The organism is Brachybacterium sp. GCM10030252 (genome assembly GCF_042666535.1).
In the GTDB taxonomy this organism is placed as follows: Bacteria; Actinomycetota; Actinomycetes; order Actinomycetales; family Dermabacteraceae; genus Brachybacterium.
The window spans coordinates 111,116-316,975 of record NZ_JBHTDM010000006.1; the positions used below are offsets into that span (position 1 = coordinate 111,116).

Annotated in this window: 186 protein-coding genes, 3 tRNA genes, 2 pseudogenes and 1 riboswitch (1 of these 192 running past the window's edge); of the genes and pseudogenes, 92 read left to right on the forward strand and 99 right to left on the reverse strand. The window is 70.6% G+C overall.

From position 1 onward, the window contains the following. From ACFQRJ_RS05350 to ACFQRJ_RS05365, 4 genes are all read right to left on the reverse strand, one after another. On the reverse strand, window positions 1-244 hold the 5' end (the start) of the coding sequence (locus ACFQRJ_RS05350; protein WP_377018129.1) for a mechanosensitive ion channel. It extends 1,151 nt beyond the left edge of the window; 244 of the gene's 1,395 nt are visible here — the first part of the coding sequence; the start codon lies at window positions 242-244; its stop codon lies off the left edge, out of view. 216 nt (window positions 245-460) lie between these two features. Further along, window positions 461-1,054 (reverse strand): hypothetical protein, encoded by a 594-nt coding sequence (locus tag ACFQRJ_RS05355; protein ID WP_377017840.1) that lies wholly within the window; start codon window positions 1,052-1,054, stop codon window positions 461-463. A 208-nt stretch (window positions 1,055-1,262) separates the two neighbouring features. Continuing rightward, window positions 1,263-1,817: a type 1 glutamine amidotransferase domain-containing protein gene (locus ACFQRJ_RS05360; RefSeq protein ID WP_377017842.1), complete on the reverse strand. Its 555-nt coding sequence runs from the start codon at window positions 1,815-1,817 to the stop codon at window positions 1,263-1,265. A gap of 265 nt (window positions 1,818-2,082) precedes the next feature. Beyond that, window positions 2,083-3,603, reverse strand: a complete 1,521-nt coding sequence (locus tag ACFQRJ_RS05365) for a YdiU family protein (RefSeq protein WP_377017844.1) — start codon at window positions 3,601-3,603, stop codon at window positions 2,083-2,085. A 197-nt stretch (window positions 3,604-3,800) separates the two neighbouring features. Here ACFQRJ_RS05365 and ACFQRJ_RS05370 point away from each other — a divergent pair, with 197 nt between their 5' ends. The 6 genes from ACFQRJ_RS05370 to ACFQRJ_RS05395 all read left to right on the forward strand — a co-directional run bounded on the left by ACFQRJ_RS05370 (window position 3,801) and on the right by ACFQRJ_RS05395 (window position 11,466). Continuing rightward, window positions 3,801-4,988 carry an ROK family protein gene (locus tag ACFQRJ_RS05370; protein WP_377017846.1) on the forward strand — a complete coding sequence of 396 codons (1,188 nt, stop codon included), beginning with the start codon at window positions 3,801-3,803 and terminating at the stop codon, window positions 4,986-4,988. Window positions 4,989-4,992: 4 nt separating this feature from the next. Then, complete coding sequence (locus ACFQRJ_RS05375) at window positions 4,993-5,892, forward strand: sugar phosphate isomerase/epimerase family protein (protein ID WP_377017849.1); 900 nt, start codon at window positions 4,993-4,995, stop codon at window positions 5,890-5,892. Window positions 5,893-5,945: 53 nt separating this feature from the next. Next, window positions 5,946-7,007, forward strand: coding sequence for a Gfo/Idh/MocA family protein (locus ACFQRJ_RS05380; RefSeq protein WP_377017851.1), 1,062 nt, complete (start codon window positions 5,946-5,948; stop codon window positions 7,005-7,007). 130 nt (window positions 7,008-7,137) lie between these two features. Continuing rightward, window positions 7,138-8,364: a formaldehyde dehydrogenase, glutathione-independent gene (gene fdhA, locus ACFQRJ_RS05385; RefSeq protein ID WP_377017853.1), complete on the forward strand. Its 1,227-nt coding sequence runs from the start codon at window positions 7,138-7,140 to the stop codon at window positions 8,362-8,364. Between the two features lie 111 nt (window positions 8,365-8,475). Continuing rightward, window positions 8,476-10,875 (forward strand): PQQ-binding-like beta-propeller repeat protein, encoded by a 2,400-nt coding sequence (locus ACFQRJ_RS05390; protein WP_377017855.1) that lies wholly within the window; start codon window positions 8,476-8,478, stop codon window positions 10,873-10,875. Window positions 10,876-10,917: 42 nt separating this feature from the next. Next, window positions 10,918-11,466: an NYN domain-containing protein gene (locus ACFQRJ_RS05395; RefSeq protein WP_377017857.1), complete on the forward strand. Its 549-nt coding sequence runs from the start codon at window positions 10,918-10,920 to the stop codon at window positions 11,464-11,466. Window positions 11,467-11,493: 27 nt separating this feature from the next. Here ACFQRJ_RS05395 and ACFQRJ_RS05400 read toward each other — a convergent pair whose 3' ends face one another. Continuing rightward, a complete protein-coding gene (locus tag ACFQRJ_RS05400; RefSeq protein WP_377017859.1) occupies window positions 11,494-12,474 on the reverse strand; it encodes an aldo/keto reductase in 981 nt (326 codons plus the stop codon). 54 nt (window positions 12,475-12,528) lie between these two features. Here ACFQRJ_RS05400 and ACFQRJ_RS05405 point away from each other — a divergent pair, with 54 nt between their 5' ends. After that, window positions 12,529-12,918 (forward strand): MerR family transcriptional regulator, encoded by a 390-nt coding sequence (locus ACFQRJ_RS05405; RefSeq protein WP_377017861.1) that lies wholly within the window; start codon window positions 12,529-12,531, stop codon window positions 12,916-12,918. A gap of 12 nt (window positions 12,919-12,930) precedes the next feature. Here the strand turns inward: ACFQRJ_RS05405 and ACFQRJ_RS05410 are convergent, their stop codons facing one another. Continuing rightward, window positions 12,931-13,860 (reverse strand): SDR family NAD(P)-dependent oxidoreductase, encoded by a 930-nt coding sequence (locus tag ACFQRJ_RS05410; RefSeq protein WP_377017863.1) that lies wholly within the window; start codon window positions 13,858-13,860, stop codon window positions 12,931-12,933. A gap of 83 nt (window positions 13,861-13,943) precedes the next feature. On the opposite strand from ACFQRJ_RS05410, the gene ACFQRJ_RS05415 reads away from it, so the two are divergent. Beyond that, window positions 13,944-14,501: a TetR/AcrR family transcriptional regulator gene (locus tag ACFQRJ_RS05415; protein WP_377017865.1), complete on the forward strand. Its 558-nt coding sequence runs from the start codon at window positions 13,944-13,946 to the stop codon at window positions 14,499-14,501. Between the two features lie 360 nt (window positions 14,502-14,861). On the opposite strand, the gene ACFQRJ_RS05420 is transcribed toward ACFQRJ_RS05415, so the two are convergent. The 8 genes from ACFQRJ_RS05420 to ACFQRJ_RS05455 all read right to left on the reverse strand — a co-directional run bounded on the left by ACFQRJ_RS05420 (window position 14,862) and on the right by ACFQRJ_RS05455 (window position 20,286). Beyond that, window positions 14,862-14,945, reverse strand: a tRNA-Leu gene (locus ACFQRJ_RS05420). Window positions 14,946-15,139: 194 nt separating this feature from the next. Next, window positions 15,140-16,498 carry an amino acid permease gene (locus ACFQRJ_RS05425; RefSeq protein WP_377018130.1) on the reverse strand — a complete coding sequence of 453 codons (1,359 nt, stop codon included), beginning with the start codon at window positions 16,496-16,498 and terminating at the stop codon, window positions 15,140-15,142. Between the two features lie 186 nt (window positions 16,499-16,684). Then, window positions 16,685-16,969, reverse strand: coding sequence for a hypothetical protein (locus tag ACFQRJ_RS05430; protein ID WP_377017867.1), 285 nt, complete (start codon window positions 16,967-16,969; stop codon window positions 16,685-16,687). Window positions 16,970-17,105: 136 nt separating this feature from the next. Continuing rightward, window positions 17,106-17,576 carry a 50S ribosomal protein L9 gene (gene rplI / locus ACFQRJ_RS05435; RefSeq protein WP_377017869.1) on the reverse strand — a complete coding sequence of 157 codons (471 nt, stop codon included), beginning with the start codon at window positions 17,574-17,576 and terminating at the stop codon, window positions 17,106-17,108. 17 nt (window positions 17,577-17,593) lie between these two features. Beyond that, complete coding sequence (gene rpsR / locus ACFQRJ_RS05440; protein ID WP_377017871.1) at window positions 17,594-17,830, reverse strand: 30S ribosomal protein S18; 237 nt, start codon at window positions 17,828-17,830, stop codon at window positions 17,594-17,596. A 117-nt stretch (window positions 17,831-17,947) separates the two neighbouring features. Beyond that, entirely contained in the window at window positions 17,948-18,496 is a 549-nt protein-coding gene (locus ACFQRJ_RS05445) for a single-stranded DNA-binding protein (RefSeq protein WP_377017873.1), read from the reverse strand. Between the two features lie 56 nt (window positions 18,497-18,552). Then, a complete protein-coding gene (rpsF, locus tag ACFQRJ_RS05450) occupies window positions 18,553-18,843 on the reverse strand; it encodes a 30S ribosomal protein S6 (protein WP_377017875.1) in 291 nt (96 codons plus the stop codon). A 411-nt stretch (window positions 18,844-19,254) separates the two neighbouring features. Further along, window positions 19,255-20,286 carry an aldo/keto reductase gene (locus ACFQRJ_RS05455; protein ID WP_377017877.1) on the reverse strand — a complete coding sequence of 344 codons (1,032 nt, stop codon included), beginning with the start codon at window positions 20,284-20,286 and terminating at the stop codon, window positions 19,255-19,257. Between the two features lie 131 nt (window positions 20,287-20,417). On the opposite strand from ACFQRJ_RS05455, the gene ACFQRJ_RS05460 reads away from it, so the two are divergent. Next, window positions 20,418-21,023, forward strand: coding sequence for a TetR/AcrR family transcriptional regulator (locus ACFQRJ_RS05460; protein ID WP_377017879.1), 606 nt, complete (start codon window positions 20,418-20,420; stop codon window positions 21,021-21,023). Between the two features lie 183 nt (window positions 21,024-21,206). Here the strand turns inward: ACFQRJ_RS05460 and ACFQRJ_RS05465 are convergent, their stop codons facing one another. The 4 genes from ACFQRJ_RS05465 to ACFQRJ_RS05480 form a co-directional block, all read right to left on the reverse strand. Next, window positions 21,207-22,034, reverse strand: a complete 828-nt coding sequence (locus ACFQRJ_RS05465) for an ABC transporter ATP-binding protein (RefSeq protein ID WP_377017881.1) — start codon at window positions 22,032-22,034, stop codon at window positions 21,207-21,209. After that, window positions 22,031-22,957: a FecCD family ABC transporter permease gene (locus ACFQRJ_RS05470; RefSeq protein WP_377017883.1), complete on the reverse strand. Its 927-nt coding sequence runs from the start codon at window positions 22,955-22,957 to the stop codon at window positions 22,031-22,033. Before ACFQRJ_RS05470 ends, ACFQRJ_RS05465 begins: the two co-directional genes overlap by 4 nt. A 248-nt stretch (window positions 22,958-23,205) precedes the next feature. Then, the gene (locus tag ACFQRJ_RS05475; protein ID WP_377017885.1) at window positions 23,206-24,276 is read right to left on the reverse strand and encodes a FecCD family ABC transporter permease; all 1,071 of its coding nucleotides are present in this window, start codon (window positions 24,274-24,276) and stop codon (window positions 23,206-23,208) included. A gap of 16 nt (window positions 24,277-24,292) precedes the next feature. Next, window positions 24,293-25,342, reverse strand: coding sequence for an iron-siderophore ABC transporter substrate-binding protein (locus tag ACFQRJ_RS05480; RefSeq protein WP_377017887.1), 1,050 nt, complete (start codon window positions 25,340-25,342; stop codon window positions 24,293-24,295). Window positions 25,343-25,541: 199 nt separating this feature from the next. Between ACFQRJ_RS05480 and ACFQRJ_RS05485 the strand changes: the two genes are divergently transcribed. Continuing rightward, window positions 25,542-26,876, forward strand: a complete 1,335-nt coding sequence (locus ACFQRJ_RS05485) for an APC family permease (protein WP_377017889.1) — start codon at window positions 25,542-25,544, stop codon at window positions 26,874-26,876. Between the two features lie 161 nt (window positions 26,877-27,037). Here the strand turns inward: ACFQRJ_RS05485 and ACFQRJ_RS05490 are convergent, their stop codons facing one another. Further along, window positions 27,038-29,257 (reverse strand): catalase, encoded by a 2,220-nt coding sequence (locus ACFQRJ_RS05490; RefSeq protein ID WP_377017891.1) that lies wholly within the window; start codon window positions 29,255-29,257, stop codon window positions 27,038-27,040. A gap of 233 nt (window positions 29,258-29,490) precedes the next feature. Here ACFQRJ_RS05490 and ACFQRJ_RS05495 point away from each other — a divergent pair, with 233 nt between their 5' ends. Then, a complete protein-coding gene (locus ACFQRJ_RS05495) occupies window positions 29,491-30,561 on the forward strand; it encodes a hypothetical protein (RefSeq protein ID WP_377017893.1) in 1,071 nt (356 codons plus the stop codon). Window positions 30,562-30,640: 79 nt separating this feature from the next. On the opposite strand, the gene ACFQRJ_RS05500 is transcribed toward ACFQRJ_RS05495, so the two are convergent. Next, on the reverse strand, window positions 30,641-32,293 hold the full coding sequence (locus ACFQRJ_RS05500; RefSeq protein ID WP_377017895.1) for an FAD-dependent oxidoreductase: 1,653 nt from the start codon (window positions 32,291-32,293) through the stop codon (window positions 30,641-30,643). A gap of 642 nt (window positions 32,294-32,935) precedes the next feature. On the opposite strand from ACFQRJ_RS05500, the gene ACFQRJ_RS05505 reads away from it, so the two are divergent. Both ACFQRJ_RS05505 and ACFQRJ_RS05510 read left to right on the forward strand, forming a co-directional pair. After that, window positions 32,936-33,898: a carbohydrate ABC transporter permease gene (locus ACFQRJ_RS05505; RefSeq protein ID WP_377017897.1), complete on the forward strand. Its 963-nt coding sequence runs from the start codon at window positions 32,936-32,938 to the stop codon at window positions 33,896-33,898. A 3-nt stretch (window positions 33,899-33,901) separates the two neighbouring features. Continuing rightward, complete coding sequence (locus tag ACFQRJ_RS05510; RefSeq protein WP_377017899.1) at window positions 33,902-34,894, forward strand: carbohydrate ABC transporter permease; 993 nt, start codon at window positions 33,902-33,904, stop codon at window positions 34,892-34,894. Window positions 34,895-35,004: 110 nt separating this feature from the next. Here ACFQRJ_RS05510 and ACFQRJ_RS05515 read toward each other — a convergent pair whose 3' ends face one another. The 4 genes from ACFQRJ_RS05515 to ACFQRJ_RS05530 form a co-directional block, all read right to left on the reverse strand. Continuing rightward, window positions 35,005-36,375 (reverse strand): ABC transporter substrate-binding protein, encoded by a 1,371-nt coding sequence (locus tag ACFQRJ_RS05515; RefSeq protein ID WP_377017901.1) that lies wholly within the window; start codon window positions 36,373-36,375, stop codon window positions 35,005-35,007. Window positions 36,376-36,567: 192 nt separating this feature from the next. Then, window positions 36,568-37,311 (reverse strand): MBL fold metallo-hydrolase, encoded by a 744-nt coding sequence (locus ACFQRJ_RS05520; protein ID WP_377017903.1) that lies wholly within the window; start codon window positions 37,309-37,311, stop codon window positions 36,568-36,570. A gap of 151 nt (window positions 37,312-37,462) precedes the next feature. After that, window positions 37,463-40,114, reverse strand: a complete 2,652-nt coding sequence (locus ACFQRJ_RS05525; RefSeq protein WP_377017905.1) for a transglycosylase domain-containing protein — start codon at window positions 40,112-40,114, stop codon at window positions 37,463-37,465. A gap of 227 nt (window positions 40,115-40,341) precedes the next feature. Next, complete coding sequence (locus tag ACFQRJ_RS05530) at window positions 40,342-41,874, reverse strand: CCA tRNA nucleotidyltransferase (protein ID WP_377017908.1); 1,533 nt, start codon at window positions 41,872-41,874, stop codon at window positions 40,342-40,344. 83 nt (window positions 41,875-41,957) lie between these two features. Here ACFQRJ_RS05530 and ACFQRJ_RS05535 point away from each other — a divergent pair, with 83 nt between their 5' ends. The 6 genes from ACFQRJ_RS05535 to ACFQRJ_RS05560 all read left to right on the forward strand — a co-directional run bounded on the left by ACFQRJ_RS05535 (window position 41,958) and on the right by ACFQRJ_RS05560 (window position 51,216). Then, the gene (locus tag ACFQRJ_RS05535) at window positions 41,958-44,459 is read left to right on the forward strand and encodes a DUF6049 family protein (RefSeq protein WP_377017910.1); all 2,502 of its coding nucleotides are present in this window, start codon (window positions 41,958-41,960) and stop codon (window positions 44,457-44,459) included. Next, entirely contained in the window at window positions 44,459-46,201 is a 1,743-nt protein-coding gene (murJ, locus tag ACFQRJ_RS05540) for a murein biosynthesis integral membrane protein MurJ (RefSeq protein WP_377017912.1), read from the forward strand. The genes ACFQRJ_RS05535 and murJ overlap by 1 nt, the downstream gene beginning before the upstream one ends. A 55-nt stretch (window positions 46,202-46,256) precedes the next feature. Further along, complete coding sequence (locus ACFQRJ_RS05545; protein ID WP_377017914.1) at window positions 46,257-48,992, forward strand: hypothetical protein; 2,736 nt, start codon at window positions 46,257-46,259, stop codon at window positions 48,990-48,992. Further along, on the forward strand, window positions 48,989-49,558 hold the full coding sequence (locus ACFQRJ_RS05550) for a hypothetical protein (protein WP_377017916.1): 570 nt from the start codon (window positions 48,989-48,991) through the stop codon (window positions 49,556-49,558). The genes ACFQRJ_RS05545 and ACFQRJ_RS05550 overlap by 4 nt, the downstream gene beginning before the upstream one ends. Before the next feature lie 118 nt (window positions 49,559-49,676). Then, window positions 49,677-50,780, forward strand: a complete 1,104-nt coding sequence (gene trxB / locus ACFQRJ_RS05555) for a thioredoxin-disulfide reductase (protein WP_377017918.1) — start codon at window positions 49,677-49,679, stop codon at window positions 50,778-50,780. 22 nt (window positions 50,781-50,802) lie between these two features. Continuing rightward, the gene (locus ACFQRJ_RS05560; RefSeq protein WP_377017920.1) at window positions 50,803-51,216 is read left to right on the forward strand and encodes a hypothetical protein; all 414 of its coding nucleotides are present in this window, start codon (window positions 50,803-50,805) and stop codon (window positions 51,214-51,216) included. 2,831 nt (window positions 51,217-54,047) lie between these two features. Here the strand turns inward: ACFQRJ_RS05560 and ACFQRJ_RS05565 are convergent. The 8 genes from ACFQRJ_RS05565 to rpmH form a co-directional block, all read right to left on the reverse strand. Further along, window positions 54,048-56,039, reverse strand: coding sequence for a ParB/RepB/Spo0J family partition protein (locus ACFQRJ_RS05565; RefSeq protein WP_377017922.1), 1,992 nt, complete (start codon window positions 56,037-56,039; stop codon window positions 54,048-54,050). An 88-nt stretch (window positions 56,040-56,127) separates the two neighbouring features. Next, window positions 56,128-57,009 (reverse strand): ParA family protein, encoded by an 882-nt coding sequence (locus ACFQRJ_RS05570; RefSeq protein ID WP_377018131.1) that lies wholly within the window; start codon window positions 57,007-57,009, stop codon window positions 56,128-56,130. Window positions 57,010-57,043: 34 nt separating this feature from the next. Continuing rightward, complete coding sequence (gene rsmG, locus ACFQRJ_RS05575) at window positions 57,044-57,709, reverse strand: 16S rRNA (guanine(527)-N(7))-methyltransferase RsmG (RefSeq protein WP_377017924.1); 666 nt, start codon at window positions 57,707-57,709, stop codon at window positions 57,044-57,046. 8 nt (window positions 57,710-57,717) lie between these two features. Beyond that, window positions 57,718-58,440, reverse strand: a complete 723-nt coding sequence (locus ACFQRJ_RS05580; protein ID WP_377017926.1) for a protein jag — start codon at window positions 58,438-58,440, stop codon at window positions 57,718-57,720. Between the two features lie 71 nt (window positions 58,441-58,511). Continuing rightward, the gene (gene yidC / locus ACFQRJ_RS05585) at window positions 58,512-59,618 is read right to left on the reverse strand and encodes a membrane protein insertase YidC (protein WP_377017929.1); all 1,107 of its coding nucleotides are present in this window, start codon (window positions 59,616-59,618) and stop codon (window positions 58,512-58,514) included. An 85-nt stretch (window positions 59,619-59,703) separates the two neighbouring features. Continuing rightward, a complete protein-coding gene (yidD, locus tag ACFQRJ_RS05590) occupies window positions 59,704-60,045 on the reverse strand; it encodes a membrane protein insertion efficiency factor YidD (RefSeq protein ID WP_377017931.1) in 342 nt (113 codons plus the stop codon). Then, the gene (gene rnpA, locus ACFQRJ_RS05595; RefSeq protein ID WP_377017933.1) at window positions 60,042-60,410 is read right to left on the reverse strand and encodes a ribonuclease P protein component; all 369 of its coding nucleotides are present in this window, start codon (window positions 60,408-60,410) and stop codon (window positions 60,042-60,044) included. The genes yidD and rnpA overlap by 4 nt, the downstream gene beginning before the upstream one ends. Before the next feature lie 42 nt (window positions 60,411-60,452). Beyond that, window positions 60,453-60,590 (reverse strand): 50S ribosomal protein L34, encoded by a 138-nt coding sequence (gene rpmH, locus ACFQRJ_RS05600; RefSeq protein WP_377017935.1) that lies wholly within the window; start codon window positions 60,588-60,590, stop codon window positions 60,453-60,455. 411 nt (window positions 60,591-61,001) lie between these two features. Here rpmH and dnaA point away from each other — a divergent pair, with 411 nt between their 5' ends. From dnaA to ACFQRJ_RS05655, 11 genes are all read left to right on the forward strand, one after another. Then, window positions 61,002-62,759: a chromosomal replication initiator protein DnaA gene (gene dnaA, locus ACFQRJ_RS05605; RefSeq protein WP_377017937.1), complete on the forward strand. Its 1,758-nt coding sequence runs from the start codon at window positions 61,002-61,004 to the stop codon at window positions 62,757-62,759. A gap of 553 nt (window positions 62,760-63,312) precedes the next feature. Further along, window positions 63,313-64,437 (forward strand): DNA polymerase III subunit beta, encoded by a 1,125-nt coding sequence (gene dnaN, locus ACFQRJ_RS05610; protein ID WP_377017939.1) that lies wholly within the window; start codon window positions 63,313-63,315, stop codon window positions 64,435-64,437. 19 nt (window positions 64,438-64,456) lie between these two features. Beyond that, window positions 64,457-65,716, forward strand: coding sequence for a DNA replication/repair protein RecF (recF, locus tag ACFQRJ_RS05615; protein WP_377017941.1), 1,260 nt, complete (start codon window positions 64,457-64,459; stop codon window positions 65,714-65,716). Further along, window positions 65,713-66,561 carry a DUF721 domain-containing protein gene (locus ACFQRJ_RS05620; protein WP_377017943.1) on the forward strand — a complete coding sequence of 283 codons (849 nt, stop codon included), beginning with the start codon at window positions 65,713-65,715 and terminating at the stop codon, window positions 66,559-66,561. The genes recF and ACFQRJ_RS05620 overlap by 4 nt, the downstream gene beginning before the upstream one ends. Before the next feature lie 66 nt (window positions 66,562-66,627). Continuing rightward, a riboswitch (FMN riboswitch) is annotated at window positions 66,628-66,757 on the forward strand. A gap of 126 nt (window positions 66,758-66,883) precedes the next feature. Beyond that, window positions 66,884-67,942, forward strand: a complete 1,059-nt coding sequence (ribD, locus tag ACFQRJ_RS05625) for a bifunctional diaminohydroxyphosphoribosylaminopyrimidine deaminase/5-amino-6-(5-phosphoribosylamino)uracil reductase RibD (protein ID WP_377017945.1) — start codon at window positions 66,884-66,886, stop codon at window positions 67,940-67,942. A gap of 17 nt (window positions 67,943-67,959) precedes the next feature. Further along, window positions 67,960-68,619 carry a riboflavin synthase gene (locus ACFQRJ_RS05630; protein WP_377017947.1) on the forward strand — a complete coding sequence of 220 codons (660 nt, stop codon included), beginning with the start codon at window positions 67,960-67,962 and terminating at the stop codon, window positions 68,617-68,619. Further along, on the forward strand, window positions 68,616-69,947 hold the full coding sequence (gene ribB / locus ACFQRJ_RS05635) for a 3,4-dihydroxy-2-butanone-4-phosphate synthase (RefSeq protein WP_377017949.1): 1,332 nt from the start codon (window positions 68,616-68,618) through the stop codon (window positions 69,945-69,947). The genes ACFQRJ_RS05630 and ribB overlap by 4 nt, the downstream gene beginning before the upstream one ends. Further along, a complete protein-coding gene (gene ribH / locus ACFQRJ_RS05640; protein WP_377017951.1) occupies window positions 69,944-70,435 on the forward strand; it encodes a 6,7-dimethyl-8-ribityllumazine synthase in 492 nt (163 codons plus the stop codon). The genes ribB and ribH overlap by 4 nt, the downstream gene beginning before the upstream one ends. Before the next feature lie 442 nt (window positions 70,436-70,877). Further along, window positions 70,878-72,992 carry a DNA topoisomerase (ATP-hydrolyzing) subunit B gene (gyrB, locus tag ACFQRJ_RS05645; RefSeq protein ID WP_377018132.1) on the forward strand — a complete coding sequence of 705 codons (2,115 nt, stop codon included), beginning with the start codon at window positions 70,878-70,880 and terminating at the stop codon, window positions 72,990-72,992. Between the two features lie 339 nt (window positions 72,993-73,331). After that, complete coding sequence (gene gyrA / locus ACFQRJ_RS05650; RefSeq protein ID WP_377018133.1) at window positions 73,332-75,938, forward strand: DNA gyrase subunit A; 2,607 nt, start codon at window positions 73,332-73,334, stop codon at window positions 75,936-75,938. A 3-nt stretch (window positions 75,939-75,941) separates the two neighbouring features. Continuing rightward, window positions 75,942-76,532, forward strand: a complete 591-nt coding sequence (locus ACFQRJ_RS05655) for a DUF3566 domain-containing protein (protein WP_377017953.1) — start codon at window positions 75,942-75,944, stop codon at window positions 76,530-76,532. Window positions 76,533-76,593: 61 nt separating this feature from the next. Here the strand turns inward: ACFQRJ_RS05655 and ACFQRJ_RS05660 are convergent, their stop codons facing one another. Continuing rightward, window positions 76,594-77,193: a GNAT family N-acetyltransferase gene (locus ACFQRJ_RS05660; RefSeq protein ID WP_377017955.1), complete on the reverse strand. Its 600-nt coding sequence runs from the start codon at window positions 77,191-77,193 to the stop codon at window positions 76,594-76,596. Window positions 77,194-77,609: 416 nt separating this feature from the next. Between ACFQRJ_RS05660 and ACFQRJ_RS05665 the strand changes: the two genes are divergently transcribed. Further along, a complete protein-coding gene (locus ACFQRJ_RS05665) occupies window positions 77,610-78,188 on the forward strand; it encodes a TetR/AcrR family transcriptional regulator C-terminal domain-containing protein (RefSeq protein WP_377017957.1) in 579 nt (192 codons plus the stop codon). Between the two features lie 5 nt (window positions 78,189-78,193). Here ACFQRJ_RS05665 and ACFQRJ_RS05670 read toward each other — a convergent pair whose 3' ends face one another. Further along, window positions 78,194-78,667, reverse strand: a complete 474-nt coding sequence (locus tag ACFQRJ_RS05670; RefSeq protein WP_377017959.1) for an aminoacyl-tRNA deacylase — start codon at window positions 78,665-78,667, stop codon at window positions 78,194-78,196. A gap of 92 nt (window positions 78,668-78,759) precedes the next feature. Here ACFQRJ_RS05670 and ACFQRJ_RS05675 point away from each other — a divergent pair, with 92 nt between their 5' ends. Beyond that, the gene (locus ACFQRJ_RS05675) at window positions 78,760-79,581 is read left to right on the forward strand and encodes a hypothetical protein (protein WP_377017961.1); all 822 of its coding nucleotides are present in this window, start codon (window positions 78,760-78,762) and stop codon (window positions 79,579-79,581) included. A gap of 12 nt (window positions 79,582-79,593) precedes the next feature. On the opposite strand, the gene ACFQRJ_RS05680 is transcribed toward ACFQRJ_RS05675, so the two are convergent. The 5 genes from ACFQRJ_RS05680 to ACFQRJ_RS05700 form a co-directional block, all read right to left on the reverse strand. Continuing rightward, the gene (locus tag ACFQRJ_RS05680) at window positions 79,594-80,400 is read right to left on the reverse strand and encodes an aminoglycoside 3'-phosphotransferase (protein WP_377017963.1); all 807 of its coding nucleotides are present in this window, start codon (window positions 80,398-80,400) and stop codon (window positions 79,594-79,596) included. Window positions 80,401-80,419: 19 nt separating this feature from the next. Next, entirely contained in the window at window positions 80,420-81,991 is a 1,572-nt protein-coding gene (locus tag ACFQRJ_RS05685; RefSeq protein WP_377017965.1) for a molybdopterin-dependent oxidoreductase, read from the reverse strand. Next, entirely contained in the window at window positions 81,988-82,782 is a 795-nt protein-coding gene (locus ACFQRJ_RS05690; RefSeq protein WP_377017967.1) for an anti-sigma factor domain-containing protein, read from the reverse strand. The genes ACFQRJ_RS05685 and ACFQRJ_RS05690 overlap by 4 nt, the downstream gene beginning before the upstream one ends. Then, window positions 82,779-83,417, reverse strand: a complete 639-nt coding sequence (gene sigK, locus ACFQRJ_RS05695; protein WP_377017970.1) for an ECF RNA polymerase sigma factor SigK — start codon at window positions 83,415-83,417, stop codon at window positions 82,779-82,781. The genes ACFQRJ_RS05690 and sigK overlap by 4 nt, the downstream gene beginning before the upstream one ends. Before the next feature lie 114 nt (window positions 83,418-83,531). After that, window positions 83,532-83,765 (reverse strand): hypothetical protein, encoded by a 234-nt coding sequence (locus tag ACFQRJ_RS05700; protein WP_377017972.1) that lies wholly within the window; start codon window positions 83,763-83,765, stop codon window positions 83,532-83,534. A gap of 217 nt (window positions 83,766-83,982) precedes the next feature. Here ACFQRJ_RS05700 and ACFQRJ_RS05705 point away from each other — a divergent pair. The 4 genes from ACFQRJ_RS05705 (at window position 83,983) to ACFQRJ_RS05720 (ending at window position 85,176) form a co-directional block, all read left to right on the forward strand. Next, window positions 83,983-84,056 (forward strand) — tRNA-Ile (locus ACFQRJ_RS05705). A gap of 20 nt (window positions 84,057-84,076) precedes the next feature. Beyond that, complete coding sequence (locus tag ACFQRJ_RS05710; protein ID WP_377017974.1) at window positions 84,077-84,259, forward strand: DLW-39 family protein; 183 nt, start codon at window positions 84,077-84,079, stop codon at window positions 84,257-84,259. A gap of 33 nt (window positions 84,260-84,292) precedes the next feature. Next, a tRNA-Ala gene (locus tag ACFQRJ_RS05715) sits at window positions 84,293-84,365 on the forward strand. Between the two features lie 247 nt (window positions 84,366-84,612). Then, on the forward strand, window positions 84,613-85,176 hold the full coding sequence (locus tag ACFQRJ_RS05720; RefSeq protein WP_377017976.1) for a hypothetical protein: 564 nt from the start codon (window positions 84,613-84,615) through the stop codon (window positions 85,174-85,176). Window positions 85,177-85,262: 86 nt separating this feature from the next. Here ACFQRJ_RS05720 and ACFQRJ_RS05725 read toward each other — a convergent pair whose 3' ends face one another. The 3 genes from ACFQRJ_RS05725 to ACFQRJ_RS05735 are packed head-to-tail and all read right to left on the reverse strand — an operon-like array spanning window position 85,263 to window position 87,084. Then, on the reverse strand, window positions 85,263-85,922 hold the full coding sequence (locus tag ACFQRJ_RS05725) for a response regulator (RefSeq protein ID WP_377017978.1): 660 nt from the start codon (window positions 85,920-85,922) through the stop codon (window positions 85,263-85,265). After that, window positions 85,895-86,137 (reverse strand): sensor histidine kinase, encoded by a 243-nt coding sequence (locus tag ACFQRJ_RS05730; RefSeq protein ID WP_377017980.1) that lies wholly within the window; start codon window positions 86,135-86,137, stop codon window positions 85,895-85,897. Before ACFQRJ_RS05730 ends, ACFQRJ_RS05725 begins: the two co-directional genes overlap by 28 nt. A gap of 5 nt (window positions 86,138-86,142) precedes the next feature. Further along, on the reverse strand, window positions 86,143-87,084 hold the full coding sequence (locus ACFQRJ_RS05735) for a histidine kinase (protein WP_377017982.1): 942 nt from the start codon (window positions 87,082-87,084) through the stop codon (window positions 86,143-86,145). Window positions 87,085-87,227: 143 nt separating this feature from the next. On the opposite strand from ACFQRJ_RS05735, the gene ACFQRJ_RS05740 reads away from it, so the two are divergent. The 3 genes from ACFQRJ_RS05740 (at window position 87,228) to ACFQRJ_RS05750 (ending at window position 90,624) form a co-directional block, all read left to right on the forward strand. Further along, on the forward strand, window positions 87,228-88,022 hold the full coding sequence (locus ACFQRJ_RS05740; protein WP_377017984.1) for an ABC transporter ATP-binding protein: 795 nt from the start codon (window positions 87,228-87,230) through the stop codon (window positions 88,020-88,022). Next, window positions 88,019-90,136 carry an FtsX-like permease family protein gene (locus ACFQRJ_RS05745; protein ID WP_377017986.1) on the forward strand — a complete coding sequence of 706 codons (2,118 nt, stop codon included), beginning with the start codon at window positions 88,019-88,021 and terminating at the stop codon, window positions 90,134-90,136. The genes ACFQRJ_RS05740 and ACFQRJ_RS05745 overlap by 4 nt, the downstream gene beginning before the upstream one ends. Before the next feature lie 80 nt (window positions 90,137-90,216). Further along, entirely contained in the window at window positions 90,217-90,624 is a 408-nt protein-coding gene (locus ACFQRJ_RS05750; RefSeq protein WP_377017988.1) for a hypothetical protein, read from the forward strand. A 599-nt stretch (window positions 90,625-91,223) separates the two neighbouring features. Here the strand turns inward: ACFQRJ_RS05750 and ACFQRJ_RS05755 are convergent. Genes ACFQRJ_RS05755 through idi form a run of 9 tightly spaced genes read right to left on the reverse strand, consistent with a single transcriptional unit; the run spans window position 91,224 to window position 99,921 of the window. Next, the gene (locus tag ACFQRJ_RS05755) at window positions 91,224-92,444 is read right to left on the reverse strand and encodes a ferrochelatase (protein WP_377017990.1); all 1,221 of its coding nucleotides are present in this window, start codon (window positions 92,442-92,444) and stop codon (window positions 91,224-91,226) included. Further along, window positions 92,441-92,929 (reverse strand): pyrimidine dimer DNA glycosylase/endonuclease V, encoded by a 489-nt coding sequence (locus tag ACFQRJ_RS05760; RefSeq protein ID WP_377017992.1) that lies wholly within the window; start codon window positions 92,927-92,929, stop codon window positions 92,441-92,443. Before ACFQRJ_RS05760 ends, ACFQRJ_RS05755 begins: the two co-directional genes overlap by 4 nt. Continuing rightward, complete coding sequence (locus ACFQRJ_RS05765) at window positions 92,926-94,398, reverse strand: SDR family oxidoreductase (RefSeq protein ID WP_377017994.1); 1,473 nt, start codon at window positions 94,396-94,398, stop codon at window positions 92,926-92,928. The genes ACFQRJ_RS05760 and ACFQRJ_RS05765 overlap by 4 nt, the downstream gene beginning before the upstream one ends. Then, complete coding sequence (locus tag ACFQRJ_RS05770) at window positions 94,395-95,285, reverse strand: prenyltransferase (protein ID WP_377017996.1); 891 nt, start codon at window positions 95,283-95,285, stop codon at window positions 94,395-94,397. Before ACFQRJ_RS05770 ends, ACFQRJ_RS05765 begins: the two co-directional genes overlap by 4 nt. After that, window positions 95,282-95,608, reverse strand: a complete 327-nt coding sequence (locus ACFQRJ_RS05775; protein ID WP_377017998.1) for a lycopene cyclase domain-containing protein — start codon at window positions 95,606-95,608, stop codon at window positions 95,282-95,284. Before ACFQRJ_RS05775 ends, ACFQRJ_RS05770 begins: the two co-directional genes overlap by 4 nt. After that, window positions 95,605-95,928 carry a lycopene cyclase domain-containing protein gene (locus ACFQRJ_RS05780; protein ID WP_377018000.1) on the reverse strand — a complete coding sequence of 108 codons (324 nt, stop codon included), beginning with the start codon at window positions 95,926-95,928 and terminating at the stop codon, window positions 95,605-95,607. Before ACFQRJ_RS05780 ends, ACFQRJ_RS05775 begins: the two co-directional genes overlap by 4 nt. After that, window positions 95,925-97,484 (reverse strand): phytoene desaturase family protein, encoded by a 1,560-nt coding sequence (crtI, locus tag ACFQRJ_RS05785; RefSeq protein ID WP_377018002.1) that lies wholly within the window; start codon window positions 97,482-97,484, stop codon window positions 95,925-95,927. The genes ACFQRJ_RS05780 and crtI overlap by 4 nt, the downstream gene beginning before the upstream one ends. Beyond that, window positions 97,481-98,365: a phytoene/squalene synthase family protein gene (locus ACFQRJ_RS05790; RefSeq protein WP_377018004.1), complete on the reverse strand. Its 885-nt coding sequence runs from the start codon at window positions 98,363-98,365 to the stop codon at window positions 97,481-97,483. Before ACFQRJ_RS05790 ends, crtI begins: the two co-directional genes overlap by 4 nt. After that, the gene (gene idi, locus ACFQRJ_RS05795) at window positions 98,344-99,921 is read right to left on the reverse strand and encodes an isopentenyl-diphosphate Delta-isomerase (protein ID WP_377018006.1); all 1,578 of its coding nucleotides are present in this window, start codon (window positions 99,919-99,921) and stop codon (window positions 98,344-98,346) included. The genes ACFQRJ_RS05790 and idi overlap by 22 nt, the downstream gene beginning before the upstream one ends. A gap of 65 nt (window positions 99,922-99,986) precedes the next feature. Between idi and ACFQRJ_RS05800 the strand changes: the two genes are divergently transcribed. Continuing rightward, the gene (locus ACFQRJ_RS05800) at window positions 99,987-100,550 is read left to right on the forward strand and encodes a MarR family winged helix-turn-helix transcriptional regulator (RefSeq protein ID WP_377018008.1); all 564 of its coding nucleotides are present in this window, start codon (window positions 99,987-99,989) and stop codon (window positions 100,548-100,550) included. 532 nt (window positions 100,551-101,082) lie between these two features. Here the strand turns inward: ACFQRJ_RS05800 and ACFQRJ_RS05805 are convergent. Then, window positions 101,083-102,560, reverse strand: a pseudogene (locus ACFQRJ_RS05805) (dihydrolipoyl dehydrogenase family protein). Continuing rightward, window positions 102,560-103,162, reverse strand: coding sequence for a hypothetical protein (locus ACFQRJ_RS05810; protein ID WP_377018010.1), 603 nt, complete (start codon window positions 103,160-103,162; stop codon window positions 102,560-102,562). Before ACFQRJ_RS05810 ends, ACFQRJ_RS05805 begins: the two are co-directional and overlap by 1 nt. A 166-nt stretch (window positions 103,163-103,328) precedes the next feature. On the opposite strand from ACFQRJ_RS05810, the gene ACFQRJ_RS05815 reads away from it, so the two are divergent. From ACFQRJ_RS05815 to ACFQRJ_RS05825, 3 genes are all read left to right on the forward strand, one after another. Further along, window positions 103,329-103,925, forward strand: coding sequence for a TetR/AcrR family transcriptional regulator (locus ACFQRJ_RS05815; RefSeq protein WP_377018012.1), 597 nt, complete (start codon window positions 103,329-103,331; stop codon window positions 103,923-103,925). A gap of 278 nt (window positions 103,926-104,203) precedes the next feature. Further along, window positions 104,204-104,365, forward strand: coding sequence for a MerR family DNA-binding transcriptional regulator (locus ACFQRJ_RS05820; protein WP_377018014.1), 162 nt, complete (start codon window positions 104,204-104,206; stop codon window positions 104,363-104,365). Then, window positions 104,347-104,538: a hypothetical protein gene (locus ACFQRJ_RS05825; RefSeq protein ID WP_377018016.1), complete on the forward strand. Its 192-nt coding sequence runs from the start codon at window positions 104,347-104,349 to the stop codon at window positions 104,536-104,538. The genes ACFQRJ_RS05820 and ACFQRJ_RS05825 overlap by 19 nt, the downstream gene beginning before the upstream one ends. Window positions 104,539-104,644: 106 nt before the next feature. Here the strand turns inward: ACFQRJ_RS05825 and ACFQRJ_RS05830 are convergent, their stop codons facing one another. Further along, complete coding sequence (locus ACFQRJ_RS05830) at window positions 104,645-105,622, reverse strand: NAD(P)-dependent alcohol dehydrogenase (protein ID WP_377018018.1); 978 nt, start codon at window positions 105,620-105,622, stop codon at window positions 104,645-104,647. Between the two features lie 111 nt (window positions 105,623-105,733). Between ACFQRJ_RS05830 and ACFQRJ_RS05835 the strand changes: the two genes are divergently transcribed. The 9 genes from ACFQRJ_RS05835 to ACFQRJ_RS05875 all read left to right on the forward strand — a co-directional run bounded on the left by ACFQRJ_RS05835 (window position 105,734) and on the right by ACFQRJ_RS05875 (window position 110,732). Next, on the forward strand, window positions 105,734-106,408 hold the full coding sequence (locus tag ACFQRJ_RS05835; RefSeq protein WP_377018020.1) for a TetR/AcrR family transcriptional regulator C-terminal domain-containing protein: 675 nt from the start codon (window positions 105,734-105,736) through the stop codon (window positions 106,406-106,408). A 75-nt stretch (window positions 106,409-106,483) separates the two neighbouring features. Beyond that, the gene (gvpJ, locus tag ACFQRJ_RS05840) at window positions 106,484-106,897 is read left to right on the forward strand and encodes a gas vesicle protein GvpJ (RefSeq protein WP_377018022.1); all 414 of its coding nucleotides are present in this window, start codon (window positions 106,484-106,486) and stop codon (window positions 106,895-106,897) included. Beyond that, window positions 106,894-107,655: a GvpL/GvpF family gas vesicle protein gene (locus tag ACFQRJ_RS05845; RefSeq protein WP_377018025.1), complete on the forward strand. Its 762-nt coding sequence runs from the start codon at window positions 106,894-106,896 to the stop codon at window positions 107,653-107,655. The genes gvpJ and ACFQRJ_RS05845 overlap by 4 nt, the downstream gene beginning before the upstream one ends. Window positions 107,656-107,660: 5 nt before the next feature. Continuing rightward, complete coding sequence (locus ACFQRJ_RS05850) at window positions 107,661-107,915, forward strand: gas vesicle protein GvpG (protein ID WP_377018027.1); 255 nt, start codon at window positions 107,661-107,663, stop codon at window positions 107,913-107,915. Then, entirely contained in the window at window positions 107,912-108,253 is a 342-nt protein-coding gene (locus ACFQRJ_RS05855; protein ID WP_377018029.1) for a gas vesicle protein, read from the forward strand. Before ACFQRJ_RS05850 ends, ACFQRJ_RS05855 begins: the two co-directional genes overlap by 4 nt. A 30-nt stretch (window positions 108,254-108,283) precedes the next feature. After that, window positions 108,284-108,712 carry a gas vesicle protein gene (locus tag ACFQRJ_RS05860; protein ID WP_377018031.1) on the forward strand — a complete coding sequence of 143 codons (429 nt, stop codon included), beginning with the start codon at window positions 108,284-108,286 and terminating at the stop codon, window positions 108,710-108,712. Window positions 108,713-108,722: 10 nt separating this feature from the next. Then, entirely contained in the window at window positions 108,723-109,652 is a 930-nt protein-coding gene (locus tag ACFQRJ_RS05865) for a gas vesicle protein (RefSeq protein WP_377018032.1), read from the forward strand. Further along, complete coding sequence (locus ACFQRJ_RS05870; protein ID WP_377018033.1) at window positions 109,633-109,959, forward strand: gas vesicle protein K; 327 nt, start codon at window positions 109,633-109,635, stop codon at window positions 109,957-109,959. Before ACFQRJ_RS05865 ends, ACFQRJ_RS05870 begins: the two co-directional genes overlap by 20 nt. After that, on the forward strand, window positions 109,956-110,732 hold the full coding sequence (locus tag ACFQRJ_RS05875) for a GvpL/GvpF family gas vesicle protein (RefSeq protein WP_377018034.1): 777 nt from the start codon (window positions 109,956-109,958) through the stop codon (window positions 110,730-110,732). The genes ACFQRJ_RS05870 and ACFQRJ_RS05875 overlap by 4 nt, the downstream gene beginning before the upstream one ends. A gap of 2 nt (window positions 110,733-110,734) precedes the next feature. Here ACFQRJ_RS05875 and ACFQRJ_RS05880 read toward each other — a convergent pair whose 3' ends face one another. Next, window positions 110,735-112,354, reverse strand: coding sequence for an inorganic phosphate transporter (locus ACFQRJ_RS05880; RefSeq protein ID WP_377018035.1), 1,620 nt, complete (start codon window positions 112,352-112,354; stop codon window positions 110,735-110,737). Between the two features lie 220 nt (window positions 112,355-112,574). Between ACFQRJ_RS05880 and ACFQRJ_RS05885 the strand changes: the two genes are divergently transcribed. Next, window positions 112,575-114,683, forward strand: a complete 2,109-nt coding sequence (locus ACFQRJ_RS05885) for a molybdopterin oxidoreductase family protein (protein WP_377018037.1) — start codon at window positions 112,575-112,577, stop codon at window positions 114,681-114,683. Beyond that, complete coding sequence (locus tag ACFQRJ_RS05890) at window positions 114,680-116,182, forward strand: FAD-dependent oxidoreductase (RefSeq protein WP_377018038.1); 1,503 nt, start codon at window positions 114,680-114,682, stop codon at window positions 116,180-116,182. Before ACFQRJ_RS05885 ends, ACFQRJ_RS05890 begins: the two co-directional genes overlap by 4 nt. Here the strand turns inward: ACFQRJ_RS05890 and ACFQRJ_RS05895 are convergent. Continuing rightward, a complete protein-coding gene (locus tag ACFQRJ_RS05895; RefSeq protein WP_377018039.1) occupies window positions 116,170-117,000 on the reverse strand; it encodes an SDR family NAD(P)-dependent oxidoreductase in 831 nt (276 codons plus the stop codon). The two genes, ACFQRJ_RS05890 and ACFQRJ_RS05895, sit on opposite strands and share 13 nt — an antisense overlap. A 75-nt stretch (window positions 117,001-117,075) precedes the next feature. On the opposite strand from ACFQRJ_RS05895, the gene ACFQRJ_RS05900 reads away from it, so the two are divergent. Then, window positions 117,076-117,678, forward strand: a complete 603-nt coding sequence (locus ACFQRJ_RS05900) for a TetR/AcrR family transcriptional regulator (RefSeq protein WP_377018040.1) — start codon at window positions 117,076-117,078, stop codon at window positions 117,676-117,678. A gap of 185 nt (window positions 117,679-117,863) precedes the next feature. Here the strand turns inward: ACFQRJ_RS05900 and ACFQRJ_RS05905 are convergent, their stop codons facing one another. Next, window positions 117,864-118,478, reverse strand: a complete 615-nt coding sequence (locus ACFQRJ_RS05905) for a TetR/AcrR family transcriptional regulator (RefSeq protein WP_377018042.1) — start codon at window positions 118,476-118,478, stop codon at window positions 117,864-117,866. Between the two features lie 146 nt (window positions 118,479-118,624). Between ACFQRJ_RS05905 and ACFQRJ_RS05910 the strand changes: the two genes are divergently transcribed. Next, the gene (locus ACFQRJ_RS05910) at window positions 118,625-119,416 is read left to right on the forward strand and encodes an SDR family NAD(P)-dependent oxidoreductase (RefSeq protein ID WP_377018043.1); all 792 of its coding nucleotides are present in this window, start codon (window positions 118,625-118,627) and stop codon (window positions 119,414-119,416) included. A 10-nt stretch (window positions 119,417-119,426) separates the two neighbouring features. Here the strand turns inward: ACFQRJ_RS05910 and ACFQRJ_RS05915 are convergent, their stop codons facing one another. Next, window positions 119,427-120,584 carry an FAD-dependent oxidoreductase gene (locus ACFQRJ_RS05915; protein ID WP_377018044.1) on the reverse strand — a complete coding sequence of 386 codons (1,158 nt, stop codon included), beginning with the start codon at window positions 120,582-120,584 and terminating at the stop codon, window positions 119,427-119,429. A gap of 89 nt (window positions 120,585-120,673) precedes the next feature. Here ACFQRJ_RS05915 and ACFQRJ_RS05920 point away from each other — a divergent pair, with 89 nt between their 5' ends. Together ACFQRJ_RS05920 and ACFQRJ_RS05925 are read left to right on the forward strand one after the other, a co-directional pair. Beyond that, a complete protein-coding gene (locus ACFQRJ_RS05920; RefSeq protein WP_377018045.1) occupies window positions 120,674-121,222 on the forward strand; it encodes a TetR family transcriptional regulator in 549 nt (182 codons plus the stop codon). A 9-nt stretch (window positions 121,223-121,231) separates the two neighbouring features. Then, window positions 121,232-122,269 (forward strand): LacI family DNA-binding transcriptional regulator, encoded by a 1,038-nt coding sequence (locus ACFQRJ_RS05925; protein ID WP_377018046.1) that lies wholly within the window; start codon window positions 121,232-121,234, stop codon window positions 122,267-122,269. Window position 122,270: 1 nt separating this feature from the next. Here ACFQRJ_RS05925 and ACFQRJ_RS05930 read toward each other — a convergent pair whose 3' ends face one another. The 6 genes from ACFQRJ_RS05930 to ACFQRJ_RS05955 all read right to left on the reverse strand — a co-directional run bounded on the left by ACFQRJ_RS05930 (window position 122,271) and on the right by ACFQRJ_RS05955 (window position 130,765). Continuing rightward, on the reverse strand, window positions 122,271-123,452 hold the full coding sequence (locus ACFQRJ_RS05930) for a glycoside hydrolase family 76 protein (RefSeq protein WP_377018047.1): 1,182 nt from the start codon (window positions 123,450-123,452) through the stop codon (window positions 122,271-122,273). Next, window positions 123,449-126,562 carry a glycoside hydrolase family 38 C-terminal domain-containing protein gene (locus ACFQRJ_RS05935; RefSeq protein WP_377018048.1) on the reverse strand — a complete coding sequence of 1,038 codons (3,114 nt, stop codon included), beginning with the start codon at window positions 126,560-126,562 and terminating at the stop codon, window positions 123,449-123,451. Before ACFQRJ_RS05935 ends, ACFQRJ_RS05930 begins: the two co-directional genes overlap by 4 nt. A gap of 49 nt (window positions 126,563-126,611) precedes the next feature. Then, window positions 126,612-127,418, reverse strand: a complete 807-nt coding sequence (locus ACFQRJ_RS05940; RefSeq protein WP_377018049.1) for a carbohydrate ABC transporter permease — start codon at window positions 127,416-127,418, stop codon at window positions 126,612-126,614. Between the two features lie 16 nt (window positions 127,419-127,434). Further along, on the reverse strand, window positions 127,435-128,334 hold the full coding sequence (locus tag ACFQRJ_RS05945) for a carbohydrate ABC transporter permease (RefSeq protein ID WP_377018050.1): 900 nt from the start codon (window positions 128,332-128,334) through the stop codon (window positions 127,435-127,437). Then, window positions 128,334-129,632, reverse strand: coding sequence for an ABC transporter substrate-binding protein (locus ACFQRJ_RS05950; protein ID WP_377018051.1), 1,299 nt, complete (start codon window positions 129,630-129,632; stop codon window positions 128,334-128,336). The genes ACFQRJ_RS05945 and ACFQRJ_RS05950 overlap by 1 nt, the downstream gene beginning before the upstream one ends. Before the next feature lie 230 nt (window positions 129,633-129,862). Beyond that, entirely contained in the window at window positions 129,863-130,765 is a 903-nt protein-coding gene (locus tag ACFQRJ_RS05955) for an ROK family protein (protein ID WP_377018052.1), read from the reverse strand. A gap of 74 nt (window positions 130,766-130,839) precedes the next feature. Between ACFQRJ_RS05955 and ACFQRJ_RS05960 the strand changes: the two genes are divergently transcribed. The 5 genes from ACFQRJ_RS05960 (at window position 130,840) to ACFQRJ_RS05980 (ending at window position 135,782) form a co-directional block, all read left to right on the forward strand. After that, window positions 130,840-132,603, forward strand: a complete 1,764-nt coding sequence (locus ACFQRJ_RS05960; RefSeq protein WP_377018053.1) for a class I mannose-6-phosphate isomerase — start codon at window positions 130,840-130,842, stop codon at window positions 132,601-132,603. Next, complete coding sequence (manA, locus tag ACFQRJ_RS05965; RefSeq protein ID WP_377018054.1) at window positions 132,603-133,820, forward strand: mannose-6-phosphate isomerase, class I; 1,218 nt, start codon at window positions 132,603-132,605, stop codon at window positions 133,818-133,820. Before ACFQRJ_RS05960 ends, manA begins: the two co-directional genes overlap by 1 nt. Before the next feature lie 123 nt (window positions 133,821-133,943). Beyond that, entirely contained in the window at window positions 133,944-134,675 is a 732-nt protein-coding gene (locus ACFQRJ_RS05970; protein ID WP_377018056.1) for a GAF and ANTAR domain-containing protein, read from the forward strand. 109 nt (window positions 134,676-134,784) lie between these two features. After that, window positions 134,785-135,081 (forward strand): hypothetical protein, encoded by a 297-nt coding sequence (locus ACFQRJ_RS05975; RefSeq protein WP_377018057.1) that lies wholly within the window; start codon window positions 134,785-134,787, stop codon window positions 135,079-135,081. Continuing rightward, window positions 135,081-135,782 (forward strand): TetR/AcrR family transcriptional regulator, encoded by a 702-nt coding sequence (locus ACFQRJ_RS05980; protein ID WP_377018058.1) that lies wholly within the window; start codon window positions 135,081-135,083, stop codon window positions 135,780-135,782. The genes ACFQRJ_RS05975 and ACFQRJ_RS05980 overlap by 1 nt, the downstream gene beginning before the upstream one ends. A 7-nt stretch (window positions 135,783-135,789) precedes the next feature. Here ACFQRJ_RS05980 and ACFQRJ_RS05985 read toward each other — a convergent pair whose 3' ends face one another. The 3 genes from ACFQRJ_RS05985 to fdxA all read right to left on the reverse strand — a co-directional run bounded on the left by ACFQRJ_RS05985 (window position 135,790) and on the right by fdxA (window position 137,760). Then, window positions 135,790-136,932, reverse strand: coding sequence for an RNA polymerase sigma factor (locus ACFQRJ_RS05985; protein ID WP_377018134.1), 1,143 nt, complete (start codon window positions 136,930-136,932; stop codon window positions 135,790-135,792). 11 nt (window positions 136,933-136,943) lie between these two features. Then, complete coding sequence (locus tag ACFQRJ_RS05990; RefSeq protein WP_377018059.1) at window positions 136,944-137,351, reverse strand: YciI family protein; 408 nt, start codon at window positions 137,349-137,351, stop codon at window positions 136,944-136,946. A gap of 79 nt (window positions 137,352-137,430) precedes the next feature. Next, window positions 137,431-137,760: a ferredoxin gene (gene fdxA / locus ACFQRJ_RS05995; RefSeq protein ID WP_377018060.1), complete on the reverse strand. Its 330-nt coding sequence runs from the start codon at window positions 137,758-137,760 to the stop codon at window positions 137,431-137,433. A 147-nt stretch (window positions 137,761-137,907) separates the two neighbouring features. On the opposite strand from fdxA, the gene soxR reads away from it, so the two are divergent. From soxR to ACFQRJ_RS06015, 4 genes and pseudogenes are all read left to right on the forward strand, one after another. Further along, complete coding sequence (gene soxR, locus ACFQRJ_RS06000; RefSeq protein WP_377018061.1) at window positions 137,908-138,369, forward strand: redox-sensitive transcriptional activator SoxR; 462 nt, start codon at window positions 137,908-137,910, stop codon at window positions 138,367-138,369. An 83-nt stretch (window positions 138,370-138,452) separates the two neighbouring features. Further along, window positions 138,453-138,944 (forward strand): annotated as a pseudogene (locus ACFQRJ_RS06005) (superoxide dismutase); the annotation flags it as partial. 266 nt (window positions 138,945-139,210) lie between these two features. Then, entirely contained in the window at window positions 139,211-140,599 is a 1,389-nt protein-coding gene (locus tag ACFQRJ_RS06010) for an APC family permease (protein WP_377018062.1), read from the forward strand. Then, complete coding sequence (locus ACFQRJ_RS06015; protein WP_377018063.1) at window positions 140,596-141,096, forward strand: flavodoxin domain-containing protein; 501 nt, start codon at window positions 140,596-140,598, stop codon at window positions 141,094-141,096. Before ACFQRJ_RS06010 ends, ACFQRJ_RS06015 begins: the two co-directional genes overlap by 4 nt. Here the strand turns inward: ACFQRJ_RS06015 and pdxT are convergent. Then, entirely contained in the window at window positions 141,080-141,688 is a 609-nt protein-coding gene (gene pdxT / locus ACFQRJ_RS06020; protein ID WP_377018064.1) for a pyridoxal 5'-phosphate synthase glutaminase subunit PdxT, read from the reverse strand. The two genes, ACFQRJ_RS06015 and pdxT, sit on opposite strands and share 17 nt — an antisense overlap. Then, entirely contained in the window at window positions 141,685-142,569 is an 885-nt protein-coding gene (gene pdxS, locus ACFQRJ_RS06025) for a pyridoxal 5'-phosphate synthase lyase subunit PdxS (RefSeq protein ID WP_377018065.1), read from the reverse strand. Before pdxS ends, pdxT begins: the two co-directional genes overlap by 4 nt. Window positions 142,570-142,653: 84 nt before the next feature. Between pdxS and ACFQRJ_RS06030 the strand changes: the two genes are divergently transcribed. Both ACFQRJ_RS06030 and ACFQRJ_RS06035 read left to right on the forward strand, forming a co-directional pair. After that, complete coding sequence (locus tag ACFQRJ_RS06030; protein ID WP_377018066.1) at window positions 142,654-143,988, forward strand: aminotransferase class I/II-fold pyridoxal phosphate-dependent enzyme; 1,335 nt, start codon at window positions 142,654-142,656, stop codon at window positions 143,986-143,988. Window positions 143,989-144,029: 41 nt separating this feature from the next. After that, the gene (locus ACFQRJ_RS06035) at window positions 144,030-145,274 is read left to right on the forward strand and encodes a nucleoside permease (protein WP_377018067.1); all 1,245 of its coding nucleotides are present in this window, start codon (window positions 144,030-144,032) and stop codon (window positions 145,272-145,274) included. Between the two features lie 26 nt (window positions 145,275-145,300). Here ACFQRJ_RS06035 and ACFQRJ_RS06040 read toward each other — a convergent pair whose 3' ends face one another. Further along, window positions 145,301-146,848, reverse strand: coding sequence for an alpha-N-arabinofuranosidase (locus ACFQRJ_RS06040; protein ID WP_377018068.1), 1,548 nt, complete (start codon window positions 146,846-146,848; stop codon window positions 145,301-145,303). A gap of 161 nt (window positions 146,849-147,009) precedes the next feature. Between ACFQRJ_RS06040 and ACFQRJ_RS06045 the strand changes: the two genes are divergently transcribed. Together ACFQRJ_RS06045 and ACFQRJ_RS06050 are read left to right on the forward strand one after the other, a co-directional pair. Continuing rightward, on the forward strand, window positions 147,010-148,005 hold the full coding sequence (locus ACFQRJ_RS06045) for a Gfo/Idh/MocA family protein (RefSeq protein ID WP_377018069.1): 996 nt from the start codon (window positions 147,010-147,012) through the stop codon (window positions 148,003-148,005). Then, the gene (locus tag ACFQRJ_RS06050) at window positions 147,999-148,988 is read left to right on the forward strand and encodes a Gfo/Idh/MocA family protein (RefSeq protein WP_377018070.1); all 990 of its coding nucleotides are present in this window, start codon (window positions 147,999-148,001) and stop codon (window positions 148,986-148,988) included. The genes ACFQRJ_RS06045 and ACFQRJ_RS06050 overlap by 7 nt, the downstream gene beginning before the upstream one ends. A gap of 27 nt (window positions 148,989-149,015) precedes the next feature. Here the strand turns inward: ACFQRJ_RS06050 and ACFQRJ_RS06055 are convergent, their stop codons facing one another. Further along, the gene (locus tag ACFQRJ_RS06055) at window positions 149,016-149,549 is read right to left on the reverse strand and encodes a hypothetical protein (protein ID WP_377018071.1); all 534 of its coding nucleotides are present in this window, start codon (window positions 149,547-149,549) and stop codon (window positions 149,016-149,018) included. A 124-nt stretch (window positions 149,550-149,673) separates the two neighbouring features. Here ACFQRJ_RS06055 and ACFQRJ_RS06060 point away from each other — a divergent pair, with 124 nt between their 5' ends. Next, complete coding sequence (locus tag ACFQRJ_RS06060; protein WP_377018072.1) at window positions 149,674-150,378, forward strand: GntR family transcriptional regulator; 705 nt, start codon at window positions 149,674-149,676, stop codon at window positions 150,376-150,378. Here ACFQRJ_RS06060 and ACFQRJ_RS06065 read toward each other — a convergent pair. The 6 genes from ACFQRJ_RS06065 to ACFQRJ_RS06090 form a co-directional block, all read right to left on the reverse strand. Next, the gene (locus ACFQRJ_RS06065; RefSeq protein ID WP_377018073.1) at window positions 150,365-151,117 is read right to left on the reverse strand and encodes a hypothetical protein; all 753 of its coding nucleotides are present in this window, start codon (window positions 151,115-151,117) and stop codon (window positions 150,365-150,367) included. The genes ACFQRJ_RS06060 and ACFQRJ_RS06065 overlap by 14 nt on opposite strands. A gap of 154 nt (window positions 151,118-151,271) precedes the next feature. Then, on the reverse strand, window positions 151,272-152,030 hold the full coding sequence (locus tag ACFQRJ_RS06070; protein ID WP_377018075.1) for a triose-phosphate isomerase: 759 nt from the start codon (window positions 152,028-152,030) through the stop codon (window positions 151,272-151,274). A gap of 40 nt (window positions 152,031-152,070) precedes the next feature. After that, the gene (locus tag ACFQRJ_RS06075; RefSeq protein WP_377018076.1) at window positions 152,071-153,786 is read right to left on the reverse strand and encodes a dihydroxyacetone kinase family protein; all 1,716 of its coding nucleotides are present in this window, start codon (window positions 153,784-153,786) and stop codon (window positions 152,071-152,073) included. Window positions 153,787-153,821: 35 nt separating this feature from the next. Next, window positions 153,822-155,222 (reverse strand): gluconate:H+ symporter, encoded by a 1,401-nt coding sequence (locus tag ACFQRJ_RS06080; protein WP_377018077.1) that lies wholly within the window; start codon window positions 155,220-155,222, stop codon window positions 153,822-153,824. A gap of 70 nt (window positions 155,223-155,292) precedes the next feature. Further along, on the reverse strand, window positions 155,293-156,195 hold the full coding sequence (locus ACFQRJ_RS06085; RefSeq protein WP_377018078.1) for a phosphogluconate dehydrogenase C-terminal domain-containing protein: 903 nt from the start codon (window positions 156,193-156,195) through the stop codon (window positions 155,293-155,295). Between the two features lie 81 nt (window positions 156,196-156,276). Further along, complete coding sequence (locus tag ACFQRJ_RS06090; protein WP_377018079.1) at window positions 156,277-157,086, reverse strand: sugar phosphate isomerase/epimerase family protein; 810 nt, start codon at window positions 157,084-157,086, stop codon at window positions 156,277-156,279. Between the two features lie 174 nt (window positions 157,087-157,260). Between ACFQRJ_RS06090 and ACFQRJ_RS06095 the strand changes: the two genes are divergently transcribed. Then, a complete protein-coding gene (locus tag ACFQRJ_RS06095; RefSeq protein ID WP_377018080.1) occupies window positions 157,261-158,040 on the forward strand; it encodes a FadR/GntR family transcriptional regulator in 780 nt (259 codons plus the stop codon). Between the two features lie 30 nt (window positions 158,041-158,070). Here the strand turns inward: ACFQRJ_RS06095 and ACFQRJ_RS06100 are convergent, their stop codons facing one another. Further along, window positions 158,071-159,291 carry a toxic anion resistance protein gene (locus ACFQRJ_RS06100; RefSeq protein ID WP_377018081.1) on the reverse strand — a complete coding sequence of 407 codons (1,221 nt, stop codon included), beginning with the start codon at window positions 159,289-159,291 and terminating at the stop codon, window positions 158,071-158,073. Window positions 159,292-159,306: 15 nt separating this feature from the next. Continuing rightward, complete coding sequence (locus ACFQRJ_RS06105; protein ID WP_377018083.1) at window positions 159,307-160,197, reverse strand: hypothetical protein; 891 nt, start codon at window positions 160,195-160,197, stop codon at window positions 159,307-159,309. Window positions 160,198-160,436: 239 nt separating this feature from the next. Here ACFQRJ_RS06105 and ACFQRJ_RS06110 point away from each other — a divergent pair, with 239 nt between their 5' ends. From ACFQRJ_RS06110 to ACFQRJ_RS06135, 6 genes are all read left to right on the forward strand, one after another. Next, window positions 160,437-161,357: a sugar phosphate isomerase/epimerase family protein gene (locus ACFQRJ_RS06110; RefSeq protein ID WP_377018084.1), complete on the forward strand. Its 921-nt coding sequence runs from the start codon at window positions 160,437-160,439 to the stop codon at window positions 161,355-161,357. Window positions 161,358-161,404: 47 nt separating this feature from the next. Further along, a complete protein-coding gene (locus tag ACFQRJ_RS06115; protein ID WP_377018086.1) occupies window positions 161,405-162,937 on the forward strand; it encodes a GntP family permease in 1,533 nt (510 codons plus the stop codon). Between the two features lie 146 nt (window positions 162,938-163,083). Beyond that, complete coding sequence (locus ACFQRJ_RS06120; protein WP_377018087.1) at window positions 163,084-163,887, forward strand: SDR family NAD(P)-dependent oxidoreductase; 804 nt, start codon at window positions 163,084-163,086, stop codon at window positions 163,885-163,887. A 139-nt stretch (window positions 163,888-164,026) separates the two neighbouring features. Continuing rightward, window positions 164,027-165,310: an alpha-hydroxy acid oxidase gene (locus ACFQRJ_RS06125; protein ID WP_377018089.1), complete on the forward strand. Its 1,284-nt coding sequence runs from the start codon at window positions 164,027-164,029 to the stop codon at window positions 165,308-165,310. Further along, on the forward strand, window positions 165,307-166,335 hold the full coding sequence (locus ACFQRJ_RS06130) for an NAD(P)-dependent oxidoreductase (RefSeq protein WP_377018090.1): 1,029 nt from the start codon (window positions 165,307-165,309) through the stop codon (window positions 166,333-166,335). The genes ACFQRJ_RS06125 and ACFQRJ_RS06130 overlap by 4 nt, the downstream gene beginning before the upstream one ends. Further along, a complete protein-coding gene (locus tag ACFQRJ_RS06135; RefSeq protein WP_377018092.1) occupies window positions 166,335-167,126 on the forward strand; it encodes an SDR family NAD(P)-dependent oxidoreductase in 792 nt (263 codons plus the stop codon). The genes ACFQRJ_RS06130 and ACFQRJ_RS06135 overlap by 1 nt, the downstream gene beginning before the upstream one ends. Before the next feature lie 12 nt (window positions 167,127-167,138). Here the strand turns inward: ACFQRJ_RS06135 and ACFQRJ_RS06140 are convergent, their stop codons facing one another. The 7 genes from ACFQRJ_RS06140 to ACFQRJ_RS06170 all read right to left on the reverse strand — a co-directional run bounded on the left by ACFQRJ_RS06140 (window position 167,139) and on the right by ACFQRJ_RS06170 (window position 174,218). Then, on the reverse strand, window positions 167,139-167,858 hold the full coding sequence (locus tag ACFQRJ_RS06140) for a GntR family transcriptional regulator (RefSeq protein ID WP_377018093.1): 720 nt from the start codon (window positions 167,856-167,858) through the stop codon (window positions 167,139-167,141). A 101-nt stretch (window positions 167,859-167,959) separates the two neighbouring features. Next, window positions 167,960-169,237, reverse strand: a complete 1,278-nt coding sequence (locus tag ACFQRJ_RS06145; protein ID WP_377018094.1) for a TRAP transporter large permease — start codon at window positions 169,235-169,237, stop codon at window positions 167,960-167,962. 4 nt (window positions 169,238-169,241) lie between these two features. Beyond that, window positions 169,242-169,847 (reverse strand): TRAP transporter small permease, encoded by a 606-nt coding sequence (locus tag ACFQRJ_RS06150; protein WP_377018095.1) that lies wholly within the window; start codon window positions 169,845-169,847, stop codon window positions 169,242-169,244. Between the two features lie 5 nt (window positions 169,848-169,852). Next, a complete protein-coding gene (locus ACFQRJ_RS06155) occupies window positions 169,853-170,866 on the reverse strand; it encodes a DctP family TRAP transporter solute-binding subunit (protein WP_377018096.1) in 1,014 nt (337 codons plus the stop codon). Next, complete coding sequence (locus tag ACFQRJ_RS06160; protein ID WP_377018097.1) at window positions 170,863-171,921, reverse strand: Ldh family oxidoreductase; 1,059 nt, start codon at window positions 171,919-171,921, stop codon at window positions 170,863-170,865. The genes ACFQRJ_RS06155 and ACFQRJ_RS06160 overlap by 4 nt, the downstream gene beginning before the upstream one ends. Before the next feature lie 93 nt (window positions 171,922-172,014). Further along, complete coding sequence (locus tag ACFQRJ_RS06165; RefSeq protein WP_377018098.1) at window positions 172,015-173,277, reverse strand: nitrate/nitrite transporter; 1,263 nt, start codon at window positions 173,275-173,277, stop codon at window positions 172,015-172,017. Continuing rightward, the gene (locus tag ACFQRJ_RS06170; protein ID WP_377018099.1) at window positions 173,274-174,218 is read right to left on the reverse strand and encodes a LysR family transcriptional regulator; all 945 of its coding nucleotides are present in this window, start codon (window positions 174,216-174,218) and stop codon (window positions 173,274-173,276) included. The genes ACFQRJ_RS06165 and ACFQRJ_RS06170 overlap by 4 nt, the downstream gene beginning before the upstream one ends. 296 nt (window positions 174,219-174,514) lie before the next feature. On the opposite strand from ACFQRJ_RS06170, the gene ACFQRJ_RS06175 reads away from it, so the two are divergent. Genes ACFQRJ_RS06175 through ACFQRJ_RS06185 form a run of 3 tightly spaced genes read left to right on the forward strand, consistent with a single transcriptional unit; the run spans window position 174,515 to window position 177,865 of the window. Next, entirely contained in the window at window positions 174,515-175,609 is a 1,095-nt protein-coding gene (locus ACFQRJ_RS06175; protein ID WP_377018100.1) for a tripartite tricarboxylate transporter substrate binding protein, read from the forward strand. Further along, window positions 175,606-176,319: a tripartite tricarboxylate transporter TctB family protein gene (locus ACFQRJ_RS06180; RefSeq protein WP_377018101.1), complete on the forward strand. Its 714-nt coding sequence runs from the start codon at window positions 175,606-175,608 to the stop codon at window positions 176,317-176,319. Before ACFQRJ_RS06175 ends, ACFQRJ_RS06180 begins: the two co-directional genes overlap by 4 nt. 1 nt (window position 176,320) lies before the next feature. Then, on the forward strand, window positions 176,321-177,865 hold the full coding sequence (locus tag ACFQRJ_RS06185) for a tripartite tricarboxylate transporter permease (RefSeq protein ID WP_377018102.1): 1,545 nt from the start codon (window positions 176,321-176,323) through the stop codon (window positions 177,863-177,865). An 8-nt stretch (window positions 177,866-177,873) separates the two neighbouring features. Here ACFQRJ_RS06185 and ACFQRJ_RS06190 read toward each other — a convergent pair whose 3' ends face one another. Further along, window positions 177,874-178,635 carry an SDR family NAD(P)-dependent oxidoreductase gene (locus ACFQRJ_RS06190; RefSeq protein ID WP_377018103.1) on the reverse strand — a complete coding sequence of 254 codons (762 nt, stop codon included), beginning with the start codon at window positions 178,633-178,635 and terminating at the stop codon, window positions 177,874-177,876. Between the two features lie 98 nt (window positions 178,636-178,733). Between ACFQRJ_RS06190 and ACFQRJ_RS06195 the strand changes: the two genes are divergently transcribed. The 7 genes from ACFQRJ_RS06195 to ACFQRJ_RS06225 all read left to right on the forward strand — a co-directional run bounded on the left by ACFQRJ_RS06195 (window position 178,734) and on the right by ACFQRJ_RS06225 (window position 186,780). Then, window positions 178,734-179,807, forward strand: a complete 1,074-nt coding sequence (locus ACFQRJ_RS06195; RefSeq protein ID WP_377018105.1) for a zinc-binding dehydrogenase — start codon at window positions 178,734-178,736, stop codon at window positions 179,805-179,807. After that, window positions 179,804-180,988, forward strand: coding sequence for an L-rhamnonate dehydratase (gene rhmD, locus ACFQRJ_RS06200; protein ID WP_377018106.1), 1,185 nt, complete (start codon window positions 179,804-179,806; stop codon window positions 180,986-180,988). Before ACFQRJ_RS06195 ends, rhmD begins: the two co-directional genes overlap by 4 nt. Window positions 180,989-180,998: 10 nt before the next feature. Next, window positions 180,999-181,850, forward strand: a complete 852-nt coding sequence (locus ACFQRJ_RS06205; RefSeq protein ID WP_377018107.1) for a fumarylacetoacetate hydrolase family protein — start codon at window positions 180,999-181,001, stop codon at window positions 181,848-181,850. A gap of 467 nt (window positions 181,851-182,317) precedes the next feature. Continuing rightward, on the forward strand, window positions 182,318-183,289 hold the full coding sequence (locus ACFQRJ_RS06210; RefSeq protein ID WP_377018108.1) for a 3-hydroxyacyl-CoA dehydrogenase family protein: 972 nt from the start codon (window positions 182,318-182,320) through the stop codon (window positions 183,287-183,289). A 174-nt stretch (window positions 183,290-183,463) separates the two neighbouring features. Then, window positions 183,464-184,864: a GntP family permease gene (locus tag ACFQRJ_RS06215; RefSeq protein ID WP_377018109.1), complete on the forward strand. Its 1,401-nt coding sequence runs from the start codon at window positions 183,464-183,466 to the stop codon at window positions 184,862-184,864. Window positions 184,865-184,888: 24 nt separating this feature from the next. Continuing rightward, on the forward strand, window positions 184,889-186,244 hold the full coding sequence (locus ACFQRJ_RS06220; protein ID WP_377018110.1) for a four-carbon acid sugar kinase family protein: 1,356 nt from the start codon (window positions 184,889-184,891) through the stop codon (window positions 186,242-186,244). Window positions 186,245-186,324: 80 nt separating this feature from the next. Continuing rightward, window positions 186,325-186,780: a PRD domain-containing protein gene (locus tag ACFQRJ_RS06225; RefSeq protein ID WP_377018111.1), complete on the forward strand. Its 456-nt coding sequence runs from the start codon at window positions 186,325-186,327 to the stop codon at window positions 186,778-186,780. Between the two features lie 24 nt (window positions 186,781-186,804). Here the strand turns inward: ACFQRJ_RS06225 and ACFQRJ_RS06230 are convergent, their stop codons facing one another. The 5 genes from ACFQRJ_RS06230 to ACFQRJ_RS06250 all read right to left on the reverse strand — a co-directional run bounded on the left by ACFQRJ_RS06230 (window position 186,805) and on the right by ACFQRJ_RS06250 (window position 191,937). Then, entirely contained in the window at window positions 186,805-187,695 is an 891-nt protein-coding gene (locus tag ACFQRJ_RS06230; RefSeq protein WP_377018112.1) for a carbohydrate ABC transporter permease, read from the reverse strand. After that, entirely contained in the window at window positions 187,695-188,540 is an 846-nt protein-coding gene (locus ACFQRJ_RS06235) for a carbohydrate ABC transporter permease (RefSeq protein WP_377018113.1), read from the reverse strand. The genes ACFQRJ_RS06230 and ACFQRJ_RS06235 overlap by 1 nt, the downstream gene beginning before the upstream one ends. A 101-nt stretch (window positions 188,541-188,641) precedes the next feature. After that, window positions 188,642-189,937, reverse strand: coding sequence for an ABC transporter substrate-binding protein (locus ACFQRJ_RS06240; RefSeq protein ID WP_377018114.1), 1,296 nt, complete (start codon window positions 189,935-189,937; stop codon window positions 188,642-188,644). Continuing rightward, entirely contained in the window at window positions 189,934-190,842 is a 909-nt protein-coding gene (locus ACFQRJ_RS06245) for a nucleoside hydrolase (protein ID WP_377018115.1), read from the reverse strand. Before ACFQRJ_RS06245 ends, ACFQRJ_RS06240 begins: the two co-directional genes overlap by 4 nt. Window positions 190,843-190,902: 60 nt before the next feature. Beyond that, on the reverse strand, window positions 190,903-191,937 hold the full coding sequence (locus ACFQRJ_RS06250; protein ID WP_377018117.1) for a nucleoside hydrolase: 1,035 nt from the start codon (window positions 191,935-191,937) through the stop codon (window positions 190,903-190,905). Between the two features lie 214 nt (window positions 191,938-192,151). On the opposite strand from ACFQRJ_RS06250, the gene ACFQRJ_RS06255 reads away from it, so the two are divergent. Continuing rightward, window positions 192,152-193,153 (forward strand): LacI family DNA-binding transcriptional regulator, encoded by a 1,002-nt coding sequence (locus tag ACFQRJ_RS06255; RefSeq protein WP_377018118.1) that lies wholly within the window; start codon window positions 192,152-192,154, stop codon window positions 193,151-193,153. 19 nt (window positions 193,154-193,172) lie between these two features. On the opposite strand, the gene ACFQRJ_RS06260 is transcribed toward ACFQRJ_RS06255, so the two are convergent. From ACFQRJ_RS06260 to iolD, 7 genes are all read right to left on the reverse strand, one after another. Next, window positions 193,173-194,750, reverse strand: coding sequence for a hypothetical protein (locus ACFQRJ_RS06260; protein WP_377018119.1), 1,578 nt, complete (start codon window positions 194,748-194,750; stop codon window positions 193,173-193,175). Between the two features lie 209 nt (window positions 194,751-194,959). Next, entirely contained in the window at window positions 194,960-195,730 is a 771-nt protein-coding gene (locus ACFQRJ_RS06265) for an SDR family NAD(P)-dependent oxidoreductase (RefSeq protein ID WP_377018120.1), read from the reverse strand. 135 nt (window positions 195,731-195,865) lie between these two features. After that, entirely contained in the window at window positions 195,866-197,038 is a 1,173-nt protein-coding gene (locus ACFQRJ_RS06270; protein WP_377018121.1) for a Gfo/Idh/MocA family protein, read from the reverse strand. 21 nt (window positions 197,039-197,059) lie between these two features. Then, window positions 197,060-197,929 carry a sugar phosphate isomerase/epimerase family protein gene (locus ACFQRJ_RS06275; RefSeq protein ID WP_377018122.1) on the reverse strand — a complete coding sequence of 290 codons (870 nt, stop codon included), beginning with the start codon at window positions 197,927-197,929 and terminating at the stop codon, window positions 197,060-197,062. A 3-nt stretch (window positions 197,930-197,932) separates the two neighbouring features. Further along, window positions 197,933-198,883, reverse strand: a complete 951-nt coding sequence (locus ACFQRJ_RS06280; protein ID WP_377018123.1) for a TIM barrel protein — start codon at window positions 198,881-198,883, stop codon at window positions 197,933-197,935. 52 nt (window positions 198,884-198,935) lie between these two features. Beyond that, window positions 198,936-200,432, reverse strand: a complete 1,497-nt coding sequence (locus ACFQRJ_RS06285) for a CoA-acylating methylmalonate-semialdehyde dehydrogenase (RefSeq protein ID WP_377018124.1) — start codon at window positions 200,430-200,432, stop codon at window positions 198,936-198,938. A gap of 48 nt (window positions 200,433-200,480) precedes the next feature. Then, on the reverse strand, window positions 200,481-202,406 hold the full coding sequence (iolD, locus tag ACFQRJ_RS06290; protein ID WP_377018125.1) for a 3D-(3,5/4)-trihydroxycyclohexane-1,2-dione acylhydrolase (decyclizing): 1,926 nt from the start codon (window positions 202,404-202,406) through the stop codon (window positions 200,481-200,483). A gap of 523 nt (window positions 202,407-202,929) precedes the next feature. On the opposite strand from iolD, the gene ACFQRJ_RS06295 reads away from it, so the two are divergent. Both ACFQRJ_RS06295 and iolC read left to right on the forward strand, forming a co-directional pair. Then, entirely contained in the window at window positions 202,930-204,540 is a 1,611-nt protein-coding gene (locus ACFQRJ_RS06295; protein ID WP_377018126.1) for an MFS transporter, read from the forward strand. 193 nt (window positions 204,541-204,733) lie between these two features. Continuing rightward, the gene (gene iolC, locus ACFQRJ_RS06300) at window positions 204,734-205,762 is read left to right on the forward strand and encodes a 5-dehydro-2-deoxygluconokinase (RefSeq protein WP_377018127.1); all 1,029 of its coding nucleotides are present in this window, start codon (window positions 204,734-204,736) and stop codon (window positions 205,760-205,762) included. Window positions 205,763-205,860: the final 98 nt, after the last annotated feature.

The following is a 205,860-nucleotide window of genomic DNA, read 5'->3' on the forward strand; positions in this document are numbered from 1 at the left end:
TCGCCGTCACCGGCGAGAGGACCTGGGAGAGCTGGAAGATGCCGAGGATGATGATCAGGCCCAGCAGCCACACGATCATCGAGGCGATCGTGCCCAGGGAATTGCCCAGGCCCTCGCCGTTGACACCGGGCCTCCGCAGGGCGGGGATCCTCTGGGTCAGTTTCGCGACGCCGGCCTTGGCCAGCATGGCCAAGATCGCGGTGACGACCAGGATGACGACGGCGGCAAGGATCTTCAGTCCCAGCCCCGCTCAATCGACGGACGATAAGAAATCCACGGTGTCCTCCGGGAATCGGGAAGCAGTTGTGCACATCGACCGCGACCGGCGAGCGGGTCACCGGTCCCGAATCGATCGAAGAATCCTCACGGGCTCTTCACAGGTAGCATGGGGCATCCTGAGAGGTTCGTCCATCATCGCAGGTCACGACGGTCCCTGCGTGTCGTCCGTCACACCGGGCGTTCAGGCTCCCGGGTCGGTGAACTCCTGATTGAACTCTGTGGTGTCGGGGTCGGCTGCCACCGTGTCGGCGTCGGAGCCGGCCAGCTGACTGGTCTCGTCGGGCCCGTCACCGTCGGTGACCATCTCGTCGCCCTCGCGGTTGCCCTGCTCGGCCGCCGCGTACTCCTCGAGCCCGCGGTCCTGTGTGGCGTCGTAGCGGAAGCCGTCCGTGTTGCGTGAATCTCCGCCCTCGGCGGCGACCCGGTCGGTCTCCAGGGCGTCGTCGATGCTGGGCTCGCCGGGCGCCTCGTCGCCCGCCCGGGCGTATTCGTCCTGGCTCGTCTCGACGGTCTCCTCGAGCTCGAGGTCCTCGTCCGGGTCCACAGCGATGTTCTCGGCCGTCTCCTGCGCCGGGTCCAGGGCAGCGTCCTCCGCCGCGTCCTGGGCGGGGTCGACGGGGGCATCGTCCTCGGCCGGGTCCGCCTCGGGTTCCAGAGCGGGATCCTGGGTCGGCCCCAGCGCCGGGTCCTGCTCGGGGTCGACGGCGGGGTCGGGGTCCGGGGCGGTGGCCGGATCCTGCGTCGGGTCGGGGGTGAAGTCACCGGTCTGGGTCATGGGATGCCTCCTGGGCTGTCAGGGCTGACGGGGCCACGATGCTGGGCGGAGCGAGCCGGCCGACCTCGACGGAGCGAGCCGGCCGGACTCGATGGGGCGACAGGCTACGTCGAGGCCGCCCGGGAGTGCACCCGAGCGGCCTCGGTCAGGCGGGGCGGACGAGCGGACCGCGCGGTCATGCAGACTCGCGGCCTTCGCGGCCCGCGGCTCAGCTGAGCGCGTCGACGATGGCCTTGTTGAACGCGTCCAGGTCATCCGGCGTGCGGGAGGTGATCAGCCGGAAGCCCTTGGACTCATCGACCACGACCTCCTGGTCGCTCCAGTTGCCGCCGGCGTTGACCAGGTCGGTGCGGATGGTCGGGACCGAGGTGACGTCACGGCCCTCGACCAGGCCGGTGTCCACCAGCAGCCAGGGGGCGTGGCAGATCGCGGCGACGGGCTTGCCGTCGGAGGCGAACGAGCGCACCAGGGACTGCGCGGTCTCGTCGGTGCGCACGGTGTCGCCGTTGATCGTGCCGCCGGGCAGCACGATCGCGTCGAAGTCGGAGGCGTTGACGGAGTCCGTGGTGGCGTCGACGGGGACCTCCGGGCCGAATTCCTTGTCGGCCTTCATGGTGGTCACGGCGCCCTGCTTCGGCGCGGCCACGGTCACCTCGGCGCCGGCCTCCCGCAGAGCATCCAGCGGGCGCTGGAGCTCGTCGGCCTCGGTACCGAAGTTGCTGGTCAGGATAAGGACCTTACGGCCGTTCAGGGCAGTGCTCATGGTGCTGTCCTTCCCTCGTGCTTCCCGAAATGTCGCGGCGGCGAGGGCCCGGCAACCGGCTCCCTGCGGAGTGCTGCGGCGCCGGGTCCGCCTCGGGATCGACCGTAGCAAAATGCCCCTCCAGCGCCCCGACCGATCGGACGAGCGTGAGGCGCCGCCACGACGGGATGCCGCAGCGCTCAGCCTCTCCGTGCTCTGAGGTCCCCCGGCCCTGAGGTGGTCTCAGGTACGCCAGCCCTGAACTGCGGCCCCGGAGCCCGCGACCTCAGGTTCCGCAGAAGGTCATGAAATCCGCGCCGCCGTCGCCGGGGCCTTCCAGCTCCTCGAGGCCCGCGCGACGATCAAAGGGCCGACGGACGGCCTCCAGCAGGGTCCGCACCGGGTCGAGGTCACCCAGGTGCGCGGCACGCAGCGCCGAGTCCAGATGCACGTTGCGGGGGATGTAGACGGGGTTGTGCTGTTCCATCGCCGCGCGGGCGGCATCGGCCGCCTCCCCGTTGCCACGCAGCTCCAGCAGGCGCCGGTGCCAGTCCTCGAAGGGCGCCCGGTCCTGGAACAGCTCCGCCGCGCGGCCGTCGGTGAGTGCGCGGAAGAAGCCGGTGTGGTCCACGTGCTGCTGCTCGAGCAGCGTGAACAGGTCCGCACCGAGGGCACGGACCACATCGGGCGGGGCCGCAGCCGGGATGCCGAGCTTGGCAGCGAGGCCGCGGGCGTAGGCGTCGAGGTAGTGGGGCTCGAACCGCTCGAGCACGGCGGTGGCGGCCTCGACCGCGGCGTTCGGGTTCTCCGGATCGATGAGCGGGACCAGGGTCTCGGCGAAGCGAGAGAGGTTCCACAGGGCGATGCCGGGCTGATTGGCGTAGGCGTACCGGCCGCCCCGGTCGATCGAGCTGAACACGGCGCCGCGGCGATGCTCGTCGAGGAAGGCGCAGGGGCCGTAGTCGATGCCCTCGCCGGACAGCGCCATGTTGTCGGTGTTCATCACGCCGTGGACGAAGCCGGTCAGCATCCATTGCGCGACCAGCTCGGCCTGGGCCCCTGCCACGTGCTCGAGGAGGGCGAGCACCGGGTTCTCGGCGTCGCGGGCGGCAGGGTGGTGGCGATCGATGCTGTGCTCGGCGAGCGCCCGGCGCACGTCGAGGTCGTGGTGCCAGGTGGCGAACTCGAACGTGCCCACGCGCAGATGGCTCGCGGCCACGCGCACCAGCATCGCCCCCGGCTCGGGGGTGACGCCCTGGCGGGGCGCGATGGACTCTCCGGTGGTGAGCACGGCGAGCGCGCGCGTCGTGGGAAGGCCCAGGGCGTGGAGGGATTCGCCGACGACGGCCTCGCGGAGCATCGGGCCGAGCGGGGCCTTGCCGTCCCCGGCGCGCGCGAAGGGCGTGGGTCCGGAGCCCTTGAGATGGAGGTCCCGGCGCCTGCCCGAAGCATCGAGGACGTCGCCGAGCAGCACGGCGCGGCCGTCTCCCAGCTGCGGGTTCGGGGAGCCGAACTGATGACCGGCGTAGGCCTGGGCGGTGGTGAAGGGATGCTCGGGAGCCGGCGCACCGGCGGGCAGGGGCCTTCCGGCCTCATCGAGCTGCCCGGTCAGCAGCCCGATCCCCGCCTCGCCGCGCAGCCAGGCCGGGTCATAGCCGAGGTCTGCGGCGAGGTCCTCGTTCACCCAGGCGATCTCCGGTGACGGCGGCGTCTGCGCCTGCCACGGGACCGACAGGGCGGGCACCGCGGCGGCATAGGCCTGGTGCAGCTGCGGGCCGCGGGGCTGCACGGGCTCCGTGCTCTCCATACCATCGCCTCCTCCCGGTCGACGTCCCCGGCCACGCTACCGCTCCCACCCCCGGCCTTGACAGGAGGGTGATCGAGCGGCGAGGCTTGCCGAACCATTCTGAAACCCGGTTTCACAAGCCTCGCCGGGCCCTCGTCGCAGCCCCGCCCTCGCCGGCGTCGGACCGCGGACGGGTCGGATCACCGAAGGGACGCCGCATGGCACATGCCGACCGCGCCGCGCTCGCGGTGCGCCAGGCCAATTCGCGCGAGTGCCTGCTCGCCCTGCGCGAGGCCGCCGCCCCGCTCGCGCTGGCCGAGATCGCCTCCCGCACGGGCCTGTCCCGCCCCACGGTCGCCAGCGTCCTGCAGGAGCTCGAGGGCGCCGGGTCCGTGCAGCCGGCTGCCCCGGCCGAGCCCGGTCAGCCCGGCCGGCCCGCGCGCCGCTATGCCTTCCGGCCGGCCGCCGCGACCGCCGCCGCGGTCGACATCGGCTCGCACTCGGTCCGCTGCCTGCTGGCAGACGCCTCCGGTCAGATCCTCATGGAGCGCACGGTGGCCGCCGAGGACGGCTCGCGCCTGCCGGCCGCGGTCGAGGCGATCCGTTCCACCGGCCACCGCCCCAGCTCGGTCGCGGTCGCCGTCCCCGGCATCCTCGCCGCCGACGGCCGCCTCGCGCAGAGCCTCGCCCTGCCCGACCTCGTCGGCATCGACGTCGCCGACGAGCTCGAACAGCAGCTGGAGTGCCCGGTGGTGGTCGAGAACGACATCAAGCTCGCCGCGTATGCGGAACGGCATCTCGGCCCGCCGGCGGACAGCATCGCCTTCGTCCAGATCGGGCATCGCATCTCGGTGGCGCTGATCGTCGAGGGAGTGATCCTCCAGGGCAGCCATCGGCTGGCCGGTGAACTCGGCATCCAGCGCGGCATGCGCTGGACCGAGAGCTCCCGCCGCGGCCGGCTGACCTGGTCGACCGGTGAGGACGCCCGGCCCCTGTTCGAGCGCGCCGCGGCGGGAGATGCCGCCGCGGAGCAGGAGATCGACGCCTTCTGCGCCGAGATCGCCCCTCGACTGGTGACCGTTCTGCTCTCGATCGACCCCGAGCTGGTCGTCGTCGGCGGCGGCGTCTCCCGTGCCGGAGACACGCTGCTCGACCCCCTCCGCCGCCACATCCACCACCTGCTCATGGCGCCGGAGCGGCCCGACGTGGTCGCCGCGCGCCTGACCACCGACGGCTCCCTGGTCGGAGCGCTCGGGCGGGCCTTCGAGCACGGCTCGACGCGCCTGGTGGGGGTGCCCGACGTGCCGCCCCCGTGGACCCGCTTCCTCGCCCCAGCTCCTGACACAGCTCCCGCCCCTGCCCCTGCCCCTGCCTCTGCCCCTGCCACTGCCCCGACAGAAGGATGACTCCGTGACCTCCGATCTCACCCTCGGCTTCAGCTCCTACAGCTTCCACGCGAAGCTCAGCACCGGGGAGATGACCCTGCCCCAGGTGATCGACTGGGTCGCCGCGAGCGAGGGCGAGCACCTGGAGCTGGCCGCGCTCAGCGACGCCGCAGACTCCCCCATCCCGAGCATCGGGTACGACGGCGCCGCCGTGGATCGGATCCGCACCACCGCGGACGGCGCGGGCGTGACGCTGTCCACCCTGGCGATCGGCGCCGACTTCGTCACCGAGGATCCGGCCGAGCTCGCCACCCGCGTCGCCCGGGTGAAGGCCTACGTCGACCTCGCCGACCGTCTCGGCATCCGCCAGCTGCGCCACGACGTCGCCCCGCACGCCCCGGTTCCGGGCGACGACACGCCCGTCTTCGAGCGGGCTCTCCACTCGATCGTGGCCGCGAGCAAGGAGATCGCGCAGTACGCCGCGGCCAAGGGCATCACCACCAGCCTCGAGAACCACGGCTTCTTCGTGCAGGCCGCCGACCGGGTGCGCCGGATCATCCACGCCGTCGACGAGCCCAACTTCCGCACCACGCTGGATGTGGGCAACTTCGTGTGCGTCGACGAGGCTCCCGAGGTCTCCGTCGCCCAGAACCTGCCCTACGCGATGGTCGTCCACTTCAAGGACTTCTACATCCGCCCGACCGATGCCGATCCCGGCGAGGGCTGGTTCCGCAGCCGCGGCGGCAAGCACCTGCGCGGAGCCGTCGTCGGCAACGGCGACCTCGACCTGCCCGCCATCGCGCGCGCCATCAAGGACTCCGACTACAGCGGCTACGCCTCGATCGAGTTCGAGGGCTGGGAGGACTGCCTGCTCGGCGCCTCGCGCGGGCTCGCCAATGCCCGTCGGCTGCTCGAGAACGCCTGACCTCCTCCCACCCCGCACCACTCATCGGCCCCGGCCAGAAGGACCACCCCACCATGACGAAGTTCCGCATCGGCGTGATCGGCGCCGGCAGCATCGCCCGCTTCCATCTCGACGCGTACGCCGCGAACCCGGACGTCGAACTGATCGCGATCAGCGACGTGAACCTCGAACGCGCTCGCTCCGTCGCCGACCGCTACGGCGCCCCGCGCGCCTACGCCGACCCTCACGAGCTGCTGGCCGACGCCGAGATCGACGGCGTGAGCATCTGCACCTGGAACAACTCCCACGCCACCTGGGCCATCGCCGCGATCGAAGCCGGCAAGCACGTGCTGGTGGAGAAGCCCATCGCCCGCACCCTCGCCGAGGCACTGGAGATCCAGAAGGCCGTCGAGGCCTCCGACCGCGTGGTGCAGGTGGGCTTCGTGCGTCGCCACTCCCCCAACTGCCAGGTGCTGAAGTCCTTCATCGACGCCGGCGAACTGGGCGAGATCTACTACGCCAAGGCCAGCTGCATCCGCCGCATGGGCAACCCGGGCGGCTGGTTCGCGGACAAGGAGATCGCCGGCGGCGGCCCGCTGCTGGACATCGGCATCCACGTGCTGGACCTGTGCTGGTACCTCATGGGCAGCCCCAAGGCGGTCTCCGTCAGCGGCAACACCTACGACCACCTGGGCAACCGGGCCAACATCACCACGATGCCGCGCTACCAGGTCTCCGACTACGACCCGACGAAGAACAGCGTCGAGGACATGGCCAACGCCGTGATCCGCTTCGAGAACGGCTCCTCGCTGCTGCTGGACTGCTCCTACTCGCTGCACGCCACCAAAGACTCCCTGGACGTGTCCGTCTACGGCGACAAGGGCGGCGCCGATCTGGAGCCGGATCTGCACATCGCCACCGAGATGCACGACTCGGTGGTCAACATCGCCCCGCAGATCTCCTCGGGCACGTTCGAGATGGGCCCGGGCTTCGCCCACGAGATCGCGAACTTCGTCGATGCCGGCCTGGGCCGCGCCGAGAGCGTCGCCCCCGCGTGGCACGGCGTGGAGATCGTGCGGATCCTGGAGGCGATCTACGAGTCCGCGCAGTCCGGCCGGGAGGTCTCGCTGGTCTGAGCCGGATCCTGTGAGCGGACCTGCTCCCGGCCGTTGACAATGTGACCTGCGACACGGAACCTGAGGTGGTGCGGCTCGTCCCCGACGTGACGGAGCGTCGGGAGGCCGCCCACCGGCAAGGAGGCCGTTCATGTCCACCAATCGCGCTGTCGCCTACCAGGGTCCCGGCAAGGTCGAGGTCATCGACACCGAGTACCCCACCTTCGAGCTGAAGGACGGGCCCGGGGTCAACCCCGACAACGTCGGCCGCCAGCTCCCCCACGCGGCGATCCTCAAGGTCGTCACCACCAATATCTGCGGCTCCGATCAGCACATGGTCCGCGGCCGGACCACCGCCCCCGAAGGCCTGGTGCTGGGCCACGAGATCACCGGTGAGGTCGTCGAGACCGGGCCCGGCGTGGAGTTCATCCAGAAGGGCGACCTGGTCTCGGTCCCCTTCAACATCTCCTGCGGGCGCTGCGTGATGTGCAAGACCCAGCGCACCGAGATCTGCCTGAACGTCAATCCCGACCGGCCCGGCAGCGCCTACGGGTATGTCGACATGGGCGGCTGGGTCGGCGGCCAGGCGGAGTACGCACTGGTTCCCTATGCCGACTGGAACCTGCTGAGGTTCCCCGACAAGGACCAGGCGATGGAGAAGATCCTCGACCTGACGATGCTCTCGGACATCTTCCCCACCGGATACCACGGTGCCGTCACCGCCGGCGTCGGCCCGGGTTCGAGCGTGTACATCGCCGGCGCGGGCCCCGTCGGCACCGCAGCGGCCGTCGGTGCCCAGCTGCTCGGGGCGGCGGTCGTGATCGTCGCCGACATGAATGCGGAGCGACTGGCCAATGCCGCCTCGTTCGGCTGCGAGACCATCGACGTCTCCTCCGAGGATCCGCGCGAGGGGATCGCCCGCATCCTCGGCCGGGAGGAGGTCGATGCGGGCGTGGACGCCGTGGGATTCGAGGCCCGCGGCCACGGCAAGGACGCCGGCGAGGCCCCGGCGACCGTGCTGAACACACTGATGAACGTGACTCGTGCCGGTGGCAGGCTCGGCATCCCGGGTCTGTATGTCACGGGCGACCCCGGCGGCGTGGACGAGGCGGCCCAGGAGGGCTCGCTCTCGCTGCGGCTCGGGCTCGGCTGGGCCAAGGCGCTGTCCTTCACCACCGGCCAGTGCCCGGTGATGAAGTACCACCGTCAGCTCATGGAGGCGATCCTGCACGAGAAGGTGACGATCGCCGACGCCGTCAAGGCCACCGCGATCTCACTGGACGACGCCCCCAAGGGGTACGCCGACTTCGACGCGGGCGCGGCCCGGAAGTACGTCATCGATCCGCACGGGGTCACCGGGAAGGTCGAGTCGATCTGAGGAGTCGTGGGGAAGAACGTCGAGCTGACGTGGGCGGATCGGACTGAAGCGTCGAAAGAGGTTCACCCGCAGTCCACTCGGCGGGGCGACCACGCTCGCTAGCCTCTCGCCATGCCCTCCCCCGAGTCGTACGACGCCCCGCTGCCCTCGTCCCCCGCGTCCTCGTCGGCCCCGTCGTCGAGCGGCCGGTCCTCGCTGGCTCCGTCCTCGCTGCCTCGGTCCTCACGCGCCCGCTCCTCGGCCGTCACGGCGAGGCCGCTCGGCCGCCGCACGGTGCTCGGCGCCGCCGCGGTGTCCGCCGGCGCGGCCGGCCTGGCCTCCGCGGGCCTGACCACGGTCCGAGCCGACGCGGCGGGCCCCGCGCTGCCCGCGACCGGGGCGGGGGCGGAGGGACCGGCCGACGGGGAGTCGCAGGTGTTCGCCGCCTTCCTCACCGACGTGCACATCGACTCGATCCCCCAGCAGCAGGAGGAGCACCTGCGCCTCGTGCTCGAGGACATCCGTGCCTCCGGCGCCCCGCTGCTGCTGCACGGGGGCGACCTCACCGAGTTCGGATCGAGCGGCGAGTACGAGACCTACCAGGACCTCCTGGGCCCTGACGCCGCCGAGATCACGCAGCACGTCGCGGGCAACCACGAGCTGCGCTGGGACCCGTCGGCCGGTCAGGAGTACCGCCGGCGGTTCCACGAGGGCTCACGCTCCTTCGATCATCTCGGCGTGCACGTGATCATGCTCGAGGCGGGCGCGCCCCTGCAGGAGGAGGCCCACGTCGATCCCGCCGCCCTGGCGTGGCTGCGCGAGGACCTGCAGGCCGCCGGCACGATGCCCAGCATCCTGGTGATGCACTGGCCGCCGGGGGCCGACGACCACTACGTGCGGGCCGGCGATCAGCTGCTCTCGGTGCTCGCCGAGCACCCGGTGCGCCTGGTCCTGGCCGGGCACGTCCACCGCGAGGCCACGGTCACCGACAACGGGACGGTGCTGATCACCGGCCGTGCCATCAAGAACGAGCCCGTCCACTACCTGCTCACGCTGCGCGGCGGTCCCGAGCCGGAGGCGCGCGAGATGCTCGTCGAGGCGATCACCCAGCCGGCTCCCGGGGCGGAGGGGGATCGCACCGTGGAGGAGATCGCGTCCATCCCGCTCCACCTCGGCACCGCCCGTGAGTCCGACGCCTTCCTGCAGGACGTCTCGGTGCATGTCTCCGGCGACACCGCACAGGTCACCGCGCGCCTCGGAGCCCCGCACTCGCTCACCGCGGCGCGAGCACAGCTGCGCGACCAGTCCGTGTACGGCTCGGTCGCCGAAGGCACCTGGAGCGAGCTCGAGCTGCGCGGCCGGCGCGTGCGCGGCGAACTCGACCTCTCGCAGACCCTGCCGGGCCGCTGCACGATGCGGGTGCGCGGTGTGGACGAGGCCGGTGGGCTGTGGGAGGCCTCCGCACCCTTCTCCGTGGAGGGCGGGTCGGTCACCGAGGTGGACGCCCTGGAGCTGGACGGTGCCGTCAGCGGCGCGATCCTGCCGGTGGGCGAGGACTCTGCGCTGGTCGCGACCGGCTCCGGCACCGTCGCTCGTCTGTCTCTGGACCGCTCGCGCCTGAGCACTGACTGGTCTGTCGGCGTCGGCGGGGTCCACCGCGGCATGGCGCTGTCGGCCGACGGGTCCGTCCTGCACGTGCCCAGCGCGGACCATCACCTGTACGCGCTCTCGGTCACCGACGGCACGGAGCTCTGGCGCGCCGACCTGGGCCTCCCCGTGGTCTCCACCCCGCTGGCCACCGCGGTCGACGGCGCTGCGGCGGTGTTCGTCAGCGCCGGTGACCGGCTCGCCCGCCTGGCGGCGGACGGGAGCACGGTGTGGTCGACCGCGATCCCTCAGCAGTCCAGCGGCCGCCCCGCACTGGTCGGTGACCGCCTCGTGCTCGGCGCTGGCGACGGCACTGCCCGCTGCTACAGCGCCCGGACCGGCGCGGAGATCTGGAGCGCGGAGCTGACCACCCGCACCACCCCGTATCAGCGCCTCCTCTACGGCCCGTGGAACTGCACGGTGCTGGCCGTGGACGAGAGCACCGTCGTGCTCGGGACCGTGACCGACCTGTTCGCGCTCGACGCGGCCACGGGCGAGCAGCGGTGGCGCACGGCCGCCGGTGCCATGTACTCGGCCCCGCAGCTGCTGGAGGACGGACGCATCCTCGCCGTCCAGGAACGCAAGGAACCGTTGTTGATCGACGCGGCCGACGGAGCGGCGACGCCGCTGGATCGGGCGCTGCAGATCTCGCTGGACGCCGATCCGATCCCGGGCCCGTCGGCGGGCACGTGGCTGCAGGTCAGCTTCAGCGCCGTGCTCTCGCTCCTGGACACCGCGGCCGGTACGGTGACGCCGCTGCGCCAGGTGGGCCCCGACCGGGTCCTGGCCGCCCCCGCACTGCTGGAGGGCCATGGAGTCGTGCTGGTCGGGGACCAGGCAGGCGTCGTGCGGGCGCTCGATGTCCTCGACGTCTCGGCCGTGTGAGCGGCGCGCCCTGAGGCGCCGCCGAGCGCGTAGGGTCACCGTATGAGCGAACGCAGCACCTATCTCCTCGTGGACGGCGAGAACATCGATGCGACCCTCGGTGTCTCCGTCCTGGGGCGTCGCCCCCAGCCCGAGGAGCGGCCGCGGTGGAACAAGCTGCTCCACCACGCCGAGGTCACCTGGGACCAGCCCGCCAAGGGCCTGTTCTTCCTCGCCGTCGGCGACAGCCTGCCCTCGGGGTTCGTCCAGGCGCTGATCGCGCTGGGATACAAGGCGGTTCCGCTGCGCGGGGACGGCAAGGTCGTCGACATCGCGATCCAGCGCACCGCCGAGGCGCTCCAGGACCGTCCGGCCGACGTCATGCTGGTCAGCCACGACAACGACTTCACCCCGCAGATGGAGAACCTGGCCGCGACGCCGGATCGCCGCACGGCGATCATCGGTTTCGGCGAGTTCATGGCCACCGGCCTGCGGGAGATCCCCGGCATCGAGTTCCACGACCTCGAGTACGACGTCGGCGCGTTCACCAGCCGCCTGCCCCGCGTGCGGATCATCGACATCGACGAGTTCGATCCGCTCGAGTTCATCTGAGCCCGGGCCCGGTACCACCGGGTGCTCTCAGCCGGCTCCGTCCAGTCGAGCGAACTGGTCCGTGGACAGGGGCAGGCCGACGCCCTCCAGCGCCGCCTCGAGCTGTTCCAGCCGACTGCCGCCCAGGATCGGCCGGATGCCGCGGTGGACGAGCCAGGCCAGCACGACCTGCCCACGGCTGGCTCCTGCGTCGGCGGCCACCTCGTCCAGCGCGGCGAGGCGCCGTGCGCTGCCGAGATGCTCGTAGGCCTCCGGGATCGGTTTCGCCGGATTGTCGTATGCCCCGCCGAGCAGCGTGGTGTACCCCCAGACCTCCATCCGGTGCTCGGCGGCGATGTCCATCTGCTCCTCCCCGAGCACACCGAAGGGGTGGATGTTCCCCTCCGGCAGGAGACCCGGGCGGGGTCGGAGATAGCTCGCGTGCAGCTGCAGCGCGTCGACAGGTTTCATGCCCTGGGCGAGCGCTCGCGCCCGGGCACGCTCGACCCGCCAGGCGGGGTGGTTGGAGGCGCCGACGCGACGGACCGACCCGTCGGCCATCAGCTCGCCGAGCGCGTCGACGCTCTCCTCGAGGGGGACGGAGCGGTCCTCCTGGTGCAGCCACAGCAGGTCGACGTGGTCGACCCCGAGACGCTCGAGGCTGCCGGCGAACGCGTCATGGATCGCGCGTCGGCTCAGCCCGGCACGGTGCCGCGGCCAGGAGCCTGCCCACAGCGGTTCGGCGCCGACCTTGGTCGACAAGCGCACGCGTTCGCGCACGCCGGGCCGCGCGGCCAGCCAGCGGCCGAGAACGTGCTCGCTCGCGCCGCCGCGTCCGTCCGGCGAGTCCCAGAAGGCGTAGCAGTCCGCCGTGTCGATCCATTCGCCGCCCTGCTCGACGAACCGGTCCAGCAGGGCGAAGGATTCCTCGTCGCCCACTCGGGTGCCGAAGGCCATGGCTCCGAGCACCAGCGGGGAGACGGGGCGAGCGGAGGGGGTGGGGTGCGTGTGATCGGTTGCAGGGTTCATGGCAGGACCACACACCCTGGAGCGCGCTCCGGGTCAAGGGCTACTGTGTGCGGCATGAGGACGTACTCCACGGCGGAGGCCGCCGAGCGCAGCGGGTTCTCGATCGACACACTGCGCTATTACGAGCGCGAGGGCATCCTCCCTCCCGTCGCGCGCACCCCGGCAGGGCATCGCGCCTATGACGACGGGGATCTCGCCACGCTGGATTTCCTGCACTGCCTGCGCGACTCCGGGATGCCGATCGAGAGGCTGCGCCGTTACGGGGAGCTGTGCCGCGATCCCGCCACCTTTCCCGAGCGGATCGCGCTGCTGCGTGAGCACCAGGCATCGCTCGCGGAGCAGGCCCTGCAGCTTGAGCGGTGGCGCACCCGTCTCGAGGAGAAGCTGCAGTGGTACGAGGAGCAGCCGCAGAGCCACGTCAGCAGCGACGCCGGGAACGACTGACGAGTACGGACCTCAGACGGGCACGCTCACTCCTGCCAGCTGCTCGAGCTGCTCCCAGATCGCATCGGCGAGCTGCGGATCGGGGGCAGCGGTGTGAGCCGCCGGGGTCCCCAGCACCGGGAGGCCGCGAAAGCTCCCCGCAGGCCCGTAGTACTGCCCGCCCGCCGCCTCCGGGTCGGCCAGCGCGCGCACTCCCGACCAGGCCGCCGTGTCCTTCCCCTGTGCCCAGGGGGTGAGCGGGTTGCGCTGGTAGCTCACCGAGGAGTCCCGGATCCCCGCGCGCTCTGGTGTCTTGGCATCGACGCCCACCCCGGGCTTGGTGACGATCGAGGCCACGGGCAGCTCCGCGGCCCGAAGTCGCCGGTCCAGCTCGAAGGCGAACACCTCGGTGAGTGTCTTGGCCTTGGTGTAGGCCGCGATGCCCAGCCGCGGCGCGGTGCGCGGTGCCGAGACATCCATGGGGAACCTCGTGACGAAACCGGTCGAGGCGTGCACGATGCGCGGGAAGCGATCGGCCGAGGCCCCCTGCCGCACCAGCGCAGGCAGCAGACCCGCGACCAGGGCGAGGTTCGCGACCGTGTGCGCGCCGGTCATCAGCGGCAGCCCGTCCTGCGTCGTGGCGCCGGCGGAGAGCTGCATCGGCCCTCCGTTGAGGAAGATCCCGTCCAGGCGCGGCAGCGACGCGAGCTGCTCGGCCCCCTCGGCCACGGATGCCAGGGACGTGAGATCGACGGCGATGGGGTGCGTCACCGCGTGCGGAGCCCGGGCGCGGATCGCCGCCGCGGCCACGTCGAGCTTGGCGCGCGACCGGGAGGCTAATACGACCTCGGCGCCCGCCGCCGCGAGCTGCTCGGCGGCGAAGTAGCCGATGCCGCCGGTCGCCCCGGTGATGGCGTAGGTGCGACCGCTGAGGTCCGGAAGGTGTGTGGGGTACCAGGACATGGGAGCTCCTCGATTCGGATAGTTGATCCGCTTCAGCGTACCCCACAAACGGATGGGCTATCCGCATCGCGTAGGATGCCTGCATGCCTGCACTGCGATCGGATGCCGCGAGGTCACGCGCCAAGATTCTGGAAGCCGCCCGCGGCTGCCCCCTCGACGATCTGCGCCTGAACGAGGTCGCGCGAGCCGCGGGAGTCGGGGTGGGGACGGTCTACCGGCACTTCCCCACCGTCACGGCACTCATCGAGGCGCTCTCGTTCGATGCCCTGGAGCAGACCGTGGACCTGGCCCGTACAGCAGCCGAGGAGCCCGACGCGGGCCGGGGATTCGTACGGTTCCTCCGCGGCGCGGTGCGGACACAGCTCGAGCACGAGGGGCTCCAGCAGATGTGGTTCGCGGACGACGTCTCCACGGAGGCGCGAGCACTGCGCGCGGAGCTCTTCGACCGTGCCGGCGCGCTGCTCGACGCCGCCGTCGCCGCCGGTGCGGTGCGCCCCGACCTCTCGATCGGCCAGGTCCAGCGGCTGGTCTGCGGCGTGGAGCATGCCGTCCGACTCGGGAACGGCCAGGACCAGGATCTCCTGCTCGACATCATGCTCTCCGGGCTGGCACCCCCACGGGACGATCGCCCCGCGCCGTGAGCACCCTGAGACCCACGAGATTCGCCAGATCCGTGGGAGCCGTGAGGGCCGCGAGATCCGTGAGACCCGTGAGGCCCGCGCGCTCCATGAGGTCCGTGAGGCCCGCGAGATCCGCGAGATCCGCGAGATCCGTGAGCCTGTTGGAATCGCGCGCGCTAAGCAACAGGGTCGCGGATCCAGCGATCGGGTCGGGACCCTATGCGGGTGGGGACCGTCCGCCGGTGGGGGCGTCTGCGGATGGGGCCCGTCCACGTGTGGGGGCAGTACATGTGGGGCCGCCCGCGGATGGCCCGCGGGTGCGGCTGCCCCCGGACGCGAAAATCCCCGGCCCACCTGGGTGAACCGGGGAAATTCCTGCGGTGCGCGAGGGGGGACTTGAACCCCCACGCTCTTCCGAGCACACGGACCTGAACCGTGCGCGTCTACCAATTCCGCCACTCGCGCGTGCCTTCGGCACCGGGGATCACTCACCGAGACCGAAGATTGCTCTAGGTTACCCCTCGGGTGCCGCCCCGCTCAAAACGACACGGCGCACAGTAACGAACGCCACGCCGCCGGATCGGACGAGGCACGTGCGACGCGCAGGCCCAGGGAGGCCGACCGAGGCCATCCCGGCCCCGGTCATCCGAAGTGGGACCTCAGCGCATCCGCTCCGCCTCGTCGAAGGCGGCCTCCACGTCGTCCGGGTCGATCCGGCGCCGCGCGATGGCGAAGTAGAGGATGGTCGCCACCAGCACCGCCGGGACGCCGACCAGAGCCGCCACCTGCATGCTGGGCCGCACCGCGACCGTGGCGAACACGGCGCCGAGGCCGATCAGTCCCACCACCGCGGTCGCCGTCCCGCCCGGCATGCGGAACGTCGCCCCGGTGGCCCCCGTGCGGCGGAAGGAGATGTAGCTGGCCAGGATCAGTGACCACACCATCAGCACGGCGAAGACGACCAGGCTCATCATGTAGCCGAACACTCCGCCCACACCGCTGAAGGCGAGGGCCGCGGCGGCGATGATGCCGAGCGAGCTGCACGCGATGCCGACGACGGGCACCCGGCTGCGAGTGATCGCCGCGGCGAACCGGGGCGCGAGCCCGTCGGAGGCCAGGGAGTGCAGCATGCGGGAGCCGGCATAGAGGTTCGCGTTGGCCGCCGATAGTGCGGCGATCAGCACCAGCAGGTTGGTGATGTGGGCGGCGCCGGGGATGCCGATGCGGTCGAAGACCATCACGAACGGGGAGGTGGCGACGTCCTCACCGGTGCCGGCGGCCTGCTGCCAGGGCACGAGCGCGACGACGATGCCGATGCAGAGCACGTAGAAGAACGCCAGGCGCACGATGGTGGTGCGGGCGGCGGTGCGGATCGAGCGGGCAGGATCCTTGGCTTCGGCGGCAGTGATGGACAGCAGCTCGATGCCGCCGAAGGAGAACATCACGACCGAGAGGGCGACCCACACGGCGGCCCAGCCCATCGGGGCGAAGCCGCCGTCGGCCGTGAGCTCGCTGAGCCCCGGGGCCGGCGCGCTCGGCATGCCGACGAACACCAGGATCAGGCCGACCAGGATGAATACCACCACGGCGATGACCTTGATCGAAGACAGGAAGAACTCGACCGTCCCGAACGAGCCGACGCTGGCGAGGTTGATCGCGATGATCACCGCGGCGAACAGCAGGATGCCCGCCCAGACGGGGATCGCCGGGACCCAGTACGCGAGGTAGGCGGCACAGGCGACGAGCTCGGCGCCGGTGACCGAGACCGTGACGATCCAGTACAGCCAGCGCGAGAGGTATCCCCAGAACGGGGAGAGGTAGCGCGCCGCGAGCGTGCCGAAGCCGCCGCGCACGGGATGGAGAGAGGCCATCTCCCCCATGGCCAGCGCGATGGTCGCGGCGATCAGGGAACCGATCGCGAAAGAGATGATCACCGCCGGTCCGGCGATGCCGATCGCCTCGCCGGACCCGAGGAAGAGCCCGGTGCCCAGGGCCGAGCCCATGGCGATCATGGCCATCTGGCCATGGCCGAGGGAACGGGCGAGGTGGCCGTCGGTGGAGGAGGCCGGCGAGGCGCCGTCGGTCGCGGGGCCGGGAGAGGAAGCTGGAGAGGTCACCGCACGAGGGTAGCCAGAATCCGGGGTGACTGCGTGCTCACCGGGCGCGCGGCGTGCTCGAAGCCGCCGGGACGTCCCCGAGGACGATCAGGAAGTGCGGCCGCGATAGGCGTCGATGGCGTCCTTGGCCTCCGCCAGTCCGGCGCCGGTCTGCTCGCGGTACACCTTGATGGCCTGGATGATCTTCCCCTCCGCCACGAGTCGGCGGCACTGCTCGGGGATGCTCGGCCCGGCGGTCTCGCGCAGATGCAGCCGCTCCGTCTCGCTGAGCCCCGCACGTTCAGCCAGATGGCCGACGAGCCCGTCGAGCTCGCGGACCCGTCGCTCGAGCGACTCGATCCGTGCCTGCTGCTGCTTCGCGCGTCCGAACATGGGACGAATCTATCGCGGTCGCACGACGGGGGTCGCACGACGGGGCCTGCCCGCACAGCGCCCGGAGACGAAGATGCCCCGCACCAGAGCGGTGCGGGGCATCCTCAGCGGTCGACGCGGACGTCGAGCGGGTCGTTCAGGCCTTGGCAGACGCCTTGGCGGCGACGACCTGGATGACGAGGTTCGCGAAGATCTCGTCGTGCAGGCGCACCGTGGCCTTGTGCTCGCCGAGCGAGCGGATCGGGGTCGGGAACTCGACGGTGCGACGGTCGATGTCCTTGTCGAAGGTCTCCTTGACGGCCTCGGCGACCTCCTTGGAGGAGACGGCGCCGAACAGGCGGCCGTTCTCGCCGGCGCGCTCGGCGACGACCAGGGGCTTGGACTCGAGGCTGGCCTTGAGAGCCTGGGCCTCCTCCAGGGTCGCGATCGCGCGCTTGCCGCGGGCGGCACGGATCTGGTCGAGCTGACGCTGACCGCCCTTGGTCCACGGGGTCGCGAGACCGCGGGGCAGGAGGAAGTTACGGGCGTAGCCGTCCCGGACATCGACGATGTCCCCGGCGGCTCCGAGGCCCGTGACCTCGTTGGTGAGGATGAGCTTGGTGGTCATGTTCGTCCCTTCCTCGCTCAGCGGCCGGAGGTCGAGTACGGCAGGATCGCGATCTCGCGGGCGTTCTTCACGGCCTTCGCGATCTTGCGCTGTTCCTGGACGGAGACGCCGGTCACCCGACGGGCGCGGATCTTTCCGCGGTCGGAGATGAACTTGCGCAGCAGCGCGGCGTCCTTGTAATCGACGGTCTCGAGACCGGCGGTCTTCAGGGGGTTCTGCTTCTTCTTCGGCTTGCGAAGAACAGGCTTGGCCATCGTGGTGCTCCTTCTTTCCTGAGGGGAGCCCGGGCATCGACCCGGGATGGAATGGATTCGGTGTGAACGCTGGTCGGCACGAGCCGCAGCACCTGGGTGTAGCGCCCGTCGTCCCGATCAGAAGGGCGGGTCGTCGTACCCGCCCTGGTTGCCGCCGGCCCACGGGTCGGCGTCGGGGGCGCCCTGCGGCGCGTTGCTGTAACCGCCCTGGCCACCCTGGCCGCCGTAGCCGCCGCCCTGCGGGGCACCGCCCTGGGGGGCGCCACCGCCGAAGCCGCCGCGGCCACCACCGCCGCCTCCGCGCTGGACCTTGTTGGCCTTGGCGGTGGCGTAGCGCAGCGAGGGGCCGATCTCGTCGACGTCCAGCTCGATGCTCGTGCGGTTGTTGCCCTCACGGTCGGTGAAGGAGCGCTGCTTGAGGCGGCCCTGCGCGATGACGCGGGTGCCCTTCTCCAGCGACTCCGCGACGTTCTCCGCGGCGTCGCGCCAGATGGAGCAGCGCAGGAACAGAGCCTCGCCGTCCTTCCACTCATTCGCCTGACGGTCGAAGGTGCGGGGGGTGGACGCGATGGTGAACGACGCGACCGCGATGCCGGACTGCGTGAAACGCAGCTCGGGATCAGCGGTGAGGTTGCCGATCACCGTGATGACGGTGTCATTCGCCATGGGTGCTCCTCTGCTCCGGGGTCGGTAAGGGTGGTGCGGGGATCAGTGAGCGCAGATCACTTGCCGTCGAGGCGCATCAGCTTGGTGCGCACGACGGACTCGTTGAGGCCGAGGCGGCGATCGAGCTCCTGAGCGGTCTCGGAGCTGGCCGTGAACGACAGGACGATGTAGATGCCCTCGGACTTCTTGTCGATCTCGTAGGCGAACTTGCGCTTGCCCCAGACGTCGACGTTGTCGATGGTGCCGCCCTCGGTCGGGATGACCTGGACGAGCTTCTCGAAGGTTGCGCTGACGGTCCGCTCATCGATGGACGGGTCGAGGATCACGACCATTTCGTACTTACGCATGTTCTGGTACCCACCTCCTGTGGTCTCTGCGGCCACGGTCTCTCCGTGGCAGGAGGGTTCATGCCGCCCGGAGAGGACATCGGCGATGCACTTCACGGACCGGCACAGACTACCCGCACGCGGGGGTGCGGGCCAGGGATGCTGTGGACGTGCGCGGGGGATCACAGGGCGGGCACGCCGCTGTCCGGGAGCCGGCAGGGGGTTGGCGCGGCGTTGGCAGGGGGCTGCCAGGTCGGCGGTCCACCGTCGGCAGGCCGCTGGCTGGCCTCGACACGCCCACCATTTCACCGATACGTGGCGACAGTGACACGTATCGGTGGAACGGCCGGGGCCGCGCCGGGATGCCCCGGCTACCAGGGTCCAGCGCGGCGTCCCGGGCAGGCACCGAGAGCCGAGGCCGGAGGGCCGAGCTCAGGCGGCCGAGCGCTGTCCCACCGGGCGGCGGCGCCGCTCGACCTCGGCGAGGGCCGGGGGCACGTAGGCCTGGTCGAGCACGCCGATGTCGGTGCCGGGCGGGACGATCTCGTCGATCCGGTCCAGGACGTCGTCGCTCAGCACGGTGTCCAGGCCCTCCAGGAGATCGTCGAGATGGGCCATGGTCCGCGCTCCCACCAGTGCGCTGGTCACGCCCGGGTGCGAGATCGCGAAGGCCATCGCCAGGTGCGGCATCGAGAGCCCTGCCTCGGCCGCCAGCGGGGCGAGCTGCTCGACCACGTCCAGACGCGCCTCGTCGGTGAACGCCCTGGGCAGGAACTTCGCGCGGATCACGTCGGTGTCCTGGCCACGTCGCACCCTGCCGGTGAGCATCCCGTGCCCGAGCGGCCCCCAGGTCAGCACACCCATGCCGCACTCCTGCGCCACCGGCAGCACCTCGCGCTCGATGCCGCGGTTGAGGATTGAGTACGGCGGCTGCTCCGTGCGGGGCCGCTCGAGCCCGCGCCGCTCGGCCGTCCAGTGCGCCTGCACCAGGTCCGAGGCAGGCATGGTCGAGGTGCCGAAGGCGCGGATCTTGCCGGCCCGCACCAGGTCGGTCAGCGCCGAGAGGGTCTCCTCGATGTCGGTGGCGGGGTCGGGACGCTGGAGCTGGTAGACGTCGATGTAGTCGGTCTGCAGGCGTCGCAGGGAGTTCTCGACCGCCCGGGTGATCCAGCGCCGGGAGCCGCCCTGCCGGTTCGGCACGCCGGCCGCGGCCCGGTCGGGGAGGCCGAACTTGGTGGTCAGGACGACGTCGTCGCGTCGGCCCTGGAGCGCACGGCCGACGACCTCCTCCGAGTCCGCGTAGGCGTCGGCGGTGTCGATGAGGTTGATGCCGCCGTCCAGCGCCTTGTGGATGATGCGGGCGGACTCCTCGGCGTCGTTGCCCATCTGGGTGGCGAACATGAGGGCTCCCAGCCCATAGGGGCTGACCTGGATGCCTGTCCTGCCGAGAGTGCGGTACTGCATGGTGTCCTCCGAGTGGTGAGGGGTGCGGGTGGCAGGCTCCGGGACGTAGACTGCGCGAAGCGGAAGCCCATTCCGGAACAATACGGAACGCCTTTCCGCTTGGCAAGGGAAGGGCCACACGGGAGGACCAGATGTCGCGATCGACCACGCCCGCCGCGGGAGCGCCGGACGGTGCCGGGCCGCCTCGGCGTCAGCGCTCGGATGCGAAGCGCAGCGCCGCGGCGCTGCTCGATGCCGCCAAGACGGCGTTCGCCCAGAGCGGGGTCGATGTGCCGGCCAAGCAGATCACCGACCTCGCCGGGGTGGGAGTGGGAACCCTCTACCGCCACTATCCGCGCCGGTCGGACCTCATCGTCGCCGTGCTCCAGCATGAGATCGACGAGTGCGTCACCGCGGCCGACGAGTTCAGCAGCGGCGCCGGACCGCGCGCTGCGCTGGTGGCCTGGATCGGTCGTTTCACGGAGTTCGTCGGCACCAAACAGGGGCTGGCCTCAGCGCTGCACTCCGGCGATCCGGCCTACGAGGGACTGCCGGACCAGCTGCTGGAACAGCTGGTCCCGGCGCTCCAGGGCCTGCTGGACCGGGCGGCCGCGGCCGGCGAGGCGCGGGATGACGTCAGCGCCCGCGAGGTGCTGACGGCGATCGCGCTGCTGTCCCAGCCGGTGCCCGGTGGTGCCGACGGCTTCTCCGAGCGGATGGTCGCGATCTTCCTGGACGGGCTCTCGGTGACGGGCTGAGCCCGTTTCTCCCACGAGATCGGCTCCGACGCGCGCATCGATTCCACCGATACGTGGCCGCAGCGACACGGAACGGTGGAACGGCCGAAACCGCCCCGGCATGTCACAGCCGCCAGGGTCCAGACCGCAGCCGCCCCGGCATGTCACAGCCGTCGGCGTCCAGGCCGCGACCGCCCCGGCATGTCACGGCTGCGAGGGGTCCGGCTCGCGGCGGCGCGGGATCACCATCGGGCTCCCGCTCTGGGGGTCGAGCGTGACCTCCGCGCGGAGGGAGAACACGTCGCGGACCAGGTCGGCCCGCAGCACCTGCGCCGGCGGGCCGGTGGCCACGATGCGGCCGGCATCCATCACCACGAGATGGTCGGCGTAGCGCGCGGCCTGGTTCAGGTCGTGCAGGACGCCGACGACGGTGCGGCCCTGCTCCCGCATGTCCTGGCACAGGTGCAGCACGTCGATCTGATGGGAGATGTCCAAGAACGACGTGGGCTCGTCCAGCAGCACGTACTCGGTGTCCTGGGCGAGGATCATCGCGATCCATGCGCGCTGACGCTGGCCGCCCGAGAGCCCGGCGACCGGATGCTCGGCGATGTCCTCGACCCCGGTGGCGGCCATCGCTGCCGCCACCGCCTCCTCGTCCCCGGGCACGCGCTGCCGCAACGGCGAGTGATACGGGTGCCGTCCGCGTGCGACCAGCGCCCGGACCGTGATGCCGTCGGGGACGACGGGGTCCTGCGGGAGCAGGCCGATGCGCCGGGCGACTGCTCTCGAGCGCCACTGCCCGAGCGGCCGGTCATCGAGCCGGACCGTGCCGGCGCGCGGGCGCAGGGTGCGGGCGAGGGCCTTCAGCATCGTCGACTTCCCGCAGCCGTTGGGGCCGATCACCGCCGTGAACACGCCTCGCGGCACCTCGAAGTCGAGCTGCTCGAGGACGGGCTTCGCGCCGTAGGCGATGGTGGCGGCCTCCAGGCGCAGCGAGGATGCGCCATGGGGATCGGTGCGTCCGGCGCTCATGCGTCGGCCCTCCTCCAGGTGGTGATCAGCAGGTAGCCGAGGTAGATCCCGCCCACACCGGCGGTGATGACGCCGACGGGCAGGTTCTCGACGGGGCCGACGTGCTGGACGGTGAAGTCAGCCAGGACGATGATGAGCGCCCCGACCAGCGCGGAGAGGATGAGGTGCGGCCCGGGGGCGCCGGCCAGCCGGCGGGCGATGTGCGGGGCGGCGAGGGCGACGAAGGCGATCGGCCCCGCGACGGCGACGGCCGCGGCGGCCAGCAGCGCCGCCAGGACGATCGCCCAGGTCCGGGTGCGGTGGGCGGAGCCACCGAGGGCGTCGGCCAGCTGGTCGCCGAGGTCCATCATCTGCAGGTCGTGCGAGAGGACGGCCACCGGCGGGATCAGCACCAGCAGAGCCACGGCGATGAACAGGGCCTGGTCGAGGCTGCGGGAGTTCAGGGTTCCCACCAGGTACCCGGCGAGCTGGGAGGACGCATCGCGCAGCGCCACGGCGACCACGTACTGGGTCACGGCGAGCGCCATCGCGTTGACGCCGATGCCGGTGATGATCACCCGCGCCGGAGAGGTGAAGCCCAGCCCCGTGGAGACGTACACCAGGGTGATGGCGACCCCGGCGCCGAGGACCGCGCCGACGGGGGCGGGCACGAGACCGGGTGCCAGCAGCGTGCCCAGCGCCACGCCGGCCCCGGCGCCGCTGCCCAGGCCGATCACGTCGGGGCTGCCCAGCGGGTTGCGGGTGACGGTCTGGAACAGGGCTCCGGCGAGCCCGAACGCGAGGCCCGCGCCGATGCCGACCAGCAGGCGGGGCCCGCGCAGGCGCTCCAGGACGAACATGGCCTTGGTGCCGGCCTCGCCCCGGGCGGCCGCGAGCAGATCCGGCGCGGTCACGCCGAGCGGTCCCCAAGCCAGCGTCGCCAAGCCTCCGGCGAGGATCCCGCTGACCAGCAGCACCCCTACCGCCACGGCTCGGGGCAGCGGCGCGCGGCGCGCGGGTGGGCGAGGCGTCGGGGCACGGCCCGACGGTTCATGGCCCGCCGGTTCATGATCTGTCGGGGCCTGCCCTGTCGGAGCATGGCCCCTCGTGCCCTGGCCTGCAGGCGCACCGCCGATCAGCGCATGGCTCGTCGGGGCGCTGGGAGTCGTCGCGGACGTCGTCGGGCCTTCCATCAGGCGTTCACCGTCCCACGGCGCACGGCCAGCAGCAGGAACGGGGCACCGGCGAAGGCGGTGACCACGCCGACCATCAGCTCGGGGTGGGCGAGGCTGCGCGCGAGGACGTCGGACCCCAGCAGCAGCGCCCCGCCGAGGACGAGGCACAGGGGCAGCTGCCACCGGTGCTCGCTGCCCACCATGGCGCGCACGAGATGGGGCACGGCGAGGCCGACGAAGGCGATCGGTCCGACCGCGGCGGTCGCGGCCGCCGCCAGCAGGGTGGCGGCCAGCAGGGCACCGGCGCGCAGCAGGCTCACGGGGGTGCCCAGGGCGGTGGCGACGTCGTCCCCGAGGGCCAGGGTGTTCAGTCCGGGCACGACCACGATCGCGAGCGCCAGGCCGATCACCAGCGTCGGCGCGACTGCGGCGAGCGTGTCGTAGGAGGCCCCGGCCAGGGACCCGACCACCCAGTACCGGTAGGAGTCGAACACGGCGGGGCGCGTGAGGATCATGGCCTGGATGTAGGCGTACAGCACCGCGGAGATCACCGCGCCGGCGAGGATCAGCGGCACCACCGAGTGAGTGCCGGCCGGGCGGCCCAGCAGGTGGACCACGGCCACGGCGAGCAGGGCGCCGGGCAGCGCGACCCACACCATGGCGGTGCCGCCGGAGAAGCCGAGGAACGCGGTGGCGGTGACCACGGCGGCCGAGGCACCCGAGGTGACGCCGAGCAGTCCGGGCTCGCCGAGGGGATTGCGGGTGACGCCCTGGATGAGCATGCCCGAGGCGGCGAGAGCCGCACCCACCACGGCGCCGAGCACGGTTCGGGGTTCGCGGGCCGCGACCACCTCCCGCATGTAGTCGCTGCCCTCCCCGCGCAGCACCGCCCACACCGCCTCGAGATCGGTCTCCCGCGTCCCGAGGAACAGGCTCGCCACCGCGGCGAGCGCGAGCAGGACGGTGGCCAGCCCGAGGGCGAGCCACGGCGATATGCGCCTGCGCGCGGGCCGATCGGCCGACGGGAGGCTCGCCCCGTCGGCGGGGTCGTCGGCCCGGGGTCGGCGGGTCGCGGATATCCGGCTCACGTGGATGCGGCCCGGCTCAGGCCGAGGCGACCTTGGCGATCGCCTCGTCGATCATCGGGATGTACCGCTCGAGCGCCCAGGGCACCGTCAGCGGCGTGATGATCGAGGAGCCGGTGACGAAGGACTGGTCGGTGGGGGCCACGATCGCGCCGCTGGCGACTGCGGGGATGGAGGCGTAGAGCTCCTGCGCCTCCGTCTCCTTGCGGTTGGCCTCGTCGGAGTAGAAGGTGAAGATGAGGTCGGACCCGGCGAGCTTGTCCGCGTTCTCGAGCCCGATCATGGCCGAGTCCGTGCCGGGCACATCCCATTCGTCGAGCTCCTGGTTGACCGGGTCGACGGTGAGGCCGAGACCGCGGACCATGGCGACACGCTGCTCGTTCTCGTAGAACACCCCGAGGGTGCCGGGCCCGTCGTTGTAGATGAAGGAGAAGGTGTAGTCCGCGTAGCCGGGCTGGGCGGACTCCTCGAAGGTCGCCGTGATCTCGTCGATCAGGCCCGCGGCGGCCTCGTCCTCGCCGAGGGCCTTGCCGATGGTGGTGATCTGCTCCTCCCAGGTGATCACCCAGGGCTGCTCCGCGTAGGCGACGGTGGGGGCGATGTCGGTGAGCACGTCGAACTGCTCCTGGGTGAGCCCGGACCACGGCGCCAGGATCACGTCGGGGCTGAGCTCGAGGATCGCCTCGACGTCGAGTTCGGTGGCGCCGGTGAACTGGGTCGGCAGCTCGCCGCCGGCGTCGGTCACGGCTTCGTGGATCCACGGCAGGTATCCGGTCTCGTCCGCTCCCCACGGGTACTCCTCGACGCCGACGGGGATGATGCCCAGGGCGATCGCGGTCTCGGCGGAGCCCTGGCCCAGGGTCACGATGCGCTCGGGCTTGGCGGTGATCTCCGCGGTTCCCAGGGCGTGCTCGATCGTGACGGGGCTGAAGTCGCCGGCGCCGCCGCCGTCGGAGCCGTTCGAGCCGGATTCCTGCCCGTCGCCGCTGCATGCGGCCAGGGCCAGGGGCGCGGCGAGCGCTCCGGCGATCCAGGAACGACGGGTCGGGCGGGCGGGGACGGGGCTCATGGCTCTCCTGCGTACGAGGACGGGACGGGCCACCGGGGACCTCCCAGCGACTTAGGCAAGCCTAGCCTCACGTAATTGGCGGGGAAACCGGCGTCCACGAGCGATTCAGTGATCTGGACAACAGCGATCCCCGGCGCCCCGACACCGTGCACGACCGAGCGGTCCGGGCATCTGCGCCGGTCATAGCTATCTTTGCGGGATGACCAGCACCGGGAGCAGCTCCAGCACCACAGCCGCCGACCGCACCAGCCTGCGTCGCGCGGTGACCACCACGGGGCTGTTCCTGTTCATCCTCGGAGACGTGCTCGGCGCCGGTGTCTATGTGCTGGCCGGAGAGGTGGCCGCACTGGCCGGCGGAGCGGTCTGGGTGCCGCTGGTCGTCGCACTCCTGATGGCGCTGCTGACCGCCGGCTCGTATGCGGAGCTGGCCACGAAGTATCCGCAGGCCGGCGGTTCCTCCCACTACGCGACCCGGGCGTTCGGTCCGTTCGCCGGCTTCCTGGTGGGCTTCTGCATGCTGGCCGCCGGCGTCGTCTCCGTCGGGGCCCTCTCCCTGGGCTTCGCCGGGGACTATCTCGCGGAGTTCGTCTCCCTGCCGACCTTCCTCGTGGTGATCGTGTTCCTGGCCCTGCTCGCGCTGCTGAACGCCCGCGGCATCTCCGAGTCGCTCGGCGCGAACCGGGTGGCGACGATCATCGAGGTCAGTGGGCTGCTGGCGGTGATCGTGCTGGGCGCGATCGTCGTGGGCCGCGGGGACGGCGACCTGGGGCGGCTCACCGAGCTGGGCACCCCGGAGAACGGGCCGGTCGCCGCGGTGCTGGCCGGCAGCATCCTCGCCTTCTACTCCTACGTCGGCTTCGAGACCAGCGTGAACATCGCCGAGGAGACCAAGGACCCCGCCCGCTCCTACCCGCGCGCACTGTTCGGCGCGCTGATCGTCGCCGGCCTCATCTACGCCCTGGTGGGCGCCGCGGCCGCGGCCGTGGTCCCCACCGCCGAGCTCGCCGACTCCAGCGCTCCGCTGCTGCAGGTGGTCTCCGCCGCCGGCATCATCCCGCCCGTCGTGTTCAGCGTGGTCGCCCTGGTCGCCGTCGCCAACGGCGCGCTGCTGACCGGGATCATGTCCTCCCGCCTGGCCTACGGGATGGCGCGGGACGGGCTGCTGCCGCGGCCCCTAACCCGCGTCCTGCCCCGCCGGCGGACTCCCTGGGTCGCGATCATCGTCACCACCGCACTCTCGCTGCTCCTGGCGCTGACCGGCACCATCGACGTGCTCGCCAGCACCATGGTGCTGCTGCTGCTGGTGGTGTTCGTCGCCGTGAACGCCGCGGTGCTGGTGCTGCGCCGTGACCGGGTCGACCAGCGCCATTTCCGCGTGCCGGCGGTGCTGCCCATCGCCGGCCTGCTCTCGTGCGTGCTGCTGATGACGCAGGTAGAGGCCGCCGTGTGGAAGCTCGGGCTGCCGATCCTGGCGGTCGGGGCTCTGCTCGCACTGTTCGCGGCCTGGCGGCGCCGCCGCACGACGACGACCTGAGCGGCGAGACCCGGGAGTCAGCTGACCACCACCGGCGCTCGTGAGCTGACCACCGGTGGGCGGTCATTCGAGGGCGGCCTGCATGTGACGGGCCACCCTCGAATGACGTCCCGTCTTTGGTCAGAGCCCTGGCAGAGAGGGCCCGCCCCGGTGGTCGGGACTCAGACGCCGGCGGGGAACCGCTCCCACACGCGGTGGTTCTCCAGTAGCCGCTGGACCTCGCCGAATACGGTGGTGGCGTCCTCACCGGTGACCAGACCCGGCGCGCCCGGCGTGCAGCGGGCCTCGAGCGCCTCACGGCCGCGGCCCCAGGCGCCGATGGCCTTGGCGTGCCGCCAGCACTCGTCGATCAGCAGGCCCACGCGAGGCTCCACCTCGGTCGCCGGAGCCCCGGCCTTCGGGTCCATGGACGGCTGCGAATCCGGGGCGCTGAGCGGATTGCCGGCCAGCAGCAGGGCGTCGAACTCCACCGAGCGCGCGGTGGCGAAGGTCCTGCCGACGGGCACACCGGCGACCTCGCCGCCGCGCGGCGCGATCACCACGGGCGTCATGGAGGCACCGACGATCGTCTCGTGCAGGTCGAGCAGGCTGTCGTCGGCGTCGGCGGGGTCCACGACGATGCCGATCATGCGGCCCTCGGTGGGCCACTGCCCGCCCAGCTGCGACAGCGGTGAGCTGGCGGTGACCTCGCCGTCGGCCGGGGAGGCGGGAGCGGGCTCGGTCGGCTCCGGGGCCGGCAGGCCGAGCGCCGCCGCGACCCGTGCGCACAGTTCGCTGTCGATGTTCGCCAGGCACTGCAGCTGCCGCTCGCGGATCGTCGGTTCGTAGCACTTGCCGAGCTCGAAGGAGTAGGCGTCGACGATGTGGTCCTGCTCGACGGGGCTCATGCTGCGCCAGAACAGGCGGGCCTGGCTGAAGTGGTCCTCGAAGGATGCCGACAGCTCGCGCTCCTTGACCCCTTCCGGGATCCGCACGGGTACGTCCTCCAGCGCCCCCTCGGCGTGACCGGCCATGAACGGACAGCCGCCGTCCAGGGAGTTCGGCTGGTACGGGGCCACTCCGGCGTGATCGCCCTGCTGCCCGTAGCCGTCCCGCAGCATGTCGTTGACCGGGGCGTGGGCGCGGTTGATCGGGAGCTGCGTGAAGTTCGGCCCTCCCAGGCGCGTCAGCTGCGTGTCGACGTACGAGAACAGGCGCACCTGCAGCAGCGGATCGTCGGTGACGTCGATGCCGGGCACCAGGTGGCCGGGATGGAAGGCGACCTGCTCGGTCTCGGCGAAGTAGTTGCTGGGGTTGCGGTTCAGGGTGAGGCGTCCGATGGGCTGGACGGGGGCGAGCTCCTCGGGCACGATCTTCGTCGGATCGAGCAGGTCGATGCCCTCGAAGGTCTGCACCTCGGTGTCCGGGAACACCTGTATGCCCAGCTCCCACTGCGGGTGCGCTCCGGATTCGATGGCGTCGGCCAGGTCCCGACGGTGGAAGTCCGGATCGGCGCCGCCGAGCAGCTGGGCCTCCTCCCAGGTCAGCGAATGCACCCCCAGCTTCGGCTTCCAGTGGAACTTCACCAGCGACGTCGCGCCTTCGGCGTTGGTGAGGCGGAAGGTGTGGATGCCGAACCCCTCCATCATCCGGTACGAGCGCGGGATGCCGCGGTCACCCATGAACCAGATCGTGTGGTGCTGCGCCTCGGTGTGCAGGGAGACGAAGTCCCAGAAGGTGTCGTGAGCGCTCTGGGCCTGCGGGATCTCCCGATCCGGGTGCGGTTTGACCGCGTGGACGACGTCGGGGAACTTGATGCCGTCCTGGATGAAGAACACCGGGATGTTGTTGGCCACCAGGTCGAACGTGCCCTCGTCGGTGTAGAACTTGGTGGCGAAGCCGCGGGTGTCGCGGGCGGTGTCCATCGAGCCGCGGGATCCGACGACGGTGGAGAACCGTGTGAAGACCTCGGTGGTCTTCCCCTTGGCGAGGAATCCGGCACGGGTGACGGACTCGGCGGTGCCGTAGCCCTCGAACACGCCGTGGGCGGCCGCGCCTCGGGCGTGGACCACGCGCTCGGGGATGCGCTCGTGGTCGAAGTGGGTGATCTTCTCGCGCAGATGATGGTCCTGCAGCAGCACGGGTCCGCGCCGGCCCGCCTTGAGCGAGTGGTCGGTGTCGCGCAGCCTCGCGCCCTGCGACGTGGTCAGGAACTCGCCCTGCTGCGCCCTCGTGGCGGGGTCCGGGCCCGGCTCGGCCCCGGTGGCGGTGCGGGGCTCGACGCCTCGCTGGTCAGGCTTCGGGGGAAGCGGCTCGACCGGTTCCGTGGGCTCCTCGAACGACGGCGGGCGGCTGCTGGGGCGGCCGGGCGGCGGGGTCGGGCTGTTCTTCGTGGGTGCCATGACATGCTCCCTCCACACGGCGGATTTCCGCACGACGGACCGGGACGTGGTGACGCCGCTCACCGTACGGCCGGGACCGGCGGCCGGGAACCCGGGGCTCCCGTGACCACCCGCCCCGCGAATGGACCGACCGGTTCGTCCGGTGATGCCGCGCAGGGCCTCCCGTACCGTGGAGCCTTAACCTGGGGCGTGCCTGCCGGGACCCCACCACCCCAGCGACCAGGGAGCGCCGCATGAACGACCCACGGGATGGACAGGACGAGGGGATCAACGTCCTGATCCTTGCCGACCCCGGCCTGTGCGCCCGCCGGGCGGAGGCCGCCCGCGAGCTGTTCGAGGAGGAGCTGACCGAGGTCTACGGGAACGCAACGGTGACGGTGCAGACCCAGTTCCTGGGCATCAGCGACCACAACACGATCGACTTCGGCTCCGTCGATGCCGTGCGCGAGGACTTCGAACCGATCGACGTGGCCCTGATGCTCACCGAGATGCCGCGCCGCTCGGAGGGCCGCCCGCTGATCGCCGAGCTTCATCCGGAGAAGTCCGCGGCCACCCTGTCCTACCCCACGATCGGGCTGTTCGCCTCCCGGCAGCGACTGGTGAAAGTGCTGATGGCCTGCGTGATGCGGCTGATCGACGACGCGACGGAGGAGGACCGTGACCGCTACGCGGTCACCTGGAACCAGTGGTCCGAGCCCTCGGAAGGTCCTCCTCGGCTGCGCTCGCGAGCTGTCACCGGAGCCGTCCGCACGGTCACGGGCATGGTGGCGACGAACGCGCCCTGGCGCGCCTTCCCGAAGCTCTCCAGCGCGCTGGCCGCCGCCTCGGGCGCCGGCGCCTTCGGCATCTTCTACAACTCCATCTGGACGATGTCCGCGGCCCTGTCGACCGTGCGACTGCTCCTGATCGGTCTGCTCGCGATCATCCTGATGACGGGATGGCTGATCTTCCGCAACAGCCTGTGGGAGAGGCCCTCGACCAAGGACCGCACCATGGTCTTGCTGTACTACAACCTCTCCACCGTGCTGACGATCTTCCTCTGCGTACTCGGCCTGTACCTGTCGCTGGTCGTGCTGATCCTGTGCGCGAGCCTGGTGATCATCAGCCCGGACTTCATGGCGACGATCCTTCAGGAACCGGCGAAGTTCGCACGCTACGTCGACATCGCCTGGCTCAGCGCCGCGATGGGCGTCGTCGCCGGCGGCCTGGGCTCCGGATTCGACGACGAGGCCGACATGCGACAGCTCACGCACAGTCGCCGCGAGCAGCTGCGTCGCCTCTCCCGCGAGGACGAGGAGCACTGACCGGTCCCGACGGAACTGCTCAGGATTCGTGGTCCGGGACGAGACCGAGGACTGCCGACAGCTCAGCGGAGCCCGGGATTCAGGTGTCGGAGCCCGGAACCCGGTCCAGATCCTTCACCGCCGGCCCTTCCAGCAGCCCGCCGTCGGGGGCGAAACGCGAGCCGTGCAGGGGGCAGTCCCAGGACTGCTCCGCGTCGTTCCAGCGCAGCACGCCGCCCATATGGGTGCAGACGCCGGAGACGGCGCAGGTCCGTCCCTCCACGGTGGAGACCCCCACCGGCCTGCCGCGCCACCGGCCGACGACACCCCGCCCCTCGGGCGGCGTCGCGGCCGCCCCGTGCACGTCGGCCTCGGGCATGTCCGCCCCGGGCACGTCGGCCTCGGTCACGCCGGCCCCGGGGTCGTCCGCCCCAGGCACGTCCGTGGGCTCGACGGCTCGGGCCGGTGCTGCCGGCTGCAACGGGCCCGACGGGCCCGTCGGGAGCTGAGTCAGCTCCGCGCCGACCCAGCCCTGCACGAGCTCCTTGCCCACCTGCGCGCCCATCGACGCCTCGGCGGCCAGGGCGCCGAACCCGCCGCCCGCGGACCGCAGGACCTCGAACCACACGGGGGTGCGCCCCTCGATGACCCCGGTCATGGCCAGAGCCGCCGCGGCGGCATTGGTCATTCCCCACTTGGCGTACCCGGTGGCGGCCAGGATGGTGCCGTCGCTGCCGGGCAGGGCACCGATCAGCGGCAGACCGCTCGCGGATTCGTAGTCCTGCGCCGCCCAGGTGTGGGTGCGCTGCGCCCCGGGGACCAGGCGGAGCGCCCACTCGTCCAGCTCGGCGATCCGGGCCGCGTGGGAGTCGGTGCGGCCGGTGACGTGCCCGTTGCCGCCCACCAGCAGCAGTTCCTCGCCGCCGTGGGGCGCCGAGCGGATGCTGCGGGTGGGGCCGTCCACGGAGATGTACATGCCCGACGGCACCTGCCTGTGCTCGGGGACCCGGTAGGCCAGGGCGTACGAGCGCTGGGGGACCATCCGCAGCGAGTGGCCGCCGCGGTCCAGGACCGGACTGCCGGTGGCCAGCACGAGACGGTCGGCGCGGACCTCCCCGCCGGTGGTGCTCAGCCTCAGCGGTCCCCGGCGGGAGGCGCCGGTCAGCCGCACCCCCTCGACGATGACCCCGCCGAGACCGCGCAGCTCCCGCGCGAGAGCGGTGAGCACATCCATCGCGTCGAACTGCGCCTGGTCCGCGAGGGCGACCGCGCCGGCCATCGGCAGCGCCAGCTCGCTGGTCTCCTGCCATTGCAGATCCAGGCCCAGCTCCTGCGCGGTCTCCAGCTCCTCGCGCAGCTGCGCCGTGCCGGCATCGGTGCTCGCGTAGCTGTAGGCGGTGCGGCGCTGGAAGGGCACGTCGTGCTGCGCGCACAGCTCCAGGAGCCAGTTCTGCCCGTCCCGATTCGCCGCCAGGTACGCCGCGGCGGCCTCCAGCGAGGTCCGTCGGCGGATCCGGGACAGTCGGGTGCTCTGCAGCAGCGAGACCTTTCCGGTGGTGTTGCCGGTGGCGACCGCCCCGACCGTGCGGGCCTCCAGCACGATCACCCGCCGCCCGGTGCGGGCGAGGGCCACCGCCGTGGCGAGCCCGGTCAGCCCAGCGCCCGCGACGGCCACGTCGTACGAGATCCCGGCCGGCATGGCCGAGACGGGGACGCGCGAGGGGTCGTGGGTGTCCAGCCAGAGTGAGGTCATGGCGTCTGTTCTCCATCGGTCGCTGATGGGCCGGGATCGGGGCGGGTCCGGGCTGATCGGGGCGGATCGGAGGCTGATCGGAGCGCCCGACGGCGGAACCGACCCGCTGGGCCCACTGTAGGGAGTGAGTGCGTGGCGCGGCCCGACACAGCGGGGATGGACCGACTGGTCGCGCCCCGCCGCGGGCATCACTGTCCTGCCCCGTACGGCACCCCCGCAGGGGCAGCCCACGAGGCGGCCGGCCCGCGCGGTTCGTTGCTCCCGGGCGCCGGGAGAGTATGGAGAAGTCGTCGGCTGATCAGGGAGAACGGTGCTCTTCTCGGACGGACCGGCCGGAGTGGGCGTCGGGCAGCGACCGGCGGATCCCGACGTCTCGTCGGTCATCGAAGGCCCCCTACCACCGCGGATACCGGGCCTGCGCGAGCCGTCTCTCCGGGGCGGCAGACCGCTCGCCGACTTGTCGCACTGGAGAAGCACTTCTACTGTCAGCCGAGAAGCGCTGCCGGGCCGAGCCTCTCCGACTCCGTGCCTCGACCTCAGTGCCTCGGCGCGGGCGAAGCGGGAGGTCACAGCGCTGCCGGAGATCATCTCGCCGGCGCCGCCGCCGGGTCCGTGGGAACGACTTCTTCGAGAGGACGTGACATGACGACAGCCGACCGCACCGCAGTGCCGGTCCCGGCTCCTGCCGCCTCCGGCCCGCCGCGACGCAGACGCCGCCGCTTCACCCGGGAGGCCCTGGCCGGCTACGCGTTCATCTCCCCGTGGATCATCGGATTCCTCATCTTCACCGTGATCTCGATGAGCTACAGCGCGTTCCTCTCGATGACCGACTACGACCTGGCCACCAACGAGGCTCCGTGGGTGGGAGGCGCCAACTACGCCCAGCTCATCGACGACCCCAAGGTGCTGCAGTCACTGGGCAACACCTTCACCTTCGCGCTGATGTCGGTGCCGCTGGAGACGGCGTTCGCGCTCATGCTGGCGCTGCTGCTGATGTCGATCCCGCGCGGGCAGGGCTTCTTCCGGGTCCTGTACTACCTGCCGAAGATGACTCCTGCCGTCGCGACGGCGGCGGTGTTCCTGCTGCTGCTGAACGGCAACCGCGGAGCCGTCAACCAGTTCCTGGCGATCTTCAACATCCCCGGGCCTCAGTGGCTGATCGATCCCGACTGGATCATCCCCTCGATCGTGCTGATGTCCGCCTGGGCGGTGGCCGGGTCGATGATCATCTACATGGCGGCGCTGCAGGGGGTCCCGACGGATCTCTACGAGGCGGCGGCGCTGGATGGCGCAGGGCCTGTCCGCCGGTTCTGGAAGATCACGATCCCGCTGATCTCACCGACCACGTTCTTCCTCGTCGTCACGAACACCATCACCTCGCTGCAGGTGTTCGACCAGGCGTATCTGCTGTTCTATCGCGACACCAGCAGCTCGGCGCCGTCGGCCTCCCTCTTCTACGGCATCCACCTCTATCAGCAGGCGTTCCAGCAGTTCAACTTCGGGCTCGCCGCCGCCATGGCCTGGGTGCTCTTCGTGATCATCATGATCATCACCCTGATCCAGATCCGGGTCTCCAAGCGCCTCGTCCACTACCAGGGGGAGTAACCGATGACCACCGCGAAGTCCGTCACCGCCGCTCCGATCCCCGGGACCGACGCGGCGCCGGCGCCCGTTCGGGGCCGCGCACGTCCCCGCGCGCCCCGTCCCGAGGTCGCACTGGAGGGGGCCGTCACCGGTCATGCCGACGGTCCGCGCCGTGTGCTGCGCCGCGTGGTCGTCTTCCTGCGCTGGGCGCTGACCCTCGCCATCGGGGCCCTGTTCCTCTACCCGCTGCTGTGGCTGCTCTCGGCCAGCCTGAAGCCTCGCGGGGAGGTCTTCGACAACCGGCTGATCCCGCACACCTGGTCCCCGGAGAACTACACCGAGGTGTGGTCGCAGCTGCCTCTGGCCAGCTGGTTCTTGAACTCCGTGTTCATCGCCGTGGCCGGGGCGACGCTGATGACGGTCTCCAGCTCGATGGTCGCCTTCGGCTTCGCCTACTTCCGGTTCCCCGGTCGCAACGTGCTGTTCGGCCTGGTCCTGGCAACGATGATGCTTCCCGGTGCCGTGACCCTGGTGCCCAACTACCTGATCTGGAAGCACCTCGGGTTCCTGGGCACCTCGGTACCGCTGTGGGGCGGCGCGCTGTTCGGATCGGCGTTCTACATCTTCCTGATGCGCCAGTTCTACCGAGGGATCTCCCGCGAGCTGTTCGAGGCGGCCAGGGTCGATGGCTGCACCTTCTTCGGGCTCTTCCGGCGCATCGCCTTCCCGCTCGCCCTGCCCTCGGCGGTGATCGTGTGGCTGTTCGAGTTCCAGGCCTCGTGGAACAACTTCCAGGGGGCGCTGATCTATCTCAACTTCGGCTCCCCGGAGGACTACACCGTCCCGCTGGGCATCAACTACGCCATGACCCTGTTCTCGCCCACCGCCGGGGGCCACGGCGACTACCAGTACGTCATGGTCGCCTCCGTGGTGGTGACCCTGCCGATGCTGATCCTGTTCGCCGTCGGCCAGCGGTACTTCGTGGGCGGCCTGGCCGGGGTCGGCGTCAAGGGCTGACCCCGGGCTGAGCGGCGCTGACCCGGCCCGGCCTGGGCGGGCCCGGCCTCGAACGACACCGCCGAACGACAGCGCCGAGCGGCGCCGCCGAGCGGCGGCCGCTCACCGGCTCAGGAGTTGTTCTCGTACTCCTGCTGGGCGGTCGACTGGGCGTCGGCGAGCGCCTGCTCGACGTCCTTCTCCCCGGTCATCGCGGCGGAGACGGCGTCATTCAGGGCCTGCTGGATCTGCTGGCCGGCCGGGGAGGGACCGGTCGAGCGGGGCTCGGCCAGCACGTCGTAGTAGACGCCGATGGCCTGGTCGAAGTCGGCGTCACCGGACTCGGCCACGAACTGCTCGCGGATCTGCTGATCGGCCTCCGGGGACCCCGTGAACACGCCGGTGTTGATCCCGCCGGCCTCCTCGACCGCGGCCTCGCGGGCCTCACCGGCCTTGAGCCAGGCGTCCGTCGAGGTGACCGCGAGGGCCCAGGCCAGGGCCGCATCCGGGTTGGCGGCGCCGGTGGGCACCGCGAAGGCGGAACCGCCGGCGAAGGCGATGGTGGTGCCGTCGGTGCCGAGGATCGGCACGGCGTGCAGCTCGACCGCGTCGGCGAAATCGGTGAGGACGTTGAGGTACCACTGGGCCCAGGACTGGGAGACCACCTGGTCGCTCACGTACTGGTTCTGCTCGCCGAACACGTCCATGGAGTTCTTCAGCGAGGTGACCTCCTCGTATCCTCCCTGGAGGTCGAGGATCTCCTTGATCCAGGTGAGGGCCTCGATGTTCTCGGCGCTGTCGAGGGTCGGGGCGCCGTCCTCGCCGATGCTGCCGCCGCCGAACACCTGCAGCCACATCTCGGTGGAGCCGGGGATGTCGCCGTCGAACCCGAGGGTCACGGGGGCGGAGCCCTCGAGGGCGGTGGCCTTCTCCACGGTCTTGAGGAACGCGTCGGGGTCCGAGGTGTCGAAGTCCTCGGGAGAGACGCCGGCGGCCTCGGCCGCGCGCGCGTTGACCAGGATCGCGCTGGGCTGGAAGAACTGCGGGATCGCGTACCTGGCGTCCTGGTAGGTGACGTCGTGGACGGCGGGCTCGTAGTACTGCTGCACGGGATCCACGCTGTGCGCCTCGAAGCCCTGGTCGAGAGGCAGGATGAGTCCCTGGGCGGCGAAGGTCGCCACCACCGCCCGGTCGAGCTGGATGAGGTCGGGCACCTGCCCGGATGCTGCCTGCGCGGTGAACTTCTGGGGGTCGAAGTTCGTGGTGTCCATGTCGATCTGGAGATCGGGGAGCTGCTCGGCCGCGTAGTCGGCGCGGGACTGGCCGACCTCGTCCGAGGGGTTGAAGCCCATCGTGGACAGGGCACCGGTCGCCTCGGTCGAGAACTCGTGGTCCTGCTCGCCGCCGCCCCCGCCGGACGTCTCGCCGCCGCCGCTGCACGCGGCGAGCCCGAGAACGCCGGTGGCCGCGCCCGCCTGGAGTACTCCTCGTCTGGTCAGCATGGTGCTCTCCTCCCGGGCGCGCGGTGCGCGCCTCTCGTGACGACGGGGCATCGCCCCTGGTCGGAGAATAGAGCCGCGCTCATCCAGCGGCAATGAACCCGTCCGAACGGTCCGGAGGGGCCCACCGGCCTGCTCGGGCCGGCCGGTCGCATCGCCGCGTCGGCCCCGTGTCGGACCGGTTCCGTCCTCGCGTTACGCGGGCCCGACCCGCCGGGCGTGCTCGACGGCGGAGCGGACCCCGCGGTCCCAGACGTCCCCGTGGCCGGGCAGGACCGTGCGCGCGCCCGTGGCCTCCAGGGCGGCCAGCGACTCGAGTGCCTGGGCGCTGTCGGCCGTAGCGGCCCCGGCGACGATGCGCGGGCCCGTGCGCGCGGTGTACGGGTCCAGCGTGACCAGCGCATCGCCGGTGAGGACCACGTCGCGGTCGGGAAGGTGGAGGGCGACGTGCCCGTCCGTGTGCCCCGGGGTCGCGATCACCCGAGGGCGACCCGGCGCGTGGAGGGTGGTGTCCGGAGCCAGGGGCAGGGTGTCGCTGACCCCGCGCACCAGGGCGGCACCCGCCAGCATCATCGAGACCAGCATGGGCACGGCGCGGGGGTGTCGGAGCGGATACACGGCGCTGGGGTTCTCGTGCGCGTAGCGGTAGGGATGCGCGGCCAGCTCCGCATCCCGGGCGTGGGCGTAGATCGGCAGGCCGAGGCGCTGCACGAGCCGGCGAGCGGTGCCGACGTGGTCGAAGTGAGCGTGGGTGAGGACCAGCGCCCGGAGATCCTCGGGACGGTGCCCGAGGGTGCGGATGGCGGATCCCAGCTCGCGCCAGACACCGGGGAGCCCGGCGTCGACGAGAGTCAGGCCGTTCCCGCCCTCGATGAGATAGCAGTTGACGTGAGCGCGACGAATCAGGTGGACGCCGGTCGCCACATCAGGAACAAACATCACGACTCCCTTGCCGAGGGGACCGGGTGAGCGTTGCCGAGTGTACGAGCGGCTCGGCGGGGAGGTCACGGGCCGAGTGGTAGGGAGAGCCGGTGCCACGGCGACCGTGGGATCCGGCGGCGACCGTCGGCCACCGGACGTGTCGGCCCGCTCAGCCCCCGCCGCCGTCGCTGGGGCCGGCGCCCTGCTGCTGCTCCTGCTCGTTCTGCTCATTGCGGCCGGCGTCGTTCCCCTGGCCCTGATCAGCCTGGTCGCCCTCACCGGCCGGGTCCTCGCCCTGCTCCGGGGTCGGCTCCTCGGACGGCTCCTCACTCGGCTCGGCGGGCTCCTCCGACGGCTCCTCGGAGGGTTCCTCCGACGGCTCGTCGGCGGGCTCCTCGGGCTCCGCCGGCGGCTGCTCACTCGGCTGCGGCTCCGGCGTGCTGCGGGAGCGCTCCTCGTTGTCCAGCTGGACCTCCTCGGGGAAGTCGAGCTTCTCCTGCCCCTCCAGCGAGCTCGACATGATGTCGCCCCAGATCGCGGTGGGGAACGTGCCGCCGGTGATGTTCCGCTCGCCGCCGAACGCCGTCAGCTGCTCCTCGGAGGTCCCGTCCTCGGAGGGCTGGAACATGCCCACCGAGGTGACCAGCTGCGGGGTGAAGCCGACGAACCACGCCGAGCGGAAGCTCTCCGAGGTGCCCGTCTTCCCGGCCACAGGGCGACCATCCATGATCCCTTGCAGGTCACGGGCGGAGCCTTCCGTCGGCGGGCCCTGCAGGGCGACGGTCGCGTTCGTGGCGACCTCCTCGTCGATCACCCGCTTCTCCTCGCTCTGATGCTCATAGCGCGAGGACCCGTCGGGCCGGGTCACGGACTGGACGATGTAGGACTCCCGGAGGACGCCGCCGGAGGCGATCGTCCCGTAGACCTCGGCCATCTCCGTGACCGTCGGCGACGCCGAGCCGAGCACGTTGGAGGCCTCGGCACCCAGGCCCGGCGTCTCCTCCGGCAGCCCGAGGGCGACCGCGGTGTCCCGGGTGCGCTCGGGACCCACCTCGATGTTCGCCTCCGCGTAGGCGGTGTTGATCGAGTGCGTCGTGGCCTCGGCCAGCGAGACCCGCCCGTAGGAGTTGTCGCCGAAGTTCTTGACCGTCCAGCCGGGGAACTCCTTCGGGGAGTTGCCGTCCCAGCGGGAGTCCAGCGGGTAGCCGTCCTCGAGCGCCGAGATCAGGGTGAAGGTCTTGAAGATCGATCCGGCCTGCATGCGGGACTGGGTGGCGTCGTTGACGGACTGGGAGACGAAGTCCGGCCCGCCGTACATGCCGCGGATCGCTCCCGAGGAGGGATCCATCGTCACCGTGCCGACGCGGTTCTGCTCGGGGCGGTCCTCCGGCAGGTTCTCGATCGCCTGGACGGTGTTGTCCTGGATCGAGGGATCGATGGTGGAGACGATCTTGTACCCGCCGGTGTTGATCTCCTCCTCGGTGAAGCCCTGCTCGATCAGCTCGTTGCGGACCTGGGCCAGCAGATACCCGTTGGTGCCGCCCAGGGTGTTCTCGCTCTTGGGCTCGATGGTCTCGGGGAACTGCATCGCGTCGGCCTCGGAGGCCGTCATCTGGCCGGTGTTGACCTGCCGGGAGATGACCCGGTTCCACAGCCTCTGGGCGTCCTCGGGATTCTTGGCGGGATCGTAGGTGGAGGGGCCCGGGATCACCGCGACCAGCAGTGCGGCCTCCTCCTCGGTGAGCTCCGAGGCGTCCTTGCCGTAGTACGCCTGCGAGGCCTCCTGGATGCCGTAGGCGCCTCGCCCGAAGTAGATCGTGTTGAGGTATCTGGAGAGGATCTCGTCCTTGCTCAGCTCCTGGTCGATCTTCAGCGCCATCACCATCTCCTTCACCTTGCCGGCGTAGGAGGTGGTGGTGCCGGTGTAGTACCGCTCCACGTACTGCTGGGTGATGGTCGAACCGCCCTGCCGGGCGCCGCCGGAGAGATTGTTGACCATGGCGCGCACGATGCCGCGCGGGGAGACGCCGCGGTTCTCGTAGAAGCTGGAGTCCTCGCTGGCCACGACGGCGTCCTTGACGTTCTGCGGGATCTCCTCGGCATCGAGCTCGGTGCGGTTGACCTCGCTGAACTCGCCCATCTCGGTCTCGCCGTCGGCGAAGTAGACGCGGGTGGTCTGGGACAGCGCGAAGTCGGAGGGCTCCGGCACCTCGGTGTCGTTGTACAGCCATACGGCGAAGCCGAGGCCTGCGAGCACCATCAGCGCCATCGCGCCCACGATCATGCGCAGCGAGGGGATCCAGCGCCACGGGTTCCGCGCACCGGCCCGCGGGTAGTTCAGGAAGTTGGCCGGGACCGGCTTGCGGGGGCCTCTTCCGCCCCGGCCGCCACCGCCCGTGCCGCGCGCTCCGGCTCCGGCCGCGGCGGCACTCGTGGCCGCGCCGCGACGAGCGGTCCGGGGTGCGGTGCCCGCGCTCTTGGACGGACGGGCGTGCCGGGCGGCGACCGAGGTGCGACCGCCCTCGCCGGCACCCGAGGCACCGCCGGCCCGGGAGCCGCTGCCTGCGCCCCGGGCGCTGCCGCCTGCGGCGCCGGCGCTCGCGCCTGCCGCTGCGGCCCCTGCCCCGGCGGCGCGGCCACCCGTGGCGGACGAGCTGCGGCCGGTGCGGCTGGTGCCCTTGGGCGCGGGAGTCTTCGGCGCCGGCTTCGCCGGGGTCGCGCGACGGACTCCAGCGGCACGACGGGCACCACCGCTCGTCGGCTTCTTCGATCGGTTCGATCGGTCCGACGAGCCACGGGACGAGCGTCGGGATTCGCTCATGGCTGCTCCTGGTCCTTCGGGGACACGTCCTTCGGGGGCACGGACGCGTGCACGTGCCACCGGGGCACGCAGCTCCCCAGTATGCGCACGCCGCTGCGCCCGACGGAACGGCCCGGCGTCGAAGCACACAGACTATCCACGTCTCGTGCGGCGCCGCTCACACCCAGCCTGCGCGCCTGCACACGTCCCTCACGAGGAGGCCGCCCGGGACGCCGGTCCCGAGGGTGTCACTCCTGGCCGCGGGCGGCCCACCATGCCTTCAGCTCCTCGATGGCACGCTCCTCGCCGAGGGGGCCGTGCTCCATGCGCAGATCCAGCAGATGCTTGTAGGCCTCGCCGACCGCCGGGCCGGGGCTCATCCCGAGGATCTCCATGATCCGGTTGCCGTCCAGGTCGGGCCGGATCCTCCCGATCTCCTCCTGCTCGGCGAGGTGATCGATCCTCGCCTCGAGCTCGTCGTAGGCCAGCGCCAGCTGGCGCGCCTTGCGCCGGTTGCGGGTGGTGACATCGGCCCGGGTGAGGCGGTGGAGGTGCTGGAGCAGATCACCGGCGTCGGTGACGTAGCGCCGGACCGCCGAGTCGGTCCAGGGCGCGTCGGCGTACCCGTGGAAGCGCAGGTGCAGCTCCACCAGCCGGGCCACCTTCTTGGTGGTGTCCTTGTCGAACGTCAGCGCGCGCATCCGCTTCGCGGTCATCTTCGCTCCCACCGTCTCGTGGAACCGGAAGGTGACCGCACCGCCAGGTTCGAACCGGCGGGTGGCGGGCTTGCCCACGTCGTGCATCAGCGCGGCCATGCGCAGCACCAGGTCGGGTGCCTCGCAGGGCCCGCCGGAGCCTCGGGGGCTCTCGAGATCGATCGCCTGGTCCAGCACCGTCAGCGAGTGCTCGTAGACGTCCTTGTGATGGTGGTGCTCATCGATCTCCAGCCGCAGCCCGGGCAGCTCGGGGAGGACATGGTCGGCCAGGCCCAGCTCCACCATCAGCTCGAGGCCACCGCGGGGATGCGCACCGAGCATCAGCTTGACCAGCTCCTCGCGCACGCGTTCGGCCGAGACGATGGACAGACGCTCCGCGAGCGCCTCGATCGCGTCGGCCGTGGAGTCCTCGATGCGGAATCCGAGCTGGGAGACGAAGCGGACCGCGCGCAGCATGCGCAGCGGGTCGTCGGTGAAGGACTGCTCGGGGCCGACGGGGGTGCGCAGCACCGTGCGGGCGAGGTCGCCGAGCCCGTCGAAGGGATCGACCAGCTCCAGCGAGGGGATGCGCACCGCCATCGCGTTGACCGTGAAGTCGCGGCGGGAGAGGTCCCCGGCCAGGGTGTCCCCGAAGGCGACCTGCGGCTTGCGGCTGGCCGGGTCGTAGGACTCGGTGCGGTAGGTGGTGATCTCCACCTTCACGCCCCCGCGGGCACCGCCCAGGGTGCCGAACTCCCGGCCCATGTCCCACACCGCACCGTCATGGGTCCAGCCGCGCAGGATCGCCTCGGTCTCCTCGGGCCGCGCGGAGGTCGTGAAGTCCAGATCGGCACTGGAGCGGCCCAGCACCGCGTCCCGCACCGGCCCGCCGACGAGGGCGAGCTCGAAGCCGGCCGCCTCGAACCGGCGGCCGAGGTCGTGGATCTCCTCGGGCAGCGCGCGGAACATCGAGGCGGACCGGGTGCGCGCGACGTCGAGCCGCTCAGCGGTCTCAGCGGCATCGCCATCGGCGGGGTCGGTCGGCTCGACGGGGTCGACGGGGTTGGTCACTGCTCGTCCTGTCATGGGGTCGGGAAGCGGGTCGCCGCGATGTAGAGGTCTCGTGCACCCACAGCCCCTCTACGGTAGCGGCCGCTTACAGTGTCACCATGCCGTCGTCCCCGCCACTCGTGCGCCCGATTCTCGCGGCGCTGCTGGCGGTCCTGCTGCTCACGTCATCAGCGCTGGTGAGCGGACCGGCGACGCTGCTTCCGGCGGCCGACGCCGCTGGTCCCGCGGGCACCGGCCCCTCTCCCGAGGCGCCACCGGACCCTCCCGGCGACTCGCCGGTGAGCATGGATCTCGTCTCCCTGGATCCCACGTCGCTCGCTCCGGGCGGGATGGTCCAGGCGGAGGTCGAGGTGACGAACACCTCGTCGCAGCCGCTGAGCGACGTCGAGCTCGAGCTGCGCACCCGCACCTCCCGAGTCACCGACCGCGCGATGGTGGCCGACTGGCAGGCCGACTCCTCACCGGATACCACCGGCCCCGCGCTGACGACCTCGCCGGAGGTGCCCCAGCTGGAGCCGGGCGAGTCCGCGACCCTGTCCATCGAGGCCACCGCCGAGGAGCTCGCCTACTCCGAGGAGCCCTACTTCTGGGGCACGCGCCGCATCTCGCTGACCGTCGTCGCCGACGAGGAGCCGCTGGCGGCGATCCGCTCCTTCGTCGTGTGGCGGCCCGCCGGCACCGAGGACTCCATCACCCAGTCCGTGCTGCTGCCGGTGGCCGCCCTCGACGCCTCCGCCCCGGTCACCGCTCCTGAGGCGCATGCGCAGTCGGCGGAGTCCGGCCGCCTGGCCTCGCTGGAGCAGCTCGCGCTGCGCGAGGACGTCGACTGGTGGCTGGACCCGGCACTGCTGGATCCGCCGCAGCTGCCCGTCGAGCCCGAGGAGGGCACACCCGCCCCCGACGACGCGGAGGGCGAGGAGGAGGCCCCGCAGTCGCCCCGGGAGTACGAGGCCCCGGCGCCCGCTTCCGAGATGGCCGACGCGCTGGGCCAGGGCGTGGGCGACCGCACCGTGCTGGGCATGCCCTACGCGCGCGCCGACCTGGTCAGCCTGCGCGAGGCGGGAGCCGACGGCGTGCGCAGTGCCGCCGAGGAGAGCGCCCGCAGCACATGGGAGGAGGCGGACATCGCGTCCCGCGCCTCGGCGATGCGCCTGGAGGGGCCGAACACCGACGCCGCCGGCCTGCAGCGCCTGGCCGACGCGGGCGCCACCACCGCGATCGTGCCGTCGACCTCGCTGCGCGCGGATGCCGGCTCGAGCGTGACACCGAGCTCCGTCGGCGTCGTCGAATCCACCGCCGAAGGGGGCGCCGGTTCCGGATCGGAGCTGCCCGTGCTCGCGCCGGATCCCGTGCTGTCCTCCGAATTCTCCCAGCTCACCGGCGACTCCGATACGGAGCAGACGCGCCAGCGCCTGCTCGCCGAGACCGCCACCATCGCCTCCGAGTACACCGACGCCCCTCGCCACCTCCTGATCGCTCCGGATCCCGAGGCATCGCTGGATGCCGCGGCCGCCGGAAGCGCCCTGGACGCGCTGGCCGCGGCGCCCTGGGTGGAGCCCGGACGCACCGGCGACCTGCTCGATGCTGCCGACCATCGCTCCTGGACGACCGACCCCCAGAGCGAATCGGGGGAGCTGCTGGCCCTGGGCCGGCTCAGCATGCGCGACGTCCGGCCCTCGGGCCCCGGGCAGAACGGCCGCTGGGGCCACCTGGACGAGGCCGAGTCCCCCCAGCTCCTGGACCCCGACGCGCTGGCGGACCTGGAGGGCACCTGGAACCGGCTGGATGCCCTCGGTGCCGCCATGGAGGACGACACCCCGCTGGAGGCGCCCCGGCTCGAGGTGCTGGCGGGCACGTCGGTGCGATGGCGCGGCTCACCCGAGGTGCCTGCCGAGCGCGCCCAGGACGCCGCCGCAGTCTCCGATGAGCTGCAGGAGAAGATCCAGGTGGTTCCCGCCTCGGGATACAACCTGATCTCCGATTCCGTCGGTGTGCCCATCACCATCACCAATCAGCTCGACACCCCCATCAGGGTCCGCACGGCCGTCTCCTCGGACCGTCCGCTGGTGCGCATCGGTGAGGCGCCCGTCGTGGAGGTCCCCGCCCAGGGACAGGTCGACGCCACCGTCCCCGTCGAGGCGATCGCCAACGGCACCGTCACCCTGACCACGGTGCTGACCGCCGAGGACGGCCAGCGGTTGACCGAACCGGTCGATGTCCCGCTGACGGTGAACCCGGCGTGGGAGAACTGGACCACGTTGCTGCTGGTGATCGCCATGGGGGTGCTGATGGTCGTCGGCGTGGCCCGCGCCCGGCGCACCGGCTCCGCCACCCGGGCTCCCGCCGTGCACGGCCCCGAGGATCCCGTCGAGCTCTCCCGCACCGGCCGCTCCATGCTCGACACGACGGCGACCGAGGCGGTGGTTGCCGAGGACGAGGAGGCCGAGCAGCACAGCGAGGACGAGGAGCGGCACCCGCCCGGGGACTCCGGCCCCCCGGGCGCCGCCGGCGAGTCCCGCCGGGGGCGCCGGAGCGGGCCCGCCACCCATCGCCGTCCCATCAACGACCACGAGCACCACCACGGAGAGGAGGAGACCTGATGAGCACGTCCCTCCGCGTCCAGCATGTCCCGCGCCACCGCCGAGTCGGGGCCGTCCCCTCCAGCAGCACGAAGCTGCTGCAGGCCAGTGTGCTGATGGCCTCCGGCTCGGTGGTCTCGCGCATGCTCGGCTTCGTGCGGAACTTCCTGTTCGGCACCATCTTCACCGGCTCCATGTCTGCCGTCGCCAACGCCTTCAGCGCTGCGAACGTCCTGCCCAACACCATCTGGCTGCTCGTCGGGGGCGGCACCCTGAACGCGATCCTGGTGCCGGCGATCGTGCGCGCCGTCAAGCGTCCCGATCGCGGCAGCGACTACATCTCCCGGCTGATGACGCTGGTGGCCGCCGTCGCCCTGGGGATCACGGCCATCTGCACCCTGCTGGTGCCGCTGCTGCTGACCGTCACCAGCGGCGTGCTGCCCCCGGCGACGTTCGCGCTCGCGGTGCAGCTGGGCTACTGGATGATGCCGCAGATCTTCTTCTCGGCGCTGTACGTCATGTGCGGCCAGCTGCTGAATGCGCACGACTCCTTCGGTCCGTACCAGTGGGCACCCGTGCTCAACAACCTCGTCGCCATCCTCGGCGCCGCGATGTTCCTGGGCGTGTGGGGGAAGGTCGGCTCCCCGGACGAATGGACCATGCCGATGGTCATCGCGATGGCCGCGATCAACGTCGGCGGATCCGCGGCACAGGTGCTGTTCCTGTTCTGGTACGTCAAGAAGCTCGACCTGCGGCTGCGCCCGCGCTGGGGCTTCCGCGGGCTGGGGCTGGGCAAGCTGAGCCGGATCGGGCTGTGGACGCTGGCCATGCTGGGTCTGGGTCAGCTGGGCATCTGGTCCTCGCGATGGGCCACCGGCGACGCGGTGCGGATGACGGAGCAGCTGGCGGACCAGCCGGACCTCGCGGCCCGGTACCCGGCGCTGCTGACCATGGAGTGGGCCTACCTCGCGTTCATGCTGCCGCAGGGCATCATCGCCGTCACCCTGGTCACGGCCACGTTCCCGTCGCTCTCACGGCACGCGGCCGAGGGCGAGCACGCCGGGGCGCTGGACCGCTATGCCGAGACCAACCGGCTGCTGGCGGTGCCGATGGTGCTGTGCACGGCCGTGTTCATCGCCCTGTCGGGGCCGATCATGTGGGTGATCGGCGGCGGCACCGGGGAGATCGGGGCCCGCGCCAACGGCACGGTGCTGATCGGCTACATCCTGGGCCTGGTGCCGTTCGCGTCGCTCTACCTCATCAAGCGCGTCTTCTACGCCTACGAGGACGCACGCACGCCGTTCCTCACGCAGATCCCGATCACGGTGATCTCCTTGCTCTCGGTGCCGATCATCCTCACGACGGTGGACCCGAAGTGGGCGGCATTCTCCGCCGCCGCCTTCACGAGCTTCGGGAACCTGATCGCCTGGATCGTGGCCGCCTGGCAGCTGCGCCGCCACGCGCGCGCCGTGGGCACCACGCCGCCGCAGCTCGCCGTGGGCGCGAGGGTGCTGGGCAAGCTGCTCGGCGCCGCCGTGGTCAGCTGGGCGGTCGGCACGGGACTGGTCGCCCTGGCCGGGGACCTGTTCTGGGTCCACCGGGTCCTGGCAGCGGGGCTCGGCGCGATCGTCGCGGCCGTCATGACGGCCGTGTTCGTGGCCCTGGCGTGGCTGATGAACGTGGCCGAGGTGCGGATGCTCGTGGGCTACGCCCAGCGAGCGACCAATAAGCTGGCCCGCCGTGGTCCGAGAGTGAGCTCGTAGCATGGAAGGCGCTCGTGACGGGCGCACGCCCGCAGGACGAGGAGAAGGACGGTCCGTGAACACGACTGAGCAACAGGACGCGCTGCGTTCCCGGTGGACCCTGGAGGGGACGATCCCTCTGGCCGGTGTCGCCGACGGCGCCGCGTGGCATCGCGCCCGATCGGTGGCCACCGGTGAGAGCGTCACCCTGTTCATCGTGCGCGGCCCGGCCGCTCTCGAGGCCGCCGACGCCGTCCGCCGCGCCTATCTGGTCGAGGACCCGCACCTGGTTCCCGTGCGCGACATCGTGGTGCTTGAGGGCTCGGACGAGAACCCTGGCGATGCCGGCCCCGCCCGCGCCGCCGAGGGAACCGGTGGAGCCGACGGGGAGGCGCGGACCGGGGAGGGGCCGATGACGATCGTCGAGTACCCGCCGCCACCCGCGCCGCCGCTCGCTGCCCTGCTGGGCAAGGGGCCGCTGCACCCGGAGACGGCCCGCTCGATCATCGGCGAGGCCGCGACCGGCCTGGAGGTCGCCCGCCGCCGCGGGGTGCGCCACCAGTTCCTGGATTCCAACCGCGTGTTCGTCGACACGGCCTCGGGCGAGGTCTCGGTGCTCGGCGTGGGCGTGGAGGCGGCTGCGCACACCAACCTCGACCGTTCGCGCGAGGTCGCCTCCTTCCAGGACACCGCGGCCCTGGTCGCGCTGCTGTATCGCGCGCTCACCGGCCGCAGTCCGCAGCACGACGCCTCGGGAACCGTGCCGCGACCCTCGTCGATCGTGGACACCGAGATCCCGGCGGATCTCGACCTGCTGTGCGACCTGGTGCTGAACGAGACGGCCGACGACATCCCCGAGACCACCCGCGGGCTGATCGCCGCCCTCGAGCCGTGGCAGTCCATCCCGGTCACGCTCGAGGCGTACCCGCGCGGGAGCCGCCCGGCCGGCCCCTCGCAGCAGCACGGGGAGCCGGGCAGGACGGACGAGCGAGGCGAGCCGGACAAACCGTCCGTGACGGACGAGCGGGGCGAGCCGGTCAAGCCGTCAGAGCCGGACGAGGACACGGTCGTCCGCCCGGCCGGCCCCGGCACGGAGGCCCACTCCGCTGCCGGTCCCACCACCGCTGGAGCGCTGGCAGCGGCCGGCGCCGTCGGTGCGGCGACCTCTCAGACGACTCCGCCCGGCTCGACGCCCGGCCCCGTGCCACCGGTGGATACCGCGCGCGACCAGGCCCCGAGCGCCGCAGCATCCGCGCCGGCAGCTGAGCCTGCGGTGGCAGCGGCCCGCGGGGCCGCGCCGGGCCCTGCAGGTGCTGCGAAGCCGGAGGACACGGCCAAGCCGGTGGACACAGCGGAGCCTGCGGAGGCCGTAGAGTCCGTGGAGACCGCTCAGACATCGGCCGAGGCCCGAGGGCTGGTGGAGGATCTCCACCTGGACGAGAAGCGGTCCAGCAGTCCGTTCCCCGGTCAGCTCGACATCACGCCGCCGCCGCGTCCCACCACCCCTGCCGCTCCCGAGCCGCAGGAGGCGCCGGCGGCGTCGGACCGCACCCAGCCGTCGCACTCCGGCCACGCCCCGCAGTCCGGCTCCCCGGAGCAGTCATCGGCCCCTGCCGCAGCGGGAGCGGGCGCCGTCGCCGCCGGAGGTGTGGCCGCCGGCTCGCAATCGGTCGACCCGGACATCCCCGCGCGCACCGCAGGCACCCAGTGGCCGCTGACTCCGGTCCACGACGCCGAAGCCGCCGATCCGCTCTCGCCGTCACAGGCTCCGGAACACAGCACGGCACCTCCCGAGCAGCCGCGTCGGACCTCGCCCGAGCATCCCGACGCGAGCGGTGTGCCCGATACGCAGACCCCGCAGCAGGATGAGGACGCAGCGGCTGCCGAGGCGGCGACTCCCACCTCGGCCGGCCCGGTCCATCACACCCCCAGCGCCGGGTCACCGGCACCGATGGCGGTCTCGGGACGCACCGAGTCCCTGGCGCCGGTGGTCAGCGACGGCCCCATCGTGGTGCGCGGTCGCGATCGCTCCGCCCTGGAGGATCCGCCCGAGGAGGCCACGGTGCCGTCGGGCCGCGGCACGCTGTTCCGCGACGTGGTCGGCATCGCTGTCGACGCCGACGACCCCGAAACCTACGCGCTGGGCCCGACGCAGGCCGAGGAACGCTCCCGCCAGTCGCAGTGGATCCTCATCGGCGGCGTGCTGGTGGTCATCGTGGCCCTGGTGTTCGCGCTGACCACCGTCACGTCCGGGCTGCGCGAACGCATGGCCAACCCGCTGGACACCTCGCCCGTCGCCTCACCCACGGAAACCGAGACGGACGAGGCGCCGGTCGAGCCCACCCAGGACACCGAGGAACCCGAGCTGCCCGCCGCGCAGATCGGCGGCATCGAGCTGTTCGCACAGGGCACTGATCAGCCGCCGGACAACGCCGACCAGCAGGAGCGGATCACCGACGGGGACCCCGGCACCTTCTGGTCCACCAAGTACTACGCGAGCCCCGACTACGGCGGCCTGAAGGACGGCGTCGGCGTCCGGGTGAATCTGGTGGAGCAGTCGAAGCTCTCGGCGGTGACCGTCACCACCGCCCGCAACAGCGGCGGGACGCTGGAGCTGCGCGCCGTGAACGACGACGGCTCCCCGGGGGACGTCCTGGCCAGCGGCGAGTTCGCCGGAGACGGTGAGGTCCGTCTGGAGCCGGGCGAGCCCGTGGAGACGGACAAGGTCATCCTGTGGCCCAGCGACCTGCCGCCCGACAGCGAGGAGTCCGGCAAGTTCCGGGCCCGCATCGCGGAGATCCGCGTCGAATGAGACGGCTCGGGTTCCGTTCCTCGTCGCGGCGTCACCGCGGCGGGAGCGGTCCGCGCCGCACGTCGGTACTGGGCATCCCGGTCCAGCTGATCCTGGTCGCGATGGTGATCGCCGCTCTCCTGGGTGCACTGCTGGCGGCCGCTCTCGAACAGTCCACCGCCAGTCGCACCCATTCCGGGTCCTCCGCGGTCGATGCGCCCACGGGCGCCGGGAAGAATTCGTCCGGTCTCCCCGTTATCACGGAGACAACTCTCGGCACCGAGGTCCAGAGGCTCGTCGACGCCGGCATGATCCAGCCGCCGACCAGCTTCGACGCCACCGAGTGCCTGCGGGAACAAGGAATCCAGGACTCGATCCTGATCATGGAGGAGGTGGCGTGGGGCACCGACGAGACGCACGGCTGGCTGCTCGTCCACGGTCCGATGGACCGCGAGACGCTGCGCGCCAACGGCGGCACCGTCTCGGCGACCGTCGTCCTGCCCAACTGCGGATCGGCCGACAGAGGCGACGTGGACCCGCAGCAGTCACGACTGTGGTCCGGAAGCGTGATGATCGGCTCCCTCTGACGTCACCGACGCACCTCGGTCACGACCGGCCACCGGCGTCTCGCCCTCCTCTGTTCCATACTTGATCGCGGTGCTCCCGCTGACCGACCACGACGCATCCCACGGAAGGACATCACCCATGTCGCAGCCCATCCAGGCCCTCAACATCCTCGGGGGCGCCGCCGCCTCGGCGGACACCGCACCGGCGGCTGCACCCGAGCCCACGGGTGACGAGACCATCCACGAGGTGGTCATCGTCGGTTCGGGGCCTGCCGGCTACACCGCCGCGATCTACACCGCGCGCGCCGAGATGAAGCCCATCGTCATCGCGGGCGCGCTCGACGCCGGTGGCGCCCTGATGACCACGACGGACGTCGAGAACTACCCCGGCTTCGCCGACGGCATCCAGGGCCCCGAGCTCATGACCACGATGCAGGAACAGGCTGAGCGCTTCGGTGCCGAGATCCTCTACGAGGACGCCGTCGACCTCCAGCTCGAGGGAGACGTCAAGACGGTCACCCTCGACGACGGCACCGTGTACCGGTCCCGGTCCCTGATCATCTCCACGGGCTCTGCGTACCGCGAACTCGGCGTCGACGGGGAGAAGGAGCTCTCCGGCAAGGGCGTCAGCTGGTGCGCGACCTGCGATGGGTTCTTCTTCAAGGATCAGGACATCGTGGTGATCGGTGGCGGCGACAGCGCCGTGGAGGAGGCGACGTTCCTGACCCGCTTCGGCAAGTCCGTCACCCTGGTCCATCGCCGTGATCAGCTGCGCGCCTCGAAGATCATGGCCCGCCGCGCCGAAGCCGATCCCAAGCTCCAGTTCGCGTGGAACAGCGAAGTGGTCAGCATCAACGGGGGCGACAAGGTCGAGTCCGTGACGCTGCGGGACACCGTCACCGGCGAGGAGCGCACCATGGCGACCTCCGCGGTGTTCGAGGCGATCGGCCACCTTCCCCGCACGGAGCTTCTGCGCGGGAAACTGGAGCTCGACGAGCAGGGTTACATCGTGTGCGAGGGCCGTTCCACGTACACGTCCGTGCCGGGGGTGTTCGCGGCGGGCGACGTCGTGGACCACACCTACCGCCAGGCCATCACCGCGGCCGGGACCGGATGCCAGGCGGCGCTGGACGCGGAGCGGTGGTTGACCGATCGCGACGCTCTGGCCGATGCGGAGGCGAAGACGGCGGACCCGGAGGAGACCGTCGTGGTGACTGCCGAGGCGCAGCCCGCCGCTGGCTGAGGTGCCGTGATCGCCCGCACCCATGGTTCACGCACCGTCTCAGGCCGTCGTACTGCTCACGGCTGACTGGGCCGGCCCGGCGAGGCCGGCCCCGACGGTGCTGCGCGAGCTCTCACGGCGCTGGGGCAGCACCGTTGCCACGCTCATCATCGACGACCCGCACGAGGACGTGCTGGATCGTCTTGAGGTCGACGTGCTCCCGACGTGGCTGGGGTTCGAGCGGGGGGAGGTTCCCGACGACGGGGTGGCCGGCACGGACGTTCACGCGACGGGTTCCGCGCTCTTGGTCGTCGAGGAACTACGCGGCCTCGGCATGACGGGAGAGGATCTCGTTCTCGCCGGGCCGTGGCGGCTGGTCCACCGCCGCCGCGGTGCGCTTCCGAAGCACGTGGTCGCCTCCGAGTTCGGCCCGCGCTCGGGGCGGGCCGACGCGTAGCTCTGGAGGGGGAGGCGCCACCGGAAGCTCTCCGCGCAGTGGCTGTCAAGTTGTCCGAGAACCACCGCAGTGGCGTGCGCGAATAGGTTGTGCACAGGGTTATCCACACGGCTGTCCACAGGCGCCGGGCGCGTGGTCCACACCGTTGTCCACAACGTGGTGTGGACAAGTCCGGGGTCTCGGTCCGTCCTCAAGGAGAGCGATCGCGGGGCTGACCTGCACAGATGGTCGCTCTAGTGATGTACTTCACTCGTTCCCGGCAGTGTTATCTCCACGCGGACCAACTGTGCTGGAACCCGCTTGGCGCACTTTTCCACATCGTTACGCACACTGTGCACGGTACTCACGTGGATCGGTCCACTGCAGAGCGCGTCAACATCGCACTACTCGGCTACCGACGGAGCCCGCAGCCGTCTACGGGCGTAACTTCCCCGTAGTTTCACGTGGTCCGGGCTCTTGGTTGGCGTGCTCTGGCGTGAGCCCAGCGCCGGGAGTTGAGAGTGCCGAGCGCGCTCGGTCCGCTTCCTTGCCACCCGCCGTCCACCTCGCGTTAACCGCCGGCCCGATTGCAATGTCAGGCACGTACTGTCGGTTCGCCGTGAAACGTCTCGCCTGGGGATGGCGCCGGTCCCGCTGGGTCGTCCTTCCTCGACACCCGCCGCCGACGATATGAGCTCCCAGGTTTCGCGTGAAACCATGCGGAGTCATGCCGACCCGGACCATCGTGGCGGGCGGAGGCTGGTCTGAATGCGTGCCCATCTGAAAGCGTACCCACGCCCCGGTTGTACCCTCGGGCGCGCAGCCCGAGTTGCACGTGAAACGGAAATAAACGGCGGTAGGAGTCTTTGCGCGTCGGACGCCCACGCTGCACGCCAACGCGAGGACCATTCGCCGCAGCGTATTTCCCGTGAAACTAGGGCAGTTTGTTCCTGTGCGAGCCAGTTGCCGACCGAGCCCGAGGCCTGCTCTGACACATCGACGGCGCATTAGCCCGATACAACACGCACTAATCCGCGGCGATCGACCCACCGCGCACTCCGCTCCCGCCACACATGGGCCCCTGGCGGCTTCACGTGAAACGGAAAGCCCTGCGTCTTCATGGGAGGGGCCGTCCAGCCTGGGACGCCCTCGGTACCTCTCGCCAGTCACAGAGCGTTTCACGTGTAGCGAGGCCCAGAGACCACAGCAACGCCAGCTGCCTCCCTCCCTCCCTACTACGTGGCCACGCAGCGCGGTGACGGTGGGAGCTCACTGCGGGCCCCAGAACGACTTCCAGCCGACGACCCGGACAGGTGGAGCGACAGGCGCCGACCGAGGGGTCCAACCAGGACTGTTGCCATTACCTTGCCCGCTTCACGTGAAACGCAACGCTAGGCGGGGCAAGCTGCGCCGCAGGCTCACCCGCCAACATGCCGCACCCGCGCTCACTACGACGGTCGGCCTCCTCATGGGAGAGGCGAAGAGCCTTCACGTCCGCAGGATCGGTACCCACGCAGGCCAGCGAGGTCAGACCGTTCGTGTCGGACGTCGCGGGTTCCCAGAATACGATCGGTGGACAACTCACCCCGTCGAGGCCCATATCGCGGCCACGAGCCGCACCGAACTGCAGCCCGGACCCCCTGAGGCCGCCCGAGACGGGTTTCACGGGAAACTGACTTTGCGGGGAAGCTGCTGACTGAAGCGTCCGCCCCGTGGAATGCGAGGGCGTCGCTGTGCGCCACGAAGGAGCGCCACTGCGATGCCCTCGAGACGCCCTCCAATGGATCCCGGTTTCACGTGAACCCACCGGCGAATCCGACATCGCGAATCCGAGGCCGAGATCGACGGAGATTCACGTGAACCGGTACGTGCCGGCAAGCAAAGTGCAGCCCTGATCGCGTTCGCGCCCAATGGTTGGCGCGAAGGGCTCTCCCGAAGCTTGTCAGCCGACTCAACGTCCCCGCATCCCCGTCGGCTGTGGTTTCACAGGAAACGCTCCGAACCTGCTTGCACCTTTGCTGGGTCAGGCGGCCCGCAGCGGCTGCAACGAGGCAATGACGCGACGACGCAACGACGCAACGACGCAACGACGCAACGACCGAGTTTCACGGGAAACGCCGAGTGGCACCCTAGTCGCCGTCGGGCCGTCTACTCGTCCTGAGATACGGATGCGCTCCGTCCTCGCCACGCCACTGACAACAGTACGTTTCACGGGGAACCCAGCGTGACCCTTCGCGACAGCAAAGCGATAAGGCGTTGCTGACCCAAACCCGCCGGCCCGGAGGCGGGGCTTTCAGCGCACCCGCGCCTGACGTTCCACGGGAAACAAGGGAACCGACGATCGCCCGACGGCTCGCCGGCGCGGGGGACCATCCACATTCACCCAAGCAATGTCGCCACCTTGCCTCGGCACCCCTCACCGACGGGCACTATCCACAACATCATGCACATCGGTGGAAAAGGCAGAAGGGCGCCGCGGACTGCAAGAGGGAGACCGCGGCCCGCGGTACCGCACATGCTCACCGGCGCGCCTGTCCGGGCCGGGGGGGGGGTAAGGATCGAGGCGATGGCGCGTTATTCTGACATGCAGAGCCCCTCGCGTCAGCTCCCTGCGGACCATCCCCGGCAGACCGTCTACTTCCGGGCGCAGCAAGAGACTCGCCCGTGGTCGGGGCCCTCCCGACACCAGGCCGAGCCCAGCTGGCACGGGCGCCCTCTGGCTTCACTAGGGGCAGCTACTTGTCCGAGGCGCTCATCGCGGATACGACGCCCCGCCCCCGGCCACGGGCAGCGACCATGCACAAGGGGGCCGGCATCACTGCCGACCCCCTCCATGCATTAGTCCAGCGGATTCAGCTCTCGGGCTGGTCCTCCGAGTCCGCGTGCCCGCCTGCTCCGGCTCCGATGTTCTCGACCAGACGTTCCAGGTCATCGAGGTTGGTGAACTCGAGCGTGATCTTGCCCTTGCGCTTGCCGACGTCGATTCGCACCTGGGTCTCCAGGCGGTTCGACAGTCGGCTGGTCAGATCGACCACGTGCGGGTCGTACGTGCTGCGGCGGGGCGTGCGGGTGGTCGCCTGCTGCTGCCCGCCACGGGCCACCAAGCGTTCCACGGCACGAACGGAGAGCCCTTCACTGACGATTCGCTGCGCCAGCTCCTCCATCAGTGAGGGGTCGTCCAGCGACAGGAGCGCGCGGGCGTGACCGGCGCTCAGCGCCCCGCTGGCGAGCCGTCGCTGCACGAGGGCGGGCAGGCGCAACAGACGCATCGTGTTGGTGATCTGAGGCCGTGAGCGACCGATACGCTCGCCGAGCTCATCCTGGGTGCATCCGAAGTCCTCGAGGAGCTGCTGGTAGGCATTGGCCTCTTCCAGCGGATTCAGCTGCGTGCGGTGAAGGTTCTCCAGGAGCGCGTCCCGCAGGAGATCGTCATCGCTGGTCTCCCGGATGATCGCGGGGATAGAGGTGAGTCCCGCACGCTGAGCGGCGCGCCAGCGCCGCTCACCCATGACGAGTTCGAACGACTCCCCATCCTCCGTGACCGGAATCGGGCGCACTACCACGGGCTGGAGGACGCCGACCTCGCGCAACGAGTACGCCAGCTCATCCAGCTCGTCATCGTCGAACATCGTGCGGGGGTTGCGCGGGTTCTCCCGGATCTCGTGGATCGGGACCTCCGCGAACTCCGCACCGGGCACGCTGAGCAGACCCTGACGGTCCTCCTCCGCCGACGGCCCCTGCGCCGCTTCCGGTTCAGCGCCCTCGGCGGCCGGCTCCACGCTGCTCTCGCGCCGCGTCTCCGCGGAGTCGCCCTCCCCGCCATCCCGGCCTCCGGGCGCGCCGTCCTGGCTCTCGCGGACGTCCTCCGGTGATTCCGGCGCGGTCCCATCGACCGCCCCGGCCCCATCGGTGTCGGTGTCGGCGTGCGTGACCGGCGAAGTCCCCGCCGAGGAGCCGGCAGCCGACTCCTGGCCCGCGGCAGCCTCGGCAGCCTGCGCAGGAGTCAGCTCCACGGCCTCGACGTCGACCACGGGGCTGTCTTCAGCGGTCGTGGAACGACCCGGGGCGGGTCCCGGGGAAGCGCTTGCCGCTGCCGGGTCCGCTTCCTTCGCCGTCGCAGGAGCAGTGGCCGTACCGCTGGCGGCGGCGCTGGCGGAGGAGCCGCGGGAGCGCATCGAAGTGCTCCCGGTGGAGGCTTTCCGGCTCGATGTCGTGCGGGCGGACGAGCCCGTGCCGCCAGCAGTGCCACGAGATGACGCCGACGAGCTCTCCGTGCTGCTGTCCGCGCTCTGCGCGGCAGACTCCTTGTCGGCGACAGTCTCCTTGTCGGCGGCAGGCTTCTTGGCAGCGGCGGGCTTCTTGGCGGCGACCGGCTTCTTGCCGGCGGTGGTCTTCTTGCCGGCAGCGGGCTTCCTGCCGCCGCTCGATGTCGAGCCGGATGCCGTACCGGCCGTGCTCGCAGCACCGTCGGGAGCCTGGTCGGCCTGGTCGGACTGCCCGGCGGCCGGGGCTCGCGACGTCGACCGCTTCGCGGCGGAAGCTCCCCGGGAGCCGGCGGAGCGGGATGACGATGTCGACCCTCGGCCGCGGCGCTCGGCAGCGGCGCGCGCCATCGCGTCGGCCAGGTCCTGGCGATCGGCCCGCTCACGCGCGGGGCGGTTCTCGTCGTCCGACGCCTTCTCGCCGGAGAAGAACATGTCCACCGGGCGCTCACTGGCCCCCTGGTCCTCGGCCTCCGACGGCGGGCGCGTGCGAGTACGAAGCTCCTGCTCAGGTGCGGGTGTGGCGCCCGCTCCCGGGATCAGGGCGCCGAGTCCGCGACCCAGTCCTCGCTTCTGCGTCATGGCCGTTGTCCTTCCGGAAAATGTCGTCCACCGTGGGTGGGACCAGGAACGCTCGCGGTCTCACCGCGGCGTCGTTCCGAGGTCGGTGTCATGGAGCGGGGCGAATGGTCAGTTCGTGCGCCGCTGCTCGATACGCGAGAGCGCCGCTGGAACCCGGATCGTACGTCAGCACCGTCTGGCCGTAGCTCGGCGCCTCGGAGATCCGCACGGAACGCGGGATCGTCGTCTCCAGGGTCTGCTCCGGGAAGTGGTCCCGGACGTCCTGGGCGACCTGTGCGGCGAGCCGGGTTCGGGCGTCGTACATGGTCAGCATGATCGAGGAGACCACCAGCTCGGGGTTCAGGTGCTGGCGGATCAGATCGATGTTGTTCAGCAGCAGCGTCAGGCCCTCGAGCGCGTAGTACTCGGCCTGGATGGGGATCAGCACTTCGCGGGCCGCGACCAGCGCATTCACGGTCAGCAGGCCCAGCGAGGGCGGGCAGTCGATCAGCACGTAATCCAGCCGGGGCAGGCCCTGCTCCTCCCGGAAGGCCAGATAGTCCCGGATGGCGTTGCGCAGCCGGTTCTCACGGGCCACCAGAGCGACCAGTTCGATCTCGGCGCCGGAGAGGTTGATCGTCGCCGGGGCGCAGTGGAGGCCGGCCATGTCCGGGACGTCCTGGACCACGTCCTGCATCGCCGCCGACTCCACCAGCACCTCGTACATGCTGGGCACCTCGGCGTGGTGCTCGATGTTCAGAGCGGTCGAGGTATTGCCCTGCGGGTCGGAGTCGATGACCAGCACCTGCAGGCCGCCCATGGACAGAGCCGCCGCCAGATTCACGGCGGTCGACGTCTTGCCGACGCCGCCCTTCTGGTTGGCAATGGTGATCACGCGCGTGCTCGCCGGCGCCTCGAACTCGAGGCCCTCGAGCTCCTTGCGGCGAGCGTGATCCCGGGCGAGCTCGCGCATCAGCGGAGTGTCCTCCATCGGCCCACGGCCCGGAGAGGAATCTTCGCGCTGGTCAGCCACGTGGATCTCCCTTCCTGCTCGCCGGCACCCGGCGACGCACTTGGACCACTGTAGTGGGAACCTCGACCTCACCGACCCCGTACTGGGAGATCTGGGCATCGGTGCCGCCGAGCCGGCGCAGCACCTTCTGGGCGGCGTCCAGCTCGTCGGCGGCCGAACTGCCCTTCATCGCCAGCAGCTGGCCGCCCTCGCCGACCAGCGGCAGCGTCCAGCGTGCGAGCTTGTCCAGGGCGGCGACCGCCCGGGCGGTGACGACGTCGAAGCTGCGCGCACCGTGCAGATCCTCCGCGCGGGCGCGCACGACCTCCAGCCCCAGGCCGAGCTCCGCCTCGATCTCCTCGAGCCACGTCGCCCGGCGCTGCATGGTCTCGATGAGCGTGACCCTCACTCCCGGCCGCGCGATCGCAAGCACCACACCGGGCAGTCCCGCACCGGATCCGACGTCGGCCAGCGTCGAGGCGTCGGGGTCGATCGCGTCGGCCATCAGCGCACAGTTGAGGATGTGCCGCTCCCACAGCCGCTCCACCTCGCGCGGGCCGATGAGTCCGCGTTCGGGGCCCTGCTCGGCGAGCATGCCGGTGAAGCGCTCCGCCAGCTCGAGACGGTCCGCGAACAGACGCTCGGCCGACGGGCGCAGCGAGTCGGGCAGGGACAGCATCGGGCGCCTCAGGATCCGGGGTAGATCACGACATGGCGGCTCTTGCCGTCCCCGTCGGACTCCGACCGCAGGCCCTCGCGCTTGGCGACGTCGTGGACGACCTTGCGCTCGAACGGGTTCATCGGTCGCATCGGGACCGGGGCACCGGTCTCCTTCGCCTCGGCGGCCGCCTGGGCGGCGAGGGCCTCGAGGCTGTCCTTGTGCTCGGCGCGGAAGCCGCCGATGTCGAGCATGAGCCGGGAGCGGTTGCCGGTGCGGGTCTGCACGGCCAGCCGCGCGAGCTCCTGCAAAGCGTCGAGCACCTCGCCCTTGGGCCGGTTCACCTTCTCCAGCTGGTGGGCGCCGCGGATCTCGACCGAGGCGCGATCCCCGTCCACGTCGATGTCGATGTCGCCATCGAGATCGGCGATGTCCAGCAGCTCCTCGAGGTAGTCGGCGGCGATATCGCCCTCCTCCTCGAGCCGGCGCAGCCGCTCCTGGGAGGACTCCGTCGGATCGGCCTCGTCCTCCCCGCCGTCCTCCAGGTCGCCGGAGGCACCACGGTCCTCCTCGTCGGCCGACTCGGCAGGTCGGGCCACCTCGGGGCCGGACTGCCCGGCATGCCCGGACTCAGCGGCGGGCTCCGGGGCGGACCGGGCAGAGGCCTCGGACGCGGCGGACTGCTCGGGCGCGGTCACCGGCTGGTCGTCGGCCTCGCCGGCGGTCGGGACATCAGGCGTGGTGTCGTTCATTCGGTCCTCCGAGGAATGCTGGGATGAATCGGGTGCGCTCCCGGGAGCGTCCGTGCTCCCGGGGTGCGAGGTCACTTCTTGCGCTTGGACTTCTTCTTCGCCCTCTTGTTCAGCGGGGACGTCGACGGGGGCGGCGTCGGGGTCTCGCCGGCCGCCTCCTGGGCCTTGCGCCGCTCCTCGGCGGCCTTCGCACGGGCCGCGCGGGCGCGCTCGAGCTTCTCCTGGTCAGTGAGCTTCTTGCCGCCGCGGTTCTTGCTCACCGGCTGCACGCGGATCTGCGGATCGGGCTCGGGTTCGCTGACCTTCTTGGGCGGGGTGAAGTCGAGCGGCTCGAGGCCCTTGCGCTCGCGCTTGGCGTTGATGCGCGACTGGCGCTCCTTCTCCGCGTCCGATCCCGGGGTGGGGGTGGCGCGGATGACGATGTACTGCTGGCCGAAGGTCCACACGTTGGTGGTCAGCCAGTAGATGAGCACACCGATCGGCATGCCCGGCCCCGTGATCACGTAGATGAACGGGAGCATGTACAGCATCATCTTCTGCGTGTTCGCCATGGGGCCCTCGAGGGCCGCCTTCGGCATGTTCTTCATGGTCAGTTCCTTCTGGGTGAAGAAGGTGACTGCACACATGCACGCGATGATGATGGCGGCGACGATCCGGGTGGTCATGCCACCCTCGCCCGCGTTGAGGAACGAATCGGCGATGGTGACGTCGCCGAAGATGGTGGAGTTGCTGGCACTGCGAGCCAGGTCCGAGGTCAGCGGTCCGAAGCGTTCACCGTCGGCCGCATCGGGGAGCTTGACGTAGAGCACACGGAAGAGGCCGAAGAAGATCGGCATCTGCAGCAGCATCGGCAGGCACGAGGAGAACGGGCTGGCGCCGGCATCCTTGTACAGCGCCATCGTCTCCTCCGCCATCTTCTGGCGGGAGGCCTGGTCCGTCTTGCCCTTGTACTTCTTCTGGACCTCTTTGAGCTCGGGCGAGACCATCTGCATCGCGCGCGAGGCCCGGATCTGCCGGACGAACAGCGGGATGATCAGGGTGCGCACCACGGCCGTGAGGCCGACGATCGACAGCACCCACGTGATGCCGGAGTCCGGTTCCATGAACGTGGACAGCAGCGCATGGAACTGCACCATGAGCCATGCGACGGCCCACTCGATGGGAAACAGGGGGTTCATCGGCCTGGTCTTCCTGCCGCCCGGATGCGCATGACGTTCATACGAGGTGACGGCTGTGGTCGGGAGTCTTGGACAAGGGTAGGCCCTAGCGGGCCGGGTGCCGCAGTCGGCGTGGATTCCTCCACATGCCCGGTGCAGGCACCGGATCGGGACCGCCGCGGGTGAGCGGGTTGCAGCGCACGATCCGCCCGATGGTCAGCAGCGTCCCCTTGAGCGCGCCGTGCACGCGCAGGGCGTCCATGCCGTACTGCGAGCACACCGGGTCGTACCGGCAGGCGGGCGGCGTGTACGGGGAGATGCCGACCTGGTAGGCACGCACCAGCAGTGCGAGAACCCGGCGCGGGAGCCGCAGCACCGCCCGCAGCGCGCCGTGCGAGGCGTTGCCCCGGTTGCGCCCTCGAGCCCGGTTGGCCTGGTGCATCGTCATCGCGCCGCCTCCCGACGACGCTCGAGCTTGCGCGCGGCCGAGCCCAGCGCGGCGACGACGTCGGCCTCGAGCGCGGCGAAGGGCTGCTGCTCGATGCCCGGCAGCGCCCGCATCACCGCCGCCGATCCGGGAGGCAAGCGGTCGAGGTGGGCACGGGCGATCTCCCGCAGCCGGCGGGTGACCCGGTTCCGCACGACGGCGTTGCCGATCTTCTTGGACACGACGAATCCCACGCGGGGTGCGTCCCCCTCCTGCGAGAGCAGGCTGAGGTGCACGACCACGTGGGATCGGGCGCTGCGCACGCCACCCCGGGTGACGGCGCGGAATTCGTCGCCGGTGCGGAGCCGGTGACTAGACCAGTTCACAGAGCCATGGTGCTGCGGGTCCGGTCACGGCGGCCCTCCGCCTCACGCGGAGAGGTCGGCGCGGCCCTTGGCGCGGCGGGCGTTCAGGATGGCGCGGCCGGCGCGGGTGCGCATGCGGGCGCGGAAGCCGTGCTTCTTGGCACGACGGCGGATGTTCGGCTGGAACGTGCGCTTGCTCATCGGTTCTCCTCGATCGTGGGCACGAACATGCCCCTCGCGGTGGTCTGAGGTCTGCTGCGACCGGTCTGCCCGGGCGCACCCGCCGTGACGGGGCGGCTGCCGAGAGACCGAACGACACCGCCGGAACCGGAGGCCGCATGGGGGCGGCCCGGGACCGTGTCGGGGACGGCGCGCAGCGCTGACTGCACGATGTTAGGCGCGGCGGACCGGGGGGTCAACGGCTGAGACGCCGTGACCGCCGGTTGTGGCCGGATTCTCACTGCGAGCGCCGGCTCACGCCACCGCGGGCCGAGACCGACCCGGCAGCCGGGAGAGAGACCTCACGGGTGAGCTGTCCACAGCCGGGATCCACAATACAGGGGCTACTGTGGAAAACTACCCGGACCGCTGATCGCCCCTATGGAGAACCTGATGCCTGACGCGAACGTCGACGCGATCTGGGAACGCACCCTGCAGACACTGCGCCGTGACGACACCGTGTCCCAGCGCGTGATCGCCCTGCTGACCCTGTCCCGTCTGATGGCCGTGGTGGCGGACACCGCCCTGCTCGCGGCGCCGTCGACCTCGGCGAAAGAGCTGTTCGAGCACCGGATCGCCGGGTCCCTCAAGGCTGCTCTCAGCGAGGCCACCGGCCGCGACATCCGCTTCGCCGTGACCGTCGACGAGTCGCTGCTGCTCGAGGAGGACACCGACGAGCCCGCGCCCTCGGCCGACGCGACCTCGGCTTCTACCGCCTCCGGTGCACATCCTGTGGACGGAGATGTGGACACGTCCCTGCCGGATGTCCACCAGTTCCACAGCGGTGACGACACCAGCGGCCCCTTCCGGCGCGACGAGGGATCCGTGCTGCCCTCGGGGGACCAGACCGGTCGCCCCGCGCTTCCCAGCAGCGCCTCGGCGGGCTCCGCCGGCACCGATTCCGACGCCGACCCGTTCTCCCCCCGGTTCTCCTCGACCCGCTTCACGTCGACGGGGTCCTACACCGGCAGCGCGGCCGATGATCCCAGCGCCTACGCGGGACTCTCAGCGCTGACCGGGTCCTCGGCGCCGTCCCCGGGCCCGGCCCCGCGTCGCCCGTCGGCGCCGGCCGCCGGCGAGCCCACGCTCGGCGAGGATTCGCGCCTGAACGGCAAGTACACCTTCGAGACGTTCGTCATCGGGTCCTCGAACCGCTTCGCACAGGCCGCCGCCTCGGCGGTCTCGGAGACCCCGGCAAAGGCGTACAACCCGCTGTTCATCTACGGCGGCTCCGGCCTGGGCAAGACCCACCTGCTGCACGCCGTCGGCCACTACGCCCAGAGCCTGTACCCGGACATCGTGGTGCGCTACGTGAACTCCGAGGAGTTCACCAACGACTTCATCAACTCCGTGCAGTCCGGCCAGTTCGGCAAGGCCCAGGAGTTCCAGCGCCGCTACCGCGACATCGACATCCTGCTCATCGACGACATCCAGTTCCTCCAGCGTGCCCCGGAGACGATGGAAGCCTTCTTCCACACGTTCAACACGCTGTACAACACCGACAAGCAGATCGTGATCACCTCCGATCTGCCGCCGAAGGAGCTCGGAGGCTTCGAGAACCGCATGCGGTCACGGTTCGAGATGGGGCTGATGACCGACGTGCAGCCGCCCGACCTCGAGACCCGCATCGCGATCCTCCGCAAGAAGGTCGCCCAGGAGAACACCGGCGAGGTCCCGCACGAGGTGCTCGAGTACATCGCCTCGCACATCGCCACCAACATCCGCGAGCTGGAGGGGGCTCTGATCCGCGTCCAGGCGCTGCACTCGCTCTCGCGGCAGCCGATGGACGTCACGCTCGCCGAGAGCGTGCTGAAGGATCTGCTCTCCCACGACGACGGCGCCCAGATCACGGCGTCGACGATCATCGCCCAGACCGCGACCTACTTCGGCCTCTCGGTCGACGAGATCGTCGGCACCGGCCGCTCCCGCCGGCTGGTCTCGGCCCGGCAGATCGGCATGTACCTGTGCCGCGAGCTGACGGACATGCCGCTGATCCGCATCGGGGAGGAGTTCGGCGGGCGGGACCACACCACCGTCATGCACGCGAACAAGAAGATCAGCGAGCTGATGAAGGAACGCCGGGCGATCTTCAACCAGGTCACAGAGCTGACTGCGCGTATCAAGAGCTCCAGCTCCTCGACCCGGGCGTGAGGCTCGCGGGGCCTGTGGTCCCGAGAAACCGACGGCGCTGGGGACGATGCTGTGGACAGTGACCGGCCCCTGACGGGTGTCTGAAGAACATTCCTGGTCAGCGCCAGCTTCTCCCCAATTGTGGACAACTCTGTGGACGGTGTGGAGTGATCGGCATCTGCGCAGGAGCCGATGTGAACGGCTGAATGACAAAAATGCCGTGCACGCAAGGGTGCATGCACAACCGATGCACGTTGCGATGACGCCGATCCCCGGCTGGTCCACGTGACCGTCATACGGGCTCACCTGCGACGATGGTGGTTGTCCACGAAGTACACAGCCGTGAAGAAGAGGACTGTAGTTCTTTGCTCGACGGGGATGTGGATGCGCGGGTGTCGGAAGCGCCGACGACGGGGCCGATGACGCGGTGGCCCATGACAGGTGATCGACGCGCGATGGCGGGACGGCTGTCAAGGATCCTGGACGGTGTGTCGGCGAGAGGTCCGCGAAACCGATACGCTGTGCTCCGTTCGATCAAGTTCTGGCATTCGACCACTGCGAAGGAGTGGCAACGGTGAAGTTCCACCTCGACCGCGGCGTCCTCGGCGACGCCGTCTCCTGGGCCACCCGAACCCTCCCCGTCCGGCCGGCGATGCCGATCCTGCAGGGCGTGCGCATCGTCGCCGATGCCAGCGGCGAACTGCAGCTGTCCACGTTCGACTACGAGGTCAGCGCCCAGATCCGACTCGATGCCGAGGTCGAGCAGCCCGGCGAGGTCCTGGTCCAGGGCCGGATGCTCTCCGACATCGTCCGGGCACTGCCGAACAAGGACGTCTCCATCGCGCTCGAGGGCACCAAGCTCCAGGTCCGCTGCGGCAGCGCCCGCTTCGCCCTGGCCACGCTCCCGGTCGAGGAGTACCCGCAGCTGCCGTCGATGCCGCCCGTGGCCGGGTCCGTCGCGGCCGACGTGTTCTCCGAGGCCATCAGCCAGGTCACCGTCGCCGCCTCGAAGGACGACACCCTCCCGCTGCTGACCGGCGTGAAGGTCGAGATCACCGGCGAGACCATGACCCTGATGGCCACCGACCGCTACCGCCTGGCGATGCGCGAGCTCACCTGGACGCCCACCACGCCCGGCGCCGAGCAGACCGCCCTGGTGCGCGGCCGCACCCTCCACGAGGTCGCCCGCTCGATGTCCACCGGCGGCAGCGTCGACATCGCTCTGGCCGAGGACGCCTCGGCGAACCTCATCGGGTTCGAGGCCGGCGGCCGCCGCACGACCTCGACGCTGGTCGACGGCGAGTACCCCCCGGTGCGTCGGCTCTTCCCCGAGACCACCGCGATCACCGCGGTCGTCGCCACCGGCCCCCTGATGGAGGCCGTCAAGCGCGTCTCCCTGGTCGCCGAGCGCAACACCCCCGTGCGACTGTCCTTCACCGAGGGCCAGGTCGCCCTCGAGGCCGGCGCCGGTGACGACGCCCAGGCCAGCGAAGTCCTCGAGGCGCACCTCGAGGGCGAGGATCTCGTCGTCGGCTTCAATTCCGGGTTCCTGCTCGACGGGCTCGGCGCCCTCGGCGCGGAGTTCGCGCGGCTCGTGTTCACCGACTCCATCAAGCCCTCGGTCATGAGCGGTCAGGACTCCCTCGAAGGGACTCCCGACACCTCGTACAAGTACCTGATCATGCCGATGCGGATCTGAGGGCGGGAGTGGTCTCTCCGTGCAGCTGACCGCTCTCGACCTCACGGACTACCGCTCCTACCCGCGGCTCACCCTGCCGGTGCATCCGGGCATCACGGTGATGGTCGGCCAGAACGGCCAGGGCAAGACGAACATCGTCGAAGCCGTGTGGTACCTGGCGACCCTCTCCAGCCACCGCGTGCCGCACGACGCGGCACTGGTGCGCCGCGGGGAATCGACCGCGATCATCCGCGCCACCTTCCAGCGTGCCGGTCGCCCGCTGCAGGTCGACCTCGAGATCACCCCGGGCAGGGCGAACCGCGCCCGGCTGCAGGGCCAGAACGTCTCCCGCCTGCGCGACCTGCTCGGCGAGGTGCGGGCCGTGCTCTTCGCGCCCGAGGACCTGGGCCTGGTCAAGGCCGATCCCGAGGGCCGGCGACGCTTCCTGGACGAGCTGCTGTTCGTCATCGCCCCCCGCTACGCCTCGGTCAAGGCCGACTACGACCGTGTGCTCAAGCAGCGCAGCAACCTGCTCAAGCAGATGCGTTCCCTGCGCCGCGGCAGCAGCGCCAATCCCGTCGGCGGCCTGGACCCATCCGAGACGGCCGCCTCCACCCTCGAGGTGTGGGACCAGCAGCTCGCCCGCCTCGGCGCGGATCTGCTGCGCGCCCGGCTCCACCTGGTCAACCGCCTCCGCCCCCACCTGGGCTACTCCTACCTGCGGGTCGCCACGGACGAAGGCGCCGAAGAGGCCCTCGACCTCCCGCCCGACCAGCGTGGGGACGTCGATTCCCCGGCCGACGTCGCCTACCGCTCCACCGCACTGGACGAGCTCGGGGCCGCGCCGGGACAGCTGCCCAGCACCCGCGAGATCCACGACGTGCTGCTGGATCTGCTCGCCCGCCGCCATGACGAGGAGATCGACCGCGGCGTCACGCTCAGCGGGCCGCATCGCGACGACCTCGAGATCCGGCTGCACGACTTCCCCGCCAAGGGCTATGCCAGCCACGGCGAGTCCTGGTCCCTGGCCCTCGCCCTGCGACTGGCCTCCTACGATCTGCTGCGGCTCGAGGAGGGCGACCTCGGGGACGGTGAACCGATCCTCATCCTCGACGACGTCTTCAGCGAGCTCGACACCCGCCGCCGCGACCGCTTGGGGCGGATCGTCACCCACGCGTCGCAGGTGCTGATCACCACCGCGAACGACAGTGACATCCCCGCGTCCCTGGACGGCGAGATCCACGTCGTCGACGTCAGCCTGGGAGCGGCCGTGCCCCGCGAGGACGGGAGCCGGCCATGACCCCGCGTCCCGGCGGCGACCCAGGCAGCGACGGTCCCTCCCGGCCGCGCCTCGCCAATCCCTACGACCTCTCCACCTGGACCGGTCGCACCGACGGCGCGCGTCCCGGCCCCTCAGCCGGACAGGCACTGCCGGCTCCACCGGAGGAGTCGGGCCGCGGCTCACGGGCGACGGCCCCGAGCGGGTCGGCCCGGTCGCGCCGCGAGGGCAGCACCGGCCCGGACGCGGCCTTCGGGGCGGGCGCCCCTGGTGGTCCCGGCGACGGTGACGGCACGGTGGGCGCGGACGAGACCGAGGAGCTGTACGACCCGCCGGACCTCGCCGCCGTGGCCGACCCCTTCGAACTGGCCCGCCGCACGGTCAACCGCTCGCGGGCCGCGGCGCGGGACCGGGGCCTGTTCCCCATCTCGGCGAAGACCCAGGCACGAGATGTGCGCGACCGATCCGGCAGCGCGCCCGGCTACTCGGGCTCCCGGCCGGACCCCCGGGACCCCCAGAGCATCGAGACCGTGCTGCGCAAAGTGCTGGGGAACCTGGGCTGGAACGCGGGGATGAGCGCCGGGCGCGTGCTGGAGGAATGGGACGACATCGTGGGCGAACGGATCAGCACCCACTGCCGCCCCGTCAGCTTCGAGGACGGCGTGCTCGTGGTCAGCGCCTCCTCCTCCGCCTGGGCATCCCAGCTGCGGATGCTCTCACCCCAGCTGATCACGACCATCGAGGAGCACATCGGCGCCCACGTGATCTCCGAGCTGCGGGTCACGGGCCCGGCCGCGGCCGAGCGCAGCTGGAAGAAGGGCCGGCGCACTGTCACCTGGCGCGGACCCCGCGACACCTACGGGTGATACGCGCCTCGGCCCCGCCACGGCGGGCCACCGACTGCTAGCGTGGGCTCCGACGAGCTGGAAAGCTCGCGTGCACTGGGGTCGGTGAAATTCCGAGCCGGCGGTGACAGTCCGCGACCCGATGGCCTTCGGCCCTCGGTTGACCAGGTGGAACTCCTGGACCGACGGTCAGAGTCCGGATGGGAAGCGCACGCGACGTCGTCCTCCGGACGGCCCTGGCCGCGCACTCTCCGTGCGCTGGCAGCGGCACCCCGGAGTGACGCCGCCTCCGTGACCCCTCCCTCACTCCGGACCGCGAGCGACGCGGACCGGAGGAGAGAGCATGCTGAACACGCATGAGCGCGACGCCCTGCGCCGCGCCTTGGAGATCGCGGCGGATCCTGGCGTCCCCCTCGGCCCCAATCCCCGCGTCGGCTGCGTCCTGCTGACCCCGGACGGCACGGTCCTCGCCGAAGGCCACCACCGCGGGGCCGGCACGGCCCACGCCGAAGCCGACGCCCTCGCCGGCGCTCGCCGTGAGGGAAGGGGATCGCCGGCCGGGGCGACGGCCGTCGTCACGCTCGAGCCCTGCACCCACGTCGGCCGCACCGATCCGTGCGCGGACGCGCTGATCGCCGCCGGCATCGCCCGGGTCGTCATCGCCCGCCGGGATCCGAACCCCGTGGCCGCCGGCGGGATCGAGACGCTGCGCGCCGCAGGGATCGAGGTCGAGGACGAGGTCCCGGAGGATCTCGCGGCGCGGGCGGCCGCCCTGAACCGCGGCTGGGAGCACGGCCTGCGGCACGGCCGCCCCCTGGTCACCGCGAAGATCGCCCTCACCCTGGACGGCAAGGCTGCCGCGGCCGACGGCAGCAGCCGCTGGATCACCGGCGAGACCGCCCGGCAGGAGGTCCACCGCCTCCGCGCCACCTGCGACACCGTGCTGATCGGTACCGGCACCGCGCGCGCGGACCATCCGACCCTCACCGCCCGCCGGGGCGACGGCACGCTCCTGCCCCGGCAGCCGCACCGGGCCGTCATGGGCACCAGCGACCACCCGCCGCTGCCGGCCCTGGACGGAGCCGGCCCCGAGATCCCGCTGCGCACCCGGGATCCCTCCAGCGCCCTCACCGATCTTTTCGAGCGCGGGCAACGCCACGTGCTGCTCGAGGGCGGGCCCACTCTCACCGCCGCCTTCCTCGCCGCCGGCACGGTCGACGAACTCATCGTCCACCTCGCCCCGACCCTGCTCGGCGCCGGCCCCGCCGGGATCGGTGACCTCGGCATCACCACGATCGCCGACCGCCTCGACCTCGACCTCGTCACCACCGAGCCACTGACCTCACCCGACGGGCGCACCGACCTCCAGCTGACCCTGCGCCCCCGCACCACCCGACCCTGACCCGAAGGGAACCCACCATGTTCACAGGCCTCATCGAGGAGCTGGGGACGGTCGACGCCGTCATCCCGCCCGACCAGTCCCATCCCGACCAGCCCCGGCCCGACGGGACCGGGCCCGACCACGGCACCGTCCGGCTGCGGATCCGCTCGCCCCACGTCCTCGAGGACGTCGCCCTCGGCGACTCGATCGCCGTCAGCGGCTGCTGCCTGACCGTCGCGGACATCGACGGCGAGATCTGGACCGCCGACGTCATCCCCACCACCCTCGCCGCCACCACCCTCGCGGGTCTCAGCGCCGGCGACCGCGTGAACCTCGAGCGCTCGCTGCGCGCCGACGGGCGCCTGGGCGGGCACATCGTCCAGGGCCACGTCGACGGGGTCGGCGAGATCCTGGGCCGCGAGGAGGGCGAGGGCGGGACGCTGCTGCGCCTGAGCACCCCGGGCCTGGATCGCTACCTCGTGGAGAAGGGCTCGCTCACCGTGGACGGGGTGAGCCTCACCGTCGCCGCGCTCGAGGACGGCCTGGTCACCATCGGGCTGATCCCCGAGACCCTCGAGCGCACCACGCTTGGCCTGCGCCGCGTGGGCGACCGGGTCAACCTGGAGGTCGACGTGCTCGCGAAGTACGTCGAGAAGCTGACCGCCGGCGCACTGGCCGGAGCGGAGACCGGACGATGAGCACGCTGCGACTGGACCCGATACCCCGCGCGATCGACGACATCGCAGCCGGCCGGCCCGTGATCGTGATCGACGACGAGGACCGCGAGAACGAGGGCGACCTGATCCTCGCCGCGAGCGCCGTGACCCCGGAGCTGCTGGCCTTCGCCGTGCGGTACTCCAGCGGTCTGCTCTGCGCGCCCGTGAACGCCGCCCGGGCCGACGCCCTCGAGCTGCCGCTGATGGTCGCCTCCAACGCCGATCCGCTGCGCACCGCGTACACGGTCAGCGTCGACGCCCACGAGGGCGTCACCACCGGCATCAGCGCCGCCGACCGGGCCCGCACCCTGCAGGTGCTGGCCTCCCCGCGGTCCGGCCCCGGCGATCTGATCCGACCGGGACACGTCTTCCCCCTGCGAGCCCGCGACGGCGGCGTGCTCGAGCGGCGCGGCCACACCGAGGCCGCGGTGGACCTCACGCGCCTGGCGGGACTGCCGGACGTCGGGATGATCGTCGAACTCGTCCACGACGACGGCAGCATGATGCGCGGGCCCGCCCTGCGCGAGTTCGCCGATGAGCACGGTCTGGCCATGATCTCCATCGAGGCCCTCGTCGAGCACCGGCGGACCCACGACGCTCCGGCGTTCGCGGAGTCTCCGGAGCTGCCGGCCGCTCCCGTCCCGCAGGCGAGGCACGAGCCGCTGGAGGTCACGGCGCCGGTGGAGCTGCCGACGAGATACGGCCGGTTCCGTGCGCTCGCCGTCCGCGAGGGCTCGGCAGAGCACCTGGTCCTCGTGCGCGGCGAGGTCACCACGCCCGGGCCGGTGCTGACGCGGGTCCACTCCGAGTGCGTCACCGGGGACATCCTGGGCAGCCGGCGCTGCGACTGCGGTCCCCAGCTCGAGGAGTCGCTCGCCCGCATCGATGCCGCCGGTCGGGGGGTGCTGATCCTGCTCCGCGGCCATGAGGGCCGCGGCATCGGGCTGCTGGAGAAGCTGCGCGCCTATGCGCTCCAGGAGCACGGCCGCGACACCGTCGACGCCAACCTCGATCTCGGCCTCCCCGTCGACTCCCGATCCTTCACGATCGTCCCGCAGATCCTCGACCACCTCGGCGTCGGCGCGATCGAGCTGCTCACCCAGAACCCGGCGAAGGCCGACGCGCTGCGCGCCGGAGGCGTCGAGGTCACGGGCACGGTGGACCTCACCACCCACGCCACCCCCGAGAACCTCGCGTACCTGACCACCAAGCGCGACCGGCTGGGCCATCACCTCGTCGGCCTGCCACCGATCACCTCCGCCGGCCTCCCCCGCGAGGCCGGCACCGCACCGAACGGAGAGAGACCATGAGCGGATCCGGAAGCCCCACCGCGGAGATCCCCCACCTGCCCGGCGCCCGCGTCGCCCTCGTCGCGGCCTCCTGGCACGACCAGGTGATGGACGGTCTGATCGCCGGCGCCCTGCGCGCCTGCGCCGAGGCTCAGCTGCCCGATCCGGCCGTGCTCCGCGTCCCCGGCAGCATGGAGCTGGCCGTGGTCGCGGACCGCCTGGCCCGCACCCACGACGTCGTCGTCGCCCTCGGCGTCGTCATCCGCGGCGGGACCCCGCACTTCGACTACGTCTGCCGGGCGGCGACCGACGGACTCTCCCGGGTCAGCCTCGACCACGGGATCCCTGTGGGCTTCGGCCTCCTGACCTGCGATGATGAGCAGCAGGCGCTGGATCGTGCGGGTCTGCCCGGATCCGGTGAGGACAAGGGATACGAGGCCGCCTCGGCGGCTCTGGTCACGGCCGGAGTGCTCGGGAGGATCCCGTCGGCCGCTGGCGGGAGGAGCTGAGTAGCCGCGGGGACCGGCCGGCGCGGACGCATCGGATCCTCAGATTCGCCTGTGCCGCGCCCGGACCCCGGGCGACGTACCGGTCCCCGTCGGCCGGTCCGTCGGCGCCTTGCAGAGCCCTTCGCGCGACGCGTGGCACCGATTCTGCGTCACGTTGTCCACACGACGGAGTGGCGTAGTAGGTCCAGACGGCGTTTTCCGGTAGAATCGAGCAGGTTCGGCCGACGTCCTCCGACGTCCTCGTGGACTCATGCCGTCGGCTCGGCCGCTGTGGCCTACGGGTCCCCGTACGCGCGTGCGCGCGCGGGAGCTCCGTGGGCCGCCTGTGTGCTGAGCCGGACCCATGGGCCGCGGCGCACTGCCGAACTCCCCTCGGCGCACTCCGGGCCGAGGGACCCAGGACTGCGAGGAGCCACACCAGGTGAGCGACAGCGACCGACCCATGCCCGACCAGGACGCGCCCCAGAGCATCCCGGACCCGTCGTCCGGAACCAGCGAGGAGACCGCCGCCGCCCCGGTGCCCGGGTCCGCCGGCGAACGGGCCGCCCACGCTCCCGAGCACTACGAGGCCTCGGACATCACCGTCCTCGAGGGCCTCGAGGCGGTCCGCAAGCGCCCGGGCATGTACATCGGCTCCACCGGTGAGCGGGGCCTGCACCACATGGTCCAGGAGATCGTCGACAACTCCGTGGACGAGGCGATGGCCGGCCACGGCGACGCCATCGAGGTGACCCTGCTGGCCGACGGCGGCGTCCGCGTCGTCGACCACGCCCGCGGCATCCCCGTGGACATGCACCCCACCGAGGGGAAGCCCGCGGTGGAACTGGTGCTGACCGTGCTGCACGCCGGCGGCAAGTTCGGCGGCGGCGGCTACGCGGTCTCCGGCGGTCTGCACGGCGTGGGCTCCTCCGTGGTCAACGCCCTGTCCTCCCGGATGGAGGTGGAGATCCGCCGCCAGGGCCACGTGTGGCGCCAGGCCTACCGGCGCGGCGTCCCCGAGGGCCCGCTGGACAAGGGCGAGGAGACCGAGGAGACCGGCACCACCATCACCTTCTGGGCCGATGACGAGATCTTCGACGAGACCGTCTACGACTTCGAGACCCTGCGCAAGCGGTTCCAGCAGATGGCGTTCCTGAACAAGGGCCTGCGGATCACGTTGACCGACGAGCGCCCGTCCGAGGACGATCAGGACGGCGAGGACGACATAGTCGACGTCGAGCTGGCGGCCGAGGGCGCCGGCACGGGGACCGGGCCGCACTCGGTCACCTACCTCTACGAGCGCGGCCTGCAGGACTTCGTCGAGTTCATCAACACGGCGAAGAAGGCCGAGGTGATCCACCCCGACATCATCTCCTTCGAGTCCGAGGACACCGAGGCGCACATCTCCGTCGAGGTGGCCATGCAGTGGACGGGTGCCTACTCGGAGTCCGTGCACACCTACGCCAACACGATCAACACCCACGAGGGCGGCACCCACGAGGAGGGCTTCCGCAGCTCGCTGACCTCGATCGTGAACCGCTACGGGCGCGCACAGGGCCTGCTCAAGGAGAAGGACGCCAACCTCACCGGCGAGGACATCCGCGAGGGCCTGACCGCGGTGATCTCGGTGAAGCTGGGCGAGCCCCAGTTCGAGGGCCAGACCAAGACCAAGCTGGGCAACACCATCGCCCGCACCTTCATGGTCAAGGTGATGACCGACCAGCTCCAGGACTGGTTCGTCTCCCACCCGCAGGAGGCCAAGGCCATCGTCATGAAGGGCCAGGCGGCCGCCGCCGCCCGCGAGGCGGCCCGCAAGGCCCGCGACGCCACCCGCCGCAAGTCGCCGCTGGAGTCCGGCGGCATGCCCGGCAAGCTCAAGGACTGCGCCTCCCGCAATCCTGCGGAGTCGGAGATCTTCATCGTCGAGGGCGACTCGGCCGGCGGCTCCGCGGTCTCGGGCCGTGAGCCCTACAACCAGGCGATCCTGCCGATCCGCGGCAAGATCCTGAACGTGGAGAAGGCCCGGCTGGACCGCGCGCTCGACAACGCGGAGGTCCGCTCGCTGATCACCGCCTTCGGCACCGGCATCGGCGAGGACTTCGATGCCACCAAGCTGCGGTACCACAAGATCATCCTCATGGCCGACGCCGACGTGGACGGCCAGCACATCGTCACGCTGCTGCTGACTCTGCTGTTTAGGTACATGCGCCCGCTGATCGAGCTCGGCCACGTGTTCGTCGCCATGCCGCCGCTGTACCGCCTGAAGTGGTCCAACGCCCCGCACGAGTACGTCTTCAGCGACGACGAGCGCGACGAGCGCCTCGAGGCCGGCCGCGCCGCCGGCCGCCGGATCCCCAAGGACAACGGCATCCAGCGGTACAAGGGCCTCGGCGAGATGGACTGGAAGGAGCTCCAGACCACCACCATGGACACCAACTCGCGCACCCTGAAGCAGGTCACCGTCGACGAGGCCGCCGACGTCGACACCATCTTCTCCGTCCTGATGGGCGATGACGTCGAGTCCCGGCGCCGCTTCATCCAGGAGAACGCCAAGGACGTCCGCTTCCTCGACATCTGAGGGCTCCCCGGGGCCGCGCACGGCCCGGCCCGAGCGCCCCCGGGAACGCCCACGACCCTCGGCCCCACCCGAAAGGCCTTCCACGCCATGAGCGACACTCCGCAGGACCCCAACAGCCCTGACGAGACCACGCCCCAGGACCCCGGCACCGGGCCCGCCGACGAGGCGACCCCGGATCCCGAGGCGCCCTCGCTGCCCGGCGGCATCGTCGGCCCCTCCACCCCGGAGGGCTCCCACGAGGTCTCGCAGTCCGAGGCGGCCGATCGCACGGTCACCCTCGTCGATCCGCTGGATGAGAACGAGGTCGACCGCATCACCCAGGTCGACCTGAACCAGGAGATGCAGCACTCCTACCTCGACTACGCGATGAGCGTGATCGTCTCCCGCGCGCTGCCGGACGTGCGCGACGGCCTCAAGCCCGTCCACCGCCGCATCGTCTACGCGATGTACGACGGCGGCTACCGCCCCGACCGCTCCTTCTCGAAGTGCGCGAAGGTCGTCGGCGACGTGATGGGCAACTACCACCCCCACGGCGACAGCGCGATCTACGACGCCATGGTGCGCCTGGTCCAGCCGTGGGCGATGCGGTACCCGCTGATCCTTGGACAGGGCAACTTCGGCTCCGCGGGCGATGACGGTGCGGCCGCACCCCGGTACACCGAGTGCAAGATGGCGCCCCTGGCGATGGAGCTGGTGCGGGACATCGACCAGGACACGGTCGATACCCAGGGCAACTACGACAACACCATCGACGAGCCCGTCGTGCTCCCGGCCCGCTTCCCGAACCTGCTGGTCAACGGTTCTGCCGGGATCGCGGTGGGCATGGCCACCAACATCCCCCCGCACAACCTGCGCGAGGTCGCGGGGGCCGTCCAGTGGTACCTCAGGAACTACGAGGCCACCAAGCCCGAACTGCTCGAGGCCTGCCTCGAGCACATCAAGGGGCCCGATTTCCCCAACGGCGCCACGATCGTCGGCACCAAGGGCATCGAGGACGTCTACCGCACCGGTCGCGGCTCCATCACGCAGCGCGCCGTGGTCTCCACCGAGGAGATCAACGGCCGCATGTGCCTCGTGGTGACCGAGCTGCCGTACCAGGTCAACCCCGACAATCTCGCCCGCAAGATCGCCGAGATGGTCAAGCTGGGCAAGATCCAGGGCATCGCCGACATCACCGACGAGACCTCGGGCCGCACCGGCCAGCGCCTGGTCATCACCCTCAAGCGCGACGCGGTCGCCAAGGTGGTGCTGAACAACCTCTATAAGCACACCCAGCTGCAGGAGAACTTCTCCGCGAACATGCTGGCCCTGGCCGGCAATGTGCCCCGCACCCTGTCGATCGACTCGTTCGTCCGTGAGTGGACCAAGCACCAGATCGACGTCATCGTGCGCCGCACGCAGTACCGCCTGCGCAAGGCCGAGGAGCAGATCCACATCTACCGCGGCTACCTCCGCGCCCTGGACGCGCTGGACGAGGTCATCGCGCTGATCCGCCGGTCCCCGGACGCCGACGAGGCACGCACCGGGCTGATGGAGCTGCTGGAGATCGACGAGCTCCAGGCCAACGCGATCCTGGCGATGCAGCTGCGCCGGCTGGCCGCCCTGGAGCGCCAGAAGATCATCGAGGAGCACGACCGGCTGCAGGCCCTGATCGAGGAGTACAACGCGATCCTGGCCTCCCCGCAGCGCCAGCGCGACATCGTCTCCGAGGAACTGTCCGAGATCGTCGACAAGTACGGCGACGACCGCCGCACCCAGATCCTCCCGTTCGACACCGACATGTCGATGGAGGACCTGATCCCCGAGGAGGACGTGGTCGTCACCATCACCCGCGGCGGGTACGTCAAGCGCACCCGCGCCGACCAGTACCGCGCCCAGAAGCGCGGCGGCAAGGGGGTGCGCGGGGCCTCGCTGCGCGCGGACGACGTGGTCGAGCACTTCTTCACCACCACCACCCACCGCTGGCTGCTGTTCTTCACCAACCAGGGGCGGGTCTACCGCGCCAAGGGCTACGAGCTGCCCGAGGCCCCGCGGGACGCCAAGGGCCAGCACGTGGCGAACCTGCTCGCCTTCCAGCCCGACGAGAAGATCGCCTCGGTCCTGACGATCGATACCTACGAGGATGCCCAGTACCTGGTGCTGGCCACCCGTTCGGGGCTGGTCAAGAAGACTCCGATGCCGGCGTTCGACTCCAACCGCACCGGCGGCATCATCGCCATCAACCTCCGCGACATCGACGGCCCGGACGGGCCCGAGCCGGACCGGCTGATCGCCGCCCGCGCGGTCGACAGCGAGGACCATCTGCTGCTGGTCTCCCGCAACGGGCAGTCCGTGCGGTTCCCGGCCGGTGACGACGTGCTGCGCCCGATGGGCCGCGCCACCTCCGGCGTGACCGGCATGAAGTTCCGCCATGACGACCAGCTGCTGGCCATGGACGTCGTCCGACCCGGCCAGTACGTCGTCACCGTGACCGAGGGCGGCTACGCCAAGCGCACCAGCATCGATGAGTACCGCGTCCAGGGCCGCGGCGGCCTGGGCATCCGGGTCGCCAAGCTGCCCGACGACCGGGGCCACCTCGTCGGCGCCGCCGCCGTGGAGGAGTCCGACGAGCTGCTCGTGGTCATGGAGCGCGGCCGCGTGGTCCGCTCCCGCGTCGCCGAGGTGCCGGCCAAGGGCCGCACCACCATGGGCGTCGTCTTCGCCAAGCCCGACAAGGGCGATCAGATCCTGCTGGTCACCGCCAGCCCCGAGTCCGAGGTGGACGAGGAGCTGGCCGAGGTCGCGGAGACCCCGGACCTCGACGAGGGCGCGGCGGCAGAAGGCGGGGATGCTGTGGAGATCTCGAGCGAGGACGAGTCGCAGTCAGCTCCGGCCCCCTCCGATGATCTAGGCTCTGACGAGTCCGACCGGTCGCCCTCCGGCGGCGACGACACGATCGAGGAGTGATCCGTGAGCACGAGTGACTCGAGGACTGCCTCCACGTCCCGCACGTCCTCCCCCCAGAGCGCGTCGCCGGATGCGACCTCGAAGCTCCCGGTCGTCGAGGACGGCAAGGAGACCGACGGCTCCTCCGACGAGAGGATCGGGACCGGGAAGGGCTCCGCCGCCCGGGGCGCCAGCCGCAGCCCGAAGAAGGAGACCGCGAGCTCTGCTGCGGCCTCCGCCGAGAAGCAGCGGCGCGGGCCGCGCCGCGTGCGGCTGACGCTGGCCCGGCTCGACCCGTTCTCGGTGATGAAGCTGTCCTTCCTGGTGGCGATCGCCATCGGTATCGCGACCGTGGTCGCTGTGATCCTGATGTGGAACCTGGTCGACGCCATCGGCCTGTGGACCCAGATCGATCAGCTGGGCCGTGACCTCAACGGCGGTGATCCGCTGCCGTTCATGGAGTTCTTCGAGTTCTCCAAGATGGTCAGCTACGGCACCATCGTCGCCGTGGTCAACGTCGTGATCATCACCGCGCTGGGTACGCTGCTGGCCTTCCTCTACAACCTGGTCGCCGCGCTCCTGGGCGGGCTGAAGGTCACCTTCACCGACGACTGATCCTGCACCACGCACTGGACGGGCGGGCACCTGCGGGTGCCCGCCCGTTGTGCGTCTGCGGTCAGTTCCTCCACATCGGCTGCAGGGTGGGGCCGTTCTCGATCAGCCGGATCGGCTCGCCGTGGGCCGAGAATCCGTGGCGGAGGTAGAGGGCCCGATTGGCGGGGGTGGAGGCCTCGAGGTACAGGGGCAGCCCGAGCTCCCGGGCACGGGCGATCCCGGCCTCGATCAGGGCGTGGCCCGCTCCTCGGCCCCGCTGCTCGGGAAGCACGGCCATCGAGACCAGATGCAGGTGCGGCAGGCGCGGCGTGCGGGCCGCGGTGGCCCGTTCCACGGCCCGCAGTCGCCGGGTCGCGGTCTCCTGGGCCGGGGGCTCGCCGTCCTCCGGATCCCCGTCGCTCGGGCCGGTGTCGGGGACCGGCACCCAGATGGAGACCCCGATCGGGGACTCCGCCGCGTCCAGCGCGAGGATCACCGCATCGGCCTCGAGTGCGGCGCGCAGGGAGTCGCGGAAGCTCTCGCGCAGCAGCGCATCGCGGCGGGCGGGATCGGAGAGCGCCCAGGCGGTGACGGCCTCGTCGGCGAAGGCAGTGGCGCACAGGTCGACGACGGCGTCGTACTCGTCGGCGGTGGCGGCTCGGGCGGTGATGGCTGACGTCATCGTGGGTGCTCCTCGGTCCGGTCCTGCTGGGACTGCTGGTTCTCGCGCGTTCCCCACCAGGCTCGTGGCAGCGGGTCCGGAGGGGGAGTAGTTTCGTCACAGCACCCTGTGTGACGAAAAGGGAGGCCGACGTGACGTGCTGCGAGTGCGGGAAGAGCTGGGCCGATCAGCGCAGGGCCGGGCGCCCTCGTCGGTACTGCTCCAGGTCGTGCCAGGCCCGGGCGTACCGTCGGCGTCGCGACGAGGGGCGGCTCCGCTCCGCCGCGCGACCCGCCGCAAGGCGCACCGGGCCCGACTCCGACGCAGCCGGGCAGGTCGACATCGAACGCGCGCTCGATGTCGCTGTCGCCCTGGCTGACCGGCAGGGCATCGGCGCCGTGACCTTCGCGGCCCTCGCGGGGCGGACCGGCGCGTCGATGAGCACGCTCCGGCAGCTGGTGGGCACTCGGGACCGGCTGGTGGCCCTGATGGTCCAGCGGATCGTCGCGCGCAGCAGCCGGGAGGGCCGCAGCGGGCAGGAGACTCGCCGGAAGGATCCACCGGTCGAGAGGCTGCGGGCTCTCGCGCAGGAGGAGTGGCAGCGGTACCTGGCCCATCCGTGGCTGGTGGAGGTCCTGGCCAGCACCCGCCCTCCGCTGGTGCCCGCCGTCCTGGAGGCATCCCGCGCCATGGTGGAGGCCTTCGTCGAGATGGGGTTCGACGCGGACTCGGCGCTGCGCCGGTACCTGGCGCTGAGCGGCTACATCCAGGGGATGGGCCTGCTGGTCGCGGCAGAGCGGCAGGAGGCCGGCAGCACCGGTATCGCCTACGGTGCCTGGTGGGCCGACGAGGTGCGGCGCCTGGACCGTACCGGCGTGCGGCGGGGCCATCCCTGGCTCGCTGAGCTCACGGAGGAGCCGCACGATGCCGGCGACTCGTTCGACGCCGATCGCGCGTTCCAGGAGGGCCTCGGCCCGATCCTCGACGGGCTGGCAGCCGGGGCGCCGACGGCCTGAGGGCGCTACTGCAGCTCGGTGACGTCAGCGACCTGTGCCTGCAGGTGCGTGAGAGCGGGCTCGGCCGCAACGGTGACGGCGACGCCGTGGGCGCCCGCGCCGAGGGAGATGCGGCGCGTGGGATCCCCGGCCAGGGATGCGTCGGCGATCACCGGCCAGGCGGTGGTGGCGCCGAACGGGGTGATGGTCCCGCGTTCATAGCCGGTGACATCCCTGGCGACGTCCTTGTCGGGCATGGAAAGGCGGTTGACGCCGAGCACGGCGCGCAGCTTCGGCCAGGAGATCTCGCGATCGCCGGGCACCAGCACGAACAGGAAGTCCCCCTCGGCGCGGCGCACCACGAGCGTCTTGACGATCGATCCGGGCTCGACCCCGCGCGCGGCGGCCGCCTCGGCGAGGGAACCCACCCGCCCGTGCCGGGTGATCTCGTACTCCAGGCCGGAGGCCTCCAGGGCCTCGATCGCGCGGTGTTCGCTCATGTCCTCACGATAGTGACCCCGGCGCGCGATGGCGGGGTGGGGCGGGACACCGGATCCTGGGGCCGGCGGGTACCGGTGGTTAGAGTCGAGTGATGCCTCCTTCCCCCGCCGTGACCGCCCAGGCCGATCCCGTCGAGACCGAGGTCGACGCCGGCGTCGATGCCCCGGAGGACTATCCGTGGACAGGACCGGCGGTGCGCTCGGCACTGCTGCTCAGTGCCGGCATCGCGAACCTCGATCCGACGGGTGGAGTCGACGGCCCCACGGAGAACCAGGACGAGCCCCTGGTGGACGTCGGGGCGATCGAGTCGGCCCTGGTGACGGACGGCGCGGCCCCGCTGGCCGAGCGCACCCTGGTGGTGGCCGTCGGCTCCAACCAGACCCCGGAGACCATCGCCCGCAAGTACGCCCGCTCCGGGCGGGATCTGCACCCGGCGACCCCGTTCGTGCGGTGCACGGTGCGCGGTCTCGCCGTCGGCCACTGCGCCCACACCTCCCGGCGCGGGTACATCCCGGCGGCGCCCTATCGGGCCGAGGACGTGCGCACCGAGCTGGTGGCCACCTGGTTCGACGACGAGCAGCTCGCCGTGGTCGACGAGACCGAGCCGAACTACGAGCGGGTGCGCCTGGACGCGGCGCGATTCCCGCTCACCTTGGCCACGGGTCATCGGCCCGCCCACTACGACGTCTACGCCTCCAGCTGGGGAGTGGTCAGCCGCGACGTGCCCGTGCCCCTGCGCCACCGCCAGCAGGAGATGTTCGACGAGCTCGTGGCCCACACCGGCAGCGATCAGGCGCGCGGGACGGCCGCCGAGGTCTGCGCCCGCTTCGCCGCGGCGCCCGATGCCCTGAACCAGCTTCTGCGCCAGCACGGACTGGTGGCCCAGGACGGCCTGCCGCGCACCGCGAGCTGACCGTCCGAGGAGTTAACCCCAGGTCAGCGGGTCCAGCTGCAGGTGGAACCGGAGCCGATCCGCGTCGACGGGGTGCCCATAGAGGGGCTCCAGCGAGTCGGCGAACGTCTCGGCGAGCTCGGGCCAGGTGTCCCCGGAGTTAGCGAGCAGCAGACTGAGATCGGCGTGCCGGTCCGCGAGGCCGAGCCGACCGAGATCGATGAACCCTGTGACCTCGAGGGAGTCCGGGTCCACGAGGACGTTGGGCAAGCACAGGTCTCCGTGGCAGACCACGAGATCGCCCGCTTCGCGCTCGAGCTGTGCCGGGAGCTCGCTCTCCAGCGCTGTCAGCAGGTCACGCGGGTCGACGTGCTCCTGCTCAGGCCGCAGGAACTCCGGACTCACCGCCCCGCGGGAGACGACGTCGGCGGCCGTGGCGGCCATGTGCTGCAGCCCCCGATCGAAGGGGCAGTCGGAAATCGCCGTGGCATGGAGTCCGCGGGCGGCCCGCACGACGGACGCCCAGACCTGCCGGGCGTGACTTCGGTCGACCTGGTCCGCGGGGACGCCGGGGACCGCGGTGGTCACGAGACAGGCTCCGTCGGCGTTCGCCGCCCAGTGGGCCACGCGGGGACCAGGGATGCCGTGGCCTCCTGCCCATCGGGTACGGTCCCGCTCGGCGGCCAGGTCGGCAATCCCCTCCATCGGGACCAGCTTGGCGTACAGGCGTTCGCCCTCACTGGCGTGGACCCGCGCTGCGGACTCGCCGCTGTCCACCTCTCGCCACTGCTCATCGGCGAGGTCGCCCAGCAGCACTCGTTCCTCAGAGGTCCAGCTCATGCGTTCAGAGTACGCAGGCTCATCCCACCCGGAAGTCGACGCGGTGCCAGCCGCTGGCCCCGTTCGGAGCCGGGTTCGCACGCTGCTCGGTCTGGACCTCGCCCTCGCCGTCCGTCGCCCGCACCTCGGCGGTGTGCTCGCCGGGGGTAGCCTCCTCCCAGCGCAGGGACCATTGCGCCCACGTGTCAGCGCTGACCTCGGAGCCGAGGGTGGCCTCCCTCCACTCACCGTCGTCGATCCGCACCTCGACCGCGGCGATACCGCGCTGCTGCGCCCAGGCGGTGCCGCCGAGCATGACCGCTCCCTCGGCATCGGGCGCGAGGGTCGCCGAGGAACGGGGCACGTCGATGCGGGAGGCGGTCTTGATGGGGCCGCGCTCGGACCAGCCGCGGGTGGACCAGTAGGCGGTGTCGTCGGCGAAGCGCGTCACCGTCAGCTCCGTCAGCCACTTGGTGGCCGAGACGTACCCGTACAGCCCCGGCACCACCATCCGCACGGGATAGCCGTGCTCCAGTGGCAGCGGCTGACCGTTCATGCCGACGGCGAGCAGAGAGTCGCGCCCGTCGGTGAGGGCCTCCAGCGGGGTGGAGGCGGTGAACCCGTCGACCGAGCGGGAGAGGACCATGTCCGCGCCCTCGCGCACCCCGGCGCGCTCGAGCAGGGCGGCCACGGGTACGCCGAGCCAGGTGGCATTGCCCGCCAGATCGCCGCCGACGGGGTTGGAGACGCAGGCCAGCGTCACGTGCGCCTCGGTCATGGGCTCGGCGAGGAGGTCCTCGAAGCTCAGGGTGAGCTCGCGCTCCACGAGTCCGTGGATGCGCAGCTGCCAGGTCGTGGGATCCACGCGCGGCACGGCGAGGGCGGTGTCGATCCGGTAGAAGTCGCCGGTGGGCGTCAGGAACGGGGGCATGCCCGCGACGTCGATCTGGGCGCCCTCCGGGATCTCCTCGGCGCGGGAGCGGGGCGCCGGGAGGGCGAACTCCGCCGCCCGGCGCGCGAGGTCGCGGGAGGCGTTCACCCCGCGGGCCCCCGCGGCGACGATGACGGCGAGCACTCCGACCGCCCCGACGCCGACCAGGGAACGCCGGCGCGTCCAGGCCGCCTCGGCCGCGCCGTCCTCATCGGCCGGGACCGATGGGCCACGGACGAGGCGCAGCAGCATCAGCAGCGCCGGCACCGCGATCACGGTGCCGAGCACGGTCGGGATCGCGTCGGCCGCGGTGTTCTGCGCTCTGGTCAGCACGATCACGGCGGCGAACAGCCCGAGCCCGGCCAGCACCACGGCGGCGATGGCAGGACGGCGCGAACCGAGCCACCCGTTCAGTCCCGTCAGCACCACGTAGACGGTGAGCATCGAGGCGAACAGCACCATCTTGTCGTGGGTGCCGAACAGGGCGATGGCGAGGTCCTTCACCGCCGGCGGGATGATGTCGATGAAGCCGCCGCCGACGGCGATGAACGGCGCGGAGGAGGAGCTGAAGGCCAGGGATGCGAGCTCGGCGACGGCCAGCAGCACGATGCCGCCGATCACGCCCGCGACCACCGACCACCAGCGGTTGCCGGTCCGGAGCGGAACGGTGGGGGCGCTCATGAAAGTTCTCCCAGCATCATGGGGTCGGACGTGGGCTGGTCGGAGCCGGTCATCGGCTCGAGGGTCAATCCCAGCTCTGCCGAGGAGGGGACCTCTCCGTGCATCATCACGGTGTCGTCCGGCTCGGTGATCATCCCGGCGCTGTGGTACCCGGCGGGGTCGACCAGCCACACCTGGTAGGCACTGCCCTCGGGAGGTCGCGGCAGGTCACTGGCCTCGATGAGCATCGCCCCCTGCTGGCGGGAGTACATCAGGCTCAGACTGCCGCCGGGGTCCGCCGGGAGCGTGACGTGGGAGGCGTCGTCGGCCGCCATGATCGTCGACATCATCTCGTGCTCCTCCTCCATGGCCTCGATCGTGGCCCGGGCCTCCTGCTCGGCGGCCCGCTCGCTGCCCCACAGGCCGAAGCCGGCCACGGAGGTGACCAGCAGCAGCGCCGCCGCGACGGCGAGCCAGCGCGTGCGCCGCACGCTCGAGCGGTACCGATCCGCGGGAACGACGGCGGGATCGTGGGAGTCCGGGTCGGTGGCGTCGCCCGCGGGTCGGGTACCGGCTGGCGGGGGCAGCTGGCGGGTGCGGGCGATCCGTCCCATCACGGCGTCCTTGAGCTCGGGACGAGGGGCGATCGGGTCGAGGCCGCGAGCCAGCTCACCGGCGGTCTCCTCGAAGGATCCGGCCTCGGCCGCGGCGTCAGGGTCCTCGGCGAGGTACTCCTCGAATCGGGCGCGCTCGCCGGCGTCCAGGGCGTTCAGCGCCCAAGCTCCGGTCGCGCTGTGCTGGGGCTCGCTCACGAGGTCACCCCCAGCCTGTCGCGGAGGGCGACCATGCCGTCTCGGATGCGGGTCTTCGCGGTGCCGACGGGGATGTCGAGCAGGGCGGCCACCTCACGATGGCTGTAGCCGCCGAAATAGGCCAGGCGGATCGCATCGGCCTGCAGCGGGGTCAGGGACCCCAGGGCGTTGCGCACCCGCTGGGACTCGGCTCTCATGATCCCCTCCTCCTGCACGTCGATGACGTTCTCCTCGATCCTCCGCATCCCCTCGTCGGCGTCCCGGCGCCGTGCGGCCTCGCTGGCCCGGACGGTGTCCACCGCGCGGCGATGAGCGATGGAGCACAGCCACCCGTGCGCCGAGCCGCGGGCGGGATCGAACCGGGTGGCCTGCCGCCAGATCTCCACGAAGACCTCCTGCAGCACCTCCTCGCTCATCGGGACATCGCGCACTACTCGTCTCACCAGGGCGAACAGCAGCGGCGAGACCTCGTCGTACAGGTGGGAGAACGCGTCCTCGTCCCCGAGGGCCACCCGGCCCAGCAGCTCGGCGACCTCAGGTGACTGGCCTGTACCCGCGCCGATCAGGCGCATGTCGGCATCACCGGGCCGCGGCCGCGCGCTGGGTGGATCCGCCTCGAGGGGCTCACGAGGCATCGGCAGCTCCTTCCGGGATCGCAGGGACGGCAGGACGCCGGTGCGGCGCGCCCGCCGGTGCGACAACTGCGTGCAGTGTGCGCCGCCGTGCGCGGATCCGCCACCGTCGAGGGGTCACATGTCCTCGTCGGAGTCCATGTCCTCGTGCTCCTGGTCCTCCATGCCGCCGCCGTCGGACATCTCGCCACCGCCATCGGAGGACATCGAGCCGTCCTCGGTCTGCTCCATCGAGGGCTGGTCGCCCTCGTCCATCGTCGGCTCCTCGTCCGTGCCGCCGGAGCACGCGGCGAGCAGGGCGACGGAGGCGGCCAGGGTGCCGACGGCGGGGAGCAGAGTGCGGACCTTCATGACGGTCTCCTTCGAATCTCAGCGTGGTCGCACCCGATCGGGTGCCACGAGAGGAGTTCGGAGCCGACGGCGGACCGGATTGGTCCGAGATCGCATCGATCCCGGGGCCTGTGACCTCCCGTACAACTGCCCTGGCCGGTTGGACGCGGTGGGAGGTGGCGCGGTAGCGTAGTTCGTCGGTGGCTGAGGCCGGTACGCTTCGGAGATCAGCCCCCATGGGCCTATAGCTCAGTCGGTTAGAGCGCTGTCCTGATAAGACAGAGGTCACTGGTTCAAGTCCAGTTAGGCCCACTTCGAGGATCGGAGGACTCGTGAAGACGTTCATCAAGGTCGCCGCCGTCCTGATCGGCACGTCCGCCGCCGGTCTCCTCGCCTGGCGGAAGGTCGAATCCGACCGGATGCGCAATGATCTGTGGAGCGAGGCCGAGCGCGTCTCCGCAGAGCAGGACGCAGCCGCGGAGCAGGCCGAGTCCGCTCCCGCAGCCCGGATCTGATCCACCCGCTTCATCCCGGCGCCACGGCGCTCAGGGGCCTTGGCGCAATTGGTAGCGCATCTGCTTTGCAAGCAGAGGGTTAGGGGTTCGAGTCCCCTAGGCTCCACGTAAGTCGAGAGAATTGGGACGGAGCACTCCTGCATCCGTGGGGCCCGCAAGATGGTGCGCCGCGTCGCTCACATCGGCACCGGCGAGCACGAACAGCAGCATGTAGATGCCTGCCGCCGCGGCCCTGCGGCCTTGCGGAATTCCACCTTCGTGAGGAGCCTGCCCGGGCCGGGAACGCCTACAAGCAGTACCGTACGTCCCACCTCGTGCGTTTGCTGCAGATCGGACGCCTGCAAGAGCTGGGCATGCCGTTGTCGAGCATCGCGGAGCTCGAAGAAACCGGCGAGGCCTTCACACGGACGCTGCGCGCCCTCGATTCCCAGCTCGCCGCCTCCATCGCCCACCAGCAGCAGGTGCGGGTCGAGATCGCTGACCTCCTGCGCCATCGCGCCGACCCCGACGTCCCCGCCGGGTTCGCCGACCTCGCAGACCAACTCACACCTGCCGACCGCGCGATGGTCATGATCAGCGCCCAGTTTTACGAGGAGCAGGGCCGCCAGGACATGCGGGCCATCGCCGCGCACCACCGGAAGGCCGACGATGCCTTCGACGAGCTCGCTCCGGACGCCACCGCCGACGAGATCCGGGCTGTCGACGCACGTTTGGCTCCAGTGCTCCGCGCGATCCACGAGCAGTACCCGGGCACGCGGACCCCGCCGACGGGCATCGTCAGTCGCGCCGCATTGGAAGACTTCGCCCAGGCGGTCACCGACCTCTATAACCCCGCCCAGGTAGAGGTGCTGCGCCAGGCGCACCGGCTCGCGCTCGAAGGTCCCACAGACTCCGCCCGGGACGCCGCGGAACAGTAGATCTCCAGCTCGGTTGCGCGGACATCCACGAATCGGATCGTGCCGAAACCATCGTGACCCGACAGCGCACCGAGGGTATCGACGGCCTACCGGATGAGTTGTGCGCGCCAGGCCCACGCGGCAATCTCGACGCGGTTGCGGGCCCCGAGTTTCACGCTGATATTCCGTGCGTGGGTCTTCACCGTGGAGACGGTGATGAACATGTCGGCTGCGATCTCCTCGTTCGTGCGACCCCGGGCTATGGCGGTCGCGATCTCGAGTTCGCGCGAGGAGAGGTCGTGCGAGGGATCCGGCGCCGGCTGGTTGTCGGCGATCTCGCCGAGCAGTCTCATCGTGATCGAGGGGGAGACGAGGGCGTCACCGCTGGCTGCAGCATGGACAGCCTCGACCAGGAGGCGCGGGCCGGCGTCCTTCAGCAGGAACCCCGAGGCCCCCGACAGGATCGCGGTGCGCAGGTACTCATCGGTGTCGAAGGTGGTCACGACGACCACGCGCGGAGCCTCGGGCATCGTGGTGATGAGCCGTGTCGCGTCCAGCCCGTTCATCCCCGGCATACGGATGTCCATCAGCACCACGTCGGGGCGCAGCCGTCTCGCCGCGCTCACCGCGTCCTGCCCGGTCCCGACGAGGCCGACCACGGCGATGTCGTCCTCTGCTTCGAGCACCATGCGGAAGCCGGTGCGGACCATCTCGTGGTCGTCGGCTAGGACAACGCCGATCATCGCGCCGCGCCTGTCGGGAGGCACGCGCGGACGCACCAGGTTCCCGGCACGTCCGGCCCGACGTCCAGACGTCCGCCGAGCATCGCGACCCGTTCCGCGATGCCCGCCAGTCCGTAGCCGGCTGGTCCCTGGCCAGCGGCATGCTGCCGGACGCCGTCGTTGCGGATCTCGAGGACCAGCTCTGCGCCGACCCTCCGCACATCGACCCAGGTACGTCCGGCCGGGGCGTGCCGCCGCACATTGGTCAGCGCCTCGCGGACGATCCGGTAGGCAGATTCCCCGAGCCCCGAGAGAGAGAGGCGTCCGCAGCATCGAGGGTGAGTGTGGTCCGCTCCCGCCCCGGGTCGAAGCTGTCCACGAGGGCCGGGATATCTGCCAGACCGTAGGGGACGGAGAGCGGGGCGGGATGTGCCGATTCATCGCGGATCGCGCCGACCATGCGTCGCATACCGGAAAGCGCCTCGGAGCCGGCTTCCTCGATCGCGGAGAACGCCGCTGCTGCTCTCTCGGAATCGGTGCGGGCGACAGCGTTCGCCGCCTGGGCCTGCACGACGATGCCGCTGACCTGATGAGCGACGACATCATGGAGCTCCCGTGCGAGCTCCAGCCGCTCCGCGCGCCGAGCGTCATCCAGCGCCGCCTGTCGAGTCGACCGGACGTGTCGCGCCGCGATCCCGGCTGTCGCCGCACAGCCCCAGAGCACGATGCCGAGCAGAGCGGAGGTGGCATCAGGCTCGAGACGCAGCAGCACACCGGCGAGGACCGCCAGCAGCGTCGCGGCGCCGATGACGACCGCACCGCGGGGCGAGGACTCGCGCCGCATCCCGACCACGGTGGCCACGAGCAACGCAGCAGCCTCGGTCACGGACGGCGCGAGGTGGCCGGTGAAGGCCGCGAGCAGAGAGGCAAGCAGCGAGAGCGAAAGGATCGTCACCACCGTGGCGCGCGGGGGCAGCAACCAGCGCAGGAGGGCGATGGCGGCGGCGATGAACGCGACGAGCGCCGTAGCCAGCGCTCCGGCGATTGCCTCGATGCCGGGGTCCGGGGGCATAAACCGCACGCCGAGCTCGAAGTCCATCGCCAGGAGCAGCATCAACAGCAGAAGCTCGACCACCACCGACACAGGCCGCATCCATACCGGGCGAGAGGCCCGCCGCACCTGCCATCCCTCGATGATGTCCACCACGCGAATAGTTTAGAACGGGGCCGGGCTGCGGCTGCGGGGCAGTCGCGGCCGGACGGATTCTCGTCCGAACGAACGATCAGCGGCGGCGCAGATCGCTCCTGCGGCCGAGGCGTACGGAGGGGCCCGCTCAGCATCATGAAGACATGCCTCCCCTCATGAACGACTCTCCGGAGACCACCGACGATACAGAGAAGCAGTACGCCGTCCGTGTGCTCGACGTCGTGCGCGAGTACGGCTCCGGCACCGGGAAGGTCCGCGCTCTGGACGGCCTCAGCATCGCCGTGGCGGCGAATCGCTTCACCGCGATCATGGGTGCGTCCGGTTCGGGCAAGTCCACTCTTCTCCACTGCCTGGCGGGCCTCGACCCGCCGACCTCCGGACGGGTCCTGCTGGGCAGAACTGAGCTCGGCTCCCTGGATGACCGTGCACTGACCGCCGAGCGCCGCGACAGGATCGGCTTCGTGTTCCAGGACGGCAACCTGCTCCCGCATCTCACCGCAGGCGAGAACATCGACCTGGGTGCCTCTCTGTCGGGTCGTCGTCCCGACCGGTCATGGCGCACGCAGCTCGTCGAGCGCCTGGGCATCGTGGACCGACTCGGCCACCTGCCGTCGCAGTTGTCCGGTGGGCAGCGCCAGCGCGCCGCCGTCGCGCGTGCGCTGCTGGGACGCCCGGACCTGGTCGTGGCCGATGAGCCGACCGGCGCCCTGGACAGCACCTCGAGCCGCCAGCTCCTGGAGATGCTCCGCGGGTGCGTCGACGACTACGGGCAGACCGTGGTCATGGTGACGCACGACCCTGCCGCCGCGGCGTTCACCGACGAGGTGATCCTGCTCGAGGACGGGCGGGCCGTCGATGCTTTCCCCTCCGCGAGCAGCAAGGCAGTGCTCGAGCGCGTCGGCGAGAGCGCCACCCGTCAGGCGGTGAGCAGGCGATGATCCTGCGCACCGCCCTTCTGAGCGCGCTCCGGCGCCCGCGCCAGGCGATCCTGATCGGGATTGCCGTCGTTGCCGCCACCGCTTTTGCCGCCGCGGCGCTCCTCCTTGCCATCAACGGACGAGTCGCCCTGGAAGCGTTCGGGATCACCACCCCGAAGGCGGCGGACGGCGTGATCGTCCCGCCTGGGGACTTGGAGGCGGGGGAGGTCTACGGGATCGCGGAGGCCGTCCGGGCGCTGCCCGACACGGATCAGGTCGTCGTCGAATCCCTCGGAGACGTGGAGGTGGAGATCGGCGGGACCACCTCGACATGGAAGCTGAGCAGCGATCCGGGCTCTGGTCCGCTGACCGCGGTGCCCGACCTGGCCTCAGGCAGCGCGCCGGAGCTCGGCCAGGTGGTGCTGGGCGAACGGACAGCCGATCGATCCGGAGTTTCGGTGGGGGACCCGCTTGTCGTGGAGGGCCGTGAGCTGACGGTGGCCGGGATCGGACCGGTGCACGAGTTCGGGCGGGACGCGGCACTGATCCGCGAGGCGGACGCCGCCGATTTCGGCTCCGTCATGACTCCTGTCCAGATCTTTGTCACTGGCGACGTGGACCTCACCGAGCTCGAGGCTGTGGCGCCGAGCAGCGTGGTCTTCAGTGGCGAGGAAAAGCGAGCGGAGGAGGCGCGGACGGTGACGGACACCCTCGTCGGCGTCATCGGCGGTCTCGTCCTGTTCGTCGCCCTGGCCATGCTGGCGGCCGTGGTGATCGTGAGCTCTACCTTCCGCATCCTCCTCGCTCGCCGTGCCACCGAGCTCTCCCTTCTGCGCTGCATCGGGGCGACCCGGGCGCAGGTGCGTCGGCTCGTGCTCGTCGAAGCCGTATGCATCGGTATCGTCGGCGGTATCCTCGGGGTCGGCATCGGCACCGGCGTCGGTGCGGCGATGATCGCGATCGCTCGGGACGCGGGACTGTTGGCCGACCCATTCAGCGCGCCCGTGGCGGGACTGATCGGCTGCGTTGCCCTGGCCACGGTGTCCTCGCTGGTCGCGGCGCTGCCCGCGGCTCGCGCCGCCGGGCAGGCGTCACCCGTCGAAGCGCTCGGCAGCTCTCGTTCGACCGAGGCACGTCCGGTGCGACGACGGCTGCGCCTCGTCCTCGCCATCGCTCTCACGGCCGCGGCGGTGGCAGCCGCCGGCCTCGGTGTGCTCGTCTCTACCGAGCAGGAGTTCCTCGGGTTGGCGCTCGTGGCGCTCAGCGGCACCCTGGTGTTCCTCGCGCTCGTGCTCGTCGGACCGTTCTTGGTGAGCTTCGCCGCCACCGTGCTGAGGCCACTGGCGTCCCGGTTCCCGTCGATGAGTCTTGCGGTCGCGAACGCCCGTCGCGCGTCACGGCGCACCGCCGCGATAACCACCGTGCTCACTCTCGGAGTAGGGCTCACCGCGGCGCTCACCGTGGGAGTCGCAGGTGCCACGCAGGACGCCCGCGAAGGGGTCGCTCGGAACTTCCCCGCACCAGCGATCATCCCTACCGACATGGTCGAGGACCCGCACGCCCTTGTCGCTCAACTCGACGAGCACCCCTCCGTCGAGGCACGGATCGACGATCTCGACATTCTCATCGACGCGAGCCCGGGAACGAGCGACGACGAGCTGCGAACGGCGGTGCTCGAGACCACCGACCCTGGCACAGACGTCTTCTGGGCGGCAGATGTGCAGTCGGGTATCGACCAGATGATCCTCATCGGACAAGCCGTCGGTGGCGCGATGACCGGCGTGACCATCCTCGTCGCACTGATCGGCGTCACGGTCACCTTGGCCCTCTCGGTCACCGAGCGGCGCCAAGAGATCTCACTGCTGCGAGCGCTGGGCCTGACCCGGGCCGTGACACGTCGTTCGATCGGTGCCGAGGCCGCACTCGCAGCAGCGGTCGGCGCCAGCACGGGTGTCGGCCTCGGAAGCATCTTCGGCGCCCTCGCTCTGCACATCCTCGGTATGGATGTGGGGACGCCACCCCTCGGAGCCCTCGCTCTGCTGTTCCTCGCAGTGATCGCTGTTGCGATCGCGGCCGCGGCGATCCCGATGTGGAACGCCAGCCGCGTCCCACCCGCCATCGGGCTGGTGGGGTGATTCGACACCGAGCCGCCCCGCCCGCCGCTCCGAGACCGCTGTGAGCGGTCGATCTCTCCCACACCGCACGGAGGCACACCATGGCCACCCCACGTCGAACCGTTCAGCTTTCTGCCGTTGGAGCGGCTGCCACGATGCTCCTCAGCGGCTGCACGATCTTTCAGGACGCCTTCCAGATAGGAAAGAGGGAATTTACCTTCGACACCGCCGCCGAGGCGAAGGCGTCGAGCGAGTCTTTCCGCTTCCAAGGATTCCTTCCCGACGACGCCACCGACATCAGACTCGTCGCGCAGCTCGACAGTGATGAGAACGTGTTCCAGTGGACTAGCCCGACGCCGTTCACCTCGGAGCTCTGCACCGAAGGCGCGGTCTCCACCGAACCGCGAATCGACGCCCAATGGCTACCGGAGTCATTACCCGATGAGGGCCATATTTGCGGCACCTGGACAGTCGTGCACAGCGGAGACGTTCATTACGCCTGGAACTGACGCGCCGTCATCGCACCGACCCTCGACGCCTCATCGAGTTCGTCGGAGCCAGCCGCGGTCGCGGGCGACCCTCGCCGCGTCGCGGCGAGCCGTGGTACCGGTATCGTGCATATTGTGCCGGGAGTAGGAGAGGTACTTGTAAGCCACGTCCGGCACGAGGGACAATCGCCCCGGAGAGCTCCCGGGCCGAGTAGCTCTCGCGGTCAGCGATCGGCGAACTGCCCAGGACAGACGCTTCAAGCACGTAGTGGCCATAATTGAGCAACATCACCTGCACGAAGCGGATCACCGCGTAGACCGCTGACACTGTGAGCAGAGCACTGACCGAGGCGACATTGTCGTTCATTTCGGTTACGGCCCGCTCACTCGAATTATCAACGAGTCGACGCGGAACCAGGTCGGTGAGATCAAAGCGTCCGAGCAAAAATGTCACCGCGACACCGTGATATCGATGAGCAGTAAGCCCCGACGAACAGAACGAGGCCCCCCTCGTCACCGAGATAAAAGTAACGCCTCGTCCGCGGACGGAGCCGCTTCCTGGACGCGTACACGATGCTGAATCGGAGAGCAGCGGGACTCGCCGCCGGGGGTTCCGGCCGTCACGGCATAATACCCGCGATCGCCGGGCGGGCATTCGCTTCCGCCTTCGCACAACAGCCCGGGCGGCACACGTCGAACCACGGGCCGATCCGCGTGACGCTTGCCCGCTCGTCGACCGGGCGCCCCACAATGCGCTCGCGCACGAGATCGACAAGAGCGTCGACGAATGTCGGGTGCACGCCGGGAGTCGGGACGCGCGTCATCCACAGCCCGTGATCCTCCGCCGTCTCTCGTGCCTCGCGGTCGAGGTCCCAGAGCACCTCGAGGTGATCGCTCACGAACCCGATGGGCACGACGACGACCGCAGTGCGCCGATCGAGCGCCGCGATTGCGTCGTTGATATCGGGCTCGAGCCACGGAGTCGACGGTGCGCCGGAGCGCGACTGGTAGACCAGCTGCCACGAGACGTCGGGAGCGGCATCGGCGACGACTTGCTCGGCGACCGCGAGATGCTGCGCCACGTAACCCTCGCCGTCGGCATCATCGGATGCGCCCGCGCCCGAGAGCGCCGCATCGGCCGATGGGATGCTGTGCGTCGTGAACAGCACTTCGATCGCGTCTCGACGGTGGCCCGCGTACTCGGCCGAGACAACGGCCTCGCGCAGCCCCTCCGCAAACGGCTCGACGAATCCGGGATGCGAGAAGAACTGGCGCACCTTGTCGATCTGCAGGACCTCGCTGAGTCCGGCGGACTCGAGCGCGTCCGCCCAGTCTTCGCGATACTGGCGGCACGAAGAGTATGACGAGTACGCGCTCGTCGGAATCGCGATGACGCGCCGCGCGCCATTCCGCGCGGCCGCAGCGAGCGCCTCGTCGAGATAAGGCGCCCAGTTTCGATTGCCCCAGTACACCGGGAGGTCCAGTCCGGCGGTCAGGAGCGCCTCCTGCAACGCTGTGCGAAGCGTCCGGTTCTGCTCGTTGATCGGACTGACACCTCCGAAGACACGGTAGTGCCGCGCGACCTCTTCGAGACGCTCATCGGGGATCCCGCGCCCGCGGGTCACGTTGCGCAGAAACGGCAGCACGTCTTCCTGTCCCTCCGGACCGCCGAACCCGGACAGGAGCACGGCGTCGTAGGAGACCGGCTCTGTGATGTGCGCTGAACCGGACTGCGCGGCCGGCGTCGCCGAGGCGACGACAGCTCCTGGCTCGAGGTGCACGCCCGTGGCCTGCGGTGGTTTTGTCTCGCGTCGAGGGGTCGAAGCTGAGGTATCTGTCATGCGTGTCTCCTGTTATCGGGGGAACCAGAGTGTCGAGCGACGGTCACTTCGTTCGGTGGCACTTTCTCCCAGTCGGCGACCGGCCCGTCGACGACGACAAAGCTCGGGTGCGGGTGCGGCGCGTGAATCCCCTGCCAGTGCTTCCAGACGCCGGGACTGCGCTGCCGCAGCTTCTCGGACAGGTGCGACCACTCGTATGCGAGCTGCCCTGTCGTCACTGTGATCTCCGCGCGGGACCCCGTCGCGAGGATCTTCTCGCGCGCGAATCGATAGCCCCGCGCATCGGCATCATCGACGATCGCCGTGAGGAAGTCGCCGATCGCCGTGAGCGGGTCATCGGTCTGCTGGAAGCGCCGCAGCTGCGGGTGGTGCGAATACCCGCGGCCCGGGTTCAGGACCACGGCCTGGGCGAGGAGCGCCTCCCGCCACGCCGCGACGAGTCCTACTCGGTCGAGATACTGTGGATGGAGCGACCAGAGTCTCATGAGGCCGCTCCCGATGAGCGCTCGGCTGCACGCAGGATGCTCGTGACCATACCGCCGAAGATCACGCCGTGAATCGGCAACAATGTCACCCAATATACCCGCCCCGCAAGTCCCTTCGGAACGAACACAGCCCGCTGACGATAGACGGATCCTCGTCCGTCCGGCTCGACCCCGAGCTCGAGCCACCCGCGGCCCGGCATCCGCATCTCTGCGGATAGGCGCAGCGCGCGGCCGCGGTCGAGCCATTCCACGCGCCACACGTCGACGACATCGCCTGTGTGAAGGCGGGACGGGTGCCGTCGTCCGCGCCGCATTCCGACCCCCCCGGACAGCCGATCGATCCACCCCCGTACGGCCCAGGCGAACGGGGAGGAATACCAGCCATTGTCTCCGCCGATCGATTCGATGATCTTCCAGACCTCTTCAGGCGGCGCCTCGCTGCGACGCTCGCGCACGTCGGTGCGCACGGCACCCCCTGCCCAATCGGGGTCGCTCGGCAACGGGTCACTCGGCGCCCCCGGAACGGTGGCGCTCTGCCAGCTGGTCTCCACCTGGCCGTCGCGCTCGCGGCTCAGCGCCAGCCGCACGGCGCCTCGGTAGGACATCAGCCCGTCTCGGGGCGGCGGGATGATGCGGTCGATGTCGCGCTCGTCCGCCACGCAGTCGTTCTGAAGCGAGGCGATTATCGGTACCGCGATCCGGCGTGGAACCGGAGTGACCAGGTTCACCCACTGCGAGGCGAGCCAGGGAGTGAGGACGGGAAGAGCAACAATGGGCCGCTGAGGCAACCCGGCTTCGAGAGCGTAGTCGTTCATCATCTGGCCGTAAGTCAGCACGTCCGGTCCACCGATGTCGAAGGTCCGGTTGATGCGCTCATCCAGCGCGACCGATTCGACGAGGTAGCGGAGCACGTCGCGTACAGCAATCGGCTGCACGCGATTGCGCACCCAGCGAGGGGCAGGCATGCACGGCAGCACCTCGGTGAGATGCCGGATCATCTCGAACGACGCCGAGCCAGATCCGATCACGATCCCTGCCTTGAACACGATCGCCGGGACGTCGCAATCGAGGAAAGCCTGACCGACAGCGGCGCGCGATGCTAGATGGGGCGATAGTGCGGCTTCGGACGGATGCAGCCCGCCGAGGTAGACGATCCTCCCCACGCCCGCATCCTCCGCCGCCTGCGCGAACGATTCGGCATCGCGTCTCTCCGCTGCCCCGAAATCTTTGCCGGCTCGCATGGAGTGCACGAGGTAGAAGGCGACGTCGACACCGGTCATCGCGCGCCGCACGGCCGCAGAATTCGACAGGTCGCCCTCGGCGATACGGACACGACCGCGCCAAGGCACGTCGGTCAGCTTCCACGGCGAGCGCGCCAGGCAGGTGACCTCGTAGCCTGCCTGGAGCAGCTGCGGCACCAGCCGCCCGCCGACGTACCCGGTGGCTCCCGTCACGAGCACACGTGTCATAGGTGGAGTTCCTCTAGGAAGTTGATGATGAGAATTATGGTGATTGCGAATCCGGTCACATAGTTGATGGCGAGAAAGCGCCGCCACGCAGTGTTGACGTTTCCGGACTCGTCGTCGCCCACGCGAAGATACGGCGCTGCGCTCACGACGTAGGGCACCGCGGCGGCCGCGGCGAGCGATGCGGGCCACGGAGTGAACAGCATGAGCGCGCCCGCACCGAGCCATAGTCCGACGGCAAGTCTCACGGTGGCGGCCGCGCCCAGCGCGGTCGCCACGGACCCGATCGCCGCAGCGCGATCGGGAACGACGTCCTGCACGGCTCCGAATGCGTGACTCGCCATGCCCCACAGGAAGAAGGCCGTCATCGTGACGACGATCGGCCCCGTCACGGTGGTTCCGGTGAGAGCCAGTCCACAGAGCGCAGGGAGCACGAAGTGCAGACTCGATGTCACGGAGTCGAGGAAGGGGATCTCCTTGAAGCGCAGGCCGGGGGCCGAGTAGGCGATGACCGCGAACAGACTGATCGCAAGCAGCGCCCAGAAGCGTGGTTGGTCGGATGCGAGCACTACCAGCGCGACCACGAACGGGACGGCGAGGGCCACTGCCGCGATGAGCGTCACCCGGTGCAGGCGCGGAGGCAGCGTCGCGCCCTCCACCCCTCCCTTTCGCGGGTTGGCGAGATCCGAGCTGTAGTCGAAGACGTCATTGACGCCGTACATGAGGAAGTTGTAAGGCACGAGGAAGAAGAGCGTGCCGATGAGGAATGCCGCGCCCAGGCCATCCGTGGTGAGCAGATAGGCCGCAGCAAATGGATAGGCCGTGTTGATCCAGCTGAGAGGACGCGACGCGACAGTGAGCGTGGTGAGGGTGGAGAGGTAGCCGCTCATCGGCGCGCTCCGCGCTGACGCGAGGCGAGAAGCTCACGCACTCCGGCGAGCAGGAGCGAGCCGACGACCGGGTAGAGGAAGTCCTCCAGCGGCATGAGCCCAAGACGCCACCCCAGCGTGTGCCCATGCCCGAAATCGAACAAACCGGCTGCCATCATGATGTTGTCGAAGATAGCGGTGAGGATCGTCAGGCATGCTGTCGTCGCTGCCCACGTCGTGACGTACGTCCGAAGACGGCCGCGGCCGTGCGCGTTAGCGGCCCCGACCGCGAACACGATCAGGCCGACGATGATAAACGGAAGCGACATGAGCAGGTAAGTCATCGCGTTTCGCTCCTCTCCGTCAGCCGTTGCCAGCCGCCCAGCAGCACGAGCGTCAGATACGTCAGAAACGACACGAACAGAAGCTCTTCGAGCGGGAAGTGTGGTGCCAGCAGCACGCCGGTCGCCCATCGGGAGTCGAGATGACGGAAGACCCCAAAGCCTATGCCCACGGCATCCCACGCGAGGAAGAACACGGTGCCGACGCCGAGCGCGGCTCCCGTGCGGACCGGAGCGCCGCCGAACGCGAGCCGATAGCGAGCGTCCACGAGGCCGACACACGCGCCGCTCACGATCAGGGAGACGGCGTAGAAAGCGCTCATGGCACGTTCACCGGCCCGGGAGACCGGTCATTCCGGACGAGCTTCAGCACGAGCTCCGCGCCGATCAGACACATAGGCACCCCGACGCCCGGCACCGCGGTCGCTCCGGTGTAGAACAGTCCGCCGACACGCCGCGACCGCGTCACCCCGCGGAAGAAGGCGCTCTGCCGGAGCGTATGCGCGGGCCCCAGCGCGCTACCGCGGAACGCATGGAACTCGACGGCGAAATCCCCGGGTCCGATCGTGCGGCGCACGACGATGCGGTCCGCGAGATCGGGGATTGCCGCCCACTCGGCGATCTGTGTGATGGCGTGATCGGCGATCTCGGTCACGGCGACGTCGCCGAGACCGTTCGCCCCCCCGCGTCCGATGCTCACGTCGGGCGGCACCGGCACGAGGACGAAAAGATTCTCGTGGCCGTCGGGGGCGACGTGCTCGTCGCTTGCACTCGGCATGCACACGTACAGAGACGGCGGCGTGGGCACCCGCGGTTCGGATCCGAAGATCGCGTCGAAGTTCTCGTGCCAGTCGTTGGAGAAGAACAGCGTATGGTGCCGAAGCTGCGGCAGTTCGCCGCGCACACCGAGCATGACCAGCACGGCCCCCGGTCCGGAGACCTGCTCGGTCCAGCGGCGGTCAGGATATGAGCGGTCGCTCTCGGCGAGCAGCGCGGTCTCCGCATGGTGCTCGTCGATCGCCGACACGACGATATCGGCCTCGATCGTCCGTCGCACGCCGGCACGATCGACCGTGACGCCGCGTACAGCGCCATCACCCGAGAGGATCTCGGCGACCTCGCTCTCTGTCTCGATCCGGACGCCGTGGGCACGCGCGAGTTCGACGAGCGAGCCGACGAAGCCGCGGAAGCCGCCTCGCGGGTACCGCACACCGTCGACGAGATCCATGTGGCTCATCAGATGGTAAAGCGCCGGCGCGTCGAACGGGGACGTGCCGAGGAACACTGCCGGGTAGCCGAGGATCTGTCGCAGCCGACGGTCGGCGACCCTATGGCAGATCATCGACCAGAGCGAGCGCGTGAGAAGGGGGACGATCGCGGGCGCGTTCCGCAGCACGCAGGGCGCGGCGAAGGACCGCCAGGAGGAGAAGGTGTTGTAGAGGTACGCTTCGCGCGCTGCCTCGTAGGTCCGCGTCGCCGAAGAGAGGTATCGTCGTACACGCCGTCCGGCGCCCTGCTCGCGCGCTTCGAACAGCTTTGCGACGGCGTCCGTCCCCGACCGCACGTCGATCGGCGCGCGATCCGCGGACCCGTCGGGCTCGCCGTAGACCCGATAGCCGGGGTCTAGCGAGACGAGGTCGAAGTGCTCCGAGGCTGTCGTGCCCATCAGGCGGTAGAAGTGCTCGAAGACCTCGGGCATGAGGTACCACGACGGCCCCGTGTCGAATGAGAAGCCGTCGCACTCCCAGGCTCCGGCGCGACCGCCGAGATCGGTGCGGCGTTCAACGAGCGTGACGTCGTGTCCGTCGCGCGCCAGCAAACCGGCTGTCGCGAGCCCGCTGACGCCGCCCCCGATGACGACCACCTGTGAGCGGCTCATCGTGCGACCTTCCGCGCCCACGCACGCACCAGGATCTGCGCCTTCACCGGGTCGGGCACACGCACGCGCTCGCGGGCGACGAGGGCGGCCGGGGCGCGATCGATGCGCGCGACGAGTTCGCCGAAGAGCGAGCGCGCGGCCCAGACGGCAGAGCGACACGATGAATCCAACAGCGAGATGGCGACGTCAGCTTCCGCGAGGTCGTCGCGGATCTCGCGCACGAGACCGTCCTTCGCCGTGTCCGTGAGCCCATCGCCCGTGCCGGGGAGATAGCGCCGCCCCAGCGAGTCGCGATCGTCTGCCCAGTCCCGCAGGAAATTGACTTTCTGGAACGCAGCGCCGAGCCGGCGCGCACCCTCCCGCAACTCCTGACGCTCGCCGTCGGAGCGAGGTCGATCTCCCTCGAAGACAGCCAGGCACATCAGTCCGACGACTTCCGCGGACCCGTAGATATACGTCGCGAGCGCCTTCTCGTCGAACTCGACAGCACCGAGATCGGCACGCATTGACGCGAAGAAGGGCCGAACGAGATCTCGGCCGATTCCGTACTCGCGCGCGGTGAGTGCGAATGCGTGGACGATGAGATCGGTGCTGTACCCGCGCTCGCACGCGCGCGTCGTCTCGGTCTCGAGCCCGTCCAGGAGCGCGCGCCGCTCGTTCTCATCGACTCCCGCCGCCTCCGCGGGGCCGTCGACGAGCTCGTCGGCGATCCTGACGAGTGCGTAGATCCGAGCGATATTGGTGCGCACACGAGGGTGCATGAGCCGGTTCGCCCAGGCGAACGAAGTCGAGTAGCGGCGCAATACGGTAGTCGCGCTATCCGTTGCGGCTCGGTTGTAGAGGCTCAGATCGGTGACGCTCAGGCCCGGCGCGCGCTGCATTCGTTGCTCGCCTCCTCCAGCAGTTGCACCAGCTCCACGGGCAGATCAGCGGCGTGAATGCGCCGACGGACCTCATCGCGTCGCGCGTCGATCCGGGATTCGACGTACGCGCGCGCGCCCGATCGCTCGACGACGTCTCGGACCTGCGCGCCGTCCGCCGGCGTCAGGCTCTCGTCGCCGAAGTGATGCGCGATGTCGGACCACGCAGGATCATGGCGCGCGTACGAAATCAGCAGTGTCTCCTTGCCCTCCCGGAGGTCGCTCAGGACCGATTTCCCCGTCTCACACTCATCGCCGAATGTGCCGAGCACATCGTCACGGAGCTGGTAGATAACGCCGATCTGCCGCGCGATCACGTCGACCGCATCGGCGACGCGACGAGGTGCCCCTGAGAGCGCCGCAGCGAGAGCCAGCGGCGCGCGGAACGAATACGCCGCCGTCTTGTGCTCGATCATCGCAATGACGTCGTCCGAGGTCGGGTCGGACAAGTGCATGCTGAGAAGCACATCGGTATGCTCGCCAGCCGCGCTCTCCAGGACCGTCTCGCTGAAGATCTCGAGCGCGGACCGACGCCGATCTTCGGCGACGTCGAGCGTCGCGATGAGGCCGTGGGCGCGCGTGATAAGCAGGTCCCCCGCGATGATCGACGACGCATCTCCCCACGCACGCGCGTCGCGTTGCGTCGCACCGGCTGCTTGCGCCTCGGAGGCGAATCGTCCCGCGACGTTCTCACGACCGCGCCGCGTGAGGTCGCCGTCGATCACGTCATCATGGATGACCAGCGCGGCGTGCAGCAGTTCAATCGCACACGCGGCGTCGACGGCCGCGCGATCGTCCTCGCCGCCGAGCGCGCGATAGGCGTCGAGCAGAAGACGTGGGCGGACCTTTTTCCCCCCGTGCGCGATGACTTCGACCGTCTCCCACAGGCGTACGTACGACGGTGTAAAGCGTCGGGCTTCGTCACGGCCAGAGCGAAGTATCTCCGTCATCCGAGCTTCGAAGACAGGGAAAAGTGGCACAGGGTGCGCGCACTCGCGCGGAGTGAGTGCGGACATGACGCCCGGAAGGTGAGACACCAGCCACGGGCTGAACGCCCACGGCGCCGCGCTCACGGCCGCCGACAAGTCGTCGGGCGAGATCCACTGGATCTCTGCCACCTCATCGCGATTCGGCTCGAGAGAAGACGTTGCTCTGGCCACGAAGACCGGACAGTACTCGTTCTCCTCGATGCCCGAGGCGTCGCGGGCCGTATATCGGAACTCAGGCAGGGGACACGAAAGGATCTCGATCTCCAGGCCCAATTCGAACTTCGCTCGCCGTCGAACAGCGTCTTCGAGGCTCTCGCCAGGCTCGGGGTGGCCGCAGTACGAGTTTGTCCACACCCCCGGCCAGGTGCGCTTGCCGAGCGCGCGACGCGTCACCAGCACGTGACCGTCCGATCGCACCACGTGACACGAGAACGCAAGGTGACGCGGGGTCTTCCCCCCGTGAGCGGTCTCCTTGGGGTGGGTGCCGACAGCGACGCCATCATCATCAACGAGAACCACGTGCTCCACGGACGAGCTCCATTTCTTTCGCCTAGCGAGACATCAACCTACCATAAGATATGTACGATGTACGTGTGGTCGATCAGAAGCACTCCAGGATGAACGCGCGCCATGCGTCGATCGACCCTGGCCTCCTGGATATCGCAGAACTCGCCGAGAGTGACATCGCACAGACGTTCGAGGTGATGGACGCGCTGGCCGAATGGCAGGAGGCGTCTCGCCTACTCGCGAAGATCTCGGCGCGATACATGCGACTGAACGAGACCGACATGCGCGCGATACGCGTGATCATGCGGGCGCAGCAGCGTGGAGAGATCGTCACCCCGAAAGACGTGTCACACGACGTCGGCATCTCGAGCGCGTCGACGACCAAACTCGTCGACCGCCTCGTCGACGGCGGGCATCTCACGCGCACAGAGCACCCCTCCGACCGCAGGACGACCCAGATCCGCGTCACCGAGTCGACGCGTCGCTCCGCGCGGGCCACGGTCGGACGGCAGCACTCCCGCCGCTTTGCCGCAGCGGCCGCGATGACGCCCAGCGAGCGCGATATCCTGATCCGATTCTTTAGAGCGATGATCCGGGCAGATGCTCCGCATCGGGACCTCTTGAACGCCTCGGACGAGGCCGAGCAATGACGCCGCAGGTTTATCGCAACTGACTCGCGGCGCGGACAACCTTCATCTGCCGCGAGGTCCGCGTGACGCGCTCAGAGCGACCAAGCCGGCCCAACGCCGACGGCCTATAGCGCTCGCACGGGAGGATGTTCAGCGCCGGCACTCAGGGCCGTCGGGACTGATAGGCACTCAGGTGTCAGTGGGGTTAGGCCGCCAGGCTGGCGTTCGGGATCATGATGGTCTCGAGTTTGATGGGTACCATTTAGCTAACCCGGGCCCTTCGGTGGCGACGGTGGTAGGTCCGCTCGATCCAGGTGATGATCGCAAACCAGAGTATCTCGCAGGTGCGCCAACGACCTTGGTCCAGCACGTTCATCTGGGCGGCGCGAAGAAGGCTTCCATTGCCGTGTTGTCCCCCGCAGCGCCGGCCTTCCCCATCGACCTGGCGAGGTGATAACGGTTCAGAGTGTGCACCAACTTCCGTGACGGAATCGGACCCGCCGCCCGTGCTGGTCCCTGCAGCGGGCCAGGCGATTGCTGGGAATGATCCGGTTCAGTGATCGCGACCGTCGGACTCCAGCAGGCGGAGCCAGATCTCGCTGATCGTCGGGTAGGCCGGGACCGCATGCCAGAGCCGGTCCAGAGGGACCTCTCCGGCGATCGCGACGGTCGCGGAATGCAGCAGCTCGGCGACATCGGGGCCGACGGCGGTGAAGCCGATCAGCGTGTCCCGATCTGCATCGATGACCATGCGTGCCTGGCCCTGGTAGCCGTCGGCATGCAGGGCGGCACCGGCGACGGCACCCAGGTCGTGGTCGACCACGCGGATTCTCTTCCCGGCCGCCTCGGCGACCTCGGCGGTGATGCCTGCGGCCGCGACCTCGGGATCGGTGAAGATGACCTGCGTACGCGCCTGGGCGTCCGCGGTGACCGCGTGCCGTCCCCACGGACGCAGGTCCGGTGCGGTGCCGCTGGCCCGTGCGGCAAGGGCATCGCCGAGCGCTCGGGCCTGATACTTGCCGTGATGGGTCAGCGGAGCGCGGTTGTTGACATCTCCGGCGGCGAAGAGCCAGGCGGTGCCCGGCCCGTCGGGGGAGTCGTCCGCCACCGGCCTGCCGTGGGGATCCAGGACGGCCAGAGCGTCGTCCACGGTCAGCCAGCTGCCTGGTTCCAGTCCGATCCGGTCCAGGCCGATGTCGGCCGTGTTGGCTCTCCGCCCGGTGGCGACCAGCACTTCGTCGGCGGTGAGAGTCGTGCCGTCGGACAGTCGGATCTGCACCTCGCCGGATGCGGATCGGTGAGCTTCGGCGGCGCCGGCATCCAGATGCAGGGCGACGCCGGAGGACCGGAGCGCCGCGGCGACCTGCTCGCCGGCGAACGGCTCGGTGCCCGGGAGCAGCCGGGTGCGCGAGACCAGCGACACCTGCGATCCCAGCGCGCTGTATGCGGTGGCCATCTCCGAGCCGACGACGCCACCGCCGATGATCACCAACCGGTCGGGGATCCGCTGCGCCGCAGCCGCTTCTCGGCTCTCCACGGGACGACGTCCGACAGCCCCGCGACGGGTGGGATACGGGCACTGCTGCCGGTGGCGATGACGACGGCGTGGCGCGCGTGCAGCGTGGTGGTCGTGCCGTCGGCATCGGTGACGCTCACCGTACGAGGGCCGGTGATCCGTCCCTGTCCCCGGACGAGGGTGATCTGGGCGCTGCGGAGCCACTCGACCTGCCCGGCGTCGTTCCATTGCGAGGCGAATCGGTCCCGGCGGGCCACCACCGCAGCCGAGTCCAGGGAACCTTGGGCCGCCCGGCCGGCGGCCGGGAGCGCACGGGCGGCGCGGAGGGCGGCTGCGTCGCGGAGCAGTGCTTTGGTCGGCATGCATGCTCAGTAGGAGCATTCACCGCCGACGAGATCCTGCTCCACCACGGTCGCGGTGAGGCCGCCTCGGACGACCCGGTCGGCGACGTTCTCGCCGACCGGTCCGCTGCCGATGATGATCACGTCGGCAGCAGTGCTGGCGGGCCCGGTCATCACTCGACCGCCTTCGGGATGACGACGTGCAACCGGATGGCCGAGATCAGGAAGAAGATGCCGCCGAGGATCGCGTAGCCGCCGACACCCGTCAGGGCTGCGCCCGGGCCGCCGGCCATCGCGATGAAGGAGCCACCGGCCAGGACGGAGATCCCACCGCTGAGAATCATCGCCAGCTGGCCGCCGAGGCGCCAGCGCAGGATGGCGACGATCAGCTGCACGATGCCCGCGGTGATCGCCCACGCGCCCCACACCCGCAGAACGTTCGGCACGCCGGAGCCGACGGCGATGGCCAGACCGATGGCGGTCAGCAGGCTCAGGGCCATGTTGATGTAGAGCGGCGCCTTCGGTCGGCTGGATCCGGATGAGCGGTAGTCGATGATCGCGGCCGCGACGTCGAACAGGGGGTAGATGACGATCAGGGCGATGGCGGCGGGATTGATCCTGGTCGCGATCAGCATCAGCAGGATCGCCCAGATGATGGCGAACCCGAATCGCACGAAGTAGAGATTGCGCAGAGCCTTCGTGCTACCGGTGGTGTCGGGGACGGGGTCTGCTGCGCGGGCCTGCAGGGAAGGGGACGACAGCGAATCGGATGACATGGGGTTCTCCTCGGCTAGATAGAACGATCGGTACACCCATATAGTGACCGGGCCGTCGCACGGTGTCAAGACCGATCGTTCTATCTGTTAGCGTGGGTCGCCCGGAACATCGACGCTTCGCCCGTCGGACCGCCGGGACCTGCAAGGGAGCTGAGGAGAGATCGAGATGGAAGCACAGACGTCACAGGCTCGCGCGCGATTGCTCGACACTGCGACGGAGCTCTTCTACGGCCAGGGCATCCACGCGGTCGGCATCGATCGGATCATCGCGGAGGCGCAGGTGACCCGGGCGACGCTGTACAAGCATTTCCGCAGCAAGGACGATCTGATCGTCGCCTACCTGACTCGGGCCGATGAGGCCATCCGGGCCGGCATCGACGCAGCCCGCGCGGAGTCTGCGGATGCCGATGAGGGCGTCCGGGCCGTCAGCCGGACGATCACCGGCGACATCGAACGGCCCGGGTTCCGGGGCTGCGCCTTCTTGAACGCCGCTGCCGAGTATCCCGATCCCGACCACCCTGTGCACCAGGCGGTCCTGACGCAGCGAGAGTGGTTCCTGACCACGATGTGCGAGCTCTTCACCGCCACGGGGAAGATCGATCCCGAACCTGCCGCCCGGCACTTCGTGATGCTGCGGGACGGCGCGATGGCAGCCGGATGTCTCGCGGATGACAAGGCGCCGATCTGCGAGACGTTCCTCCGCGGCGTGGACGGCCTGCTCAGCTATCGCAGTCGCGAACAGCCGGTGCCGTCCGGAGATTGAGGCGGCCGACGAGTTCGCACGGCAAGACGTCTCCTCGGTCGGTGCCGCTGATCTGTTTCGCTTCCAGCGGGAGCTGAAGCCGTTGTCCCCACCGATCCGATTGCGAGAGCACCCAGGTCCAATGGGCCAGCGGGCGGGTGATCGCCAGGACATGGTCCGGCGGAGGCCAGTGACGAGTGCGACTGAATTGTTGATGTCCATGTGAGGCACGCTAGGAGCTGACACCAATGTCAGAGGCAACGCGATCGGGAGCACACCATGACCACCACAAAGGAATGATGCGGATCGGTGAGGTGGCGCAGCGCGCCGGCGTCTCTGTGCGCTACTACGAGCAGCAGGGACTGGTCAGCGCCGAGCGCAGCCCGTCGGGCCAGCGTCTGTACACCGCCGATGTCGTGGAGCGGGTGCGGTCATCCAGGAGATGTTCACCGCGGGCCTGACCAGCCGGAACGTCGCCCAGCTGATGCCGTGCGTGGAGGCCGGTCACATCGACGCGGAGCAGCGCAGCATGCTCCGCACCGTGCGTGAGCGGGTCCGGGCCAGGGCCGAGGAGCTGCAGGACACCCTGCGCCGGCTCGACGACGTCATCACGGTGACCGACGGCCATCCGTGAGCCCGCCCGTGACCTCACTCGGCCCTGCTGGGCGGGGCCGTCGCCGTCGTGATCAGCTTCGTCGCCTTCAGCGGGACCTACATCGGGGTCGCGATCGCTGAGGGGATCACGGCTCGCTCATCGTGACCACGACCTTCCCCGTGCCCCGGCCGCGGCCCAGGCTCGCGAGGGCCTCGGCGCCGCGCTCGAGCGGGTAGCGCGCGCTGACCGTCGGCCGCAGCCGGCCGCTTTCCACCAGGTCGAGCAGGGCGGCGAGGTCCTCCCGGGATTCGTGGGAGACCAGCATGACCAGGCGCTGCCGGGAGACAGGGTTCAGCAGCGCCGCCAGCGCGGAGCGGCCCAGCCCGCCGGCCACGGCCCGTTCGGGCTCGGAGCCGACGATGACCAGCGCGCCCGTCGGCGTCAGTGCCGAGCGCAGGCGCCGCAGCGGGCGGTGGCCGCCGGTGTCGATGATGGCGTCGAATGGGCCGCGCTCCAGCGGGTCCTCCCGGGTGTGGTCGATGACCTCCGCGATGTCCAGCTCGCGCACCAGCTCGACCTTCCCGGTGCTGCAGGCCCCGGTCACCGCCGCGCCGTCGGCCCGTGCGATCTGAGCGGCGAGATGCCCCACGCCGCCCGCGGCGCCGAGCACGAGCACCCGCTGACCGGGCCGCACCCGAGCCGCGTCGCGCACTGCATGCAGCGCCGCGCAGCCGGAGACGGGCAGGGCCGCGGCCTCCTCGGCGCCCAGCGTGTCCGGGCGCCGGTGGAGCCGGTCGGCCCGGGCCCGCGCGAACTCAGCCAGGGATCCGTCACCGCTGCAGGCCAGGCCGAACACTTCGTCACCGACCGCGAATCCCTCGACGTCCTGTCCGAGTGCGTGGACGCGCCCGGCGAGATCGCTGCCCAGCACACGGCCCTCCCGCCCGGGGCGCGAGAGCCGCACCATGGCCGGCCGGCCCTCGAGGAGATGGACCACGCCGGCATCGAGCCCCGCGGCCGCCACCTCCACCACGACCTCTCCCGGTCCCGGCTGCGGCATCGGCCGCTCCCGCAGCGGCAGCGTCTCCGGCCCTCCGAAGCGCTCCTGGACGAGTGCGCGCATAACATTCCCCTTACGCCGTAAGCCTTACGCTGTAAGTCAACGTAGGCTGGCTTCGCGCGGACGTCAAGGGCGGTCTGCGGCCGAGGGAACGGACGAGGGGGCGGACGACGGATGGACTCGCGGCGGTCGACGCAGCGCGCAGCGCTCACACCGGAGCGCATCGTCGCGGCGGCGCTCGAGCTGGCCGACGCCGACGGCATCGCGGGCGTCTCCATGCGCGCGGTCGCCGGCCGCCTGGGCGTGCAGGCGATGTCGCTGTACAACCACATCCCGGGCCGCGAGGCCCTGCTCGACCACATGGTCGATGCCGTCTTCTCCGAGATCTCCCCGCCCGATCCCGCGGCCGGCTGGCGGGCCGCGATGGAGCAGCGAGCCTGCTCCGCGCGCGCCGTGCTCGCGCGCCACCACTGGGCCGTCGGCCTGCTCGACTCCCGCAGCCGGCCGGGCCCGGCCACGCTCGAATACCACGAGGCGACCCTGCGCTCCCTGCGCACCCACGGCTTCTCCGTCCCGGCCACCGCGCACGCCGTCGCCGCACTGGACGCCTATATCTACGGGTTCGTGCTGCAGGAGGTGAGCCTGCCGTTCTCCAGCCCCGATGAGCTCGAAGCCGTCGCGGAAGCCCTCCTGGACGAGGAGACGGCCCGCCGCTACCCCTTCTTCACCGAGTTCGCCCGGACCCATGCGCTGCAGCAGGGCTACGACTTCGGCGCCGAGTTCGAGCACGGCCTGACGATGCTGCTGGATTCCCTCGCCCCCGACCGGCCGGACGTTCCCACCTCTTGACGTCGGTCCCCCGAGCGGGGAGATTGAGCGCACAGTCACACGACGCAGTCTCAGCCCCAGAAAGCAGGGAGCGCGATGAGCACGAGCACAGTCGAGAGATCACGAGGAAGCTACGTCGATCGTCCGTCGTCCAGTTCGCTGGCCGACGTCGTCGAGATCATCCTGGACAAGGGCCTGGTCATCGACGCCTACGTCCGCGTCTCGCTGGTCGGGATCGAGATCCTGACGGTCGACCTCCGCGTCGTCATCGCCAGCGTCGACACGTACCTCCGCTTCGCCGAGGCCACCAACCGGCTCGACCTCACCCAGCAGGGCGGGCGCGATCTGCCCGACATGATGGGCGGCATGGTCGAGGACGGCGCCCAGGGCAAGACCAAGGGCGCGGTCCAGGGCCTGAAGGACGCCGTCATGCCCGGCAAGGGCGATTCGGACGGCGATGAGCAGAACGCCGAGCAGAACACGCAGAAGCAGGCCTCGGAGTCCGAGTGACGTCGACCCCTGCCATGACCACCGAGACCTCTGACCTGTACCTGTACGGCGTCGTGCCGTCGGACTACGAGGTCCCGGGCGACCTCCAGGGCGTGCAGGGCAAGCCCGTGCGCACGGTCGGCTCCGGCCGCACCGCCGCGGTGGTGGGCGAGCTGGAGCCGACCGAGGCACTGGGCACCCCCGACGACCTGATGGCGCACACGCGCGTGCTCGATGCCATCGGCCGGACGCGTCCGGTGCTGCCGATGGCCTTCGCGACCGTGTTGGAGGGTGACGCCGACGTCGAGGCCGACGTGCTCGCACCCCGCGAGGACGTCTACGTCCAGGCGCTGGAGCACCTCGAGGGACACACCCAGTACACGCTCGCCGTGCGGTTCGACCGCGACCAGGCACTGCGCGAGATCGTCACCAGCAACGACGAGGCGGCCCGCCTGCGCGAGGCGATCGCCGGCACCAGTGAGGACGAGACCCGCCCGCAGCGGATCCGCCTGGGCGAGATCATCGTGCGCACCCTGGAGAGCTGGCAGCCGGCCGAATCCGACATGGTCCTGGCCCGGCTCCGCGAGGTCACCGCCGACGTCTCCGTGCGCAGCACGGGCGGGGCGGACGACGTGGTCGAGGCCGCGGTGCTCGTCCCCCGCGGGGAGCTCGAGCCCTTCGAGGCCGCGATCGAGGACCTCGCCCGCGAGCACCACGAACGCCTGCGCTTCCGACTGGTGGGGCCGCAGGCCCCGTACGACTTCGTGCCGGAGGTGTAGCGAGCATGGGACTGTTCTCCGCCCTCCTGGGCGCACCGCTGCTGCCGATGCGGGGCACCGTCTGGGTCGCCGAGCAGGTGCTCGAGGAAGCCGAGCGCCAGTACTACGATCCCGCCGCGATCCGCCGCGCCCTCGAGGAGGTCGCCGACGCCCGCCAGGCCGGCAGCATCGACGAGGACGAGGCCGACCGGCTCGAACGCGAACTGGTCGCCCGGCTGATGGAATCGACCCGCCGAGCCCGCGCGAAGGAGACACCATGAACGACGACGAGAACCAGCAGCAGGGCCACGGCGAGGACCAGGGCGAGCAGCAGAGCCAGGACCAGGCCGAGCAGCAGAGCCGCCGCGTCTCCGCCGTCGACGCCGTCAAGAAGGCCCTCGACCAGTTCAGCACTCTGACCGGCCGGGCCCCCGAGTCCGTCGTCGGCGTCCGCTGGCACGAGGACCGCTGGAAGGTGCGCCTCGAGGTGGTCGAATCCCGCCGCGTCCCGGACAGCGCCGATCTGCTGGCCGAGTACGAGGTCGATCTCGACGGCGGAGGCGACCTGCTCTCCTATGATCGGAAGGACCGATACGTCCGCGGCCGCCCCTCGGACTGAGTCCCGGGTCCCGACAGTCAGGAGTCAGTGATGAGCATGGTCAACCAGTCCGGCCGCGCGATGGAGCCCCAGCGCGACCGCGAGGGGACCCTCCTGCACGTCGTCGAGACCCTGCTGGACAAGGGGCTCGTCCTCAACGCCGACATCATGGTCTCCGTCGCCGGCGTCGAGCTGCTGGGCATCCGGATCCGCGCGGCCCTGGCCTCGTTCGAGACCGCAGCCCGCTACGGCCTGGACTTCCCCGCCGGCACGGACCGCGACACCGTCGCCTGGCGCGAGGCCATCGAGCAGAAGGACACCTGCCCGCAGTGCGGCAAGCGCGCCGAGCTCAAGCAGCTGATGAACGAGTTCTGCCCCTGGTGCGGCTGGCAGAGCGCGAAGTCGAAGAGCCTCGAGGCGGGGGAGACCCGGGAGCTGGACTCCGCGGCGCAGGCCGACGCGGGGACCCGGGACGACTGAGGCCGCCGTCGTGGCCGAGCCCTCCGAGGGATCCCAGCGCGCCCTGGAACCCACGCGCGACCCCCGCGCGACCCTGCCGGATCTCATCGAGGTCCTGCTGAACAAGGGCGTCCACCTGGACCTGGACCTCATCATCTCGGTGGCGGAGATCCCGCTGATCGGGGTGAACCTGCGCGCGACCATCGCCGGCATCGAGACCATGCTGGAGTACGGCATGATGCGCCAGTGGGACGAGCAGACCCGCGCCTGGGTGCGCGCCTCGATGGCCCGCCACCTGCCGCTGGCCGACGGGGAGGACCTGATCGCCAAGATGGCCGGCGGCCACTACCAGGAGGGCTTCCACCGCACCTGGCGCCCCGGCAGCGCCTACCTCACCGACCGGCGCCTGATCATCCACCGCCGCGATCCCGCCGAGACCCTCTGGCAGGCGCCGCTGGCAGCGATCACCGCGATACGCCCGATCCGCGAGGACTCCGTCGGCGGCGAGCAGCGCACCCGGATCCTGGTCACGCTCGAGGACGGGACCGAGTCCAAGCTCTCCGCCGTCGAGCCCGACCGCCTCATCTCGCTCGTCCGCGAGCAGACCGGGCTGACCGGCGACGACGAGCCCGTCGACGTCGGCCCTCTGCGCGAGGGGCCCATGTGGTACCTCGAACCGCGGGCCGACGGGGGGATCTGGCGCACCGGCCGGGCAGTGCTCAGCGCCGACGAGGGCCTGGTGTGGAGATCGCCGCTGGACATGCGGGCACCGCTGCGGATCCAGCCGGCCGAGATCACCGCGGCGGAGCTCACGGACGTGCCCGACCCCACGGCCGACGCGACGATCCTCGAGCTCACCACCGCCGACGGCACGATCCGCCTCTCGGCCCCGGACATCGCACAATGGCAGCAGCAGCTCCAGGAGCGGAAGGAGGTCTCCCATGGCACTGGAAGTCGATGAGGCGAGCCTCAAGCACGGCGTGCTCACCCTGGTGGTCACGCTGGTCGAGGTGATCCAGGAGGCGCTGGAGACCCAGGCCGTGCGCCGGATGGAGGGCGGCGATCTCACCGAGGAGGAGCAGGACCGGCTGGGCGAGGCGCTGCTCGAGCTCGATGAGGCCATGGAGCAGATCAAGGCCGAGCACGGCATCACCGACTCCGTCACCGACCTCCACCACGGACTCGACGACGTCGTCGACGAGGTGGTCGACAAACTGATCAATCCCGCCCGCTGGGCCGAGGAGCAGCGGAAGGACACCACTGGATGAGCGAGCTGTACGTCTATGCGGTCGTTCCGGCCGGCCCGTTCCGCCCCCGCGTCCGCGGCATCGACGGCAAGGAGCTGGACGTCGTCACCTCCGAGGCTGCCGGCGTCGCCGCCGTCGTCCACGCTCATGACGCGCCGCCGTACGAGGGGCCCGACGACGAGGTCAAGCGCTGGATCCTCGAGCACAGCGACGTGGTCGAGGACGCCTGGAACGGGGCCGGCGCGGTACTGCCCGTGTCCTTCAACGTGATCGTGCGGCCGGACGACGAGACGGGCGCCTCGGCCGCCGATCAGCTGCGGGCCTGGCTGGAGTCCACCGGGGACGGCCTGGCGCGCCGGCTCGGCGAGCTCGACGGGACCGCCGAGCTGCGCATCGAGATCTCCCTGGACCGTGAGGAGCACACGCAGGCAGACCCGGAGATCTCGCGTCAGCTGGAGGAGTTGGCCGATCGTCCCGCCGGGGTGCGCCGGCTGATGGAGAAGAAGCTCGAGAAGACCTCGAAGGAGCGCACGGATGCGGCGGCCGACGAGCTGTACCCCTCGTGGCGCTCGCGGATCGCCGCCCACTGCCTCGAGATCGAGGAGTACCGCGCGCCGGTCCGCGAGGCCTCTCTGGTGCCGGTGATCACTGCCGCCTGCCTGGTCCGGGCCGATGCGACCCGGGCCCTGGGCGAGGAGCTCGCCGAGATCGACGACTCCCTTCCCGCCGCCCGCATCCGCTTCCTGGGCCCCTGGCCCCCGTACTCCTTCGCGGACGTCGGCGCGCCGCAGTAGCCTCAGCCGAAGATCGCTCGCAGTGTCACGACACTGATGGCGCCGATGAGTCCGGCGCACGGCAGGGTGATCACCCACGCCAGCGCGATCGGCCGCATCAGCTTCCAGTTCGCGGCCCGGTTGACGATGCCGACGCCGAGCACGGCGCCGATGAGGATGTGCGTGCTGGAGACGGGCAGGCCCAGCACCGAGGCCGCCATGACCACGCCCGCGGCGGAGAGCTCGGCGGCGAAGCCCGAGGCCGGATGCATCGTGGTGAGGTTCGTGCCGACGGTGCGGATCACCCGTCGGCCGATGAACCACAGCCCCGCCATCAGCGCGACACCGCAGGTGACCATGGCCGGCAGCGGCACGGCGGCCTCCGCATCGATGGATTGGTTGCGCAGCACGTCGATCACCGCGGCGAACGGGCCGATGGCGTTGGCGATGTCGTTGGAGCCGTGGCTGAAGGCGAACGCGGCGGCGGTGAAGACCTGCATCCAGCTGAACATGAGGAACGTCGAGCGCGAGAGCGTCTGGTCCTTCAGGGTCTTGGCGAAGATGAACACAGCCATCCACACGGCGGCCCCGATCATGCCCATGATCAGGAAGTTCCCCACCGAGCTGATCTCCAGGTGGAGATTCTTCAGCCCCTTGAACAGCAGCATCGAGGAGATGACGATGGAGCCGAACGCCGCCAGCAGCGGCACCCAGGTCTCCAGCGCCCGATGGGTGTCCACCGCGTCCCGATCGGACTCGATCTCGTGGAGGCGGCGGAAGTAGTCCGATTCGAGCTCCTCGGGATCGACATCGTGCTGGGTGACCGTCACGGCGTCGCGGGTCATCGCGTTGGTGTAGGAGATCTGCTGGAGCTCGTCGAGCCGCTCGAAGTCCCTGCGGTGCTCGCGGCGCAGCTCGGCCCGCTTCTGCTTGAACTCGCGCAGCTTGGCGTCGGCCTCCTCGTTGTAGACCAGGATGTGCTGCTTGATCCGGCCGAACAGGAACCAGGCGACGGCTCCGCCGAGGACGGGGGAGAGCACCCAGGAGAAGGCGATCTGGCCGATCTGGCCCCACTGGATCATCTCCGCGCCGCCCGCACCGGTGACGACGCCGAGGGTCAGGGCGGCCCCGACGATGCCGCCGATGATGGAGTGGGTGGTCGAGACCGGCCAGCCCATGCGGGTGGCGATCAGCAGCCAGACGGCCGCGCCCAGCAGGGCGGACATCATGATGAACACGAAGTCCATGGGGGCGAGGTCCACGGCGCCGAGGTCCACGATGCCGCTGCGGACCGTGTCGGTCACCTCGCCGCCGGCGAGCACGGCGCCGCTGACCTCGAAGATCGCCGCGACCATGAGGGCCTGCTTCATGCTCAGGGTGCCGGCGCCGACGGAGGTGCCGAAGGAGTTGGCGACGTCGTTGCCGCCGATGTTGAAGGCCATGAACAGCCCGAAGATGATCGTGGTGATCAGGATCGTGCGGTTCGCCTCGTCCCCGATGTAGTCGAAGGACCACAGGGTGAAGCCGATCAGTGCGATGGCCATCAGCAGGCCGAAGCTGACATGCCACCAGCGGTCCGGGCCGAGGAACCCGGCCTTCTCGGTGGGGATGTCTGCGCGGGGCGGGGCGGTGTCCTGAGACATGTGAGGAGCTCCCGAGGGATGAGAGGACTGTCCGCCCACAGGGTGCGCCGCGCGGGGAGAATCCAGGTGACCTCTCAGTGGACACCTGAGGACGGACCGCCGAACTCCGGGAAGCTCGAGGCGTACAGCGGTGAGCGCGACAGTTACCGAACCGTGACAGCGCGTCCCGGGCGGTGGCCGAATACTGACCGGATCCTCGCCCCGGCCCAGTCTCGGGTATATGTCCAGCACTGCGACGCACTGCCCGTACTGTGCCCTGCAGTGCGCCCAGACGCTCACCGCCACCGATGGGGAGCCGCTGGAGGTGGACGGCCGCGACTTCCCCACCAACCGCGGGGGCCTGTGCCGCAAGGGCTGGACCTCGGCGGAGGTCCTCACCGCCCCGGACCGGATCACGACGCCCCGGCTGCGTACGGCCGACGGGCAATTCCGCGACGCGAGCTGGGACGAGGCCCTCGACGTCGTCGCCTCCGGCATCCGCGAGCAGCAGGCCCGCCGCGGCGCGGACGCGGTCGCGGTGTTCGGCGGTGGGGGCCTGACCAATGAGAAGGCCTACGCCCTGGGCAAGTTCACGCGGGTCGTGCTGGGCTCGCGCTTCATCGACTACAACGGTCGCTTCTGCATGTCCGCCGCCGCGACCGCCTCGAACCGCTCCCTGGGACTGGACCGCGGTCTCGGGTTCCCGCTCGCCGATCTCGGCGGCGCGGACGCGGTGCTGCTGCTGGGCTCGAACGTCGCCGCGACCATGCCCCCGTTCGTCCAGCATCTGGCCGGAGTGCGGGAACGGGGCGGGCTCGTCGTGCTCGACCCGCGCGCCTCGGCCACCGCGGCGCTGACGTCCGATGGGGCCGGCACCCACCTCGCCCCTGTGCCAGGCACCGACCTGGTGGTGATCCTGGCCCTGATCCACGTGGTCCTCGCCGAAGGACTGGTCGACGGGGAGTACATCGACCAGCGCACCACCGGGCTCGAGGATCTGCGCGCCGCCGCGGGCCTGTGGTGGCCCGAGCGCGCCGAAGCCGTGTGCGGGATCGGGGCCGATCAGATCCGCGGCGTCGCGCGCTCTCTCGCCGCGGCGTCCCCGTCCCGGGGAGGTGGTGGCGCCTATATCCTCACCGGCCGCGGCGTGGAGCAGTCCACGCAGGGCACCGCGACGGTCACCGCCGCCATCGACCTGGCCCTGCTGCTGGGATTGATCGGCCGGCCCGGTTCGGGGTACGGGCCCATCACCGGCCAGGGCAACGGCCAGGGCGGTCGCGAGCACGGACTGAAGTCCGACCAGCTGCCCGGCTACCGCCAGATCGCCGACCCCGCCGCCCGCGAGCACGTGGCCGGCGTCTGGGGCGTCGACCCCGATTCCCTGCCCGGCCCCGGCGTGCCCGCGGTCGAGCTGCTCAGCGTGCTCGGCACGCCGGACGGCCCCAGCGCCCTGATCGTCAGCGGCGCCAACGTCGTCGTCTCCGCCCCCAACTCGGCGGCGGTGCGGGAGCGGCTGGCCTCGCTCGATCTCCTCGTGGTGCTGGACACCGTGCCCTCGGAGACCGCCGAGTGCGCCGACGTGATCCTCCCCGTCGCCCAATGGGCCGAGGAGGAGGGCACCATGACCAACCTCGAGGGTCGCGTGATCCGTCGCCGCCGCGCCCGGCCGGCGCCCGGTGAGGCCCGCAGCGAGCTGTGGATCCTCCACGAGCTCGCCGCCCGTCTCGGCCACCCCGAGGGGTTCCCCACCGACGCCTCGGCCATGTTCGACGAGCTGGCCCTCGCCTCCGCTGGCGGACGCGCCGACTACGCCGGTCTCAGCCACGAGCGCCTCGACCGCGAGGGCAGCATCCAGTGGCCGTGCCCGGCTCCGGATCATCCCGGCACTCCGCGGGTCTTCCTCGACGGCTTCCCCACGCCCGACGGCCGTGCGCGCCTGATCCCCGTGCAGCACCACGTCTCGCACGACGACGTGCGCACCGACGCCCCGATCCACCTGACCACCGGGCGCCTGCTCGAGCAGTACCAGTCCGGGGCGCAGACCCGCCGGGTGCCCTCGCTGCTGGCGGCCCGGCCGGAGTCGTTCGTCGAGATGCACCCCCTGCTCGCGGACCGGCTCGGCATCGAGGAGGGCGACGGCGTCCACCTGCGCACGCGTCGCGGGGAGACCACCGCGCCCGCACGGATCACCGAGGCCATCCGCCCCGACACCGTGTTCATGCCCTTCCACTACTCCGGGCCGGGCAGCGCCAACCTGCTGACGAGCGACGCCACCGACCCGTTCTCCGGGATGCCCGGATTCAAGATGACCGCCGTCGAGATCACCCCCCAGGAGAGGAGTCCCGCATGAGGATCGTCGTGATCGGACACGGCATGGTCGGCTCCCGGTTCGCCGCCGACATCGTCCGCGCCGACCCGTCGGCCCAGGTCACCGTGCTGGGCCAGGAGAACCACCAGCCGTACAACCGCGTGATGCTCTCCTCCCTGGTCGCGGGGAAGACGGATGCCGGATCCCTCGCGCTGGAGACCGAGTCGAGTGACCGCCTGCGGGTGCTGCGCGGGGTGCGGGCCGTCGGGATCGACCGCGCCCGGCGCGAGGTGACCGACGCCCGTGGCGAGCTGCACACCTACGACCGGCTCGTGCTCGCCACCGGCTCCGCCCCGCGGATCCCCGACGTGGCCGGCCTGCGCGCCGCCGACGGGCTCGCCGGCGGCATCAGCGCCTTGAAGGACCTCGACGACGCCCGACGGATCCTCGAGACCGCGGGCCGCGCCGAACGGGCCCTCGTCCTGGGAGCCGGCGTGCTCGGCCTCGAGGTCGCCACCGGCCTCGCCGCCCGGGGACTGCGCGTCACGCTGGTCCACCACCGCGACCGGCTGATGGAGCGGCAGCTGGACCCGGATGCCTCCGAGATCGCCCGCACCTCCCTGGAGCGGCTCGGCATCGACGTCGTCACCGGCGTCACCGCTGCTCGCGCCACCCTCGAGAAAGGCCGGGTGGCGAGCGTGGAGCTCTCCGACGGCAGCTCGCACCCGGCGCAGCTGATGGTGCTGTGCGCCGGCACCGTCCCGCACGTGGCGCTGGCCTCCGAGGCGGGGCTCGAGTGCGATCGCGGCATCGTCGTCGGCCATGATCTCGCGACCACGCTGGATCCAGCCGTGTCCGCCATCGGGGACTGCGCCCAGCCGCCGGAAGGGGCGAGCGGCCTGGTCGCGCAGGGCTGGGAGCATGCCCGCCGGCTCGTCGAGTCCTGGACACCGCGCAGCGCGGACGCGCCGGTCGCACCGGCCGCCGCGACGGACTCGCTGCGCGGGCGCGAGCTGGTGCGCGTCAAGGCCGTCGGCTTCGCGCTGGTGGCGATGGGCCGCATCGACCGGCCCGAGCCGGAAGCACATGCGCCGCGGTCAGTACGCCTGAGCGACCCCTCCGGCGGCCGCTACACCGAGGTGGTGGTGCAGGAGGACCGGCTGATCGCCGCCACCGTGATCGGGGATGACGAGGCGGCGGCCTCGCTCAGCGCGGCCTTCACCCGCCGCACGCCGGTCCCGCGCGACCCGGTGCATCTGCTGGCCAGACCCCTGGCCTCGCAGAGCGCTGCCCCGGTGCGGAGGCCGCAGGAGATGGACGACGCCGACGTGATCTGCCAGTGCAACGGGGTCACCAAGGGCACGATCTGCGGGGCCATCCGCTCCGGATGCGCCACCCCGGCGGCCGTCTCCAAGGCCACCCGCGCCGGCACCGGCTGCGGGACATGCCGCTCCCAGCTCAAGGAGCTCATCGCGACGGACGACGGTCAGGTGCCGGCGATCCTCGACCCCTCGGCCGCCGCGGAGCATCAGCCGGCCTGAGCGACGGGCCAGCGAGCCTGCATGAGCCGATCGGCGCCCGCGACCCGCGCGACCAGGGCGAGCCGCGCCCGCCGCGGCAGCAGTCCCGCGACCCACGCGACCGGACTCGTGGACCGGTTCGCCTCGGCGGTCGGGCCGGGGACGGGTCTCTCGACGGCGCGCAGCATGGCCGTCGCCACCTGCTCCGGGGTCTTTCGGTTCCCGCTGTACTGCTCGCCGCCGATCCGGTCGAAGAATTCGGTGGCGGTCAGCCCGGGGGCGAAGGCCACGGTGCGGATACCGCTGCCGCGCAGCTCCCACCAGAGGGCCTCGGTCAGCGCGATCCCGAAGTTCTTCGTCGCGGCGTAGGTGGCCATGCCCGGGATGGGCTGGTACCCGGCTTCGCTGGTGACGTTGATCAGCATGCCGTGACCCGCCGCGCGCAGGTCGGGGAGGAAGGTGTGGCACAGGTCGACCACGGCGGCGATGTTCACGGCGATCTCGTCGGCCAGTCGTTCGGGGTCCTCGTCCTCGAAGGCTCCGTCGCTGCCGAAACCGGCGTTGTTGACGAGGCTGGTGACGCCCACTCCGCGCCGCGCCAGCTCGTCGCGGATCGCCGGGCCGGGACGACGCACGGAGAGGTCGGCCGGGACGGTCTCGACGCGGATGTCGTGAGCGTTCCGCAGCTCATGGGCGAGGGCGTCGAGCCGGTCGATCCGGCGCGCCACCAGGACGAGGTCGGAGCCACGGGCGGCAAGTTCCCGAGCCACGGCACGGCCGATACCCGAGCTGGCGCCGGTGATGAGGGTGGTCTGTGAAGAGAAGTCGAGGTTCGTCATGACGCCACCATACGTCATGTGTGGCACTGAGTGCCAGAAGTGGCGCAGAGGTCAGCTGGTCGATATCATCGCCGGATGACCGATTCCCCGGAGAGCCTTCGCGACCGCACCCGGCGGGAGGTTCGCCGGCAGATCGCCCAGGCAGCGACAGGGCTGTTCGTCCAGCAGGGTTTCGAGGCCACGACGGTCGACCAGATCGCGGCGCAGACAGGCATCTCCCGTCGGTCGTTCTTCCGGTACTTCGCCAGCAAGGAGGACGTCGTCGTCGGTGAGCTGGCCGATCGGGGAGCGATCGTGGCGGCCGCGCTTGCCGAGCGCCCGGCGGACGAGTCGCCGTGGGATGCGATGAAGGCGGCTCTGCTCGAGCTGCAGGCGTCGATGCGAGTCAGTGACGAGATGGAACTGGAGTTCGGTCGGATCCTGTACGACACCCCGTCCCTGCGGGCACGCCACCTGGAGAAGCAGCTCAGCTGGCAGGAGCTGCTGGTCCCGATCATGGCCGAGCGCGTCCGGGCGGCGGATCCGGATTCGGCCATCGAGCCCGAGCTCGCCGCGGCCGCCATCGTGGTCGCCTCGCTCACCTGTCTCGATGTCGCGGGGGAGCACTGGATCCAGCAGGACGGCGCGGTCTCCCTCGAGCGCCTCTACGACGACGCCGTAGCCGCCGTCCGGAGCTGACCGCCGTGTCGGGGCAGCGCGCGCGCTCAACACTGATCTCGCGTAGGTCGCGCTGCTGTCGCGTCGTCCCGGGCGCTGCGCCATGAGCAGGCCGGCCGTGAGCAGGGGCGGCGGGACTCGGGCGCGGCATGATGGGCGCGATCACGCAGGGCGGCGTGCAGCCATGCCCAGGCGCCGGCCCTGGACTATCTGCTGTCCCCGCCGAGCGCGCCGATGACGGACCTGACGACCAGGTCCACCCGTGCCCCCACATCGTCCGGCGCGGTGCTGCCCGGTGCCGAGAGGGCGGGGGAGCCGGCCGGGAGCTCGTGGGCTTCGTGCAGAAGTGCCAAGCACACCCGCCGGCCCCACGCGGTGTCATCGACGGTGATGTCTCCCGCGGTGTGCAGGCGCCTGAGCAGCAGATCCAGGCTCTGCGCGATCTCGGGATCCGATGCCGGTGAACCGGGCTCTTCCGGTCCCGGAGTGATGGAGAGGACGAACGGACGGGCCAGCTTGAGCTCGAAGATCCGCTCGACCACGCGATAGAACGCGACCAGGGGCGGCACGGTGGTGACGCGGGCCTGCTCGAGAGCCTCCCGGTAGCGCCGGTTCTGGTCCCGCACCAGCGCGTCGAGCAGCACCTGGCGCGAACTGAAGTGACGGTGCACGGTGGCGCGAGCGACCCCGGCGACCTGCGCGACACGGTCCAGGGACGCGTTGGGGTCGCCGGCGTAGACCTCCTGCGCGGCATCGAGGATGCGGGCGATGCTCTCCCGCGCATCTGCACGCAACGGTCGAGTCCGATCGGCGTCGTTCATCGGCTGCGCTCCATGAGGGCATCGTACTGCGCCGAAGCCTACCGTGTTCAGCCTGCAACTGAGACAGCTATGCCTCAGCTATTGACATAACTTCGATCCCGGGGTTTCACTACTCGTACCTCATTCAGTCGGACATCGGAGACACCATGGATCTCGACCTCGCAGGCAAGCGCGTACTGGTCACCGGAGCGAGCAAGGGAATCGGTCTGGCGACCGTGCGCGCCTTCCTCGCTGAAGGGGCCTCGGTCACCGCGGTCGCTCGTCGCAGCACGCCTGAGCTGGAGGCCTCGGGGGCTGCCTTTGTCGCGGCCGACCTGGCGACCTCGGAGGGCCCCGGACGGATGGTCGACGCGGTGCTCTCGGCCGATCCGCGACTCGACGTCCTGGTCAACGCCGCCGGAGGAGGTGACGTACCGGATGGGGTGCTGGGCGATCCCTTCGGCGGGGACGACGGCATCTGGGACGCGACCTTCTCGCTCACCCTCTACTCGGCGGTGCGCACGATCCGTGCGGCGCTGCCGGCACTTGCGGCGACCCGCGGGGCGATCGTGAACATCGGCTCGGACTCGGTGCTGCTTCCGGGGAGCGTCCCCGCGCCGTACCCGGCCGCCAAAGCCGCGCTCATCACGTTCTCCCGTGGACTGGCGGAACGAGTGGCGCCGTCCGGGGTCCGGATCAATGTCGTCACTCCGTCGGCGACCCGCACGCCGCTGCTGACCGGAGCGGACAGCCTGGTGGCCAAGCTGGCGGCCGAGATGGGGGTCACGCACGAAGAGCTCCTCGAGCAGTTCCCGGCGCAGAACGGGATGGTCACGGGCAAGCTGATCGAACCCGATGAGATCGCCCGGACCATCATCCTGCTCTCGTCGCCGACCATGCCCAGCGCGGTCGGCTCGAACTGGGCCGTGCACGGCGGATCACTGAAGATGCCGGCGTGAGGGTGCCTGTTCAGGGGGCACGGTCGGGCCGATCCAGCCCGGCGAGCTGCCGCGCCAGGGTTCGCTGGAGGGCCGGCATCCGGCCCGCCAGGGACAGCGCGATGTTGCGCACCGGACGCGCCGCGCCGGGCACGGTGGCCAGCGACGTGAGCCGCCCGGCGAGACGGATGACGTGGCGGGCCTTGGGCAGCTGGACGTCGGAGTAGGTCTCGAGCACCGCGTCCGAGGCACCGTCGAGCACCTGCGCGAGGGCCCGGCCGAGATGGACGGCGTCATCGAGACCGAGGTTCATGCCCTGGCCGCCGGCGGGGGAGTGGACGTGGGCGGCATCGCCGGCGAGCAGGATCCGCCCGACCCGGAAGGAATCGGCCAGCCGCTCGTGCACGCGGAAGCGGGAGCCCCAGATGACCTCCTCGACGACCGCGGGCCGCCGCTTCGGACCGCGGGCATCGAGCAGGCGCTGGACGAAGGGGACGTCGGGATGCTCGGGCGCCTCGGCCACGGTGGCCACCACGCGGTGCAGCCCGTCGGGCAGGGGGACGAACACGAGCGTCCCGGCAGGCGAGAAGTACAGGATGACGTCCCGGCCGGACACTCCGGAGCCGAGCCGTACGTCGGCGAGGCTGAAGGACTGCGAGACCGTATCCCCGGTGAAGCTGATGCCGGACTGCTCGCGCACCGTGCTGTGCATCCCGTCGGCGCCGACGACGTACTCGGCTCGCACCTGTCGTCCGTCCTCGAACGTCGCGATGACCCCGTCGGCCTCCCGGTCGAGCCGTTCGACGGTGGCGGGCCGGACCACCTCGCCCCCGAGCTCGCGGAGCCGGGCGAGCAGGTAGGCCTCGGTGTCCGCCTGGGAGAGCATCAGCGCGTACGGGTAGTCGGTCGGGAGGTTGCTGAACGGTGCCGGCACAAGGATCGCGTCCCGGTCGCGCACGGTGAAGCGGGGGGTGTGGACACCGCGCTCGACCATCTCCTCGACCACCCCGTAGGGGCTGAGCAGCTCCAGGGTGCGCGGATGGACCACCGCAGCGCGGGAGGTGTTCGCGGCCTCGGCCTGGGAATCGACGACGGTCACCTCATGGCCGAGGTGGCGCAGCACGACGGCGGCGGCCAGTCCCACCGGTCCGGCACCGACGACGAGGACTCGGGTGGTGGCGGGCAGCATGGCGGTTCCTTCCGTAGGTCAACGCGTGTTGACCTCAGTGGATCACCGCCCGGCGGCTATGTCAACACGCGTTGACCTAGGATGGGGCCATGAGACGCTCCGCCGCCGAGACCAAGCAACTGATCCGTGCCGCCGCCCGGGAGCGCTTCGCCCGCGACGGGTACGAGGGCACCACGATCCGGGCGCTCGCGCAGGACGTCGGGATCGACCCGGCCCTGGTCATGCGTCACGTCGGATCGAAGGAAGCCCTCTTCGCGGACGCCGTGGACCTCGATCTGCGCCTGCCCGACCTCTCTCAGATCCCCGCCGACGAGATCGGCGCCGTGCTCACCGCGCACTTCCTGGACCGCTGGGAGGGGGAGGACGAGCTGCTGATGATCCTGCTGCGCTCGGCCGCCACCACGCCCGCCGCCGCCGACCGCCTCCGCGCGATCTTCGCCGAGCAGGTGGTGCGGGCCGTCCAGCAGCTCGGGATCGAGCCGGCCGACGCCCGCCACCGCGCCGGGCTGGTCGCCACCCAGATGCTGGGGCTGGGGATGTGCCGCTACATCCTCCAGCTGCCCCCGGTGGTCGAGATGGACCGAGGGCAGGTCGTCGACGCCCTGGGGTCCACGCTCCAGCGCTACCTGGTGCCATAAGCTGGCCGCATGGCTTCTTCGCACCCGACGATCAGCGACGTGGCGCGTCATGCCGGCGTGAGCGCGATGACGGTCTCCCGCGCGCTGTCGGGCACCGGGAACGTCAGCCCCGGGATGCGGGAGAAGGTCGAAGCCTCCGCCCGTGCGCTGGGCTACCGGCGCAACGAGAATGCGCGCAGCCTGCGCCCCGGCCACCGCAGCGGCCTGGTGGGCGTGGTGATCACGAACCTCACCAACCCCTATTACGCCGAGCTGCTGGACGGCATCGGGGAGATCCTCGGGGAGGACGGCCGACGGGTGCTCGTCGGCATCTCGCACGAAGACGTGGCGCAGGAGGCCACGCTGGTCGCGGACTTCGTGGGCCGGCAGGCCGAGGGACTCATCGTGGTCCCCGCGGGCGGCTCCACCGAGCACCTCCAGCCCGAGCAGCGTCACGGCGTGCCGCTGGTCCTCGCCTCGCGCCGGGAGGACGGGGTCGACGTCGACTCCGTCCTGGTCGACGACATCCGCGGGGCGGAGGAGGCCACCGCGCAGCTGCTGGCCGAGGGCCACCGGCGCATCGCCTTCATGGGCAACGCGCTCTCCGTCTTCACCGGTCAGCGGCGGTACGAGGGCTTCGAGCGGGCCCACCGCGCCGCGGGCGTCCCGGTGCTGGGGCAGCTGGTGCGGCGGGCGCAGCAGGACGTGCGCGCCGCCGAGGTCGCCGCCGGGGAGCTGCTCGCGCTCGAGGAGGCGCCGACGGCCTTCTTCAGCGCCAACAACCGCAACATGGTCGGAGTCGTCAAGGCCGTCCACGCCGCCGGCCGCGAGCGGGGCGTGGACCTGTTCGATGAGGTCCGGCTGGCAGGGTTCGACGACTTCGACCTCGAGGAGCTGGTCCCCGGGGACATCTCGATCGTCACCCACGACGCCCGCGAGCTCGGCCGGACCGCCGCGGAGCTGCTGGTCATGCGCCTGCAGGGCAAGCGGACGGACCGGCCGACGCGCACGATCGAGCTTCCCACCCGGATCCGTACGCGCCGCCGCAGCTCCGCCGCCCCGGTCTGACTCAGGTCGCCAGCGGGTAGTCCTTCGGCCTCCAGCCGAGCAGAGCGAACACCTGGATCGCCCCGGCCTGGTGCAGGGTCTGCGCGGTGGCCGACGGATCCGGCGCGCCGCCGCCTCCGGCCTGGAAGGAGAACAGGCCGCTCTCGGCGTCCCGGTTCTCGTCCCAGAGCCGCTGGGCGTAGGGCTCCATGACGCCCTCGATCTCGCTCAGGGTCTCCGGCACGACGGTGGTCGACAGCAGCAGGTTGGCGAACAGGATCGCGTTGAAGATGACCGGCTGGGCGTACAGGGTCTCCTGCGCGCCCCAGTGGTCCAGCGCCCCGCGCAGGTCCTCCCGGGCGGCCTCGAGGTAGGAGGCTTCCCCGGTGGCGCGGTGCAGCAGCACCGCCGCCCCGATCATCGCGCCGGAGTTGTAGGTCCACAGCGTCTCGTTGACGCTACCGTCGGTGTCGATGCTGTTGGCGTCGAGGCCGGGCTCGCGGCGCATGGTCTCGTGCACCCAGCTCCACGTGCGGTGGGCCCACTCGAGGTAGTGCTCGTGCCCGGTCAGCTCGTACAGGTGCGCGGCCAGCTCCGAGGTCAGGGAGGTGACGTTGGTGGCTCCGCGATGGGGGTTCCAGTCGGCGTCGACCCAGTGCATGCCGCCGGCAGGGTCCCAGGCGCGGGGGAGGAACTCGAAGATGCGCTCGGCGGCGGCGAGGGCGTCGGGATCCTGCGTGATCCGGTAGCGGCGGATCTGTTCGAGGCCGATCACCGCGTTGTCGTCGAAGTAGGAGTCACCGCCCGCACCGAGCGGCGGCACCGGATAGGAGGCGTACGACCCGCTCTCGTCGTCCCAGTAGTGCTCGAGGGCGTCGAAGCGTGCCTCGAGATCGGTGCCGTAGCGTGTGCCGGCCGGCGGGAGCCGGTCGAGGTCGACGGTGGCTGCGGCGGTCTCCCTCGCGGTCCACACGAAGGCGTACGGGTCGCCGGCCTCGCCCTTCTCCTCGAGGTGGAGTCGCTGCTCGGGCAGATACGTGTGGCGCTGCATGGCGGCGTAGGTGTCCGCGGCGCGCCGGCGCCAGCGGCCGCGGGCGGGAGCGGCCGAGGCGGGCGCCGCCGCCCACGGCAGCATCGCGGCAAGGCCCGTGGCCCCGAGTCCGAGGGTCAGGGAACGGCGGGAGGGTCGGGGCACGCGGGTCATGAACCGCTCCTTGTCAGCAGCACCGCGGTCATCTCCCACGGTGCGAGGTCCACGGCGATCCCGTTCTCGCCGACGCTGAGGTCGGCGAGCGGATCACCCAGGTAGGTGGCACGGTGCGCGGCGGAGACCGTGCCGGTCGGGCGGAGGAGCACGGTGACGGGCTCCTCGGCGTAGGACTGCAGACGCACCAGGCGGGTGCCCGTCGTCTCGCCCGGTGTCACGCCGACCAGGCGCACCCGGTCGTCGTCCAGCTCCAGCAGCGACCACTCGGCCGGGGCAGCGGCTGCGCCGGCCTGCCCGCCGGTGGCGAGCACCCCGAGCAGGGGATGGGTCAGCTGGGAGGCCGTCCGGTGCGCCAGGGCGGGCGTGGAGACGTCTTCGCCCGCGCGGCGCACGCCGATCGCGTAGCGGAACGTGGTCTCGAAGGCCTGCTCGACGGGGAAGTTGGTGTCCCACACGTTGTTGTGGATCCACGAGTACACGGTTCCCGGCTGGCGGGGCGACATGCTCTCGGGGAACGGGGCGTAGGGCAGGGCGACCACCTCGGGGTGGATCAGCGGCGCGTCGGCCGTGGACCAGGCGACCGCCAGGGAATCGTCCTCGAAGGTCGCCCCGTCACGGATCGCCTTCATGTGCTGGGGCGCGCCGGGCACCTCGGGCAGGTCCGGGCCGGTCACCCCGCCGGTGATCTCGTAGCGCGTGCGCGGCGCCTCGAGGGCGAAGGGGAAGGCGAAGAAGGCGCTCTCCTTCGTCATCGTGGTGGGTTTGGCCAGCCGGTTCTCGATCTCCACGTGCGCTGAGTCGCGGGGCAGGCGCAGGGTCACCCGCGCCCAGTCCACCCCGTCGGCCGGGAACTCGTAGGTCAGGCGCTGCTCGACGGGGGTGCTGGTGTGCTCCAGCAGCACCGCGGGCTTGGCGAGGCTGCGGCTGCCCAGCAGCTCGAGCTCCTCGGAGGAGGAGGTCTTGTTTGCCTGGTGGTTGTAGCCGGGCGCCGAGGTGTACGTGTCGTAGAGGTAGGCGTTCATGCCCACCACGGCGTCCTGGGCGACGAGCTCGCGGCCGGTGGCCTTGTCGAGGATCGAGGCGATGCAGCTGCGTGCGAGGTCGACCTCGACGCGGAGGTGCTCGTTCTCCAGGACCGTGCCGGCCTCCGACGGGGCCGGCTCCTCGGGCTGCTCGGTCGGGCCGGGTTCGACGGTGAGGCGCACGGCGCCCGTGGCCGGCACGTCCGGCACCCGCACCCGCAGGAAGTGCCCGGCGGCGCGGTTGTCGGGGTTGGTCTGCGGCACGGCCTCGTGGGGGAGCGCCTCGCCGGTGCGGGAATCGCGCACCACCAGCGGCTGACCCAGCGGGGAGCGGGCCTCGCTGATGAACAGCGAGGCGGTGCCGCTCTGCGTCAGAGAGGTGGGGTTGATGGCGGCGAACGTGGCGATCGCCTCCGGGTCCTCCCGGAGGCCGACGCCGGCGTGCGCGGCCGCCGTGTCCAGCAGCAGCTCGGCATCGTCGCGGGCCTCCAGGGCCCGGGCGAACTTCCAGTGCCACTGCTCCTCGCCGGCATTCCGCCCGGTGTCGGCGGTGGTCCAGGGATCCGAGGCGCCCCAGGTGTGCTCGTTGAACAGCGAGATCTCCTCGTGCAGCCGGCGCGCACGCTCGGGCTCGGAGGGGATCGACTCGCCGCCGAGCTCGCTGCCGACGGCGCTGACCAGCTGGGCGTCGGTCAGCAGCGCCTGGGCGCGGCGGGCCATGGCCTGCGGGCGCGCGCCGCTGCCGATGCCCTCGACCCACCAGTCGCCCCAGTCGCCGGTGAGAGCGGGAATCTGCTCTCCCACGCGCTCCTCGGCGGCGCGGAAGAAGTCGGTGTGGGTGGACATCTGCAGCCGCGGGAAGTCCCAGGTCCGGTTCCACTGCTCCACGATGCGCGACTGCAGGAGCGTGGGCGGGGCGTTGTCGCTGTGCCGGCCCAGGACCCGCATGTGCAGGATGTCGTGCGGGTACGGCTCGCGGTCCTCCACCGCCGGGCCGTGCCAGCCGAAGGCGCCCGGGGCGTAGGGGTAGCCGTTGGTCGCCAGCGAGGTGAGGTAGGCCGGGAGGTACTCCTCGACGCTGTCGTAGTCGCTGGACAGGCCCACGTTCGCGCCGTCCATGTAGGCCAGGCCGTGCGGGGAGTCGGTCATCCACACCAGCACGCTCTCGCCGGAGGGGGAGGCCCACCGGAACAGGCGCGGCAGATGCTGGCCGCCGATCAGCTGGGGCACCGAGCGGCCGGCCCAGTTGTGCGCCACCGAGAGGTAGGAGATGTCCTGCTGGGCCAGCGCCGCGGGCAGGCCGACGGGCTGGCCGGGCACGTCGGTCTGCATGGCGGAGTGGATCTCCACGCCGTGCTCGCGGCGCAGGTCGCGCTGGATGCGCAGCAGCTCGTGCAGCTCATCGGTGGAGCAGGTGTCCATGTGCAGGTTGTAGGGCAGAGCCGTCAGCTCGATCTGCCCGGCCCGGACCAGATCCATGAACGCCTCGACGTGCGCGCGGGGCCGGGACTCGATCCAGGCCACGAACGGTTCGAGCGCCTCCACGGTCCACCGGAACTGCGCCTCGGCGGGCAGGTCGCGGGAGGCGCGGGCGAACTCCACGCAGGAGTCGAAGAAGTTCAGCTGCTCGCGCATCACGATGCCCTGCGTATCGGTGTACCCGATGTCGTAGTGCGAGTGCTGGACCAGGTGGATGGACCATTCGCGCACCGGGGCCTGCTCGAGGGTCACGGCATCGTCGGCGCCCAGGTCCGGCAGGTCCAGGGTGATCTGCCGGGTCTCCTCGGTGGCCGGGACCAGCGCGCGGACGCTGCCGGCCGGCCCGGGCAGGGTCTGCACGGGGGCCGACGACCCGTCGGCCCCGCGCAGGCGGACCTGGCGGATGTGTCCGGGGTCGACCTCGCCGTCGACCAGCAGGCGGATGGACTGGTGCATGCGCCCGTCGACGCGACGCAGCAGGGGCTCGGGGAGAGCGCGGAGGCGGCGGCCGCCGAGGACGGCCTCGGCGGCCACGGCGCGGTCGACGAGCCCGGCGCGGGCTCGGTCGAGGGACCAGGGTTCGTCTTTGACCAGTGCGGTTGTCATCGAGGGGACCAATCGTCGTCAGGTGCGGTGGGTCGGGGGCCAGCGGTGCTCAGGGCGCCAGGCGCAGGGCGCCGACGAAGAACCGCTGGAAGGACAGGAACAGGATCACCGTCGGCAGCGAGGCGATGATGCCCGCCGCCAGGATGACCGGCGGGCCGAGGCCGGCGTACTGACCGTTCAGCTCCGCCAGGGCCGCCATCAACGGTCGCACGTTGGGGCTGGTCGAGAGGGTGATCCCGAACAGCAGGTCGTTCCAGGTGGCCAGGAACTGGAACAGGAACGCGGCGATCAGGGCGCCGCGGGCCAGGGGTAGGTGGATGCGCAGGAACATCACGATCCAGCTCGCCCCGTCCAGCTGGGCGGCCTCCATCATCTCCTTCGGGGCGGTGGTCATGTAGTTGCGCACCACGAAGAAGGCGAAGGGGATCGCCAGGGTCGTGTAGATCAGCAGCATCCCGTACTGGGTGTCGTACAGGGACGTGGCCGCGTACCCGTTGAACAGCGGCGAGAGGAACACCTGCAGCGGCAGCAGGGTCCCGGCGTAGATCGCCCAGAACCAGATGGCGGGGTGCCGCACGGGCATCACCACCACGGCGAACGAGGCCAGCGCGGCGATGAGCACCGAGAGGACGCCGGCCCCCGCGGAGTACAGGAAGCTGTTGACCATCGCCTGCCCGATCGCGGCGGTCTCGAAGGCCACGCGCAGGTTGGCCAGGAAGTCGAAGGACACGAACCACCAGCTCGGCCCGGAGTAGGCGTCGGCGGCGGTGAAGGCGTTGACCACGACCAGGTAGGAGGGGATCAGCCAGATCACCGCCACCAGGATCAGCAGGGCGCCATGCAGACGTCGGATCATCTCGAGGGTCCTTTCCTCAGGCGGTCGTCCGCAGCTGGCGGCGCAGGTAGATCCAGGAGGCGGCGAGCACGATGATCGTCAGGACCACGGCGACCGCGGCCCCGTAGCCGTAGCGGCTCAGCGTGAACGTCTGGCGGTACATCGTCAGCGCCAGGGTCTCCGAGGCCGTGCCGGGGCCGCCCTTGGTCAGCAGCCAGACGATGTCGAACGTCTTGAGGCTGGCCACCAGCGACATCCCGACCACCACGATGGTGATGGGATTCAGCTGGGGGAGGATGATGCTGACCAGCATGCGGGGGCCCGTGGCCCCGTCCAGCCGGCCGGCCTCGATGGTCTCCGGCGGGATGGACTGCAGACCCACCAGGAACAGGATCATCGCCGCCCCGGTCGCCTGCCAGGTGGAGGCGAGGATCATGACGATGGTGTTCATCGGCCACTGCAGCAGCCATTCCTGCTGCAGGGCGGTCAGCCCGAGCATGCCGAGCATGTCGTTGATCGCGCCGTCGGTGGCGAGCATGAAGTTCCACAGGATCGCGGTGGTCGCCCCGGAGAGGGCGTAGGGCAGCACGACGGCGAAGCGGGCGATGCGCCCCCAGCCGAGGTTGTTGGTGCCCACCGCGATCAGCAGCCCCAGCAGCACCGGCAGCAGCAGGCTGCCGACGGTCCACATGCCCGTGTTGACCAGGGAGCGGCCGAAGTTCGGATCGCCCACCAGCGTCACGTAGTTCTCCAGCCCCACCCAGCTGCGCTGCAGGCCGTTGTCGCTGAAGAAGCTGCGGTAGACGGTGACCACGAAGGGCGTGAACAGCACGACGGCCACCAGGGCGACGGCCGGGGTGAGGAACAGGGCGAGCACACCGCGGGTGGTCCGGGTGCGGGTGGGGGCGGCAGGTCGGGCGGAGGTCGACGTCGTCATCACAGGTTCCACTTCTTCCATTCGTCCTCGGCGCGCTTCTGCATCTTCACCAGCGTCGCCGTGGCGTTCTGCGAACTGGGCGAGGCCATGAAGGCGCCCAGCTCCTGCACATTGCCCTCGACCATCACCGGCGGGGACGCCTCCCAGTAGCGGGTGGCGAACTGCGGTGCGGTCTCGGCGACCGTCGCGGCCAGCTCCTGGACCGCGGGCACGGGCGGCAGCGCCTCGAGGTTCGCCGAGAGATCGTTGAGGAAGTCGACCCAGACCTGCTGGACATCGGTGCGCAGCCAGGAGCCGAGCACCGCCAGCGCCTCCTCGCGCTTGTGCGCGTTCTCGGCGACGGCCAGCGCCCCGCTCTCGGTGACGATGGTCGGCGCGGCCGACGGGTCCACGGGCGGGACCATGAACAGTCCGAAGACGTCGCCGAGGCCGGCCTGGACGTAGGTGTTGGCGTTCCAGGTGCCGTAGAGGTTCATCCCCACCGTCGCCTCCTCGAAGCGGCCGGGGACCTCGGGAACCGAGAAGTCCGGCGGGGAGAAGATGCCGCGGTCGTACAGCTCGGCCCAGGTCTCCATCGCCTCGACGGCGACGTCGTCGAGGTAGGAGGCCCGGCCCTCGGTGAGGTCCGTGTAGAAGTCCGGGTCCAGGCCGTTGACCAGCTGCTGGAACCAGATGATCGCCTCCCAGGTGCTGGTGCCGCCGCTGGCGATGGGGGTGATGCCGTCGGCCTTGAGCTCGTCGGCCACGCCGAGGAGGTCGTCCCAGGTCTGCGGGGGCTGCAGGCCGAGCTTGTCGAACGCCGGCCGCGAGTAGAACATCGCGTAGTAGGACTGGTGCAGCGGGACCGCGTAGGGCGTGCCGTCGACGCTGAAGCTCTCCCTCATCGCGGGGTCGACCCACTGCTGGGCCTCCGCCTCGTCCCAGATCTGCGTGAGGTCCGCGAAGATGCCGCTGCGGGCCACGTCGCGCAGCCGGTAGCCGTTCCACCACTTCACCAGGCCGGTGGTCGAATCGGTGCGGGCCGAGGTCCGCACGATCTGCTGGTAGCTGCTCACGTCGGGAGTGGCGCGCACGGCGATGCCGTGGCCGGTCTGCTCGCGCAGCAGGTCCCCGGCGTCGGTGAGGCCGGGCGCCCAGGTGGGATTGTCGTTGCTGAGCGTCACGTCGGGCCCGGGGGCGGCCCGGGTGAGCGTGCCGCGGGCGCATCCCGGCAGCAGGGCGACGGCACCGGCCGCTCCTGCGGCGGACAGTGCGGTGCGTCTGCTGACCGGCGTGGTGATCCGAGTCGTCGCTGACACCGGGGCTCCTATCTCTCTCAGGGCACATCGGCAGCACGGAGAGGACTACCGCGCCGGAGTGACGGCACGAAGGTAACGTTAACAGCGACGGCGCGCAAGGGGCTTGTCTGGGGTTGGCGCCGATGCCGCAGGTAGACGCCGACAAACTCGGGACGATGGCCCCTTGGTGTCGAAGGCGCCCCGTCCAGCGGGGTTGCCGCGGTGGTAGCGATACCCGCATGCGTCGGGTATCAGGCCTCCGACGTGCCCAGGACCGCGCCGATCATGCTCGCCTGCTCGGTGGGCAGCACGCCGCGCGCCACGTGCGGGACCTGCTCCTCGCCCCCCAGGGAGGCGGCGAGCCTCCGGCGCAGCGTCGGGAGCAGCAGATCCTCGGAGGCGGCCATGGAACCGCCGATGACCAGGCGCTCCGCCCCGAAACGCTGCAGCCAGGGAGCCAGGGCGCGGCCAAGGGCGTCCATCCCGGTCTCGAGGGTCGCGATGGCATCACGGTCGCCGGTGCGGGCGCACGCGGCGATCTCCGCGACGTCGGCGAGTCGGCCGGTGCGCTCGCGATAGGCCTGGCGCAGGGCGCGGCGGGAGACGAGGTCCTCCACCGGGGAACCGTCGACCTCGGCGAGGTGCAGGTTCCCGTCGGGCGGGACCTCGGGACCCGAACTGAGGCAGCGTCCGCGGTCGACGAAGGCGCTGCCGATCCCCGTCCCCAGCGTGATGGCCACACATCGGTCCACGCGCGCGCCGGCGCCGGCCGCCCATTCACCCAGACCGAAGGCCTCGGCGTCGTTGACGAAGCGCACCGATGCGGGATCGCGGTCCCAGCGCGCCGCGAGCCCGCCGCGCATGTCCACCCCGCTGAGCTGGGCGAACTTCGCGACGCCCTTGAAGTCGCCGTGGCCCCGCGCGTAGTCGAAGGGGCCCGGGATGGCGAGCGCGACCCGCTCGCTGCGGCGGCTGTGCTCGCGGGCGCAGTCGGCGATGCGGTCCAGGATGACCTCGGCCGCAGCGTCGGCGTCCAGCGGGTCGCGCCGTTCCTGACGGACCTCCTGCCCCCGCGCGACGAGGGCGGAGGAGACGTGCGTCCCGCCGATGTCCACCGCGGTGACGGTGCTCGCTGTCTGTGGGTCGAGGGGCATCGGCCCATCCTTCCGTGTTCGCGGCGCGTGTGGCATGCTGTGGTAACGATACCAAGCAGATGAGCAGGAGCACGATGCGGATCCCAGCCAGCGCCGCGGCGCGCAACTATGACAAGCAGCCCGTGATCGAGGTCCCCGGTGACCACGAGGCGTGGCGGGGATCCGCGGCCTGGACCGCACTGGCGGAGCATGCCCACGGGGGCACCATCGTCATCGACGCCTATCCCGGCAGCGACCTTCCGGCCCTGATCGCCGCGGCCGATGAGGCGATGCCGGAGGCCGTCGTGATCGACGTGGAGGAGGAGGCGGCGCTGCCGCCCGAGACCATCGCCGCCCAGATCGAGGGCGACCTCACCGACGACCGGGTCTTCGGGATCATGTCCCATCACCGGCTCGAGGAGTTCTACGACGCCGCTCGCCTGCAGGCGCTGGCCGATCGCGTCGTCGGTGATCCCCGCCAGCACGTGCTGATCGGGTGGGGCGCGGCGCTGGTCCCGCTGGAGCCGGCAACTCTGGTGCTGGCCGATCTGGCGCGCTGGGAGATCCAGCAGCGCTTCCGCCGGGGCGGGGGCAACTGGCGCGCGGGCAACGGCGAGGACGACGCACTGCGGAAGTTCAAGCGCGGCTACTTCGTCGAATGGCGCACGGCCGACCGCCACAAGCTGAGCCTGTTCGATCACCTGGATTTCCTGCTGGATGCCAATGCCTCCGTCGATGAGGTCAAGCTCACCACCGGTGATGCCCTCCGTGTGGGCCTGGAGACTGCCGCGCGGCGCCCCTTCCGGGTGGTGCCGTTCTTCGATCCCGGCGTCTGGGGCGGTCAGTGGATGAAGGAGGTCTGCGGTCTGGATCCTGAGGCCGCCAACTACGCCTGGTGCTTCGACTGCGTCCCGGAGGAGAACAGCCTGCTGCTGTCCGTCGGCTCCGAGGTGCTCGAGATCCCCGCTCTTGACGTGGTGATCAGCCACCCGCGCGAGCTGCTCGGCCCACAGACCTTCGCCCGTTTCGGCGCGGAGTTCCCGATCCGCTTCGACTTCCTGGACACCATCGGCGGTGGGAACCTGTCGCTGCAGGTCCACCCGCTGACGGAATACATCAAGCAGACCTTCGGCATGACCTACACCCAGGACGAGAGCTACTACATGCTCGACGCCGACGAGGACGCGAAGGTCTACCTCGGGCTCAAGCCCGGCATCGACCCCCGGGAGATGGAGGCCGCGCTGCGCCGCGCGGAGACAGGGGAGGCGCCCTTCGAGGCGGAGGAGTACGTCAACACCTTCCCGACGCAGGCGCACGACCACTTCGCGATCCCGGCCGGGACCGTGCACGCCTCCGGCGCCGGATCGATGGTGCTGGAGATCTCCGCGACGCCGTACATCTTCACCTTCAAGATGTGGGACTGGGGCCGGGTGGGCCTGGACGGCATCCCGCGCCCGATCCACCTCGACCACGCCATGGCCAACGTCCAATGGGACCGCGACACGGAGTGGACCCGCGAGCAGCTGGTCAACCCCGTCGAGCCCGTGGCCGAGGGGGAGGGCTGGCGCGAGGAGCGCACCGGGCTGCACGAACTCGAGTTCATCGAGGTGCGCCGGCACTGGTTCACCGCGCCCGTCGAGCACGACACCGAGGGCACCGTGAACGTGCTGAACCTCGTCCAGGGCACCGAAGCGGTCATCGAGAGTCCCGACGGGGCCTTCGACCCCTTCACCGTGCACTACGCGGAGACCTTCATCGTCCCCGCCGAGGTGGGCCGGTACCGGATCCGTCCGCTCGGCGAGGGCGAGCACGCGACGGTCAAGGCGTCCGTGCGCGGCACCGAGATGCGTCGGCGCTGATGTTCGTCGAGATCACGAACGAGCCCAGGCCCTATGCCTGGGGATCACGCACGCTCATCCCGGAGTTCCTCGGACGCGCTCCCAGCGGGTACCCGGAGGCAGAGCTGTGGCTGGGTGCGCACCCGCTGTGCCCCAGCCGCATCCTCGACCCCTCCCGTACCGGCGGTCACGAGCACCTCGATGCCTGGATCGCGGCCGAGCCGGAGCGCACGCTGGGTGCTGACCGCGACGGTGACGAGCTGCCGTTCCTCATGAAGCTGCTGGCCGCCGGCGAGCCGCTGTCCATTCAGGTTCACCCCGATGCTGAGCAGGCCCGGGAGGGGTTCGAGGCGGAGAACGCCCGGGGCGTTCCCGTCGACAGCCCGGTGCGCACCTACAAGGATCCCCGGCACAAACCCGAGATCGCGCTCGCCCTCGAGGATCCTTTCGACGCGCTGGCGGGGTTCCGGCCTCTCGAGCGCACTCGGCGGCTGCTCACCGAGCTGAGCGAGCGAGCCGCCCACCGGCCGGATGCCCAGCGCATCCTGACCCAGCTGGCCGCGCAGCTCGAAGGGCCGACGGAGCCCGCCCTGCGGCAGGTCATGGCGCAGTTCCTCGACGACACCGCCGCTGCGCCGCTGCTGGACGCTGTCACGGCCGCGGTCGCCGAGCCGGCCGTGGACGGGGAGTTCGCCGCCGAGATCACCACCCTGGCCGAGATCGCCGCCGCCCGGCCCGGTGATCCCGGGCTGCTGGTCGCCCTGCTGCTGAACCGCGTCACCCTCGAGCGGGACCAGGCCGTCTACCTGCCGCCGGGCAACGTCCACGCCTATCTGCGGGGCCTCGCCGTCGAGGTCATGGCCGCCTCCGACAACGTCGTGCGCGCGGGCCTGACGGGAAAACATCTCGACGTCGACGAGCTCCAGCGCATCACGCGCTTCGCGGAGACCCCGGGACCCGTCCACACGGCGGACCAGCCAGCCGAGGGCGTGGCGATCTACCGTCCCGACGAACGCGACTTCCAGCTCAGCGTGCTGAGCGCACCGGCCGACGGCGAGGTCTCCGCCGAGCTGAACGGCCCAGGGATCGCCCTCGTCCTGGACGGCGCCCCGCAGCTGCGCGGCCGGCACGAGAGCGCCGCCCCGACCCGCGGCCAGGCCCTGTTCATCACTCCCGATGAGTGCTCTCTGCACGTGTCCGGGACCGGCCGGATCGCGCTGGCGACCACCGGGAGGTGACCGACCAGCTGGTCGACATGGGCCCCACCCATGCCCACATATCGGCGCGTAGAGTGGCGAGGTCGGCCACGGTCGTCACCGGTCGGCGGACTGTCGGCTGACCTACTACGGGACGGGCGGTTCATGCGGGACGACGGCGCGGATGCTCCGGCGAATTCTGTCCAGGATCTGCTGCTGGACAGCGAAGACATCACCAGCTTCCTGCGGGAGTTCACGTCCATCCTGGCCGAGCGACTCTCGGACGGCGAGGGGACCGCGTGGTGCGCGGTCAGTCTCCTGCGCGAGAAGAGGGCGGCCACAGCAGCCGCCTCCAGCCCCCAGGCGGAGGCGCTGGATGAGACGCAGACCAGCTTCGCCGACGGGCCCTGCCTGACGGCGATCCGCGAGCACACCATCATCCGCGTCGGCGATACGCGGGACGACAACCGGTGGCCCGAGTATCACGCCATCGCCTCGAAGGAGGGTGTCCGTTCGGTGCTGGGGATCCCGTTCGAGCTCGGCGAAGAAGGATTCGCGGGCGTGAACAGCTACTCCCCGACGCCGAACGACTTCGGTCCCGAGAAGGTCGAGCTGCTCGAGCACGAGGTCCGCCAGGCCTCGAACGCGCTGCGGCTGGCGGTGCGGATGGCGCGACTGCGGGAGACCGAGAAGGATCTTCACGCCGCCATGGAATCCCGAACCGTCATCGATCTGGCGGTGGGCATCGTCATGGCCCAGAACCGGTGCGCGCAGCAAGAGGCGGTCGCGATCCTCAAGGCGGCCTCGAGCCATCGCAACGTCAAGCTGCGCGAGCTGGCCGCGGAACTCGTGACCAAGCTCGACCCGGCGGAGCCGAACACGCACTTCGACGCCTGAGGATGGTCTGAGCCACAGCTGGGTTCGATCTGATATGGACCGCTGGTAAAGTCGGTCTCGCTGGTCAAGCATGGGGCCGCGCCGTTCGTGATGCGCAAGAAGGCCCGCCATGACCCACAGAATCTCGGTCACCGTTCGTGCTGATGTGGATGCCCGCGAGATCCGGCTCCTCGTCACCGGGTGCCTCACCGAAGACACCCAGCAGACCCTCCTCCCGCTGGCCCGACGGGCGTGCGCTCTCGGCCCCCTCCAGGTGACGATCGACCTCACCGAGGCCCGTCACATCGAGACGACGGGCGTGGCTCAACTGCGCTCCGTCCTGGAGCCCGTGCGCTTCCTGCTCCCTCCCGAGCCCTTGCCCGACTGCTCACCGAGCAGCGACGTCCCGGCGCTGAGCGTGGTCTGATGGCGGGCGTCGACTCAGCGGCCGTGGTCCCGCCCGAGGGTGTGGCACTCCCGGCTGATACGGCCGCAGCGCCGACGGCGACTGTGCAGGCCCCCGCGGCGCCACCGACCCGCGAGAAGCGCTCCTCGCGCCGCGAGAAGACCCTCGAGGGCGCGGCGGAGATGTTCGCCGAGTACGGGTACTACGGGGCCAGCCTGCGTGACATCGCGGCGCGGGTCGGCATCTCCCACCCGGGGATGCTGCACCATTTCGCGTCGAAGGAAGCGCTGCTGGACGCCGTCATCGATCTCCTCGAGGCCCACGCGCAGGAGGCCCTGGACGAGATCGACGAGCTCGGCGCCGATCCGGACACGCTGCTGCGGGGACTGGCCAGGTTCTGGCACCCCGGGTGCACGCCGATCCAGCTGCTGGCGACGCTGGACGCCAACGTGATCAGCTCCGACCATCCGGGTCGGTTCCGGGTGGCGCGCCTGCGCCGGGTGCACGAGCACGTGCTGGAGCAGTGCCTGGCGGCTCTGGACGAGCGCGGCTTCCTCCAGGAAGGGGTCGAGCCGGCCTTCGCGGCCCGGACGATGGTCGCCCTGGTGCTCAGCCATGCGATGCGCGAGCGCACCGTGCGCACCATGCAGAGCGCTCTGCGGGACGACGCCCCGATGTCCGATCTCGGCAAGCTGGTGCGGCTGATCCTGCAGGCGGGCTGAGGCCGCGTCAGGCCGGAGGGGAGTTCAGCCGGGCCGCCTGCTTGATGAGGTGGTCGCGCTCGGCGACATTGGTGGCCGCTGCCGCGGCCTCGACGTACCGCCGCGCGGCCGTGGCCACGTCCCCGCAGCGTTCGTGCAGGTGCGCGGAGACGGCGGCGTATCTGGGCAGGGCCGGGTCGAGCTCGGCGAGAGCCGCGAGCCCGGCGCGGGGCCCGTCGGCCTCCCCGAGGGCGACGGCCCGGTTCAGGCGGATGATCGGGGTGTCGGAGAACCGCAGCAGCTCGTCGTACCACTGAAGGATCTGCAGCCAATCGGTCTCCTCCGCCCTCGGAGCGTCGGCATGCAGGGCGGCGATCGCGGCCTCGGCCTGGAACGGTCCGAGCCGGTCACGGGCCAGGGCCCGTTGCAGGATCCCGACGCCCTCGGCGATCACGTCGGTGTCCCACAGGGTGCGATCCTGCGCGGCGAGGGGGACCAGCGCGCCGGTCGCGGTGAAACGGGCCGGGCGTCGTGCGTGATGGAGCAGCAGGAGCGCGAGCAGCCCGGCGACCTCCGGATGATCCACTGCGGTGTGCAGCTGCCGGGCCAGCCGGATCGCCTCGGCTGCGAGGTCCACGTCGCCCGAATAGCCCTCGGTGAAGATCAGGTACAGCACCCGCAGTACCGTGGCGACGTCACCGGGCCGATCCAGCCGCGAGCCCGCGATCGTGCGCTTGGCACGGGAGATGCGCTGCGCCATCGTCGCCTCGGGCACGAGGTACGCCGCGGCGATCTGCCTGGTGGTGAGACCTCCCACCGCGCGCAGCGTCAGCGCGATCGCCGAGGACGGGCTCAGCGAGGGGTGCGCGCACAGGAAGTACAGCTGCAGCGTCTCATCGGCCGACGCCACCGGGCCCGACGGTGCGGCCTCGGCGTCGGCCTGCTCCCGGCGCCGTCGGGACGTCTCGGAGCGGGCGGCGTCGAGGAACTTCCGCCACGCCACCGTGACCAGCCAGGCCTTCGGGTCCCGGGGCGGGCTCTGCGGCCAGGCGGTGAGCGCTTCGAGCAGGGCCTCCTGCACGGCGTCCTCCGCCGCCGGGAAATCGGCGCCGCGGCGGCGGAGGGCGATCAGGACGGCGGGCACGAGCTCTCGGAGCGCGACCTCGTCCAGCGCGGGTGGATTCACTCGGCGCCCGGTGCCTGCTCTCCGAGGAACGGGCGCAGCTCGAGCCATTCGTGGATCGGCTCGCCGCCCTTGCCGGGGGCGGCGGAGAGCTCACCGGCCAGCTCGAGCGCCCGCTCGTAGCTGTCGACGTCGATGACCATCCCCCCGGCGACGAGGTCCTTGGTCTCGGCGAAGGGCCCGTCGGTCACCGGCGGCTTCCCCTCCCCGCCATATCGGACGAAGGTTCCCTCCGGAGCCAGCGCCCCGGAGCCCACGTACTCGCCGGTCTCCCGCAGCCGGTCGGCGAAAGCGTCCATGTACTGCACGTGGGCGTCGACCTCGTCGGGGCTCCACTGGTCCATGGGCACGTCGTTCACGGCGGCCGGTGCCCCGCGGTAGTGCTTGAGCATCAGGTACTTGGCCATGGTGGATGTCCTCTCGGGTGTGCGGCCCATTGTGGCCGCGTTCACCCGGGGGACGGAACCGATGGCCGGTTCTCGACATCTACTCCAGCGGGTTCTCCTGCGGCGGCAGCGCCTCCACGAGGGGGTGGTCCTTGTGGATCACGCCCATCTTGGCCGCGCCGCCGGGGGAGCCGAGATCGTCGAAGAACTCGACGTTGGCCTTGTAGTAGTCGGCCCACTGGTCCGGCGTGTCATCCTCGTAGAAGATCGCCTCCACGGGGCAGACGGGTTCGCAGGCGCCGCAGTCGACGCACTCGTCAGGCTGGATGTAGAGCATCCGGTCGCCCTCATAGATGCAGTCCACGGGGCATTCGTCCACGCAGGCGCGGTCCTTCACGTCCACACAGGGCAGTGCAATCACATAGGTCACGCTGAGCGTCCTTCCCGATCGAAGCTTCCCGCACCGTAAGATCTCAAGTGCACTTGAGGTCAAGCGGGGGAGACGCGCGTGGACACACGGGGACACGATCCGACACACCACGAGACGACCCGGCTGACACGGAACGAGGAGGTGCCCGTGGACGCGCACGAACCCGACGAGCTGCTGACCATCGGCGAGATGAGCCGTCGCACCGGGGTCGCCGTCTCCGCCCTGCGCTACTACGAGGATCTCGGCCTCATCGCCTCGGTGCGCACAGCCGGGAACCAGCGTCGCTATGCGCGCCACATGCTGCGCCGGGTCTCGCTGATCACCGTCGCCAAACGTCTGGGGATGCCGCTGTCCGAGGTGCACGAGGCCTTCGGTGACGTCCCCATGGAGCGCACGCCCTCGCACGCCGACTGGCAGCGCGCCTCCCGCCGGTGGAAGAGCCAACTCGAGGAGCGCCGGCGCGGCCTCGAGCGCCTCGAGCACGAGCTGACCGGCTGCATCGGCTGCGGATGCCTCTCGCTGCGGGCCTGTGCGCTGCTGAATCCGGATGACGCCCTCGCCGCGACCGGCTCCGGCCCGCGACGGCTCGATGACATCCCGGAGAGCTGAGCGCCGGGCCGACGTGAGACGCCTTGACCTCAAGCCCGCTCGAGGTTCTAAGGTCGAGGCATCCCTCATCGAAAGGACTGATCATGGCGGAATACACGCTTCCGGATCTCGATTACGACTACGGGGCTCTCGCGCCGTCCATCTCGGGGCAGATCATGGAGCTGCACCACTCCAAGCACCACGCGACCTACGTCAAGGGCGCGAACACGGCGCTGGAGCGTCTGGCGGCGGCCCGGGAGTCGGGTGACTTCACCTCGGTCAACCAGTTCTCCAAGGACCTCGCGTTCAACCTCGGTGGCCACACGAACCACTCGATCTTCTGGAAGAACCTCTCCCCGGAAGGTGGCGACAAGCCCACCGGTGAGCTGGCCTCCGCGATCGATGAGTACTTCGGCTCCTTCGATGCGTTCCGCTCGCACTTCACCGCGGCGGCGCTGGGTATCCAGGGCTCGGGCTGGGCCGTGCTGGCCTACGAGCCGGCCGGTGGCAATCTGGTGATCGAGCAGTTCTACGATCAGCAGAACGGGGTGCCGGTGGCGACGATCCCGCTGTTCCAGCTGGATATGTGGGAGCACGNATGCCTCCGGTCTGGTCGTCCCCCAAGCCTGATCGCACGTGTCGATCCTGACGGATCGACACACCATCGCCGGCGGCCGGTCCCCACAACGGGGGCCGGCCGCTCTGTGTGTCCGGGTGCCTCTCGCTGCCTCGCCTCCCGCTCCTTCCGTGGTCGGGTGTCGGTGCCTGCATCCACGCCGACGCGGACCGCCTGACCGACGCCTGCCCGGACCGCGTACCGTGCCGTGGTTGAACACCCGGAGCAGGCGAGGAGAGGACGGACGTGACCACGGATCTGACGAGGAATCTCGGCGTAGCGGGCATCGTGCTGATGGTGGTCGCGGCGGCGGCCCCCGTGACGGTGGTGGTCGCGAACTTCCCGATCATCCTGCTCGAGTCCGGCTCGGTGGGGGCTCCGCTGCTGATCCTCGCGGCCACAGTCATCCTGCTGCTGTTCGCGGCGGGGTTCACGTGGATGACTCCGTACGTGCCGGACGCCGGGGCGTTCTACGCCTACGTCGACCGTGGGCTGGGTCACCGGGCCGGCCTCGGGACCGCCGCCCTCGCCCTGCTGTCCTATGCCCTCCTGACCGTCTCGATGACGTGCTACCTCGGCGTGCAGGCCGGGAATCTGGTCGAGGCCTGGAGCGGCGCCGAGCTGCCGTGGTGGCTGGTCTCGGCGGTGATGATCCTCGTCGTGGCGCTGCTGGGGTACCGGCAGATCGACCTGTCGGCCAAGGTCCTCGGCGTGGTCCTGGTGCTCGAGATCCTCACCGTGGTCGCGATCGACGTCGGTGTGCTGATCTCCGGCGGGGGAGTCAGTGCGGCACCGTTCGCGCCGGCGGAAGCGCTGAGCGGCGCACCGGGGCTGGGTCTGCTCTTCGCCTTCCTCGGGTTCTTCGGGTTCGAGGCCACTGCGGTGTTCCGGCAGGAGGCCAAGGATCCGCTGCGCACCGTGCCGCGGGCGACGTACATCGCCGTGATCCTCATCGGGGTGCTGTACACCGTGTCGGCCTGGCTGGTGATCTCCGGGCTCGGCGCCGGTCACGCGGTGGAGGCTGCCACCGCGAATCCCGACGGCGTGATCGTGGCACTGGCCGGCGACGTGGTGGCCCCGATCGTCGGCCATATCGTCCAGGCCCTGGTCGTCACCAGCATGTTCGCCTGCATGCTCGCATTCCACAACATCGTCGCCCGATACCTGTTCACGCTGGGCCGGCGCGGAGTGCTGCCCACGGCCCTCGGCCAGGCACATGCCCGCCACCGGGCACCGTCCAGGGCCTCGCTCTGGGTGAGCATCGTGACCGCAGCGATCGTGGTCGTCTCGGCGCTCGCGCAGCTCGATCCCGTCGTCGAGATCTACACGTGGTATTCGGGGGCCGGTGCGGTCGGAGTCATCCTGATGATGGCCCTGACCAGCATCGCCGTGGTCCGCTTCGCACTGGGACGCCGAGGGGAGGGGGTGCCGGCCGCGATGCTCGCGGCGACGATCCTGGGCGGGCTCGGACTGCTCGCGGTGCTGGCCATCTCCCTGGTGAACTTCCCCCTGCTGGTCGGCGGGATCAGCGCCGCGATCACCTGGGGCGCGATCCTCGCGCTCGTGTTCGTCGCCGGGTTCCTCGCGCCCACCCTCTGGCGGGGCCCGACGGACGCTGGCACACTGAAGCCATGAGCGTGCTGGTCGCCTACGCGACCCACTCCGGAGCCACCCTGACCCTGGCCGAGACCGTCGCGGCCACCCTCACCGAGCGCGAGATCCCCTCGGACCTGGTCGACGTCACGCGTGACCCGGACCCGGGAGCCTACGACGCGGTGGTGCTGGGCGCGCCCGTGCGGGCCGAGTCGATCGACAAGCCCGCGGTGAGCTGGGTCCAGAAGCATCGCGCCAGCGTGCTGGAGCGTCCGTTCGCGTTCTTCTCCTGCTCCGGCTCCGCCTCGGACCCCGCCAAGGGCGGTCGGCAGAAGGCCACCGATGCGTTCCTGGACCGGATCGACTTCTCCCCGGTCGCCGTGCGGAACTTCCCGGGCTGGGTGCTCATGGACAGGCTCCCGGTCCACGAGCGGCTGCTGCTGACGTCCATGCGCACGCCCACCGGGGATTTCCGCGACCTGCCGGCGGTCGCCGAGTGGACACGGGAGATCGCCCCGCTGCTCAGACGCGGGAGCTGACCCGGTCCAGGAACCTCCGGTGGAAGCGGGTCTCGCCCGTGGACTCCGGGTGGAAGGCCATCGCCAGCAGGTTCCCCTGCTCGGCGGCGACCACGCGGCCGTCGGGCAGGGCTGCCAGTGCCGTCGCCGATGAGCCGACCTCCTCGATGACGGGCGCGCGGATGAAGGCCGCCCGCACCGTCGGCGGCTCGAAGATCGCCACGTCGAGATCCGCCTCGAAGGACTCCACCTGGCCACCGAAGGCGTTGCGCCGCACGGTCGCGTCGATCCCGCCGAAGGTCTCCTGACCGGTTATCCCGTCGGCGAGACGATCAGCCAGCAGGATCAGACCGGCGCACGTGCCCAGCACCGGCAGCCCCGCCGCGATCGCCTCGCGCAGCGGCGCCTGTAGGCCGAAGGATCGCGAGAGCTTGTCGATCACGGTCGACTCGCCGCCGGGCAGCACCAGGCCGTCGACCGCGGCGAGCTCCGAGGCCCGGCGCACCAGGGTCACCTCGGCGCCGAGCTGCGTGAGGACCTGCGCATGCTCGCGGACGTCGCCCTGCAGGGACAGGACGCCGACGCGCGGTGCTGATCCAGCCGACCCGCTCACCAGCCGCGGTCGGCCAGACGGTGCGGGGCGGGCACATCGGCCACGTTCAGCCCCACCATTGCATCGCCCAGCCCGCGCGAGACGTCGGCGATCACGGAGGGGTCGTCGTGGAAGGTGGTGGCCTTGACGATGGCGGCGGCCCGCTCGGCGGGGTTGCCGGACTTGAAGATGCCCGAGCCGACGAAGACCCCGTCGGCCCCGAGCTGCATCATCATCGCGGCGTCGGCCGGGGTGGCGACGCCGCCGGCGGTGAACATCACCACCGGCAGGGTGCCGGTCTCGGCGACCTCGGCCACCAGGTCGTAGGGGGCCTGCAGCTCCTTGGCGGCGACGTACAGCTCGTCCTTCGACTTCGAGCGCAGTGCGCTGATCTCCGCGGTGATGGTGCGGATGTGCTTGGTGGCCTCGGAGACGTCCCCGGTGCCGGCCTCGCCCTTGGAGCGGATCATCGCGGCGCCCTCGGTGATGCGGCGCAGCGCCTCGCCCAGTTTGGTCGCCCCGCACACGAACGGCACGGTGAAGGCGTGCTTGTCGATGTGGTTGACGTAGTCGGCGGGGGAGAGAACCTCGGACTCGTCCACGTAGTCCACCCCCAGCTGCTGGAGGACCTGCGCCTCGACGAAGTGGCCGATGCGGGCCTTGGCCATGACCGGGATCGAGACGGTCCCGATGATCTGGTCGATGAGGTCGGGGTCGCTCATCCGGGCCACGCCGCCCTGGGCGCGGATGTCCGCGGGGACGCGTTCGAGGGCCATCACGGCGACCGCGCCGGCGTCGTCGGCGATCTTCGCCTGCTCGGCCGTGACGACGTCCATGATGACGCCGCCCTTGAACATCTCGGCCAGCCCGCGCTTGACGCGCCCTGTGCCCGTTGTGGTCATGGTGCACTCCTTCGTTTGATCTAGGCCAAAAGCTAGCACGGCGTATGCCGAAGTGGGAGAGGGTGCGGGTCGTACACTCGGATCGTGCCCACACCTGCATCGACGTCGATCACCGGCGCCACCGCCGCCGAGATCGCCGACAGCGTGCGCGCCCTGATCGACCGCGGCGAACTCACCCCCGGCGATGCCCTGCCCCCGGTGCGCTCCCTGGCCGAGCAGCTCGGGGTCAACCGCAACACGGCCGTGGCCGCCTATCGCCGCCTCGCCCGCTCCGGGGCGGTGGTCGCGCAGGGCCGGGCCGGCACCCGCGTGGCCGGCAGCAGCGCCGTCCCGCAGGAGGGCTACGCCGACGCCGGAGCCCTGCGCGACCTCGGCACCGGCAACCCGGCCCCGGAACTCATCCCGGAGCTCGTCCCCGCCCTGCAGGCTGCCGGCGGCCGGCCGGTGCTCTACGGCGAACCGGTGATCGACCCGGAGCTCGAGTCGTGGGCGCGGCGGTGGATGGCGCCCGATGTTCCCTCCGAGGGTGGGGACTTCCGCCTCACGCTGACCAGCGGCGCGGTCGACGCCGTCGAGCGGCTGCTGGCCCAGGCCCTGATGCGCGATGACGCGGTCGCGCTGGAGGATCCATGCTTCCTGGCCAGCATCCACACCGTGCGCGTGAACGGCTACCGCGCCGTGCCGGTCCCGGTCGATGCAGAGGGCATGACGGCCGACGGTCTCCGGGCGGCCCTCGAGCAGGGGGTGCGGGCCGTGGTGTGCACCCCGCGCGCCCAGAACCCGACGGGGGCCTCGCTCAGCGAGACGCGTGCCCGCCAGCTGCGCGAGGTGCTCGCAGACCACCCGTACGTGCTGGTCATCGAGGACGACTACTACTCGATGCTCTCGCGGTCCCCGTTCCGCTCGATCATCGGGCCGGAGCACCGGCGCTGGGCACTGGTGCGCTCGGTCTCGAAGTTCGTCGGCCCGGACATGTGCCTGGCGCTGACCGCGACGGATCCGCAGACGGCTGAGCGGCTGGCGATGCGGCTCAGCCCCGGCACGACGTGGGTCTCGCACCTGCTGCAGCGCATCACCCACGCCGTGCTGCGCGATGACGGCTCCCGTGCGCTGATCGAGCGGGCCGGCCAGCACTATGCCGAGCGCAATGCCGATTTCCGGGCGCGGCTGAAGGGCCACGGCCTATCTGTCGAGCCCGGCGACGGGATCAGCCTGTGGGTCCCCGTCGGGGCGCCGGCGCGGGCCGTGGCCGAGCGGCTCATGCGACGGGGATGGCTGGTGCGCACGGGCGACGAATTCCGCCTGGGTCAGGCGGCCGCCCCCTCGCGGCATCTGCGCGTCACCGTGCACGAGCTCGAGGAGCAGGAGGCGGACTCCCTGGCCGCCGACATCGCGGCCGCGGTGCGCGAGACGGGTTAACATGCCGTGACCCCGGCCACACAACAAAGGTGCTGTCGACCATGAGGCTCGAGCCTGCCATCCGTCTCCGCTTGTCGCTGATGATGTTCCTGGAGTTCTTCGTCTGGGGGAGCTGGTTCGTCACGCTCGGCACCTACCTCGGCACCGAGCTGGGCTCCTCCGGCGGCCAGATCTCCCTGGCGACCATGACCCAGAGCCTCGGCGCGATCATCGCCCCGTTCCTGGTGGGGCTCATCGCGGACCGGTTCTTCGCCGCCCAGCGCATCCTCGGCGTGCTGCACCTGTTCAGCGCGGTCATGCTCGTCCTCGCCGGGCGGCAGGACGACTTCAACGGCTTCTTCCTCTTCGCTCTGCTGGCGATGGTGTCGTTCATGCCGACCCTCGCCCTGGTCAACTCGATCTCGTTCCGACGCATGACCAAGCCCGATCAGCAGTTCCCCGCCGTGCGCGTGTTCGGCACGATCGGCTGGATCATCGCGGGCCTGGCCATCGGCTGGATGGGCTGGGAGGGCTCGGGGAGCCTCGAGAACACCTTCTACATGGCGGCGATCGGCTCGGCCGTGCTCGGCCTCTACGCGTTCACGCTGCCGCACACCCCGCCGGAGCCGAACCAGGGCAAGGCGACCGTCCGGGACGTGCTCGGGCTGGACGCCCTGGCTCTGCTGCGGACCCGCTCCTATCTGGTCTTCTTCGTCTCCTCGGTGCTGATCTGCATCCCGCTGGGCTTCTACTACACCTTCACCAACCTCTACCTCAACGAGATCGGGGTGCCCCGGGCCGCCGCGTACCAATCCCTGGGCCAGTTCTCCGAAGCCCTGTTCCTGCTGGCCATGCCGTTCATGCTGAAGCGTCTCGGCATCAAGTGGACCCTGCTGATCGGCATGCTCGCCTGGGCGCTGCGGTACGTGCTGTTCGGCTTCGGCGACGCCGGATCGCTGCTGTGGATGGTGATCATCGGCCTCGTCCTGCACGGCATCTGCTACGACTTCTTCTTCGTCGCCGGGCAGATCTACACCGACCGCTTCGCCCCCGCTCGCGTGCGCAGCGCCGCCCAGGGGCTGATCTCGCTGGCCACCTACGGGGTGGGCCTGCTGATCGGCACGCTCATCTCCGGCGTGATCGTGGACGCCTTCCTCGCGGCCGACGGCACGCACGACTGGCGGGCGATCTGGCTGGTCCCGGCAGGCCTCGCGGTGCTGGTCGCGATCTTCTTCGCCACGTTCTTCACGGACGAGGAAACGGCCGACGAGGCCGACGACGAGGCCGAGCCCGCTGCCGCCGGCTGAGCGCCGGGCAGGGCAGAGAAGCCGGCTCAGGCCCCGCGCCGCGCCCGGATCCGGATCATGACCCAGCTGATCGGGGGCAGGAGCGCGGAGAGGTCCTCGTCCGCGGGCACGGCCCCGTCCTCGTCCCCCACCCCGCCGAAGGGCCGCGGGATCACGCGATCGGGATCATCGGCCGTGTTCACCGCGTACGGGTCCTCCTCGTGCACGATCACGGCCTCGGCCACCTCGAACGATTCCCGGAACGCATCCAGCGGCACCGTCAGCTCGAGCGACTCCTCGAGCGAGCGGTTGACCGCGAACACGACCAGTTCGCCGCTCTCCTCGTCCCACGTGCACACGGCATCGAGCACGGAGCTCGCCCCGAAGCGTCGGTTCTCGTAGGCCGGGGAGTCGAGGGCGGTGCGCAGCACCTGCCCGCGCGCGTGCCGGGAGGTCAGGGCGAAGGGATGGAAGATGCTCTGGCGCCAGGCGCGTCCGCCCGGTTCGGTGCGGATCGGCCCCAGCACGTTGACCAGCTGGGCCTGCGAGGCGGAGGCGACGCGGTCGGTGTGCCGCAGCAGGCTGATCAGCAGGTTGCCCACCACCACGGCGTCCTGCGCCGTGTACGTCGATTCCGCGAACCGCGGCGCCACGGGCCAGTCGTCGCCACTGGGTTCGGCGCCCGGGTCGCCGTGGCCGTTGCTGGTCACGTTCCACTCGTCGAAGCTGATCATGATGCGCTTGCCGTGCCGGCCCAGCGCCCGCACGTGGTCGCAGGTGGCGACGACGGCGTCGATGTAGGCGTCCATGTCCTCGGCCGCCGCCAGGTAGGAGGCCTGGTCGCCGTCCTCCTCGCGGTAGTAGACGTGCGCCGAGAGCATGTCGATCGCGTCGTAGCCCGCCTCCAGCACCGCCTGCTCCCACGCACCGAACGTCGGCATCGAGGAGTGGGAGGAGCCGCAGGCCACGAGCTCGAGGTCCGGGTCCTCGCGGCGCATCGCCCGTGCCGTCTCGGCCGCGATCCGCCCGTAGACGTCGGCCGGCTTGTGCCCGAGCTGCCACGGGCCGTCCATCTCGTTGCCCAGGCACCACATCCGGATGCCGTACGGCTCCGGGTGCCCGTGGGCCGCGCGCTGATCGGACAGGGCGCTGCCGACGGGGGCGTTGGCGTACTCGAGCACGTCGAGGGCCTCCTGCGGCCCGCGGGTGCCGAGGTTGACCGCGTACATCGGCTCGACGCCCGCCTTCGCGGCCCAGGTCATGAACTCGTCCAGGCCGAAGGTGTTGGGCTCCATCGAATGCCAGGCCCGCTCGTGGCGCCACGGTCGCTGCTCGACGGGGCCCACCCCGTCCTCCCAGCGGTAGCCGGAGACGAAGTTCCCGCCGGGGTAGCGCACCGAGCTCACGCCGAGCTCGCGGGTGAGCTCGAGGACGTCGGTGCGCAGGCCGTCGGCGTCGGCCGAGGGATGGTCGGGCTCGACGATGCCCGTGTAGACGCACCGCGCCATGTGTTCGACGAAGCTGCCGAAGGTGCGGCGGCGCACGGGGCCGACGTCGTGGGCAGGATGGAGGTGGACGGTGGCGTGCAGGGTCATCGAGGAGTCCTCCGCCCGCGGCGGTCGGGAGGGGCGCGAGCCGGTGCCCCCGAGGCTAGCCCATGGGCACTTCTCCTCAGGGATGGCGCGAGCCGACGTTCTGAAATAGGCTTTCATATATCCGTCCTCGGGCCCGCCCGCTCCGGCAGGAAAGGTTGACCATGACCTCCACGTCCCCGCCCGCCGCGCCACTGCGCGTCGGCGTCATCGGTACGGGCGGGATCTCCCGCGCCCACGCCCCCGGCTGGATCGAGGCCGGCGCCGAGCTGCACTGCTACAGCCTGCAGGGGGCCCCGGCCTTCGCCGAGGAGTTCGGCGCGAGGGTCCACGAGAGCCTGGAGTCGATCCTCGCGGCCGTCGATGCCGTGGACATCTGCACGCCCACCCCGGACCACGGCGAGATCGTCCACCGCGCGCTGGACGCCGGCAAGGACGTGGTCTGCGAGAAGCCGCTGACCCTCACCCCGGAGGACGCCCGCTCGGTCCTCGAGCACGCCGAGCGTGTCGGCCGCCTGCTGCTGCCCGCCCACGTCGTGCGGTTCTTCCCGCAGTACGCCGCCGCCAAGGCCGCGATCGACACCGGCGCCGTCGGCCGTCTCGCCGTGCTGCGCTTCGAGCGCACCGGATCCTTCCCGACCCAGCCCTGGTTCGGCGACGAGTCCCGCTCCGGGGGGATCGTCATGGACCAGATGATCCACGACATCGACCAGGCCATCTGGATGGCCGGCCCCGTGGGCACCGTCTACGCGCGGCAGTCGACGGCGACGGAGACCGACACCGTGCGCACCGCCCACGTGATTCTGACCCACACCTCCGGGGCGATCAGTCACTGCCGCGGCCTGTGGGGCCCACCGGGGACGCAGTTCCGCTACACCTTCGACCTGGCCGGGGACGTGAGCAAGCTCCAGTACGACTCCGCGGGCGATTCCCCGGTCATCTTCGACGAGGTCGCCTCTGCGCGCCAGAGGAGCGGTGACGGATACCTCCCCGATGTGGCGGCAGGGCCGAGCCCCTACGTCGAGGAGATCCTCGAGTTCGCCGCCGCGATCCGCGACGGCGGCCCCTCCCGGGTCTCCGCGGCCGACGGCGCCTACGCCGTCGAGGTCTCCTCCGCCGCCCTCGAATCCCTGCGCACCGGAGGGAGCGTCACATGCTGACCGCCACCACCCCGCTGAAGATCGCGCTGATGAGCTGCGCGCACACCCACGCCGTCTCCTACGCGAGCCGGCTCGAGGCACTGCCCGAGGTGGATCTCGTGGTCGCCGATCCGGACGACTACGGCGACGTGCCCGCCCAGCACATCGTCCACTCGTACGCCGCGGCCTGGGAGGCCTGGCCCGAGGGGCCCGACGCCATCGTCGTCACCAGCGCCAACGCGCACCACAAGGACCTGGTGCTGGAAGCCGCGCGCCGAGGCGTGCACGTGCTGTGCGAGAAGCCGCTGGCCACGAACGTCGCCGACGCCGAGGCCATGGTCGCCGCCTGCCGCGAGGCCGGCGTGGTGCTGATGACCGCCTTCCCCGTCCACTTCGCCCCCGCCGTCCAGTCGCTGCGCACCGCGATCAGCGAGGGGGCGCTCGGGGAGGTCATCGGCATCACCGGCACCAACAACGGGATGCTGCCCGATTCGCGGGCATGGTTCACCGACGTCGAGCTCGCCGGCGGCGGCGCCATGGTCGACCACACCGTGCACATCGCCGAGATCCTCGACTCCGTCTTCGGCCCGCCCGCCACCGTGCACGCCGTCGCCAACCGGATCCTGTACGCCGATCGTGCGGGGGAGGGCGCCGAGACCGGCGGACTGGTCACGCTCACCTACGCCAGCGGACTGGTCGCGACCATCGACTGCTCCTGGTCGCAGCCGCCGGACGCCCCCACCTGGGGCGGGCTGCGCGTGCAGGCCGTCGGCACCGGCGGGCAGCTCCAGGTCGACGCCTTCGCCCAGCATGTCGGCGGGCACGGCCAGTGGCTGCCCTACGGCAGCGACCCCGACGCGCTGCTGCTGACGGCATTCCTCGACGCCGTCCGCGCAGGAGAGGCCGTCGAGCCCTCGGGCGACGTGGGGCTGCGGACCGTGAAGGTCGTCGCCGCTGCCCAGGAATCGGTGCGGACGGGGCAGCCGGTGGCGCTGGAGGGCTAGACAGGACTGGACCGGGCTGGATCCGACTCAGGCGGGCCCGTCGAAGGTCTCCTGCGGGTATTTCTCCTCGTAGGCGACCACCAGGTCCAGCCAGTCGCTGCGCGCCTGATCCTCGTCGTCGTGGTGGCCCATCCGCCACAGCAGGTCGTGGACGGTCCGCTCGGCGGCCGGATCCAGCCGCAGCACGACGGAGGCGGCGGCGAGGTCCGCCCCCTCGTGCAGTGGCCTGACCAGGTGCCGGTCGCGCTCGCAGGCGCGCGTGTACGGCGCCAGCCACTGCTCGACCCGATCGCGATGCTCGCGACGGCGCCGGGCGCTCAGCAGTCCCGTCAGCAGGCCGATCTCGGGCCGAGAATCCGGGTCGACCTCCGCGTTCGCCCGTGCGATCCGGCCCAGGGCGTCGCGGGCGACGCCGGGATCCAGGCCCGGCGCATGAACCCAGACCGGATGGGACGTCGCGGGCAGCAGGGACGCCCAGGACCACTCGGCCACGAGCCGTCGGATCTGCTCGTCCTCCCAGTCACCAGTGGCATCGGGGCTGTGCTCGGGCGACTGGGTCATGGCACCTTCCTGCGGCGCGGTCCGTCCGCCCTCGCGACCTGGGTATCCTATGGGAAAACGGATCGCCGTAGCGCAAGGGTGTGCTGGTCCTGCCTCCCCCTCGGCGCACGAAGGGACTGACGACATGGCCATCAGACGACAGGTGCTGCGCGACGAGGTCGAGGAGCTGATGCTGCAGCGTCTGCTCGAATCGCGCTGGGCCCCCGGTTCCCGGCTCAGCATCGACGGTCTCGCCCGTGACCTCGACGTCTCTCCGACCCCGGTGCGCGAGGCGATGGTCTCCCTCGAGCGATCGGGCCTGGTCGAGTACGTCGCGCTGCGCGGCTACGTGGTGGCACCGATGCTGGATACGGAGCAGATCACGGAGTTGCTCGAGGCCCGCAAGACCATCGAGCTGGCGGTCCTGGACCGCGCCTTCGAGGACTGGGACGCGCTGGTGGCCGATCTCGAGGCGGCGCAGGCCCGCCACGCCGAGGTGATGGCCCGCATCGATGCGGCCGACGAGGTCGACTACGAACTGGTGCGCGAGCACTTCCAGGCCGACTGGGGCTTCCACCAGACCCTCTACAAGCATGCGAACAACCGGTACCTGGCCCACATGTTCGAGAGCCTGCGCACGCACACCCACCGCATGCGTCAGACCTGGGAGGGCGGGCCCATGCAGCTCGATGCCCGGGAGGCGTACGAGGAGCACGGCGAGATCCTCGAGAAGGTCCGGCGCCATCACCACGATGCGGCGCTGAAGGCCCTGGCCGATCATCTCGACGCAGTGCTGACCCGGTCGGTCGAGATGGATACGGAAGCGGCGGCGCAGGTCAGCGGCCGGTGAGGGGGTCGGTCCGCTGATCGGGGAGGCGGTGCCGCAGGAACTCGGAGTGGACGTCGAGGTTCCGGGCGAGGCGATCGATGACGTCGCTCTCGAGGCGATCGACCTCCCGGTCGAGCGCCGCCAGCTGCTCGTCGATGCTGCGCACGTTCGCGGCCGCCTGCTGCCTGGCCTCGTCCGTGGGGCTCGCGAGGAAGCCGGCGGTGTCCTCCAGCGCCTGCACGAGGTCGGGGACGTAGCGAGAGGCCATCCCCTCCAGCATCATCACGTCCTCGTCCGAGGCGCGGCGCGACTGCAGCGAGGGTGAGCCCGCCAGGGCATCGATCCTCTGCAGGAGCGCCTCGGCGCGCTTGAGCACCGGTTTGACGAGGGGACCGGGCCGCCTCCGCCGCATCCGGGCGAGGCGGCGACGCTCCCGCTTCGTGGACCTCACCATGCGCTCGAGCACCGGGCGGGTGCCGACGGGCATCTCCGCGCGGCCGGCGCTGAGACGCACCGGTGCCGGGCCCCGGTTCCGAAGCAGGATGCCCAGGCCGCCGCCGACGACGACCCCGACCCCCGCGCCCGCCAGCAGCGGGGCGAGGAGCCCGGCACCGCCGATCAGGGAGCTGACGCCGAGCACCAGGAAGCTGCTGATCCCGAAGACGCCACCGAGGACACTGGGCACCCAGACGGTCAGCCAGCGGCCGCGCCGGCGCGGCACGGTGATCGATGTCGACGGCGGCGGGTGGACCTTTCCCACGAGCGGGCCCTGTGACATAGGGGGTCGGAAGGGGAGGCGGCCCCTTCTGGTCGGCTGAGCACGTGCCGATCGGCCCTGGTCGCTCATGGTCACCCGCAGAGTCTCGTGGGATGAAGCTGAGGGCCACCACGATATCGCGGGCGCCTGAGCGGAGTCAGACCGCGGCGTGCGCCTCCGCGATGCGCAGCAGCTCGAGGTAGCCCTCGAGCTCCCACGCGGTGCGGCCGACGAACAGGCCGGTGACGTGCTCGATGCCGAGCAGATCGGCGGCGTTGTCGAGGTTGACGGAGCCGCCGTAGAGCAGCCCGGTGACGTTCCCGCCGTAGGCCTCCCCGAGCGCGGCGAAGGGCTCGATGAGCTCCCGGACCGTGGCCGGGCGCCCCTTCTCGCCGATCGCCCAGATCGGCTCATAGGCGATGACCACGCGCGAGAGCTCGTCGGCATCCAGACCGTCCAGCGCCCCGGCGGCCTGCTCCAGGATGAACTCCGCGGAGCCCCCGGCATCCTTCACCTCGAGGCTCTCGCCGATGCACAGCAGGGGAGTGAGGCCGTGACGGAGCGCCGCGGCGACCTTCCAGCGGGTGGTCTCGACGCTCTCGCCGAAGTGCTCACGGCGTTCGGAGTGACCGATCTCGACGAGCTGGGCCCCGGCGTCCTTCGCCTGCGGGACCGAGACCTCACCGGTCCAGGCGCCGGCGTCCTCCCAGTGGGCGTTCTGCACGCCCAGCAGCACGGGGGAGTCCTCGCCGAGGATCTCGCGCACCGTGGTGGTCGCGGTGAACGAGGGGATGACGAAGGGCTGCACGCCGGCCGGGGCACCTCCGGCCAGGTGCTCGCGCAATCCTTCGGCCCAGGCGCGGGCCTCGGCGAGGGTCTTGGTCATCTTCCAGCTGGTGCCGATCCACAGGGTCACGAAGGGTCTCCTCGGGGTTCGATGGGCGGTTCGGGGCCGGTCAGGACAGGTGCCGGCCGAGCTCGGACATAAGCAGGGAGAACGAGACGGCACCCGGGTCGGGGGTGCCGAGGGACTTGTCCCCCAGCACGCGTGCGCGGCCCCGACGGGCGGTGATCTCGGCGGTCCCCTCCGCAGCGGCCTGGGCCGCCTGGGCTGCGGTGAGGATCGCCTCGGAGGCATTGTCCCCCGAGAACGCCTCCGCCAGGGCGGACCGGAACGGGATGGCCGCGTCGGCCATGGTCTTGTCGCCCACCTGGGCTCCGCCCAGGCGCAGCACGGCGTCGATCCCGGCATCGAGCGCCTCGACGACGAGTGCGGAGGAGGCGCCGGAGTCGTCGGCGAACACGCCCCCGGCGGCGGTCAGGGCTGCGCCCCATAGCGCGCCCGAGGTGCCGCCGGCCGATTCGGCCCAGGCCTCGCCCGCGCGGACCAGCAGGGTACGGGCCCCGGCGCCCTGCTCGCGTGCGGAGCGTGCGGCGGCCGCTGCCCCTCGGGAGCCGTACGCCATGCCCTGGCCGTGGTCGCCGTCGCCCGCGATCGCGTCGATCCGCCCCAGCTCGGTCTCCTCCCGGGCGCAGACGGCCTCGAACAGGTCCAGGACGCCGGTGATGCTCGCGGCGACGGTGCGGGAGTCCTCGGTGGAGGGCGGGGTCTCGTCGGCGCCGGGCTCCCAGAAGCTCGTCCGCGGCGGACGCTCGGCGGTGGGCATCGCGCCGCGGCGATAGGCGGGGGTGTCGACCGGTGCGAGCCAGTGCTGCTCGAGCTCCTCGTCCAGGAAGACGAGGGTCAGCGAGACGCCGGCCATGTCGAGGCTGGTGATGAACTCGCCCACCTCGGGGCGCACCGGGGTGATGCCGGCCGCCTCGAGGTGCCGGACGATGTGCGAGTAGAGGACGAACAGCTCCTCGTGCTTCACGGTGCCCAGGCCGTTGACGATCACCGCGGCGCGGCCCGTGTATCCGTCCTCGGCGCGCTCGGGCTCCTCCGCCAGGACGCCCTCGGCCAGGAGCTTCGCGACCTCCGCCGCGGAGCCGAGGGGCTCCTCGCGCACGCCGGGCTCGCCGTGGATCCCCAGGCCCACTCCCATCCGGCCATCGGCCACCTCGAACAGCGGCTCGGTGGCGCCGGGCAGGGTGCACCCCTCGAACGCGACCCCGAAGGTGCGGGTGGCGTCGTTGGCCTTCCAGGCGATCCGTTCGGCCTCGTCCAGGTCGGCCCCGGCTTCGATCGCTGCACCGGCGATCTTGAACACGGGCAGGTCACCGGCGATCCCGCGGCGGTCGCGATGGTTGCGGGGCGAGTTGGAGGCGATGTCATCGCTGACCCGGATGATCCGTACGTCGATGCCCTCGGCGCGCAGCTTCTCGGCGGCCGCGCCGAAGTGCAGCACATCGCCCGCGTAGTTGCCGTATCCCAGGAGCACGCCGCCGCCGTTCTCGGCGTTGCGGGCCACCGAGTGGACCTGCGAGGCCGACGGGGAGGCGAACACGTTGCCGCACGGTGCGCCGTGGGCCATGCCGGGGCCCACCCAGCCGGAAAAGGCCGGGTAGTGGCCGGAGCCGCCGCCGATCACCAGTGCGGGTCGGCCCTCAGGGGTCTCGGTGGGCCGCACGACCCCGCCGTGGACCCGGATCAGGTGATCGGGGTGGGAGAGGGCGAGACCGGCGACGGCCTCGTCGGCGAAGTCGGCGGGGTCGTTGTGGAGGTAGGTCATCGGGTCGTTCCTTCGCTGCGGGTGGAGGGCAGGGCTCAGACGATCAGCCAGACCAGGCCGAGGATCGCCATGGCGGTGAAGCCGAGGATCGAGGTGAGGACGGTCCAGGTGCGCAGTCCGTCGGCCACCGAGAGGCCCAGGAACTTCGTGGCGATCCAGAAGCCGGAGTCGTTGATGTGGGAGAGCGAGACCGAGCCCAGGCCGATGGCCAGGATGATCAGCGCCACCTGGACGGGGGAGTAGTCCCCGGCCAGCACGGTGCCCTGCACGATCCCCGCGGCCGACAGCGTCGCCACGGTCCCGGAGCCCTGGGCGACCTTGAAGGCGAGGGCGACCAGGAAGGCGAGCAGCAGGATGGGCACTCCCGCACCGATCAGCAGCCCGGAGACCGCATCCCCCACGCCCGTCTCGGTGAGGACCTTGGCGAAGACCCCGCCGGCACCGGTGACGAAGATGACGATCGCGGCCGGACCGAGGGCGCCGTCCATCAGCTCGCTGACCTGCTGGCGGCCCCAGCCGTGCATGATCCCCAGCAGGTACATCGCGGCGATGGTGGCGACCAGCAGGGCGAACCCGGGGGCGCCGACGAAGGAGATGACGTTCGCGGCCCGCGAGCCCTCCTCGAAGACCACGGAGCCGACGGTGCCCGCGGTGATGAGCAGGATCGGCAGCAGGATCAGCGCGATGACCAGGCCGGCAGAGGGGCGGCGGCCTGCCGCCGCGTCGGCGTCCCCGTCGGCCGCCGGCCCGGGGGAGCCGAAGCTCGCGGCACCGGCCTGGGCGTACTTCTCCTGGACCGGGGCGGCGAGGCGGAAGACAGGACGAGCCGTGACCTGTTTGCCCGCGAAGTAGACGAGGAAGCCCATCGGGATCGCCAGGGCGATGCCCATGACGGTCACCAGGCCCATCAGGCCCTCGCCCAGCAGGGTGGTGGAGCCGACGACGCCCGGGTGGGGCGGAACGGTGTTGTGGATGAAGACCATGAACACCGCGACGGGCATGCCGATGGCGACCGGCCCGCGGTGCCCGGCGGCCTTGGCGAAGGCGAAGATGATCGGCACCAGGATGATGAAGGCGACGTCGAAGAAGATCGGGATCGCAACCAGTCCCGAGGCGATCAGCAGAGCCTGCTCGAGGCGCTTCTCGCCGAGCACGCCGGCGGCGCGGTGGGCGATGACCTCGGCGCCGCCGGTCCGCTCGATGATGCCGCCGAGCATGGCGCCGAGACCCACGAGCAGCGCCACGCTGCCGAGGGTCCCGCCCATGCCCTCGATGACCAGCGGGATGATGTCCTGGACGGCGATGCCGCCGGCCAGCGCGGTGAGGATCGAGACGAACAGCAGCGAGACGTAGGCCGGCCACTTCAGCACGATCACGGTGAACAGCAGGATGGCGATCGCGCCGACGGCGATCAGGGTGAGGACGAGAGGATCCATCATTGGGCCTTTCGAAGGGGGCCCGGGGCGACCGTCGCTGGTCGCCCCGGGGTCGGAGGGTTCGGGAGCCTCAGCGCTCGATCGTGTCGAGGTCGAGCATCTGGGCGAGCACCTTGTCGAGCTCCTCGTCGTCCCAGACCTTGGTCCAGTCGGGCTGGATGATGCTCTCGCGGCCGTAGTCCATGGCCCGCAGGCAGGCGTCGGAGAAGGGGTTGGAGCCGCGCAGGGCGTTGGTCAGGGCGATGAAGATGTGGCCGTGGAAGAGGGCCTTCACGGCCGGCTCGGGGATGCCCTTCTCGTTGACCGCGTGGTCCATGGCGTCCTTGAGGAACTGGCCGATCATGCAGCCGATGGTCTCGACCAGGGTCGGCTCGAGCTGGGCGAGCTGCTTGACGCTGACCCAGTGCACGTCGATGACGGGCGCGTAGATCGCGCGGATCACGGCGGCGGTGCGCTCGCGGATCGTCTCGTCCTCACCCTCATAGGCGGCGACGACCTCCTGCGGGGCGGCGATCCCGCCGAAGGTGTCGGCCCACTCCTCGCTCGTGGTCCGCTCGAGGAACACGGAGGGGTGGGCCGGGTGCGCGCACGCCTGGTGGACGCCCTCGCGCTCGGCCAGCAGGCCGGCGTAGGCGGCCGCCGGGTCCAGGGTCAGCAGCACCGAGCCGTCCTTCATCAGCGGCACGACCTGCTCGGAGAGCTTGCCGAGCACGACGTCCGGCACGGCGAGGATGACCACGTCGGCGGCCTGCGCGGCCTCCTCCAGGGGGGTGACCTCGCGGCCCAGCTCGGCCAGGCGCTGCCGGCCGGCCTCGGAGGCCTCCACGTAGTACACCGGTGCGTCGGTGAGGTTGAGGTTGTTCGAGACCCGGGTGCCCATCTTGCCGGCGGCGCCGACGACGGCGACGCTGATCGACGGATCGAGCTCTACGGTTTTGCCGAACAGGGGGTTCAGTTCCTTGCTGCTGGTCATCTCATGACTCCTCTGGGTGGCGCGCTCCGGCTCGGGGCGCGGTACGGGGCGACCGCGGGACGTGCGGTCGCAGGTCGGTACTCAGCTGGTGCGCGCGTCGCGCCGGCTGCGCAGCGCCGCCAGGGCCCGCTCGGTCCAGTCGCGCTCGGCGGCCAGGGTGGCGTCGAGGTCGCCCTGCCAGGGCAGCCAGTGCTCGACGATCGCGCTGGGCGACCCCTCGGCGTAGACGGCGCCGAGCTCGTGGTCGAGGTCGAGCAGTCCGTCGCCGAGCGGGGCGCCGGTGTAGACGAAGCCCACCCATCCCTCCTGGCGGGTGAAGGCGAAGTCCTTGACGTGGAGGTTCACGGTGTGCGCGGCGCAGGCCTCGACGACCTGCTTCGGGTGCTCGAGCGCGGCGACGCAGTTGGCCGGGTCCAGGCAGATGCCCACTCGCGGCGAGCCGATCCGGTCGATCACCTCGAGCAGCGTCGCGGTGGACACCTGCTCGTAGGTCTCCAGGGCGAGGGTGATGCCGGCGCCCTCGAGGCGGGGGAGGGTGGCGCGGAGCTCCTCGGCGGCGGACTCGACTCCGTCGGCGATCTCGTGGGCCTGGATCATTGAGCGCAGGGTGCGGGCGCCGAGCGCCTCGGCGATGCCGGCGTAGCTCTCCAGGTGCTCCCGGTCGATGGTGCGGGTGCCGAGCTCGAGCTCGAGCCCGTGACCCTCGGCGTGCTCGCGCAGGGCGGCCAGGCCGGCCGGATTCTCGGCCTCGATCCGGGGATCGTCGCAGATCTGGAACACGTCGCAGCCCAGCTCGGCGGCGCGGTCGATCATGCCGGGGATGTCCAGCGGGTCGGGGTTGACGTCCTGGAACTCCCAGAACAGGGCGTAGGTGCCGATACCGATCTTCATGCGCGGGTCACTCCGTCGTGCGGTCGCGGTGTGCTGAGGGTCCGGGGCGCGAAGGGGCTCGCACCCGGACGACGAGCACACTAGACCCGCGCCCCATAATTGGTCAACCGGTTGGACAATCTCCGGGCCGTCGAGATGGGCCGGAGAGGGCCTCCCCCGGTACTGTGTGGCACTGTGAGCACCCCTTCGCCAGCTGCCCCCGGGCCCGAGGACGACGACGGAACCGCGCCCCCGCGCTTCGGCCCCGGCCGTGCCGTGCCCGCCGGGCTCAGTCGCTCACCCAGCAGCGCCGTGACCTACCGTCTCCTGGACCTTCTGCTGGGCGAGTCGATGCGCCCCGGGGACCGCCTGCCGGGGGAGCGCGCACTCGCCGAGAGCCTCGGGGTGGGACGCAGCGCGGTGCGCGAAGCGATCTCCGCGCTCGAGGTGCTCGGCGTGGTCGAGACCCGTGCCGGGTCAGGAACGTATTTGCGCTCGAACACCTCCGAGCTGCTGCCCAGCACCCTGTCGTGGTCTTTGTTGATGGATCAGGAGCGCACGGCGGAGCTGAGCGTGGTGCGCGGAGCGCTGGAACGCTCGGCCGCTCAGCTCGCCGCGCTCAGTGCGAGCGCGGAGCAGAAGGCCGAGCTGGTGCGTCTGGTCGAGGAGCAGCGTGCGGCCGCAGATGATGCCGAGGGGTATGTCGCGGCCGACGTCGCCTTCCATCGCGTGCTCGCCCAGATCGCCGGCAACGGCCTGATCGGCGAGCTGCTGGCCACCACCCGATCCCTGCTGCGGGTCTGGTTCGACCGCGCCGTCGACAATCGCGAGGACATCGACCGTGCGATCGAGGAGCACGACGTCATCGCGCGCGCCATCGCCGCCGGGGACGCGACGGCGGCCGCCGAGGCGATGGAGCGACACATGGCCACGGCGACCGAGCGCATCCTCCGGGGGGACACAGCGACCGACTGACCACCGGGGGCGGCCACGGCGGCCGCGCCGTCAGCGGGTCTCGTCCTCGATCGAGAGCAGGTCGCTGGCCGATTCGAGGTTCATCTCCTCGGCCGGCTCCTGCTGCATGCGCCGCAGGTACGGCTGGGCGCGCTCGACCTGGTGCTCGAGGGCGTTCACGGTGGTCAGCATGGACTCGTTGGCCTTGGTGCGGAACGCATCCAGGCCGTCCATGGTGGTGAAGAGGTTGTCGAAGGCACGCTCGAGGGTCTCGGGGGAGACGCCCGAGGTCGCCGCCTGCTCCTGGATGCGCACGGTGTTCTTCGCGAGCATCTCGGAGGTGCGGTCGATCAGGTCGTCGGTGGTGCGGTTGACCGCGTCGATCTGGTCCAGCACGATCTTCTGGTTCTCCAGCGCCTGGGCCGTGATCACGGCGGTGCGCAGCGCGGTGACGGTGGTGGTCCGGGCGCGATCGACCCCCTGGACGAGCTTGGTGTTGTTGTCCTCGATCAATCCCATCGCCATGTAGGCCTGGACGGTCACGGCGATCTGCGTGGCCATGTCCTGCCGGCGCTGGCGCACGGCGAACAGCACGTCGCGCTCCAGAGCGTCGGCCACCTCGGTCCTGCCCTCGGCGCGGGACCGCTCGGCGCGGCGCACCACCTGCTCGTCCAGGAGGCCCAGCAGGTGCGAGGCCTTCTGGAGGGCGCCGAGGTCCTCCCACAGGGACCGACGCTCGACGGTGAGCTCCGCGTTGTCGCGCTGGAGCATCTCCTGGCCGCGACCCAGTGCCTGGAGCACCTCGTCGAGCTGCTTCTGGTTGGACTCGAAGCGCCGGAAATAGCGCTTGGCGCTTCCCATCCCCGGCAGGAAGGACAGTGCCTTCGAGGCGAAGGTGTCCTCCTGCGGGGCGAGGTCCTCCATGGTGGTGCGCAGGTCCACGAGGGACTTGGAGACGGACTGCTGGGCGTCGCCGCTGTCGCGGGCGTCGCGCAGGGACTGCTCCATGAAGCGCGAGGAGGTGGTGCTGGTGCGCTCGAAGGTGCGGCGGGCCACCGAGCCGATGGCCGCGACCTCCGCGGTGAACTCCTGGGAGTGCGGGTTGAGCGAGGTGACGGTGTCGAGCCAGGAATTCGCCTTGGCCTCCAGCTCCTGCTGCTGCTCGGCAGGGAGGTCGGGCAGGAGGGAGACGGCCTTGTCCTCGCTGACCTCCTCCACGGGCTCGGAGGGGACGATCTCCTCGGCGGGTTCCGGCGGTTCGAGCTTGTCCATGGGGTCTCCTTCGGATCAGACGTCGATGATCGGGTTCAGGTGCTGGTCGGCGAAGCGTGAGCGCAGGAACTCGGCGTGGACGTCGAGGTCGCGGGAGACCCCGGCGACGATGTCCGCCTCGATGCGTTCGAGTCCTTCGTCCAGCACGCTCAGCTGCTGGTCGATGGTGCCGAGGTTCTCCAGCGCCTCCTGGCGGGCTGCGCCGGCGAAGGAGGCGAGGAAGCCGATGGTGTCCTCGGCGGCGTCGACCAGGTCCGGCAGGTACCGGGTGGCCATGCCCTCGAGCATGGCGACGTCGCCGTCGTAGGGACGCCGCGCCTGGATCGTCTCCGAGCCCACGAGGGTCTCGATGCGCTCCAGCAGGGAGTCGATGTGGTCCAGTGCGAGCCGTGCGGCGGGGTCGGAGGCGCGCTCACGCAGTGCGGTGGTGCGCTCCCGGGTGCGGGCCGCTGCTTCCAGGATCCCTTCGAGGGTCTCGCGCGTGGTCTCGGGGACGTCGGGGCCGACGGGGCTCAGCAGCGCCGGCTTCGGCCGCAGCGCACGCGCCAGCGCACCGCTGCCGCCGGCGACGAGCGCGCCCACGCCGAGGGCGACCCCGACCGTGTCGAGGGGGCCGGCGATGACGTTGCCGAGGCCGAGCACCAGGCTGGTGAGGCCGGCGGCGCCACCGGCGAGGAGAGGCGCCCCCACCCAGAGCAGGCCGCCCCGACGCCGCGGGCGGTCCACTGCGGTCTCGGAGGGCGGGTGGACGGTGCCCTGGAGCGGGCGCCGGGCGGGTCCCCACAGGTCCCGGCGCTCGGGCGTGGCCTTCCACGGCAGGTCGCGGTCGCCGGGCGCGACGGGATCGGGGGACGTGCCGTCCCCGGTGTCCGGCCGGTGGGCCGGTCGATCGTTCCCCTCGTGCACAGGTAACCCGATCTCTCGGAAGGCGGAGCCGGCGCGGGGCCCGGGAGCCGCCCGAGCGCCCCGTCGTCGGCTTGTCGGAAGGCTATCGCGATCGGCTGGGAGGGAACATGGCTGCGCCCTTCACGCCCGGCCCTTCACGCCCGCCACGATGCCGGGGCGCTGACGCCGTCGCCCTTCACACCGCCGCAATGATCCTATAGGATCCACGTCGAGACACCGTCGACGTTGAAGGGACAGCGATGTTCACCGCGGAGAACTGGCCGATCGGGGCCAACATGCTGTCGTTCGGGAACACCACCTCGGACGGCACCCCGACCCTGGAGGCCCCGTCCTCCGTCTGGGCCTCGCAGCTGCGCCAGGTCAAGGAGCTCGGTGTCGACCAGATCGACCCCACCGATGCCTGGCTGCCGCTGGCCAAGCTCAGCGATGAGCGCCTCGAGGAGTTCCGCAGCGTGCTCGACGGGGAGGGTCTGTCGCTGTCCTCGATCTCCATGACGCGCAACTCCGTCGTCGACGCCCGCCACGGGGAGCAGAACCTCGCCGACGCGCTGCGGTTCATCGAGCTCGCCCCGAGCTTCGGCGTGAGCGTCGTCAACACCGGCTTCATGCAGGCGCTCACCGAGGCCCAGAGCACGGCCATCTGGTTCTGGCTCGAGGACGGCCACCACGACGACCCGGCCCTGCGCGACCTGGCCATCGAACGCATCCGCACCCTGGGGGACGCCGCGAAGGCACAGGGCATCCAGGTCAGCCTCGAGATGTACGAGGACACCTACGTCGGCACGGCCGACGACGCCGTCGCCTTCCTGGCCGACGTCGACCACGAGGCCGTCGGCCTGAACCCCGATGTCGGCAACCTGGTGCGCCTGCACCGCGAGGTCGAGCCCTGGCAGGACATCTTCGAGAAGGTCCTGCCCCACTCGAACTTCTGGCACATCAAGAACTACACCCGCGACTACGACACCGCCACCGGCGCCTACTCCTCGGCGCCGATGCCGCTGAAGTACGGCTACATCAACTACCGCTCCGTGATCCGCCGCGCCCTCGAGCTCGGCTATACGGGTCCGTTCTGCTGCGAGCACTACGGCTCCGACTCCCTCGGCGTCATCGCCGAGAACGTGCACTACATCAGGCAGGTGCTGAGCTCGGCTCTAGCATGAGGCCCCGGGGCGCACGCCCCTGACGTCCGAGGAACGAAGGAGTTCTGATGGATCCCGTCCTGCTCATCGCGCTGCTCGTCGGCATCGCGCTCATCATCGTCATCGTCCTGCGCACCCGCCTGGACGCGTTCGCCGGCCTGCTGATCGCCTCCGTGGTGGTCGGTCTCATCGCGGGCCAGTCGCTGCCGGCCATCGTCGAATCCATCAAGACCGGGTTCGGGAACACGCTGGCCTCCATCGGCATCGTGATCGGCCTCGGCGTGGCCATCGGCAAGATCCTCGAGGTCTCCGGTGCCGCGCAGGCCATCGCGATGGCGTTCCTGCGCCTGTTCGGCAAGGGCCGTGAGCCCTGGGCCATGACCAGCATCGGTGCGCTGATCTCGGTGCCGGTGTTCTGCGACTCCGGCTACGTGATCATGAACCCGCTGGCCCGCGCCATCGCCAGGGTCAAGCAGTACGGCTACGCCACCGTGGGCATCGCGCTCGCCGGCGGCATGGTCATCACCCACCACTTCGTCCCGCCCACCCCGGGCCCGCTCGGCGTGGCCGGGCTGCTCGGCGTCAACGTCGGCTCCGTCATCCTCACCGGCCTCGTGTTCACCGTGCTGATGATCCCGGTGGTCACCCTCTACGCGAAGTGGATCGGTCCGCGGGTCGAGCCGGTGATCAATGCCGAGGTCCAGGAAGCCGTGTACGGCAACGTGCGCGAGGAACGCTCGGCCGTGGCCGTCGCGACCGGCGGGTCGGGACCCCGAACCCCGACGGTCGACGGGCCGGCGCCGGACGGGCCCGACGGGTCCGACGGCGCCGCAGCTCTGGACGGGCTCGGGACCGGCGCCGAGCTCGGCGAACCGCCCGAGGGGGAGCCGCCCCACCGCGTCGGCCCCGTGGTCGGGCTGCTGCCCCTGGTCGTGCCGATCGTGCTGATCGTGATGAACACGGTCGTCTCCGCCCTCGACATGGAAGCCCAGGGAGTGGCCCTGCCCGAGGACTACGAGCCCTCCGGATGGGCCGGGCCCTTCATCTTCCTCGGCGACCCGGTGATCGCGCTGCTGATCGGTCTGGTGATGGCCGTCTACCTGCTGCTGCCGCGCTGGACGCCGCGCAAGAAGAGCCACAAGTGGCTCGGCGACGCCGCGGCCGACGCAGGCCTGATCCTGCTGATCACCGGCGCCGGCGGCGGCCTGGGCCAGGTGCTGCGCGACACCGGTATCGGCGATGCGCTGGCCGAGGCGATCGGCGGGCTCCCGCTGCCCTCGTTCCTGCTGCCCTTCCTGATCGCCTCGATCGTGCGCATCGCGCAGGGCTCCGGCACGGTCTCCATGATCACGGCCGCCTCCGTCACCGCCCCGGTGATGGGCACGATCGGCCTGGACCCTCTGGTCGCGGTGATGGCCTGCGTCGCCGGCGCCATGGTGTGCAGCTACTTCAACGACTCCTACTTCTGGGTCGTCACCCGCTTCCTCGGCCTCGAGGGCACCGCGGCCCTGAAGGCCCACTCCGGCATGACCACCGTGATGTGGGCGGCCTCGATCCCGATGCTGTTCGTCCTCAGCCTCGTCCTAGGAGCGGGTGGCTGACGCCGTCCACCCGGCCGGTGGGGCCCGCCCTCCTCTGCCCCGCCGGCCCTGCCCCTGCCGATCCCCGACCTCTGCCAGCCCCTCTGACCCGCACGACCCGACCCACCGCAACCCACCAGATCCCGACCGGACGGAGAACCGACCCCATGACCCTCGAGAACACCAGGATCCAGCCCTTCCCCGACGAGCGCACCGCGATCGTCACCGGTGCCGGCGCCGAGCGCGGCATCGGCCGCCGCGTCGTCCGCAAGCTCGTCAGCGAAGGCTGGAGCGTGGTCGCCGCCGACCTCGACGGTGCTGCCGTGCGGCAGTTCGCCACCGAGCTGAGCGGTGAGCTCCCCGGTGAGAGCACTCAGAAGGTGATCGGCGTGGCCGTCGACGTCAGCGACCAGGCCGCCGTGGACGCCGCCTTCGAACGCATCGACGCCGAGATGCCGCCGATCGCCGCCCTGGTGAACCTCGCCGGGATCCCCAGCCCCCACACCATCTTCGAGCTGACCGGCGAGATCTGGGACAAGGTCATGGACGTCAACGGCAAGGGCACCCTGCTGATGACCCAGGCCGCGGCGAAGCGCATGATCGACGGCGGCTTCGGCGGGCGCGTCGTGAACACCTCCTCCATCACCGCGCTCGACGGCGGCGGCACCTTCTCCAAGACCGGCTACGCCGCGGCGAAGGCCGCCGTGCAGGGCCTCACCCGCGGCACCGCCCGCGAGCTGGGCCAGTACGGCATCACCGCCAACGTGATCCTGCCCGGACCCATCGACACCGACATCATGGGCGGCACCCTCACCGATGAGCGCAAGGAGGGCATGTCCTCCAACATCCCGCTGCACCGCGTGGGCCAGCCCGAGGAGGTCGCCGGACTGATCAACTTCCTGGTCAGCGAGGACTCGAGCTACGTCAGCGGCACCTCCATCAGCGTCGACGGCGGCAAGCACATGCACTGACGGACCGGGCCCCGGAGGTCTTCTCCGGGGCCCGCCCCGCCCCGCTCCGGCGTGCCCCGCGCCGGCCCGCCCCGCGCCGTCCGGCGCCGCCGCGCCCTCGGCGCCCCCACGTCACCGCCCCCACAGGAGAGCCCACCCGATGGCCGATTCGATACTGTCCGGCGCCCTGGAATTCGCGAAGATGCTCGCCGCCGGCGGCTTCCGCCTGGACCCGCTGGAATCCGCCCCCTCCATCGAGGACATCCGCCTGCTCGCCAAGCGGCGCCTGCCCACGATGGCCTTCGACATCATCGACGGGGCCTCGAACCATGAGCTGACCCGCGAGGCCAACGTCGACGATCTGCGCGAGGTGCTCTTCCGCCCGCGCTGGCTGACCGACATCTCCCACGTCGACGCCTCCACCAGTGTCGACGGCATGAACCTGGATCGTCCCTACGTGCTCGGCCCGCTGGGCCTGCAGCGCATGATCGGCGGCGAGGGCGAGCTCGGGGCGGTCCGCGCCGCCGGCAGGGCGAACATCCCCTTCACCATCTCCACCGCCTCGAACTGGGCGATGGAGGAGCTCGCCGACCAGGCGACGGGGCCGCTGTGGTACCAGCTGTACATGTACAAGTCCGAGGCCATCGTCTCCAGCCTCATCACCCGGGCCAAGGCCATCGGCGCCGAGGCGCTCGTGGTCACCGTCGATGTGCCCCTGAACGGGAAGCGGTACCGCGACCACCGCAACGGGATGTCGATCCCGCCGAAGATCACCCCCCGCAACGCCGTCCAGGCGATCCGGCACCTCGACTGGACCCGAGCGGTGATGCGGCCCCCGGCGATCGGGTTCCGCAACCTCAAGGACGAGATCCAGGGCGACAACGCCGTCTCGCATCAGGAGTTCGTCAACAAGCACCTCACGAACCTGACCCTGACCTGGGACAACATCGAGCAGGTGCGGCGGCAGTGGGACGGCCCGCTCTACATCAAGGGCATCCTCACCCCGGAGGACGCGCTGCGCGCGCTGAAGGTCGGGGCCGACGGGGTCTACGTCTCCAACCACGGGGGTCGCCAGCTCGACTCCTCGCCCAGCTCCATCCGCGCCCTGCCCTCGATCGTCGACGCCGTCGACGGCCGCATGACCGTCGTGTTCGATTCCGGCGTGCGCACCGGCGACGACATCGCCAAGGCCCTCGCCGTCGGCGCGGACCTCGTCTCCATCGGCCGGGCCTGGGGCTACGGCAACGCCGCCGCCGGGGAGAAGGGCGTGCTGCGCGTGCTGGACATCCTCGACGGCGAGCTGGCGCTGGCCATGGGCCAGCTCGGCGCGACCAGCATCGACGCGCTGGACCGCAGCTTCGTCGACTACCCCGAGGCCTGGCACGGCCACGGACGCCACCGCGCACCCGAGCCCGCCGACGTCACCGAGGAGTTCACCCCATGACCAGCACCTGGAAGCTCGCCGTCACCGCCGACTACGCCGAGGCCGACGGCACCACCGTCTACGGCGACATCGGCCTGGGCGCGCTCGCCGAGCACGGCATCCAGTGGTCCCTGGTCGGCGAGGGCGGCGGCCCGCTGCGTGCCGGGGAGCTCGAGGGCTACGACGCGGTGCTGCTGCTCAGCGGCACGCCGCTCGGCCGGGACCAGCTCGAGGGCGTGACCACGCTGAAGCATGTGGCCCGCTTCGGCGCCGGCTACGACTCCGTGGACCTCGCCGCGTGCGACGAGCGCGGGATCACCGTCACCAACGCCCCCACCGGACTGCGCGTGCCGATGGCGCACACCGCGCTGACCTTCGTGTTCGCCCTCGCCCACAACCTGCTGCCCAAGGATCGCCTGGTGCGCGAGGCCGACTGGGACCGCAAGGCCGACTACCGCGGGCCCGGCCTGGCCGCGGCCACGATCGGCGTGATCGGTCTCGGCGGCATCGGGCAGGAGACCGTGCGCCAGCTGCGGGCGCTGGATCTCGAGGTGGTGGCCTGGAACCGCTCGCCGCGTCCCGAGTTCTGCGCCGAGACGGGCATCAGCCAGCTCGAGCTGGACGAGGTCATCGCCCGCAGCGACTACCTCATCGTCACCGTCGCCGCGACGGGGGAGACCCGTCACCTCATCGGTGCGCGCGAGCTGGCGGCGATGAAGGAGACCGCGTTCCTGGTCAACATCGCCCGCGGCGCCGTCGTCGATGAGCCCGCCCTGATCACCGCGCTGCAGGAGGGGACCATCGCCGGCGCCGGCCTCGACGTGTTCGAGGTCGAGCCGCTCCCGGCCGACAGCCCGCTGATCGGCATGGACAACGTGGTGCTCTCCCCGCACTCGCTGTGCTGGACCCAGGACTTCACCGATGCCGTCGGCGCCGAGGCGCTCGGCGAGGTCATCGCGATGGCTGCCGGCCGCACCCCGCACCACGTCGTCAATGCCCCGCGCGGTGGGGCTGCGGGAGAGCCGACCCTGGCGGGAGAGGCCTGATGGGCGAGCGCTCCGCGGCCGATGAGTCCCGCATCTGCGAACTCACCGCGCTCGTGACCGGCGCCGCCTCCGAGCGCGGCATCGGCCGCGGTGTGGCGCTGCGGCTGGCGCGCGAGGGCCGCCCGCTGGCACTGCTGGATCTGGACGCCGACGGGCTCGCCGAGGCCGCCGAGCAGGCCCGCGCCGCCGGATCACCGAGCGTGGCCACGGCGCAGGCGGACATCTCCGACGAGGCCAGTGTCGGCGCGGCCGTCGCCGCGGTCGACAACGCTGCGGTCGCCCCGATCGGTACGCTCGTCAGCTGCGCCGGGATCGCGAACCCGACCCCGTTCCTCGAGCTGACCAGCGCAGACTTTCTGCGCACCCTGTCGATCAACACCCTGGGCACCTTCCACCTCGCCCAGCGCGTGCTCCCGAGGATGCTCGAGCAGGGCCTGGGGCGGATCGTCGCGATGAGCTCGACCGCCGCGCAGGACGGCGGCGGGAACTTCTCGACCTCGGCCTATGCGGCCTCCAAGGCCGGCGTCGAGGGTCTGATCCGCGGGCTCGCGAAAGAGGTCGCCGGCACCGGCGTCACCACCGCCGCGATCGCCCCGGCCAACATCGACACCGACATCATGGGCGGCCCGCTCGAGGGGGAGCGCCGCGAGCAGTTCGTCGCCCGCACCCCCGTCGGCCGGCTCGGCACCGTCGAGGAGCTGGCCGAGCTGGTCGCCTTCCTCGTCGGCCCCCACGGCGGCTTCACCACCGGGGCGACCTACAACCTCAACGGCGGGCTGCGGGTGGGCTGAGGAGAGCGCGCCTCAGCGCAGGCGGGCGCGAGCGTCGCGAGGGCGTCGTGAGGATCCGGGTTCGGTCGAGAACACGGCCGAGAGGCGTGAGAACGAGCCCAGCAGATGCGCGCGCATCGCCTGCTCGGCCGCGTCGGGGTCATGGTCCTCGATCGCGCGCGCGATCGCCTGATGCTCGCGGTGGGTCGTGCCGCCCTCGGAGTCGGTCTGGTACAGGCGGAAGATGTGCACGTGGGCGTGCAGCCGTTCGAACGTGCTCGGCAGCAGCTCATTGCCCGAGGCCTGCAGGATCCGCAGATGGAACTGACGGTCGCGCAGCGCGCGCCGCGCCTGTGTGCTGCGGTCGCCGCCGTGCAGCGCGGCCAGGGCCTCGAGCTCGGTGCGCAGCTGCGGGCCGGGATTCGTCAGCCGCTCCGTAGCCGCCTCCCGCGCGGCCCACGGTTCCAGCAGCAGCCGGACCTCGAACAGCGCGACCAGCCCGTCCAGATCGATCGGAGCGGTCACGTCGTACCCGCGGGATGCGGAGCGGACCACGAGGCTGTCGCCCTCGAGCCGGTGCAGCGCCTCGCGCACGGGGGTCTGGGAGACGCCGAGCCGGCGGGCCTCCTCCCCGATGGAGATGCGCTCTCCCGGCTCCAGGTCATGCTGGATGATGCGCATCCGCAACGCCTCGTACACGCTCTCCGGGCCGGTGTCCGTGGAATCCGGGTCCACGATGGGGCGCTCGCGCATGGCCTCCTCCTTCGACGTGGTGCCGGGCGTGCCTGGCCTGGTGGCGCCCGGGCGGCCGCGACGCGCAGAGGGACTGCGCGCGCACCGGCAGGGAGATCGTCTCAGCCGCCGGCGAGCCCGGGCAGCCAGGTCGTCAGGAACGGGACGAAGGTGATCAGCGCCAGCACGAGGAGCATCGGCACGAAGAAGGGCAACACGCCCTTGATCACCGTGGTCACCGGGACCTTCGTCACCGAGGACAGCACGAACAGCACCAGCCCGACCGGTGGGGTCAGCAGACCGATCATGAGGTTGAAGATCATCATGACCGCGAAGTGCGTGGCATCGATGCCGTAGACGGTGGCGATCGGGGCCAGCACGGGGACCAGGATGAGGATCGCGGCGGTCGGCTCCAGGACCGCGCCGACGACCAGCAGCAGGATGTTGATCAGCAGCAGGAAGATCAGCGGCCGGTCGGTGACCTGCAGGATCAGCTCCGTCACCACCTGCGGGGCCTGCTCGCGGGCCAGCACCCAGCCGAACAGGGAGGCGCTGGTGACGATGATCAGCACGCTGCCGGTGGTCTCGACCGTGGAGGCGGCGATGCGTCCGAGCGACCTCCCGTTCAGCGTCCGGTAGCACAGCGCGAGGATCGCGACGTAGGCGACGCCCAGCGCGGAGGCCTCCGTGGGGGTGACGATGCCCGAGAGGATCCCGCCGAGGATGATGACGGCGGCGCCGGCCACCGGCAGCGCCTTGGCGACGTCCTTGAGGCGTCGGGCCGGCGGCGGCTTCTCCAGGCGGAGGTCATCGCGCCGGCGGGTCTGGATCCACACCAGCAGGCACAGTGCCGCCACCAGCACCACGGCGGGCACGATCCCGGCCAGGAACAGGGTGCTCACCGAGAGACCTGCGGTGACCGCGTAGATGATCGCGGGGATGCTGGGCGGGATCATCGGCGCGATCAGGGAGGACGCGCCGGTGACACCCAGGGCGAACCCCTCGGGGTAGCCGCGCTGCTTCATCGCGGGCACCTGGATGCGGCCCATCGCGGCGGCGTCGGAGATGGCGGCCCCGCTCATCCAGGAGAAGCCGAAGCTGGTGGCAATGTTGACGTAGCCCAGCGAGCCGCGGACGTGCCCGATGGCGCTGGAGGCGGCATCGAACAGCCGGTCCGTGGCCCCGGAGACGTTGGCGAGGTTGCCCAGCAGGATGAACATCGGCACCGCGAGGATCGCGAAGTCGAAGACGCCGGAGGCTGTCTGCTGGGCGGCGAGGGCGGCCGTGGCCGTCTCGTCCAGGACGATGTAGGCGATCGAGGGGATCAGCAGGGCGATCCACACCGGGACGCGCAGGGCGAGCAGCACCAGCAGCGCGGCGAACATGATCAGCAGGACCACGGGATCACAGCCCTTCCATCGCGGCGGCCTTCTCGGCCACGTCGGGCACTTCGGAGGGGTGGCGCAGGTACCGCACGATGTTCAGGACCGTGTGGCCCAGGATCATCAAGTACCCCACGAGCACGGCTCCGTACAGCAGCGGCATGGGCAGGGAGGTCGCCGTCATCGTGAGCGACCCGGTCAGCACCATCAGCGAGATCGCCGCGATGACCATGTACGCCGCGGCGGCCGCGACCACCAGCATCGCGAAGATCTGGGAGGCGGTTGCCAGACGCCTGGGCAGGTAGACCGCCAGGATGTCGACCCCGATGTGCGCGTTGCGGGAGGAGACGAACCCGGCACCGACGAAGGTCAGCCACACCACCAGCAGACGAGCCACCTCCTCGCTCCAGGGCAGGGGCATGCTGAGCACGTAGCGGGTGAAGATCTGGAAGATGATCACCGCGAACACGACCAGCAGCAGGCCGCCGGCGACGAATCGTTCGGCGTCGACGAGCCAGCCGTAGGCGCGGAACTTCCGCTCGTAGTGGTCCCGTTCGATGTATGAATCGAGGTCCGGGACCTGACCGTCGCGGGTCCCCTCGACGGGCTTGGGCGATTGCATGCTCATCGGACCTACTCCTGGAGCTCGAGGTAGAGGTCGCCCCACGGGACGGTGTCGGGGAACTCCTCGGCGATGAGTTCCTGGAACGCGGCGACGTCGACGTCGTCGTTGACGGTGATCGCGTCCTCCTCCTGCCAAGTCTGCAGCGTCTCCTCCTCGGCCTCGACGATGCAGTCCCGGGTGGCGATCCGGGCCTTCTCCATGGCGTCCTCAAAGCCGGCTCTCTCGTCGGCGCTGAGGGAGTCCACGAAGCGCTGGGAGGAGACGATGTTGACGGCCTGGACCATGTGCCCGGTGAGGTTGAGGTAGTCCTGGACCTCGTAGAACTTCTGGACGTCGATGGTCGGAATGGGGTTCTCCTGGGCGTCGATCGCGCCCTGCTGCAGTCCGAGGTAGGCCTCCGACAGGGCCATGGGGGTGGCGCTGCCGTTCATGATCGAGAAGCTCGTGATGTACAGCGGGGCGTCCGGGGTGCGGATCTTGAGCCCGGAGAGGTCCTCCGGCTCGGTGATCGGCGTGTTCGAGGTGATGTGGCGGGTGCCGTAGTACCACGTGCTGTTGACCCGCAGGCCGGTCTCGGCGGCCATCTCGTCGTAGACCTCCTCCATGATCGGACCGTTGGTCGCCTCGTCGAACTGCGCGACGTCGGTGAACAGGTAGGGCGCATCCAGCACGGCCGCCTCCGGGTACCACTTGCCCAGGAACGACGGCCCGACGACGCCGAGCTCGAGGCCACCGGTGGCGATCTGTTCGGCGGTCTCGCCCTCCCCGCCGATCTGACCGGAGGGGTAGGTCTCGACCGCGAAGCCGTCGTCAGCCAGCTCGGTGCGCAGCGTCTCGGCCCCGCACGACTCCACCGGATGAGCCGGGTCGTACTGGTGGGCGAAGCGGATCACGCGGGCGTCCGGATCGGCGGTGGCCTCGTCGAGCTGGCTGGTGTCGACGGGCTCCCACAGTCCGCAGCCCGCCAAGGACAGCACGGACAGGGCCGCAGCCAGGACGGTGGCGGGGTGACGGCGGCTCATCGTGCGCCCTCCAGGGGCTCCGGGAACGAGAGGCCGTGCCGGGTGGCGACGATGCGCAGCTCCTGGATCGTGGACTCCGCCAGCTCGACGTCATCGGCAGCGGCTGCCAGCCGGGAGGCCTCGAGGTCGCCGGGAGACAGAACGGTCCCCTCCGGGCTCGAGGCCCGTACCTCCTCCTGGAGCTCGGCGACCTTGGCCCGGATACCGGCCGGGTCGCCGAAGGCCGCGAGGTCGAGGGCGATCAGGAGGTGTCCGGTGTTCATGCGGGAGGAGTGGTCCTGCCAGATGTCCACCGTCCGGAACGCGAAGGAGGCGCTGGTCAGCGCTGCTGACAAGCCTTCCAGCAGCACGGCGATGCCGGATCCCTTGTGGCCGCCGAAGGGCAGCAGGGCACCGCCGTCGAGCACGGCGGCGGGATCGGTGGTGGGGGCTGCGGTGGCGTCCACGCCCCAGCCCTCGGGAATAGTGGTGCCCTCGTTGCGGGCGGCGACGACCTTGCCGTACGCCCCGGCCGTGGTCGCGAGATCGGCCACCAGCGGATGAGACCCGGCCGAAGGCAGGCTGATGGTCAGCGGGTTGGTCCCGAGGATCGGGGTGGAGCCGCCGAAGGGGGTCGCCACGGGCCCCGTCGTCGAGGAGAGGATCCCGGCCAGATCGCGCTCGGCCAGCTGATCGCCCCAGAAGCGGCCGGCCCCGAAGTGGCTGGAGCCCTGGACGGCCACCGTGGCGATGCCGTGGGTGGCGGCGGCTTCGGCGGCGATCTCGACGGCGCGCTGCATGGTGACCTGGCCGAAGGCGCCGCGGCCGTCCAGCACGGTCACGGCGCCGTGCTGGCGGACGACGGTGGGGACGGAGCCGGGGTCGATACCGCCGGCGGCGACCGCCTCGAGATAGAGCGGCAGTCGCAGGAGCCCGTGGGAGTAGATACCGGCCTGGTCGGCCGCGAGCAGGGAGCGGGCGACCAGCCGGGCCGCGGAGGACTCCACACCGGCATCCTCGAGAGCGTGGGTGGCCAGCGCGCGCAGAGCGTCCACGCCGAAGCGGAGTGACGTCATCGTCACGGTCCTTTCTATACGAAGTCCGCACAAGCTATACAACTGTGGCGGGCGACACAAGGGGGTGTGCCTGGGTGTCGACGAACGGGGCACTCAGACGGCGCGGACTCCGGAGCCGGCCCGTGCGGGCCGCGTGCGGGTGGTCCAGAGCAGCCCGATCGCCGCACCGAGCATGAGCACGCCGACGGCGGCGAAGGCGGCACGGTAGTCCGTGAGCCCGGCGGAACGGTCGGGGGCCAGCACGTCCAGCACCACCCCGATCAGGAGGACGGCGAGCAACGACGTGGAGTACCCGCCGATGTTCACCATCCCCGTGGCGGTCCCGATCGCCCGTGAGGAGACTCCCGTGCGCGCGAGGTCGAAGCCGACCGGACAGGTCGCCGCACCGATCGCCAGGGCGACCATCAGCGGCACAAGCTGCCCGGCGGAGAGAGGCCCGGGCGCGAGCAGAGTCAGGGTCCAGACCAGGGTGAGGATTCCGCCGGCGATCCAGCCGAGCCGAGCACGATGCCGGGGCAAGCGGCCGGTGAGCACGCCGATCATCGGGCCCACCGCCACCATGACGACGACATTGAGGGTCAGCAGCGTCCCCACCTCGGCAGGCGCGAGCCCATGGCCCTCGGTCATGAAGGGCACGCCCCACAGGAACAGGAACGAGTTCACACTCAGCAGCGTCAGCGAGTGCAGGAAGAACCCCGACCAGGCGGCGCGGGAGGTGAACACCTCGCGCAGAACCTGACCCGGGCGAGACGGCACGGGAACGGTGTGGCCGTCGTCCTCGGGCGGCTCGTCCTGGACGACGGCGATCACCAGCAGCACGCTGACCAGCAGGAGTGCGGCCAGAGAGGCCCACGCGGTGGTCCATCCGGCCGCCACCAGCAAGGCGAGGAACGGTACCGCCGCCACGGCCTGGCCGAACTGGCCGATCATCGCCGCCAGCTGCGTGAACACAGGGACCTGACCGGAGCGGAACCAGGTCGCGGTCAGCCGCACCACGCTGATCAGCGTGGCGGCGTCGCCGACGCCGGTGAGCATGCGTGCGATCAGGGCAGTGGGCACGTCCGTGGCGACGGCGAGCAGTCCCTGCCCGACGGCCATGGTCACCGCCCCGAGGATCAGCATGCGGCGCGGGCCGATGCGGTCCAGCAGGAGCCCGGCGGGGATCTGGGCCGCCGCGTACGTTCCGAGCTGGACGACCCCGAACAGGCTCAGCACGGCGCCGCTGACATCGAAGCGCTCCGACGCCTCCACGCTGGCCACCCCGAACGAGGCGCGGCCGGAGACGGCGCACAGGTAGGCGAGGACACCGACGGCCCAGACGAGGTGGGCGCGGCCGAGGCGCGGTGCCGCGGTCACCGTGCTCCCGGCAGCACGCCGTCGGGTGGCGGCGTCTCGAGGATCGCCCGGTAGACGACGTCGACGCTGGGGGAGGAGGCCGTCCGCCGGTCACGGGTGGCGGCGACCTTCCGTCCCTCGCCGATCCTGCCCACCGGGATGACATCGAGCTCGCTGGTATCGGAGATGGTCGCCGCCAGTGCGTTCAGCACACCCACCCCGAGGCCGGCCTTGGCGAGATTCGCGACGGTCTGCGGCTGCTCGGTCTGCCAGGCCACGGGGATCTCCAGGCCCCAGGCGTGCAGTGCGCTGCCGGTGTCCGGATCGATCTCCGCCCCCGGCTGCGCCACCGCGATGAGGGGATGCTCGGTGATCAGGCACGGGTCCAGCCATCCATCGGTCCTCGGGCCGAGCTGCGCCAGCGGATGCTGGGGAGGCACGATCGCGACGTAGCGCTCGATCCACAGATGCACGCTCTCGAAGTCCTCGGGCGGCGGATCACCGGCCAGCGAGTGGATGGCGATGTGGAACCGGCCGGCGATGATGCCGGAGATGAGGTCCTGCGTGGTCAGCTCGGTCAGCTCGATCCGGATGTGCGGATGCTCGGCGTGGACCGCGGCGAGGACGGCGGGCAGGAACCCCGCGCTGACACTGGGATGGCAGCCGATCACGACCCGCCCGCGCGGGGTGCCGGTGTGCTGATCCACCACCTCCGCTCCGCGCTCGAGCGCCTCCAGAACCTTGCGGGCGTGGGGGAGGAAGGCCGTGCCGAGCTCCGTCGGCCCGATCGGGCGGTGGCTGCGGTCCACCAGCGTGCCGCCCAGGGCACGCTCGAGCGCTGCGACATGCGTGCTCACGCGGGACTGCGCGCGGTGCAGGGCGCGTGCGGCACCCGAGAAGCTTCCGTGATCGATGACCGCGACGAAGGTCTCCAGCCAGTCCGTCTGGTCGACGCGGGGCATCGCTTCCTCCTGGGGAGTGGTCGTCCTTGATCGCAGCGGGTCACGCTCGAGTGCACCCTGAGCTCGGGGCCGCAGCATGGTTCCTGGTCAGAGGCCCGATGTGACCCACATATCAATATTGTATATAGGATTTCCGGATCTCGGATCGCTCGGGGGACGACCCCGGGTACGGGCGTTGGTAGCGTCGAAGCACCTCGATGACGAGTGGCTCTCTCGACCCAGCACACAGCCGTGCGGGCGGTCGCTCCGCATCGATGGGCCTCACCCCCGACCCGCACGATGAAGTGGAGTCAGCCATGACGCGCACCGACCTTTCCTCACGTTCCGATCGTCCCGGCGTCGATCCCGCCGGCGCACCCCGCGTCCCGCGGCGCCTCGTCTCCGGGATCGCCGGCGCCGCCGCTATCGCCCTGGTCGCCGTCGGCTGCTCGGGCGGCTCGGGCGGAGGCTCCGTGGACGGCGATGCTCTCCAGGCCTGCAACGACGTCAACGCCGAGTACCCGGGCGGCCCCGTCGAACTGATCGTCCCCTGGGCCGCCGGCGGCGGGACCGACGGCGTGGCCCGCCTCATCGGCGAGCAGCTGTCCGGCCAGATGGAGACGAGCGTCAACGTCGTCAACCGCACCGGCGGCTCCGGCGTCGTCGGCCACCAGGCGATGGTCGACGCAGAGCCCGACGGGCAGACCCTCGGCCTGGTCACCGTGGAGATCGGCATGATGCACCACCAGGGTCTGACCGAGATCAGCGGCGAGGACCTCACCGCCATCTCCCAGATGAACGAGGACGGCGCGGGGATCACCGTCGCCGCCGACGCCGAGTGGGAGAACGCGGAAGAGCTGCTGACCTACATCGAGGAGAACCCGGGGGAGGTGACCGCCTCGGGCACCGGGCAGGGAGGCATCTGGCACCTGGCCCTGCTGGGCATGCTCATCGACAACGACATCCCCGTCGACGCCGTGAACTTCGTGCCTTCCGAGGGTGCGGCCCCCGCGCTCCAGGAGCTCGTGGCCGGCGGGATCGACATGACCACCAACGCCCTCGGCGAATCCAAGACCATGCTCGACTCGGACCGCGCCAAGGCCCTGGGCGTGATGGGCACGGAGCGCGACCCCGCTTTCCCGGACGTCGAGACCCTCCAGGAGCAGCTCGGCTCCGACTATTCCATGACCGTGTGGCGCGGCATCGCCGGACCCAAGGAGCTCGACCCCACGATCGTCGAGGAGCTCGAATGCCACCTCGGTCTGATCGCCGAGTCCGATGAGTTCAACGAGTTCATGACCGACACCGGCCTGGGCGTGAAGTACGCGGGCGCCGAGGAGTTCCAGACCCTCATGCGCGAGGACGATGACGCCAAGGGCGAGGTCATGGAGGAAGCGGGACTCGCCAAGTGAGCACCGCCCGACCCAGCGACACGGCGGGGGCGATGCGTGGGAACGTCATCATCGGCGCCGCCTCCGTCCTGGTCGGCGCCGCGGTGATTCCCTACGGCGCCGCGATGCCCTACGTCCGCGAGGGGATCCCCGGGCCCGGTCTGTTTCCGATGATGATCGGCGGCCTGCTGGTCCTCTTCGGCGCCCTGCTGATCCTGACCAGCGTGCTCACCGCACGCCGCGAGCGTCGTCATCGCGACGAGCTCGCCGAGATACGCTCCGCCGCGGCCGGTGGCCCATCGACCGCGACGACTGCGGTGACCGGCGGAACAGCACCCACCGGGGCCGGTGGGCCGGGTGCGGACAGTGCGGCCGACGCGCTCGAAGACGCCGCGCCGGAGACCGGGCCGCAGCCCTCACCGGACACCGAGCCGGAGGCCGAGCCCCCGGAGACCGTGGCCGTGATGGATACCGACATCGGCTCCGACGGGGCGCGGCGCTGGATCAACGGCGCGATCCTCATGGGCGGCATCGTCGGGTACGTGCTGCTCGTCGAGACGCTCGGCTTCCCGCTGACCATGGCGCTGCTGGTGACCGCGATCGTGTGGTCGCTGCGGGCGAAGTGGTGGGTGGCCGTGGCGACCGGCGTGGTCACCGCGCTCGCCCTGTGGGCCATGTTCGAGCAGGGCCTGATGGTCCAGCTCCCCGACGGCATCATCCGGGGGTTCTGAGATGGGATACGACCTCCAGAGCGCCTTCCAGCTGGTCGCCGACCCCACCACGGTCCTCGTGGTCGTCCTGGCCGGGCTCTTCGGCCTGGTCATCGGCTCCCTGCCCGGCATGACCGCCACCCTGGCAGCAGCGCTGCTGGTGCCCTTCACCTTCTTCCTGGACCCGGTGCCGGCCATCGCCGCCATCATCACCATGTCGGCGATGACGATCTTCGCCGGAGACGTCCCCAGTGCCCTGCTGAGAATCCCGGGCACGCCCTCCAGCGCCGCCTACACCGAGGACGCCTTCGCCCTGACCCGGCACGGGAAGGGCGCCCTCGGGCTCGGGGTCTCCCTGATCGGCTCGGTGATCGGCGGTCTGTTCGGGTCCCTGGTGCTGATCTTCGTCTCCCCGGTGCTCGGGGAGTTCGCCCTGCGCTTCACCAGCTACGAGTACTTCTGGGTGGCCGTGCTGGGCCTGACTGCGGCCGTGATCGTCTCCCGGGGCTCCCAGCTCAAGGGTGCGATCGCCCTGATGGCAGGGCTGCTGGTCTCCACCGTCGGGCTCGACGTGACCCTGGGCTACCCGAGGTTCACCTTCGGGGAGGAGCAGCTCTACCGCGGCGTCGACTTCATCGCCGCCATGATCGGCCTGTTCGGCCTCTCCGAGGTGCTGCGTGCCGTGACCGCCCGCCGGGGTGAGTCGATGCCCATCCCGAAGATCGCCGGTCAGGGCACGGTGCGTCCGGCCTTCAGTGCCCTGTGGCGGTACAAGGGGCGCGTCGCGGCGGGCTCGGGCATCGGCGGAGTCGTCGGGGCGCTGCCCGGGGCGGGGGCCGACATCGCGGCCTGGATCGCCTACGCCTTCACTCGTGCCACCAGCCGTCGCGGATCCGCGAAGAACGCGGCCGAGGTATCGGACGAACGGCGGGTGGAGTCCATCGCCGGTGCCTCCAGCGCGAACAACGCCGGCGTGGCCTCCGCCTACGTCCCCACGCTCGCGTTCGGCATCCCCGGCGACACCATCACCGCGATCCTGATCGGCGTGCTGCTGGTCAAGGGCATCACTCCGGGGCCGGACCTGTTCCTGTACCAGACGGACATGCTCTACGCGCTGTACATGATCTTCATCCTCGCCAACCTGCTGCTGCTGCCGCTCGGCTTCCTGCTGATCCGGGCCTCCGGCCTGGTGCTGCGGATCCCGCGCTCGGTGCTGATGGGGCTGATCGTGGCTATCTCGATCTGCGGCGCGTTCGCCATCAACAACGGCTACCTCGAGGTGGGGTTGATGGTGATCTTCGGAGTGCTCGGGTACCTCTTCGAGAAGGGCAGCATCCCGCTGGCCCCAGTGGTGCTGGGCATCGTGCTGGGCCCCATCGTCGAGCAGAACTTCATGCAGTCGGTGATCAAGACCAACTGGGATCTCACCCAGTTCTTCACCCGCCCCATCAGCGCGGTCCTCATCCTGCTCGTGGTCGCGGCGATCGCCTCGGTGCCGCTGATGGGTTGGCTGGGCCGACGCTCCGAGCGGGCCGCCGCGCTGCAGGCCGCCGAGGCCGAGCGGTGAGCGCGACGTCAGGTGCGCGGACGCAGCGTCGTCATCCCCCCGTCGATCGGCAGCAGCACCCCGGTGGTCGAGCGGTTGCGCGGAGAGGCGAGGTAGCAGTGCGCCTCGGCCACCTCCTCCGGCTCGACCATGCGGCCGTGGGGCTGGCGCGCATCCAGCGCCTGCCGCTCCGCGACCGGGTCCTCGGCCTTGGCCAGCAGCCGGCCGATCCACGGGGTGTTCGCCGTGCCGGGGACGACGGCATTGACCCGGATGCCCTCACGCACCCAGTCCGCCGCCATGGCCAGGGTCATCGCCTGCACCGCGCCCTTGGAGGCGGAGTACAGCACGCGCTCGGGCAGTCCCAGCATGGAGGCGATCGAGGCGGTGTTGACCACCACGGCGTGCTCGGAGCGCCGCAGATGGGGGAGCGCGGCCGTGGTCACGCGGGCCACCGAGGTGACGTTCACATCCAGCACCCGCGCCCATTCCTCGTCGTCGTGGGCGTCGACCTGGCCCTGCGCCCCGATCCCGGCATTGTTGATCACGATGTCCAGGCCGCCGAGATGATGGGCCGCCTGGTCGACGGCGGCCTGCACCGCCTCGGTGTCGGTGACGTCGACCTGGATGCGCAGCGCCCCCTCGGGAGCGCCGGAGGGATCGAGATCGAGCGCCGCCACCGAGGCTCCGCGCGCGCTCAGGGCTCGGATCGTCGCCGCGCCGATGCCCGCCCCGCCGCCGGTCACCAGCGCCTTCAAGCCCTGGAACTCCGCGTCCTGGTTCGCCGTCATGGGCTCTCCTCCTCATCGAGTGATCGTCGCTGCAGGATAGGCGACCTCCCACCCCTGGACCACCACGCTTCCATCACCCGACCCCTCGAAGGAGCATCGTGCGAGCACTCGTCCTGACCGACTACCACCACCTGGAGGTCCTCGAGAGGGATCGTCCCGACCCCGGCCCCGGGGAGGTGCTGCTGCGGATCGCGGCCACCGGCATCTGCGGCTCCGACTTCCACGGGTTCACCGGCGAGAACGGCCGCCGCGTCCCCGGCCAGGTCATGGGCCACGAATCCGCCGCCACCGTCGCAGCCCTCGGGGACGGGGTCGATCCCGCCGAGCTGCCCGTCGGCGCCCCCGCGACCTTCAACCCGCTGGTGGTGCCGCCTGAGCAGGCCGAGCAGTACCGCGGCCGCGAGCAGCACGCTCCCGGCAAGCAGGTCATCGGGGTCGCCCAGGAGATCCAGGCGTCCTTCGCGGACTACCTCGTCGTGCCCGCACGCAACGTGCACCTGCTGGATCCGGAGCTTCCCCTGCACCTCGGTGCGCTCGTCGAGCCCCTGGCCGTCGCCGTCCACGCGGTGCGCCTGGGCCAGCCCGATGCGGGAGAGAAAGTGCTGGTCATCGGCGGCGGACCGATCGGGCAGAGCGTCGTGATCGCCCTGCGGATGGCAGGGGTCGACCGCATCGTGCTCTCCGAGATGGACCCCGCCCGCCGGGAGCTGGTCGCGGCGCTCGGCGCAGAGCCCGTCGACCCCTCTGCGGGCAGCACCGCCGACCTCGTGGCCGACGCGCTCGGCGGCCCGGCCGACCTCGCCGTGGACGCCGTCGGCATCAGCGCCACCATGGCCGACGCCCTCTCTGCGACGTCGCTGGGCGGACGCGTCGTCCTGGTGGGCATGGGATCGCCCAGACTGGAGCTGCCGGCCTTCGCCATCAGCACCGAGGAGCGCACCATCCACGGGTCCTTCACCTACACCGCGCAGGATTTCGCCGACGCCACTGCTTGGATCGGTGCGCACGCCGACGATGTGGCCCCGCTGGTCAGCGACGTGGTGCCGCCGGAGCAGGCCCAGGAGGCCTTCGCGAGGCTGGCCGCCGGAAAGGGCCCGGCCGGCAAGATCCTGGTGAGCTTCGAGCAGGAGGGCCCGTCCCAGCAGGAGGAGCACGAGGGGAACGCTGCATGAGCACCCATCAGCGCAGCATCCGCCACGTCCGCGCGTACACCGTCACCGGCGGCGGCGCCGATTACCACGACCAGGGCGCCGACCACTGGATCGACGACCACATCGCGACCCCGATGTCCGTCTACCCCGGTTACGCCGACTCCCGACAGTCTTTCGGACTGAACGTGCTGGGCACGCTGATGGTCGAGATCGAGGCCGACGACGGCACCGTGGGCTTCGCCGTCTCCACCGGTGGCGACCTCGGCGCCTGGATCGTCGAGAAGCACCTGGTCCGATTCCTCGAGGGCGCCGCGGTCACCGACATCGAGCGGATCTGGGACCAGATGTACCGCTCCACCCTGTTCTACGGGCGCCGCGGCATCGTGCTGAACACCATCAGCGCCATCGACCTCGCCCTGTACGACCTGCTGGGACGCCTCCGCCAGGAACCCGTGTACGCCCTGCTCGGCGGGCCCGTGCGCGAGGAGCTGACGATGTATGCGACCGGGGCCCGTCCCGATATCGCGAAGCAGCTCGGCTTCCTCGGCGGCAAGATGCCGCTGCATCACGGCCCGGCCGACGGGGCCGACGGGATGGAGAAGAACATCGCCCTGCTCGCCGAGATGCGCGAGAAGGTCGGGGACGACTTCTGGCTCATGTACGACTGCTGGATGTCGCTCGACGTCGACTACGCCACCCGCCTCGCCCACCGCGCCCACGAGCACGGCCTGCGCTGGCTCGAGGAGGCACTGATCCCCGACGACTACTGGGGCTACCAGCAACTGCGCCGGAACGTGCCACCCGGCATGCTCATCACCACGGGCGAGCACGAAGCCACCCGCTGGGGCTTCCGCCAGCTGCTCGAGATGGGCGCGGCCGACATCATCCAGCCCGACGTCGGCTGGTGCGGCGGCATCACCGAACTGCTGAAGATCTCCGCGCTCGCCGATGCGCACGGGGCGATGGTGGTCCCGCACGGCTCCTCCGTGTACTCGTACCACTTCGTCATCACCCGCACGAACAGCCCGTTCAGCGAATTCCTCATGATGCACCCCACCGCCGAGGAGATCGTGCCGATGTTCTCGCCCATGCTCACCGGCGAGCCGGTACCGGTCGACGGGAAGATCCGCGTGCCGGACACCCCCGGATTCGGGGTCGAGTTCAACTCCGAGATCCCCACCACCAGGCCGTTCACCCACTGAAGGAGACCCCATGCAACTGCGACGACTCGGCCCCCTCGGCCAGGAGAAGCCCGCCCTGGTCCAGGACGGCACCACCTACCGCCTCGACGACCTGACCGGCGACATCACCGGCGCGTTCCTCGCCGGCGGCGGCATCGAGCAGGTGGCCGCCGCGGCCAGGGCCGGTGAGCTGCCGGTGTGGGAAGGGGCGGAGCGCGAACGCATCGGTGCTCCGATCGCCCGTCCGGAGGCGGTGATCTGCATCGGACAGAACTATGCCGCCCACGCCGCGGAGTCCGGCGCGGAGCCCCCGAAGACGCCGATCGTCTTCTTCAAGCACCCCAACACCGTCGTCGGTCCCCACGACGACGTGCCCATCCCGCCGCGTGCGACCAAGGTCGACTGGGAGGTCGAGCTGGGCGTCGTCATCGGCGCCCGCGCCTCGTACCTGCCGCACGAGCAGGCCGCATCGGATGTCATCGCCGGCTACGTGACCAGTCATGACGTCTCCGAGCGCGACTTCCAGATCGCCGAATCCGGCGGGCAGTGGTCCAAGGGCAAGTGCGCCGAGAACTTCAATCCCGTCGGCCCCGCGCTGGTGCCGGCCGGCGAGGTCGAGCCACAGAACCTGCGACTGTTCTCGCGTGTCAACGGCGAGCCGCGCCAGGACTCCACCACGGCCGACATGATCTTCACCGTCGCGCAGCTGGTCCACCACCTGTCCCAGTACATGGTGCTCTCGCCCGGAGACCTCATCAACACCGGCACCCCGCAGGGAGTGGCGATGTCGGGACGGTTCCCGTATCTCGCTGACGGCGACGTGGTCGAGCTGGGCATCGAGGGCCTGGGGGAGCAGCGTCAGAGGTTCGTCGCGCGGCGCTGAGCCGGATTCGACGGGCGGCGCCGCCTGTGAGGCCTGGCCGGTCTGCATCGCCCGGTCAGGCTGGGCCGGCCAGCACCGGTGCCGCCGCCCGTGTCCACGAAGGGGACGCCAGTCGAGTCTGCCCTGCCATATGCGGGGCAGACTCGACGGGCGTCCCTTTCGTGGTCAATAGAGCCCGTACGTGGGGTGGCTTCGGTGGGTGTGCGCTTCGTGGCCATGTGCAGTGCAGACTCGGCGGACGTCGCCCCTCGTGCGGGACGTCCGGGAGCCGGGCGCGAGCACGGGACGAGCGACCGAGTGACACTGGTACTGTGTGCCCGGCCACCATGGTGGCCAATATCCAATAGGATCGCTATTCTCAAGGCAACACCACGTACTCGGGCTCGGCGGGACCAGGGCCCTGGGGCGTGGCGGCATCGGCGCCCTCCTCCGTGACGGGCGCACAGCTCGGACGAAGGAGTTCCCTCATGACCATCTCCACCGTGACCATCGTCGGCGCGGGCTACATGGGCGGCGGTATCGCCCAGGTCCTCGCCATCGCCGGCTTCGACGTGACCATCGCCGACGTCAGCATCGACAACGCGAACGCCTCCCTCGAGCGCCTGCAGAAGGAAGCGCGCGACTTCGAGGACCAGGGCCTGTACTCAGCGGGAAGCGCCGACCTCGTCGCCCGGAACATCACCGCCGGCAAGACCATCGAGGAAGCCGTCGCCGACGTCGACTTCATCGAGGAGGCCGTCTTCGAGCGCATCGACGTCAAGCGCGACGTGCTCGCGAAGATCTCCGAGCACGCCCGCCCCGACGCGATCATCGGCACCAACACCTCGACCATCCCGGTCAAGGAGCTCGAGAGCGCCGTGACGAACCCCGAGCGGTTCCTCACCGTCCACTTCTCCAACCCCGCGCCGTTCATTCCCGGCGTGGAGCTGGTGGCCGGCAAGGCGACCACCCCCGAGACGGTCGCCGCGGTCAAGGAGCTGCTGGCGAAGTCCGGCAACGAGGGCGCCCAGGTCGCCGACACCCCCGGCATGGTGCTCAACCGCCTCCAGTACGCCCTGCTGAAGGAGGCCACGTCCGTCGTCGAGGAGGGCGTGGCCACCGCCGAGGACGTCGACACGATCGTGCGCACCACCTTCGGGTTCCGGCTCGGCTTCTTCGGGCCCTTCGCGATCGCCGACCAGGCCGGCCTGGACGTGTACGCCAACTGCTTCGTGACCTTCGAGGACGCCTTCGGTGAGCGCCTGTCCACGCCGCAGATCCTCACCGACTCCGTCGCCGAGGACCGCAAGGGCGTCAAGAACGGCAAGGGCCTGCTCGGCGACTACGACGAGAAGACCCGCGAGGAGCTCATCGCGTACCGCAACAAGGCCTACGCGAAGATGTCGCAGCTGCTGACCGAGCTGGGCCCGGCCCCGCAGCCGACGCCGAAGGCCGACTGACACCCGCTCGACCGCTTCATCCCACTTACCTGAATCTGGCGGACTCCTCCCGTCGGCCGGGCATCGCCGCCCGGGCCTGAGCACCGCGCTCGGGGCCCGAGCTCGCGCCCGGGTCCCGAGCGCTTCTGCGTGAGGGGGCCGATGGGGTGACCGCCCCGTTCTCTGGAGAATCCCGTGGAAGATCTCGTCCTCGCGGAGCGGCCTGTGTGGCTGCTCCTGGCGATCGCCGTCGTGGCCATCGCCGTCCTGCTCGTCCTCATCATCAAGGTGAGGCTGCATGCCTTCTTCTCGCTGCTGATCATCGCCGTGGCCACCGGCCTCGCCGCCGGCATCAGTGTCGGCGACGTCATAGAGGTGGTGATCGAAGGGTTCAGCTCCACGGTCGGCACAGTGGCCCTGTTGGTCGGTTTCGGTGCCGTGCTGGGCAGACTGATCGAGATCACGGGCGGCGCCCAGGTGCTGGCCGACAAGATGCTCGACACCTTCGGGGAGAAGCGGGCTCCGCTCGCGCTCGCCGTGGCCTCGCTGTTCTACGCGTTCCCGATCTTCCTCGACGCCGGCTTCATCGTGATGCTGCCGGTGATCTACACGGTGGCGCGTCGCCTGGGCGGCTCGTTCATGCTCTACGTGCTGCCCTCGATCGCGTCGTTCATGATGATGCACGCCCTGCTGCCTCCGCACCCGGGGCCGACGGCCGCGGCCACCGTAATGGGCGCCGACATCGGCCTGGTCGTCCTAGTGGGCCTGCTGATCGGTCTGCCCACCTGGTACTTCGGCGGTTACCTCGTGGCCCGCGCCATCGCCAAGCGGTTCCCGAACACCCCGGTCCCCGCTCTGCTCGGTGACCCCCGTGACGTGCCGAAGGAGGAGCGCCCGGCGTTCGGCTCGATCCTGCTGGTGCTCCTGCTGCCGCTGGTGCTGATCTTCTTCAACACCGCCTTCTCGACGCTGAACGAGCAGGGCACCGTCGGCGAGGGGAACTTCGGCTTCCAGCTCTCCCGCCTGATCGGGGCGACCCCGGTGGCGCTGGCGCTGTCCGCGCTGCTGGCGATGCTGCTGCTGTACGTGATCCCGCGGCGCCGCCGTGGCGAGCAGATCGGCGGCCTGCTGGAGGATCTGGTCGACGACGCCCTGGCACCCGTCTGCTCGATCATCCTGATCACCGGCGCCGGCGGTGCGTTCGGCGAGATCCTCACCCAGACCGGGATCGGCGGGGAGGTCGCCGAAGGGCTCGACACGCTGGGCCTGCCGCTGATCGTCGCCGCGTACATGGTCACCATGGCGATGCGCGTGGCGCAGGGATCGGCGACCGTCGCCGCCACCACCGGTGCCTCGATCATGGCCCCGGCGATCACGGCCGGTGACTTCGGCTCCGTCGGCGTGGCCGCCGTGATCATCGCGATCGGCGCCGCCTCCATCGGCTGGTCGCACGTGAACGACTCCGGCTTCTGGCTCATCGGCCGGTTCTGCGGCTTCGATACCGTGACCACGTTCAAGACCTGGTCCGTGGTCGGCACGACCATCTCCCTGGTGGCCTTCGCGCTCTCCAGCGTGGTGTTCGTGATCGCCGCCTGACGGACGCTGCCTGAGGAGGTCCTCGTGTCCGAGAGCACCGATCGTCGACTGCTGGTCCTCGACGACGACCCCACCGGGTCGCAGTGCGTCGCCGGCGTGGACGTCGCCTTCGATCTCGACCCCGAGATCCCCGTCGGCGTCCTCGCACAGCCCGGCTCGGCCTGTTTCGTGCTGACCAACACCCGGGCGCTCGACGAGGCGGAGGCGGTCGCGCTGAACCGGCGAGTTCTGGCCGGCGTGCTGGAGTCGCCGGTCGCGCGCAAGGGTCTGCACGTGGTCTCCCGCTCGGACTCGACGCTGCGCGGGCACGTGATCGCCGAGCCGGCCGCGATCGCCGATGAGCTCGCTGCCCACGGCGTGGATGTCGACGCGATCCTGTTCGTGCCGGCGATGCTCGAAGCCGGTCGGTACACCGAGGACGACGTGCACTACGCGGTCGTCGGCGGCGAGGCGAAGCCTGTGGAGGACACCGACTTCGCCCGCGACGCCACCTTCGGGTACACCCACTCCGGCCTGCGCGACTTCCTCGAGGAGCGCTCCGGGGGAGCGGTGCGGGCGGCCGACGTGCTCTCGATCGGGCTCGAGGACATCCGCTCCGGTGGCGCGGACCGTGTGCACGAGATCCTCGCAGCTGCCCGCGGCCGCCGCTGGGTCGTCGTCAACGCCACCGAGTACTCCGACATGGAGGTCGTGGCCGAGGCCGTGGGCCGGATGGAGGCAGAAGGCAGGACCGTGATCACGCGGTGCGGGCCCTCCTTCGTCCGACCGCTGGCCGGGCAGACGGGCGCGAGAGTGGTCGAGCCGAGCTCCATCACGATCCCCGAGGGGCGCCTCGACCATGGTCTGGTCGTCGTCGGCTCCCATGTGGGCCTGACGACGACCCAGCTGCGCGCTGCTCAGCAGCGCGGCACCCTCGTCGAGGTCGAGCTGGACGTGCCCTCCCTGCTGGACGAGCGCCGCGACCAGCACCTCGCCGACGTCACCGCCCGGGTGCGAGAGACCCTGCAGGCGCAGGACTGTGTGCTCTATACCAGCCGCGATCTGGTGCGCACCGATGATCCCGCCGAGTCCCTCGCCATCGCCCGCAGCGTCTCCGAGGCCGTGGTCGAGGTGGTCCGCCGCGTGCGCGAGGCTCGACCCGCCTGGGTGGTCGCGAAGGGCGGCATCACCTCCCACGAGGTCGCCGCCTCCGGGCTGGGCATCCGCCTCGCCGAGGTGGTGGGCCAGTTCTGGCCCGGCCAGGTCTCCCTGCTGGCCGCACAGGAAGCGCCCGAGGAAGTCATGGGCATGCCCTACGTCGTCTTCCCCGGCAACGTGGGCGGAGAGCAGGGCCTCGCCGAGGTGGTCGAGCGCCTCAGCGCGGCGGTCCCGGGGCGCTGACCCAGGCGCTCCGGGCCGCCTCGGCAGACGGAGTACCCCTGCGGGCGGAAGTCTCCCACCTCTATCCGGCGGAGCTGCGCGTGGCCGGCAGGATCGTGGAATTCGTCGACCGGCGCACCGGCGGCGGACTTCCCGACGGCGAGGCCGTGCCCGTGGCTCTGTATCTGGTCACCGCGGGCTTCTCGGGCGGGTACCTCTCCTCGACCTACCGGATGACCGGGATGATCTCCCAGCTGTTCGACGTCCTGGATCAGGTGCTCCACGCGCCCATCGATCGTGACTCCGTCAACGCCGCCCGCTTCATCGCGCATCTGCGCTACTTCTTCGTGCGTGCGCACGAGCAGCGACAGCTGGACGACGACTCCGACCGTCTCGGCGGCGCCGTGCGGGAGGCCTTCCCCGAGGCGTACGCGGCGGCGCGGCGCCTACGCATGGTGATGGAGCTGCGCCTCGGCCAGGCGCTCAGCGACGCCGAGCTCACCTACCTCACCGTCCACGTGGCGCGGATGGTCGATGAGGCTGGCGCGGAGCAATAAGCCCTTTTCCGCGGCGTTTCCGTCTCAGCCCTTCGTCGCTCCCGCGGTGAGGCCGCCGACGATGAAGCGCTGCAGGAGCATGTACAGCACCAGGATCGGCACCACGGCGATGAGGATGCCCGCGGCCAGCCCTGTGTAGTTGGTGGCGAATTGACCCTGGAAGTTCAACAGGCCCAGAGGGATCGTCCGGTTGCCCTCGGAACTCAGCAGTGACAGGGCCAGGAACAGCTCGTTCCAAGTCGCCACGCCGTCGAGGATTCCCACGGTGATGATCGCCGGGATGGACAGCGGGACCACGACGCGGAAGAAGATGCGGGCGTCGCCCGCGCCGTCCAGACGTGCCGCTTCGAGCAGATCATCCGGGACCCGCCGGAAGAAGGACTGCAGGATGAGCACCTGCAGCGGCATGCCGAACGCGATGTACGGTGCCATGATCCCGAGGATGCTGTCAGTCATGCCTGCTGAGCGCAGCATCGTGAACAGGGGCACGATCGCAATGTAGATCGGCACCGTCATCCCGAGCACCACTACGAACAGCACCGCGTTGCGGAAGGGGAACTCGAGCTTCGCGAGGGAGTACGCGATCAGCGAGGCGAACACGACGCCGAGCGGCACTTTGACCAGCAGCAGGATCAGACTGTTGCGATAGGCCGTGCCGAACTGCCCGGCATCCCACGCCTCGGGGAAGTTGACCAGGGTGAACTCAGAGGGCCAGGACAGCGGCCCGTGCGAGATGAAGTCGGCCAGCGGCCGCAGCGACGTGGTCACCAGGAGCAGCAGCGGCGCGATCCAGAACAGGGCGGCGACGGCTATGGCGGCGCTGACCGCGAGGCGTCCCGTCGGGCGGCCTCGCCCGCTGCGGGTGGCCTTCCCGGTCGGGACGGTGCGGCGGGTCGGGGACACAGTCGTACTCATCAGTTCCTCACCTGCGATCGGACATAGGGGACGCCCACCCCGACGGCGACGACCGTGATCACCACGGCGATCGCGGTGCCGTAGCCGGCGTTGAAGTACTGGAAGACATTCGCGTACATCCACGTGCCCATGACCTGCGTGGCGTACCCAGGGCCGCCGTAGGTCATGGCGTAGACGAGATCGAAGACCTTGAACGACTCGATCACCGACAGCGCCAGCACGATGTAGTGGGTGTCCTTCAGACTGGGGAAGGTGACTCCCCAGAAGCGCTGCCACCGGTTCGCGCCGTCGACCTGAGCCGCCTCGTAGAGCTCGCTCGGGATGCTCTGCAGTGCGGCCAGGTAGAGCAGCATGGGGAAGCCGGTGCGAACCCACACGGCGGGAACCATGACTGCCCAGATCGCGGTCGAGTCCTGGCCGAGCCAGCTCTGGGCCAGTGCGTCCAGGCCGACGGCCGAGAGGGCCGTGTTGATCGCTCCCTCGCTGGGGTCGTACAGCCAGGCCCAGATGCTGGCGATCGACACCAGGGGCAGCACGGCGGGGGTGTAGAAGATCGTGCGGAACACCGGTGACGTGCGGGAGCTGCGATTGAGCAGCACCGCCAGGAACAGACCCAGAGCCATGGGGAGCACGATGGTCACCAGGCACCACAGCAGATTGTTCACAGCGGCGATGCCGACGACCTTGTCATTGAGCATGGCGGTGTAGTTGTCCAGCCCGACGAAACTGCGCTGGGGGGAGAGCCCGTCCCAGTTGGTGAAGCTGGTCATCATCGCTGAGATGACTGGCCAGACCAGGAACACCAGGTAGAACACCAGGCCGGGCAGTGCGAAGGTCCACGGCACCCACGGGCTGCTCCGTCGAAGGGGGCGTTGTCGCTCGCTCCCGGGGCGCCGGGACGAACGGGGCTCGTGCGGCACGAGAGGAGCGGCGGAGGCGGCGGTGGTCATCGGGAATTCCTCCAATCGGTGAGGACCTGCTCCATCTCTCTCGCGGCATCCGGTGGCGAGGTCGAGCCCTGCAGGACTCCTGACTGGACTGCGTAGTAGCTGTCCGATTGCGCCTTGGGCAGCGCCTGGTCCTGGATGGTGTAGATCGGGCTCTCGGTGCGGATCCGGCTCCACTGCGCGCTGAGAGGGAACTCGTCCTCATCCGGTGGGGCGGCCAACGTCGCCGAGGACGTGTTCTGCAGCGCGCGCTGGACGTCGGCCTGCATGAGGAAGTCGAGCATCTCGGCCGCCTCGTCGGGGCGGCTGGAGGTCTCGGAGATCATGAAGCCCTCGACGAACCCGGAATGGCGCACCACGTCGTGGTCCGTGGGAAGAAGGAACGTCGTGAAGTTCTCCGGAGGCTGGCCCGAGGGAACGATGTTGCTGGCCTCGATCCAGGGCCCGCTCAGGGTGTATGCGGCCGTGCCCTGGACGAAGGTCATCTCCGCATCGGCCGGGTCGATGCCCAGCGCCCCGGGCGCGATCCATTCCCGGTCGGCCCAGGTGCGGAACAGATCGAACGCCTCGACCACCTCGGGCCGGTCCCAGCTCTCCTCCGCCAGCAGCAGCGCATCGTGCAGCTGAGGTCCGGCGGTCACCTCCAGCAGATACTCGAACAGGCGCATGATGTGCCAGCCGTACTTCCCGCCCATGCCGGCTGGAGTGACACCGATGTCCAGGACCGCGTCGTTGAGCTGTTCGAGCTCGTCGTACGTCGTCGGGATCGCGGCGCCTGCGTCCTCAAGGATCGTGGCGTTGCACCAGGCGCCGATGGAGGAGATCTTCAGCGGGACGCCGTGGCGGTGGCTGGCGAACGTCATCCCCTCGACGCCCGGTTCGCTGAAGATCTGCTCCCAGCCGTACTGCTCGTAGTACTCATCCAGATTCAGCACCAGCCCTGCGTCGACGAAGGGCCCCCCGATCATCCCGCCCCAGATGCGCCACACATCAGGTGCGTTGCCCCCGAGGATCCGGGTGCGGAGCTTGTCGGGGAACTGGGCCGCACCCGAACCGGGCACGGTGTCGAGCGAGAACCGTGTCCCGCCGGACTCCTCGAAGGCGTTCAGCTGCTCCTGCATGAGTCCGGCCTCGGAGACGTCGTCGTAGGTCAGCAGGGACATCGCTCCGGTCGCTCCGGTGGCGCCGACCCCGCTGCCGCAGGAACTGAGGCCGACGGCGGGAAGTGTCAGCGCGCCGCCCAGCACCGCCCGCCGGCCGACGGATGGGAGCGCATGCGCTGTGCGGGTACTCATGAGGCGCCCTTGTCGGACGCCGCGAATCGCCGCAGCTTCGCGAAGAAGTCCTCGAGCAGGTAGCGGGTGTCGAACTGCTCGCACACCCGCACCGTGTGCTCCAAACCCGGGACCATGCCGCCCTCCTCGCCGAATAGCGGGGCCGGCACAGTGCGTACGACGGCACCGGACGGATTGAGCATGAGGCCGATGGCGGGGGAGTCACCGAGGGATCGGTGCTCCATGGGTTCCTGGGGCCACGTGGCGTTCCATTCCTTCAACTGCCGCACGAGATACTCGCCGAGGGGGCCGCAGGGCGAGACCTTTTCGTCGAGTTCGGCATAGCCGACGGAGACCATCCGGTACGCGGTCCGAGGCACCTGCCAGAGGCGGATCCCTGATCGGAACACCACGTTTGCGGCGGCGATGTCGTTCTTCAGATTGAACTCGATGCCCTCGCCCGGCTCGGCGGTCCCATACCCCGGGCCGCCGATCCAGATCACCGTGGTGTCGGTCGAGGCGATGCTGGGATCGCGCAGCAGAGCGTCGGCCATGTTGGTCAGAGGGCCGAGAAAGGCTATCTGCAATGGTCCCTCGTCCTGCTTGTGAGCCTCGTCGATGATGAGCTGTGCGCCGTCGGATCCGATGGGCGTCTGCTCGTCGGAGAGGGCTGCGGGGGCTCCGTTGGCGACGGGGACGTCCGGCATGTGGAGAAGGTCGAGCAGCAGGTCGATCTCGGCTCGGCTGTCGAGCATGCTCGTGGACGAGCGTCCCTCCCCGAAATGTGCGGCGATCAGGCCGCGGACGTCGAGCGTCTCGGACAGCAGCGCGTGGACGATGGCGAACTGGTCGTCCGCCTCGTTCTTTGCATCGGTGTCGATGAGGACGCGGCGGGCGCGGGGTGCGGTCTGGCTGAGAGCGTTCATGAGATTCTCCTCTGGTGATCTGGGGATGCCGGCCCTGCGGCCGACGGTGGGTGAGGCAGGTCAGGCGAGCGCCTGCCAGCTGTCGAACTCGCGGAGCTTGAGGAAGTAGTCATCGACCATGAGGCGGGTATCGACGCGGGTGTACACGCGCATCGGCCGTGAGCCGGCGCGAGCGTGATAGGTGCCGTCCTCCGTGATCCCGGGCGTCGGGCGTCGCACATAACTGCTCGAGGACGGGTCCGGCTCGAAGAGCGATTGCAGAGCGGTCAGCAGCACCAGGGGCGAGTCACCGAGGACGTAGGTACCGGTACCACCGCGGCCGCGGCCCGCGACCTGCTCGACGACTTCGCGCGTCTCCTCATACAGGTACTGGCCCAGGGACCCCGTCGTTGCCACGTGCAGCCGCAGCTCGGCGTCGGAGACGAGGCACTGGCGGTAGGTGTCGCGGGCAACCTGCCAGATCGTGAGCTCCTGGGTCTCGAACACTGTCTGAGCTGCAGCGAGGTCGACCTGGAGGTTGTACTCGATCGGCATCGCATCCGGTGGCGGCACCGCGAGGTCCGGATGCTCGGCCCCGCCGATCCAGATCAAGGTCATCCGTGCGGCGATCTCCGGTCGCAGCAGCAGCGCCGAGGCGAGGTCGGTGAGCCCGCCGCCGGCGGCGTAGAACAGGGGTGCGTCGGTGTCCTCGCGGAGTGCTTCGGCGATGATCGCGTCGGCAGCCGGAGAGGGGGAAGGCGTTCGGAGATCGGGCAGGGGATGGTTCGACCCCTCGTGGACGATGTCATGGGCGTCGAGGCCCATGCGCGAGAGGACGTCGTGTGCCACGGCCGTGGCATTGCGTGCCGAGTGCGGCCCGGGGTCGAAGGGGTCTCCCTCGCGCAGATGCGAGCCGATGACGGCTCTGATGTCGACGGTCGGGGAGAGGAGGTGGTGGACGAGCTGGTGCAGGTCGTCGGGATCCCCCGAGAAGTCGTTGTCGATGAGCACCCGCGGACGGGTTCCCACCGGAGTGGACAGGGACTGCCACGGCGTCTCGCCCAGGCGCCACCGGCGCTCGGCGGGCTCGGCGGGCCGAGGGGGGATACGTGTCATCGTCGACCTCGTCTTTTCACGATGACGACGTCATAGTCGTCAACCGGTTGACCAATATCTGTGATCGATCACCGAGGCTAGCATGTGATCGATCGCATGCCCAGTGGGTGGCGCGGATTCCTCTCCGGCCATCCGCGCGACGACGAAGGGACTACACGTGAGCGCTCCGCGGATACCGACGGGACAGACACTCTCGCGGCCGAGGCGGCCCGGCATGGCCGATGTCGGACGGCGCGCAGGGGTCTCGGCGCAGACCGTCTCGCGGTACGTCTCGGGCTCGGGCTACGTCGGGGAGGCGACGCGGGCGAAGATCGCCTCCGCGATCGCGGAGCTCGGATATCGACCCCACCGTGCGGCCGGCAGCCTTCGGGGGCGACATTCGGGCACGGTGGGTGTGCTGACGGTCGGGGAACTCGTCCACGGCAGCACCCAGATCCTGACCGGGCAGAACCGTGGCGCCCGGGACCTGGCGCTGACCCTGCTGGTCGCCCAGGTCGAGACGGAGCCTGGGAACGAGGGCTGGCCTGCCGAGGTCCGCCGCGCCGTCGACCACTTCCTCTCCGCCCCGGTCGACGGCATCATCGTCGTGACCTCGAGGGCGGGAGTCGACGAGCTTCTCGAGGAGGCCCGGTCCGAGGTGCCGGTGATCAACCTGTCCGAGTATTCGCGTCGTGGAGCCTCCGGCGACCCGACGCACTCCTACCAGGCGGGGCTCAGCGCCACCCGGCACCTCATCGAGTGCGGCCACGCGTCGATCGTCCACGTCGGCGGGCCGCGGACCCGTACCGAGGGGCTGGAGCGGGAGCGGGGGTACCGCGATGCGATGTGCGAGGCCGGGCTCGCGCCGGTCAGCATCGGCGACGCCCGCGATTGGTCGCCCGCTCCCGGCTACGAGGCCGGGCTCGCCGTCGACACCTCCAGCTTCACCGGCGTCTTCGCCGCGAATGACGAGCTCGCTCTGGGGTTCCTCAGCGCTATGGAACGGCGTGGCCGGAGGGCGCCGGAGGACTATTCGATCGTCGGCGTCGACGACATGCCCGCCGCCCGCTACTTCTCTCCACCGCTGACCACGGTGCGTCTGGACTTCCAGCAGCTCGGCAGGGCCTCCGTGCACGTTCTCCACGAGCGTGTGCGGGAGGGCGAGTCGGTCTCGCGACCGCACATCGCCCCACAGCTGGTGGTGCGCGACTCGGCGGGCCCGCCGCCCGCGAGCTGATCGACCTCCGGGCGGTCGGTCAGGAGCGGCCCGCGGCCTGAACTCTCAGGCGGGTCCAGTCGAACGCGTCCAGATCCGCTTCGCGCGTCGGAGCGCCGTCGGCAGCGAGACGCACCGTGCGTGGGCGACCGGAGAGGTTCGCGACCAGGATCGTGTCGGTCCCCCGGCTGCGGGAGCCCATCGCCCAGAGCACACCGTCAGCACTCGTCCCGCTCAGCAGCACACCCTCGTCGAGCTCGGCGACGGCCGCGAGCGCTGCATGGACTGGCAGCGGCGTGCCCTCCGTGGTGCGGATGCCGCGCGGGCCCCACTCCTCGAAGTACGTCAGGGATCCGACGCCCGGGAGCGCGAGGGCGGCCGCGCTCGCCACGGTCCACGCGGCCAGCTCCGGAGCGGATTGCCGGGCGTCGTCCGCTCCGGTGAGCTGGGCGCCGTACCCCTCCGCCAGGTCGGTGCGGACCGGCGTTGGCGCGGCCGACGTGGCGACGTTGTTGAAGCGTGGGCGCAGGGTCACCGGGCCGATGTGCACCGGGAGGTCCGGTGCCCGTGAGGTGGCGTTCTCGGCGATGACCCTCTGCATCGCCACGGCTTCGACGAGCTGTTCTGTCTCCAGGGTGTGGAACAGCGGTGTGGTGGGGAAGACGAGCCCATCCAGATACGTCGTGTCGACCCGGTCCCACTGGCGATTCAGTTCCGTGTAGTGGGACCGGGACCCGCCGACGATCGGGGTCCGTGGAGGCAGGGCCTCCCGGAGCGCGGTGACAAGCTGCGAATCGGAGACGTGGGAGTCCGTATCGACGATGCCGACCCATCGCACATGCGCCCCGGTCAGGCCCTGGGCCACCCGTTCGATGTGTGATCGCTGCGGTGGGGACGGGCTGACCACCATCACGGAGAGATCCTCGGCCCCGAGCAGCGCGCGCTCGAGGGCGGCGGGCCACGACGGGTCCCTCAGGTCCAGCTCGACATGCCGATGGGCGGCGACCGGGTCGTGTGCCTTCGGGCCGGGGCCCGGTGCCGTCGCTGCCCCGATGGCGATGGTCGGGAGCGAACCGGAGGCAGTGAGCCGGAGGGTCTCCACCCGCGCAGGCCCGGCCGGCGCGGGTGCTGTCGGCGAATCGGAGGCGTCGGCCACGACGGTCACGCGCTGCCGGATCCGCTCTCCGGGCTCCAGGGTGTAGGGGAACGGCCGGTCCAGCGAGCGGTTGTACGTCTTGTAGGAGGCGTCGGACCAATTCCGCTGGTCCTCCATCTCGAATTCGTCGCCCTCGAGGTCCACGCGCAGCGCGATGCTGTGATCGCACCATGCCAGCGACGCGATTCCGCGGGCGGGCTGATGTGGGCTGATGGCGACCGGGAACCGCAAGCGCTCGACCTCGCCGTCCGCATGCCTGACCTGCAGGGGCTCCCCGGCCAGGGACGGCGGATGGAGCACCACGAGACCGGTACGGTTCGTGTGCGAGCGCGAGCGGCTCTCCGCCTCGAGGGTGACGATGAGTCGGTTCCCGCGAGCTTCGACATTCAGGCGTCCCGCGAGGTCGACGCCGCGGTCGTCGATGTCGAGGTCGATCGTCAGCGTTGATGCCTCGGAGGTCATGCGGGGCCGAGCTGGCCACGCCGTCTTCCAATCGGCGTCGCGAGCGACCGCACGGATCCCGCGCAGGATGAGCTTTCCGTCGCAGCGGACATCTGCCAGCTCATCGCCCCGCACGTCCAGGGACCAGCGCCCGGCGCTCCAGCGCCGACCCGAGGGTACCGGGCCCCATGCCGGAGAAGGGATACCTGGCGTCGGGTCTGGCGGCGCGGTCATAGCGCGGTCATGCCTCCGTCGACCGCGAACAGCGAACCCGTGGCGAAGGCGCCGTCCTCGCCGGCCAGGAAGACCATGATCCCTTCCACGTCCTGCGCGGTTCCCGGCCGGCCCAGTGGGATCCTGCTGGTGATCGCGGAGCGCTCCTCCGCGTTCGCGGAGATCGTGGAGACGAGAGGGGTCTCGGTGTAGGCGGGGACGACGGTGTTGACGCGAATCCCGTCGGCGGCGTACGCGGCCGCGACGGTGCGGGTCAGTCCGTGGATACCGGCTTTCGTGGTGCTGTACGCGGTGAAGTCGTTGCCCTCGCCGGTCAGGCCCGTCGGACTGCCGGTGACGATGATGGAGCCGCCGCCGCGTCGCAGCATCGAGCGGACCGCGTGCTTGACGGTGAGCATCGTGCCGGTGAGGTTTACCGTGACCGTGCGCTGCCAGACGTCCAGGTCGAGCTCGGCGATCTTCGCGTCCTGTCCGAATAGCTGGACCCCCGCATTCGCGACGACCACGTCAGGCGCCCACCCACTCGACTCCAGTTCCGCGAAGGCGCGCTCCAGCCCGGGCTCGTCGGAGATGTCGACGGCGAGGGTACGGACGCGATCGTCCCCGAGATCCTCAGTGAGGCTCGTCGTGGTCTCGGCAGCGGCCTCCGCGTCACGGTCGGCGACTACGACCCGAGCGCCTTCCCGGGCGAACCGGGCGGCGACGGCCCGTCCGATGCCGGAGGCGGCCCCGGTGACGAGAGCGGTGCGGGAAGCAAGGCGTGGCATCAATGGATCATCCATTCCAGGCGGTCAGCGGTGCGGTGCTGCGGTGCACGAGCCGGTCATCGGCCAGGCCGCTGCCGCCAGTGTGCCCAACCGGTTGACCAATTGGCAAGCACGTAGCGCATTCCGGGGAGCGAGCTACCCGTCAGCCACGTCCACCCACGCCCGCTCGGCCGCGGACCGCACGATCGCCTCGCACACCTCGGCGGCGTGCACCCCGTCGGCCGCGGACGGCGCGAGCGTGGTCCCGGACGTCACGTCGGAGAGGAAGCGGGCCGCCTCGATCGCCTTGAGGTCGTCGAAGCTCAGCGGGATGCCGGGGCCGGGCTGGAAGCGGGCGTACTCGCCGTGGCCGGCGCCGGTGAGCACCGTGGTGTAGCCGTGCTCGAGGCCGCCGTCGCCGATCATCACCTCGAATTCGTTCATCCGGGTGAACGACCAGCGGGCGGAGCCTTCGGTGCCGTACAGCTCCAGGGCGTAGTCGCTGCGGTGGCCACGGGCCACGCGGGAGGACTCGAGCGTGGCGTGGGCGCCGCCGGACAGTCTCGCCAGTGCGGCCACCCAGTCCTCGTTGCCGACCGGGCCGCGCTCCTCGCCGATCTCCATGCCGCCGTGGCCCACGCCTGCGGAGGTCGGGATCGGCCGTTCGGGGATGAACACGTCGGTCATGGCGCTGACCTCGGTGATCTGCTGGCCGGTGACGTAGCGGACCAGGTCGGCCCCGTGGGAGAGCAGGTCCCCGATCACGCCCGCCCCGGCCTTGGCCCGGTCGTAGCGCCAGGTCAGCGGCCCGTCGGGGGAGGAGGCGTAGTCGGCGTACAGCCAGCAGCGCACGTTCGTCACTCGCCCCAGCCGGCCGGGGCCGACCAGCTCGCGCAGGTGCGCGATCGCGGGCGCGTGGCGGTAGTTGAAGCCGACGGCGGTGGCGACCCCGGCGTCGTCGGCCGCCTCGCGGATCTCGCGGGACTGCGCCGCAGAGACGCCCATCGGCTTCTCGATCCAGAACGGCGTCCCCGCCCGGGCGGCGGCGAGGGCGAGGTCGCGGTGGAGGAAGTTCGGCGAGCAGATCGAGACGGCTTCGACGTCTGGGTCGGCGAGGACCTCGTCGATGTTCTCGGCCGCCCGCTCGAACCCGAGCTGCTCCGTGGCCGCCTGCTGGTTCGCCGGAAGCGGGTCGGCCGCCGCCACCAGCCGGGGCCGCACGCCGAGCTCGGGGAAGCGGGCGGCGATGCGCTGGTAGGACGTGGCGTGCAGGCGGCCCATCCAGCCCAGGCCCACGACGCCGACGCCGATCTCGCGCGGGGTGCTCATGCGTCGATCATTCCCCACCGATCACTCCCCGCCGAGCTCTGCGAGGATCCGCTCGCGCATGCGCACGTTGATCTCGTCGGCGTGCTCCTCCCAGCCGAAGACGCACACCGTCACCGGTCCGTCGTACTCGCGCTCGCGGAGGTAGGCGAAGGCGGCGTCCCAGTCGATCTCGCCGTGGCCGATCTCGTTGTGCTGGTGGATGCGGGCGTCGACCCCGGGCGGGTTCATGATGTACCGGTTGCCCACGTTCGCCGTGTGGTCGAAGACGTCGGCGATGTGAAGGTGTGCCAGGCGCTGACCGGCGTAGTCCATCATCTCGCGCGGGTCCCGGGCGCCGCGGCCCAGGTGGAAGGCGTGCGGGAAGCAGAACTCGTAGTTCAGCCAGTCGCGGTCCACGCCGCGGATGATCTGCACGGCCCGGTCGTTGTCCTCGACGAAGTCGTAGGGGTGCGCCTCGATCGTGCACTCGATCCCGTACTGCTCGAACACCGGGCCCAGCTGCTCCATGGACCGGTAGAACTGGTGCTCGCTGCGCCGCGGCTCGTTCGGGTCCCCCGAGAGCTCGGTCGCGATCAGCGGCACCTCGAGGGCGTCGGCGATCTCCAGCAGCCGCCGCCAGTTGCGCACCTGCGCCTGTCGCTCCTGCTCATCGGTCGCCGCCCAGTCGAAGACGGGGTTCAGCGCGTGGATCCGTACCCCGGTCTCCGCCATCGCCTGCCTGACCTCGGCGATCTGGTGACGATCGACCTTGGGGTAGTGGTGCCACTCGTGGAAGTCGGCTCGCGGGGACAGCTCGAGGTAGCGGTAGCCGAGCTCGGCCGCCTTGTGCAGCTCCTCGGCGACCGACAGCTGCGGGTGGTACATGCTCGGATCCAGCAGCACCTTCACCATGGCTCAGCGCACCCCCAGGCCGCAGTCGGCGAGGAACTCGCGGGTGGCGATCGCGTTGGGCAGCGGCAGGGACGGATCGCAGGGGTAGAGGTCCTGCTCGCAGATCACGTACAGCTCCCGGTCGAAGGTCGCCAGCTTGGCGACCAGGTCCTTCATGTCCGGCAGGCCGGCCGGCGGACGCACCGAGGCACCCTTGGCCACGGCCTCCCCGAACGGCCAGTCCTTCTCGTGCGCCTCACGCGTGAGGTCGGGGTCGAACGCCTTGATGTGCACGTAGCCGATCCGCTCGGGGTACTCGTCGATCATCGCCAGCGGATCCCCGCCGCCGTAGACGATGTGGCCCGTATCCAGGCAGAACGAGACCAGCTCCGGGTCGGTCGCCTCGAAGATCCGGGCGATCTCCTCGGGGGTCTCGATGTGGCTGTCCCCGTGGGGGTGCAGTACCATCGTCAGCCCGTAGTCCTCCTTCAGGAGCCTGCCGAGCCGGTTCGCGTTCTCGACGTACAGCCGCCAGGCCTCCCCGGTCAGCTCCCGCTGGTCGGTGAACTCCCAGGTCTTGTCGTCGCGGTACAGCGGCGGCAGGTGCACCATGTACTCGGCGCCGACGGCCGCGTGGGTCTCGGCGATCGCCCGGAAGGTGCGCTCGGTCTCGGGCCAGGCGTCCTCCTGGTGCAGAACGCCCCAGCCGGTGCCGGCCACGACCCGGAACCCGTGCTCGTCCATGACGGACTGCAGCTGCTTCGCATCCTGCGGGAAGTACCCCCAGGGCCCCGTCTCCATCACGGAGAACCCGGCTTCGGCCATCTCTCCCAGCGCGGTGCGCCACGGGATCTGCTTCTCGTCCTCGGGGAACCACACGCCCCACTGGTCGGGGCACACCCCGATGGTGAGATTGTCGTACGGCGGCTCGGGGTTGCGTGAGCGGTCGGTGGGGCCTGCGGGAGCAGCGGTCACGGCGATGATCTCCTTCGGTCGGGAAGCGGGGCGGCGGTGGGGGAGGCGCCGGTCAGTCGTGGGTCGGGAAGCTCATCGAGCTCTCCAGGTGCTCGTCCTGGTGGGGCCAGCGGGTGGTGATCGCCTTCTGCTTGGTGTAGAAGCCGACGGCCTCGGGGCCGTGGGCGTGGTGCTCGCCGAACAGCGAGTCCTTCCAGCCGCCGAAGGAGTAGTAGCCCACGGGCGTCGGGATCGGCACGTTCACGCCGATCATGCCCACCTGCACCTCCTCCTGGTAGCGCCGCGCGTAGTGGCCGGACCCGGTGAAGATCGCGGTGCCGTTGCCGAACGGCGAGGAGTTCACCAGGTCGAGGGCCTCGTCGAAGTTGGGCACGTGCATGACCACCAGCAGCGGGCCGAACACCTCGTCGGTGTAGGTGGGATGGGTGCGGTCCAGATCGGTGATGACCGTCGGGCCCACGAAGTTCCCGTTCTCGTACCCCTCAACCACCAGGGAGCGGCCGTCCACCAGCACGGTGGCACCGGCCTGCTCGGCCTCGTCGGTCATCCGGATCACCCGGTCGCGGGCCTCGGCCGTGATCACCGGCGGCATATCGGTCTCGGGGGAGTCGCCGGGACCGACGACCAGCTTCTCCGCCTCGGCCCGGATGGCCTCGAGGAAGGGCTCGTGCGCATCACCCACCGTGACCGCGACCGGGACGGCCATGCAGCGCTCGCCGGCGGAGCCGAAGGCCCCCGAGGCGATCTGGCCGGCGGCGAAGGCGATGTTCGCATCCGGCATCACCACGGCGTGGTTGTTGGCGCCGCCGAGTGCCTGGACGCGCTTGCCGGCCGCCGTGGCGGTGGCGTGGACGTGCTTCGCGATCGGGGTGGAGCCGACGAAGGAGACCGCGGCGATGCCGTCGTGGGTGCACAGCGCATCGACCGTCTCCTTCCCGCCGTGGACGACCTGGAAGACGCCGTCGGGCAGCCCGGCCTCCTGGTAGAGCCGGGCGACGATGTTGGAGGCCGACGGGTCGCGTTCGGAGGGCTTGAGGAGGAAGGCGTTGCCGGTCGCGATGGCGATCGGGTGCATCCAGAACGGCACCATGGCCGGGAAGTTGAAGGGGGTGATGCCGGCGACGACGCCGAGCGGCTGACGCATGGTGTGGGCGTCCACGCCGCTGGAGACGTTCTCGGAGAAGCCGCCCTTGAGGTCCTGGGTGATGGAGGTGGCGAACTCGAGGGTCTCCAGACCGCGGGCGATCTCGCCCTTGGCGTCACCGAGGGTCTTGCCGTGCTCGCGGGTGATCGCGGCGGCGATCTCGTCGGTGTGCTCGAGCATCAGCTGGCGCATCCGGTAGAGGATCTGGGTGCGCTTGGCCAGGGAGACCCGGGCCCAGTCCCGCTGCGCGGCCGCGCCCGCCCGTACCGCCTCGTCGACCGTGGCAGCATCGCCGAGGTGCAGGGTGCCCACCTCCTCGCCGGTGGCGGGGTTCAGGATCGGCTGGGTGGAGCCGGTTCCGGCGCTCTCGCGCCCACCGATCCAATGGGTGATCTCGTAGCTCATGCGAATCTCCTGGTGCAGTGAGGGTGGCCGACGGGGCGGTGTCGCCGGTCAGAGGTAGTGGCGCTGCGGGGCGAGGTCCGCCTCGTACTCGGCGCGGGCGGCGCGGGTGGAGTCCAGGCGCGCGGTGGCCGAGACCGGCACGTCCCACCAGCCGCTGCCGGGCGGGTGCGGGCCGTACAGGTCGGTGTTGACCACGATCGCGGTGGCCCGCGTGCGCGCCGTCGCCCGGCGATAGGCCTCCCGGAAGGCGTCGGTGCTGGAGACCTCGTCGACCTCCAGCCCGTACGAGCGGATGTTCGCCGGAATGTCGAAGGGCAGCTTCTCGCCGTCGAGCAGACCGGTCTCCTTGTCGCGCAGGCGGTACTTCGTGCCGAAGCGCTGGGAGCCGTGGGACTCCGACAGCGAGCCGATCGAGGACCAGCCGTGGTTCTGGAGGATCACGAGGATGACCTTGACGTCCTCGGCGACGAGGGTGGCGATCTCCTGCGGCGCCATCTGGAAGGTGCCGTCGCCGATGATCGCGACCACCTCGCTGTCCGGGGCGGCCATCTTCGCGCCGAGCGAGGCGGGCAGCTCGTAGCCCATGCACGAGTAGCCGTACTCCAGGTGGTACTGCAGCGGGGACCGTGCGGTCCACAGTGCCTGGAGGTCACCGGGCATGGAGCCGGCGGCATTGAGGAGGATGTCCTCATCGCCCATCAGCTGGTTCAGGGCGCCGAAGATCTCCGTCTGCGCGGGCAGCTCCTGGTCGTGCGGCGCGAAGCAGGGCGCGATCCGCTCCTCCCACTCGCGGCGCAGACGCGCGGCGTTCTCGGCGTGCTCGGAGGGCGCCTGCCAGCCCTGCACGGCCTCGGTGAGCGCCTCGAGGCCCGCGCGGGCGTCGGCCACGACCATGGTGGCGGCGTGCTTGGCCGCATCGAACGCCTTGACGTTGAGGTTCACGAAGCGCACGTCGGGGTTGCGGAACGCGGTGTGCGAAGCGGTGGTGAAGTCGGTGTACCGGGTGCCGACGCCGATGACGACGTCGGCCTCCGCGGCCAGCGCGTTCGCGGCATCGGTGCCGGTCGCCCCGACGCCGCCGACGCTGAGGGGGTGGTCCCCGCTGATCGCGCCCTTGCCGGCCTGGGTATCGGCCACGGGGATCGAGGTGGCCTCGGCGAACGCGGTCAGGGCCTCGCTCGCCTCGGAGTAGATGGCCCCGCCGCCGGCGACGAGCAGCGGCCGACGGGCCGAGCGGATCACGGAGACCGCGCGCTCGAGCGCCGCCGGTTCCGGGACGGGCCGGGCGATGTGCCAGGTGCGCTCGTCGAAGAATTCGACGGGCCAGTCGTGGGCCTCGGCCTGCACGTCCTGCGGTAGGCAGAGAGTCACCGCGCCCGTCTCGGCGGGATCGGTGAGCACCCGCATGGCGGCCAGGGCGCTGGGGATCAGCTGCTCGGGGCGCCAGATGCGGTCGAAGTAGCGCGAGACGGGCCGGAAGGCGTCGTTGACGCTGACGTCCATGGCGCGCTCGTCCTCGAGCTGCTGCAGCACCGGGTCCACGGCGCGACCCGCGAAGATGTCGCTGGGCAGCAGCAGCACGGGGATCCGGTCGATGGTGGCCAGGGCGGCGCCGGTGACCATGTTCGTCGAGCCCGGCCCGATGGAGGCGGCGCAGGCCAGCAGCTGACGGCGATTGCGGGTGCGCGCGTAGGACACGGCCGTGTGCACCATGTTCTGCTCATTGCGCGACTGGTAGTACGGCATCGCGGCCTCGTCCTTGGCCCCGTCGCCGCGGGCGGGGTCCGTGGCGTTCTGCAGCAGTGCCTGGCCGACGCCGGCCACGTTCCCGTGCCCGAAGATGCCGAAGGTGCCCGGGACCAGGCGCTCGCGGATCCCATCGCGCTCGCTGTACTGCGCGGCGAGGAAGCGGACCAGGGCCTGGGCGACGGTCAGGCGCACCGTGCCGGCGGCGGTCGAGGTGGGGACGCTCATGCTGCCTCCGAGGAGAGGGTCGGCACCGTCGGACGCGAGCGGTTCGAGCGCGAGCGACTCGACGGTGAGTTCGTATGGGCCCAGCATGCCGATCGCGACAGGCTGTGTCAATACTTTGTCATGACAAGGCGTGCGACGACTCGTGTGTCCTGGCTCTTCGCCCGCCCGACCTGCAGGGACGGTCGGACCGGCCCTCCGCGGCGGGATTCTCGCGACAGGGGCGCCGGTGCAGGATCGCAGGGCGGAGGGCGAATCCGGGGGTACCGTTCCGGCCGGGGGTCGTGCTAGCGTCCCGCATGTTCGTCCGGATGCACCGTAAGACCGGACAAAGCGACTGCGGTTCGATACACCGTGATGACATGGCGGTCATCGTCCGATCGGTCCGCAGTCGATGTGCACAGCCCGCAGCCACCCCGTCGTACCGCTCCGACGCCGTCGCGGCCCCGATCCGCATCGTCGTCACACGGTGCCGCTCCCGGCACCGGACCGGCCCCGCGCCGGACTCACGTTCCGAGGAGGGAGCATGAGCTCACAACCCACCGCGGCCTCGCCGCGCATCCCGGACCTGGTCGAGCAGACCCCGCCGTCAGGCAAGAGGCGCCCGATCGCCCTGCTCGCCGTGGTCGCGTGCCTCGGCGGCTTCCTGTTCGGCTACGACACGGGCGTCATCTCCGGCGCCCTGCCGTACATGTACATGCCCACCGAGGCCGGCGGGCTCGGCCTGAACTCGGTGGAGGAGGGCCTGGTCGGCGGGATCCTCCTGCTGGGCTGCGCCGTCGGCGCCGTGGTCGGTGGCAGGCTCTCGGACCGCTACGGGCGCCGGCGCAACATCATCTGGCTGGCCATCGTGTTCTTCGTCGGCGCCGTGGGATGCACGCTGGCACCGAACATCTGGCTGATGTACCTCGCCCGCTTCGTGCTCGGCCTCGCCGTCGGCGGCGCCTCCACCACCGTGCCGGTGTACCTCTCCGAGTCCGCGCCCAAGGAGCAGCGCGGCATGCTCGTCGCGGTCGATCAGCTCATGATCGTCACCGGCCAGTTCGCCGCCTTCGCCACCAATGCACTCATCGCGGGGGTCCAGGGCGGCCCGACCGCAGTGGTCGAGAACGACCCCAGCGGTGCCCACCAGGCCGGCGAGAGCGTCTCGTGGGACGTGCTGGCCGGTATCGGCGGTGTCACCGTGGCCGACGGCAACGGTCACGCCTGGCGGCTGATGCTGCTGATCTGCTCGATCCCCGCGATCGCCCTGTGGATCGGGATCCGCATGATGCCGGAGTCCGCCCGCTGGCACATCCGCCGCGGCGAGATCCGGGAGGCCATCGGCTCGCTCAAGCGGATCCGTGTGCCCGGCCGGCACGACGTGGCGGCCGAGACCGCGGAGATGGTCGAGAGCCACCGGCTCGAGCAGAAGCGGCAGAAGCTCAGCCTGGGCGCGGCGTTCCGGATCCCGTGGCTGCGCTCGATCATCATCTTCGGCGGCGCGATCGCCGTGCTCCAGCAGCTGACCGGCGTGAACACGATGATGTACTACGCCCCGCGCGTGCTGATGGCCGCCGGATTCGACTCGCAGGCCTCCATCATCCTCAACGTGTTCACCGGCCTGGCCTCGGTGGTCGGTGCCGCGGCGGGCCTGTTCGCCCTGCGCCGCTTCGGCCGCCGGCAGGTGCTGCTGGTCGGTCAGGTCGTCCTGACGCTGTCGCTGCTGGCGATGACCGCGATCTTCCTGCTGGGGATCAACCCGTACCTCACCGACACCGGGGCCGTCTCCGAGGACATCCCCACCTTCGTGCCCTACCTCGTGGTGGTCGTGATCGTCCTGTTCATGCTGGGCATGCAGTCCGGCCCCGGCCCGGTGGTGTGGGTGCTGCTCTCGGAGATCTTCCCGAACGCGATCCGGGGCGCCGCGACGGGCTTCGCGGTCATGCTCATGTGGCTGGCGAACATGACCGTCACCTTCCTGTTCCCGGTGCTGATGGACGGGATCGGGCCGGTGCTGACCTACGCCATCTTCGCCGCGGTGAACATCTTCGCGGTCATCTGGTTCCTCCGCCGCGTGCCGGAGACCAAGAAGTTCACCCTGGAACGCCTCGAGTGGGAGTTCCGGGAGGCCGGCGGAGTGATCCGTCTACGCTGACAGCACCGCAGCCGATGCACATCTTTGTCTGGACAAAGCGCGTTCCCGATGGTTCGATGGAGGCATCGAGAGGCGCGGCGGCCCGGACCGATCCGCCGCCGCCCGTCCGACACCGCCGTCGACGCAGTGCTGGACACAGGCAGCACCGCAGCACACGCAGCGCAGACAGGCGCAGGCAGACATGGAGCACCTCATGGCAGCACCCGACCTCGACATCATCACCTTCGGCCGCAGCGGCGTCGACCTCTACCCGCTGGAGATCGGCAAGGGCCTCGAGGACATCACGAGCTTCGGCAAGTTCCTCGGCGGCAGCCCCACCAACGTCGCCGTCGCCGCGGCCCGCCTGGGCCGCAGCCCTGCGGTGATCACGGGCGTGGGGAACGATCCCTTCGGCCGCTACGTGGTGGGCGAGATGGAACGGCTCGGCGTCTCGGGACGGTTCGTCGTCCGCAACGACGAGCTGAACACCCCCATCACCCTGTGCGAGATCTTCCCGCCGGACGACTTCCCCCTCTACTTCTACCGCCGGCCCAGCGCCCCGGATCTGCAGGTCGCCCCGGAGCATCTCGACCTCGACGCGATCCGGGCGGTCCCGCTGTTCTGGTTCTCGGGCACCGGACTGTCCGAGGAGCCCAGCCGTTCGTCCCACCTCGCCGCCCTCGAGGCTCGTGGCCGCACCACCCACACCGTCTTCGACCTGGACTATCGCCCGATGTTCTGGGCCTCGCCGGAGGACGCCCGAGAGCACTACCGCGAGGCGCTGAAGCACACCACGGTCGCCGTCGGCAACCGGGAGGAGTGCGAGGTCGCCGTCGGCGAGACCGATCCGGAACGCGCGGCCGACGCCCTGCTCGAGGCCGGCGTGCAGATCGCCATCGTCAAGCAGGGCCCCAAGGGCGTGCTCGGCAAGACCGCCGACGAACGCGTCGTGGTCGCCCCGAATCCCATCACCGTCATCAACGGCCTGGGTGCCGGCGACAGCTTCGGCGGCTCCCTGTGCCACGGCCTGCTGGCTGGCCAGGACCTCGAGACCATCCTCACCCGCTGCAACGCTGCCGGCGCCATCGTCACCAGCCGCCTGGAGTGCTCGACTGCGATGCCCACGGGCGAGGAGATCGACCTGCTGCTGGGCGGCGGCGACCCCAATCACGGTCAGACCGTCGAGCAGATGCTCACCGCGCTGCGCAGTCGCGGCGTCGCCACGGGGGAGCAGCCCGCATGAGTTCCCTGAGTCAACCTCTAGGCCGTGAGAGCGCTGCTGTGGTCGTTTCTGTCGGTTCTGCGCCGCTCGTGGATGGTGGGGTCGTAGCACGTTCCGTC

What these genes read in the sequence shown, in the direction of transcription:
- ACFQRJ_RS05355 (WP_377017840.1), bottom strand. Translation starts at nt 1,054, where the DNA reads ATGACCCAGACCGGTGACTTCACCCCCGACCCGACGCAGGATCCGGCC.
- ACFQRJ_RS05360 (WP_377017842.1), bottom strand. Translation starts at nt 1,817, where the DNA reads ATGAGCACTGCCCTGAACGGCCGTAAGGTCCTTATCCTGACCAGCAAC.
- ACFQRJ_RS05365 (WP_377017844.1), bottom strand. Translation starts at nt 3,603, where the DNA reads ATGGAGAGCACGGAGCCCGTGCAGCCCCGCGGCCCGCAGCTGCACCAG.
- ACFQRJ_RS05370 (WP_377017846.1), top strand. Translation starts at nt 3,801, where the DNA reads ATGGCACATGCCGACCGCGCCGCGCTCGCGGTGCGCCAGGCCAATTCG.
- ACFQRJ_RS05380 (WP_377017851.1), top strand. Translation starts at nt 5,946, where the DNA reads ATGACGAAGTTCCGCATCGGCGTGATCGGCGCCGGCAGCATCGCCCGC.
- fdhA (WP_377017853.1), top strand. Translation starts at nt 7,138, where the DNA reads ATGTCCACCAATCGCGCTGTCGCCTACCAGGGTCCCGGCAAGGTCGAG.
- ACFQRJ_RS05390 (WP_377017855.1), top strand. Translation starts at nt 8,476, where the DNA reads ATGCCCTCCCCCGAGTCGTACGACGCCCCGCTGCCCTCGTCCCCCGCG.
- ACFQRJ_RS05395 (WP_377017857.1), top strand. Translation starts at nt 10,918, where the DNA reads ATGAGCGAACGCAGCACCTATCTCCTCGTGGACGGCGAGAACATCGAT.
- ACFQRJ_RS05400 (WP_377017859.1), bottom strand. Translation starts at nt 12,474, where the DNA reads ATGAACCCTGCAACCGATCACACGCACCCCACCCCCTCCGCTCGCCCC.
- ACFQRJ_RS05405 (WP_377017861.1), top strand. Translation starts at nt 12,529, where the DNA reads ATGAGGACGTACTCCACGGCGGAGGCCGCCGAGCGCAGCGGGTTCTCG.
- ACFQRJ_RS05410 (WP_377017863.1), bottom strand. Translation starts at nt 13,860, where the DNA reads ATGTCCTGGTACCCCACACACCTTCCGGACCTCAGCGGTCGCACCTAC.
- ACFQRJ_RS05415 (WP_377017865.1), top strand. Translation starts at nt 13,944, where the DNA reads ATGCCTGCACTGCGATCGGATGCCGCGAGGTCACGCGCCAAGATTCTG.
- ACFQRJ_RS05425 (WP_377018130.1), bottom strand. Translation starts at nt 16,498, where the DNA reads ATGGCCATGATCGCCATGGGCTCGGCCCTGGGCACCGGGCTCTTCCTC.
- ACFQRJ_RS05430 (WP_377017867.1), bottom strand. Translation starts at nt 16,969, where the DNA reads ATGTTCGGACGCGCGAAGCAGCAGCAGGCACGGATCGAGTCGCTCGAG.
- rplI (WP_377017869.1), bottom strand. Translation starts at nt 17,576, where the DNA reads ATGACCACCAAGCTCATCCTCACCAACGAGGTCACGGGCCTCGGAGCC.
- rpsR (WP_377017871.1), bottom strand. Translation starts at nt 17,830, where the DNA reads ATGGCCAAGCCTGTTCTTCGCAAGCCGAAGAAGAAGCAGAACCCCCTG.
- ACFQRJ_RS05445 (WP_377017873.1), bottom strand. Translation starts at nt 18,496, where the DNA reads ATGGCGAATGACACCGTCATCACGGTGATCGGCAACCTCACCGCTGAT.
- rpsF (WP_377017875.1), bottom strand. Translation starts at nt 18,843, where the DNA reads ATGCGTAAGTACGAAATGGTCGTGATCCTCGACCCGTCCATCGATGAG.
- ACFQRJ_RS05455 (WP_377017877.1), bottom strand. Translation starts at nt 20,286, where the DNA reads ATGCAGTACCGCACTCTCGGCAGGACAGGCATCCAGGTCAGCCCCTAT.
- ACFQRJ_RS05460 (WP_377017879.1), top strand. Translation starts at nt 20,418, where the DNA reads ATGTCGCGATCGACCACGCCCGCCGCGGGAGCGCCGGACGGTGCCGGG.
- ACFQRJ_RS05465 (WP_377017881.1), bottom strand. Translation starts at nt 22,034, where the DNA reads ATGAGCGCCGGACGCACCGATCCCCATGGCGCATCCTCGCTGCGCCTG.
- ACFQRJ_RS05480 (WP_377017887.1), bottom strand. Translation starts at nt 25,342, where the DNA reads ATGAGCCCCGTCCCCGCCCGCCCGACCCGTCGTTCCTGGATCGCCGGA.
- ACFQRJ_RS05485 (WP_377017889.1), top strand. Translation starts at nt 25,542, where the DNA reads ATGACCAGCACCGGGAGCAGCTCCAGCACCACAGCCGCCGACCGCACC.
- ACFQRJ_RS05490 (WP_377017891.1), bottom strand. Translation starts at nt 29,257, where the DNA reads ATGGCACCCACGAAGAACAGCCCGACCCCGCCGCCCGGCCGCCCCAGC.
- ACFQRJ_RS05495 (WP_377017893.1), top strand. Translation starts at nt 29,491, where the DNA reads ATGAACGACCCACGGGATGGACAGGACGAGGGGATCAACGTCCTGATC.
- ACFQRJ_RS05500 (WP_377017895.1), bottom strand. Translation starts at nt 32,293, where the DNA reads ATGACCTCACTCTGGCTGGACACCCACGACCCCTCGCGCGTCCCCGTC.
- ACFQRJ_RS05505 (WP_377017897.1), top strand. Translation starts at nt 32,936, where the DNA reads ATGACGACAGCCGACCGCACCGCAGTGCCGGTCCCGGCTCCTGCCGCC.
- ACFQRJ_RS05510 (WP_377017899.1), top strand. Translation starts at nt 33,902, where the DNA reads ATGACCACCGCGAAGTCCGTCACCGCCGCTCCGATCCCCGGGACCGAC.
- ACFQRJ_RS05515 (WP_377017901.1), bottom strand. Translation starts at nt 36,375, where the DNA reads ATGCTGACCAGACGAGGAGTACTCCAGGCGGGCGCGGCCACCGGCGTT.
- ACFQRJ_RS05520 (WP_377017903.1), bottom strand. Translation starts at nt 37,311, where the DNA reads ATGTTTGTTCCTGATGTGGCGACCGGCGTCCACCTGATTCGTCGCGCT.
- ACFQRJ_RS05525 (WP_377017905.1), bottom strand. Translation starts at nt 40,114, where the DNA reads ATGAGCGAATCCCGACGCTCGTCCCGTGGCTCGTCGGACCGATCGAAC.
- ACFQRJ_RS05530 (WP_377017908.1), bottom strand. Translation starts at nt 41,874, where the DNA reads ATGACAGGACGAGCAGTGACCAACCCCGTCGACCCCGTCGAGCCGACC.
- ACFQRJ_RS05535 (WP_377017910.1), top strand. Translation starts at nt 41,958, where the DNA reads ATGCCGTCGTCCCCGCCACTCGTGCGCCCGATTCTCGCGGCGCTGCTG.
- murJ (WP_377017912.1), top strand. Translation starts at nt 44,459, where the DNA reads ATGAGCACGTCCCTCCGCGTCCAGCATGTCCCGCGCCACCGCCGAGTC.
- ACFQRJ_RS05550 (WP_377017916.1), top strand. Translation starts at nt 48,989, where the DNA reads ATGAGACGGCTCGGGTTCCGTTCCTCGTCGCGGCGTCACCGCGGCGGG.
- trxB (WP_377017918.1), top strand. Translation starts at nt 49,677, where the DNA reads ATGTCGCAGCCCATCCAGGCCCTCAACATCCTCGGGGGCGCCGCCGCC.
- ACFQRJ_RS05560 (WP_377017920.1), top strand. Translation starts at nt 50,803, where the DNA reads ATGGTTCACGCACCGTCTCAGGCCGTCGTACTGCTCACGGCTGACTGG.
- ACFQRJ_RS05565 (WP_377017922.1), bottom strand. Translation starts at nt 56,039, where the DNA reads ATGACGCAGAAGCGAGGACTGGGTCGCGGACTCGGCGCCCTGATCCCG.
- ACFQRJ_RS05570 (WP_377018131.1), bottom strand. Translation starts at nt 57,009, where the DNA reads ATGGAGGACACTCCGCTGATGCGCGAGCTCGCCCGGGATCACGCTCGC.
- rsmG (WP_377017924.1), bottom strand. Translation starts at nt 57,709, where the DNA reads ATGCTGTCCCTGCCCGACTCGCTGCGCCCGTCGGCCGAGCGTCTGTTC.
- ACFQRJ_RS05580 (WP_377017926.1), bottom strand. Translation starts at nt 58,440, where the DNA reads ATGAACGACACCACGCCTGATGTCCCGACCGCCGGCGAGGCCGACGAC.
- yidC (WP_377017929.1), bottom strand. Translation starts at nt 59,618, where the DNA reads ATGAACCCCCTGTTTCCCATCGAGTGGGCCGTCGCATGGCTCATGGTG.
- yidD (WP_377017931.1), bottom strand. Translation starts at nt 60,045, where the DNA reads ATGACGATGCACCAGGCCAACCGGGCTCGAGGGCGCAACCGGGGCAAC.
- rpmH (WP_377017935.1), bottom strand. Translation starts at nt 60,590, where the DNA reads ATGAGCAAGCGCACGTTCCAGCCGAACATCCGCCGTCGTGCCAAGAAG.
- dnaA (WP_377017937.1), top strand. Translation starts at nt 61,002, where the DNA reads ATGCCTGACGCGAACGTCGACGCGATCTGGGAACGCACCCTGCAGACA.
- ACFQRJ_RS05620 (WP_377017943.1), top strand. Translation starts at nt 65,713, where the DNA reads ATGACCCCGCGTCCCGGCGGCGACCCAGGCAGCGACGGTCCCTCCCGG.
- ribD (WP_377017945.1), top strand. Translation starts at nt 66,884, where the DNA reads ATGCTGAACACGCATGAGCGCGACGCCCTGCGCCGCGCCTTGGAGATC.
- ACFQRJ_RS05630 (WP_377017947.1), top strand. Translation starts at nt 67,960, where the DNA reads ATGTTCACAGGCCTCATCGAGGAGCTGGGGACGGTCGACGCCGTCATC.
- ribB (WP_377017949.1), top strand. Translation starts at nt 68,616, where the DNA reads ATGAGCACGCTGCGACTGGACCCGATACCCCGCGCGATCGACGACATC.
- ribH (WP_377017951.1), top strand. Translation starts at nt 69,944, where the DNA reads ATGAGCGGATCCGGAAGCCCCACCGCGGAGATCCCCCACCTGCCCGGC.
- gyrB (WP_377018132.1), top strand. Translation starts at nt 70,878, where the DNA reads ATGCCCGACCAGGACGCGCCCCAGAGCATCCCGGACCCGTCGTCCGGA.
- gyrA (WP_377018133.1), top strand. Translation starts at nt 73,332, where the DNA reads ATGCAGCACTCCTACCTCGACTACGCGATGAGCGTGATCGTCTCCCGC.
- ACFQRJ_RS05660 (WP_377017955.1), bottom strand. Translation starts at nt 77,193, where the DNA reads ATGACGTCAGCCATCACCGCCCGAGCCGCCACCGCCGACGAGTACGAC.
- ACFQRJ_RS05665 (WP_377017957.1), top strand. Translation starts at nt 77,610, where the DNA reads ATGAGCACGCTCCGGCAGCTGGTGGGCACTCGGGACCGGCTGGTGGCC.
- ACFQRJ_RS05670 (WP_377017959.1), bottom strand. Translation starts at nt 78,667, where the DNA reads ATGAGCGAACACCGCGCGATCGAGGCCCTGGAGGCCTCCGGCCTGGAG.
- ACFQRJ_RS05675 (WP_377017961.1), top strand. Translation starts at nt 78,760, where the DNA reads ATGCCTCCTTCCCCCGCCGTGACCGCCCAGGCCGATCCCGTCGAGACC.
- ACFQRJ_RS05680 (WP_377017963.1), bottom strand. Translation starts at nt 80,400, where the DNA reads ATGAGCTGGACCTCTGAGGAACGAGTGCTGCTGGGCGACCTCGCCGAT.
- ACFQRJ_RS05685 (WP_377017965.1), bottom strand. Translation starts at nt 81,991, where the DNA reads ATGAGCGCCCCCACCGTTCCGCTCCGGACCGGCAACCGCTGGTGGTCG.
- sigK (WP_377017970.1), bottom strand. Translation starts at nt 83,417, where the DNA reads ATGCCTCGTGAGCCCCTCGAGGCGGATCCACCCAGCGCGCGGCCGCGG.
- ACFQRJ_RS05700 (WP_377017972.1), bottom strand. Translation starts at nt 83,765, where the DNA reads ATGAAGGTCCGCACTCTGCTCCCCGCCGTCGGCACCCTGGCCGCCTCC.
- ACFQRJ_RS05720 (WP_377017976.1), top strand. Translation starts at nt 84,613, where the DNA reads ATGCCGTTGTCGAGCATCGCGGAGCTCGAAGAAACCGGCGAGGCCTTC.
- ACFQRJ_RS05740 (WP_377017984.1), top strand. Translation starts at nt 87,228, where the DNA reads ATGCCTCCCCTCATGAACGACTCTCCGGAGACCACCGACGATACAGAG.
- ACFQRJ_RS05745 (WP_377017986.1), top strand. Translation starts at nt 88,019, where the DNA reads ATGATCCTGCGCACCGCCCTTCTGAGCGCGCTCCGGCGCCCGCGCCAG.
- ACFQRJ_RS05750 (WP_377017988.1), top strand. Translation starts at nt 90,217, where the DNA reads ATGGCCACCCCACGTCGAACCGTTCAGCTTTCTGCCGTTGGAGCGGCT.
- ACFQRJ_RS05755 (WP_377017990.1), bottom strand. Translation starts at nt 92,444, where the DNA reads ATGACAGATACCTCAGCTTCGACCCCTCGACGCGAGACAAAACCACCG.
- ACFQRJ_RS05760 (WP_377017992.1), bottom strand. Translation starts at nt 92,929, where the DNA reads ATGAGACTCTGGTCGCTCCATCCACAGTATCTCGACCGAGTAGGACTC.
- ACFQRJ_RS05765 (WP_377017994.1), bottom strand. Translation starts at nt 94,398, where the DNA reads ATGACACGTGTGCTCGTGACGGGAGCCACCGGGTACGTCGGCGGGCGG.
- ACFQRJ_RS05770 (WP_377017996.1), bottom strand. Translation starts at nt 95,285, where the DNA reads ATGAGCGGCTACCTCTCCACCCTCACCACGCTCACTGTCGCGTCGCGT.
- ACFQRJ_RS05775 (WP_377017998.1), bottom strand. Translation starts at nt 95,608, where the DNA reads ATGACTTACCTGCTCATGTCGCTTCCGTTTATCATCGTCGGCCTGATC.
- ACFQRJ_RS05780 (WP_377018000.1), bottom strand. Translation starts at nt 95,928, where the DNA reads ATGAGCGCTTTCTACGCCGTCTCCCTGATCGTGAGCGGCGCGTGTGTC.
- crtI (WP_377018002.1), bottom strand. Translation starts at nt 97,484, where the DNA reads ATGAGCCGCTCACAGGTGGTCGTCATCGGGGGCGGCGTCAGCGGGCTC.
- ACFQRJ_RS05790 (WP_377018004.1), bottom strand. Translation starts at nt 98,365, where the DNA reads ATGCAGCGCGCGCCGGGCCTGAGCGTCACCGATCTGAGCCTCTACAAC.
- ACFQRJ_RS05810 (WP_377018010.1), bottom strand. Translation starts at nt 103,162, where the DNA reads ATGTCATCCGATTCGCTGTCGTCCCCTTCCCTGCAGGCCCGCGCAGCA.
- ACFQRJ_RS05815 (WP_377018012.1), top strand. Translation starts at nt 103,329, where the DNA reads ATGGAAGCACAGACGTCACAGGCTCGCGCGCGATTGCTCGACACTGCG.
- ACFQRJ_RS05820 (WP_377018014.1), top strand. Translation starts at nt 104,204, where the DNA reads ATGCGGATCGGTGAGGTGGCGCAGCGCGCCGGCGTCTCTGTGCGCTAC.
- ACFQRJ_RS05825 (WP_377018016.1), top strand. Translation starts at nt 104,347, where the DNA reads ATGTTCACCGCGGGCCTGACCAGCCGGAACGTCGCCCAGCTGATGCCG.
- ACFQRJ_RS05830 (WP_377018018.1), bottom strand. Translation starts at nt 105,622, where the DNA reads ATGCGCGCACTCGTCCAGGAGCGCTTCGGAGGGCCGGAGACGCTGCCG.
- ACFQRJ_RS05835 (WP_377018020.1), top strand. Translation starts at nt 105,734, where the DNA reads ATGGACTCGCGGCGGTCGACGCAGCGCGCAGCGCTCACACCGGAGCGC.
- gvpJ (WP_377018022.1), top strand. Translation starts at nt 106,484, where the DNA reads ATGAGCACGAGCACAGTCGAGAGATCACGAGGAAGCTACGTCGATCGT.
- ACFQRJ_RS05850 (WP_377018027.1), top strand. Translation starts at nt 107,661, where the DNA reads ATGGGACTGTTCTCCGCCCTCCTGGGCGCACCGCTGCTGCCGATGCGG.
- ACFQRJ_RS05855 (WP_377018029.1), top strand. Translation starts at nt 107,912, where the DNA reads ATGAACGACGACGAGAACCAGCAGCAGGGCCACGGCGAGGACCAGGGC.
- ACFQRJ_RS05860 (WP_377018031.1), top strand. Translation starts at nt 108,284, where the DNA reads ATGAGCATGGTCAACCAGTCCGGCCGCGCGATGGAGCCCCAGCGCGAC.
- ACFQRJ_RS05870 (WP_377018033.1), top strand. Translation starts at nt 109,633, where the DNA reads ATGGCACTGGAAGTCGATGAGGCGAGCCTCAAGCACGGCGTGCTCACC.
- ACFQRJ_RS05875 (WP_377018034.1), top strand. Translation starts at nt 109,956, where the DNA reads ATGAGCGAGCTGTACGTCTATGCGGTCGTTCCGGCCGGCCCGTTCCGC.
- ACFQRJ_RS05880 (WP_377018035.1), bottom strand. Translation starts at nt 112,354, where the DNA reads ATGTCTCAGGACACCGCCCCGCCCCGCGCAGACATCCCCACCGAGAAG.
- ACFQRJ_RS05885 (WP_377018037.1), top strand. Translation starts at nt 112,575, where the DNA reads ATGTCCAGCACTGCGACGCACTGCCCGTACTGTGCCCTGCAGTGCGCC.
- ACFQRJ_RS05890 (WP_377018038.1), top strand. Translation starts at nt 114,680, where the DNA reads ATGAGGATCGTCGTGATCGGACACGGCATGGTCGGCTCCCGGTTCGCC.
- ACFQRJ_RS05895 (WP_377018039.1), bottom strand. Translation starts at nt 117,000, where the DNA reads ATGACGAACCTCGACTTCTCTTCACAGACCACCCTCATCACCGGCGCC.
- ACFQRJ_RS05900 (WP_377018040.1), top strand. Translation starts at nt 117,076, where the DNA reads ATGACCGATTCCCCGGAGAGCCTTCGCGACCGCACCCGGCGGGAGGTT.
- ACFQRJ_RS05905 (WP_377018042.1), bottom strand. Translation starts at nt 118,478, where the DNA reads ATGAACGACGCCGATCGGACTCGACCGTTGCGTGCAGATGCGCGGGAG.
- ACFQRJ_RS05910 (WP_377018043.1), top strand. Translation starts at nt 118,625, where the DNA reads ATGGATCTCGACCTCGCAGGCAAGCGCGTACTGGTCACCGGAGCGAGC.
- ACFQRJ_RS05915 (WP_377018044.1), bottom strand. Translation starts at nt 120,584, where the DNA reads ATGCTGCCCGCCACCACCCGAGTCCTCGTCGTCGGTGCCGGACCGGTG.
- ACFQRJ_RS05920 (WP_377018045.1), top strand. Translation starts at nt 120,674, where the DNA reads ATGAGACGCTCCGCCGCCGAGACCAAGCAACTGATCCGTGCCGCCGCC.
- ACFQRJ_RS05925 (WP_377018046.1), top strand. Translation starts at nt 121,232, where the DNA reads ATGGCTTCTTCGCACCCGACGATCAGCGACGTGGCGCGTCATGCCGGC.
- ACFQRJ_RS05930 (WP_377018047.1), bottom strand. Translation starts at nt 123,452, where the DNA reads ATGACCCGCGTGCCCCGACCCTCCCGCCGTTCCCTGACCCTCGGACTC.
- ACFQRJ_RS05935 (WP_377018048.1), bottom strand. Translation starts at nt 126,562, where the DNA reads ATGACAACCGCACTGGTCAAAGACGAACCCTGGTCCCTCGACCGAGCC.
- ACFQRJ_RS05940 (WP_377018049.1), bottom strand. Translation starts at nt 127,418, where the DNA reads ATGATCCGACGTCTGCATGGCGCCCTGCTGATCCTGGTGGCGGTGATC.
- ACFQRJ_RS05945 (WP_377018050.1), bottom strand. Translation starts at nt 128,334, where the DNA reads ATGACGACGTCGACCTCCGCCCGACCTGCCGCCCCCACCCGCACCCGG.
- ACFQRJ_RS05955 (WP_377018052.1), bottom strand. Translation starts at nt 130,765, where the DNA reads ATGCCCCTCGACCCACAGACAGCGAGCACCGTCACCGCGGTGGACATC.
- ACFQRJ_RS05960 (WP_377018053.1), top strand. Translation starts at nt 130,840, where the DNA reads ATGCGGATCCCAGCCAGCGCCGCGGCGCGCAACTATGACAAGCAGCCC.
- manA (WP_377018054.1), top strand. Translation starts at nt 132,603, where the DNA reads ATGTTCGTCGAGATCACGAACGAGCCCAGGCCCTATGCCTGGGGATCA.
- ACFQRJ_RS05970 (WP_377018056.1), top strand. Translation starts at nt 133,944, where the DNA reads ATGCGGGACGACGGCGCGGATGCTCCGGCGAATTCTGTCCAGGATCTG.
- ACFQRJ_RS05975 (WP_377018057.1), top strand. Translation starts at nt 134,785, where the DNA reads ATGACCCACAGAATCTCGGTCACCGTTCGTGCTGATGTGGATGCCCGC.
- ACFQRJ_RS05980 (WP_377018058.1), top strand. Translation starts at nt 135,081, where the DNA reads ATGGCGGGCGTCGACTCAGCGGCCGTGGTCCCGCCCGAGGGTGTGGCA.
- ACFQRJ_RS05990 (WP_377018059.1), bottom strand. Translation starts at nt 137,351, where the DNA reads ATGGCCAAGTACCTGATGCTCAAGCACTACCGCGGGGCACCGGCCGCC.
- ACFQRJ_RS06015 (WP_377018063.1), top strand. Translation starts at nt 140,596, where the DNA reads ATGAGCGTGCTGGTCGCCTACGCGACCCACTCCGGAGCCACCCTGACC.
- pdxS (WP_377018065.1), bottom strand. Translation starts at nt 142,569, where the DNA reads ATGACCACAACGGGCACAGGGCGCGTCAAGCGCGGGCTGGCCGAGATG.
- ACFQRJ_RS06035 (WP_377018067.1), top strand. Translation starts at nt 144,030, where the DNA reads ATGAGGCTCGAGCCTGCCATCCGTCTCCGCTTGTCGCTGATGATGTTC.
- ACFQRJ_RS06040 (WP_377018068.1), bottom strand. Translation starts at nt 146,848, where the DNA reads ATGACCCTGCACGCCACCGTCCACCTCCATCCTGCCCACGACGTCGGC.
- ACFQRJ_RS06045 (WP_377018069.1), top strand. Translation starts at nt 147,010, where the DNA reads ATGACCTCCACGTCCCCGCCCGCCGCGCCACTGCGCGTCGGCGTCATC.
- ACFQRJ_RS06050 (WP_377018070.1), top strand. Translation starts at nt 147,999, where the DNA reads ATGCTGACCGCCACCACCCCGCTGAAGATCGCGCTGATGAGCTGCGCG.
- ACFQRJ_RS06055 (WP_377018071.1), bottom strand. Translation starts at nt 149,549, where the DNA reads ATGACCCAGTCGCCCGAGCACAGCCCCGATGCCACTGGTGACTGGGAG.
- ACFQRJ_RS06060 (WP_377018072.1), top strand. Translation starts at nt 149,674, where the DNA reads ATGGCCATCAGACGACAGGTGCTGCGCGACGAGGTCGAGGAGCTGATG.
- ACFQRJ_RS06075 (WP_377018076.1), bottom strand. Translation starts at nt 153,786, where the DNA reads ATGACCTACCTCCACAACGACCCCGCCGACTTCGCCGACGAGGCCGTC.
- ACFQRJ_RS06080 (WP_377018077.1), bottom strand. Translation starts at nt 155,222, where the DNA reads ATGGATCCTCTCGTCCTCACCCTGATCGCCGTCGGCGCGATCGCCATC.
- ACFQRJ_RS06085 (WP_377018078.1), bottom strand. Translation starts at nt 156,195, where the DNA reads ATGACCAGCAGCAAGGAACTGAACCCCCTGTTCGGCAAAACCGTAGAG.
- ACFQRJ_RS06090 (WP_377018079.1), bottom strand. Translation starts at nt 157,086, where the DNA reads ATGAAGATCGGTATCGGCACCTACGCCCTGTTCTGGGAGTTCCAGGAC.
- ACFQRJ_RS06100 (WP_377018081.1), bottom strand. Translation starts at nt 159,291, where the DNA reads ATGGACAAGCTCGAACCGCCGGAACCCGCCGAGGAGATCGTCCCCTCC.
- ACFQRJ_RS06110 (WP_377018084.1), top strand. Translation starts at nt 160,437, where the DNA reads ATGTTCACCGCGGAGAACTGGCCGATCGGGGCCAACATGCTGTCGTTC.
- ACFQRJ_RS06115 (WP_377018086.1), top strand. Translation starts at nt 161,405, where the DNA reads ATGGATCCCGTCCTGCTCATCGCGCTGCTCGTCGGCATCGCGCTCATC.
- ACFQRJ_RS06120 (WP_377018087.1), top strand. Translation starts at nt 163,084, where the DNA reads ATGACCCTCGAGAACACCAGGATCCAGCCCTTCCCCGACGAGCGCACC.
- ACFQRJ_RS06125 (WP_377018089.1), top strand. Translation starts at nt 164,027, where the DNA reads ATGGCCGATTCGATACTGTCCGGCGCCCTGGAATTCGCGAAGATGCTC.
- ACFQRJ_RS06130 (WP_377018090.1), top strand. Translation starts at nt 165,307, where the DNA reads ATGACCAGCACCTGGAAGCTCGCCGTCACCGCCGACTACGCCGAGGCC.
- ACFQRJ_RS06135 (WP_377018092.1), top strand. Translation starts at nt 166,335, where the DNA reads ATGGGCGAGCGCTCCGCGGCCGATGAGTCCCGCATCTGCGAACTCACC.
- ACFQRJ_RS06140 (WP_377018093.1), bottom strand. Translation starts at nt 167,858, where the DNA reads ATGCGCGAGCGCCCCATCGTGGACCCGGATTCCACGGACACCGGCCCG.
- ACFQRJ_RS06150 (WP_377018095.1), bottom strand. Translation starts at nt 169,847, where the DNA reads ATGAGCATGCAATCGCCCAAGCCCGTCGAGGGGACCCGCGACGGTCAG.
- ACFQRJ_RS06155 (WP_377018096.1), bottom strand. Translation starts at nt 170,866, where the DNA reads ATGAGCCGCCGTCACCCCGCCACCGTCCTGGCTGCGGCCCTGTCCGTG.
- ACFQRJ_RS06160 (WP_377018097.1), bottom strand. Translation starts at nt 171,921, where the DNA reads ATGACGTCACTCCGCTTCGGCGTGGACGCTCTGCGCGCGCTGGCCACC.
- ACFQRJ_RS06170 (WP_377018099.1), bottom strand. Translation starts at nt 174,218, where the DNA reads ATGCCCCGCGTCGACCAGACGGACTGGCTGGAGACCTTCGTCGCGGTC.
- ACFQRJ_RS06175 (WP_377018100.1), top strand. Translation starts at nt 174,515, where the DNA reads ATGACGCGCACCGACCTTTCCTCACGTTCCGATCGTCCCGGCGTCGAT.
- ACFQRJ_RS06185 (WP_377018102.1), top strand. Translation starts at nt 176,321, where the DNA reads ATGGGATACGACCTCCAGAGCGCCTTCCAGCTGGTCGCCGACCCCACC.
- ACFQRJ_RS06190 (WP_377018103.1), bottom strand. Translation starts at nt 178,635, where the DNA reads ATGACGGCGAACCAGGACGCGGAGTTCCAGGGCTTGAAGGCGCTGGTG.
- rhmD (WP_377018106.1), top strand. Translation starts at nt 179,804, where the DNA reads ATGAGCACCCATCAGCGCAGCATCCGCCACGTCCGCGCGTACACCGTC.
- ACFQRJ_RS06205 (WP_377018107.1), top strand. Translation starts at nt 180,999, where the DNA reads ATGCAACTGCGACGACTCGGCCCCCTCGGCCAGGAGAAGCCCGCCCTG.
- ACFQRJ_RS06210 (WP_377018108.1), top strand. Translation starts at nt 182,318, where the DNA reads ATGACCATCTCCACCGTGACCATCGTCGGCGCGGGCTACATGGGCGGC.
- ACFQRJ_RS06230 (WP_377018112.1), bottom strand. Translation starts at nt 187,695, where the DNA reads ATGAGTACGACTGTGTCCCCGACCCGCCGCACCGTCCCGACCGGGAAG.
- ACFQRJ_RS06240 (WP_377018114.1), bottom strand. Translation starts at nt 189,937, where the DNA reads ATGAGTACCCGCACAGCGCATGCGCTCCCATCCGTCGGCCGGCGGGCG.
- ACFQRJ_RS06245 (WP_377018115.1), bottom strand. Translation starts at nt 190,842, where the DNA reads ATGAACGCTCTCAGCCAGACCGCACCCCGCGCCCGCCGCGTCCTCATC.
- ACFQRJ_RS06250 (WP_377018117.1), bottom strand. Translation starts at nt 191,937, where the DNA reads ATGACACGTATCCCCCCTCGGCCCGCCGAGCCCGCCGAGCGCCGGTGG.
- ACFQRJ_RS06255 (WP_377018118.1), top strand. Translation starts at nt 192,152, where the DNA reads ATGGCCGATGTCGGACGGCGCGCAGGGGTCTCGGCGCAGACCGTCTCG.
- ACFQRJ_RS06260 (WP_377018119.1), bottom strand. Translation starts at nt 194,750, where the DNA reads ATGACCTCCGAGGCATCAACGCTGACGATCGACCTCGACATCGACGAC.
- ACFQRJ_RS06265 (WP_377018120.1), bottom strand. Translation starts at nt 195,730, where the DNA reads ATGCCACGCCTTGCTTCCCGCACCGCTCTCGTCACCGGGGCCGCCTCC.
- ACFQRJ_RS06270 (WP_377018121.1), bottom strand. Translation starts at nt 197,038, where the DNA reads ATGAGCACCCCGCGCGAGATCGGCGTCGGCGTCGTGGGCCTGGGCTGG.
- ACFQRJ_RS06275 (WP_377018122.1), bottom strand. Translation starts at nt 197,929, where the DNA reads ATGGTGAAGGTGCTGCTGGATCCGAGCATGTACCACCCGCAGCTGTCG.
- ACFQRJ_RS06285 (WP_377018124.1), bottom strand. Translation starts at nt 200,432, where the DNA reads ATGAGCTACGAGATCACCCATTGGATCGGTGGGCGCGAGAGCGCCGGA.
- iolD (WP_377018125.1), bottom strand. Translation starts at nt 202,406, where the DNA reads ATGAGCGTCCCCACCTCGACCGCCGCCGGCACGGTGCGCCTGACCGTC.
- ACFQRJ_RS06295 (WP_377018126.1), top strand. Translation starts at nt 202,930, where the DNA reads ATGAGCTCACAACCCACCGCGGCCTCGCCGCGCATCCCGGACCTGGTC.
- iolC (WP_377018127.1), top strand. Translation starts at nt 204,734, where the DNA reads ATGGCAGCACCCGACCTCGACATCATCACCTTCGGCCGCAGCGGCGTC.